General features: G+C 71.3%; 231 protein-coding genes, 1 tRNA gene and 6 pseudogenes (2 of these 238 only partly in view). 125 read left to right on the forward strand and 113 right to left on the reverse strand.

All coding sequences use genetic code 11. The annotated features are described in order from the left end of the window. Positions 1 to 1,268 carry the 5' end (the start) of a bifunctional [glutamine synthetase] adenylyltransferase/[glutamine synthetase]-adenylyl-L-tyrosine phosphorylase gene (locus tag ACIBP6_RS18900; RefSeq protein ID WP_397053703.1) on the reverse strand. The gene continues 1,654 nt to the left of window position 1, outside the view, so 1,268 of the gene's 2,922 nt are visible here — the first part of the coding sequence; it begins with the start codon at positions 1,266 to 1,268; its stop codon lies beyond the left edge, outside the window. Between the two features lie 270 nt (positions 1,269 to 1,538). Between ACIBP6_RS18900 and ACIBP6_RS18905 the strand changes: the two genes are divergently transcribed. Further along, entirely contained in the window at positions 1,539 to 2,072 is a 534-nt protein-coding gene (locus ACIBP6_RS18905) for an HXXEE domain-containing protein (protein WP_397053705.1), read from the forward strand. A gap of 76 nt (positions 2,073 to 2,148) precedes the next feature. Here ACIBP6_RS18905 and ACIBP6_RS18910 read toward each other — a convergent pair whose 3' ends face one another. Further along, positions 2,149 to 2,847, reverse strand: coding sequence for a type 1 glutamine amidotransferase (locus ACIBP6_RS18910; protein ID WP_397053707.1), 699 nt, complete (start codon positions 2,845 to 2,847; stop codon positions 2,149 to 2,151). A 79-nt stretch (positions 2,848 to 2,926) separates the two neighbouring features. On the opposite strand from ACIBP6_RS18910, the gene ACIBP6_RS18915 reads away from it, so the two are divergent. Next, entirely contained in the window at positions 2,927 to 3,790 is an 864-nt protein-coding gene (locus tag ACIBP6_RS18915) for an alpha/beta fold hydrolase (RefSeq protein WP_397053709.1), read from the forward strand. Positions 3,791 to 3,851: 61 nt separating this feature from the next. Here ACIBP6_RS18915 and ACIBP6_RS18920 read toward each other — a convergent pair whose 3' ends face one another. Beyond that, the gene (locus tag ACIBP6_RS18920; RefSeq protein ID WP_132623758.1) at positions 3,852 to 4,565 is read right to left on the reverse strand and encodes a PaaI family thioesterase; all 714 of its coding nucleotides are present in this window, start codon (positions 4,563 to 4,565) and stop codon (positions 3,852 to 3,854) included. Between the two features lie 692 nt (positions 4,566 to 5,257). Here ACIBP6_RS18920 and ACIBP6_RS18925 point away from each other — a divergent pair. Beyond that, positions 5,258 to 5,713, forward strand: a complete 456-nt coding sequence (locus tag ACIBP6_RS18925) for a potassium channel family protein (protein WP_397053711.1) — start codon at positions 5,258 to 5,260, stop codon at positions 5,711 to 5,713. Between the two features lie 140 nt (positions 5,714 to 5,853). Continuing rightward, positions 5,854 to 6,414 (forward strand): AAA family ATPase, encoded by a 561-nt coding sequence (locus tag ACIBP6_RS18930; RefSeq protein ID WP_397053713.1) that lies wholly within the window; start codon positions 5,854 to 5,856, stop codon positions 6,412 to 6,414. A 48-nt stretch (positions 6,415 to 6,462) separates the two neighbouring features. Here the strand turns inward: ACIBP6_RS18930 and ACIBP6_RS18935 are convergent, their stop codons facing one another. The 5 genes from ACIBP6_RS18935 to ACIBP6_RS18955 form a co-directional block, all read right to left on the reverse strand. Then, the gene (locus ACIBP6_RS18935) at positions 6,463 to 7,104 is read right to left on the reverse strand and encodes a response regulator (protein ID WP_397053715.1); all 642 of its coding nucleotides are present in this window, start codon (positions 7,102 to 7,104) and stop codon (positions 6,463 to 6,465) included. Beyond that, positions 7,097 to 8,425, reverse strand: coding sequence for a sensor histidine kinase (locus tag ACIBP6_RS18940; protein WP_397053717.1), 1,329 nt, complete (start codon positions 8,423 to 8,425; stop codon positions 7,097 to 7,099). The genes ACIBP6_RS18935 and ACIBP6_RS18940 overlap by 8 nt, the downstream gene beginning before the upstream one ends. Positions 8,426 to 8,445: 20 nt before the next feature. Then, positions 8,446 to 9,186, reverse strand: coding sequence for an ABC transporter permease (locus tag ACIBP6_RS18945; protein WP_397053719.1), 741 nt, complete (start codon positions 9,184 to 9,186; stop codon positions 8,446 to 8,448). 1 nt (position 9,187) lies between these two features. Further along, positions 9,188 to 10,102 carry an ABC transporter ATP-binding protein gene (locus tag ACIBP6_RS18950; protein ID WP_397053721.1) on the reverse strand — a complete coding sequence of 305 codons (915 nt, stop codon included), beginning with the start codon at positions 10,100 to 10,102 and terminating at the stop codon, positions 9,188 to 9,190. 116 nt (positions 10,103 to 10,218) lie between these two features. After that, entirely contained in the window at positions 10,219 to 11,580 is a 1,362-nt protein-coding gene (locus tag ACIBP6_RS18955; protein WP_132621989.1) for a glutamine synthetase family protein, read from the reverse strand. A 152-nt stretch (positions 11,581 to 11,732) separates the two neighbouring features. On the opposite strand from ACIBP6_RS18955, the gene ACIBP6_RS18960 reads away from it, so the two are divergent. Together ACIBP6_RS18960 and ACIBP6_RS18965 are read left to right on the forward strand one after the other, a co-directional pair. Next, on the forward strand, positions 11,733 to 12,278 hold the full coding sequence (locus ACIBP6_RS18960; protein ID WP_397053723.1) for an EF-hand domain-containing protein: 546 nt from the start codon (positions 11,733 to 11,735) through the stop codon (positions 12,276 to 12,278). Between the two features lie 147 nt (positions 12,279 to 12,425). Continuing rightward, positions 12,426 to 13,415: a terpene synthase family protein gene (locus ACIBP6_RS18965; RefSeq protein WP_397053725.1), complete on the forward strand. Its 990-nt coding sequence runs from the start codon at positions 12,426 to 12,428 to the stop codon at positions 13,413 to 13,415. A 4-nt stretch (positions 13,416 to 13,419) separates the two neighbouring features. On the opposite strand, the gene ACIBP6_RS18970 is transcribed toward ACIBP6_RS18965, so the two are convergent. Next, positions 13,420 to 14,385, reverse strand: a complete 966-nt coding sequence (locus ACIBP6_RS18970) for a DUF5937 family protein (RefSeq protein ID WP_397053727.1) — start codon at positions 14,383 to 14,385, stop codon at positions 13,420 to 13,422. 59 nt (positions 14,386 to 14,444) lie between these two features. Between ACIBP6_RS18970 and ACIBP6_RS18975 the strand changes: the two genes are divergently transcribed. After that, complete coding sequence (locus tag ACIBP6_RS18975; protein ID WP_397053729.1) at positions 14,445 to 15,638, forward strand: MDR family MFS transporter; 1,194 nt, start codon at positions 14,445 to 14,447, stop codon at positions 15,636 to 15,638. Between the two features lie 192 nt (positions 15,639 to 15,830). After that, complete coding sequence (locus tag ACIBP6_RS18980; RefSeq protein ID WP_397053731.1) at positions 15,831 to 17,606, forward strand: NAD+ synthase; 1,776 nt, start codon at positions 15,831 to 15,833, stop codon at positions 17,604 to 17,606. Here ACIBP6_RS18980 and ACIBP6_RS18985 read toward each other — a convergent pair whose 3' ends face one another. Next, on the reverse strand, positions 17,607 to 18,137 hold the full coding sequence (locus ACIBP6_RS18985; RefSeq protein ID WP_397053733.1) for a hypothetical protein: 531 nt from the start codon (positions 18,135 to 18,137) through the stop codon (positions 17,607 to 17,609). 112 nt (positions 18,138 to 18,249) lie between these two features. Between ACIBP6_RS18985 and ACIBP6_RS18990 the strand changes: the two genes are divergently transcribed. Genes ACIBP6_RS18990 through ACIBP6_RS19000 form a run of 3 tightly spaced genes read left to right on the forward strand, consistent with a single transcriptional unit; the run spans position 18,250 to position 20,211 of the window. After that, complete coding sequence (locus tag ACIBP6_RS18990; RefSeq protein ID WP_397053735.1) at positions 18,250 to 18,615, forward strand: metalloregulator ArsR/SmtB family transcription factor; 366 nt, start codon at positions 18,250 to 18,252, stop codon at positions 18,613 to 18,615. Then, positions 18,612 to 19,106 carry an SRPBCC family protein gene (locus tag ACIBP6_RS18995; RefSeq protein ID WP_397053737.1) on the forward strand — a complete coding sequence of 165 codons (495 nt, stop codon included), beginning with the start codon at positions 18,612 to 18,614 and terminating at the stop codon, positions 19,104 to 19,106. Before ACIBP6_RS18990 ends, ACIBP6_RS18995 begins: the two co-directional genes overlap by 4 nt. Positions 19,107 to 19,137: 31 nt before the next feature. Beyond that, entirely contained in the window at positions 19,138 to 20,211 is a 1,074-nt protein-coding gene (locus ACIBP6_RS19000) for a hypothetical protein (protein WP_397053739.1), read from the forward strand. Here the strand turns inward: ACIBP6_RS19000 and ACIBP6_RS19005 are convergent. After that, the gene (locus ACIBP6_RS19005; RefSeq protein ID WP_397053741.1) at positions 20,189 to 20,824 is read right to left on the reverse strand and encodes an SDR family NAD(P)-dependent oxidoreductase; all 636 of its coding nucleotides are present in this window, start codon (positions 20,822 to 20,824) and stop codon (positions 20,189 to 20,191) included. The two genes, ACIBP6_RS19000 and ACIBP6_RS19005, sit on opposite strands and share 23 nt — an antisense overlap. 67 nt (positions 20,825 to 20,891) lie before the next feature. On the opposite strand from ACIBP6_RS19005, the gene ACIBP6_RS19010 reads away from it, so the two are divergent. After that, positions 20,892 to 21,251, forward strand: coding sequence for a MerR family transcriptional regulator (locus ACIBP6_RS19010; protein ID WP_397053743.1), 360 nt, complete (start codon positions 20,892 to 20,894; stop codon positions 21,249 to 21,251). A 3-nt stretch (positions 21,252 to 21,254) separates the two neighbouring features. On the opposite strand, the gene ACIBP6_RS19015 is transcribed toward ACIBP6_RS19010, so the two are convergent. Further along, a complete protein-coding gene (locus ACIBP6_RS19015; protein ID WP_397053745.1) occupies positions 21,255 to 21,425 on the reverse strand; it encodes a nuclear transport factor 2 family protein in 171 nt (56 codons plus the stop codon). Between the two features lie 18 nt (positions 21,426 to 21,443). On the opposite strand from ACIBP6_RS19015, the gene ACIBP6_RS19020 reads away from it, so the two are divergent. Continuing rightward, positions 21,444 to 21,566: a hypothetical protein gene (locus ACIBP6_RS19020; RefSeq protein ID WP_397053747.1), complete on the forward strand. Its 123-nt coding sequence runs from the start codon at positions 21,444 to 21,446 to the stop codon at positions 21,564 to 21,566. A gap of 115 nt (positions 21,567 to 21,681) precedes the next feature. Here ACIBP6_RS19020 and ACIBP6_RS19025 read toward each other — a convergent pair whose 3' ends face one another. Next, on the reverse strand, positions 21,682 to 22,371 hold the full coding sequence (locus ACIBP6_RS19025; RefSeq protein WP_397053749.1) for a TetR/AcrR family transcriptional regulator: 690 nt from the start codon (positions 22,369 to 22,371) through the stop codon (positions 21,682 to 21,684). Between the two features lie 60 nt (positions 22,372 to 22,431). Here ACIBP6_RS19025 and ACIBP6_RS19030 point away from each other — a divergent pair, with 60 nt between their 5' ends. Next, positions 22,432 to 23,871: an MFS transporter gene (locus tag ACIBP6_RS19030; protein ID WP_397053751.1), complete on the forward strand. Its 1,440-nt coding sequence runs from the start codon at positions 22,432 to 22,434 to the stop codon at positions 23,869 to 23,871. Between the two features lie 282 nt (positions 23,872 to 24,153). Here ACIBP6_RS19030 and ACIBP6_RS19035 read toward each other — a convergent pair whose 3' ends face one another. Together ACIBP6_RS19035 and ACIBP6_RS19040 are read right to left on the reverse strand one after the other, a co-directional pair. Further along, the gene (locus ACIBP6_RS19035; protein WP_397053753.1) at positions 24,154 to 24,843 is read right to left on the reverse strand and encodes a TetR/AcrR family transcriptional regulator; all 690 of its coding nucleotides are present in this window, start codon (positions 24,841 to 24,843) and stop codon (positions 24,154 to 24,156) included. Positions 24,844 to 24,878: 35 nt separating this feature from the next. Continuing rightward, positions 24,879 to 25,628, reverse strand: coding sequence for a TetR/AcrR family transcriptional regulator (locus tag ACIBP6_RS19040; protein WP_397053755.1), 750 nt, complete (start codon positions 25,626 to 25,628; stop codon positions 24,879 to 24,881). Positions 25,629 to 25,678: 50 nt separating this feature from the next. On the opposite strand from ACIBP6_RS19040, the gene ACIBP6_RS19045 reads away from it, so the two are divergent. Next, on the forward strand, positions 25,679 to 26,683 hold the full coding sequence (locus ACIBP6_RS19045) for an ATP-binding cassette domain-containing protein (protein WP_397053757.1): 1,005 nt from the start codon (positions 25,679 to 25,681) through the stop codon (positions 26,681 to 26,683). Then, a complete protein-coding gene (locus ACIBP6_RS19050) occupies positions 26,680 to 27,453 on the forward strand; it encodes an ABC transporter permease (protein ID WP_397053759.1) in 774 nt (257 codons plus the stop codon). Before ACIBP6_RS19045 ends, ACIBP6_RS19050 begins: the two co-directional genes overlap by 4 nt. Before the next feature lie 33 nt (positions 27,454 to 27,486). On the opposite strand, the gene ACIBP6_RS19055 is transcribed toward ACIBP6_RS19050, so the two are convergent. The 3 genes from ACIBP6_RS19055 to ACIBP6_RS19065 form a co-directional block, all read right to left on the reverse strand. Then, positions 27,487 to 28,089 (reverse strand): TetR/AcrR family transcriptional regulator, encoded by a 603-nt coding sequence (locus tag ACIBP6_RS19055; RefSeq protein ID WP_397053761.1) that lies wholly within the window; start codon positions 28,087 to 28,089, stop codon positions 27,487 to 27,489. 7 nt (positions 28,090 to 28,096) lie between these two features. After that, entirely contained in the window at positions 28,097 to 29,647 is a 1,551-nt protein-coding gene (locus ACIBP6_RS19060; protein WP_397053763.1) for an MFS transporter, read from the reverse strand. A 561-nt stretch (positions 29,648 to 30,208) separates the two neighbouring features. Next, complete coding sequence (locus ACIBP6_RS19065; protein WP_397053765.1) at positions 30,209 to 31,648, reverse strand: MFS transporter; 1,440 nt, start codon at positions 31,646 to 31,648, stop codon at positions 30,209 to 30,211. 133 nt (positions 31,649 to 31,781) lie between these two features. On the opposite strand from ACIBP6_RS19065, the gene panB reads away from it, so the two are divergent. Continuing rightward, positions 31,782 to 32,612, forward strand: coding sequence for a 3-methyl-2-oxobutanoate hydroxymethyltransferase (gene panB, locus ACIBP6_RS19070; protein ID WP_397053767.1), 831 nt, complete (start codon positions 31,782 to 31,784; stop codon positions 32,610 to 32,612). A 277-nt stretch (positions 32,613 to 32,889) separates the two neighbouring features. On the opposite strand, the gene ACIBP6_RS19075 is transcribed toward panB, so the two are convergent. Then, a complete protein-coding gene (locus ACIBP6_RS19075) occupies positions 32,890 to 33,819 on the reverse strand; it encodes a threonine/serine dehydratase (protein WP_397053769.1) in 930 nt (309 codons plus the stop codon). A gap of 95 nt (positions 33,820 to 33,914) precedes the next feature. On the opposite strand from ACIBP6_RS19075, the gene ACIBP6_RS19080 reads away from it, so the two are divergent. From ACIBP6_RS19080 to ACIBP6_RS19105, 6 genes are all read left to right on the forward strand, one after another. Then, the gene (locus ACIBP6_RS19080; protein ID WP_397053771.1) at positions 33,915 to 35,336 is read left to right on the forward strand and encodes an aminotransferase class I/II-fold pyridoxal phosphate-dependent enzyme; all 1,422 of its coding nucleotides are present in this window, start codon (positions 33,915 to 33,917) and stop codon (positions 35,334 to 35,336) included. 12 nt (positions 35,337 to 35,348) lie between these two features. After that, positions 35,349 to 36,035 carry an alpha/beta hydrolase gene (locus tag ACIBP6_RS19085; RefSeq protein ID WP_397053773.1) on the forward strand — a complete coding sequence of 229 codons (687 nt, stop codon included), beginning with the start codon at positions 35,349 to 35,351 and terminating at the stop codon, positions 36,033 to 36,035. 45 nt (positions 36,036 to 36,080) lie between these two features. After that, on the forward strand, positions 36,081 to 36,971 hold the full coding sequence (locus tag ACIBP6_RS19090; protein WP_397053775.1) for an ABC transporter ATP-binding protein: 891 nt from the start codon (positions 36,081 to 36,083) through the stop codon (positions 36,969 to 36,971). Between the two features lie 169 nt (positions 36,972 to 37,140). Then, positions 37,141 to 37,857 (forward strand): ABC transporter permease, encoded by a 717-nt coding sequence (locus ACIBP6_RS19095; protein WP_397053777.1) that lies wholly within the window; start codon positions 37,141 to 37,143, stop codon positions 37,855 to 37,857. Positions 37,858 to 37,889: 32 nt separating this feature from the next. Then, positions 37,890 to 39,023, forward strand: coding sequence for a sensor histidine kinase (locus ACIBP6_RS19100; protein ID WP_397053779.1), 1,134 nt, complete (start codon positions 37,890 to 37,892; stop codon positions 39,021 to 39,023). Continuing rightward, positions 39,020 to 39,625, forward strand: coding sequence for a DNA-binding response regulator (locus tag ACIBP6_RS19105; protein ID WP_397053781.1), 606 nt, complete (start codon positions 39,020 to 39,022; stop codon positions 39,623 to 39,625). Before ACIBP6_RS19100 ends, ACIBP6_RS19105 begins: the two co-directional genes overlap by 4 nt. Before the next feature lies 1 nt (position 39,626). Here ACIBP6_RS19105 and npdG read toward each other — a convergent pair whose 3' ends face one another. Continuing rightward, complete coding sequence (gene npdG, locus ACIBP6_RS19110) at positions 39,627 to 40,280, reverse strand: NADPH-dependent F420 reductase (protein ID WP_397053783.1); 654 nt, start codon at positions 40,278 to 40,280, stop codon at positions 39,627 to 39,629. Positions 40,281 to 40,380: 100 nt separating this feature from the next. Here npdG and ACIBP6_RS19115 point away from each other — a divergent pair, with 100 nt between their 5' ends. From ACIBP6_RS19115 to ACIBP6_RS19125, 3 genes are all read left to right on the forward strand, one after another. Continuing rightward, positions 40,381 to 40,959: a hypothetical protein gene (locus tag ACIBP6_RS19115; protein WP_397053785.1), complete on the forward strand. Its 579-nt coding sequence runs from the start codon at positions 40,381 to 40,383 to the stop codon at positions 40,957 to 40,959. A gap of 79 nt (positions 40,960 to 41,038) precedes the next feature. Beyond that, entirely contained in the window at positions 41,039 to 41,299 is a 261-nt protein-coding gene (locus tag ACIBP6_RS19120; protein WP_132620642.1) for a CBU_0592 family membrane protein, read from the forward strand. Beyond that, positions 41,296 to 41,940 carry a cyclase family protein gene (locus ACIBP6_RS19125; protein WP_397053787.1) on the forward strand — a complete coding sequence of 215 codons (645 nt, stop codon included), beginning with the start codon at positions 41,296 to 41,298 and terminating at the stop codon, positions 41,938 to 41,940. Before ACIBP6_RS19120 ends, ACIBP6_RS19125 begins: the two co-directional genes overlap by 4 nt. A gap of 2 nt (positions 41,941 to 41,942) precedes the next feature. Here ACIBP6_RS19125 and ACIBP6_RS19130 read toward each other — a convergent pair whose 3' ends face one another. Beyond that, positions 41,943 to 42,146, reverse strand: a complete 204-nt coding sequence (locus tag ACIBP6_RS19130) for a hypothetical protein (RefSeq protein WP_132620638.1) — start codon at positions 42,144 to 42,146, stop codon at positions 41,943 to 41,945. Between the two features lie 5 nt (positions 42,147 to 42,151). Here ACIBP6_RS19130 and map point away from each other — a divergent pair, with 5 nt between their 5' ends. Beyond that, positions 42,152 to 43,000 carry a type I methionyl aminopeptidase gene (gene map, locus ACIBP6_RS19135; RefSeq protein WP_397053789.1) on the forward strand — a complete coding sequence of 283 codons (849 nt, stop codon included), beginning with the start codon at positions 42,152 to 42,154 and terminating at the stop codon, positions 42,998 to 43,000. Between the two features lie 23 nt (positions 43,001 to 43,023). Here map and ACIBP6_RS19140 read toward each other — a convergent pair whose 3' ends face one another. The 4 genes from ACIBP6_RS19140 to ACIBP6_RS19155 all read right to left on the reverse strand — a co-directional run bounded on the left by ACIBP6_RS19140 (position 43,024) and on the right by ACIBP6_RS19155 (position 47,546). Beyond that, positions 43,024 to 43,413, reverse strand: coding sequence for a sensor histidine kinase (locus ACIBP6_RS19140; protein WP_397053791.1), 390 nt, complete (start codon positions 43,411 to 43,413; stop codon positions 43,024 to 43,026). A gap of 211 nt (positions 43,414 to 43,624) precedes the next feature. After that, positions 43,625 to 45,601 (reverse strand): cytochrome c oxidase assembly protein, encoded by a 1,977-nt coding sequence (locus tag ACIBP6_RS19145; protein WP_397053793.1) that lies wholly within the window; start codon positions 45,599 to 45,601, stop codon positions 43,625 to 43,627. Continuing rightward, complete coding sequence (locus ACIBP6_RS19150; protein WP_397053795.1) at positions 45,598 to 46,218, reverse strand: copper resistance protein CopC; 621 nt, start codon at positions 46,216 to 46,218, stop codon at positions 45,598 to 45,600. Before ACIBP6_RS19150 ends, ACIBP6_RS19145 begins: the two co-directional genes overlap by 4 nt. Before the next feature lie 44 nt (positions 46,219 to 46,262). Further along, positions 46,263 to 47,546, reverse strand: a complete 1,284-nt coding sequence (locus ACIBP6_RS19155; protein WP_397053797.1) for a helix-turn-helix domain-containing protein — start codon at positions 47,544 to 47,546, stop codon at positions 46,263 to 46,265. 61 nt (positions 47,547 to 47,607) lie between these two features. Here ACIBP6_RS19155 and ACIBP6_RS19160 point away from each other — a divergent pair, with 61 nt between their 5' ends. Further along, the gene (locus ACIBP6_RS19160; RefSeq protein WP_281282822.1) at positions 47,608 to 47,742 is read left to right on the forward strand and encodes a hypothetical protein; all 135 of its coding nucleotides are present in this window, start codon (positions 47,608 to 47,610) and stop codon (positions 47,740 to 47,742) included. 140 nt (positions 47,743 to 47,882) lie between these two features. Here ACIBP6_RS19160 and ACIBP6_RS19165 read toward each other — a convergent pair whose 3' ends face one another. Continuing rightward, positions 47,883 to 49,376 carry a PucR family transcriptional regulator gene (locus ACIBP6_RS19165; RefSeq protein WP_397053799.1) on the reverse strand — a complete coding sequence of 498 codons (1,494 nt, stop codon included), beginning with the start codon at positions 49,374 to 49,376 and terminating at the stop codon, positions 47,883 to 47,885. Between the two features lie 94 nt (positions 49,377 to 49,470). Here ACIBP6_RS19165 and ACIBP6_RS19170 point away from each other — a divergent pair, with 94 nt between their 5' ends. Genes ACIBP6_RS19170 through ACIBP6_RS19180 form a run of 3 tightly spaced genes read left to right on the forward strand, consistent with a single transcriptional unit; the run spans position 49,471 to position 53,339 of the window. Further along, entirely contained in the window at positions 49,471 to 51,684 is a 2,214-nt protein-coding gene (locus ACIBP6_RS19170; protein ID WP_397053801.1) for a molybdopterin cofactor-binding domain-containing protein, read from the forward strand. After that, positions 51,668 to 51,901: an EF-hand domain-containing protein gene (locus tag ACIBP6_RS19175; RefSeq protein WP_132620622.1), complete on the forward strand. Its 234-nt coding sequence runs from the start codon at positions 51,668 to 51,670 to the stop codon at positions 51,899 to 51,901. The genes ACIBP6_RS19170 and ACIBP6_RS19175 overlap by 17 nt, the downstream gene beginning before the upstream one ends. A 52-nt stretch (positions 51,902 to 51,953) precedes the next feature. Further along, a complete protein-coding gene (locus ACIBP6_RS19180) occupies positions 51,954 to 53,339 on the forward strand; it encodes an NCS2 family permease (protein WP_397053803.1) in 1,386 nt (461 codons plus the stop codon). On the opposite strand, the gene ACIBP6_RS19185 is transcribed toward ACIBP6_RS19180, so the two are convergent. Then, positions 53,332 to 54,072: a hypothetical protein gene (locus ACIBP6_RS19185; RefSeq protein ID WP_397053805.1), complete on the reverse strand. Its 741-nt coding sequence runs from the start codon at positions 54,070 to 54,072 to the stop codon at positions 53,332 to 53,334. The two genes, ACIBP6_RS19180 and ACIBP6_RS19185, sit on opposite strands and share 8 nt — an antisense overlap. 14 nt (positions 54,073 to 54,086) lie before the next feature. Then, entirely contained in the window at positions 54,087 to 55,109 is a 1,023-nt protein-coding gene (locus ACIBP6_RS19190) for an excalibur calcium-binding domain-containing protein (protein WP_397053807.1), read from the reverse strand. A gap of 151 nt (positions 55,110 to 55,260) precedes the next feature. On the opposite strand from ACIBP6_RS19190, the gene ald reads away from it, so the two are divergent. After that, positions 55,261 to 56,376, forward strand: a complete 1,116-nt coding sequence (gene ald, locus ACIBP6_RS19195) for an alanine dehydrogenase (RefSeq protein ID WP_397053809.1) — start codon at positions 55,261 to 55,263, stop codon at positions 56,374 to 56,376. 21 nt (positions 56,377 to 56,397) lie between these two features. Here the strand turns inward: ald and ACIBP6_RS19200 are convergent, their stop codons facing one another. Further along, positions 56,398 to 57,108 (reverse strand): DUF3105 domain-containing protein, encoded by a 711-nt coding sequence (locus ACIBP6_RS19200; protein WP_397053811.1) that lies wholly within the window; start codon positions 57,106 to 57,108, stop codon positions 56,398 to 56,400. Positions 57,109 to 57,268: 160 nt separating this feature from the next. Here ACIBP6_RS19200 and ACIBP6_RS19205 point away from each other — a divergent pair, with 160 nt between their 5' ends. Both ACIBP6_RS19205 and ACIBP6_RS19210 read left to right on the forward strand, forming a co-directional pair. Continuing rightward, positions 57,269 to 57,901, forward strand: coding sequence for a DUF305 domain-containing protein (locus ACIBP6_RS19205; RefSeq protein WP_397053813.1), 633 nt, complete (start codon positions 57,269 to 57,271; stop codon positions 57,899 to 57,901). Positions 57,902 to 57,903: 2 nt separating this feature from the next. Continuing rightward, complete coding sequence (locus ACIBP6_RS19210; protein ID WP_397053815.1) at positions 57,904 to 59,298, forward strand: phytoene desaturase family protein; 1,395 nt, start codon at positions 57,904 to 57,906, stop codon at positions 59,296 to 59,298. A gap of 1 nt (position 59,299) precedes the next feature. Here ACIBP6_RS19210 and ACIBP6_RS19215 read toward each other — a convergent pair whose 3' ends face one another. The 12 genes from ACIBP6_RS19215 to ACIBP6_RS19270 form a co-directional block, all read right to left on the reverse strand. Further along, entirely contained in the window at positions 59,300 to 60,352 is a 1,053-nt protein-coding gene (locus ACIBP6_RS19215) for a threonine aldolase family protein (protein WP_397053817.1), read from the reverse strand. Beyond that, entirely contained in the window at positions 60,349 to 60,978 is a 630-nt protein-coding gene (locus ACIBP6_RS19220; RefSeq protein ID WP_397053819.1) for an SDR family NAD(P)-dependent oxidoreductase, read from the reverse strand. Before ACIBP6_RS19220 ends, ACIBP6_RS19215 begins: the two co-directional genes overlap by 4 nt. After that, complete coding sequence (locus tag ACIBP6_RS19225) at positions 60,975 to 63,044, reverse strand: DUF6421 family protein (RefSeq protein WP_397053821.1); 2,070 nt, start codon at positions 63,042 to 63,044, stop codon at positions 60,975 to 60,977. The genes ACIBP6_RS19220 and ACIBP6_RS19225 overlap by 4 nt, the downstream gene beginning before the upstream one ends. A gap of 89 nt (positions 63,045 to 63,133) precedes the next feature. Continuing rightward, entirely contained in the window at positions 63,134 to 63,790 is a 657-nt protein-coding gene (locus ACIBP6_RS19230) for a response regulator (RefSeq protein ID WP_397053823.1), read from the reverse strand. Positions 63,791 to 63,860: 70 nt separating this feature from the next. Further along, positions 63,861 to 65,477, reverse strand: a complete 1,617-nt coding sequence (locus tag ACIBP6_RS19235; RefSeq protein ID WP_397053825.1) for a serine/threonine protein kinase — start codon at positions 65,475 to 65,477, stop codon at positions 63,861 to 63,863. Further along, positions 65,477 to 66,940, reverse strand: coding sequence for a hypothetical protein (locus tag ACIBP6_RS19240; RefSeq protein ID WP_397053827.1), 1,464 nt, complete (start codon positions 66,938 to 66,940; stop codon positions 65,477 to 65,479). The genes ACIBP6_RS19235 and ACIBP6_RS19240 overlap by 1 nt, the downstream gene beginning before the upstream one ends. 117 nt (positions 66,941 to 67,057) lie before the next feature. Next, entirely contained in the window at positions 67,058 to 67,456 is a 399-nt protein-coding gene (locus ACIBP6_RS19245; RefSeq protein WP_397053829.1) for a Uma2 family endonuclease, read from the reverse strand. Positions 67,457 to 67,698: 242 nt separating this feature from the next. Then, complete coding sequence (locus ACIBP6_RS19250) at positions 67,699 to 68,337, reverse strand: adenosylcobinamide amidohydrolase (RefSeq protein WP_397053831.1); 639 nt, start codon at positions 68,335 to 68,337, stop codon at positions 67,699 to 67,701. Then, positions 68,334 to 69,107: an ABC transporter ATP-binding protein gene (locus tag ACIBP6_RS19255; RefSeq protein WP_397053833.1), complete on the reverse strand. Its 774-nt coding sequence runs from the start codon at positions 69,105 to 69,107 to the stop codon at positions 68,334 to 68,336. The genes ACIBP6_RS19250 and ACIBP6_RS19255 overlap by 4 nt, the downstream gene beginning before the upstream one ends. Then, complete coding sequence (locus ACIBP6_RS19260) at positions 69,104 to 70,135, reverse strand: FecCD family ABC transporter permease (RefSeq protein ID WP_397053835.1); 1,032 nt, start codon at positions 70,133 to 70,135, stop codon at positions 69,104 to 69,106. The genes ACIBP6_RS19255 and ACIBP6_RS19260 overlap by 4 nt, the downstream gene beginning before the upstream one ends. Before the next feature lie 4 nt (positions 70,136 to 70,139). Then, complete coding sequence (locus ACIBP6_RS19265) at positions 70,140 to 71,093, reverse strand: ABC transporter substrate-binding protein (RefSeq protein ID WP_397053837.1); 954 nt, start codon at positions 71,091 to 71,093, stop codon at positions 70,140 to 70,142. A 217-nt stretch (positions 71,094 to 71,310) separates the two neighbouring features. Further along, a complete protein-coding gene (locus ACIBP6_RS19270; protein WP_397053839.1) occupies positions 71,311 to 72,168 on the reverse strand; it encodes a Gfo/Idh/MocA family protein in 858 nt (285 codons plus the stop codon). Between the two features lie 104 nt (positions 72,169 to 72,272). Here ACIBP6_RS19270 and ACIBP6_RS19275 point away from each other — a divergent pair, with 104 nt between their 5' ends. Further along, the gene (locus tag ACIBP6_RS19275) at positions 72,273 to 72,860 is read left to right on the forward strand and encodes a histidine phosphatase family protein (protein WP_397053841.1); all 588 of its coding nucleotides are present in this window, start codon (positions 72,273 to 72,275) and stop codon (positions 72,858 to 72,860) included. 10 nt (positions 72,861 to 72,870) lie between these two features. Here ACIBP6_RS19275 and ACIBP6_RS19280 read toward each other — a convergent pair whose 3' ends face one another. The 5 genes from ACIBP6_RS19280 to ACIBP6_RS19300 form a co-directional block, all read right to left on the reverse strand. Then, the gene (locus ACIBP6_RS19280) at positions 72,871 to 73,134 is read right to left on the reverse strand and encodes a sigma factor (RefSeq protein WP_397053843.1); all 264 of its coding nucleotides are present in this window, start codon (positions 73,132 to 73,134) and stop codon (positions 72,871 to 72,873) included. After that, positions 73,134 to 74,015, reverse strand: a complete 882-nt coding sequence (locus ACIBP6_RS19285; protein WP_397053845.1) for a maleylpyruvate isomerase family mycothiol-dependent enzyme — start codon at positions 74,013 to 74,015, stop codon at positions 73,134 to 73,136. The genes ACIBP6_RS19280 and ACIBP6_RS19285 overlap by 1 nt, the downstream gene beginning before the upstream one ends. A gap of 154 nt (positions 74,016 to 74,169) precedes the next feature. Further along, positions 74,170 to 74,427: a 3'-5' exonuclease family protein gene (locus ACIBP6_RS19290; RefSeq protein ID WP_132615685.1), complete on the reverse strand. Its 258-nt coding sequence runs from the start codon at positions 74,425 to 74,427 to the stop codon at positions 74,170 to 74,172. Positions 74,428 to 74,515: 88 nt separating this feature from the next. Then, complete coding sequence (locus tag ACIBP6_RS19295; RefSeq protein WP_132615686.1) at positions 74,516 to 74,752, reverse strand: DUF397 domain-containing protein; 237 nt, start codon at positions 74,750 to 74,752, stop codon at positions 74,516 to 74,518. Beyond that, on the reverse strand, positions 74,753 to 75,574 hold the full coding sequence (locus tag ACIBP6_RS19300) for a helix-turn-helix domain-containing protein (RefSeq protein ID WP_132615726.1): 822 nt from the start codon (positions 75,572 to 75,574) through the stop codon (positions 74,753 to 74,755). A 230-nt stretch (positions 75,575 to 75,804) separates the two neighbouring features. Between ACIBP6_RS19300 and ACIBP6_RS19305 the strand changes: the two genes are divergently transcribed. Together ACIBP6_RS19305 and ACIBP6_RS19310 are read left to right on the forward strand one after the other, a co-directional pair. Beyond that, the gene (locus ACIBP6_RS19305) at positions 75,805 to 76,299 is read left to right on the forward strand and encodes an ATP-binding protein (RefSeq protein ID WP_397053847.1); all 495 of its coding nucleotides are present in this window, start codon (positions 75,805 to 75,807) and stop codon (positions 76,297 to 76,299) included. Positions 76,300 to 76,376: 77 nt separating this feature from the next. Then, entirely contained in the window at positions 76,377 to 78,794 is a 2,418-nt protein-coding gene (locus ACIBP6_RS19310; RefSeq protein ID WP_397053849.1) for a helicase-associated domain-containing protein, read from the forward strand. On the opposite strand, the gene ACIBP6_RS19315 is transcribed toward ACIBP6_RS19310, so the two are convergent. Next, a complete protein-coding gene (locus ACIBP6_RS19315; protein ID WP_397053850.1) occupies positions 78,788 to 79,798 on the reverse strand; it encodes an ABC transporter substrate-binding protein in 1,011 nt (336 codons plus the stop codon). The genes ACIBP6_RS19310 and ACIBP6_RS19315 overlap by 7 nt on opposite strands. An 86-nt stretch (positions 79,799 to 79,884) precedes the next feature. Here ACIBP6_RS19315 and ACIBP6_RS19320 point away from each other — a divergent pair, with 86 nt between their 5' ends. The 3 genes from ACIBP6_RS19320 to ACIBP6_RS19330 are packed head-to-tail and all read left to right on the forward strand — an operon-like array spanning position 79,885 to position 82,825. Further along, positions 79,885 to 80,979 (forward strand): FecCD family ABC transporter permease, encoded by a 1,095-nt coding sequence (locus ACIBP6_RS19320; RefSeq protein ID WP_397053852.1) that lies wholly within the window; start codon positions 79,885 to 79,887, stop codon positions 80,977 to 80,979. Continuing rightward, entirely contained in the window at positions 80,976 to 81,983 is a 1,008-nt protein-coding gene (locus ACIBP6_RS19325; protein WP_397053854.1) for a FecCD family ABC transporter permease, read from the forward strand. Before ACIBP6_RS19320 ends, ACIBP6_RS19325 begins: the two co-directional genes overlap by 4 nt. After that, on the forward strand, positions 81,983 to 82,825 hold the full coding sequence (locus ACIBP6_RS19330) for an ABC transporter ATP-binding protein (protein ID WP_397053856.1): 843 nt from the start codon (positions 81,983 to 81,985) through the stop codon (positions 82,823 to 82,825). Before ACIBP6_RS19325 ends, ACIBP6_RS19330 begins: the two co-directional genes overlap by 1 nt. A 37-nt stretch (positions 82,826 to 82,862) precedes the next feature. Here ACIBP6_RS19330 and ACIBP6_RS19335 read toward each other — a convergent pair whose 3' ends face one another. Next, entirely contained in the window at positions 82,863 to 84,119 is a 1,257-nt protein-coding gene (locus ACIBP6_RS19335) for an ArgE/DapE family deacylase (protein ID WP_397053858.1), read from the reverse strand. Positions 84,120 to 84,180: 61 nt separating this feature from the next. On the opposite strand from ACIBP6_RS19335, the gene ACIBP6_RS19340 reads away from it, so the two are divergent. Further along, complete coding sequence (locus ACIBP6_RS19340; protein ID WP_397053860.1) at positions 84,181 to 85,092, forward strand: endonuclease/exonuclease/phosphatase family protein; 912 nt, start codon at positions 84,181 to 84,183, stop codon at positions 85,090 to 85,092. Here ACIBP6_RS19340 and ACIBP6_RS19345 read toward each other — a convergent pair. Continuing rightward, positions 85,079 to 85,651: a DUF1349 domain-containing protein gene (locus tag ACIBP6_RS19345; RefSeq protein WP_397053862.1), complete on the reverse strand. Its 573-nt coding sequence runs from the start codon at positions 85,649 to 85,651 to the stop codon at positions 85,079 to 85,081. The two genes, ACIBP6_RS19340 and ACIBP6_RS19345, sit on opposite strands and share 14 nt — an antisense overlap. Before the next feature lie 92 nt (positions 85,652 to 85,743). Here ACIBP6_RS19345 and ACIBP6_RS19350 point away from each other — a divergent pair, with 92 nt between their 5' ends. Beyond that, a complete protein-coding gene (locus ACIBP6_RS19350; RefSeq protein WP_397053864.1) occupies positions 85,744 to 86,064 on the forward strand; it encodes a GroES family chaperonin in 321 nt (106 codons plus the stop codon). Positions 86,065 to 86,069: 5 nt separating this feature from the next. Here the strand turns inward: ACIBP6_RS19350 and ACIBP6_RS19355 are convergent, their stop codons facing one another. Then, on the reverse strand, positions 86,070 to 86,519 hold the full coding sequence (locus ACIBP6_RS19355; RefSeq protein WP_246075071.1) for a TIGR02611 family protein: 450 nt from the start codon (positions 86,517 to 86,519) through the stop codon (positions 86,070 to 86,072). Between the two features lie 196 nt (positions 86,520 to 86,715). Here ACIBP6_RS19355 and ACIBP6_RS19360 point away from each other — a divergent pair, with 196 nt between their 5' ends. From ACIBP6_RS19360 to ACIBP6_RS19370, 3 genes are read left to right on the forward strand one after another with little or no spacing between them, the layout of a single operon-like run. Beyond that, a complete protein-coding gene (locus ACIBP6_RS19360) occupies positions 86,716 to 87,597 on the forward strand; it encodes a phosphotriesterase (RefSeq protein ID WP_397053866.1) in 882 nt (293 codons plus the stop codon). A 54-nt stretch (positions 87,598 to 87,651) separates the two neighbouring features. Beyond that, positions 87,652 to 88,044: a PPOX class F420-dependent oxidoreductase gene (locus ACIBP6_RS19365; RefSeq protein WP_397053868.1), complete on the forward strand. Its 393-nt coding sequence runs from the start codon at positions 87,652 to 87,654 to the stop codon at positions 88,042 to 88,044. Further along, the gene (locus ACIBP6_RS19370; protein ID WP_397053870.1) at positions 88,041 to 88,613 is read left to right on the forward strand and encodes an AAA family ATPase; all 573 of its coding nucleotides are present in this window, start codon (positions 88,041 to 88,043) and stop codon (positions 88,611 to 88,613) included. The genes ACIBP6_RS19365 and ACIBP6_RS19370 overlap by 4 nt, the downstream gene beginning before the upstream one ends. Here the strand turns inward: ACIBP6_RS19370 and ACIBP6_RS19375 are convergent, their stop codons facing one another. Next, positions 88,614 to 89,393, reverse strand: coding sequence for a putative hydro-lyase (locus ACIBP6_RS19375; protein WP_397053872.1), 780 nt, complete (start codon positions 89,391 to 89,393; stop codon positions 88,614 to 88,616). Between the two features lie 80 nt (positions 89,394 to 89,473). On the opposite strand from ACIBP6_RS19375, the gene ACIBP6_RS19380 reads away from it, so the two are divergent. Both ACIBP6_RS19380 and ACIBP6_RS19385 read left to right on the forward strand, forming a co-directional pair. Continuing rightward, positions 89,474 to 91,078, forward strand: coding sequence for a sodium:solute symporter family protein (locus ACIBP6_RS19380; RefSeq protein ID WP_397053874.1), 1,605 nt, complete (start codon positions 89,474 to 89,476; stop codon positions 91,076 to 91,078). 16 nt (positions 91,079 to 91,094) lie between these two features. Further along, positions 91,095 to 91,256, forward strand: a complete 162-nt coding sequence (locus ACIBP6_RS19385) for a hypothetical protein (RefSeq protein WP_165969885.1) — start codon at positions 91,095 to 91,097, stop codon at positions 91,254 to 91,256. A gap of 53 nt (positions 91,257 to 91,309) precedes the next feature. Here ACIBP6_RS19385 and ACIBP6_RS19390 read toward each other — a convergent pair whose 3' ends face one another. Beyond that, on the reverse strand, positions 91,310 to 91,546 hold the full coding sequence (locus ACIBP6_RS19390; protein WP_397053876.1) for a hypothetical protein: 237 nt from the start codon (positions 91,544 to 91,546) through the stop codon (positions 91,310 to 91,312). Continuing rightward, complete coding sequence (locus tag ACIBP6_RS19395; RefSeq protein ID WP_397053878.1) at positions 91,546 to 91,770, reverse strand: DUF6158 family protein; 225 nt, start codon at positions 91,768 to 91,770, stop codon at positions 91,546 to 91,548. The genes ACIBP6_RS19390 and ACIBP6_RS19395 overlap by 1 nt, the downstream gene beginning before the upstream one ends. Before the next feature lie 247 nt (positions 91,771 to 92,017). On the opposite strand from ACIBP6_RS19395, the gene ACIBP6_RS19400 reads away from it, so the two are divergent. Then, positions 92,018 to 92,091: transfer RNA gene (locus tag ACIBP6_RS19400), tRNA-Ile, on the forward strand. A gap of 421 nt (positions 92,092 to 92,512) precedes the next feature. Here the strand turns inward: ACIBP6_RS19400 and ACIBP6_RS19405 are convergent. After that, positions 92,513 to 92,695: a hypothetical protein gene (locus ACIBP6_RS19405; protein ID WP_397053880.1), complete on the reverse strand. Its 183-nt coding sequence runs from the start codon at positions 92,693 to 92,695 to the stop codon at positions 92,513 to 92,515. 152 nt (positions 92,696 to 92,847) lie between these two features. On the opposite strand from ACIBP6_RS19405, the gene ACIBP6_RS19410 reads away from it, so the two are divergent. Continuing rightward, positions 92,848 to 93,072, forward strand: coding sequence for a hypothetical protein (locus tag ACIBP6_RS19410; protein ID WP_397053882.1), 225 nt, complete (start codon positions 92,848 to 92,850; stop codon positions 93,070 to 93,072). Between the two features lie 383 nt (positions 93,073 to 93,455). On the opposite strand, the gene ACIBP6_RS19415 is transcribed toward ACIBP6_RS19410, so the two are convergent. The 6 genes from ACIBP6_RS19415 to ACIBP6_RS19440 all read right to left on the reverse strand — a co-directional run bounded on the left by ACIBP6_RS19415 (position 93,456) and on the right by ACIBP6_RS19440 (position 98,935). After that, complete coding sequence (locus ACIBP6_RS19415; protein WP_397053884.1) at positions 93,456 to 94,097, reverse strand: response regulator; 642 nt, start codon at positions 94,095 to 94,097, stop codon at positions 93,456 to 93,458. After that, positions 94,094 to 95,359, reverse strand: coding sequence for a sensor histidine kinase (locus tag ACIBP6_RS19420; RefSeq protein WP_397053886.1), 1,266 nt, complete (start codon positions 95,357 to 95,359; stop codon positions 94,094 to 94,096). Before ACIBP6_RS19420 ends, ACIBP6_RS19415 begins: the two co-directional genes overlap by 4 nt. 8 nt (positions 95,360 to 95,367) lie before the next feature. After that, positions 95,368 to 96,381 (reverse strand): hypothetical protein, encoded by a 1,014-nt coding sequence (locus ACIBP6_RS19425; protein ID WP_397053888.1) that lies wholly within the window; start codon positions 96,379 to 96,381, stop codon positions 95,368 to 95,370. A 294-nt stretch (positions 96,382 to 96,675) separates the two neighbouring features. Beyond that, positions 96,676 to 97,122 carry a hypothetical protein gene (locus ACIBP6_RS19430; protein WP_397053890.1) on the reverse strand — a complete coding sequence of 149 codons (447 nt, stop codon included), beginning with the start codon at positions 97,120 to 97,122 and terminating at the stop codon, positions 96,676 to 96,678. Positions 97,123 to 97,718: 596 nt separating this feature from the next. Then, the gene (locus tag ACIBP6_RS19435; RefSeq protein ID WP_397053892.1) at positions 97,719 to 97,955 is read right to left on the reverse strand and encodes a hypothetical protein; all 237 of its coding nucleotides are present in this window, start codon (positions 97,953 to 97,955) and stop codon (positions 97,719 to 97,721) included. 254 nt (positions 97,956 to 98,209) lie between these two features. Next, on the reverse strand, positions 98,210 to 98,935 hold the full coding sequence (locus ACIBP6_RS19440; RefSeq protein WP_397053894.1) for a TetR/AcrR family transcriptional regulator: 726 nt from the start codon (positions 98,933 to 98,935) through the stop codon (positions 98,210 to 98,212). Between the two features lie 82 nt (positions 98,936 to 99,017). On the opposite strand from ACIBP6_RS19440, the gene ACIBP6_RS19445 reads away from it, so the two are divergent. The 5 genes from ACIBP6_RS19445 to ACIBP6_RS19465 all read left to right on the forward strand — a co-directional run bounded on the left by ACIBP6_RS19445 (position 99,018) and on the right by ACIBP6_RS19465 (position 100,595). After that, positions 99,018 to 99,341: an SDR family NAD(P)-dependent oxidoreductase gene (locus ACIBP6_RS19445; RefSeq protein WP_397053896.1), complete on the forward strand. Its 324-nt coding sequence runs from the start codon at positions 99,018 to 99,020 to the stop codon at positions 99,339 to 99,341. Beyond that, positions 99,338 to 99,619, forward strand: coding sequence for an SDR family NAD(P)-dependent oxidoreductase (locus tag ACIBP6_RS19450; RefSeq protein ID WP_397053898.1), 282 nt, complete (start codon positions 99,338 to 99,340; stop codon positions 99,617 to 99,619). The genes ACIBP6_RS19445 and ACIBP6_RS19450 overlap by 4 nt, the downstream gene beginning before the upstream one ends. Then, complete coding sequence (locus ACIBP6_RS19455; RefSeq protein WP_397053900.1) at positions 99,616 to 99,789, forward strand: SDR family oxidoreductase; 174 nt, start codon at positions 99,616 to 99,618, stop codon at positions 99,787 to 99,789. Before ACIBP6_RS19450 ends, ACIBP6_RS19455 begins: the two co-directional genes overlap by 4 nt. A 30-nt stretch (positions 99,790 to 99,819) precedes the next feature. Beyond that, positions 99,820 to 100,188 (forward strand): VOC family protein, encoded by a 369-nt coding sequence (locus ACIBP6_RS19460; RefSeq protein ID WP_397053902.1) that lies wholly within the window; start codon positions 99,820 to 99,822, stop codon positions 100,186 to 100,188. A 179-nt stretch (positions 100,189 to 100,367) separates the two neighbouring features. Further along, positions 100,368 to 100,595, forward strand: coding sequence for a recombinase family protein (locus tag ACIBP6_RS19465; protein WP_397053904.1), 228 nt, complete (start codon positions 100,368 to 100,370; stop codon positions 100,593 to 100,595). A gap of 87 nt (positions 100,596 to 100,682) precedes the next feature. On the opposite strand, the gene ACIBP6_RS19470 is transcribed toward ACIBP6_RS19465, so the two are convergent. Both ACIBP6_RS19470 and ACIBP6_RS19475 read right to left on the reverse strand, forming a co-directional pair. Further along, complete coding sequence (locus ACIBP6_RS19470; protein WP_397055367.1) at positions 100,683 to 100,844, reverse strand: helix-turn-helix domain-containing protein; 162 nt, start codon at positions 100,842 to 100,844, stop codon at positions 100,683 to 100,685. A gap of 72 nt (positions 100,845 to 100,916) precedes the next feature. Continuing rightward, positions 100,917 to 101,263, reverse strand: a pseudogene (locus ACIBP6_RS19475) (recombinase family protein); the annotation flags it as partial. Between the two features lie 388 nt (positions 101,264 to 101,651). On the opposite strand from ACIBP6_RS19475, the gene ACIBP6_RS19480 reads away from it, so the two are divergent. Together ACIBP6_RS19480 and ACIBP6_RS19485 are read left to right on the forward strand one after the other, a co-directional pair. Then, positions 101,652 to 102,500: an oxidoreductase gene (locus ACIBP6_RS19480; protein WP_397053906.1), complete on the forward strand. Its 849-nt coding sequence runs from the start codon at positions 101,652 to 101,654 to the stop codon at positions 102,498 to 102,500. Next, positions 102,500 to 103,114, forward strand: a complete 615-nt coding sequence (locus ACIBP6_RS19485) for a TetR/AcrR family transcriptional regulator (RefSeq protein WP_397053908.1) — start codon at positions 102,500 to 102,502, stop codon at positions 103,112 to 103,114. The genes ACIBP6_RS19480 and ACIBP6_RS19485 overlap by 1 nt, the downstream gene beginning before the upstream one ends. 30 nt (positions 103,115 to 103,144) lie before the next feature. On the opposite strand, the pseudogene ACIBP6_RS19490 reads toward ACIBP6_RS19485, so the two are convergent. Further along, positions 103,145 to 103,645: pseudogene (locus ACIBP6_RS19490) on the reverse strand (helix-turn-helix domain-containing protein); the annotation flags it as partial. Between the two features lie 312 nt (positions 103,646 to 103,957). Between ACIBP6_RS19490 and ACIBP6_RS19495 the strand changes: the two are divergent. The 6 genes from ACIBP6_RS19495 (at position 103,958) to ACIBP6_RS19520 (ending at position 109,078) form a co-directional block, all read left to right on the forward strand. Continuing rightward, positions 103,958 to 104,767, forward strand: a complete 810-nt coding sequence (locus ACIBP6_RS19495) for an alpha/beta fold hydrolase (RefSeq protein WP_397053910.1) — start codon at positions 103,958 to 103,960, stop codon at positions 104,765 to 104,767. A gap of 113 nt (positions 104,768 to 104,880) precedes the next feature. Then, positions 104,881 to 106,254, forward strand: a complete 1,374-nt coding sequence (locus ACIBP6_RS19500) for an FAD-binding oxidoreductase (protein WP_397053912.1) — start codon at positions 104,881 to 104,883, stop codon at positions 106,252 to 106,254. Positions 106,255 to 106,307: 53 nt separating this feature from the next. Continuing rightward, positions 106,308 to 106,955, forward strand: a complete 648-nt coding sequence (locus ACIBP6_RS19505) for a chorismate mutase (protein WP_397053914.1) — start codon at positions 106,308 to 106,310, stop codon at positions 106,953 to 106,955. Positions 106,956 to 107,003: 48 nt separating this feature from the next. Then, on the forward strand, positions 107,004 to 107,729 hold the full coding sequence (locus ACIBP6_RS19510) for a molybdopterin-dependent oxidoreductase (protein ID WP_397053916.1): 726 nt from the start codon (positions 107,004 to 107,006) through the stop codon (positions 107,727 to 107,729). Further along, complete coding sequence (locus ACIBP6_RS19515) at positions 107,713 to 108,354, forward strand: cytochrome b/b6 domain-containing protein (RefSeq protein WP_397053918.1); 642 nt, start codon at positions 107,713 to 107,715, stop codon at positions 108,352 to 108,354. The genes ACIBP6_RS19510 and ACIBP6_RS19515 overlap by 17 nt, the downstream gene beginning before the upstream one ends. A 43-nt stretch (positions 108,355 to 108,397) precedes the next feature. Beyond that, positions 108,398 to 109,078 (forward strand): nitroreductase family protein, encoded by a 681-nt coding sequence (locus ACIBP6_RS19520; RefSeq protein ID WP_397053920.1) that lies wholly within the window; start codon positions 108,398 to 108,400, stop codon positions 109,076 to 109,078. Between the two features lie 43 nt (positions 109,079 to 109,121). On the opposite strand, the gene ACIBP6_RS19525 is transcribed toward ACIBP6_RS19520, so the two are convergent. Beyond that, positions 109,122 to 109,607: an MmyB family transcriptional regulator gene (locus ACIBP6_RS19525; RefSeq protein ID WP_397055369.1), complete on the reverse strand. Its 486-nt coding sequence runs from the start codon at positions 109,605 to 109,607 to the stop codon at positions 109,122 to 109,124. Positions 109,608 to 109,671: 64 nt separating this feature from the next. Next, on the reverse strand, positions 109,672 to 110,646 hold the full coding sequence (locus ACIBP6_RS19530; RefSeq protein ID WP_397053922.1) for a class I SAM-dependent methyltransferase: 975 nt from the start codon (positions 110,644 to 110,646) through the stop codon (positions 109,672 to 109,674). Positions 110,647 to 110,786: 140 nt separating this feature from the next. On the opposite strand from ACIBP6_RS19530, the gene ACIBP6_RS19535 reads away from it, so the two are divergent. The 5 genes and pseudogenes from ACIBP6_RS19535 (at position 110,787) to ACIBP6_RS19555 (ending at position 114,564) form a co-directional block, all read left to right on the forward strand. Then, positions 110,787 to 111,215 carry an organic hydroperoxide resistance protein gene (locus ACIBP6_RS19535; RefSeq protein WP_397053924.1) on the forward strand — a complete coding sequence of 143 codons (429 nt, stop codon included), beginning with the start codon at positions 110,787 to 110,789 and terminating at the stop codon, positions 111,213 to 111,215. A gap of 90 nt (positions 111,216 to 111,305) precedes the next feature. Next, a pseudogene (locus ACIBP6_RS19540) lies at positions 111,306 to 111,761 on the forward strand (hydantoinase B/oxoprolinase family protein); the annotation flags it as partial. A 52-nt stretch (positions 111,762 to 111,813) separates the two neighbouring features. Continuing rightward, complete coding sequence (locus tag ACIBP6_RS19545) at positions 111,814 to 112,242, forward strand: hypothetical protein (protein WP_397055394.1); 429 nt, start codon at positions 111,814 to 111,816, stop codon at positions 112,240 to 112,242. 320 nt (positions 112,243 to 112,562) lie between these two features. Then, on the forward strand, positions 112,563 to 113,123 hold the full coding sequence (locus tag ACIBP6_RS19550; protein WP_397053926.1) for a hypothetical protein: 561 nt from the start codon (positions 112,563 to 112,565) through the stop codon (positions 113,121 to 113,123). 1 nt (position 113,124) lies between these two features. Continuing rightward, entirely contained in the window at positions 113,125 to 114,564 is a 1,440-nt protein-coding gene (locus ACIBP6_RS19555) for a dihydrolipoyl dehydrogenase family protein (protein ID WP_397053928.1), read from the forward strand. 45 nt (positions 114,565 to 114,609) lie between these two features. Here ACIBP6_RS19555 and ACIBP6_RS19560 read toward each other — a convergent pair whose 3' ends face one another. Then, positions 114,610 to 115,590, reverse strand: a complete 981-nt coding sequence (locus ACIBP6_RS19560; RefSeq protein WP_397053930.1) for a GlxA family transcriptional regulator — start codon at positions 115,588 to 115,590, stop codon at positions 114,610 to 114,612. A 167-nt stretch (positions 115,591 to 115,757) separates the two neighbouring features. Here ACIBP6_RS19560 and ACIBP6_RS19565 point away from each other — a divergent pair, with 167 nt between their 5' ends. Further along, on the forward strand, positions 115,758 to 116,003 hold the full coding sequence (locus ACIBP6_RS19565; RefSeq protein ID WP_397053932.1) for an alcohol dehydrogenase catalytic domain-containing protein: 246 nt from the start codon (positions 115,758 to 115,760) through the stop codon (positions 116,001 to 116,003). A 71-nt stretch (positions 116,004 to 116,074) separates the two neighbouring features. Here ACIBP6_RS19565 and ACIBP6_RS19570 read toward each other — a convergent pair whose 3' ends face one another. The 5 genes from ACIBP6_RS19570 to ACIBP6_RS19590 form a co-directional block, all read right to left on the reverse strand. After that, the gene (locus tag ACIBP6_RS19570; RefSeq protein ID WP_397053934.1) at positions 116,075 to 116,677 is read right to left on the reverse strand and encodes a TetR/AcrR family transcriptional regulator; all 603 of its coding nucleotides are present in this window, start codon (positions 116,675 to 116,677) and stop codon (positions 116,075 to 116,077) included. A gap of 357 nt (positions 116,678 to 117,034) precedes the next feature. Continuing rightward, positions 117,035 to 117,808, reverse strand: coding sequence for a thiamine pyrophosphate-dependent enzyme (locus ACIBP6_RS19575; protein ID WP_397053936.1), 774 nt, complete (start codon positions 117,806 to 117,808; stop codon positions 117,035 to 117,037). Positions 117,809 to 118,860: 1,052 nt separating this feature from the next. Continuing rightward, complete coding sequence (locus tag ACIBP6_RS19580; protein ID WP_397053938.1) at positions 118,861 to 119,229, reverse strand: hypothetical protein; 369 nt, start codon at positions 119,227 to 119,229, stop codon at positions 118,861 to 118,863. 29 nt (positions 119,230 to 119,258) lie between these two features. Next, the gene (locus ACIBP6_RS19585) at positions 119,259 to 120,305 is read right to left on the reverse strand and encodes an alpha/beta hydrolase fold domain-containing protein (RefSeq protein ID WP_397053940.1); all 1,047 of its coding nucleotides are present in this window, start codon (positions 120,303 to 120,305) and stop codon (positions 119,259 to 119,261) included. After that, positions 120,302 to 121,198 carry an NAD-dependent epimerase/dehydratase family protein gene (locus ACIBP6_RS19590; RefSeq protein WP_397053942.1) on the reverse strand — a complete coding sequence of 299 codons (897 nt, stop codon included), beginning with the start codon at positions 121,196 to 121,198 and terminating at the stop codon, positions 120,302 to 120,304. Before ACIBP6_RS19590 ends, ACIBP6_RS19585 begins: the two co-directional genes overlap by 4 nt. A gap of 162 nt (positions 121,199 to 121,360) precedes the next feature. On the opposite strand from ACIBP6_RS19590, the gene ACIBP6_RS19595 reads away from it, so the two are divergent. The 7 genes and pseudogenes from ACIBP6_RS19595 (at position 121,361) to ACIBP6_RS19625 (ending at position 126,365) form a co-directional block, all read left to right on the forward strand. Beyond that, positions 121,361 to 121,933, forward strand: coding sequence for a TetR/AcrR family transcriptional regulator (locus ACIBP6_RS19595; RefSeq protein ID WP_397053944.1), 573 nt, complete (start codon positions 121,361 to 121,363; stop codon positions 121,931 to 121,933). 334 nt (positions 121,934 to 122,267) lie between these two features. Further along, positions 122,268 to 122,577: pseudogene (locus ACIBP6_RS19600) on the forward strand (TetR-like C-terminal domain-containing protein); the annotation flags it as partial. 89 nt (positions 122,578 to 122,666) lie between these two features. Next, positions 122,667 to 123,020, forward strand: a pseudogene (locus ACIBP6_RS19605) (lipase); the annotation flags it as partial. A gap of 174 nt (positions 123,021 to 123,194) precedes the next feature. Continuing rightward, positions 123,195 to 124,136 (forward strand): RNA polymerase sigma factor, encoded by a 942-nt coding sequence (locus tag ACIBP6_RS19610; RefSeq protein WP_397053946.1) that lies wholly within the window; start codon positions 123,195 to 123,197, stop codon positions 124,134 to 124,136. An 86-nt stretch (positions 124,137 to 124,222) separates the two neighbouring features. Continuing rightward, positions 124,223 to 124,939 (forward strand): alpha/beta fold hydrolase, encoded by a 717-nt coding sequence (locus tag ACIBP6_RS19615; RefSeq protein WP_397053948.1) that lies wholly within the window; start codon positions 124,223 to 124,225, stop codon positions 124,937 to 124,939. Between the two features lie 332 nt (positions 124,940 to 125,271). Next, a pseudogene (locus tag ACIBP6_RS19620) lies at positions 125,272 to 126,010 on the forward strand (transposase); the annotation flags it as partial. A 121-nt stretch (positions 126,011 to 126,131) separates the two neighbouring features. Further along, a complete protein-coding gene (locus ACIBP6_RS19625) occupies positions 126,132 to 126,365 on the forward strand; it encodes an IS3 family transposase (RefSeq protein ID WP_397053950.1) in 234 nt (77 codons plus the stop codon). A 117-nt stretch (positions 126,366 to 126,482) separates the two neighbouring features. Here the strand turns inward: ACIBP6_RS19625 and ACIBP6_RS19630 are convergent, their stop codons facing one another. Further along, entirely contained in the window at positions 126,483 to 127,628 is a 1,146-nt protein-coding gene (locus ACIBP6_RS19630) for a hypothetical protein (RefSeq protein WP_397053952.1), read from the reverse strand. A 14-nt stretch (positions 127,629 to 127,642) separates the two neighbouring features. Between ACIBP6_RS19630 and ACIBP6_RS19635 the strand changes: the two genes are divergently transcribed. Further along, on the forward strand, positions 127,643 to 128,560 hold the full coding sequence (locus tag ACIBP6_RS19635) for an AraC family transcriptional regulator (protein ID WP_397053954.1): 918 nt from the start codon (positions 127,643 to 127,645) through the stop codon (positions 128,558 to 128,560). Positions 128,561 to 128,687: 127 nt separating this feature from the next. Here ACIBP6_RS19635 and ACIBP6_RS19640 read toward each other — a convergent pair whose 3' ends face one another. The 4 genes from ACIBP6_RS19640 to ACIBP6_RS19655 form a co-directional block, all read right to left on the reverse strand. Beyond that, a complete protein-coding gene (locus ACIBP6_RS19640) occupies positions 128,688 to 129,932 on the reverse strand; it encodes an FAD-dependent oxidoreductase (RefSeq protein ID WP_397053956.1) in 1,245 nt (414 codons plus the stop codon). Positions 129,933 to 130,280: 348 nt separating this feature from the next. After that, on the reverse strand, positions 130,281 to 131,126 hold the full coding sequence (locus tag ACIBP6_RS19645; protein ID WP_397053957.1) for an alpha/beta fold hydrolase: 846 nt from the start codon (positions 131,124 to 131,126) through the stop codon (positions 130,281 to 130,283). Then, positions 131,123 to 131,275, reverse strand: coding sequence for a hypothetical protein (locus ACIBP6_RS19650; protein ID WP_397053958.1), 153 nt, complete (start codon positions 131,273 to 131,275; stop codon positions 131,123 to 131,125). Before ACIBP6_RS19650 ends, ACIBP6_RS19645 begins: the two co-directional genes overlap by 4 nt. A gap of 417 nt (positions 131,276 to 131,692) precedes the next feature. Beyond that, a complete protein-coding gene (locus tag ACIBP6_RS19655) occupies positions 131,693 to 132,544 on the reverse strand; it encodes a helix-turn-helix transcriptional regulator (protein WP_397053960.1) in 852 nt (283 codons plus the stop codon). 56 nt (positions 132,545 to 132,600) lie between these two features. On the opposite strand from ACIBP6_RS19655, the gene ACIBP6_RS19660 reads away from it, so the two are divergent. Then, a complete protein-coding gene (locus ACIBP6_RS19660) occupies positions 132,601 to 132,885 on the forward strand; it encodes a hypothetical protein (protein ID WP_397053961.1) in 285 nt (94 codons plus the stop codon). Between the two features lie 29 nt (positions 132,886 to 132,914). Here the strand turns inward: ACIBP6_RS19660 and ACIBP6_RS19665 are convergent, their stop codons facing one another. Genes ACIBP6_RS19665 through ACIBP6_RS19700 form a run of 8 tightly spaced genes read right to left on the reverse strand, consistent with a single transcriptional unit; the run spans position 132,915 to position 139,899 of the window. Further along, on the reverse strand, positions 132,915 to 133,817 hold the full coding sequence (locus tag ACIBP6_RS19665; RefSeq protein WP_397053963.1) for an amidohydrolase family protein: 903 nt from the start codon (positions 133,815 to 133,817) through the stop codon (positions 132,915 to 132,917). After that, the gene (locus ACIBP6_RS19670; RefSeq protein ID WP_397053965.1) at positions 133,814 to 134,989 is read right to left on the reverse strand and encodes a VWA domain-containing protein; all 1,176 of its coding nucleotides are present in this window, start codon (positions 134,987 to 134,989) and stop codon (positions 133,814 to 133,816) included. The genes ACIBP6_RS19665 and ACIBP6_RS19670 overlap by 4 nt, the downstream gene beginning before the upstream one ends. Further along, a complete protein-coding gene (locus ACIBP6_RS19675) occupies positions 134,982 to 135,857 on the reverse strand; it encodes an AAA family ATPase (RefSeq protein ID WP_397053967.1) in 876 nt (291 codons plus the stop codon). The genes ACIBP6_RS19670 and ACIBP6_RS19675 overlap by 8 nt, the downstream gene beginning before the upstream one ends. After that, complete coding sequence (locus ACIBP6_RS19680; RefSeq protein ID WP_132616938.1) at positions 135,854 to 136,156, reverse strand: EthD family reductase; 303 nt, start codon at positions 136,154 to 136,156, stop codon at positions 135,854 to 135,856. Before ACIBP6_RS19680 ends, ACIBP6_RS19675 begins: the two co-directional genes overlap by 4 nt. Then, entirely contained in the window at positions 136,150 to 137,172 is a 1,023-nt protein-coding gene (locus tag ACIBP6_RS19685) for a xanthine dehydrogenase family protein molybdopterin-binding subunit (RefSeq protein ID WP_397053969.1), read from the reverse strand. The genes ACIBP6_RS19680 and ACIBP6_RS19685 overlap by 7 nt, the downstream gene beginning before the upstream one ends. Positions 137,173 to 137,174: 2 nt before the next feature. Next, positions 137,175 to 138,578 carry a xanthine dehydrogenase family protein molybdopterin-binding subunit gene (locus ACIBP6_RS19690; protein ID WP_397053971.1) on the reverse strand — a complete coding sequence of 468 codons (1,404 nt, stop codon included), beginning with the start codon at positions 138,576 to 138,578 and terminating at the stop codon, positions 137,175 to 137,177. Further along, positions 138,575 to 139,063: a (2Fe-2S)-binding protein gene (locus ACIBP6_RS19695; protein WP_397053973.1), complete on the reverse strand. Its 489-nt coding sequence runs from the start codon at positions 139,061 to 139,063 to the stop codon at positions 138,575 to 138,577. The genes ACIBP6_RS19690 and ACIBP6_RS19695 overlap by 4 nt, the downstream gene beginning before the upstream one ends. A gap of 32 nt (positions 139,064 to 139,095) precedes the next feature. Then, positions 139,096 to 139,899, reverse strand: a complete 804-nt coding sequence (locus ACIBP6_RS19700) for an FAD binding domain-containing protein (protein ID WP_397053975.1) — start codon at positions 139,897 to 139,899, stop codon at positions 139,096 to 139,098. Between the two features lie 100 nt (positions 139,900 to 139,999). Here ACIBP6_RS19700 and ACIBP6_RS19705 point away from each other — a divergent pair, with 100 nt between their 5' ends. Then, entirely contained in the window at positions 140,000 to 140,677 is a 678-nt protein-coding gene (locus ACIBP6_RS19705; protein ID WP_397053977.1) for a GntR family transcriptional regulator, read from the forward strand. A 76-nt stretch (positions 140,678 to 140,753) separates the two neighbouring features. Here ACIBP6_RS19705 and ACIBP6_RS19710 read toward each other — a convergent pair whose 3' ends face one another. After that, complete coding sequence (locus tag ACIBP6_RS19710) at positions 140,754 to 141,698, reverse strand: LacI family DNA-binding transcriptional regulator (RefSeq protein WP_397053979.1); 945 nt, start codon at positions 141,696 to 141,698, stop codon at positions 140,754 to 140,756. A gap of 164 nt (positions 141,699 to 141,862) precedes the next feature. Between ACIBP6_RS19710 and ACIBP6_RS19715 the strand changes: the two genes are divergently transcribed. From ACIBP6_RS19715 to ACIBP6_RS19735, 5 genes are read left to right on the forward strand one after another with little or no spacing between them, the layout of a single operon-like run. After that, positions 141,863 to 142,654 carry an ABC transporter permease gene (locus tag ACIBP6_RS19715; RefSeq protein WP_397053981.1) on the forward strand — a complete coding sequence of 264 codons (792 nt, stop codon included), beginning with the start codon at positions 141,863 to 141,865 and terminating at the stop codon, positions 142,652 to 142,654. Next, the gene (locus ACIBP6_RS19720; RefSeq protein ID WP_397053983.1) at positions 142,651 to 143,442 is read left to right on the forward strand and encodes an ABC transporter permease; all 792 of its coding nucleotides are present in this window, start codon (positions 142,651 to 142,653) and stop codon (positions 143,440 to 143,442) included. The genes ACIBP6_RS19715 and ACIBP6_RS19720 overlap by 4 nt, the downstream gene beginning before the upstream one ends. After that, the gene (locus ACIBP6_RS19725) at positions 143,439 to 144,416 is read left to right on the forward strand and encodes an ABC transporter ATP-binding protein (RefSeq protein ID WP_397053985.1); all 978 of its coding nucleotides are present in this window, start codon (positions 143,439 to 143,441) and stop codon (positions 144,414 to 144,416) included. The genes ACIBP6_RS19720 and ACIBP6_RS19725 overlap by 4 nt, the downstream gene beginning before the upstream one ends. Positions 144,417 to 144,429: 13 nt before the next feature. Further along, the gene (locus tag ACIBP6_RS19730) at positions 144,430 to 145,482 is read left to right on the forward strand and encodes a PotD/PotF family extracellular solute-binding protein (protein ID WP_397053987.1); all 1,053 of its coding nucleotides are present in this window, start codon (positions 144,430 to 144,432) and stop codon (positions 145,480 to 145,482) included. Beyond that, positions 145,479 to 146,552, forward strand: a complete 1,074-nt coding sequence (locus tag ACIBP6_RS19735) for an adenosine deaminase (RefSeq protein ID WP_397053989.1) — start codon at positions 145,479 to 145,481, stop codon at positions 146,550 to 146,552. Before ACIBP6_RS19730 ends, ACIBP6_RS19735 begins: the two co-directional genes overlap by 4 nt. Positions 146,553 to 146,646: 94 nt before the next feature. Here ACIBP6_RS19735 and ACIBP6_RS19740 read toward each other — a convergent pair whose 3' ends face one another. Continuing rightward, positions 146,647 to 147,363, reverse strand: coding sequence for a DUF6082 family protein (locus tag ACIBP6_RS19740; protein ID WP_397053990.1), 717 nt, complete (start codon positions 147,361 to 147,363; stop codon positions 146,647 to 146,649). Positions 147,364 to 147,647: 284 nt separating this feature from the next. Between ACIBP6_RS19740 and ACIBP6_RS19745 the strand changes: the two genes are divergently transcribed. The 4 genes from ACIBP6_RS19745 to ACIBP6_RS19760 all read left to right on the forward strand — a co-directional run bounded on the left by ACIBP6_RS19745 (position 147,648) and on the right by ACIBP6_RS19760 (position 150,252). Beyond that, entirely contained in the window at positions 147,648 to 147,899 is a 252-nt protein-coding gene (locus tag ACIBP6_RS19745) for a hypothetical protein (protein ID WP_397053992.1), read from the forward strand. A 24-nt stretch (positions 147,900 to 147,923) separates the two neighbouring features. Then, the gene (locus tag ACIBP6_RS19750) at positions 147,924 to 148,256 is read left to right on the forward strand and encodes a hypothetical protein (protein ID WP_397053994.1); all 333 of its coding nucleotides are present in this window, start codon (positions 147,924 to 147,926) and stop codon (positions 148,254 to 148,256) included. A 281-nt stretch (positions 148,257 to 148,537) separates the two neighbouring features. Continuing rightward, on the forward strand, positions 148,538 to 148,915 hold the full coding sequence (locus ACIBP6_RS19755) for a hypothetical protein (protein ID WP_397053996.1): 378 nt from the start codon (positions 148,538 to 148,540) through the stop codon (positions 148,913 to 148,915). A 320-nt stretch (positions 148,916 to 149,235) separates the two neighbouring features. Beyond that, positions 149,236 to 150,252: an NAD(P)H-dependent flavin oxidoreductase gene (locus ACIBP6_RS19760; protein ID WP_397053998.1), complete on the forward strand. Its 1,017-nt coding sequence runs from the start codon at positions 149,236 to 149,238 to the stop codon at positions 150,250 to 150,252. Between the two features lie 226 nt (positions 150,253 to 150,478). Here ACIBP6_RS19760 and ACIBP6_RS19765 read toward each other — a convergent pair whose 3' ends face one another. From ACIBP6_RS19765 to ACIBP6_RS19775, 3 genes are all read right to left on the reverse strand, one after another. Next, entirely contained in the window at positions 150,479 to 153,925 is a 3,447-nt protein-coding gene (locus ACIBP6_RS19765) for a phosphodiester glycosidase family protein (RefSeq protein ID WP_397054000.1), read from the reverse strand. Between the two features lie 106 nt (positions 153,926 to 154,031). After that, the gene (locus ACIBP6_RS19770) at positions 154,032 to 154,967 is read right to left on the reverse strand and encodes a ChbG/HpnK family deacetylase (RefSeq protein ID WP_397054002.1); all 936 of its coding nucleotides are present in this window, start codon (positions 154,965 to 154,967) and stop codon (positions 154,032 to 154,034) included. After that, a complete protein-coding gene (locus ACIBP6_RS19775) occupies positions 154,964 to 156,337 on the reverse strand; it encodes an MFS transporter (protein ID WP_397054004.1) in 1,374 nt (457 codons plus the stop codon). The genes ACIBP6_RS19770 and ACIBP6_RS19775 overlap by 4 nt, the downstream gene beginning before the upstream one ends. Before the next feature lie 262 nt (positions 156,338 to 156,599). Here ACIBP6_RS19775 and ACIBP6_RS19780 point away from each other — a divergent pair, with 262 nt between their 5' ends. After that, entirely contained in the window at positions 156,600 to 158,528 is a 1,929-nt protein-coding gene (locus ACIBP6_RS19780) for a hypothetical protein (protein ID WP_397054006.1), read from the forward strand. An 18-nt stretch (positions 158,529 to 158,546) separates the two neighbouring features. Here ACIBP6_RS19780 and ACIBP6_RS19785 read toward each other — a convergent pair whose 3' ends face one another. Then, a complete protein-coding gene (locus tag ACIBP6_RS19785; protein ID WP_397054008.1) occupies positions 158,547 to 159,029 on the reverse strand; it encodes a hypothetical protein in 483 nt (160 codons plus the stop codon). 53 nt (positions 159,030 to 159,082) lie between these two features. On the opposite strand from ACIBP6_RS19785, the gene ACIBP6_RS19790 reads away from it, so the two are divergent. From ACIBP6_RS19790 to ACIBP6_RS19800, 3 genes are all read left to right on the forward strand, one after another. After that, positions 159,083 to 159,409, forward strand: coding sequence for a hypothetical protein (locus tag ACIBP6_RS19790; protein ID WP_397054010.1), 327 nt, complete (start codon positions 159,083 to 159,085; stop codon positions 159,407 to 159,409). Between the two features lie 357 nt (positions 159,410 to 159,766). Then, positions 159,767 to 160,081 carry a 4a-hydroxytetrahydrobiopterin dehydratase gene (locus ACIBP6_RS19795; protein ID WP_397054012.1) on the forward strand — a complete coding sequence of 105 codons (315 nt, stop codon included), beginning with the start codon at positions 159,767 to 159,769 and terminating at the stop codon, positions 160,079 to 160,081. Between the two features lie 64 nt (positions 160,082 to 160,145). Beyond that, positions 160,146 to 160,631, forward strand: coding sequence for a GNAT family N-acetyltransferase (locus ACIBP6_RS19800; RefSeq protein ID WP_397054014.1), 486 nt, complete (start codon positions 160,146 to 160,148; stop codon positions 160,629 to 160,631). Positions 160,632 to 160,637: 6 nt separating this feature from the next. Here ACIBP6_RS19800 and ACIBP6_RS19805 read toward each other — a convergent pair whose 3' ends face one another. Next, positions 160,638 to 161,648: an LLM class flavin-dependent oxidoreductase gene (locus ACIBP6_RS19805; RefSeq protein ID WP_397054016.1), complete on the reverse strand. Its 1,011-nt coding sequence runs from the start codon at positions 161,646 to 161,648 to the stop codon at positions 160,638 to 160,640. 28 nt (positions 161,649 to 161,676) lie between these two features. Further along, positions 161,677 to 162,339 carry a class I SAM-dependent methyltransferase gene (locus ACIBP6_RS19810; RefSeq protein WP_397054018.1) on the reverse strand — a complete coding sequence of 221 codons (663 nt, stop codon included), beginning with the start codon at positions 162,337 to 162,339 and terminating at the stop codon, positions 161,677 to 161,679. A gap of 107 nt (positions 162,340 to 162,446) precedes the next feature. Here ACIBP6_RS19810 and ACIBP6_RS19815 point away from each other — a divergent pair, with 107 nt between their 5' ends. Next, complete coding sequence (locus ACIBP6_RS19815; protein WP_397054020.1) at positions 162,447 to 163,025, forward strand: TetR/AcrR family transcriptional regulator; 579 nt, start codon at positions 162,447 to 162,449, stop codon at positions 163,023 to 163,025. Further along, complete coding sequence (locus tag ACIBP6_RS19820) at positions 163,009 to 163,434, forward strand: PPOX class F420-dependent oxidoreductase (protein ID WP_397054022.1); 426 nt, start codon at positions 163,009 to 163,011, stop codon at positions 163,432 to 163,434. Before ACIBP6_RS19815 ends, ACIBP6_RS19820 begins: the two co-directional genes overlap by 17 nt. Positions 163,435 to 163,439: 5 nt before the next feature. On the opposite strand, the gene ACIBP6_RS19825 is transcribed toward ACIBP6_RS19820, so the two are convergent. The 4 genes from ACIBP6_RS19825 to ACIBP6_RS19840 all read right to left on the reverse strand — a co-directional run bounded on the left by ACIBP6_RS19825 (position 163,440) and on the right by ACIBP6_RS19840 (position 166,061). Next, positions 163,440 to 163,853, reverse strand: a complete 414-nt coding sequence (locus tag ACIBP6_RS19825; RefSeq protein WP_397054024.1) for a RidA family protein — start codon at positions 163,851 to 163,853, stop codon at positions 163,440 to 163,442. A gap of 11 nt (positions 163,854 to 163,864) precedes the next feature. Next, positions 163,865 to 164,551 (reverse strand): universal stress protein, encoded by a 687-nt coding sequence (locus ACIBP6_RS19830; protein ID WP_397054026.1) that lies wholly within the window; start codon positions 164,549 to 164,551, stop codon positions 163,865 to 163,867. After that, on the reverse strand, positions 164,548 to 165,432 hold the full coding sequence (locus ACIBP6_RS19835; protein WP_397054028.1) for a universal stress protein: 885 nt from the start codon (positions 165,430 to 165,432) through the stop codon (positions 164,548 to 164,550). Before ACIBP6_RS19835 ends, ACIBP6_RS19830 begins: the two co-directional genes overlap by 4 nt. 101 nt (positions 165,433 to 165,533) lie before the next feature. After that, positions 165,534 to 166,061 (reverse strand): hypothetical protein, encoded by a 528-nt coding sequence (locus ACIBP6_RS19840; RefSeq protein WP_397054030.1) that lies wholly within the window; start codon positions 166,059 to 166,061, stop codon positions 165,534 to 165,536. A 170-nt stretch (positions 166,062 to 166,231) separates the two neighbouring features. Here ACIBP6_RS19840 and ACIBP6_RS19845 point away from each other — a divergent pair, with 170 nt between their 5' ends. Then, positions 166,232 to 166,909 carry a helix-turn-helix domain-containing protein gene (locus tag ACIBP6_RS19845; RefSeq protein ID WP_397054032.1) on the forward strand — a complete coding sequence of 226 codons (678 nt, stop codon included), beginning with the start codon at positions 166,232 to 166,234 and terminating at the stop codon, positions 166,907 to 166,909. Between the two features lie 51 nt (positions 166,910 to 166,960). Here ACIBP6_RS19845 and ACIBP6_RS19850 read toward each other — a convergent pair whose 3' ends face one another. Both ACIBP6_RS19850 and ACIBP6_RS19855 read right to left on the reverse strand, forming a co-directional pair. Further along, a complete protein-coding gene (locus ACIBP6_RS19850; RefSeq protein ID WP_397054034.1) occupies positions 166,961 to 167,764 on the reverse strand; it encodes a hypothetical protein in 804 nt (267 codons plus the stop codon). A 54-nt stretch (positions 167,765 to 167,818) separates the two neighbouring features. Beyond that, positions 167,819 to 168,268 carry a pyridoxamine 5'-phosphate oxidase family protein gene (locus ACIBP6_RS19855; protein WP_397054036.1) on the reverse strand — a complete coding sequence of 150 codons (450 nt, stop codon included), beginning with the start codon at positions 168,266 to 168,268 and terminating at the stop codon, positions 167,819 to 167,821. Positions 168,269 to 168,591: 323 nt separating this feature from the next. Here ACIBP6_RS19855 and ACIBP6_RS19860 point away from each other — a divergent pair, with 323 nt between their 5' ends. Further along, complete coding sequence (locus ACIBP6_RS19860; protein WP_397054038.1) at positions 168,592 to 169,320, forward strand: hypothetical protein; 729 nt, start codon at positions 168,592 to 168,594, stop codon at positions 169,318 to 169,320. Positions 169,321 to 169,370: 50 nt separating this feature from the next. Here the strand turns inward: ACIBP6_RS19860 and ACIBP6_RS19865 are convergent, their stop codons facing one another. After that, complete coding sequence (locus ACIBP6_RS19865; protein WP_397054040.1) at positions 169,371 to 171,248, reverse strand: calcineurin-like phosphoesterase C-terminal domain-containing protein; 1,878 nt, start codon at positions 171,246 to 171,248, stop codon at positions 169,371 to 169,373. 262 nt (positions 171,249 to 171,510) lie between these two features. On the opposite strand from ACIBP6_RS19865, the gene ACIBP6_RS19870 reads away from it, so the two are divergent. Beyond that, positions 171,511 to 172,839: a hypothetical protein gene (locus tag ACIBP6_RS19870; protein ID WP_397054042.1), complete on the forward strand. Its 1,329-nt coding sequence runs from the start codon at positions 171,511 to 171,513 to the stop codon at positions 172,837 to 172,839. A 1-nt stretch (position 172,840) separates the two neighbouring features. Here the strand turns inward: ACIBP6_RS19870 and ACIBP6_RS19875 are convergent, their stop codons facing one another. Next, entirely contained in the window at positions 172,841 to 173,467 is a 627-nt protein-coding gene (locus tag ACIBP6_RS19875) for a FadR/GntR family transcriptional regulator (protein ID WP_397054044.1), read from the reverse strand. A gap of 100 nt (positions 173,468 to 173,567) precedes the next feature. Here ACIBP6_RS19875 and ACIBP6_RS19880 point away from each other — a divergent pair, with 100 nt between their 5' ends. From ACIBP6_RS19880 to ACIBP6_RS19915, 8 genes are all read left to right on the forward strand, one after another. Then, positions 173,568 to 174,944 carry an SLC13 family permease gene (locus ACIBP6_RS19880; protein WP_397054046.1) on the forward strand — a complete coding sequence of 459 codons (1,377 nt, stop codon included), beginning with the start codon at positions 173,568 to 173,570 and terminating at the stop codon, positions 174,942 to 174,944. After that, a complete protein-coding gene (locus ACIBP6_RS19885) occupies positions 174,941 to 176,107 on the forward strand; it encodes a CaiB/BaiF CoA transferase family protein (RefSeq protein WP_397054047.1) in 1,167 nt (388 codons plus the stop codon). The genes ACIBP6_RS19880 and ACIBP6_RS19885 overlap by 4 nt, the downstream gene beginning before the upstream one ends. Beyond that, positions 176,092 to 177,591: a carboxyl transferase domain-containing protein gene (locus ACIBP6_RS19890; RefSeq protein ID WP_397054048.1), complete on the forward strand. Its 1,500-nt coding sequence runs from the start codon at positions 176,092 to 176,094 to the stop codon at positions 177,589 to 177,591. Before ACIBP6_RS19885 ends, ACIBP6_RS19890 begins: the two co-directional genes overlap by 16 nt. A gap of 973 nt (positions 177,592 to 178,564) precedes the next feature. Then, the gene (locus ACIBP6_RS19895; protein WP_397054050.1) at positions 178,565 to 180,304 is read left to right on the forward strand and encodes an ABC transporter family substrate-binding protein; all 1,740 of its coding nucleotides are present in this window, start codon (positions 178,565 to 178,567) and stop codon (positions 180,302 to 180,304) included. A 98-nt stretch (positions 180,305 to 180,402) separates the two neighbouring features. Beyond that, positions 180,403 to 181,911 (forward strand): ABC transporter permease, encoded by a 1,509-nt coding sequence (locus ACIBP6_RS19900; RefSeq protein ID WP_397054052.1) that lies wholly within the window; start codon positions 180,403 to 180,405, stop codon positions 181,909 to 181,911. A 13-nt stretch (positions 181,912 to 181,924) separates the two neighbouring features. After that, complete coding sequence (locus ACIBP6_RS19905; protein WP_397054054.1) at positions 181,925 to 182,893, forward strand: ABC transporter permease; 969 nt, start codon at positions 181,925 to 181,927, stop codon at positions 182,891 to 182,893. Next, positions 182,893 to 183,924 (forward strand): ABC transporter ATP-binding protein, encoded by a 1,032-nt coding sequence (locus ACIBP6_RS19910; protein ID WP_397054056.1) that lies wholly within the window; start codon positions 182,893 to 182,895, stop codon positions 183,922 to 183,924. Before ACIBP6_RS19905 ends, ACIBP6_RS19910 begins: the two co-directional genes overlap by 1 nt. Next, positions 183,924 to 184,922: an ABC transporter ATP-binding protein gene (locus ACIBP6_RS19915; protein ID WP_397054058.1), complete on the forward strand. Its 999-nt coding sequence runs from the start codon at positions 183,924 to 183,926 to the stop codon at positions 184,920 to 184,922. The genes ACIBP6_RS19910 and ACIBP6_RS19915 overlap by 1 nt, the downstream gene beginning before the upstream one ends. Before the next feature lie 17 nt (positions 184,923 to 184,939). Here the strand turns inward: ACIBP6_RS19915 and ACIBP6_RS19920 are convergent, their stop codons facing one another. Next, a complete protein-coding gene (locus ACIBP6_RS19920) occupies positions 184,940 to 186,013 on the reverse strand; it encodes an alkene reductase (protein WP_397054060.1) in 1,074 nt (357 codons plus the stop codon). A gap of 174 nt (positions 186,014 to 186,187) precedes the next feature. Beyond that, positions 186,188 to 187,105 carry a LysR family transcriptional regulator gene (locus tag ACIBP6_RS19925; protein ID WP_397054062.1) on the reverse strand — a complete coding sequence of 306 codons (918 nt, stop codon included), beginning with the start codon at positions 187,103 to 187,105 and terminating at the stop codon, positions 186,188 to 186,190. Between the two features lie 107 nt (positions 187,106 to 187,212). Here ACIBP6_RS19925 and ACIBP6_RS19930 point away from each other — a divergent pair, with 107 nt between their 5' ends. The 3 genes from ACIBP6_RS19930 to ACIBP6_RS19940 are packed head-to-tail and all read left to right on the forward strand — an operon-like array spanning position 187,213 to position 190,126. Then, complete coding sequence (locus ACIBP6_RS19930) at positions 187,213 to 187,908, forward strand: type 1 glutamine amidotransferase domain-containing protein (RefSeq protein ID WP_397054064.1); 696 nt, start codon at positions 187,213 to 187,215, stop codon at positions 187,906 to 187,908. A 35-nt stretch (positions 187,909 to 187,943) separates the two neighbouring features. Next, positions 187,944 to 189,278 carry an MFS transporter gene (locus tag ACIBP6_RS19935; RefSeq protein ID WP_397055371.1) on the forward strand — a complete coding sequence of 445 codons (1,335 nt, stop codon included), beginning with the start codon at positions 187,944 to 187,946 and terminating at the stop codon, positions 189,276 to 189,278. Positions 189,279 to 189,301: 23 nt separating this feature from the next. After that, positions 189,302 to 190,126, forward strand: a complete 825-nt coding sequence (locus ACIBP6_RS19940) for an SDR family NAD(P)-dependent oxidoreductase (protein ID WP_397054066.1) — start codon at positions 189,302 to 189,304, stop codon at positions 190,124 to 190,126. On the opposite strand, the gene ACIBP6_RS19945 is transcribed toward ACIBP6_RS19940, so the two are convergent. The 3 genes from ACIBP6_RS19945 to ACIBP6_RS19955 are packed head-to-tail and all read right to left on the reverse strand — an operon-like array spanning position 190,104 to position 192,765. Further along, positions 190,104 to 190,874 (reverse strand): IclR family transcriptional regulator, encoded by a 771-nt coding sequence (locus ACIBP6_RS19945; protein WP_397054068.1) that lies wholly within the window; start codon positions 190,872 to 190,874, stop codon positions 190,104 to 190,106. The two genes, ACIBP6_RS19940 and ACIBP6_RS19945, sit on opposite strands and share 23 nt — an antisense overlap. A 14-nt stretch (positions 190,875 to 190,888) precedes the next feature. Further along, on the reverse strand, positions 190,889 to 191,731 hold the full coding sequence (locus ACIBP6_RS19950) for a sugar phosphate isomerase/epimerase family protein (RefSeq protein WP_397054070.1): 843 nt from the start codon (positions 191,729 to 191,731) through the stop codon (positions 190,889 to 190,891). Further along, positions 191,728 to 192,765, reverse strand: a complete 1,038-nt coding sequence (locus ACIBP6_RS19955; protein WP_397054072.1) for an alcohol dehydrogenase catalytic domain-containing protein — start codon at positions 192,763 to 192,765, stop codon at positions 191,728 to 191,730. Before ACIBP6_RS19955 ends, ACIBP6_RS19950 begins: the two co-directional genes overlap by 4 nt. A gap of 398 nt (positions 192,766 to 193,163) precedes the next feature. Between ACIBP6_RS19955 and ACIBP6_RS19960 the strand changes: the two genes are divergently transcribed. The 9 genes from ACIBP6_RS19960 (at position 193,164) to ACIBP6_RS20000 (ending at position 202,149) form a co-directional block, all read left to right on the forward strand. Then, entirely contained in the window at positions 193,164 to 194,540 is a 1,377-nt protein-coding gene (locus ACIBP6_RS19960; protein WP_397054074.1) for an ABC transporter substrate-binding protein, read from the forward strand. 76 nt (positions 194,541 to 194,616) lie between these two features. Then, positions 194,617 to 195,516, forward strand: a complete 900-nt coding sequence (locus ACIBP6_RS19965) for a 3-keto-5-aminohexanoate cleavage protein (RefSeq protein ID WP_397054076.1) — start codon at positions 194,617 to 194,619, stop codon at positions 195,514 to 195,516. Positions 195,517 to 195,691: 175 nt separating this feature from the next. Next, positions 195,692 to 196,534, forward strand: a complete 843-nt coding sequence (locus ACIBP6_RS19970; RefSeq protein ID WP_397054078.1) for a carbohydrate ABC transporter permease — start codon at positions 195,692 to 195,694, stop codon at positions 196,532 to 196,534. 28 nt (positions 196,535 to 196,562) lie between these two features. Then, positions 196,563 to 197,369, forward strand: a complete 807-nt coding sequence (locus ACIBP6_RS19975; protein WP_397054080.1) for a carbohydrate ABC transporter permease — start codon at positions 196,563 to 196,565, stop codon at positions 197,367 to 197,369. A gap of 37 nt (positions 197,370 to 197,406) precedes the next feature. Then, positions 197,407 to 198,450, forward strand: coding sequence for a Gfo/Idh/MocA family protein (locus ACIBP6_RS19980; protein ID WP_397054082.1), 1,044 nt, complete (start codon positions 197,407 to 197,409; stop codon positions 198,448 to 198,450). A 63-nt stretch (positions 198,451 to 198,513) separates the two neighbouring features. After that, positions 198,514 to 199,371 (forward strand): fumarylacetoacetate hydrolase family protein, encoded by an 858-nt coding sequence (locus ACIBP6_RS19985; RefSeq protein WP_397054084.1) that lies wholly within the window; start codon positions 198,514 to 198,516, stop codon positions 199,369 to 199,371. Then, positions 199,371 to 199,973: a GMC family oxidoreductase N-terminal domain-containing protein gene (locus tag ACIBP6_RS19990; protein WP_397054086.1), complete on the forward strand. Its 603-nt coding sequence runs from the start codon at positions 199,371 to 199,373 to the stop codon at positions 199,971 to 199,973. Before ACIBP6_RS19985 ends, ACIBP6_RS19990 begins: the two co-directional genes overlap by 1 nt. A gap of 94 nt (positions 199,974 to 200,067) precedes the next feature. Beyond that, entirely contained in the window at positions 200,068 to 200,301 is a 234-nt protein-coding gene (locus tag ACIBP6_RS19995) for a GMC oxidoreductase (RefSeq protein ID WP_397054088.1), read from the forward strand. A gap of 174 nt (positions 200,302 to 200,475) precedes the next feature. Continuing rightward, on the forward strand, positions 200,476 to 202,149 hold the full coding sequence (locus ACIBP6_RS20000) for a P1 family peptidase (protein WP_397054090.1): 1,674 nt from the start codon (positions 200,476 to 200,478) through the stop codon (positions 202,147 to 202,149). A gap of 124 nt (positions 202,150 to 202,273) precedes the next feature. Here ACIBP6_RS20000 and ACIBP6_RS20005 read toward each other — a convergent pair whose 3' ends face one another. After that, entirely contained in the window at positions 202,274 to 203,458 is a 1,185-nt protein-coding gene (locus ACIBP6_RS20005) for a M14 family zinc carboxypeptidase (RefSeq protein WP_397054092.1), read from the reverse strand. Positions 203,459 to 203,464: 6 nt separating this feature from the next. Next, positions 203,465 to 204,502 (reverse strand): M14 family zinc carboxypeptidase, encoded by a 1,038-nt coding sequence (locus ACIBP6_RS20010; RefSeq protein ID WP_397054094.1) that lies wholly within the window; start codon positions 204,500 to 204,502, stop codon positions 203,465 to 203,467. A gap of 507 nt (positions 204,503 to 205,009) precedes the next feature. Here ACIBP6_RS20010 and ACIBP6_RS20015 point away from each other — a divergent pair. The 3 genes from ACIBP6_RS20015 to ACIBP6_RS20025 all read left to right on the forward strand — a co-directional run bounded on the left by ACIBP6_RS20015 (position 205,010) and on the right by ACIBP6_RS20025 (position 206,976). Continuing rightward, positions 205,010 to 205,483 carry a GNAT family N-acetyltransferase gene (locus tag ACIBP6_RS20015; protein ID WP_397054096.1) on the forward strand — a complete coding sequence of 158 codons (474 nt, stop codon included), beginning with the start codon at positions 205,010 to 205,012 and terminating at the stop codon, positions 205,481 to 205,483. A 204-nt stretch (positions 205,484 to 205,687) separates the two neighbouring features. Continuing rightward, positions 205,688 to 206,461 carry a MerR family transcriptional regulator gene (locus ACIBP6_RS20020; RefSeq protein WP_397054098.1) on the forward strand — a complete coding sequence of 258 codons (774 nt, stop codon included), beginning with the start codon at positions 205,688 to 205,690 and terminating at the stop codon, positions 206,459 to 206,461. Continuing rightward, positions 206,458 to 206,976: a GyrI-like domain-containing protein gene (locus tag ACIBP6_RS20025; RefSeq protein WP_397054100.1), complete on the forward strand. Its 519-nt coding sequence runs from the start codon at positions 206,458 to 206,460 to the stop codon at positions 206,974 to 206,976. The genes ACIBP6_RS20020 and ACIBP6_RS20025 overlap by 4 nt, the downstream gene beginning before the upstream one ends. Before the next feature lie 170 nt (positions 206,977 to 207,146). Here ACIBP6_RS20025 and ACIBP6_RS20030 read toward each other — a convergent pair whose 3' ends face one another. The 3 genes from ACIBP6_RS20030 to ACIBP6_RS20040 all read right to left on the reverse strand — a co-directional run bounded on the left by ACIBP6_RS20030 (position 207,147) and on the right by ACIBP6_RS20040 (position 209,427). Continuing rightward, a complete protein-coding gene (locus ACIBP6_RS20030; RefSeq protein WP_397054102.1) occupies positions 207,147 to 207,605 on the reverse strand; it encodes a hypothetical protein in 459 nt (152 codons plus the stop codon). 173 nt (positions 207,606 to 207,778) lie between these two features. Continuing rightward, complete coding sequence (locus tag ACIBP6_RS20035; protein ID WP_397054104.1) at positions 207,779 to 208,558, reverse strand: alpha/beta fold hydrolase; 780 nt, start codon at positions 208,556 to 208,558, stop codon at positions 207,779 to 207,781. 101 nt (positions 208,559 to 208,659) lie between these two features. Continuing rightward, complete coding sequence (locus ACIBP6_RS20040; RefSeq protein WP_397054105.1) at positions 208,660 to 209,427, reverse strand: DUF4352 domain-containing protein; 768 nt, start codon at positions 209,425 to 209,427, stop codon at positions 208,660 to 208,662. A 404-nt stretch (positions 209,428 to 209,831) separates the two neighbouring features. On the opposite strand from ACIBP6_RS20040, the gene ACIBP6_RS20045 reads away from it, so the two are divergent. The 6 genes from ACIBP6_RS20045 to ACIBP6_RS20070 all read left to right on the forward strand — a co-directional run bounded on the left by ACIBP6_RS20045 (position 209,832) and on the right by ACIBP6_RS20070 (position 216,458). Beyond that, positions 209,832 to 210,797 (forward strand): DNA-processing protein DprA, encoded by a 966-nt coding sequence (locus tag ACIBP6_RS20045; RefSeq protein ID WP_397054107.1) that lies wholly within the window; start codon positions 209,832 to 209,834, stop codon positions 210,795 to 210,797. 2 nt (positions 210,798 to 210,799) lie between these two features. Continuing rightward, entirely contained in the window at positions 210,800 to 211,531 is a 732-nt protein-coding gene (locus ACIBP6_RS20050) for a hypothetical protein (RefSeq protein WP_397054109.1), read from the forward strand. Between the two features lie 177 nt (positions 211,532 to 211,708). After that, positions 211,709 to 213,028: a lipase/acyltransferase domain-containing protein gene (locus ACIBP6_RS20055; protein WP_397054111.1), complete on the forward strand. Its 1,320-nt coding sequence runs from the start codon at positions 211,709 to 211,711 to the stop codon at positions 213,026 to 213,028. Between the two features lie 77 nt (positions 213,029 to 213,105). Further along, entirely contained in the window at positions 213,106 to 213,882 is a 777-nt protein-coding gene (locus tag ACIBP6_RS20060; RefSeq protein WP_397054113.1) for a glycerophosphodiester phosphodiesterase, read from the forward strand. A gap of 72 nt (positions 213,883 to 213,954) precedes the next feature. Beyond that, on the forward strand, positions 213,955 to 214,527 hold the full coding sequence (locus ACIBP6_RS20065) for a TetR/AcrR family transcriptional regulator (RefSeq protein ID WP_397054115.1): 573 nt from the start codon (positions 213,955 to 213,957) through the stop codon (positions 214,525 to 214,527). 326 nt (positions 214,528 to 214,853) lie between these two features. Continuing rightward, positions 214,854 to 216,458, forward strand: a complete 1,605-nt coding sequence (locus tag ACIBP6_RS20070; protein ID WP_397054117.1) for an ABC-F family ATP-binding cassette domain-containing protein — start codon at positions 214,854 to 214,856, stop codon at positions 216,456 to 216,458. A 4-nt stretch (positions 216,459 to 216,462) separates the two neighbouring features. Here the strand turns inward: ACIBP6_RS20070 and ACIBP6_RS20075 are convergent, their stop codons facing one another. The 3 genes from ACIBP6_RS20075 to ACIBP6_RS20085 form a co-directional block, all read right to left on the reverse strand. Further along, positions 216,463 to 217,206: a methyltransferase domain-containing protein gene (locus ACIBP6_RS20075; RefSeq protein ID WP_397054119.1), complete on the reverse strand. Its 744-nt coding sequence runs from the start codon at positions 217,204 to 217,206 to the stop codon at positions 216,463 to 216,465. Positions 217,207 to 217,248: 42 nt separating this feature from the next. Continuing rightward, positions 217,249 to 219,039 carry an APC family permease gene (locus tag ACIBP6_RS20080; RefSeq protein WP_397054121.1) on the reverse strand — a complete coding sequence of 597 codons (1,791 nt, stop codon included), beginning with the start codon at positions 219,037 to 219,039 and terminating at the stop codon, positions 217,249 to 217,251. Between the two features lie 146 nt (positions 219,040 to 219,185). Next, positions 219,186 to 219,706 carry the 3' portion of a response regulator gene (locus ACIBP6_RS20085; protein WP_111182827.1) on the reverse strand. The gene runs 148 nt beyond the window's last position, so only the last 521 of its 669 coding nucleotides appear in the window; the start codon falls outside the window, past its right edge; it ends in the stop codon at positions 219,186 to 219,188.

The raw sequence follows: 219,706 nt of genomic DNA on the forward strand, positions 1-219,706 counted from the left end.
GTGCGCCGCAGCCGGTGCAGCTGCAGCAGGTGCTCGACCTGGCGCAGGAACGCGTACGCCTCCGCGAGGCTCTTGGAGTCGTCGCGCCCGACGTAACCGCCACGGGAGAGCGCGGCCAGCGCCGGGAGGGTGGCCCTGCGGCGCAGCAGCGGGTCGAGCCGGCCGTGCACGAGCTGCAGCAGCTGCACCGCGAACTCGATGTCGCGCAGCCCGCCGGGGCCCAGCTTGAGCTGCCGCTCCCCCTCGGCCCGCACGTGCGCCTCGACCCGGCGGCGCATGGCCTGCACGTCCTCGACGAAGTCCTCGCGGGTGGCCGCCGACCAGACCAGCTCGTTGACGGCCTCGACGTACGCGGCGCCGAGCTCCAGGTCGCCCGCCACCGGGCGGGCCTTGAGCAGCGCCTGGAACTCCCACGTCTTGGCCCAGCGGCGGTAGTAGGCGAGGTGGCTGGCGAGCGTGCGCACCAGCGGCCCCGAACGGCCCTCCGGGCGCAGCCCGGCGTCCACCTCCCACAGCGAGCCCTCGGAGGTGGTCGCGCTGCAGGCCCGCGTCATGGCCTGGGCCAGCCGGGTGGCGGCGCGCAGCGCCTTGTCCTCGTCGGCGCCCTCGCGCGGCTCCGCCACGAAGATCACGTCGACGTCGCTGATGTAGTTGAGCTCCCTGGCGCCGCACTTGCCCATCCCGATCACCGCGAACCTGACGTCGGCGGCCTCCACCTCGGTGCGGGCGATGGCCAGGGCGGCCTCCAGCGCGGCCCCGGCGAGGTCGGACAGCTCGGAGGTGACCTCCGCCAGCGCGACCTGCCCGGTGAGATCGCGGGCGGCCAGGTGGAGCACCCTGCCGCGGTAGGCCACGCGCAGCGCCACCAGCGGGTCGGGGGCGGTGGCGCGCGGCTCGTCCTCGCCGGGCTCGGCTCCGACGGCGCGCAGCAGCTCGGCCCGCGCGTCGCCGGGGCGCGGCTCGGCCAGCAGGGCCACCTGGCCGGGATGGCGGACGAGGTGCTCGCCGAGCGCGGCGCTGACGCCGAGGACGGCGAAGAGCCTGGAACGCAGCCCCGGGTCGTGGCGGATCGTGGCGAGGACGGCCGGCTCGCGCTCGGCCAGGCGGATCAGCGAGACCAGCGCCAGATCGGGGTCGGCCACGTCGACCAGGGCGTCCAGGACGTGGTCCAGGTCGGCCCCGGACTGACGGACGAGCTGAGCGGCCCTGGCTCCGTCGGCGAAGCCGAGCTTGGCGAACCTGGCCGCGGTGGATTCGATCCTGGGCACCCCTCCATCTTGACAGCCCCCTCGCGATCCGCCACGCCGTCCCTTACCATTACAACGCAACGTTGCGTTGCATTCTTTCGAGGAGGGCAGGAGATGACCCCGATCCGACTGGGGCAGCCGGCCGGCAAGGCGAGCGCGAGCAGCGGCTCGCCACCATGGTCGAAGCGCCGGGCCTCCCCGACGCCTCCCCCGCCGGCACGCCAGCTTCCGACGGCACGCCTTTCACCGGCACGGCGGGAACCCTCGCCGCCGGGGCGGGTTCCGGCGGCGGTGGCGTGGGGGTTGCTGGCCGCGTGGGCGGTGCACGACGCCGAGGAGCTGGCCACGATGGCGGGCTGGACGCGCCGGGCGCGGCCCCGGCTAGAACGCCACCTGCCGTGGGCGCCGTGGGAGCGGCTGGACCAGTCGCAACGCCATGTGAACACGGCCATCGGCCTCATGGGCGGCGTCATCGCGGGGGCCGCCGCGATGGGCGCGCGTACGGGCGGGCGCAGCGCGACGTTCCAGGCGGTGCTGGCCGGGTTCGGCTGGCACGGCGCCGGCCATCTGGCTCAGGTCGCGGTGACCCGCGGCTACACACCGGGCGCGGTGACCGCCCCTCTGGTCGTGATCCCGTACGCGCTGTGGGCGTGGCGGCGGCTACGCGAGGCTGAGGTGCCGGCGCCCGCGGGCCCGGCCACCGCGACCGCGCTCGTCGCATTCCCGCTGGTCCTCGGCGGCGTCCACGCCTTGGCCCACGCCCTCACCCACCGCCGCCCCCTCGACCACCACGCCTCCGCCGCCGTCCGCGCCCCCCGCTCCTGACCGCGACGGCGCGGCGCATGGCGAAAAGCCCGGGCGTTCGGGGCGGGCGCTCAGCCCATGCGGATCACGGTCGCGGTCAGCGGGGCCGGGGAGCGGGGGCGGCGCGGTCTCTGATGACGTTCGCGAACGCCTCGGCCACCGGGCGCCAGGTGCCGGTCAGGCGGTCCTCGGCGGCCTTGACCTCGGCGTCGAGGTCGGCGGCCCCCTCCAGATCCGAGGAGGCCGTCCAGGAGGCGAAGATGTCCGGGGTGGCCTCCGGGTGGAACTGTACGGCCCAGGCCGCCTCACCGAGCCGGTACGCCTGGTTCGGGTACTGGGAGCCCGTCATGAGCGGCACCGCGCCCTCGGGCAGGCGGGTGATGGCGTCCTCGTGGTACTGGACGGCGACGGCCGTACCGACGCCTGACAGCAGGCGGTCGGAGGCGGCGGCGGGCAGCGCGACCACCTCGCGCAACCCCACCTCCAGACCGTTGGCGCCGCGCTCCACCGTCCCGCCGCAGGCCATGGTGAGCAGCTGCGCGCCCAGGCAGACGGCCAGCGTGGGGGTCGACTCCTCGACGGCGCGGCGCAGCAGGTCGCGGGTGGCGGGCTGCCAGGGGCTGCGCTCGTCCTCCCAGGCGGCCGCCGCGCCCCCGAGCACGATGAGCCCGTCCGCCGCCCGCTCGGGCACCTCGTCCCCCAGGTACGGCCGGACGACGTCGTACTCCAGCCGCAGCCAACCGGCGAGGTAGCCGAGCCCGGCCTCGGCCTCGTGTTCGATGACAGTGATCCGCATGTCGGCAATTATCCCGTTTTATCCGGACTGCCCTACGCTCCTCTCCCACCGTCCCGGCGCACCGTCCTAAGCTCCGCTCATGAGTCTCAGATTCGACGAGGTGGACGGCCGGCGGATCGCCACGTTCGGCACCGGTCCACGCGTGATCATCGCGGTCCACGGCATCTCGGCCTCGCTGATGGCCTGGGCCGCCGTGGGCCGGCGCCTGCCGGAGGGATGGTCGCTGGTCGCGATGGACCTGCGCGGGCGCGGGCACAGCGCGTCCCTGCCCGGCCCGTACGGCCTGCCCCGGCACGCCGAGGACGTGCTGCGCGTGGCCGACCACGTCGGAGCGGGCCCGGACGCGGTGCTGACCGGCCATTCGATGGGCGCGTACGTGGCGGCCCTGGCAGGTGCGCGGCGCGCTTTCGCCCGCGTGGTGCTCGTGGACGGGGGCCTCCCGCTGCCGCTGCCCGAGGGCGCCGACCCGGACGCGGCGCTGGCGGCCACGCTGGGCCCGGCGCTGGAACGGCTGAGCAGGACGTTCCCCTCGGCGGAGGCGTACGTGGACTTCTGGAAGGCGCATCCGGCCTTCGCCGCCCGGCAGTGGAACGCCGACGTGGAGGCGTACGTCCGCTACGACCTGACGGGGCCGGAGGGCGCGCTGCGGTCGCGGGCCGTCGGGGAGGCGGTGATGGAGGACGGCCGCTGGATGTGGCTGGAGCCGGAGGCCATCGCGGCCGCGCTGACGTCGATCACCGCGCCGCTGCGCCTGCTGCGGGCGCCGCGCGGGCTGCTCGACCAGACTCCCGGCCTGCTGCCGGACGACCTGGCCCGCCCCTGGGCGGAGCGGCTGCCGGGGCTGCGGGACGAGGTGGTGCCCGGCTGCAACCACTACACGATCCTGTTCGACGAACGTTGCGTCGCCACCGTCGTCGATCGCCTCACGTCGGACGCCGCCTGAGCGCGTACCGAAAGCGCGAGGCCCCCGGGGGCATCCGGGGGCCTCGCGGAAGAAGAGGAGGTCAGCGCGGGGCGATCCAGGTGGCGCGGCCGGCGGCCACCAGCGTGCCGTCCATCTCGTAGATGGCGCTCTGCCCGAACATCTTGCGGCCGTCGCGGCCGGTCGGGCGGGCCACCACGGAGTAGCGGCCGCCGGGCAGGACCGGACGGTGGATCTGCAGCGCGAGCCGGCCGAGCAGCGCGGTCTCGCCCGGCCCGAAGTGGGCCCAGCCGGTGATGCAGTCGAGCACGGCGCCCACGATCGAGGCGGGCACGCCGTCGTCGCCGGTCACCGTGAACGGCACCCGCCACCCGGCCGCGACCAGGTCGGTGCCCGCCACCGGGCCGGGGAAGATGCGCAGGCCGTCACCGGGCTCGCGCATGCCGCAGGCGAAGCACTCGGCGAACGGGTGGGCCTTCAGGCCCACGAACCCAGCCTCGGCCTTGGCCGCGTCGGTGAACGGCACGAACCCGGGCCCCTCCAGGTCCTCGGCCACGGGGATGGCCTCGACGAGGAGCTGGTCGCCGTGGGAAAGGGACACGGAGTTGGCCAGGTGCTCCAGCCGCAGCTCGGTCTCGAGCGGCGTGGGGGCGTGGAGCGTGACCTCGACGGCTGATCGACCGCCGTTCAACGCCTCCGCCATGGCGCCCGCGATCCAGCCGCCGTTGGCGACGCCGACGGGACCACGGAAACGCTGAGGAACGGTCAACACGGTCTGCAGGGCAGCCGTCGTCATGCCTCACCCTCCTCCATCGCCACATAAGACGATAAGTCCGGAAATTTAGATAAAGAACAGGCCGATTTTACTCGACGCCGGGATTGCCTGAGTGCTGGGGGTCCCGCGTCCGCTCGACACTCCTCCATAACGCCACTGAGGGGCCCGAAACTTCCCGACCCCGGCCTGGGGCGACCGGTCACGACGGACACCGCGAAGCTACAAGCCGGCCGTCGCCCGGACGTGACGCGAGGGTCAGAAGCAACGAAAATCGGCCTCACCCCGCACCGCTGGCGGAGGTGAGGCCGATCAAGGCGTCGGCAGTACCTTATCCCGCCTTCCCCACCCCCGCGACCAATCCGCCAATTCCGCCCGCGCAGGCAGGCAGAACGCTTCGGTGAAGGGCGGCGCCATCGAGGGTGGGTGGCGCAGACTGTCGGCATGGACCGGCTGACCTCCTGGGAGCGCCGCACCAGAGTCGCGCTCATCGCCATCGGCACGGGTTTCTTACTCGGCTGGGCGGTCCCCGTGCTCGCCCCCGGCCTGCCCACCCCCGCTCACGTGGCGCTCTGGCACCTGCAGGTCGTCTGCTGGGCCCTGTTCACCGCCGACTACCTGATCCGCCTCGTCCTGGCCCCGCGCCGCCTGAGCTTCGTGCTCAGGAACGTCCCCGCGCTCCTGGTCGTGCTGCTCCCGCTGCTGCGCCCGCTCTGGTGCTGCGCGCGCTGCTCCTGGTGCAGGTCGTCGCCGAGCGCGTACGCCTGCCGCTGCGCGTACGCGCCGTCGTGTACGTCGGCGGCACCGCCGTCTTCCTCGGCCTCGTCGGCAGCGTCGCGGTCCTCGACGTCGAACGCGGCGCCCCGGACGCCAACATCGAGACGATCGGCGACGCCCTGTGGTGGTCCCTCGTCACGATGACCACCGTCGGGTACGGCGACCGCTTCCCCGTCACCGGCGAGGGCAGGCTGGTCGCCGCGGGCCTGATGATCGCCGGGATCGCCCTGCTGGGCGTGGTGACCGCGGCCATCGCCTCATGGTTCGTCGAGCGGTTCGAGCGCACGGCCGCCGCGGACCGCCGTACCGAGGCCGAGCTCGCCCAGGTCACGGCGGAGCTGGTCGAGCTGCGCCGGACGGTGGCCGAGCTGAGCGCCCGTCTGGCGCCCCGATGAGCGGGAGTGCGCGTCTTGGCGCGAAGTCGGTGAGGCTGGGGGGCATGGGGGCCTATGCTGACGCGGCGGGGCCGGACGGCGGATCATGCGGGGGTGAGCCTGTGCACGGCGCGAGGTTGAGGTTTCCTCCGGGATCCCTGGTGATCCTGACGGGGCTCCCCGGCGCGGGCAAGACCACGTTGCTGCGCCGCCTGTACGGCCCCGACGTGGAGCGCCTGCCCGTCACCGCCGGCACCACCGTGGTGATCGACTCCTCGCAGGCCCGGCGGCAGTGGGACGACAGGCTCACCTGGGCCCCCTATCGGGTGCGCCGCGTCTTCATCTTCGCCACCCACGTGAAGCACATCCGCCGGGCCCTGGCCGGCGGTCACGCGGTGATCGCCCACCAGCGCGGCTGCGGCAGGCACGTGCTCTACTGGTTCGCCGGGCTGGCGCGCCTGCACGGCGCGAGCCTCCACCTGCTCCTGCTGGACGCGCCCGCGGACGAGGCGCTGGCCGGGCAGGTGGCGCGCGGCCGGATGGTGCCCGCGCGGACGTTCGACCGCCACCGCCGCCGCTGGGAGAGCCTGCTGGCGCGGGTCAAGAACGGCGACCATGCCCCGGCGGCCGGGGCGCGCGTCATCGACCGGGCCGAGGCGTGCCTGCTGGAGGCCATCGTCTTCGACGACTCCCGCGCCCCCGCCCCGCCGAGAGCCGACTGATCCTCCCCGCCCATCGAGGCCCGCGCGTGCCACGGGTGAGCGCCGGCCTCAGCCGAGGATGCCCCGGTCGTAGGCGATGGCGACGGCTGCGGCGCGGTCCTTCGCGCCGAGCTTGCCGTAGATGTGGGTGAGGTGGCTCTTGACGGTGGCCTCGCTGACGAACAGCTCCGCGGCGATCTCCCGGTTGGACGACCCCTTGGCGACGAGACGCAGCACGTCGCGTTCGCGGCCGCTCAGCGTGTCGTTGCCGGGGGCCCGCACCCGGGAGACCAGCCGGGCGGCGATGGCCGGCGACAGCACCGTGCGGCCCTCGGCGGCGGCCCGCACGGCGCCGAACAGGTCGTCACGCGGAGCGTCCTTGAGCAGGTAGCCGGTCGCGCCCGCCTCGATCGCCGGCAGGGTGTCGGAGTCGGTGTCGTACGTGGTGAGCACGAGCACCCTGGCCCGCGCGGCGCGGCGGGACAGCTCCGCGATCGCCGCCACGCCACCGCCGCCGGGCATGCGCAGGTCCATCAGCACCACGTCGGGGTCGAGGCGGGCCACCAGCTCGACCGCCTCCACCCCGTCGGCGGCCTCGCCCAGCACGGCGAAGCCGGGCGAGGACTCGAAGAGGCTGCGCAGGCCGTGCCGGACGACGGGGTGGTCGTCGGCGATGACCAGGGTGATGGGGGACGTGGAGGGCTCAGTCATGGCGCACCAAAGGTACTCGGGCGGACAGGGCGGTGCCGAGACCCGGCTCGGACTCGACGACGAGGGCGCCACCGACCCGTTCGGCGCGGGCCCGCATGCCGCCGAGGCCGAAGCCGCCGGTGTCGCCGCGCGCGGGAGGGTTGCGCGGGTCGAAGCCGCGCCCGTCGTCGCGGACGTCCAGGCTGACCTCGTCGTCCATGTACGACAGCGTGACCCCGGTCCGCCGCGCTCCGGCGTGGCGGGCGACGTTGGCCAGCGCCTCCTGCGCGATGCGCAGCAGCGCGGCCTCCACCTCGTCGTGCAGCGGCTCGGCGGCACCGGTGACGGTGAACCGGCCCTCGACGCCCGTCTCGGCCGACCAGGCTGCGACGATCTTCTCCAGCGCCGTGGGCAGGGGGTCGTGCTCCAGCTGGCCGGGGCCGAGGTCGCGGACGGAGCGGCGGGCCTCCCCCAGACTCTGCCGGGCCAGGGCGGATGCGCGGTCGATGTGGTCGCGGACGGCGGCGGGGTCGGCGCTGTCGGCCGCCGCCTGGAGCTGGGTGACGATGCCGGTCAGTCCCTGCGCGAGAGTGTCGTGGATCTCGGCGGCCAGCCGCCGGCGCTCGTCGGCGACGCCGGCCTCCCTGGCCTGGAGGATGAGCTGGGCGTGCAGGCCGGCGTTCTCCCGCAGCGCCTGGGCGAGCCGGGCGTTGGCCTGCCGCAGCTCCTCCATGGCCGCCGCCTTCGCCGCGGTGTGCTCGGCCTCCTTGGCCGCCACCCGGTCGAAGCCGAGCGCGAGGCCGGAGTGCAGGGCCAGCAACCCGGCGAACGCCAGCCAGTGCACGCCCTCGGCCGGCGGCAGGCCGCCGACGTTGGAGGCGGCCATGGTGACCGCGGTGGCGAACAGCGCGGGGCGTACCAGGGGGCGGGGCAGCAGCAGGTCGGCGTCGAGGTAGCCGAGCAGCGCGTAGATGCCGAAGACCGGGTTGCACCAGGTGAGCGCGAAGCCGAGCGTCCACCGCAGGAGGTAGTAGAGCCGGGGCGCCGGGCCGTGCGGGCGTTGCCGCCTGCCGTGGAGGCTCCACCACACCTGGAGCGCCAGCGCCCCCGCCATCAGCGCGGCGGCGGCGCGGGTCTCCCCGGGGGTCATCAGCGCGTCCGCGCTGACGATCGCGACCGCCGCGCCCAGGCCCAGCAGCACGTACGGCCCGCCGTTCAGCCACCATCGCCGCCATGACGCGTTCGCCGTGCCGTCACCGGGCACGTTCGAGGCGGGTAAGGCAGCCGCATCGGCGGCGGCTTCCGCGCGCTCGGGGACGTCGATCGACGTGCCGTCCACCATCCGGCCCCACCCCGTCCCGCTCATTCCCAGCGGAACCAGCGAGCGGACGCGCCCGCCAGCACCGTCATCCACACCAGCATGACCGCCACGTGCGCCGGCTCCGGCCAGTCGCCGGCGGCCGCCTGCCCGAGGGCCTGCGCGGCCGCGCCGAACGGTGTGAGCTCCACGACCTCCCGCAGGGGCTCCGGCATGGCCTGAACCGGAACGTACACGCCCGCCGTGAACGCCGTGGGGAAGAAGATGATCGTGGCCGCGGTGGTGCACGCCTTGGCCGTACGCGTGAGCGCGGCGATGAGCCCCCCGGCGACCAGGGCGACGAGCACGGCGAGCACGAGCGTCACCGTGTAGGCGGGCAGGTTGGCGGGAAGGGCGACGCCGTACAGGAGGCGGCCCACCGCGATGACGAGGAGCCCGCCGGCCAGCGCCGCGGCGCCGTGCACGATCACCTGGGCGGCGAGCAGCGCCGAGGGGCGTACCGGTGTGGTGGACATGCGGCGCAGGATGCCCTTCTCGCGGTACCCGGTGAGGGTCGGCGGCAGGGACTGGAGCCCGGCCATGACCATGCCGAGCAGGACGGCCACCTGGACGTACAGGTCGACGGCGCGGGCCCCGCCGGGCGCCGAGCCCTCCGCGCGGAACGACGGCACGAGGCCGAGCCCCGCCAGCAGCAGCACGGGGAACGCGACGATCCAGAACAGGGCGGCGGGCTCGCGGCGGAACAGCAGCGTCTCGGCCTTCAGTACGGCGACGGATGCGGACATGTCATGACTCCCGGCGGGTGAGGTCGCGGGTGATGTCGAGGTAGGCGTCGTCGAGGGTGGCGCTCTCCACACGGAGCATGCGCGCCGTGATGCCGTTGCGCGCGAGCAGGGACGTCAGCGCCTCGGCGGTCTCGTCGGTCCCGGTGACGACCAGCCGGCCGCCGTCCGTCTGCACGGTGCGGGCACCGGGCAGCGCGGCCAGCTCGGCGTCGTCGAGCTCCCGCGAGGGGACGAAGGAGATGACGGTGGAGCTCGCGGTGCTCCCGATGAGCCCGGCGGGGGTGTCGAGGGCGGCCAGCGCGCCGGCGCGGAGCACCGCCACCCGGTCGCACAGGTGCTGCGCCTCCTCCATGAAGTGCGTGACCAGCAGGACGGTGACGCCGTCGTCCCGTACGCCGCGGATCAGCTCCCAGGTGTCGCGCCGGGCGTGCGGGTCGAGGCCCGTGGTCAGCTCGTCGAGCACCACGACCTTCGGGCGGCCGATGAGCGCGAGCGCGATGAACAGGCGCTGCTTCTGCCCGCCGGACAGCCTCCCGAAGGGACGGCCGAGCAGGTCGGTCAGGCCGAGCCGCTCGGCCAGGCCCCGCCAGTCGGCCGGCCGCGGGTAGAAGGCGCCGTAGAGCTCCAGCACCTCGCGGACGGTGAGTTTGTCCTGCAGGTCGCTGTGCTGGAGCTGGACGCCGAGGATCGGGGTAATCCGCCTGCGGTCGGCGGCCGGGTCGAGACCGGCCACGCGTACCCGTCCGGCGTCGGGCTCGCGCAGCCCCTCGACGCATTCGACGGTCGTGGTCTTGCCGGCCCCGTTGGGGCCGAGCACGCCGAAGATCTCGCCCTCCTCGACGGCGAAGGACACGCCGTCCACCACGGGCCGGCCGCCGTACGACTTCCGCAGCCGGTCTACTTCGATGATCGCCATACCCCGAGGATCTCCCGCCGGGCCTGCGCCCGGCATCGCCCATCACGCTGCGAACGGCATCATCCGATCGGTTGATACGGGCGTCCGACCCCCGGGGACGGGCCTGCCGGATGGGCCTACAGGATGGGCAGGTAGCGGCCGAGCTCGAACTCGGTCACCGTGCGGCGGTACTCGTTCCACTCGGCGCGCTTGTTGCGCAGGAAGAAGTCGAAGACGTGCTCGCCCAGCGTCTCGGCGACCAGCTCGCTACGCTCCATGACCGAGATCGCCTCGTCGAGCGAGCCGGGCAGCGGCTGGATGCCGAGGGCGCGCCGCTCGGCGCTGGTGAGCGTCCAGACGTTGTCCTCCGCGGCGGCGGGCAGCTCGTAGCCCTCCTCGATGCCCTTCAGCCCGGCCGCCAGGATCAGCGCGAACGCGAGGTACGGGTTGCACGCCGAGTCGAGCGAGCGGAACTCGATGCGGGTCGAGCCGCCCTTGTGCGGCTTGTACATCGGCACCCGGACGAGCGCCGAGCGGTTGTTGTGGCCCCAGCACACGTAGGAGGGGGCCTCGCCGCCCTGGCCCGCGATGGCCTCGGCGCCGCCCCAGAGCCGCTTGTAGGAGTTGACCCACTGGTTGGTGATGGCGGTGATCTCGGCGGCGTGCCGGAGCAGCCCCGCGATGAACGACCGCCCGATCTTGGACAGCCGGAAGTCGGAGCCCGCCTCGTGGAAGGCGTTGCGGTCGCCCTCGAACAGCGACATGTGGGTGTGCATGCCGGAGCCCGGGTGCTCGGTGAACGGCTTGGGCATGAACGAGGCCCAGATGCCCTGCTCCAGCGCGACCTCCTTCATGACCAGGCGGAAGGTCATGATGTTGTCGGCCGTGGTGAGCGCGTCGGCGTAGCGCAGGTCGATCTCCTGCTGCCCGGGGGCGCCCTCGTGGTGGCTGAACTCGACGGAGATGCCCATCGACTCCAGCATCATGATCGCCTGGCGGCGGAAGTCGTGGCCGGCGCTGTGGGGCGTGTGGTCGAAGTAGCCGCCGGAGTCGATCGGCTCGGGCCGCGTGCCCGGCTCGGGACGGTTCTTCAGCAGGAAGAACTCGATCTCCGGGTGGGTGTAGAAGGTGAAGCCCATGTCGGCGCACTTGGCGAGCGTGCGCTTGAGCACCCAGCGCGGGTCGGCGTGGGACGGCGTGCCGTCGGGCATGAGGATGTCGCAGAAGATGCGCGCGGAGCCGGGCGCCTCGCTGCGCCAGGGCAGGATCTGGAACGACGACGGGTCGGGCTTGGCGAGCATGTCGGACTCGTAGACGCGGGCGAAGCCCTCGATCGCCGAGCCGTCGAACCCGATGCCCTCGGCGAAGGCGCCCTCCAGCTCGGCGGGCGCGATGGCGACGGACTTGAGGAAGCCGAGCACGTCAGTGAACCAGAGCCGGATGAACCGGATGTCGCGTTCCTCGAGCGTGCGGAGCACGAACTCCTGCTGGCGGTCCAAGGCATCCCCTCGTGAAGACAGTACAGGTCTCCTATCAGGATGCCGTGTCCGTGTTTCACACAGGTTACGGGGAGTGCCGGTGCGAGCCTCGCTGACAAAGGGCCGCGCCCGACCTACTGTGATCAACGCAGTCAGTCTCGGGGGAGGCATCAGTGGCCATCGACCTGCTCAATCACAAGCTGGATCGGGCATTCGAGCACATCGACGCGGGCGGGAACGGCGTCGTGGAGCGTGAGGACCTGCTGGGGCTGGGCGCCCGCATATTGGTGGGATTCGGCGAGTCCCCCACCTCGGTCACCGGGGCGAGCCTCGTGGACGGTTTCGACGGCATCTGGTGTGTCCTGGCGGAGGCGCTGGAGCGCGACGGCGACTCCGGCATCACCCGGTCCGAGTTCCGTACGGCGATGACGCTGGCCTTCGTCGCCGGCGACCGGTACGAGCCGGTGTTCCACCCGGCGACGGTGGCGGTGGCCGAGCTGTGCGACGACGACCACGACGGCGAGATCGGGCCGAAGGAGTTCCGGACGATGCTGAGCGCCTTCGGTGTGGCCTACGACGATGTGGACGAGGCGTTCGACCGGCTCGACGTGGCCGGGCGGGGGGTGCTCACCGTGGCCGAGCTGGTGGCCGCGTTCTCGGACTACTACCGGAGCGACGACCCCAACGCGGCAGGGAACTGGCTTTTCGGCCCGCTGTGAAGGCCGCGGTCTCGCGGTGAAGCCTTTTTGACGCCCCGGTGAAAGCCCCCCGGCGACGGCCCCGAGTGACGTCCCGAACGACGTCGCGGTGACGGCCCGCCGCGCAGGTCCCGTTCATGAGCCCCTTTGAAACCCCTGTGAGCACACATGACCACCACCACCGTGTTCGCCAGCGTACGCACCACCGTGCGCACCGCGCTGCGTTCCGCTCTGACCTCTGTACTGCCCCTGCCGCGCAGGGGCGCCTCGGCGGCCATGGCGCTGCTGCCGCTGATCGAGCGGGTGCCGGCGATGGCGGCGCCGTGCCGGATGCATCCCGCCGTGTACGCGATCGAGGCCGCCGTCCTCGACTGGGCCAGGCGTACCGGCCTGCGGGCCGATCCGGGGATCGGCTACCACCGGATGGCGGGCCGGGCGTTCGCCGAGTTCGACGCCGCCGCGGCGGCGTTGTTCGCGCAGTGGCTGACCTGGCTGTTCCACCTGGACGATGAGCTGGACGAGCGCTCCGGCCCGCTGGACGTCTTCCACGGCCTGCTCAAGGGCACGGCGCGGCACCCGCTGGAGGCGGCCTTCGCCGACCTGTGGCGGGTGACCAGCGCGCGGATGAGCGACCGGTGGCGGGCCAGGTTCGCGGTGGGGCTGCAGCGGCAGTACGACGCCTGCCGCACCGAGGCCGACAACCGCGCGACGGGCCGGATGCCGGCCCTGGAGGACTACCCGGCGCTGCGCAGGGGGACGGTGGGCCCGTACCTGTACGACCTGGTCGAGCCGTGCCTGCGGGTGGAGGTGCCGGCCTGGTTCCACGCCTCGGGGCCGTGGCAGGAGCTCGTGAACGCCTGCAGCGACGTCACGGCGTGGTGCAACGACGTGGCCTCGCGCCCGAAGGAGCGGGGCGACGCGCACAACTTCGTCGTCCTCGCGATGCGCCAGCTCGACCTGGGCGAGCGGGAGGCGACCGCCTGGGTGCTCGACCGGATCGCCGAGCGCTGCCAGGACATGCGCCAGGCCGCCCTGCGGCTGCCGCTCGACGATCTCGACCTCAAGACGGCCAGGGACGTCAGCAAGGTCGCCTGCGCCTACCTGGCCGCGCCCCGCGCCCACCTCGACTGGCTCCTGGAGTCGAAGCGCTACGCCTGAGCGCTCAGGACGAGCCGGCGGTGAGCATGTCGCCGGCGAGGGTGCGGCGGTAGAGAACCTGCTTCCCGACCCGCATCCCGACCGCGAGCCCGCCGGCCCGCAGCACGCCGAGGTGCTGGCTGACGGCGCCCGGGGTGAGCGCCATGCGGGCGGCGAGCGCGGAGGTGGTGGCGGGCTCGCCGAGGGCGAGCAGGATCTGCGCCCGGCTCCTGCCGATGAGCGCGGCGAGCGCGCCGGGCGCCGGCGGTGGCCCCTGCTCCCACAACGTCCCGACCCCCTGCACGGGATAGACGAGCATCGACTGGTACGGCGCCGACATCACGGCCACCGACGGCCAGTAGAACGCGCTCGGCACGAGCACGAGCCCGTCGCCGTGCAGGCCGCCCATGAGGCACCAGGGCCGGTCGACCAGCAGCCGCTCCCCCGTCCACGTCACTGCGGGGTCGAGCCCGGCGAACAACTGCCGCGCCCCGCCCTGGGCCAGCTCCCGCGAGCGGCGCAGCACGTCGCGTTCCAGCAGCGCGTACACGCGGGGCCAGAACTCCGCGAAGCACGTCTCCCAGTACTCCTCCAGCGCGTCGGCGGCCCTGGCCACGCCCGCCGCCGGGTCGGCGAGGAAGCGTGCGATCACGGCCCGGTCGGTGCCGCGCACGATGGCGGCCTCCACGCGGGCCAGCTCCGGGTCGGTGCTCCTGACCCGGTCGAGCTCGGTGGCGAAGTCGGGGATCGGCGTGTCCGGCGGCGGGGTGAGGAAGTCGGCCAGGTAGCCGGACGGCGGGACGAGGCCGAACAGCTCCGACAGGTCGAGCCCGGCCAGCCGGGGCCGGACGGCCTTGAGCCAGGGCAGGTGCATCGACTGCCGGGCGGGCTGCTGCAGGGTGCGCAGGCTGGCGACGAGCTCCCACATCGGGGAGAACGCGAACCGGATGCGGGCGACGTCCTCCGGCTTCAGCACCCACGTGATGGACATCGTTTTAGTGTGCGCTAAATCGTTCGCCCCACAAAACCCGACATATCAGGGTTTGGTGCGTGTCGAGCGTATCTGTGGAGAAGCCGTCGTTCCTGCGGGCCCAGATCGGCGGGCTGCCCCGCCCGTTCTGGGCGCTGTGGAGCGGCACGCTGGTGAACCGCCTGGGGACCATGGTCGTCCCCTTCACCGGCGTCTACCTGACCCAGGGCCGCGGCCTGTCGGTGGCCGCGGCGGGCCTGGTCATGGCCGTGTACGGGGCCGGCTCGCTGCTGTCGCAGCTGCTCGCCGGCGTGCTCGCCGACCGGATCGGCCGGCGGGCCACGCTGTCCGGCGGCATGCTGGCCACCGGCGCCGCGATGCTGGCGCTCGGATACAGCGCCTCGCTGCCGGCGATCCTGGCCTCGATGTTCGTGCTGGGCCTGGTGATCGACGTCTACCGGCCCGCCTCCAACGCCCTGGTCGCCGACCTGGTCTCCCCCGCGGAGCGGCCGCGGGCGTACGGGCTGCTGTTCTGGGCGGTCAACCTCGGGTACGCGGTCGGCATGACGGCCGGCGGCTGGCTGGCCGGAGTCGGGTTCGTCTGGTTGTTCTGGATCGACGCGGTGTCGTGCGTGGCGTTCGCCGTGCTCGTGTGGCGGGCGGTGCCGGAGACCCGGCCGCGGGCGGAGCGGTCGGCGGGCGGGTTCGGGGCGGTGCTGCGCGACCGGGTGATGCTCGGCTTCACCCTGGTCGTGCTGGGGAACGCGCTGGTCTACTCGCAGACGATGACCACGCTGCCGGTGGCGATGACCAAGGTCGTGAAGCTGTCGCCCGGCGAGTACGGCCTGGCCATGGCGCTGAACGGCGTGCTCATCGTGGTCGCCCAGCCGCTGGTGTCGGCGTGGCTGGGCCGCAGGGACCCCGCGCGGACGCTCGCCCTGGGGATGGCGGTCATGGGAGCCGGGTTCGCCATGACCGCGTTCGTCACCGACGTGCTCGGGCTAGCGGCGACGGTCGCGGTGTGGACGGCCGGGGAGATCGTCACGGCGGGCATCGCGGGGGCCATCGTGGCCGCGCTGGCGCCCGCCGAGCTGCGGGGCAGGTACGCGGGGCTGTTCGGGTTCGCCTGGTCGCTGTCGGCGGTGCTGGCGCCGCTGATGGGCGGCGCGCTGCTGGAGATCGGCCCGCGCACGCTGTGGTTCACGATCGGCGGCATCGGCGCCCTCTCGGCGATCGGCATGCTCCTGCTCGGCCCCGCCATAAGACGCCGCTGACCGGCCCACCCGGATCGGCCCACCCGCCGACGCGCGTGGCGATGATGTGGATCGCACGTCAGCCGCTGGGGCGGGGCGAGCCGGTTCGTGCCGCGCACGAGTCCGGATTTGTCACCTCTTGGACACCAAGTGCGAAATAGTCGACTTTTCGTCGCTTTGACGATAAAAATTGGGACATACTAGGCTTGTCGCGTGGCACAACTGCGCATCGCCCTGGCACAGACCAACCCGACCGTCGGCGACCTGAGCTCCAACGCGGACAAGCTCGTCGCGTGGACCCGCGACGCCGCCGAACGCGGGGCCCACCTCGCCGTCTTCACGGAGATGTTCCTCACCGGCTATCCGGTGGAGGACCTCGTGCTGCGCACGTCCTTCGTGGACGCCAGCATCCGCATGCTGGAGGAGGTGGCGCGCAGGCTGCACCGCGAGGGGCTCGGCGACCTGCCGGTGGTGGTCGGCTACGTCGACCGCGCCGGTCTCGCGCCCCGCGTGGGCCAGCCCAAGGGCGCCCCGCTCGATGCCGCCGCGCTGCTGCACCGCGGCGAGGTGGTCACCCGGACGGCCAAGCACCACCTGCCGAACTACGGCGTGTTCGACGAGTACCGCTATTTCGTACGCGGCGACCGGCTGCCGATCTTCCGGCTGCACGGCGTGGACGTCGCCATCGCGGTGTGCGAGGACCTCTGGCAGGAGGGCGGGCCCGTGTCCGTCGTGGGCCGCGCCGGCGCCGGGCTGCTGGTGTCGCCGAACGCCTCGCCGTACGAGAAGGAGAAGGACGACGTACGGCTGGAGCTGTGCGGGCGCAGGGCCCGCGAGGCCGGGTGCGCGCTCGTCTACGTCAACCAGGTCGGCGGGCAGGACGAGCTGGTCTTCGACGGCGACTCGATCGTGGTCGACGGCTCGGGCGAGCTGGTGGCGCGGGCCGCGCAGTTCGAGGAGGAGCTGCTGGTCGTCGACCTCGACGGCCTGCCGGTGTCGGACGCGGAGCCCGGCATGTTCCCGCACGACGCGGGCGACGGCACCACCATCACGGTCGAGCGCCTGGTGCTGTCGTCCGAGCCCGTGGCGCCGTACGAGCCCGTGCCGGCCCCCGTCGCCGAGCAGCTCGACCCGCACGGCGAGGTCTACTCCGCACTGGTGCTCGCGGTGCGCGACTACGTCGCCAAGAACGGCTTCCAGTCGGTCATCCTGGGCCTGTCGGGCGGCATCGACTCGGCGCTGACCGCCACGATCGCCTCCGACGCCATCGGCCCCTCGCGCGTCAACGTCGCGCTCATGCCCTCCCGCTACTCCTCCGACCACTCGCTGGCCGACGCCGAGGAGCTGGTGCGCCGGCAGGGCATCACGTCGCAGATCGTGCCGATCGCCGACATCGTCAACGCGTACGAGAAGGAGATCGAGCTGTCGGGCCTGGCGGCCGAGAACCTCCAGGCGCGGGTGCGCGGCATGATCCTCATGGGCCTGTCGAACCAGCACGGCCACCTGGTGCTGACCACGGGCAACAAGAGCGAGCTGGCCACCGGCTACTCCACCCTCTACGGCGACTCGGCCGGCGGTTTCGCGCCGATCAAGGACGTGCCGAAGACGATGGTGTGGGAGCTGGCGCGCTGGCGCAACGCCCACACCCGGCCCGGCTTCCTGCTGCAGGCCGAGCGGCCGATCCCGGAGAACTCGATCACCAAGGAACCGAGCGCCGAGCTGCGGCCCGACCAGCGCGACACCGACTCGCTGCCGCCGTACGAGGTGCTCGACCGGCTGCTCGACGACTACGTGGAGAAGGACATGGGCTCGCAGGAGCTCATCGCGGCCGGGCACGACCCCGCGCTGGTGACGCGGGTGATCAGGCTGGTGGACCTGGCCGAGTACAAGCGGCGGCAGTATCCGCCGGGGCCGAAGATCACGCCGAAGAACTTCGGCCGCGACCGCCGCCTGCCCATCACCAACCGCTGGCGCGAGACCACCGCGTAGTCACCCGCTGGTGCGGGCCTTCCGGACGGGCAGGTCGATGACGGCGATCTCGCCCTTCGACGCGTACACGGCGAGGTCCGGCGACAGCGCGCTGTCCACGATCACGGTCATCCGCGCGTGGCCGGTGTGCCGCGGCGGGTCCACGCTGTCCACCCTGGCGTTGTCCGCGAGCACCCGGCCGCGGCGGACGGCGGCGTCACCCGGACCGGAGCGAGGGCTGGAGGCCGGGGTGTGCACGATGCGCACCCTCGCTCCGGACTGGAGCCCGTAGGGGAAGCGGCCCGGTTCGAGGTCCAGGCCGACGCGGGCGCTGCCGCTCGCCGGCGGGCTCGCCTCGGCGCGCTGCGCGGTCGTCCCGCCGGAGTCCGCCTGCATCTTCACCACGGCGGTCGTGACCAGGCCGCCCAGAAGGAGCAGGAGCAGGGACGCCGCCAGCATGGGGCGGCGTTCCTCGGTCGTGAACGGCAGGTACTGGAACGGCGGTTGTTCGTCGGCCTGCGGGCCTGCCGGGTTCTCGGGTTTTCTCCACACGGCTCGCAACAGTGCCGCAATTCGTCGGCCCCCGGGGGCGCCACGCAAGCAGGGGCTCCAGGAATTCCGGCAGCTCTGGCGTGATGCGTAACCAGTGCGTTACGCTTTCCGGGTGGACGAGACGGCTGGGGCGATCGCCGATCCGGTGCGGCGGGAGATCCTCGTGATGCTCAGGGGCGGGCCGATGTCCGCCGGCGAGATCGCCGGGCGTTTCGCGATCAGCAGGCCGGCCGTGAGCCGCCACCTGCGGGTACTCAGGGAGAGCGGCCTGGTGCGCGCGGAGCTCGCCGGGCGCACGCGCCTCTACACGCTCGACCCGGGGCCGTTCGCTGAGCTCGCGGGCTGGCTCGCGCAGTTCGCGCGGCCCTCCGGCTGGGAGCACCGCCTCGACGCGCTGGAGACCGAAGTACACCGAACGCGCCGTGAGCGCCGCCGTACCGGCAGCGCCGCCGACGGCAGACAGGAGAGCACGGCATGAGCCCCATCCCCACAGGCCGGTTGTTCCGCACGGACGACGGGTGCGACCTCGTCCTGACGCGCACGTTCCGCGCGCCCGCCGAAGACGTGTGGGCGAGCATCACCGAGCCGGAGCGCACGGCCCGCTGGTTCGGGCCGTGGGAGGGCGAGGCCGCCCCCGGCCGCACCGTCCGGGTCCAGATGCGCTACGAGGAGACGCAGCCCTGGTACGACCTGCGGATCGACGCCTGCGAACCGCCCCGGCGGCTGGCCGTCTCGTCGCTGGACGAGTTCGGGGCCTGGCACGTCGAGCTGCTGCTGAGCGAGGCCGGCGGCACGACGGAGCTGCGGTTCGTCCACCACCTGGAGACGGCCGACGGGATCGGCGACATCGGCCCCGGCTGGGAGTACTACCTCGACCTGCTCGCCGCCTCCCGCGACGGCTCCCCCGCGCCCGGCTTCGGCGACTACCACCCGGCGATGAAGGCGTACTACGAGACGCTGACCGGCTGAGATTGTCGGTGGCACCTGGCACAGTCGGCGCGTGGCTCAACCGCTGAAAGAAATGATCAATGCCGGTTCCGTGTCGGTGCTGGCCGACGGGCTGACGGCGGCCTGGGCGGCGTTCCCGAAGGCCCGGTTCACCGCGCGCGCCCTCGACGGGCTCGACGGGCTGGAGCTCAAGGCGCGGGTCACCCACGTCGCCGGGGTTCTGCACGACGCGCTGCCCCTCCCCTATCCGCAGGCCGCCGAGATCGTGCGCGCGTGCGCGGCGCGGGTGACGCTCGACATGTGGAGCGGCTGGCCGGCCACCGACCACACCGCCGCCCGCGGGCTCGATCACCTGGAGGCGGGGATGGCCACGCTGGCCGCGCTGACCCCGTACGCGACGGGCGAGTTCGCCGTGCGGCCCTTTCTGGAGCGCTACCGCGACGACGCCCTGGCGATCATGCGCGACTGGGCCGCCTCCCCCGACGAGCACCTGCGCCGGCTGGCCTCCGAGGGGTCGCGTCCGCGGCTGCCGTGGGCGGGGCGCGTCGGCTGGCTGATGGCGCCGGGGCCGACGCTGCCCCTGCTCGACCGCCTGCGCGACGACCCGAGCCCCTACGTCCGCCGCTCGGTCGCCAACCATGTCAACGACCTGGCGAAAGACCATCCCGAGGTGGCCCTGGCGCTGCTGTCCCGGTGGCGGGCCGAGGGCGGCTCCCACGTGGAGGCGGTGCTGCGGCACGCGGTGCGGGGGCTGCTGCGCGCCGGCCATCCTGAGGCGCTGGCGCTGGTGGGCGCCACGCCGGGGAGCGGCGCGGTCGACGTGCTCGCGCTGGAGTCCGACGCCGTGGCCGTCGGCGACCGCCTGGGGTTCACGGTCACGGTGACCGCGGGGGCGCCCGGCCCGGTGCTGCTGAAATACGCCATCCGGCGGCCGGGGTCGCGGCGCGTGTTCCACCTCGGGCAACGCGAGGCCGGCGGGGCCGGGACGACGTTCACCGTCCGCAAGACCCATTCGTTCCGCCCGGTGACGACGCGGGACGAGCCGCCCGGGCCGCGCGAGCTGGAGGTGATCGTCAACGGCCGGGTGGCGGCCACGACCGCGTTCACCCTCCTCCCGGCCCGGTGATCTGGATCTCGTGGTCCCAGCGGTCACGGGGCTGGGCGTGCAGGCGCCAGTAGTGCTCGGCGATGTCGTCCGGGTCGAACGGCGTGCCGGGCGCGACCGGGCCGTCGACCGTGACGGAGGCCACGTGCACCCCCGCCGGGCCGTACTCCTCGTCCAGCATCGTCACCAGCGTCCGGACGCCGGCCTTGCCGAGGGAGAGGCTGACGTACGCGGCCTTGGGCCGCGGCATGCCGCCGGTGACGAGGAACGTGCCGCCACCCCTGCGGGCCATGGCGGGGCCGACGTGCGCGGCGGTGATCAGCGCCCCCACCACGTTGACCGCCCAGGCGTCGAGCTGCGCCCGCGCGGTCGCCTCGCCGGGCGAGTCCGGGCGGACGACCGCGGCGTTGTAGACCACGACGTCGGGTGTGCCCAGCTCGCCGGCCGCCGCGTCCAGCGTGGCGCGCAGCCCGTCCTCGTCGGCGCAGTCGGCCCGGTACGCGAGCGCCCCCTCCACGCCGAGCGTCCCGCCGCCGCGCGAGATCAGCACCACCGGCAGGCCCTCCTTCGCGAACCGCCGGGCGACCGACCGCCCGATCCCCGGCCCCGCCCCCACGATCACCGCTCCCGGCATCATCGGCTCCTTCCTCGTTGTGCCGTGACCGTAAGGCGTCACATCGATGTGAAGGTCAAGGGAGCGCATGAGGATCGGTGACCTGGCCCGCGAGACCGGCGTGAGCCGGCGGCTGCTGCGCTACTACGAGGAGCAGGGGCTGCTGCGCCCGCTGCGGCTGGCCAACGGCTACCGCGAGTACGGCGAGGCCGACGTGGCCGCCGTGCGCCGCATCCGCGCGATGCTCGCCGCCGGCCTGCCCACCGCGGTCATCGCGCGGCTGCTCGACTGCGTCCACGACGACGGCGACCGCCTGGTGCCGGAGGCCTGCCCCGGCATGATCGCCGGCCTGCGGCGGGAGCGCCGCCGCATCGCCGCGACGATCGAACGGCTCCAGGCCTCGCAGCGGGCGCTCGACGGCATGCTCGCCGCCGCGGAGCACCGCTGACGGTCAGGGCCGCAGGCCGGTCCGCGCCTGTCCGGTGGCGGGGTCGTACGGCACGGAAAGGCGCTGGTGCACCATCACCCACGTTCCGCCCCGCCGCTGGAAGACCCGGGTTCCGCGCATCCAGCTCTCTTCCGACTCGCCGGCGCGGACCCGGTTGAGCCCCCACGCGACCACGAGGTCGTCTCACGGAAGGTGCGATCCGGGCCGGCCGCGGCCGTCACCGCCCTGGCCGCGTCGCCGCACGCGGCTCCAGCCTGCACCTACGTGGCGGTCGTCGCGGGACCGGACGGCGTCCCGGGTCTGCTGGGCGGGTGACGGCCGCGCGTAGCGGCTGCCGGACGACGGGGTCGCCATGCCGCTGACCGAGGACGACACCGGCGGCCACGAGTGGGTTGTCGTCCTCGCCGTACGCCGCCGGCAGGCATGTGACTTATCTGCGTCTTCCAACCCAGAAATCGACCCATTCGTCCCATTGAGGGGTGGGTGCGGCGTTCTCCCCGCGTCTCGGTCCGGCCGATGCCATCTCGCGAAGACCTGCCAGCAGCGGCTCCAGCAGCCTCTGGGTATACCTGACCACCGTGGCAGGATCACCGGGAAGCGCCCCCCGAAGATGAATGATGATCAGCAGAATGTCGGTGGTTCCGTAGTCCTCCGGGATCTGCTTGCAGCTTCGGGCCACGTCGACCACTCGCTGCAGCGAGTCGCGCATGCGGTCCGCGGCAGCGTGGACTTCCGGCGGGTCGGGTACGTGGCCGCCGAGGATGGAGACGAGCGGCCCGAAGGAGTCGACCTGGTAGCGGTTGAGAAACGTGGCGAACACGAGCTCCGCCGGGACCTGCTCGATGCAGTCCTCCGCGATCTCGCGGATCTGGTCCATCGCCGCGATCTGCAGCGCCTGCGCTAGCGCCTCTTTGCTCGGATATCGCCGGTAGAGACTGCCGATACCCACTCCCGCGCGTTCGGCGATGGCCGACATCGGGGCCGACCAGCCGCGCTCGGTGAAGATCTCTTTCGCGGCGACGAGGACGGCGAGGTCATTGGATCGGGCTTCGCGGACGCGGCCGGATGTCGGGCGGCCAGGTTGGGTCTGACGTGCGGCGGGAGGCGAATTGACATCCATACGGCGACAGTATCAGGATGTTTCGGAACGGAATCTCCGTTCCGATCGAAAGGGGAATGCATGTCCAGCCCGACCGCGGGGGTGCCAGAGGCGGCCGTCCTCACGCCCGCCGGCGATGCTTCCGTCGCCGAGAAGCACGGCCGCATGGTGGTGGCCCTCGTCCTCGTCGTGCTCGTGTACGCGCTGATGCAGACGATGCTCGTGCCGGCTCTGCCGATCCTTGGCTCGGACCTCCACGCGGGACTCAGCACAAGCGGGTGGGTACTCACGTCATATCTGCTCACGGGCTCGGTTCTCGCCCCGATAGCAGGATCATTCGGAGGCCGGTTCGGCCATAGACGAGTGCTCATGGTGGTTCTCATCGTCTTCGCGATCGCCACGTTCGCGGCGGCGTTCTCCTCCACCATCGGTTTTCTGATCGCATGTCGCGCCGCGCAGGGGATCAGTACCGCGGTCTTCCCGCTCGCGCTGGCGATCGTCCGTCGCCGTTTGACCGGCAAGGCGATGAGTACGGGGATCGGGTGGATCTCCGGCGTGCTCGGGCTTGGTGCGGGCGCCGCTCTCGTCATCGGCGGTGCCATCCTGAAGATCTCCAGCTGGCAGGGCATATTCGTCTTCGCCGGAGTACTGATCGTCGCCAGTCTCGCCCTCGTGGCCATCTGGGTGCCGCACGCTCCCCGAGCCGAGCAGGCGAGCAAGACCGACTACGCGGGCGCCGCGCTGCTGACCGCGGCGCTCGTCAGCCTGTTGCTGGGTATCACCCAGGGCCCGTCCTGGGGCTGGACCGCCGCGCCCACCCTGCTCCTGTTCGGTGGAGCGATCGTGACCTTCGTCCTTCTCGTCATCGTCGAACGCCGTGTGACGACACCGCTGGTCGACGTGAGATCACTGATGAGGCCCTCGCTGGCCATCGCCAACGCTCTCGTTCTGGTGAACGGCTTTGTCTCCTACATCATTTACGTTTGCCTGCCGAGCATCCTTGCAGCCGATCCCGGCACCGGTTACGGGTACGGCTACGACGTCCTCCGCACCGGTCTCGTTCTTCTCCCGTCCGCGATCTGTGTGTTCGTCGGCGGCCGCGCGGCTCCCGCTCTGCTCGGACGTACAGGTCATCGTCCGAGCATGGTCGTCGCCATGGCGAGCATGGGTCTCGGCGCACTCGGTCTCACGTTCTGGCCGGCTGCGATGTGGTCGATACTGGCGTCGTTCTGCGTGCTGAGCTTGGGTATCGGCGTGGGCATCTCGGTGATCTCCCAGATCATCGCCCGAGTCGTGCCCGTCGACGAAGTCGCCGCAGCCAGCGGATTGAACACGGTGCTCCGGTCGGTGGGCTCTGCCTCGGGTTCCCCGGTGGCTGCCGCCATCCTGATCTCTGGAGTCGGCGGCACCACCTCGACCATCCCCCTTGCCAACTATCAGCATGCCTTCGCCCTCGCTGCGGTCCTCTCCGTCGCCGCTGTGGGGCTCGCGCTCGTACTCAGAATGCCCGCGAACCGCTGAGATCCTTCGACCATGGTGGAGCTCGGCCAGTCGGCGCCGGCAGATGATTCCGCAGGCGAGGCCGAGGAATGCTTCGTGGACGTCGTCGCGGATTCACCTGCTTGCGGTACTTTCCGCGGTCGTAGTCGCGGTCGGCGTCGATCGTGTCGGCACGTCGCCGGGGTTGCGCATGTTGTCGAGCCTTCCTCGCGCCGTGATCGACCACAGAGGTGGTCAAGACCTTTTTTGTCAAGCATGCCCATGCCGTCGATGCGGGTGCGACGGACAACGTGACCGTGCTGCTCATCCCCGTGACTTCTGAGAACCCGGCGGAAGACGGGTGGTGATGCCGTCGAGGACGAGGTCGAGCCCGAGGAGGAACTGGCCGTCGAAGTCGGCGTTGTCCACCTGGGCGATCCGGCCCAGGTCGGAGACGTGTTCGCCGAGGTGGGCAACGACCCGCTCGCGGATCTCCGCATCGGCCGCGGGCGTGCGGACCTTCGCCCACCAGATGTTCTCGCTCGCCACGAAACCGTTGACGTACGAGCTCAACGCCCCCACGGCGGCGAGCAGGACAGGACCGCTCAGCCCCGCGTCGGCCAGGGCGGTGTAGACGAGGCGCGAGCGGGCCAGCGCGTTCGGCCCGATCAGGGGGCGGGTGGCGGTGAGGGCGGGCACCCAGGGATGGCGGCGCATGACCTGCCTGCTCTGGGTGAGCTGACGGAGGAGGGTCTCGCGCCACGATCCCGCCGGCTCCGGCGCGATCTCGCCGATCACCTCGTCGAGGGCGAGGTCGAGGACGTCCTCCTTGCTCCGGACGTACTCGTAGAGCGACATCGTGCCCGCGCCGAGCCGTGCGGCCAGCGCCCGCATGGAGAAGCCGGCCACGCCCTCGGCGTCGAGCAGGGCGACGGCGCCCTCGACGATGCGTTCGCGCGACAGCCGCGGTTTGCGCGGGCGGCTGTCGTCGCGAAACCAGATCGTCTCCGCCATGCCACGCCTTTCCGTGCGCCGTACGGAAAATCGTACTAACGAGGCTGCCGGCGGGCGATCAGTCGTTCGACACCGTCGAGCAGCAGGTCGAGACCGAAGCGGAAATCGGCGTCCTCCACCCAGCCCTCAGCCCCGCTGAACGCGCCCGACCGCACGGCCGCCGACAACGCCGGGTACGCCTCGGGGTCGAGCACCTCGGCCAGCACCTCGCCGTAGTCGGAGGCGCCTTCGATCCCGGACCCTTCGAGCTCGGGAAAGCCCGACTTGGCGGTGTGCTCCAGCGCCGCGTCGGTGAGCGCGTAGCCGGTCAGGGTGCTCGCCACATTGATCTTCTCCCCGTCGTCCAGGCCCGTGCCGGCCAGCGTGGCGATCGCCCGGTCGAGCCAGAGCAGCCGCCGCGGGCCCATGGGAGGGGCGTACACGGTGATCGAGAGCACCCAGGCGTGCTGGAGGATGAGGTCGCGGTGGGCGCGCGTCCACAGGGCGAGATAGTCGCGCCAGTGCATGCCCGCAGGGTCGGGCGGCTCGGGGGCCACGGCGTCGGCCATGGCCGTGAGCAGGTCTTCCTTGCTGTCGACGTACCGGTAGAGCGCCGTCGCCGCGACCCCCACCCGGGAGGCGACGCCGCTCATCGACACGGCGGCCATACCCTCCGTGTCGGCGATCTCGATGGCGGCGGCCGTGATGGTGTCCAGGTCGAGCCGGGGCCGCGGGCCTCTGCGCGGCATCGGCTCACGCCCCCACATCCGCTGGACCACCGGGGGCAGCGACCGTTCCTGCGCCATGCGAAATCCTCCTTGACCGCTCCCTAGGATTCTGCATTACTGTGAAAACTATGAACGCCATACACAGTAGGCCATTCACAGATGCCATCCTGGCACGGGGGCTGACGAAGTCGTTCGGCGGCACGCGGGTGCTGAACGGGATAGACCTGACCGTGCCCACCGGCTCCCTCGTCGCCCTGCTCGGGCCGAACGGCTCGGGCAAGACCACGACCGTACGCATCCTCACCACGCTGCTCCCCCCGGACGGCGGCACCGCCACCGTGGCCGGTCACGACGTCACGCGGGAGGGCTCCGCGGTACGGGCCGCCATCGGGCTGACGTCCCAGCAGGCCACCGTGGACGAGCTGCTGACCGGGCGGGAGAACCTGGAGCTGTTCGCCGGGCTGTGCCACCTGGGGCGGCGGCAGGCCCGGCGCCGGGCGGACGAGCTGCTCGAACGCTTCGACCTCACGACCGCCGCCGGCCGCCGCGCGGGCACCTACTCCGGCGGGATGCGCCGCCGGCTCGACCTGGCGGCCAGCATGGTGGCGGCGCCGCCGATCCTGTTCCTCGACGAGCCCACGACCGGGCTCGACCCGCGCAGCCGCGCCGAGCTGTGGGCGGTGATCCGCGAGCTGCTCGCCTCCGGCACCACGATCCTGCTCACCACGCAGTATTTGGAGGAGGCCGACCAGCTCGCCGACCGCGTCGTGGTGATCGACGCCGGACGCGTCGCCGCCGACGACTCCCCTGCCGCGCTCAAGCGCCAGGTCGGCGCCGAACGCCTGGTGCTGCGCCTGTCCCGGGCCGAGGACCTGGCCCACGCGACCGCCGCCCTCTCTACCGTCGACCACGCCGCCCTGGCCGCCGCCGGGGCCCGGGGGCTGCCTCCCGCCGACCCGAGCCTCCGCCACGACCCCGTCTCCCGGGAGGTCACCCTGCCCGTGCAGAGCCCCGACCACCTGCGCCGGGCGCTCGACGCGCTGCACCACGCGGGCATCGACGTCGAGCACGTCGAGCTGCGCACCCCCACCCTCGACGACGTCTTCTTCGAGCTCACGGCGGTGGCGGCATGAGCGCCCTGACCGCGGCCGGCGACCTGCGCCGCCTCGTCGTCCGTGACCTGCGCCGGGAGCTGCGCCTGCTCGACGGCCTGATCGTCAGCACGGTCGTGCCCGTGATGATCATGGTCGTCTTCGTGTACGTGTTCGGCGGCGCCATCTCGACCGGCTCCAGCGGGCTGGCGTACATCGACTTCGTGGTGCCGTCCGTGCTGCTCATGTCCGGCGGGTACGGCGCCGCGCTGACCGCCGCCACCGTCGCCGACGACCTGAACGGCGGGATGATCGATCGTTTCCGCACCCTGCCGATCGGCGGCTGGGTGGTCCCCGCCGGGCACATCGTGGCCTCGGTGATCCGCAACGTGGCCTCGGCGGCCATCGCGCTGGGCGCCGCGCTCCTGCTCGGGTTCCGGCCCGCCGCCACTCCGGCCGAGTGGGCGCTGACGCTGGCCGTGGTGACGGGGTACGTGCTGGCGGTGGCGTCGCTCTCCGTGGTGTGGGGGCTGCTGGTCAAGTCGACCCAGGCGGCGGGGGCGTTCAGTTTCGTGGTGCTCTTCCTGCCGTACCTGTCGGACGGGTTCGTTCCCGCAGAGACGATGCCGGAGGTGCTCCAGGGGTTCGCCGCCAACCAGCCGATCACGCCGATCACCGAGACGCTGCGGGCGCTGCTGCTGGGCCTGCCGATCGGATCGTCGGGAGCGGTGGCGGCCGCCTGGATGGGCGGCGCCGTCGTGCTCAGCCTTCCGATCGCCGCGCTGCTCTTCCGCCGCAGAACCGCCTCGTGACCCCGTCGCCCTCCGCTCCGCGGCGGGCGTCGGTTACGGGGCCATCCCGGCCAGGGCGGCGTCCACGATGCGCTCGGGCAGATCGGCCGGCAGGTCTCCGGCGGGGCCCCACTTGGTGTGCCAGAGCATGGTGCCGGAGATGAGGGCCATGCCCATGTCGACGTCCAGGTCCGGCCGGAGCTCGCCGGTGGCGATGCCGCGTTCGATCACCTCGCGCATCGCCTGCCTGCGGGGCTCGATCGCGCGCTTGATGAAGCGCTCGGTCAGCCGGGGGTGGCGGTCGGTCTCGCCCATCACGACATTCATCACGCAGCGACTGCGGGCCATGCCCGACTCCTCCCGCATCGCGTCGAGCAGACTGATGAGGTCGTCACGCACGGACGTGCCGGTGAGCGGCGGCACCGGGGCCTTGAGCGTGGAGAGGGCGTCGACGACGAGGTCTTCCTTGTTGGACCAGCGCCGGTAGATCGTCGTCTTGCCGACGCCGGCCCTCGACGCGATCGCCTCGATGGACAGCTCGGACACTCCCATGCCCTCACCGATCAGGTCGAGCGTCGCCTCGATGATCGCCTTCTCGGCCTTCTCACTGCGCGGACGGCCCGCCGGGCGGGCGGCCCCTGATTCCTGGATCGACATGGCGGCCTCACACTACCGCTGGTTCCTTCTTCGCCGCGTGCTTGGCGACACGCACCTTGCCGGGCATCCACTTCGCCACCACCGCGACGCCCACCAGTGCGATCAGCGCCGATACCAGCGCGGTGATGTGCATGCCGTTGAGGAAGGCGGTGAAGGCCGGCTGGACCAGCGCCTGGCCGTCCTGACCCATGGCCTGGGCGGCGCCCATGGTCGCCATGATCGACTCACCGGCCGCGTGCCGGGCGTCGGCGGGCAGCGCGGTCAGGGCGGGCGCGATCTCGCCCCGGTAGCTGGACGACAGCACCGAGCCGAGCACGGCCACGCCCAGCGCGCCGGACACCTGGCGGACCGTGTTGCTCATCGCCGAGCCGACCCCGGCCTTCTCCTGGGGCAGCGACTCCATGATGGCGGTGGTCGCGGGCGGCATGATCATGGCCATCGCGGTGCCCTGCACGAAGAAGATGATCTCGATCATCAGGATCGGGGTGTTCTGGTCCATGACCGCGTAGCTGGCCAGCACCAGCGTCAGCACGACGAGGCTCACGGTGGACGACAGCTTGGCGCCGAACCGTTCGTTCACCCGCTGGCTGAGCGGCGCGAAGATGAGCTGCGCGGCGGCGAACGGGATCATCAGCGCGCCCGCCTGCAGCGGCGAGAAGCCCAGCACCAGCTGCAGGTAGAACGTCAGGAAGAACATCCCGCCCATCATCGCGAAGAAGACGATGCCCATCATGCCGATGGCCGAGCTGAACCGGACGTTGGTGAAGTTGCGCACGTCGAAGACCGGGTGGTCGATGCGCCGCTCCCACCACACGAACACGCCGAGGACGGCCACGCCGACCAGCGTCGGCACCAGCACCTGGGCGTTCGCCACGGTGGCCAGCTCGCCGCCGCGGATGATGCCGTACACGAGGGCCACCAGGCCGATGATCGACAGCAGCACGCCCACCGGGTCGAGCCTGGACGGCTTCGGGTCGCGCGACTCCGGTACGAAGCCGGCGATGAGGATCATGGCGATCACGACGATCGGCACGTTGATCAGGAAGACCGAGCCCCACCAGAAGTGCTCGATCAGCAGGCCGCCGGTGATCGGGCCGATGGCCACCGCCAGGCCGACGCCGCCGGCCCACACGCCGATGGCCTTGCCGCGCTCGCCGGGCGGGAAAACGTTGGAGATGATGGCCAGCGTGGCCGGCATGATCGCCGCGCCGCCGATGCCCATCGCCGCCCTGGCCAGGATCAGCTGCATCGGATCCTGGGCGTAGGCGCTGGCGAGGGAGGCCAGGCCGAACAGCGCCATGCCGATGAACAACATCCGCTTGCGCCCTGTCCGGTCACCGATCACGCCGAAGGTGAACAACAGACCGGCGAACACCAGCGTGTAGGAGTTGATCGCCCACTCCAGCTCGCTCTGCGTGGCGCCCAGGCCGACGGTCTCGTCGGCGATCGTCTTCATCGCCACGTTGAGGATCGTGTTGTCCAGCACGACCGCCAGCAGGCTGAACACCAACACGCCGAGGATCCCCCATCGGCGTGGATGCCCCGAGTTCGGGTCCATGGAAACGTCCTTAATTTCGATACGTACAAGTTTCGCAACGACACCGTATCGCAATCCATTCCGATACGCAACGGTCTCGTTTCGTAAACCACAGGTGAACGTGGCGACGCGACAACAGACGTTCCGTGAATGGACACCCCGGCGAAGTGCGGCCCACCACCGCGGCGCGGAGCCCTCAGCCCTCACATACGCTCAACCGCACTCGCGAGTGAGCCGCAGCACGTGTCCCCAACAGCCCCCTTGGGCCCCACATTCCCCGAAATCCCGAACGAGAGCTCCCTCACACCACGAACGCCCCTCCACCGGCGCCGCGGTCACCGGAACCAGGCAGCACCCGTACGCACAAACACCCGTGCACCCTGCAAGACCGTCACGTGGCCCCCGCCACGCCTCCCAGGACGGCGTCTCCAGTCCGCCCGGGAACGGCATCCCGCACCCCTACCCCCGACACCGCGCACGACGCCGAGGAAACCAGCGCACCACCCACGCCCGAGAAGACCAGCGGCCGACGTCCCCGTACACCGTCACCGACGGCGGGCCTCCTCGGAACGTGCCCTCAGATCACTCGCCGGGTGCACCCGCCGCGACCGCCGACTCGGCGGCCTCCGCGGTCGGAGCCGGGGCGGCAGGCGCGGGCCCCGCCGGGTCGGGTCCCCTTGGTGCAAGTGCGGCCGCGACCGGGACGGCGGGCGTCGGTTCGGCGGGAGCCGGAACGGCGGACGTAGGCGCGGCCGGTGTGTCGACCGGCGGGGCAGGAACGATCGGCGCAGGAACGGCCGCACCGGGGACGGCTGATGAGGGGCCAGGCGACGACGGGGTGGTCGGTGAGGGGGCGGGTCGGGGACGGGAGCGCCAGAACGGGAGGGCGGCGAGAACCATCAGGACCGCCACCAGGCCCGCCACGGCGAACGCCCACGACGGCCCCATGGAGTCGATCACCGCCCCCGCGATGGGCGCCGAGATCGCGCCGCCGATCAGCAGGGCCGTGCCGTGCAGGCCCATCGCCTCACCCCGGGCGGCGCTCGGCACCCACCGGCTGAGCACGTCGACCGTGGACGACAGCGACGGCGCGCACACCAGCCCGGCCGGCAGCAGCGCCAGCACCACCCACTGCCAGCCGCCGTCGACCAGCCCCACGGGGATCGTCAGCAACCCCATGGCGCCGATCAGGAGCAGCGGCGAGAAGCCCCGCGACAGGCCGCCGTACACGAAGCCACCGACCAGCGAGTAGACGCACCAGACGGCCACGGCGAGGCCGACCCACGCGGTCTCCCCGGCGTGCTCCATCGTGGCGATCAGGGACAGCTCGCTCGCGGTGAGCACGAACGTGGCCGCCGCGGTCGTGCCGAGCAACGCCACGAACGACGGCGTGAGCCACTGCCGCCTCGGCACCCGCTGCCCCTGCTCGCCCAGCTCCTCGGCCGAGCGGGTCGGCGGGTTGAGCAGGATCAGGCCCAGGCCGGCCACCGTCAGGCCCACCCCGATGCCGAGGAAGGTCACGCCGCTGCCCAGCGTGACGATGCCCACGCTGGCCAGCGCGGGGCCCACCATGTAGGACACCTCGACCAGCATCGAGTCGAGCGCGAAACCGGTGCGCCGCTGCTCGACGGGCACCAGCGCGACCAGGCACTGGCGGGTCACGCTGAAGACCGGCAGCGCCAGCAACCCGGCCAGCACCGCCGTCACGACCAGCGCCCAGTACGGCAACGACCACGCGCACGACCAGAACACCGCCTGGGCGATCGTGGTGATGATGAGCACCGGACGCAGGCCGTATTTGTCGACCATCCGGCCCATCAGCGGGGAGCCGATCGCGTTGCCGATGGTGCTGGCGGCGGTGATCGCACCTGCCGGGATGAAGTCGAGACCCATCACCACGGCGACGTGCAGCGTCAGCGCCATGCCGGTGGCCGTGGTCGGCACCCGCGCGAGCAGCCCCACGAGGAGCAAGGTGGGGACGCCCGGGATTTTGAGCAGCCGCCGGTAAGACTCGAAAGCCATGGTGTTCGTTACCTCCCTGCAGATTGTGGCAGGTGGTACCGACAGTCTCGCCACGGGTTTTCCCGCGTGACATCATCGGAGGGAGTCCGGGGACGCACTGGGGCGCCTCGAGACGTTTCTGGAGGGTTTACACATGTCCTCTTCAACCACGCTGTACGGCGGTGCGCAGGGACGCCGCGTCACCGTCCGCGACCTCGCCGCGGCCAAGGAGCGCGGAGAGCGGTGGGCCATGCTCACCGCCTACGACGCGATGACGGCCCGGGTCTTCGACGAGGCGGGCATCCCGGTCCTGCTGGTGGGCGACTCGGCGGGAATGGTCGTCTACGGCCACGAATCGACCCTGCCGGTCACGGTCGACGACCTGTTGCCGCTCACGGCGGCCGTCGTACGCGGCTCGTCGCGGGCGCTCGTGGTGGCCGACCTGCCGTTCGGGTCGTACCAGGCCTCGCCGGCGCAGGCGCTGGAGTCGGCGGCGCGCTTCATGAAGGAGGCGGGCGCGCACGCGGTCAAGCTGGAGGGCGGCCGCCGCATCCTGCCGCAGGTCGAGACGCTGGTGTCGGCCGGGGTGCCGGTGATGGCGCACCTCGGGCTGACCCCGCAGTCGGTCAACGTGTTCGGCGGCTACCGCGTCCAGGGCCGGGGCCAGGCGGGCGACGAGCTCATGGCCGACGCGAAGGACCTGGAGCGGGCCGGGGCGTTCTCGGTGGTGCTGGAGTGCGTGCCGGGTGACCTCGCGCAGCGGGTGACGACGTCGCTCGCGATCCCGACGATCGGCATCGGCGCCGGGGCGGCGACCGACGCCCAGGTCCTGGTGTGGCAGGACCTCATGGGGCTGACGCCGCGCCCGGCCAAGTTCGTCAAGCAGTACGCCGACCTGGCCGCCACCATGGACCGCGCCGCGCGCGCGTACGCGGACGACGTCAGATCCGGCGCCTTCCCGTCCCCCGAACACACCTACACCTGACCACCCAGGCACCGGAGCCCGCCGCCACGGGCGCATCGCCCGCCCCGCCCGGCCACCCGACGACGCAGACCTCGAGGAAGCCGGCCTGATCCTCCCCGCCCAGCGGGTGGCCGGCACGACGGTACCGCGCTGAACCCGCACGACATGACGCAGTCGCACCGAACCAGCACGGCATGACAGCCCAGCGCCACGACGGCGTGTGAGGTCCCGCCGGACCCCCGTGGCATGGCTGTGCCGTGCTGGTCCCTGGGAAGCAGCCGGTGCGGGGGCGGGCCGGTCAGTCGGCGGTCAGGGTGGTGGGGTCGGTGTTGGAGCCGCACACCACCACGGCCACCCGCTCACCCGGCTCCGGCCGGTAGACGCCCGACAGCAGCGCCGCGTACGCGGCCGCGCCCGCGTGCTCGGACGCCACCCGGTGCCGCTCCCAGAGCGTACGCCGCGCCGCGACGATGGCCTCGTCGCTCACCAGCACGCTCTCCACCCTCGGCCCGCGCAGGATCTCGAACGCCAGCCCGCCGATCACGCTGGCACCAAGCGCGTCAGCCGCCACCCCGCCGACCTGCACCGGCACCGGCTTCCCCGCCTCGCGCGCCGCGTGCAGGGTCGGGATGCGCTCGGGCTCGACGGCCACGATGCGCGGCGCCGAGCCTCCGCCGGACGTGCCGACGGTGACCCCGGCCGCGAACCCGCCGCCGCCCACGGCCACGAGCACGGTGTCGATCCCGCCGGTCTGCTCCATGATCTCCAGCCCGGTGGTGCCCTGCCCGGCCACCACCTCGGGCTGGTCGTACGCGTGCACCTGCAGCGCCCCGGTCTCGGCGGCGCGTTTGGCCGCGGCCTCGGCGGCCTCCGCGTAGATGGCGCCCGTCTGCGTGATGTGCGCCCCCAGTGCCCTGAGCCCGGCCACCTTGACGGGACTCGTCACCTCGGGAACGAAGATCTCGGCGCGCACCCCCAGGGCGCGGGCGGCGGACGCCACGGCCAGCCCGTGGTTGCCGCCGCTGGCCGCGATGACTCCGCCTGCGGGCACGTCGCCGGCGGCCAGGATGCGGTTGAACGCCCCGCGCACCTTGAAGGACCCGGAGTGCTGCAGCAGCTCCAGCTTGAACCACAACCCCGGCGAGATTTCCAGCACGGGCGTGCGGAGCACGTGACCGCCTGTCCTCGCCGCGGCGGCGAGCACATCCTCGTGGACAACGGTGGTCACGGCATTCCCCCGATCATGGAGACAACGAACATACGCCGAGGCTAGTCCAGCGGCGAACCTGCACGGCAAAGGCGGAAATAGGCCACAATTGGCTCATGAAGGGGACCAATCTCGATGACCTCGTCGACCTCCTGGGCCGGTGGGCGTCGGGGCGCGGGCCCCTCTACCTCCTGCTGGCCGCCCGGCTGCGGGCGCTGGTCGACGACGGCGTCCTCGCCCCCGGCACGACGCTGCCACCCGACCGCACACTGGCCAGGCGGCTCGCGGTGGGCCGGGGCACGGTGGTGGCCGCGTACGACCTGCTGCGCCAGGAGGGCCGCCTGGTGCGGCGGCAGGGCAGCGGCACCAGGGTCGCCCCGCTCGACCTGCCGGCGACGCGGGCCGCCGACGGCGTGCCGGCGAACCCGCTGCTGCAGCACCTCCTCCACCCGCCGGACGGCGTGCGGCTGCTGACCTGCGCCGCCCCTCCTGCCCCGCCGGCCGCGTTGTTCGAGGCGTACGCCGAGGCAGGGGCGCGTCTGACGGGCGTGCACGATCTGGGTTACGCGCCGGCCGGTCATCCGGCGCTGCGGGCCGCGCTGGCGGCGTACTACACCGGACGGGGCCTGCCGACCACGCCCGAGGAGATCATCGTGACGACGGGCGCCCAGCAGGCCCTCACCCTGCTGACCGGGCTGCTGGTGGCGCCCGGCGACACGGTGCTGGCCGAGACGCCGACGTACCCGGGCGCGCTGGAGGTGTTCCGGCACGCGGCCGCGGTCGTCAAACCCGCGACAAGCATCGAGGACGTCCGCCGGCGCCCTGCTCTGGCCTACTTCGTCCCCACCGCCCGCAACCCCGACGGCGCGGTCATGGACGTCCCGTCCCGCAGACGGCTGGCCACGCTGGCCGCCGCGCACGACGTGCCGCTGGTCGACGACGAGGTCCTCGCCGAGCTGTGCTTCTCGGGCGAGACGCCGCCGCCGGTGGCCGCGTTCGGGCGCGGCGAGCAGGTGATCACCGTGGGGTCGCTGAGCAAGCTCGTCTGGGGCGGGCTGCGGGTGGGCTGGATCCGCGCGCCGGCGCCGGTGGTGTCGCGGCTGGCCCGCCTGCGCGCCGTCCACGACCTCGGGGGCGAGGTCTTCAGCCAGCTCGCCGCCGTCGCGCTGCTGCGCCGTCTCGGCGAGGTACGCGCCGCGCAGGTGCGCACGCTACGCGCCCGGCACGACCACCTGTGCGCCGAGCTGCGGGCGCGGCTGCCGTCCTGGACGTTCGAACCCGCGCTCGGCGGCCAGACCGTCTGGGTGCGGCTCCCGCGCGGCGACGCCGACTCCTTCGCCCAGGTGGCGCTCCGGCACGGCGTCGCGGTGCCGCCGGGCCGCTCGTTCGACCCGGCGGGCGGGCACGCCGACCGCCTGCGGCTGCACTTCCTGTTCCCGCGTCAGGAGCTTTCGCGAGCGGTGAACAACCTGGCCGTGGCCTGGAGGTCCTACCGCGCGGACGGCCGCACGGTCTCCCGTCACCCCTTGGTCGTCTGACAGGGTGGACGCATGCGATCCACCTTCCTCCTCGTGCACAGCCCTTCCGTCGGCCCCTCGACGTGGGCGCCCGTGGCGCGGTCGCTGGAGCTCCGGGGGCACGCCGCCGTGGTGCCCGACCTGACCGGCGTGTCGACGGGCGGGGCGCCGTACTGGCCGAGGGTGGTCGACGCGGTACGCGCCGCCGCCCCCGAGACCCCCGTCGTGCTCGCCGCCCACAGCAACGCCGGATTCTTCGTCCCCGTGATCAAGGAGGCGCTGGGCGAGCGGGTGGTGGCCTGCGTGTTCGCCGACGCCCACATCCCGCCCCGCCAGGGTCTGGTCAGGACGGCCGAGGAGGCGTTCCTGCCGTTCCTGCACGACCTGGCCGGCCCCTACGGCGTGCTGCCGCGCTGGACCGACTGGTGGGACGAGGAGGACGTGGTGGCCATGCTGCCCGACCCCGCCGAACGCGTGCGGGTGGCGGCCGAGCAGCCGCGCCTGCCGCTCGACTACTACACGCAGGCCATCCCCGTGCCCGCCGGCTGGGACGACGTCAGGTGCTCGTGCCTGTGGTACGGCCCGCCGTACGACAAGGTCGCCGAGGAGGCCGCCCGCCGCGGCTGGCCGGTGACCCGGCTGCCCGGCCGGCACCTGCACCAGCTGGTGAGCCCCGACGAGGTCGCGGCCGCGCTGCTCAAGCTCTCCCGCACCTCGTGAATTTCTCACTGTCGCCCGCGATCGCGCGCCGCGACAGTGGGAGGCATGACAGCGATCGAAGTGAGCGGGCTCCGCAAGAGTCACCGGGGTTTCCCCGCGGTGCGGGACGTGTCGTTCGAGGTGGCCGAAGGTGAGATCTTCGCGCTGCTCGGCAGGAACGGCGCGGGCAAGACGACCACGGTCGAGGTGCTGGCCGGGTTCCAGCGGGCCGACGTGGGCACGGTGCGGGTGCTCGGCCTCGACCCCTACGTCGACCGGGCGGCCATGCGGACGCGCACGGGCGTCATGCTGCAGGAGGCCGGGTTCTTCCCCGACCTGTCGGTGGCCCGGACGGTGGACGTCTGGCGCGACTTCACCGCCACGCCGCGTCCGCGCGACGAGGCCCTCGACCTGGCCGGGCTGACGTCCAAGGCGGCCACCCGCGTCCGTCAGCTGTCCGGCGGGGAGAAGCGCCGCCTCGACCTGGCGCTCGCCCTGCTGGGCCGCCCCGACGTGCTCTTCCTGGACGAGCCCACCACCGGCCTGGACCCCGAGGCGCGCGCCCACACCTGGGAGGTCGTCCGCGACCTGGCCCGGCAGGGCACCACGGTCCTGCTGACCACGCACTACCTGGAGGAGGCGCAGCGGCTGGCGTCCGCGATGGCGATCCTGGACGAGGGCCGGATCGTGGCCTCGGGCGGGATGGCCGAGACACTGGCGGCGCGCCGGGGGCGGGTGGCCTTCCGGCTGCCCGCGCACGTGACCGCCGCGGAGCTGCCGCTGCCGGTCACGGTCGAGGACGGGCACGCGGTCTGCCGCGTCGCCGACCCGGACGTGGCCGCGCAGACCCTGCTGACCTGGGCCGCCGGCCTCGGCCTGCGTCTGGAGGGCCTGGAGGTCCGCGCCGCCACCCTCGAGGACCTGTTCCTGGAGCTCCGCCCGGAACCCACCCCGTGAACGGGGACTCCCACCGGCGGACCACCCCACGGACGGGCACCCGCCGGAAACACCCCGTGAGCGGCTTCCCGGAGCCCCACCGGCAGGCCGACCGATTCCCTCAGCCCGATGCGCCCCGCCGCGCTGCCGAACATCCCCTCGACGCCGACCGACCCTCGTGGAGGACACCGTGAGTCTGACCGCCGCCTACCGTCTGGGGACCCGACTGTTCTGGCGGGACACACCCATGCTGATCGGCACGGTGATCACACCGGTCGTGCTGTCCGTCGGCCTGCCCGCGCTCATGCGGCACCTCTCGCCCGGCGGCGCAGCCCTGGCCACGGTGGTCTTCCAAGGCTCGATCGCGCTGCTCCTGGCGCTCACCGCGCTCATGAACACCACGATGACCCTGTCCGTCCGCCGCGACCAGCTCGTGCTCAAACGTCTGCGCTGCACCCGCCTGACGGACGCCCAGATCCTCCTCGGCCAGATCGCCGGCACGGCCACGCAGACCTTCGCCCTGATCGTGCTGTGCACGGTGGCCGTGCGGTTCGCCGCCGGCGTCCCGCTGCCCGCGAACCCGCTCGCGTTCGCCGCCGTCACGGCCGCCGGCTCGGCCGTGCTGACGCTGCTCGGCGCGGCGTACACGGCCGCGGTCCCGCGCGCGGAGCTGACGCCCGTCTTCACCATGCCCGTCTTCCTGCTGGCCTGGTTCGCGTCGGGGACGATCCCGATCCCGCTGCCCTCGTGGCTGGAGACCGCCTTGGGCCTGCTGCCGACCACGGCCGTGGTGGACGCCGTCAGGACCGGCGACGTGGCGCTGCCTCTCCTGGTCCTGGCCGCCTGGACCGCCGCCGGGCTGGCCGCGATCCGGCTGTGGTTCCGCTGGGAACCCCGCCGGTCCTAGGGACCGGTCGTAGGCCCGTCATAATCGGCACTGTGGTCGCCTTCTCGGCCCGACGGCTCGCCATCGGGCTCATCACGGCCGTGTCCTGCGCGTACACGGCGATCGCGCTCCTCTACCTCCTGCAGGGCCCTCTGTACGGCGCGCTGGCCGTGCTCGCGATCCTCGCCGTGGTCATCACCCACCACGTCAACCTGCGGGCCGGCCTGCGCGGCGAGCGCCCGCCCCGCTACCCGCTCACGCTGGTCCTGCAGGCGGTCGTCACCTACCTGCCCGACCCCCTGCTGCCGGGCGGCATGTCGGCGGTGAACGCCCCGCTGCTGGCCGGAACGCTGCTGGTGTCGCTGCCGCTGCGCCTGGCCACGCCGCTGGTCGCCGTGATGATGCTGTACGAGGGCGTGGCGCTGGGGCTGCTGTCGCACTTCCCGCCGGTGATCGTCTGCTTCTACCTGGTCACCGTGCCGACGACGGGCGCGATGACGTACGCGATGGTGCGGTTCGCCCGCGTGACGGCCGAGCTGGAGGAGGCCAGGGCCGAGCTGGCGGAGGCCGCGGTGCTGAAGGAGCGGCTGCGCATCTCCCGCGACCTGCACGACGGCCTGGGCCGCAGCCTCACGGCGATCGCCCTCAAGGGCGACCTCGCGGCCCGGCTCGTCGAGCGCGACCCCGGCTCGGCCCGCACCGAGGTGGAGGAGCTGGCCCAGGTCGCCAGGGAGGCGGCCCACGACGTACGCCAGGTGGCCAGGGGTTTCCGCGCCATGTCGCTGACCGGCGAGGTGCACCGGGCGGTCGCCCTGCTGGAGTCGTCCGGGGTCGGCGTCCAGGCCCACCTGGCCGACGTGGCGCTGCCGCGGCGCTCGGAGGAGGCGCTGGCCTGGGGCGTGCGCGAGGCGGTCACCAACGTGCTGCGTCACAGCAGGGCCACCGTCTGCACGATCACCACCTCGCCCCACGACGGCACGCTCCGGCTGGAGATCGCCAACGACGGCACCCCACCCGTACCGGACACAGCCGGAACGGGTGGCGGCGGCCTCACGAGCCTCGCCGAACGCGCCGCGCAGGCGGGCGGCTCCTGCACCGCCGCCCCGACCGGCGCGGGCGGCTTCGTCCTGACCATGGAGGTCGCCTTGGAGGGTGCCAGGGACGGCGCCATGGACGGCGCCGCGTGATCCGCGTGCTGCTGGCCGAGGACATGCACATGATCCGCGCCGCCCTCACCGCCCTGCTGCGCCTGGAGAACGACATCGAGGTGGTCGCGGAGGTCACCCGCGGCGACGAGATCCTCCCCGCGGCGCTGCGGGTCCGGCCCGACGTCGCCGTCCTCGACATCGACCTGCCCGCCGTGGACGGCATCACCGCGGCCACCACGCTGCGCGAGCGCCTGCCGTCGTGCCGCGTGCTGGTGCTCACCGCCCTGGGCCGGCCGGGTCACGTCCGCAGGGCGCTGTCGGCCGGCATCGAGGCGTTCCTCGTCAAGGACGCCCCCGGCGACCGGCTGGCGGACGCGGTCCGGCGCACGGCCGCGGGGCTGCGCGTGCTGGACCCCGAGCTGGTCTCGACCGCGATGGAGTACGGCGAGAGCCCCCTGACGCCCAGGGAGTCGACCGTGCTCGGGCAGGCCGCGCTCGGCGCCTCTGCCGAGGAGATCGCCTCCCGCCTCCACCTGTCCTCAGGCACGGTACGCAACTACCTGACCACGGCCATCGCGAAGACGGGGGCACGCAACAAGATCGACGCCATCCGGATCGCCCAGGACGCCGGCTGGCTGTAGCTCAGATGTCGGTGATGCGCAGCCCGGCGTGCGCCTTGTAGCGGCGGTTCACCGAGATGATGTTGGCGGTCAGCGCCTCGATCTGGTGGGCGTTGCGCAGCCGCCCGCCGAAGACACCGCGCACGCCCGGGATGACCTCGGCCAGCGCCTGCACCGTGTCGGTGGCCTCGCGGTCGTCGCCCAGCACCAGCACGTCGAGGTCGACCTTGTCGACCGCGGGGTCCATCAGCAGCACGGCGGACACGTGGTGGAAGGCCGCCACCACCCGGCTGTCCGGCAGCACGGCCGCGGCCTGCTGGGCGGCGCTGCCCTCCTCGACCGGCAGCGCGTACGCGCCCTGCTTGTCGAAGCCGAGCGGGTTCACGCAGTCGACCACGATCTTCCCGGCCAGTTCGGCGCGCAGCGACTCCAGCAACGCCTTGTGCCCCTCGTACGGCACCGCGACGATCACCAGGTCGGCCGCGGCGGCGACGGCGGCGTTCTCGTCGCCCTCGACGCCGGCCCCGATGGACTCGGCCGCCTCGTGGGCGCGCTGCGCGCTGCGCGACCCGACGAGTACCCGCCGCCCGGCCAGCGCGAACCGCCGCGCCAGCCCCTTGCCCTGGTCGCCCGTGCCGCCCAGGATGCCGATGGAAAGCCCGCTCACATCTGTCATAGCCCCGATGATGCCAGCCGCGCCGCTGCCCCGAGCGCCCCGGCCCCGCCATCATGGCGAATCACTCTCCCCTCGCCAGTCCGTCGGGCACCATGGAGGCATGGACTCAGGATCGGTGGCCTTGCTGCGCGAGCTCCTGGAGGGCAGCGGCTGGCTCGAACGCGCCCGCGAGCTCGGCCTCGCCCTGCGCGCCACCCGGTCCCCCGGCGGCCTGCTGGTGGTGGGGCCGCCCGACGACGAGCCCTGGCACGTGACCGCGCACCTCAGCGACGAGGCCAGGTACGCGGGCCTGCCGCAGCTCACGCCCACCTTGGTGCGCTGGCGGCCGCCCGCCGACGCGCCGGCCCATCTGCGCGTCGGCCTCGACCGCCTGGAGCGCGCCGCGCGCGGCGAGACGCTCTTCGTGCTGGCCGAGCAGCAGGCGCCGGTCCCCCTGCTCGAACGCGTCGACGACGCCAGGCGCACCGGCGCGACGATCCTGGCCGTCCAGGGCGGCGACCCCGAGCTGGCCGGGCTCGCGCATGACGCCATCGCGGTGCCGAGCGGCGGGCCGGTGACGTTCGACGGCGCGCAACACCTGGTCAGCGCGGCGGCCGGCGAGATCGAGCAGCGCCCTGGCCTGCGCGACCGCCTGGCCCGCCTCCTGGAGAAGGTCAGCGGCCCCCGGGTCACCGACTAGATCCATGAAGGGCCGCTTACGGCGCGCATCAGATTTCGTTATTTGCCCTTCACAGCGGCGCCTCCCGACAATGTCCCCCATGGACTTCCTGCTCACCGTGGTCGGCTGGCTCGGCGCCGCCCTCCTGCTCACCGGCTACGGCCTGGTCTCGTCGTCGCGCATGTCGGGCGACGGGCTCACGTACCAGATCATCAACCTCGTCGGATCCGTCAGCCTGATGATCAACAGCGCCTACAGCTCCGCCTGGCCGTCGGTCGGGCTCAACTTCGTCTGGGCCGCCATCGGCGTCGTGGCCCTGGCCAAGCTGGTACGCCTGCGGACGAGGACGGTCGCCGGATGATCGTCGACCTCAGCCACCGCATCACCGAGGGCATGACCACCTACCCCGGCATCCCCGGCCCCGCCCTGGGCGTCCACCTGAGCAGGGAGGACTCACGCGAGGTGTACGCGCCGGGCACGGAGTTCCACATCGGCGTCATCACGCTGACCGCCAACACCGGCACCTACGTGGACACCCCGCACCACCGCTACGCCGGCGGCGCCGACCTGGCGCAGGTGCCGATCGACCGGCTGGCCGACCTGCCCGGTCTCGTCCTACGGGCAGGCGGCGAGCGCGCGGTCACCGTGGACCGTTCGCTGGACGTACGGGGCCGCGCCGTGCTGATCCACACGGGCTGGGACCGTCACTTCGGCACGGAGGCCTACTTCTCCGGCCACCCCTACCTCGCCCCCGAGTCGGCCGCCTGGCTGGCCGAGCAGGGCGCGGCGCTGGTCGGGATCGACTCGCTGAACATCGACGACACCCCGCCGCGCGGCGAGCGGCCCGCCCACTCGATCCTGCTAGGGGCGAGGATCCCCCTGGTGGAACATCTGACCGGCCTGGCGGCCCTGCCCGACGAGGGCTTCCGCTTCCACGCCGCGCCGCCGATGGTGGCGGGCATGGGCACGTTCCCCGTCAGGGCGTACGCCGTCGTGCCGTAGCGTCACTCCTCGTCCTGGTCCGCCTCTTCCCAGGTCTTGTTGCGGTCGGCGGCGCGCTGCAGCGCCCCGGCCGCCTCCTGCTCCGTGGAGTAGGGGCCCATCCGGTCTTTGTTGGGGCAGCCCTTCTCGGGCTCGACGCGCATGTGCTTGAGACAGAACCACCACTGGCCTTCGCTCACGTGGTCAATTCTGCCCCGTAGACTCATGTTTCATGACGACACTGCTCCAGCCAGGGCGAGTTTCGCCCTTGCGAAAGGTCCCCGCCCACATCGAGCGGCCGGAGTACGTCGGCAAGAAGCGCCCCAGGACCGGCGAGTCCGACGTGAAGAGTCCCGAGATGATCGAGCGCATGCGCGTGGCCGGCAAGATCGCCGCCCAGGCGCTCGAAGAGGTCGCCAAGCACATCCGGCCGGGCGTCACGACCGACGAACTCGACAGGATCGGCCACGAGTTCCTCATCGACCAGGGCGCCTATCCCAGCACGCTGGGCTACAAGGGCTACCCCAAGTCGTTGTGCACGTCGATCAACGAGGTCATCTGCCACGGCATCCCCGACGACACGGTCCTGCGCGACGGTGACATCGTCAACATCGACATCACCGCCTACATCGGCGGCGTCCACGGCGACACCGACGCGACCTACCTCGTGGGCGAGGTCGACGAGGAGTCGCGGCTGCTGGTCGAGCGCACCCGCGAGGCGATGATGCGCGCCATCAGGGCCGTCGCCCCCGGTCGCCAGCTCAACGTCGTGGGCCGCGTCATCGAGGCGTACGCCAAGCGCTTCGGCTACGGCGTCGTCCGCGACTTCACCGGTCACGGCATCGGCACGACGTTCCACTCCGGCCTGATGGTGCCCCACTACGACGACCCGTCGCTGCGGGTCGAGCTGGTGCCGGGCATGACGTTCACCATCGAGCCGATGCTCACCCTGGGCACGATCGAGTACGACATCTGGCCCGACAAGTGGACCGCGGTCACGAAGGACCGCAAGCGCACGGCCCAGTTCGAGCACACGATCGTGGTCACCGAGAAGGGCAGCGAGATCCTCACGCTGCCCTGACCCGGCGGCTCACCTGCGACAGGTCACTCGTGGTGGGGCACCACACCGCTCACGGTCGTGCCCTGCCCGAGCACGCTGTTGACCGAGAGGTTCCCGCCGATCTCGGCGAACGCGGCCCGCATGCGCGCGATGCCCCGCCCCGGCCCGGCCGCGAGGAAACCGCGGCCGTCGTCGCTGACGGTCATGCGCAACCCCTTCTTGCCGGCCGTCACGGCGATGGAGACCGTCCGGGCCCGGCTGTGCCGCTCGACGTTGGACAGCGCCTCGTGGAGCACGGTCATCACGGCGCTGGAGACGGGCGAGGGCACGTCGGTCTTGGGCAGCGCCCAGGTCTCGACCGCGATGCCCGTCCGCTCCGACCACTCGGCGAGGCAGCTCTCCAGCTCCTCCGCCAGGCCCTGCCCCCCGCGCATGCGTGTCTCTTCCGCCAATTGGATCTCGCCTTCCTTGGCACCCGAGCCCACGCCGGTCCCCACTCCGGCGCACCCAACGTCGCGGTGCGCGTCCCCCCTCAAGGCCTACGCACGCTGACTGATGGGGTTATGCCCGTCTCCCCTGTGAGAAAGGCTACCTGTCAGGCCCAGGGACTTGTAGTCGGAAAGTGCAAGCACCATCCCCGCAACGCTACTCGCCCTTGTCCGCACGGTTGAGTTTGGCGAGGTAGTCGTTGTAGCTGTCGAGCTCGGGATCTCCGGCGCCGGTGCGGTCGGCCCGGCGGTCGGCCCGCTTCGCCTGCCGGTCGTCGTCGCGGTACCACTGCACGGCGATGGCCAGCAGCACCATGAGGGTCGGGATCTCGCCGAACCCCCACGCGATGGCGCCGCCGTCGCGCTGGGTCTGCAGCAGCGTGTCGCCCCACGTGCGGCCGAGCTGCTCATACCAGCCCTGGGCGACGGGCGAGCCCATCATCATCAGCGCGATGCCGAAGAAGGCGTGGAACGGCATCGTGACGAAGAGCATCAGCAGCCGGCCGACGTGGGGCAGGCGGTTGGGCCCCGGGTCGACGCCGATGATCACCCAGAAGAACAGGCACCCGCTGAGCAGGAAGTGCAGGGTCATCGCGATGTGGCCGAGGTGCTCGTTCATCGCCGACTCGAACAGCGGCGTGAAGTAGAGCGCGTACGTGGAGGCCACGAAGATGGCCGTGGCGACCACGGGATGCGTGATGACCTTGGTGAACCGGCTGTGCAGGATCGTGACGACCCACTCGCGCGGCCCCCTGTCGCCCCGCCTGGCCGCGGGCTTGAGCGCGCGCAGCGCCAGCGTGACGGGACCGCCGAGGACGAGGAAGATCGGCACGACCATCGAAAGCGTCATGTGCTCGACCATGTGGACGTCGAACATCACCTTGGCGTAGCGCGCGAGCCCGCTCTGGGTGCAGAACACCAGGATCGCCACGCCGACGAACCAGGAGACGGTGCGGCCGACCGGCCAGTGGTCGCCGCGCCGCCGCAGCCGGATCAGGCCGAGCAGGTAGAGCAGGGCCAGCACGCCGGCGACCGCGGCGAAGAACAGGTCGAACCACCACAACGTCAGCATGTTGCCGATGGAGAACGCGGGTGGCATCGGGAAGCCGAGCAGTTCGTAGGCCCGGTCGGCGGGGACGCTGAAGGCGGGCGGCGGTGTGCGCGACAGCGCCACGGCCACGCCGACGGTGGCGGCCATGAGCAGCAGCTCGCCGCCCGCCAGCCGGGTGAACGCGCGAGGCTTGCGGCCTTCGAGGTCGGCGAGCGTGCGCTGCCGGTGCCAGTAGCCGACGTAGCCGAGCAGCACGAACGCCACGATCTTGACCACGGCGAGCACGCCGTACTCGGAGGTCCACAGGTCGGACAACGCGCCGAGGCGGGCCACCAGGCTGAACACCCCCGACAGGCCCACCGCGGCGTAGCACCACAGCGCCATGCGCGAGAAACGGGCAGCGGCCACCTCCAGCTGCGGCCGGCGGAGCACGGCGTGGACGGCCAGCACGCCGAGCCCGCCGACCCACAGGGCGATCGAGAGCAGGTGGAGCGAGACCGAGGAGGTGGCCAGGTCGTGGTTGGGCGAGGAGGAGGTGTGACCGGTGAGCGGCGCCGGCAGCAGCGTCACCATCGCGAACACCAGCAGCCCCGCCGCGGCCCCGGCGGTGATGGCGCCGCGCGAGAACAGCGCGATCGCCACCCCGAACAGCACCACGAGCGTCAGCGCGACGCCCTGCGTCGTCTGGGTGGCGTAGCTGGTCAGGATCGTACGGTCGAGGATCTGCGGCACCGTGCGGCCGATGGAGTCGGCGGCGCCGAAGACGATGGCGAGGAACGCGCCGCCCGCCCAGGTCAGCGCCGCCCAGGAGGCGGCCTTGACGTAGGACAGCGCGCCGGCGCCGAGCACGCCCTTGTCGTTGGGCAGCAGCATGGCGGCCATGAGCAGCAGGCCGACGGTGACCAGGCCCGCGGTGTCCATGAGGAGCTTGGACAGCGGCAGGCCCCATCTGACGACCACGCCCGCGTCGGGCAGGCCGGGGATGATCCTGGGGAACGCGCTGCCGCCCGCGATCATGGCGAGGGCCAGGGCGACGACGGCCGCGGCCGCGGCCGCGAGACTGAGACGAGCGGCGCGGCTCACGGCTTCCTTCTTCTCGCGCTCACCAGGAACCCGATGCCGATGCCGATGAGCGCGCCGACGACGATGATCAGCCACACGGGGTAGGTGACCCCCTCGTCGGCTGCGGCCTCGTCGGCGGCCACGCTCGCGGCGGCGTCGGCCGGGGTCGGCGGGCCGGCGCTCGCCGGTGGGGCGGCGCCGCTGCTCGCCGAGACGGCGGGGGCCGGCTCGGCCGGGGCGCTCGCCGACTCCGCCGTGCTCGGGGTGGGCGTCGGGGCACCCTTCACCCGGAAGGGGATCTCCCCCTCGATCGGGTGCCCGTCGGACGACACGACGCGGTAGGCGATCGTGTAGCGCCCGTCGGGCAGCGGCCCGTCGACGGCCTGGGTCACGACCGCGCCGTCGACCTCGGGCTTGCCGCTCTCGTGCTGGGCGTCGCCGTCGCCCCGCACGATGACGAACGGCATGCGGACCTTGCCGCTGAACTCGAGCCTGACCTCGTCGAGCGACTCGACCGTGGCGTCCTTGGCCGGCGAACTGCTCTTGAGCGCGTCGTGCGCCAGCGCCGGGGCGGCGGTGCCGATCACCAGCAGGGCGGCGAGAATCGCGGTGAGTGCCGCGAGCGGGGAAGTCTTCATGACACCCCCAAGGCTACCGAGGCCGCCGCCCGGTCCGAACCCCCCTACAGCCCCGCGCAGGACAGCGCCCGCTGGTAGGCCTCGACGGCTCCGTCGGCGTCGCCGAGTTGTTCCAGCGTCTCGCCGGTGGCGTACCAGGTGGAGGCCGAACGGCGGGTGTCGGGCAGCGGCGTCAGCCAGTCGCGGACGGACGCCACGTGGGCGGCGGCCTCCTCGGAGCGGCCGACGGCGCCGTAGATGCGGCCGAGCAGCAGATGGGCCTCGGCGCCCAGCACGTGACCGAACTCGGGGACGAGTTCCATGCCGGCCTTGGCGTGCTCCGCCGCCTCGGTGAGGTCGCCCGTCATGTACTCGGCGCAGGCCAGCTCGACGCGGACGCGGGCGCGGTCGACCTGGCTGACCGAGGTCTGGTCGAGCTCGTCGACCGACGCGCGCAGCGCGTCGCGTACGGACTCGGCCTCGGCGGGCCGGCCCCGCAGCCGCCGCTGCTGGAGGGCGACGCGCGTACGGGCGATGCCGCGCGGGTCGCCGGTCTCCGTCTGCACCGCCATCGCGCGCTCGGCGAACGACAGCGCCTCCTCGTGGTGGCCGGTGGTGTGGGCGACGATGGAGGCGTTCCAGTTGGCGGCCACGATCGCGCGCGGCGTGCCGAGCGTGTCGGCGGCGTTGAGCAGCTCGGCCGCGAACTGGCGGGCGCGCAGCAGATCGCCGCGGAGCACGTAGGCCGCGAGCAGGGTGGCGGCCAGCTCGACCAGCGAGTCGCTCCACGGCATGCGGGCGTCGCCGGCCAGCATCTGCTCACCGACCTGGACCGCCTCGCTCAGCCGCTCGCTGTCGCGGTAGGCGCGGCAGAGCACCATGGCCACCTCGACCCGGCGGTCGACGGGCATGTCCTCCTCGCGCAGCCTGAGCAGGATGGAGATCGTCTGGTCGAGATCACCGCACGCTTCGTGGGCGAGCGCAAGCCCGAATTCCGTCTCTTGACGAAGAGCCGTCAACCCTGTCAGGTTGTTGTTCGCCAGCAATTCGGTGAAACGAGTGCGGGCCTCCCTGACCTCTCCGTTCTCGAGGGCCAGCCGCGCGTAGCCGAGGGCGAGCTCGATGTCCTCCATCTGCTCGGCGGTGACGCCGTTGATCAGATAGGACAGCGAACAGTCCAGCTTTTGTGCCAGAAGTTCAAGAACGGCCCCTGTCGGGGTACGCTTGCCACTCTCGATCAACGAGACGTAACTGTCCGACAACTCGGGGTGCGCAAGCTGTGCCTGGGAGAGGCCGCGTTGCCGTCGAACCGTTCTGATGCGGAGTCCGACCTGGTCAGAAGTGGTCACAGTCGTCGCTCCCTGAGAAGATGATGTCCGAGCAACCCCACAAGGCGAGGGAGAACCCCCAATGCGCATGCGTTTTGCCCTGTCCGCTCTGATCGCCGCCCTTGCTGTCGCGGTGACCGTCGGAGCCAATGCTACGGCCGCCAGCGCCATCGCGTCGCCCGTCTACAACACCATGGACGACATGTACTGCTGCTGACGTGATCCCGGCAAGAGGGGGCACGTCCGTCTGCCAGGCTCGACACCGCACATCGCCGGCAGGCCGGACTCGGCCGGGACAACGGCACCGCACTCGCCGTTCAGGCCCGCGCCCCCTCTTCGCCGGGGTGTCCCCCGAGGTCATCGGGGCGGCCCCGTGTCTCTCAGGGCCAGGAAGAAGTCGACCCTGTCGGCCATCGTCGACAGGTCTCTGCCGGTCAGCTCCTCGATCCGCCTGATGCGGTAGCGCACGGTGTTGACGTGTACATGAAGCTGTTCGGCGCACGCGTGCCACGATCCCGCGCAGTCGAGGAAGACGCCGAGCGTGCGCACCAGGTCGGACTGGTGGCGGCGGTCGTAGTCGAGCAGCGCTGACAGCAGCCGGGCCGCGAACGACCTGCGCACGTCGCCCGGCACCGTGGCCAGCAGCAGCGCGTGCGTGTAGATCTCGTCACTGGTCACCACTCCCCCGGCCCGCGCCTCGGCCAGCCGCCGCGCGTGGCCGGACTCCTCGACGCCGCCCTTGAGCGCGGCCGCGCCGGTCAGCGCCCCGCTCAGCCCGACGCACAGGCGGGTGTCGGGCAGCACGGACAGCACCTCGGCCCCCGCGCGCAGCCGTTCGGCCAGCTCTCCGGTGGTGCCGCCGCGCAGCGGCACGACGGCCACCGCGCCGTCGGCGCCGGCCGCGGCGACGACCTCGCGGCCGAGCAGCTCCTCCACGATCTGGCCGCCGAGCGTGGCGGGGTCGGGCCCGCGGGTGGCGCCCGGCCGCGGGGCGGTGGCGCCGACGATCGCGTACGGCTCCGCCGCCTCGATCCCGCACGTGCGCAGCCGGGCGTTGAGCTCGGCCACGTCGGCCTCCGCCAGCGCGGCCACGACGAGTTGCTCGATCAGCCGGCGCTCGACCCGGCGGCCCTCCTCCGTACGGCTGCGTTCGAGGCCCACGCAGGCGGCCAGCTCGTAGCCGAGGTCGGCGTGGCCCGTCAGGTCGCCCTCGCAGACGAGGGCCCATCCGGCGGCGCGGTGGCCGCGGCCGACCGCGAAGATCGTGTGCTCGCCGGCCAGGACCGGCAGTCGCGGGGCCGTGAGGTACGCCTTCGCCAGGCGTACGGGATCGCCGGCCGCGCCGACGATCACCTCGCCCGAGGCCGACAGCACGGCACCGGTGACGCCGAGCTCGGCGGCGGTCAGCTCGAACAGCTCGCGCAGGCCCGCACCCTCGACGACGGCGGCGACCAGGCGGCGGTGGCGGCCGAGGGCGTCGCGCACGTCGGCCGCGAGCAGCGGCATGACACGCTCGGCGAGCGTACGGAACGACACCTCCGTCGGCACCTCGACCAGCGGCAGGCCGGCCGCCCGGCACGCGGCCACCAGGTCGGCCGGCACGTGGCCGAGCCACGCCTGCCCGGCCCCGAGCGCGGCCACCCCCGCCTCGGCCAGCGCGGCCACGAAACGCTCCGAGTCTTCTGGAGCCTGCCGCCACAGCAGGCCGGTCAGCACCAGCTCGCCGCCGCCGAGGTAGCGCCCCGGCTCGGGCAGGTCGGTGATGTACACGCCGCGGAACTCGCGGCCGGGGTCTCCGGCGAGCAGGGTGAGGCGGAGATCCTCGATGGCCAGCAGGTCGGATATCCGCACTTGGAGGAATATACAAGCCCGGCAGGACAACCGCTGACCCGGATTTCACGCCGGGCGCTAGGAGGGCACCGGGCCGCGGTGCTCTACTCGGAGGATGATGGAGACGGTGCCGCCCCCGGCGGTGACGGACCAGGGCGTCGGCGCGAGCGCCCGCCGGCCCGACGCCACGCTGAAGGTGACGGGCGAGTTCGCCTACGCCTCCGACCTGTGGCTGGACGGCATGGTGTGGGGGGTGACGCTGCGCAGCCCGCACCCGTCGGCGTGGATCCGCTCGATCGACGCGGGGCCCGCGCTGGCGATGCCGGGTGTGCTGGCCGTCCTGACGCACGAGGACGTGCCGGGCGCGAAGTTCTACGGCCTCGACCTGAAGGACCAGCCGGTGCTCGCCATCGACCAGGTCCGCTACCAGGGCGAGCCGGTCGCCGTGGTGGCGGCCGACCATCCGGAGACGGCCCGGCGCGCGGCCGCGGCCGTCGTGGTCGACTACGAGCCCCGCGAGGCCGTGACCGATCCCCGCAAGTCGCGCGACGTCGTCAGGCGGCAGCCGGTGCGCCGCGGCGACACGTTCGAGGCCGAGGTCGTCGTCACCGGCGAGTACGAGGTCGGCATGCAGGACCAGGCGCCGCTCGGGCCCGAGTCGGGCCTGGCCGTGCCCGCCGAGGACGGCGGTGTCGACCTGTACGCCGCCACCCAGTGGCTGCACGTGGACCGCGACCAGATCGCCCCCTGCCTGGGCCTGCCGCCCGAGAAGGTCCGCATCACGCTGGCGGGTGTCGGGGGCGCGTTCGGGGCCCGCGAGGACCTGTCGATGCAGATCCACGCCTGCATGCTGGCCCTGCGCCTGAACCGCCCGGTCAAGATGGTCTACGGCCGCGAGGAGTCGTTCTTCGGCCATGTGCACCGCCATCCCGCCTGGATGCGCTACGAGCACGGCGCCACCCGCGACGGCCGGCTCGTCTACGTCCGGGCCGAGATCCTGCTGGACGGCGGCGCGTACTGCTCGTCCACCCCCGCCGTGGTGGGCAACGCCGCCTCACTCGGCGCGGGGCCGTACGAGGTGCCGAACGTGCACGTGGACGCGACCGGCGTGTACACCAACAACCCGCCGTGCGGGGCGATGCGCGGGTTCGGCGCGGTGCAGGCGTGTTACGCGTACGAGTCGCAGATGGACCGGCTGGCCGAGGCGTGCGGCCTGTCGCCGGTGGAGATCCGGCTGCGCAACGCCGTCTCCCAGGGCTCCCGGCTGGCGACCGGCCAGGTGATCGACTCCCCGGCTCCGCTCGCCGAGATGCTGCGGGAGCTCGCGTCCATGCCTCTTCCCGAGGCGTCCCGCGGCGAGCGCGACCTGCGGACCCTGCCGGGCGGGGTCTCGCAGACCACCCACGGTGAGTCCGTGCGCCGCGGTGTCGGGTACGGCGTGGGGATCAAGAACATCTGCTTCTCCGAGGGCTTCGACGACTACTCCACGGCCCGGGTGCGCGCCGAGCTGGTCGGCGGCGAGCCGCGCGTCACCGTGCACACCGCGGCGGCCGAGGTCGGCCAGGGCCTGGTGACGCTCCAGGCCCAGATCGCCCGCACGGAGCTCGGCATCGAGGACGTCACCGTGGCCGCCGCCGACACCTCGGTCGGCTCGGCGGGCTCGTCGTCGGCCTCGCGCCAGTCGTACGTGACGGGCGGGGCGGTGCGGGCGGCCTGCGAGGCCGTGCGCGAGCGCTTCGACGGGCTGCCGCCGCGGGAGGCGCTGGCCAGGTTCGGGCCGATCGAGGAGACCCGCGAGTACCGGCACCGGCCGACGTACCCGATGGATCCGGACACCGGGCAGGGCGACTCCCACACGCAGCTCGCCCTGTGCGTGCACCGGGCGGTCGTGGACGTGGACGTGGAGCTCGGCCTGGTCAAGGTGGTGGAGCTGGCGGCCGTGCAGGACGTCGGGCGGATGATGAACCCGCAGGCGCTGGAGGGCCAGATCCACGGCGGTTCGGCCCAGGGCCTGGGCCTCGCGCTGATGGAGGAGATCCAGGTCCGCGACGGGCAGGTGCTGAACCCGTCGTTCACCGACTATCTGATCCCCACGATCCTCGACATGCCGCCCATGCAGCTGAAAATCGTGGAATTTCCGGACCCGGCGGCTCCGTACGGATTGCGCGGTGCGGGCGAGCCGCCCACGCTGTCCTCCACCCCCGCCATCGCCGCCGCCGTGCGCGCGGCCACGGGGCTCCGGTTGACTCGCGTTCCGGTCAGGCCGGAAGATATCGCCTTGTCCGATAGCGGTATCACAGAGGGGGCATCCGATGGCAAGCGCGCGTGAGGCGGCCGAGGCTGAGTTCGAGCGCTTCGACACCGACGGCGACGGCCTGCTGACCGCCGACGAGATCAGGAAGGCCAACGACGCGCTGGGCGGGCAGGGCGCCTCCGAGAGCGAGGTCGAGGCGTTCATCGCCGCGGCCGACAGCGACGGCGACGGGACGATCAAGCTGGAGGAGTTCGTCGCGCTCGTGGGCCACGGGCGGCACGAGAAAGCGTGATCTTGACCCTCGCCGGGTAGCTAGCCGACATTCCCCCTGATCAACAAGGGGGATGTCGGTGCTCGACAGGTTTTTCGAGCTCACCGGGCGGGGGACGACCGTCGGGCGCGAGGTGCGGGGCGGGCTCACCACGTTCGTCGCGATGGCCTACATCATCCTGCTCAACCCGATCATCCTCGCCGGCGCGGAGGACGTCACCGGCGCGCGGCTGTCGATCGCCGAGCTGACCACGTCCACGGCGCTGGCGGCGGCCATCTCCACGATTCTCATGGCCGTCGTCGGCAACGCGCCGTTCGGCCTGGCGGCCGGGCTCGGGCTCAACGCCGTCGTCGCCTACCAGGCCGCTCCGTTCATGACGTGGGCCGAGGCCATGGGGCTGGTGGTGCTCGAAGGCGTCGTCATCATCCTGCTGGCCGTGTCGGGGCTGCGCACCCTGATCATGAACGCCATCCCGCTGGCCCTCAAACACGCGATCAGCGTGGGGATCGGCATGTTCGTCGCGCTGATCGGGCTCGTGGACGCGGGCTTCGTCGCGCGCGGCACCGGCACGCCCGTGCAGCTCGGCGCGACCGGCCACCTCACGGGCTGGCCGGTCGCGATGTTCTGCTTCGGCCTGCTGCTGATGATCATGCTGTTCGTCCGCAGGGTGCCGGGCGCCATCCTGATCAGCATCGTGATCACCGCGGCGCTGTCCATCCTGGTGAACGCGCTGGCCAGGGTCCAGCCCGGCTCCTGGGGCGTGGTGACACCGCGCGTGCCGGAGGCGCTGATCTCCGCGCCGCACTTCGGCCTGCTGGGCGAGTTCGATCTGTTCGGCGGGTTCGCCCGGGCGGGGGCGCTCACCGCGACGGTGGTGCTGTTCACGCTGGTGCTGTCGGGGTTCTTCGACGCGATGGGCACGATCATCGGCGTCAGCGACGAGGCCGGGCTGGTCGACGAACGCGGCCGGGTGCCGCGGCTGGGCCGGATCCTGACCGTGGACGGCGTCGGCGGCGTGGTCGGCGGCGTGGCGAGCTCCTCGGCCAACACCGTCTTCGTCGAGTCGGCCGCCGGTGTCGGCGAGGGCGCCCGCACCGGGCTGGCGAGTCTGGTGACCGGCGCGCTGCTGGGGGTGACGCTGCTGTTCACGCCGCTGGCGGGGGTGGTGCCCGCCGCCGCGGCGGCGCCCGCGCTGGTGCTCGTCGGGGCGCTCATGATGATGCAGAGCAGGAACGTGCCCTGGCACGACCTCGACCTCGCGGTGCCGGCGTTCCTGACGATCGCGCTGATGCCGTTCACCTACTCGATCACGAACGGCGTGGGCGCGGGCGTGATCACCTACACGCTGATCAAGGCGGTCAAGGGGCGGTTCTCGGAGATCCCGTGGCTGTTGTGGGCGGTCTCGCTGGTCTTCCTCGGCTACTTCGGCATCGACTTCCTGGAGCAGGTGTTCACGTAGGCGGACGCATCAGGCGGAGGTCGTCGCCCCACGCGTCCAGCACCGCGCCATGCCCGGCGCGCCGGGCCGCCGCCTCCACCCGGGCGAAGAGGGCGCGCTGCGGGGCCGCGTCCGCCGTGGTCGAGATCCGCTGCACCGTGTCCAGCAGCGTGCGGGTGTCCCAGCCCGGCAGCGGGTACCGGGCGAGCTCCCATTCCAGGTACCTGTTGTAGGGGCGGGGACGGCGGTCGAGGGCGAAGAGCAGCTCCAGCAGGAACCTGACGCTGTCGGCGGCGTCGAGGCGGGCGGCGAGAACGTGCCCGTCACGGTCGTTCTTGACCGAACGGTAGAGGGCGTTGGCATAGGCGTCGAGCCACTCGGCGCAGTCCCGGAACGCCTCACCGGCGTCGAGCCGCGCCTTGGCGGCCAGGATCTCCGCGATGCCGCCGCCGAGCCGGTCGAGCACGACCCTGGCGCGGGCGAGCGCGTAACGCTCGAAGCCCGGCATCCCGGCCGCGCGGAACTCGGTGAGAGAGACGAAGACGAGGTCGAGTTCAGGGGTGCGGTGACCGGTGAACCGGCTGAGCTCCGTCGCCGCGCCATCGGCGAGGACGACGTACAGATCGTGGTCGGAATGCCCGGTGGCCATGCCGTCGTGCGCTTGAGACCCCTTCAGGACCAGCCCGACAACGGCAGGGTCGGCGCCGGCGAGCTCGACGAACGCGTGATACGTGAGCGGCTGCTGCATGGGCATCGGGTGGTCTCGTCCTAGCGGATGTCGGCGCTGTTGCAGGCCACGCCGTTGCGGTCGACGTCGATGTACCACGAGTACTCCACGTGGGTGCCCTGGTAGTAGGGGCCGTCACCGGCGGCTATCGCTTCCTTGCAGGAGGGGTAGCGCTTGTCGGGTACGCGCCCGACGCCGGTCGCACCCGGCCGGCCTGTGCCTGTGCCCGTGCCCGTACCTGTGCCCGTGTCTGTACCTGTGCCTGTGCCTGTGCCTGTGCCGCCATTGCCGACCGTGCCGCCGGGGGTGCCGGTGCCCGTTCCTCCCGTGCCGCCGGTTCCGCCCGTACTTCCGATGCCGCCGGGCGTTCCCGTGCCGCCGGTTCCGCCGGTGGTGCCGGTTGACGGAACCACCGGGGTGCTGGGCTGGGGGGCGCCGGTGGATGTGGGCTGGGAGGGGGACGACGTGGGAGTGGTGCCGAGCAGGCGGGTGGTCAGCGCCTCGGCGTCCTGCTGGGTGAAGCCTGCGATGCTCAGGCTGTCGCCGTCCATGGGCTGGGTGACGACCGGCGCGACCAGCACCGTCTTCGGCTGCTGGGGGTCCTCGGGGGCGAGCACGACCGCCACCTGCTGCTGCTCCGGCGCCAGCTCGTCGATGAGCTGCACCAGGCGTTCCTTGAAGCCCGACGCGACGGCGACGCGCACGGAGTACGTGCCGTCCTTCTCGCGCACGGGCTCCACCCGCTGCACCGCGCTGACCGTGACGCCGTCCTCCAGGAGGTAGCAGGTGGTCTGCTCCTCGTCGAGCACGGCCGGGTCGCCGGGGCAGGGCGCGGGCTTGGTCTCGCGGACCGGCGCGAAGTGCACGGGCACGGCCAGCCGCTGCGGGGGCGTGCCGCCGAACAGGGGAGCGTCGGGGTTCCTGGTCATCAGGACGGCCACGGTGCCGGCCACGCCGGCGACGAGCACGACGAGCACGAGCGAGACGATCAGCACGATGGTGGTGAGTCTGCTGGCCTTCGGCTCCCCCGGGTCCGCGGTCGGCGGCTCTTCCGGTATGTCCATCGGTTGGCGATCCCATTCTGACGGTCGGGCTGCCGGTGAGCCTATCGAGGAGTGGTCACGCCGGGGTAATCAGCCGGGCAATCCTCTCGCAACCCTCGAAAACAGGTGAGAATGGATGAAGGATCTCATGCCTGGCGGGAAGTGGTTGGCCATGAAGGTCGGTGTTCCGCGAGAGGTCAAGAACAGCGAGTATCGCGTGGCGCTGACGCCCGCGGGCGTCCACGAGCTCGTACGCCAGGGCCACCAGGTCTTCGTCGAGAACGACGCCGGCACCGGATCCGCGATACCCGACGAGTACTTCGCCGCCGCGGGCGCCGTCATGGTCGCCGACCCCGACGAGCTCTGGGGGGCGTCCGACCTGGTCATGAAGGTCAAGGAGCCGATGCCGGAGGAGTACCACCGGCTGCGCAAGGGGCTGGTGCTCTTCACGTACCTGCACCTGGCCGCCTCGGCGGGCTGCACGCGGGCGCTGCTCGACTCGGGATGCACGGCGGTCGCGTACGAGACCGTGCAGACGGCCGACGGGGCGCTGCCGCTGCTCGCGCCCATGTCGGAGGTGGCGGGACGGCTCGCGCCGCAGGTCGGCGCGTACCACCTGATGAGCTCGGGGGGCGGCAGGGGCGTGCTCATGGGCGGGGTGTCGGGCGTGCGGGCGGCCGAGGTCGTGGTGATCGGGGCCGGGGTGTCCGGCATGAACGCCGCCGCCATCGCCCTCGGCATGCAGGCCGAGGTGCTGCTGCTGGACAGGAACATCGACAAGCTGCGCCAGGCCGACCTGATCTACCAGGGCCACTGCCAGACGGTGGCGTCCAACACGCTGGAGATCGAGCGCGCCGTGATGGACGCCGACCTGGTCATCGGCGCGGTTCTGGTGCCCGGCGCCAAGGCTCCGACGCTGGTGACCAACGACCTGGTCAGCCGGATGAAGCCGGGCTCGGTGCTGGTGGACATCTCGATCGACCAGGGCGGCTGCTTCGAGGACTCACGGCCGACGACGCACGAGCAGCCGACGTACCGGGTGCACGAGTCGGTCTTCTACTGCGTGGCCAACATGCCCGGGGCCGTGCCGCACACCTCGACGTACGCCCTGACGAACGTGACGCTGCCGTACGCGCTGGCCGTCGCCGAGCAGGGGTGGCGGCGGGCGATGCGCGCGGACCCGGCGCTGGCGCTGGGCCTCAACACCCACGACGGCCACCTGACCAGCCGGCCGGTGGCCGCCGCGCACGACCTGGAGTGGACGCCGCTGGAGGACGTGCTCGGCTGAGCACGCCCTCCGGGAAGGCTCCTACTGCTGCGACTCGCCGGGCGTCGGGGCCAGGGTCTCCATCGGGGCCTGCTGGCCGCCCGTGGGCTCGGGCGGCAGCGGCGCCTGGTCGGCCGTGGTGGTGATCGCGTCCGGGCCGCCGCAGGTGGCGCCCGGCTCGGGCGTGTCAGGGCCGTTCTGGTAGCGGTTGATGAACGCCTCCAGCTTTGGGTCCTGCGGGTCGGTCAGCCGCAGCTGGTGGCCCCACGACGACGCCACGATGGGCGACGGCAGGTTGGGGAACGGGCTCATCAGCATGTAGTCCTGCTGGCCGGTGGAGGTGGCGACCTCCCTCAGCTGGTCGACCTGGGCCTTGGGCAGGTCAGGGCGGTAGGTGATCCAGACGGCGCCGTGCTCCAGCGAGTGCACGGCGTGCTCGTTGTGGATCGGCTGGTCGTAGATGTCGCACTGCTGCCAGTAGTTGTTGTGCTCGCCGCCCATCGGCGGCGTCTCCTTGTAGGTCACGGCGTTCGGCACGTGCTGGCCGGCGTCGTACTTCACGCTGACCACGGCGTCGAGATTGGTCTCCTCCGCCCGCCTGACCAGGTAGAAACCGACCACGCCGACGAGCAGCACGACGATGAGCCCGCCGGCGCCCCACATGAGCAGCGCGGCTCGGCGTTCTTTGCGCTTCTGCTCGGCCCGCATCCTCTGCAGATGCTCGCGCCTCGCGTGCGCCTTCTCCTTCGTCATCGTCCCTCCATCGGCGTACCAACTGCGGGTCACCCTATGCCCTCTGGGCGTATGCGGAGAATAAGCGGCGCATAAGCTCCGATCACAGCTTGGTACGTGGCAGGCACGCCGGAGGAGCGCAGCCCCGAGTGGGTAGGCTGGACGGGCCATGGAGAAGCCTGTGAGGAATCCCGTCCTGGTCGTCTGCGGTGTGCTGGTGCTCGCCGCGGCCGCGTTCCTGCTGTTCGGCCGGAGCGGCACGCCCGGCGACGCCTCCGCGGAGGCGGGGTTCGCCCGTGACATGGCGGCGCACCACGCGCAGGCCGTGGAGATGTCGTTCATCGTCAGGGACAAGGGCCCCGCGCCGGAGATCAGGAACCTGGCGTTCGACATCATCACCACGCAGTCCAACCAGCGCGGCATGTTCCTCGGCTGGCTGCAGGCGTGGGGGCTGAGCCAGGCGAGTGGCCGGCGTCCCATGGCCTGGATGAGCGGTCACGCGCACGGTGGCACCCCGATGAAGCCGGTCGACTCGGTGGCGGAGATGCCGGGCATGGCTTCGAGGCAGGAGCTGACGAAGCTCAAGCAGGCGACGGGCGCGCAGGCCGAGGTGCTCTATCTGCAGCTCATGATCCGCCACCACGAGGGTGGCGTGGAGATGGCGCAGGGCCTGCTCAAGCTCTCCGACCGCCCCGAGGTGGCCGGCATGGCACAGAAGATCATCGACGGGCAGACCGCCGAGATCACGCTCATGACCGACCTGTTGCGCCGGCGCGGTGCGCAGCCGTACCCGTCGATCCTGCCGCGGCAGTAGCCATGAGCGCCGACGCGGTCGTCGTGGGCTCGGGGCCCAACGGGCTGGTCGCGGCGGTCATGCTGGCCCGCGCCGGGCGCAAGGTGCTGCTGCTGGAGGCGGCCGAGCGGTTCGGCGGCGGGCTGAGGTCGGCGGAGCTGACGCTGCCGGGGCGGGTTCACGACATCGGCGCGACCGTGATGGCGATGACGCTGGCCTCCCCCGCCTTCCGCGACCTGGAGCTCAAGGGCGTCGAGTTCGCCCATCCGCCGGTGGCCGCGGCCCATCCGCTCGACGGCCGTCCCGCCGTGCTGGTCCACCGCGACCCGCGGCGCACCGCCGAAGGGCTCGGGCGTGACGCGGGCGTGTGGCTGGCGACCGCGGGCGCGGCGGCGCGGGCCGGGCTGCCGCTGATCGACCTGCTGCTCAAGCCGCTCGGGCCGTGGCCGCCGCACCCCATGACGTTCGCGCGGGCGGCCAGGTTCGGCCTGGCCGGGGCGCTGCCCGCCACGACGCTGGCCCGGCGGGCGTTCCGCACGGTGGAGGGGCGCGCGCTGCTCGCGGGCATGGCCGCGCACTCGGTGCTCGACCTGCGCTCCCCCATGACGGCCGGCTACGGGCTGATGCTCGCCGCGCTGGCGCACGTCGTGGGCTGGCCGCTGGTCAGGGGCGGCTCCCAGCGGCTGGCCGACGCGCTGGTCGCCGAGCTGCGGTCGCTGGGCGGTGAGGCGGTGAGCGGCCATCGCGTACGGCGCCTGGCCGAGCTCGACGCGCCCACCGTGGTGCTCGACGTGACACCCCGGCAGTTCCTGGCGATGGCGGACCTGCCGGCGGGCTACCGGCGGCGGCTGGCCCGCTACCGCTACGGGCCCGGGGTGTTCAAGCTCGACTGGGCGCTCGACGGGCCGGTGCCGTGGCGTGACCCGGCGGTGGCCGGGGCGGGCACGGTGCACCTCGGCGGCACGCTGGAGGAGATCGCGCTCAGCGAGGCCGAGATGGCCGCCGGCCGGCACTCGCCCCGGCCGTACGTGCTGCTCGTGCAGCCGTACGCGGCCGACCCGTCGCGCGGCGGGCACACCCTGTGGGCCTACTGCCACGTCCCGAACGGCTCGCGCCTCGACATGACGGAGGTCGTCGAGGCGCAGATCGAACGGTTCGCGCCCGGCTTCCGCGAGCGGGTGCTGGCCCGCCACGCGATGGGCCCGGCCGAGCTGGAGGCGGCCAACGCCAACCTGGTGGGCGGCGACATCGGGGGCGGGCTGGCGAGCCTCGTCCAGTTCGTCCGCCGGCCGGTCTGGTCGCCGGCCCCGTGGCGTACGCCGCTGCCGGGGGTGTTCCTCTGCTCGTCGTCCACGCCGCCGGGGCCGGGCGCCCACGGCATGGGCGGCTGGCAGGCCGCCCGCCTCGCGCTGCGGTGACTCAGCTCGCCGCCATCTCCTGGGCCAGGGCCGCGGCGAAGGCGTCCACGTCCTGCTCGGTCGTGTCGAACGCGCACATCCACCGCACCTCGCCGGTCGCCTCGTTCCAGGTGTAGAAGCGGAAGCGCTTGCGCAGCCGGTCGGCCACGTCCTTCGGCAGGACGGCGAAGACGGCGTTGGCCTCGACCTCGCGCGGCAGCTCCACCCCGGGGATGCCGCGCACGGCCTCGGCCAGGCGGCGGCCCATGGCGTTGGCGTGGCGGGCGCTGCGCAGCCACAGGTCGCCCGAGAGCAGCGCCTCGAACTGCGCCGAGACGAACCGCATCTTGGACGACAGCTGCATGTACGTCTTGCGGATGTAGTCGACACCGGAGGCCGCCGCCGGGTTCAGCACGACGACCGCCTCGCCGTACAGCAGGCCGATCTTGGTGCCGCCGAAGGAGAGCACGTCCACGCCGGCGTCGGTGGTCAGCGTCCGCAGCGGGACGTCCAGCGCGGCGGCGGCGTTGGTGATGCGCGAGCCGTCGAGGTGGACGCGCAGTCCCAGCTCGTGGGCGTGCGCGCAGATCTCGGCGATCTCGTCGGGCGTGTAGACGGTGCCGAGCTCGGTGGTGTTGGAGATGGACACCACCTTCGGCTGGGCGCGGTGCACGTCGCCGAAGCCCCACGCCTGCCGGTCGATCAGCTCGGGCGTGAGCTTGCCGTCGGGCGTGGGCACGGGCAGCAGCTTGATACCGCCCGCCACCTCGGGGGCGCCGCCCTCGTCGGTGTTGATGTGGGCCGTCTCGGCGCAGATCACGGCCTCCCATGGGGCGGTCATCGAGCGCAGGGAGACGACGTTGGCGGCGGTGCCGTTGAACACCGGCCACGCCTGCGCCTGCTCGCCGAAGTGCTGCTTGAAGACCTCCCGCATGGCCTCGGTGTAGACGTCGTCACCGTAGGAGATCTGGTGTCCGCCGTTGGCGGTGACGATGGCCTGGAGGATCTCGGGGTGAACCCCGGCGTAGTTGTCGCTGGCGAACGCCTTGAGCCGGGGGTCGTGCCGGGAATTCACTGAGTGAGGTCCAATCGTGCGCCGTTGACCTCGGCGGCGGGGCGGTCGTAGAGGCCGCCGACGGCCGTGGCCAGGTCGTTGACATCGGTGAAACGGGAGAACTTCGCGTCGGGCCGCTCGGCGCGCATGGCGTCGTTCACGAGGGCGTTGACGACGAGGACGGTCGCCGCGCTGGAGGTGTCCTTGAGCGCGTCGGCCAGGGAGAGCGTCCACGCCTCCGCCGCCGCCTTGGCCGCCGCGTAGACGGCGCCGCCGGCGCTCGGACGCTCGGCCGCCTTGGCGGAGACGATCACGAAGCGGCCGTTGTCGCTGCGCCGCAGCAGCGGCTCGAAGGCCAGCGACACGTGCTGGAGGGTGCGGATCAGCAGGTCGTGCAGGACGTCCCAGTCGTCGAGGCTGGTCTCGGCGAAGGAAGCCGAGCCGCGCCAGCCACCGACGAGGTGGACGACGCCGTCCACGCGGCCGTGCTCGCGGTCGATCCGGGCCGCCAGCTCCTGGACGGCCGCGCGGTCGAGCAGGTCCACGTCGTCCTTGTCGACGCCGATGACGGTGTGGCCCTTTTTCCAGAAATATTCGGAAACGGCCTCACCGGTGGGCCCTCCTGCCCCGGTAACCAGAATGATCATGCTCGGAGTCCTTCAGTCGATTCGACCACCTCGGTCAGCTTACGGCGCAGCGCCTCGTAGAACATGCTGAGGGGGAACTCGTCCGGCAGCACCGCGTCCACCTTGGCCTTCTGCTCCTCCGGCAGCGCCTCGACGCCCTTGGCCCACGTGGAGGCGGGGTGCGGCGCCACGTACGCGCTCACCAGCTCGTACGCCGCCAGCCAGTGCGCCAGCTTCGGCCGGTCGATGCTGTCGCGGTAGAGCTTCTCGACCTCTCCGCGCAGGTCGGCGACCCCGGCGGCGACCCGGTCCCACTCGATGGACAGCCGGTTGTCGGTCCACCGCACGACGTCGTTGCGGTGCAGGTAGGCGAAGAGCAGCTGGCCGCCGAGCCCGTCGTAGTTGCGCACCCGCTCCCCCGTGATCGGGAACCGGAACAGCCGGTCGAACAGGATCGCCAGCTGCACGTACCGGGCGTGCGGCACGCCCCGCTCCTCCAGCTTCACGGCCTCGCCGAACGCGGTCAGGTCGCAGCGCAGCTCCTCCAGCGCGTACAGCCAGTACGGCATCCGCTGCTTGATCATGAACGGGTCGAACGGCAGGTCACCATGGCTGTGCGTGCGGTCGTGCACCAGGTCCCACAGCACGAAGGTGTCCTGGGCGAGCTGCTGGGAGGCGAGCAGCCGGTCGGCGTCCGGCGGCAGGTCCACCTTGAGCGTCTCGGTGGCGGCCCTGGACACCCGGCGGAAGCGGCCGGCCTCGCGGTCGGCGAAGATCCCGCCCCAGGTGAAGCGCTCGGGCGCGCGGCGCACCGCGACCGTCTCGGGGAAGAGCACGGCGGAGTGGGTGTCGTAGCCGGAGGTGAAGTCCACGAACGCGATCGGCACGAACATGGCGTTGTCGTAGCCGCCGGCCTCCAGCCGGGCCAGCCAGTCGGGCCAGATCGTCCGGATCCAGACGGCTTCCAGGTTGCGGTCGCGGTTGCCGTTCTGGGTGTACATCGGGAAGACGACGACGTGCTCCAGCCCGTCCACGCGCTGGGTGTCGGGGTGGAAGAGCTCCAGCGAGCGCAGGAAGTCGGGCACGCCGAGGTCCTGCGCGGCCCAGTCGGCCAGGTCGTCCCGCACGGCTGCCAGGTACGCGGCGTCATGGGGGAAATACTGCGAAATTTCGCCCAGGCTCGCGCTGATCTGCGCCAGCAGCGCCTTGCCCCGCTCCTTCTCCTCCGGGACCGAGCCGTCCTTGACCTGCAGCGGACGGAACTCCTCCACGTCCGCCTTGAGCCGCGCGAACACGGCCGCCTTGCCGTCCTCGGCCGACACCGCCGGGCCCGGGCCGGCCTCGGGAACCCTGGCGGCCCAGGTGATCATGTTGCCCCAGAGCCTGCGGTGGTCGTAGTCGTCCAGCGAGTCGTCGCCGAACAGGTCGGAGTCGGCGAAGACGACCACGCGGCCCGCGCCGTGCCGGAGCGCGACCGCCAGCGGCGCGCCCGCCGGGTCCGCGGACGGCGACGACGCGAACAGCACGACCGCCTCCGGCGCGGAGACGTCGAGCGCGCCGGCCCGGTAGAAGCACGCCGTGCGCACCCCGGCCAGCAGCCCGGACTCGGTGGCCCGTTCCCCGAGGACCCAGGTGGCCACGTCCCGGTGGGCGTTCCTGGGGTCGCGCACGGTGGCGTGCCGGACCCGGACGCCGAACCGGGCGAGCAGCTCGTTGAGGTTGTTGCCGTACTTGTCCTGCTCCTCCTCGGCGAGGACGACCAGGCCGCCGCCGGCCGCGACGAAGGACTCGACGGAGTCCAGCTCGGCGGCGGAGAAGACGGGGCTGCCCTGGCCGGTCGTCCGCTCCCACCGCTCCCCCGACGGGTGCGCGATCACCAGGACGTCCTGGCCGGCCAGCGCGGCGGCGTCGAGCGCCCCCTCCGTGCGGGCCGTGACCGTGTGACCGAGGTGGCGCAGCACCCCCGCCGCGCCGGCGTAGCTGGAGTCGTCGGGGTGGGCCGGGTTGACGGCCTCGGCCACCTCGCGCCGGATGGTCCACGACTCGCTGTGGGCCTCGTCGAACAACACTCGCGGGAACGCCTGCATGAAATATCTCCCGTTTTCTCCGCTTTCTGACGGAAAATATACACACAGGGCGAGCAAAGTCCGCCAACCCTTCCGCATGCCGAGACGGCTCAGCCGGCTCCTGGCCGTACGACGCCGCTCTCGTAGGCGAAGACGACGGCCTGGGCCCGGTCGCGCAGCGACAGCTTCATCAGCACCCGCGCCACGTGTGTCTTGACCGTGGCCTCGCCGACGTACAGCTCGCGGGCGATCTCCGCGTTGGTGAGGCCGCGGGCCAGCAGCCGCAGCACCTCCAGCTCACGCGGCGTCAGCTCGCCGAGCGCGGGCGGCGGCTTCGGCTCCTGCCGGCCGGCGAACGTGGCGATCACCCGGCTGGTCACCGCCGGGTCGAGCAGCGCGTCGCCGGCGTGCACCACCCTGATGGCCTCCAGCAGCTGCTCGGGAGGCGACACCTTGAGCAGGAACCCGCTGGTGCCGGCGCGCAGCGCGGCGTAGAGGTTCTCGTCGGTGTCGAACGTGGTCAGTGTGATGACCTTGGGCGGCGACGGGGTGTCGAGCAGCTCTCTGGCCGCCGACAGCCCGTCGAGCCGGGGCATCGAGATGTCCATGAGGACGATGTCCGGGCGCGTGCGCCGGGACACGGCGACGGCCTCGCGGCCGTCCGCCGCCTCGCCGACGACCTCCATGCCGGGATCGCTCTCGACGACCATGCGCAGCCCGGCCCTGACCATCGCCTGATCGTCGGCGATGACGATGCGTATGCCCACACACCGGAGGCTAGACGTCCGCCCCGCCGTTGGACAGCCTCGGACGGCCGTGCCAAGCCGGTTCACCGGGTCACGGGACGTGGACGCTCTGCCTGATCCTCGTCTGGGTGGCGTCGTCGCAGGTGGCCCTGGCGCAGAAGTACATGATGAGCATGGTCTTGGGCTCGCGTTCGATCACGTAGCTGACGAAGCCGAGCCGGGTGCCGGTGCCGGGGTCGTGCAGCGCGCCGTCGAAGCGGGTGGCCGGGCGGTTGCCCGCCTGGTCGGGCACGGGCCTGCCGAGATCGACCTGGCCGGGCAGCAGGGCCTCCATCTTGGCCTTCATCTGCTCCGAGGTGCCGCCGGCGTCGAGGGTGTCGGAGACCTGGACGTACACGCCCGAGACGCTGTCCGGCTCGCCGGCGACGATCTCGGAGACGGCCGTCCAGTCGGCGCCGGGCCCGGCCACGAACAACTCCTCGAACGCCGAGGCGTGCGGGGAGACCACCGCGAAGAGGTCCTGGTGGGTGCGGACGGTCCAGTTCCCCGGGTGGTCGAACGTGAGCGGCGCGGCGGCGCTCGTCTTGTAGCGCAACCAGGTCTCGGCCTGCTCGCTGACGACGATGAACGCGACCAGCGCGAGCGCCGCGGCGGCGGCCACCAGCGTGGCGGCCACGATCGGCAGCCGGCCGGGCCGCCTGCGCGCCGCCGAGTGCCGCGCGGGCCGCGTCACGGCCACCCTGCGCGCCGGCCCCTGCGGGGGTGCGGGCCGCACAGGGTGGGGCCCGGAGTGCGGGCTCTGGCTCGGGGGCGGTACGAGCGGCTGCCCGCCCCTCTCGTACCGCGCCCCTTCCGCCGGCTCGTACGGCTGCCCGCTGATCGCGTCGCGCAGCGCGGTGACGAACTCGGCGCAGCTGGCGTAACGCTGCTCGGGCGACTTGGCCAGCGCCCGGGTCATGACGGCGTCCACCTGCGGCGGCAGCTCGGGCCGCAGCTGCGACAGCGGCGGCGGCTGCTCGGCCAGGTGGGCCCACAGCAGCGCCATGTCGTTCTCGCGCGGGAACGGCAGCCGCCCGGACAGCGCCTCGTAGACGACGCAGGCCAGCGCGTACTGGTCGCTCCGGCCGTCGATGTGCTCCTTGTTGATCTGCTCGGGCGACATGTACCGGGGCGTGCCGATGAACTGGTCGGTCTGCGTCAGCCCCGAGATCGACGAGCGGTGCTTGGTGATGCCGAAGTCGGTCAGGTAGACGTGGTCGCCGGCCAGCAGGATGTTGGCGGGCTTGACGTCGCGGTGGATCAGGTCGTGGGCGTGGGCCGCGTCGAGCGCGGCGGCGGTCTGGGCGAAGATCTGGTTGGCCTGGCCGAGCGGCAGCGGGCCGCGGTCGTGGATGAGCCGGCGCAGGTCGAGGCCGTCGACGTAGCGCATGGCGATGTACAGCACGCCGTCGGCGTCGGCGTTGGCCTCGTAGATCGGGATGATGTTGGGGTGCTCGATGCTGGCGACCGTCCTGGACTCCAGGATGAACCGCTGCCTGAACCTGTCGTCGACGCTGAGCACGGGGTTGAGGATCTTCAGCGCCACGCGGCGGCTGAGCCGGGGGTCGAGCGCCAGGTAGACGACGGCCATGCCGCCCTTGCCGACGATGTTCTCGACGTAGTACCCGGCCACCTCCTGGCCGATGAGCGATCTTTCGTTCAATGGCATCACGTCTCGCTCGGGTGGCCGCAGTAGCCGCAGAAGCGGTGCGCCGGCCCGAGCCTCATCCCGCACGAGGTGCAGTACTTGATCGCCGGGTCGGACGCGGTCATCACCTGCTGCTCCTGCGGGACCACGGGGAACGACTGGGACCTTCGCACGACCACTGTCTGGTTCGCGCCGTCGTCGAACACCGGACCGGCCGCCGGCGGCTCCGGCGGCGCGGGCTCCAGGTCAGGAGTGCGGCGGCGCCACAGCAGGTACGCTCCGCCGCCCGCCACCAGGAAGAGGATCCCGGCCGCCACCAGGAACGGCCACAGCGGCGTCGAGGCGGCGGCCGTGCTCGCCGCCTTCCGCGTCCCCTGGTCCTCGGGGCCGCCCCGCTTGGCCAGCGAGGTCTTCAGCAGCTCCGCCGCGACCAGGTTGCCGGGATAGAGCTCCAGCACCCGTTGGAACCCGGGTGCGGCCTCGGTGTAGTACTTCGTGTGGTAGCGGGTCAGCGCCGCCTCGAACGCCGTGTCGATCGCGCCCCGGCGCGGCACCACCTTCGCCTCGGCGAGCACGGCGGTGACCTCCCTGACGCCGATCATCCTGCCGTCCTTGCCGCCGCCGACCAGCAGGCCGATGACGTGGCCGTCCTTGTCGCCGATCACCGGCGCCCCCGCCATGCCCTTGTCGGCGAGCCCGCCCATCTTGACCGGCTCGTCCGCCTTCTCCTCGGGGTCGGCGAACGGCCTGCCCCCGTCTCCCGACGCGCCGCCCTTGCCGAGGTGGGCGATCTCGACGGTGTGCGCGACCTCCGGCCCCGGCCGGCCGAGGAAGCCGGCCACGCTGGTGGGCGAGCCCTCCTGGCCGGGCACCTTGTCGGCGAGCGGCGCGGTCGGCATGCCGACGCTGCCCACGACGGGCGCGACCGGCGCCAGCACGGCCGGGCTGTCGGGGTCGGGGCCGGCCTCCAGCAGCTTGACCTTGAAGCCGTCCTCGCTCGGCGGCGAGACGTTGGGGAAGACGGTGATCTCCGTGGTGACGTCGATGATGCAGGTGGCGGTGTCGCTCTTGGGCGGGTAGCAGTCCCGCAGGTGCCGGTCGAGCAGGTCGTCGGAGAGCCGGTGTTTCTCGTCGTCCTGCGGGATCTTCACGTCGTGGTGCTCGGCGAAGATCTTGTTGGCCGCGAGGACGGCGACGTCGTCGGGGTTGTCCACCACCCGCCGCAGCGTCACGATCGTGCCGTCCGGGCTGACGACGGTGCCGGTGCCCGCGCCGAAGGGGAAGTCGTAGGAGCGCTCCACGTGCCTGAGCACGCTGACGTGGTCGAGCAGGGTGATCTCCACGTGGGAGACGGCTTCCACGCGCACCACGGCCGGGGTGACCAGGTCGGTGATCCCGCTCGGGTGCTCGTGGGCCATGACGGGCACGGCGGTCAGCGCGAGGGCCACCGCGATGCCGCCGGCCAGGGCTGTGAGACGCGCCATCTCCGCTCCAAACGCAGGACTACGACCAGCGTCGCAAGCAGGTGCCGTAAGTCAAGGGATCGCCCTACAGTCGCCTACGCCGACCCATCGCGGAACACGCCCCTGGCGTTACGCTCCTCAGCCGTCGATGAGGTCGGCGGGATCGAAGCTCACCGGGTAGGCCGAGGTGAACCTGGCCGTGTTGCCCGGCTTGTGAGCCACCGGCCCGCGGTAGGAGTCGCCGTCGAGCTCGTAGGCATAAAGCGTCGGCCCCTCGTCGAGTTCGAGCCGCCAGTAGGCGGGGATGCCGGCCGCCGCAGCGGCCTGGGTCTTCGTCGCCCTGTCGCGGACCTGCGTGCCGGGACTGACCACCTCGACGGCCAATAGCACGTCGTCGGGCTCGAACATCAGCCGCACCGCCCTGGCTCTCTCCTTCGGCACCACGACGAGGTCGGGAATGTAGAAGTCGTGGTCCGACGCGCGCACGTTGACGGTCGACAGGACCTTCAGATGCGGCGGCGCCGCTTGATGGAGCACCGTCTGCGGCAGGAAGATCGCGTCTTGGTGCGGGGGGTGGGGGCAGGGCTCACGACAAGGCTCCCGTTGAAGAGCTCGTAACGGTTCCCGTCGTCGGGGAACTTCAGCAGGTCGTCGACCGTGAACGGCGGCGCACCGGGAAGAACCGTGCGCCTCGTGGTCGGTTCGCTCGTCGCCATAACGGTCACCCGCCGAGTATCGGGATCGTTGCCCTCGCCCACATGCTACTTGCCCGATTTTCCTTACGCAGAGTCACCTGGGCGCCACGATTCGGCGCCACTCCTCACCGCCGCGTGCACGGCGCGGGCCACCCGGGCGCCCCACTCCGACCGTGGCCCGCCGAACACCTCCCGTGGCCCCTCGGCCGGCACGGCCACGCAGACGGCGTCGGAGGCCGTCCCGGTGCCGGAGTAGCCGGTCTCGACCAGCGCCTGCGTCTTCGCCTCCGTGACGGTCATGACGGTGTTGACCAGCGCCGCGTCGGTCATGGCCACGGGGGCGACGACGAGGATGTTGATCGTGCCCACCCGGATGGGCGCGAGCTCGGGATCCGCGTGCCCGTCGGGGGCGGCGGCCCAGGTGGGCACCCGCAGCCCGACAGTCGCGTACGCCTCCACTCCCCCGTCGTCGGCCCGGACGCAGCGGTCGACGGACGCGGCGGTCATCATGCCGACCCCGTCGCCGCCCGGTCCTAAGGAGGCCAGGTGCTCGGCCGGGTCCATCCGCGCGTATCCGGCGACCACCTGGGCGTTCAGCACCCACGCGCGGGGCCCGATGCCGCCGCCGAGCATCGCCGAGGAAATCATCCGCCAGCCCGGGCCGAACTCCCAGAGCAGCGTCCCGAGCCGCGCGCCGTCCTCCGTCCGGTACGTGAGCTTCACGGCCCTCCCCTCACCAGGTGCACGACGGGCCTGCCGTCGGGGCCGGGCTCGACCTTGACGTGGGCGTCGAAGTGCCGCCCGACGGCCTCCTCGGTCAGCACCTGGGACGGCTGGCCGGCGGCCACGGCCCGGCCGCCGGCCAGCAGCAGCAGGGCGTCGGCGTACAGGCCGGCGACGGTCAGGTCGTGCAGGGTGGTGACGACGGTGAGCCCGTCGGCGCGCCGCAGCCGGTCCACCAGCTCCAGCACCTGCTGCTGGTGGCCGAGGTCGAGGGCGGTCGTCGGCTCGTCCAGCAGCAGCACGGGCGCCTCCTGCGCGAGCGCCCTGGCCAGCACCACGCGCTGCCGCTCCCCGCCCGACAGCTCGCCGACGCGCCGCATGGCGAGCTCGCCCAGGTCCAGCCGGTCGAGGACGGACTCCGTCACCTCCCGGTCGTGCGCGCTCTCCCGCCCCAGGTAGGGGATGTACGGCGTCCGGCCCAGCAGCGCGTAGTCGAAGACCGTCATGTCCGGCGGCAGCGCGGGCGCCTGCGGCGCGTACGCGACGAGCCGGGCCCGGGCGCGCGGCTTCAGCGTCGCGGCAGGGCGGGCGTCCAGCAGGATCTCGCCCTGGTGCTTGACCAGCCCCATGAGCGCCTTGAGCAGGGTGGACTTGCCGGCGCCGTTGGGCCCGATGACGGCCGTCCACTCGCCGCGCCGCACGTGCAGGTCCACGCCGGACAGCACCTCGCGGTCGCCGAGGCGTACCGACACGTCCTGGGTGCGGATCACGTGACGGCCCGCCTGGTCATGCGCAGGACGCCGACGAAGAACGGCGCCCCGACGAACATCGTCACCACGCCGATCGGCAGCTCGGCGGGGGCGAGCACGGTGCGGGCCACGAGGTCGGCCAGCACCAGGAACGCCGCCCCGCCGATGAGCGACAGCGGCAGCACGATCCGGTACGACCCGCCCGCCAGCCGCCTGACGACGTGCGGGACGACAATGCCGACGAACCCGATCAGCCCGCTCACCGCCACGGCCGCGGCGGTGGCCAGTGAGGCGGCCAGCAGCACGGTGAAACGCACCCGTGCCGCCCGCACGCCGAGCCCGGACGCCTCGTCGTCGCCCACCGACAGCACGTCCAGCATCCGGCCGTGCAGCAGCAGCACGACGGCGGAGACGGCGGCGTACGGCAGGACCAGCCAGAGCTGGTCCCACCCGCCGCCGACGTCGCCGAGGATCCACGAGTAGACCCGCTGCAACTCCTCGACGTTGAACTGCTGGACGAACGTCTGGATCGCGGTCAGGAACGACGTGACCGCCACCCCGGCCAGCACCAGCGTGGCGGTGCCGCCGGCCCGCCCGGCCGTGTTGCCCAGCGTGTACGCCAGGAACACGCCCCCGAGCGCCCCGACGAACGCGGCGACCGGGATGCTCGCGGCCGACGACGGCAGCAGCACGATCGCCGCGGTCGTCGCCAGCCCCGCCCCGGCGGCGGCGCCCAGCAGGTACGGGTCGGCCAGCGGGTTGCGGAACACCCCCTGGTAGGCCGCCCCCGCTATGGCCAGCAGCCCGCCCACCACGGCGGCGACCAGCACCCGCGGCAGCCGCAGCTCGAACAGCAGCCCCTGCTCGACGGGCGCCAGGCCGGAGTCGACGTGCCCGAACGGCAGCCAGTCGGCCACCTGGAGCACCACCTGCCACGGCGAGATGTCGGCGGCGCCGTCGAGCAGCCCGGCGAGCATGGAGGCCGCCAGCACGCCCAGGGCGCAGGCCACCCAGAGCGGTCTGGCCCGGGAGGGTCGGGCCCGCGTCACCACGTCAGCTCGCGCCGGCTTCGGCCTTGGCCACGGCGGCGCCGATGGTTTCCGCCAGCTGGACGATGCGCGGGCCCCAGCGGGAGGCGATGTCGTCGTCCAGCTCGACCACGTGGTCGTTCTTGATGGCCGACAGGTTCTTCCACCCGGGCCGCTGGGCCAGGGCGTCCTTGTTCTGGCCGCAGCACTTGACGTCGGCCAGGAAGATCAGGTCGGGGTCGGCCTGGGCGACGAACTCGGCCGACAGCTTCGGGTAGCCGCCCGCCGCGTCGGGCGCCTTGTCGGCGATGTTCGTCAGGCCGAACAGGCCGTAGATCTGGCCGATGAACGTCTGCGACGTCGCGGCGTACGGCGTCTGGTCGAGCTCGTGGTAGAAGGTGAGCCCGGCGTCCTTGGGGGCCTCGGCGGCCAGGCGCTCCAGGTCCGCCTTCATGCCGGCGACCACCTCGTCGGCCTTGGCCTTGTTGCCGGTGGCAGCGCCCAGCTCCTCGATCTCCTCGTACGCCTCCTCCAGCTTGGTCGCGGAGGGCTGGTGCAGGACGGGCACGTTGAGCTTGTCCAACTGGGCCACGACGTCGCCGAGATCGTCGGAGACGACCACCAGGTCGGGCTTCTGGGCGACGATGGCCTCGACGTTCGGCTTGAAGCCGGACAGGCTCGTCCTCGGGGCCTGCGGCGGGTGGTTGGACTGGACGTCGACCGCGACGACCTGGGGGCCCGCGCCGATGGCGAAGAGCGTCTCGGTGTGGGTCGCCGAGAGCGAGACGATGCGCCGCGGCTTCTCGGCGATGGTCACCGCGCCGTTGGCGGCCTCGACGGTGACGGGGAAGCCGCCGGAGGAGGGCGAGGACGCGGCGGGGGCAGGGGAGGGGGAGGCTGCGGTGCCGCCCTGGCCGCAGCCGGCCAGGAGAAGCGTTCCCAGCAGCGCGCCCGCGAAGGCCGTGCGTACGGGCCTCACGAGAAGTCCTTTCACACTGTCGGAACCGAGAGACCCGCATGAAGCGACGGATCACCCTTTTCCACGAGGGATGATGACGTCAGCGCAGAGGCAGGCGACCTGGCTTTGGACAGTTGCGGGACAGCGCCGGACTCGCACCGGACTTCGCTGCGCCCTGCGCATCGGACAAACGTTATCAATGCCCGTGAACCCTCCGGCGTCAAGGGGCCCGGCGGGGTCAGGACGTGAGCTGGGCCTCCGCCTCCGCGATGACCTGCTGCAGCCGGAGACCGTGGGCCGCGTCGAGCGGGTGGCCGCCGCCGTCGCGTACGGTCCTGGCGAACTCCTCGGCCACCGTCGCCAGGGCGTCGCCCCGGACGGCCGGGAGCACGGCGCTGCCGGTGCGGCCGTACACCGCGACGGTGGAGGGCGGCGGGTCGCCGGCGGTGGCCATGCACAGGGACGCCTCGCTGACGGCGCCGCCCTCGTGTTCGAGCAGCAGGCCGGTCCAGCCGAGCGGGTTGCCGTGCGCGCGTACGCCGGTCACCGGGCCCAGGGCGGCGCCGAGCAGGTCGATCACGTGCGGGCCGACGTCGAGCAGCGCGCCGTGCCGCAGGCGCCAGGGGGTGGCGAAGGGGTGGTCGCCGAGCAGGACGTCGGAGACGTTCGCGGCGTGGCCGCCGAACGGGGCGATCTCGGCGCAGCGGGCCAGGAAGTCGCGGGTCTCCTGGGCGTAGCGCAGGGTGAGCACCATCTGGGACGCGACTCCGGACTCGGCGACCGCGTCGGCCACCCGCCGGGCGCCCTCCAGGGTGTCGGCGAGGGGCTTCTCCAGCAGCAGCGCCTTGCCCGCGCGGGCGGCCCGCACGGCGTACTCGGCCTGCACGGCGGGCGGGACGCAGAACGCCACGGCCTCGCAGTGGTCGAACAGCTCCTCGATCCGCGTGAACACCGGGGCGCCCAGCTCCGCGGCGCTCTCGGGCCTGCGCCCCCACACCCCGGCCAGCCGCGTGTGCGGCCCCTTGGCCAGCATCGGCGCGTGCGCCATCCGTGCCCACGGCCCCGCTCCCACCAGTCCGACCGCCACCGGCTCCATCCATCCTCCTCAAACGCCTCGAAACCACACCATAAGGGAGAGATCGCCACACGTGGTGGCACCTGGGGGCGGTGTGGGGTCGGCGGTGCCGGATGATGGGACGCATGAACGAGATGCTGCTGCTCCGGCACGGAGAGACCGAGTGGAGCAAGGCGGGCAGGCACACGGGCCGCACCGACCTGCCTTTGACGGAGCACGGCGAGGAGCAGGCCAGGGCGCTGGCGCCGCTGGTGAAGGAGCCGTTCGACCTGGTGCTGGTCTCCCCCGCCCAGCGGGCGCGGCGTACGGCGGAGCTGGCGGGCCTGACGGACTACCAGGTGGACGCCGACCTGTGGGAATGGGACTACGGCGGTTATGAGGGGATCACCACGCCGGACATCCGCAGGACGCGGCCCGGCTGGTACCTGTGGCGTGACGGCGTGATCCCCGGCGACGCCGAGCACCCGGGCGAGAGCGCCGCCGAGGTGGCCGTACGCGCCGACCGGGTGATCGAGCGGGCCCGGGCGACCGAGGGCAGGGTGGCGCTGGTGGCGCACGGTCACTTCCTGCGCGTGCTGGCCGCCCGGTGGCTGCGCCTGGCCCCCGAGGAGGGCCGGCTGCTCAAGCTCGACACGGGCACCTACTCGCGGCTCGGCTTCGAGCACGCCGAGCCGGTGCTCACCGCCTGGAACGCCCCCGTGACCTGCGCCTAGCGATGACCGGTCACCCGACCTTCGCGCGGCGGGCCGATTCGTGCAGGGCGCGGCTGACCAGCCAGCCGCGTAACGAGCCCAGGCCGGGATCGTAGGAGGAGGGCAGCTCCCAGAGGGCGACGAACACGTTCTGGGTGACCTCCTCGGCGTACGCCCGGCTGCCCGTGATCGCGACGGCGACGCCGTACACGTACGGGCCGTGGCGGTCGTAGACGTCGGCGAGCGCGTCGAGGTCGCCGGCGGTCAGGCGGGCGCGCAGTTCCCTGTCGCTCATCAGTCGCATCCCAGCGTCGCGGCGGCGTGGATCAGGTCACGGGCGAGGGCGGGGTCGCCCTCGGCGGCGTACGGGAAGGACCCGGGCGGCCACCGGTTGCCCAGCAGCCGGCAGAACTCGACGGCGTCGGCCGAGATCACCACGGCGACGTGGTCGGAGGCGGGCGAGAGCGGGACCGTCCAGCTGCCGCCGCCGGGGCCGGTGAGCACCATCGTGGCAGAGACGTCCCGCCGGGGGGCCTTCATGGCACGCGGCAGCAGCGCCAGGCCGAACTCGATGATCAGGTGCACGTGCTCGGGGCGGGGCGGCGACGCGGTGCGGTCGGTGGCGGCCCTGATGTCGTCGGCGTGCGTCCACGTCTCGAACGTGCGCTGGATCAGGGCCTGCCGCAGCGGCGCGCGGGCCGGACGCGGCCCGGCCAGCGCCACCTCGACGCCCAGCAGCACCTCGCTGCTGCCCGAGACGCGCTCCAGCAGGGAGCCGGCCTGCTCGCGCCAGCGGCGGTGCACCGTGGCCGCCGCCGTGCCGGGCACGCCCATGAACGCGGCCACGGCGGCGTCGTTGGCGACCAGATGCTCGACGAGCGCCCTGACGGTGCCGTGCCCGGGGATCGGGGCGTCCCACTGAGGCTCGCTGAGGTCCTTCAGCAGGTCGTCCATGAGCGCCACCTGCTCGGCGTACGGCGCCGCGACGGACGACACGGCGAGGACGGCGGGGCTGCGGCGGCGGCGCGCCAGGGACAGCACCGCGTCACGCATCGTGGGGGGTGGCTCGGCCGATGTCTCCGGCCGGTCGAGGAGCGCGGCGGCCGCGCGGCAGTCGGGGCACGAGGCGACGTGCTCGTCGGGGCTCTGCCCGTTGTAGAGGTACAGGTCCGTCATGGCGACCTCCGCACCCTCGGCTGACCCCGGCGGGTCCGCCCGCGGGCGGCGACGGCCGGGGAGGGGTGTCAGAAGCGTCTCACGACGGCGGCCTTCCGGGTAGTCGCGTATTTCCACCGCCGGCCAGGTGGCCGGCCGGTGGCGGGCCGGGTGGTCAGGCCAGGGCCTGGGCGGGCTGCGGGCCCCGCCCCGTGAGCCACTCCAGGACCTTGCGGTGCCCGCTGGTGGCGTCCTCGAAGTGGCCCCAGTGCCAGTAGCGCGGCTGGTCCCGGATGCCGGTTACCCAGGTCCGGTAGGAGACGGAGGCCCCCGAGGTCGCGGGAGCCACGCCGTAGGTGCGGATCACGACCTTGCCGCCCGGTGCGAACAGCACGTCGTCGGCGATCGGATACAGGGTCATCTGGTCGAGCATGACTCCGATCCTCGCCTGGGGACGAGGCCGGGCGGTTACGCCTCCGGCGCGCCGCCGTTAAGCGGCCGCGCCGGAGGTTAACACCCTGTTAAACGAGGAGGCCGTCGAACTCTCCGTCCTTCACGCCGAGCACCAGGGCCCGGATCTCGTCACGGGTATAGATGAGGACAGGGCCGTCGGGGAAGCGTGAGTTGCGCACCGCGATGCCACCGTCGGGAAGCTCCGCGAGTTCCACGCAGTTGCCCTGCGAGTTGCTGTAACGGCTCTTGCGCCAGGAGACCTGCGTCAGGTCCGCGGCCGGCATTCCGTTGTAGGTCTGGTTCATCTACATCTTTCTGAGAAGACCGCCGATGAGCTCGACGGTGCCCCCTGGCGTGGTGCTCTCCACGCACAGTTGCTCCATGGCGGTGAGGTACGGGTCGACGTCCTCACGCTTGTCCAGGTACAGGGCACCCCAGAGCTGCTCGACGTAGACAACGTCCGACAAGTCGGACTCGGGAAACCGCAAGATGCTGAACGCGCCCCCTTCAGCAGCGTGTTTGCCGAACTTGAAGGGCATCACCTGAATGGTGATGTTGGGAAGAGCGGCGACTTCCAGCAGGTGCTGGAGCTGTTCGGCCATGACCTCCCGCCCGCCGATGATCCGCTTGAGCGCCGCCTCGTCGATGACGGCCCACAGACGGGGTCCGTCTTTCCGGGTGAAGCGCTCCTGACGCTGCATGCGCAGATGCACACGGCGTTCGATTTTGTCCGGACTCTCATCGGGGTTGCCCAGCTCGATGACCGAGCGCGCGTACGCGGCCGTCTGCAGCAGGCCGGGCACGAACTGCACCTCGTAGGTGCGGATCACGCTCGCCGCCTCCTCGAGGCCGATGTACGTGGTGAACCATGACGGCAGCTCGGCGGAGTACTTGTGCCACCACCCGGGGGTGTTGGCCTCGCGCACCATCTCCAGCAGGGCACGGCGTTCGGCGTCGTCGACGACGCCGTACAGGGTGAGGAGGTCTTCCACGTCACGTGTCTTGAAGCCCACGCGGCCGAGCTCCATGCGGCTGATCTTGGACTCGGACGCCCGGATGTGGAATCCGGCCTGTGCCCGGTCGAGACCGCTGGCTTCGCGCAGGCGCCTGAGGCTCGCCCCCAGCATGATGCGCCTCACGGTCGAACCGGAACCGGGCGGATCAATGGACACGTGCAGCTCCTTGGTCGTTTCCTTGCCAAACAGTCTGTCACTTCACGGCCGGAAGATCATGGGCCGCGGACAAGATCCCCTTTCCCCCATATTGACCATTTGAGGCAAACCGTAGCGTGTACAGGGGTTGGCTGCACGTGCATTCGCTCTTGCACCTGCACGAGAGTTTGACGCAGAATGATCACGTGCAATCCACCACGGCCCACGGCCAGTGGACAACGTTCGATTGGTGGCCTCCAGTCGGCTGGTGGCCGGAAGCGGCCCTCGACCTCGTCGTCCCGGGCCCGTCCGCCAGCGCCACGTTCGTGCTCCCGCCTACGGCTTCCTCGGTTCACACCGCCCGCAGCTTCAGCGCGGGCACGCTGACGGGCTGGGGCCTCGGCGAGCTGATCGAGAACATGGAGCTGGTGGTCTCCGAGCTCGCCACCAACGCGCTGCGCCACGGCCTGTGCCTGGACGACCCGCGCCGCGAGCGCACCGTCCACATGTCCCTCGTACGCCGGGGGCCGCTCGTCACGAGCGCCTTCACCGATCCCGCGTCCTCGGTGCCCGTGCTGCGATACCCTGGCCCCCTTGACGCTGGCGGCCTCGGCCTCCACATCGTCGAATCGCTCAGCCTCCGCTGGGGCTGGTCCGCCCTCGCACCCCACGGAAAGATCGTCTGGGCAGTCCTCTCCTGACGGGGGTGATCTGCATTACCGTGGATGCTCATGGCTCACGGTGAGTCCCGCGCGCGACCCCATGAGAGTGCTGACAGATGGAAGATCACCTGCTCGGCTGGCTACGCACCCTAGACGAAGACAGGCTCGGTCGCATCCTCGCGAACCGGCCCGACGCCATCGCCGCTCCCTGGCCCAGGCGGCTCGACACCCTGGCCCAGCGGCTCTCCAACGGTTTCGCGGTGATGGAAGCCCTGCGCGGTCTGCCCCTGCCGTGCCTGCAACTCGCCGAGACCGCCCTGGCCATGACCCGCCCGACGCCCGAGAGCCTGGCCGCGTTCCTCGACGCGCCGGTCGACGACGTCACCCCCTGGCTCGAACACCTCTACGACCATGCCCTCGCCTGGCCCGGCGACGGGAGGGTGATCCACCTCGCGGAGGGCGTGACCCGCTGGTGGGCCTCGCCGCTCGGCCTGGGCGAGCCGCTTGAGCACTACCTCAACTCCTGGTCGATCAGCAACGACGCGCTGCAGGCCCTCGCGCGCAACCTGGGGCTGCCGGCGCAGGGCAACAAGCGCCGCGCGATCGCCAGGGCCGTCGAGGCGCTCGGCGACGGCGAGCGCGTCAGGTCGCTGGTGAGCCAGGCCCCCGACGGCACCGTCGCGCTGCTGGAACGCTTCGCCTGGCAGGGCCCCACGCTCGACGTCGACGGCGGCCGGTTCGTCACCCCCGGCACCCCCGAGCGCTGGTGCGCCGACCACGGCCTGCTGTTCCGGCCGAGCTGGCACGTCGGCGAGATCCCCCGCGAGATCGCGCTGGCCCTGCGCGGCCCCGGCTACCACCCGCCGTTCCGGCCGGTGGCGCCCGAGGTGGCCACGATCCCCGTCGACCCCGAGGAGGTCGACCACCTGATGACGCTGGCCGCCCCTCACGTGGTCGAGCGGTGCGCGGCCCTGCTCGACAACACCTCCAAGACGCCGCTGCCGCTGCTCAAGACCGGCGGCGTCGGCGTGCGCGAGGTCCGCAGGGTCGCCAAGGAGACCGGCTGCGACGAGGACGAGACGCGCCTGCTGCTGGAGGTCTGCGCGGTGGCCCGGCTGCTGGCCTGGGACGAGCAGTCCGGCGGCATGATCCCGACCGAGCGCTTCGACCGCTGGCGGCTCGACGAGGGCTCCGCCCGGCTGCGGGTGCTGCTGGCGGCCTGGTGGCGGATGGAGCGCTCGTCGCTGCGCAGGATCGACGGCAAGTACGGCACCGTGCTCGGCGACGACCCGGCGGGCGGCACCGTCGCGCGGGTGCGCCGGGCGGTGCTGTCGGCGCTCGCCCAGCTGCCCTCCGGCACGGCCTTCGCCGACCGCGACAGCCTCGTCGCCAACGTCCACTGGCACGCGCCGCTCATCGACCTGCCGCTGCTGCGCGCGTGCGCGCCGGCGGTGCTCGACGAGGCCAGGCTGCTCGGCCTGCTGGCCAACAACGCGCTCACCGACCTCGGCCGGGCACTGGCCGGGCTGACGGCCAAGCCAGGCGACGAGAACGACGACGCGGTTCCCATGGTCGAGCACGACCCCACGCTGGTCGAGGCGGCCACCCGCGCGCTGGCCAGCGTCCGCCGCAGCGCGCTGTTCGGGCCCGACCTGACCGCGGTCGTCACCGGGCCGCCGTCGGCCGAGCTGGCAGCGCTGCTCGACCGGGTCGCCGAGCGCGAGTCGCGCGGCGCGGCCTCGGTGTGGCGTTTCACGACCGAGAGCGTGCGCCGGGCGCTCGACCGCGGACACGACGCCGACGAGCTGCTCGACGAGCTGGCCACCGTCGGCACGATCCCCCAGCCGCTGGAATACCTGGTCCGCGACACCGCCCGGCGGCACGGCGAGGTGACCGTCACCACGGTCGGCTGCGTCGTCCAGGCCGCCGACACCGGGCTGCTGGCCGAGATCGCCGCCCACCGCCGCCTGGGCCGGCTGGGCCTGCGGCTGCTCGCCCCGACGGTGCTGGTGAGCGCGACGCCGGCCGACCGCACGCTCGCCGCGCTGCGCGAGGTCGGCTACTCGCCGGTCCCCGTCGCCGACACCGGTGAGATCACCATCCACCGGGCCAGGGCCGAGGAGCCCGGCCACGGCAAGCTCATCCTGCTGCCCGGCGGGCAGGTGGCCGAGCTGTCCGACTTTCCCGGCCTGGAGGTGGAGCCGCCGCCTCACGTGCTGGCCGAGCCGCCGCCCGACCCGTACGAGCACGCCCGCCGCCTCCTGTCCGCGAGCAGGCAGGACGACGGCAAGAACGGGCGCACGTGGGCGGTCATCGGCCGGATGGCGACCCGGCTGCCGACGGCCCAGCAGTCGCTGCTGGGCTTCGTCGTCGACCGGGGCGTGCGTGCCGGCATCACGCTGAGCGACGGGCTGACGGCCACGATCAGCCACGGCGAGCTGCGGGGCGGCGCGCTCGACGCCTGGTGCGAGGAGGCCGGCGACTACCTGGAGTTCCCGCTCGCCGAGATCGTCGAAGTCCGCGGCGCTTACTGAAGGGGCTCGGCCTTCTTCAGGTTCGCCACGAGGTTCTCCAGGAAGTCCGCGTAGCCGTGGTAGCTGAACGGCGCCTCGGCGGACCACGGGTAGAGCTGGCCGGCCTCGACCGCGGGGAGCTTGGCGAAGGTCGGCTTCTGCATCATCTCCTCGGGCTTGAGCGCCTGCGTCCGGGTGTCGTAGAGGATCACGTCGGCGTCGTAGGCGTCGGCGTTCTCCCAGCTGAGCGTCTGGAAGAAGCCGCCCTCGTCCACCTTGTCGGGCTTGACGACGTTGAGGCCGGCGTCGATCAGGTGCACGATGTCGGGGTACTCCGGCGGGTTGACGACCCAGAACGCGTCCGCGCCGCCCGAGACCATGAGGATCCGCAGGTCCTTGAACTGGGCGAGCTCCTGGGTGGCCGCCTCCATGCGGGCCTTGGCCTCGGGCACGCCCTCCATGCCGGCGCCGAGGGACCGGGCGAGCCGCTCGTACGTGCCGATGACGTCCAGGGCGCTGCGGCCGGTCAGCATGACGCCGGCGGTCGGGGCGACCTGCTCGATGGTGTCCTTCGACTTCTCGGGGACGTACCAGAGGGTGCCCTTCTCGTACATGCTGCTGACGAGGAGGTCGGGCTGGAGTGAGATGTACTTCTCGACGTTGAACTCGTCCCACACGTTGCCGAGGCCCTCGACCTTGGTGATGTCGACGTTGCCCACCTGCGGGTCCCTGCTGCCGTCGGCGAGCTTGTGCGGGCCGAAGACGGCGATGGGGCGCACGCCGAAGTCCCACAGCGCGGCGGCCGAGCCCACCTGGGCGACGATCCTGGCGGGCGGCTCCGGCCGCTCCACCTTCTTGCCGCGGTCGTCGGTGAACGACCAGGCGCCGGCCGAGGCGCCGGCGGATCCGGACGCGGCGGGGGCCGCGGTGCCGCCGCCGTCGCCGCAGGCCGCCAGAGTCAGGGCCGCCGCGAGTCCCGCCGCGCCCGCCAGGAAGCCCCTGCGAGGCATTACCGGTCCCGACATCTCCAACTCCTAAGGTTAGGCTTGCCTGATTACTGGGGCATTAGATTAGCCTTGCCTAAGTTTGACCGCTAGAGAGAGGGGTCCGGGTGCGCCCGCCACAGGACACGGCCGGCGCCGGACGGCCCGCCGCGGTGGACACCGCGGGCGACACGGCATCCGACGGGGACGGCGGTGGGCGCAAGGGGCGCCCCGCGGTCCTGGTCACGGGGCTCGTCGTGACGGCCGTCGTGCTGGCCCTGGTCGCGCTCGCCAGCGTGGCCCTCGGCGCGCGCTCGGTGTCGTTCGGGACGGTGATCGACGCCTTCCTGGCCCCCGACGGCTCCAACGACCACACGGTGATCCGCGAGCTGCGCGTCCCGCGTACGCTGCTCGGCCTCGGGGTGGGCGCCACGCTCGGTCTGGCCGGGGCGCTCATGCAGAGCCTGACCCGCAACCCGCTGGCCGACCCGGGGCTGCTCGGCATCAACGAGGGCGCCGCGCTCGGCGTCACGCTCGCACTCGGCCTGTTCGGGCTGACCGACCCCACGGTGTACGTGTGGTTCGCCTTCGGCGGGGCCGCGCTGGCCTCCGTCGTCGTCTACGCCCTGGCCTCCTCCGGCCGCGCGGGCTCCAGCCCCGTACGGCTGACGCTGGCCGGGGTGGCGTTCGGCATGGTGTGCACGGCGGTGGCCCAGGCCATCCTGCGCATGGACACACAGACCTACGACCGGATGCGGTTCTGGCTGACCGGGTCCCTGGCCGGGCAGACGGCCGACACGCTGGTGCGGCTGGCGCCGTTCATGGCCGCCGGGCTGGTGCTCGGGCTGATGCTGGCCAGGCCGCTCAACATGCTGGCGCTCGGCGACGACGCGGGCCGGGCGCTCGGCGTGGCGGTCAACCGGACGCGGATCCTCACCGGGGTGGCGGTCACACTGCTGTGCGGGGCGGCCACCGCCGCCGCCGGGCCGCTGTGGTTCGTCGGCCTCATCGTGCCGCACGCCGTGCGCGCCGTGGTGGGTCCCGACCAGCGGTGGGTGCTGCCGTACTCGGCGCTGGCCGCGCCGGTGCTGCTGCTCGCCGCCGACGTGGCAGGCCGGCTGATCGCCCGGCCAGGAGAGGTACAGGTGGGCATCGTGTGGGCGGTGATCGGCGCGCCGATCTTCATCATGATGGCCAGGCGGAGGCGGGTGGCGGCGCTGTGACCCTGCGCTTCGGACCCTGGTCCGTACGGCTCGCGCCGCGCGCCCTGCTCGTCGGCGTCGTGCTCCTCCTCGTGGGCTTCCTGGTCACGGTGGCGGCGCTGGCGACGGGCGAGTTCACCGTGCCGGTGCCCGACATCGTCGGCGCGCTCTTCGGCCAGGGCACACCGGTCGCCGAGCTGATCGTCAGCCGGCTGCGGGCGCCGCGCGTGGTGACGGGGCTGCTGGTCGGGGCCGCGTTCGGGCTGAGCGGCGCCATCTTCCAGAGCCTCACCAGGAACCCGCTCGGCAGCCCCGACTTCATCGGCTTCACCGCCGGCGCCTCCACGGGCGGCATCATCGCGGTGATCGCGGGCGGCTCGGCCATGGTGATCGCCGGCGGCGCGCTGGCCGGGTGCGTGGTGACGGCGGCCCTCGTGTACGCCCTCGCCTACCGCGGCGGGGTGGCGGGCTACCGGCTCGTACTGGTCGGCATCGGGGCGAACGCGCTGCTGCTCGCGGTCAACTCGTACCTGCTGACCCGGGCCAACATCAACGACGCGGCGACCGCGGCGGCCTGGCTGACCGGCAGTCTCACCGGGCGCGGCTGGGACCACGCCGGGCCCGTGGCGCTGGCGCTGCTCGTGCTGGTGCCGCTCTGCGCGGCCATCGCCCGGCCGCTGCGGATGATCGAGATGGGCGACGACGCGGCCAAGGCCATGGGCATCCCGGTCGAGACCGTACGCGCGCTGGCCATCACGGCCGGCGTGCTGCTGTCCGGGGTGGCCACGGCCGCCGCCGGGCCCGTCGCCTTCGTGGCGCTCGCCGCGCCGCAGCTCGCCCGGCGGCTCACCCGTTCCGCCGGGGTGACCATGGGCGCCTCCGCGCTCATGGGCGCCGTGCTGCTGACCGCCGCCGACCTGGCGGCACAGCGGGTGCTCGCGCCCACCCAGTTGCCCGTCGGGGTGCTGACCGCCGCGATCGGCGGCACGTACCTCGTCCTGCTCCTGCGAAAGGACCGCCACTGATGGCCGCACCGATGACCGCGCCGAGCGCCGCACCGATCAATGGCGCCCGCCTGTCCGGCACCAGCCTCACGCTCGCCTACGACCAGCGCGTCGTGGCCACCGACCTCACCGTGGCGATTCCCGACGAGTCCTTCACCGTGATCATCGGCCCGAACGCCTGTGGCAAGTCCACCCTGCTGCGGGCGCTGGCCAGGATGCTCAAGCCCAAGACGGGAGCCGTGCACCTCGACGGCAGCGTGATCACGTCGCTGCCGTCGAAGGAGGTGGCGCGACGGCTCGGGCTGCTGCCGCAGAGCTCGATCGTGCCCGACGGCATCACCGTGGCCGACCTGGTGGCCCGTGGCCGCTACCCGCACCAGCGGCTCATGCGGCAGTGGTCGCGCGCCGACGAGACGGCCGTCGCCGATTCCATGCGAGCCACCGACGTGGCCGAGCTCGCCGACCGGATCGTGGACGAGCTGTCGGGCGGGCAGCGGCAGCGGGTGTGGCTGGCCATGGCGCTGGCGCAGGAGACGCCGATCCTGCTGCTGGACGAGCCGACCACGTTCCTGGACATCTCCCACCAGATCGAGGTGCTCGACCTCTGCGCCGACCTGCACGAGGCGGGCCGGACCATGGTGGCCGTGCTGCACGACCTCAACCAGGCCTGCCGGTACGCCACGCACCTCATCGTGATGCGCGACGGCGCGGTCGTGGCCCAGGGCGACCCGGGTGAGATCGTCACGCCGGAGCTGGTCCACGAGGTGTTCGACCTGCGCTGCGAGATCATCCAGGACCCGCAGTCGGGCACGCCGCTCATCGTCCCCGAGTCCCGCCGCCGCGTGCCCTCCCGGTCCGCCTGACCGGCGTTCAGTACGCGCCGCTGCGCCTGGTCCGCGCTCAGTAGGCCGCGCAGCGGCGTACGGCGAGCAGGGCCAGGGCGCGGGTGACGTCGTGCAGCTCCGTCAGGCTGACCTGCTCCCTGGGCGCGTGCGCGAAGCGCACGTCGCCGGGGCCGTAGTGCAGCGTCGGGATCCCGGCCGCGGTGTAGAGCCGAAGGTCGCTCCCGTACGGCGCCGCCGCCTGCGCGGGCCGCGCGCCCGTCACGTCGGCGACCGCGCGGCCGACCTCCTCCAGCAGCGCGTGCCCGGCGGGCAGCCGGCCGCTGGCGAACTGCCCTCCCGGCCACGTCACCACCGGCGGGTTGTCACGCAGCCACGGGTGCGCCACCCCCGCGACAGCCTCCTCGAACGCGGCCCGCGCGGCCGCCGGGTCCTCGTCCAGCCGCACCCCGAGCCGCCCCTCGGCGACCAGCAGGTCGGGCACGGTGCTGGCCCAGTCGCCCGCCCGCACGGTGCCGACCTCGATCGGGTAGGGCATCGCGTTGCCGGCGAAGAGCTCCGGCACGTCGCGGTTGCGCGCGGCCTCCAGGCGCCTGATCGCCTCGAACACCGGCCAGAACACCTCGATCGCGTTGACACCTTCGTACCGGGTCGCGCCGTGGGCGGCCTGCCCGGCGATCTCCAGCCGGAACGTCAGCGCGCCCGCGTTGGCCGTGATGACCGCACCGCTGGTCGGCTCGGTAATCACCGCCGCCTCGGCGGTGTGCCCCCTGTCCAGGGTGGCGAACGCGCCCAGCCCGCCGTCCTCCTCGCTGATCACGCAGTGCACGGCCAGCGGCCTGGCCAGCTTGACACCCGCCTGGGCGACGGCCCGCGCCACGGCCAGGTTGGCGACCAGGCCGGCCTTCATGTCGCACGCGCCCCTGCCGTGCAGCACGCCGCCGCTGATCCGGGCGGCGAACGGGTCGCTGCCCGCCCACTTGGCCAGGTCGCCGGTCGGCACGACGTCCACGTGGCCCTGCAGCGCCAGCGCGGGCATGCCCTCGCCTCCGGGGGTGACGGCGACCACGCCGTAGCCCTCGCTCCGCGGGGCCTCGGTGCCGGGGAAGCCGGGACGCGCGGTCAGGTCGGCCAGATCGAGCTTCCAGACGTCGACGTCCATGCCGGCCTCGGTGAGCAGCCGGGCGAAACGGTGCTGGAGGTCGGACTCGGCGTCGGTGCCGGTGACGCTGGGGACGCGTACGGTCTCGGCCAGCAGGTTGACGGTCTCGGCCGCGTCGAGCGCGTCGAGGACCCGGGCTTCCACGTCGTGCATGGCGATACCTTCTCATGAACGCCAACCCGGCTTTGTGGCGATACAGGGTGTGCGTACCTGGATGAGCTGGATCGTGGTGGTGCCGTTCGCGGTGTGGGCGGGGGTGCGGCTGAGCGGGTTCGAGCCCGGCTGGCCGTGGGTGCCGGCGGTGGCAGGCACGCCGTACGCCGCGGGCGCGGCGGCGGTCGCGCTGGTGCTGGCGTGTCTGCTCCGGCGGTGGGCGGCGGGGGTGGTGGCGCTGGCGTCGGTGCTGGCGATGGGCGTCGCGGTGCTTCCCCGGGCGCTGCCCGACCGTGCCCCGGCCGCGCGGGGCCCGGTGCTGCGGGTGCTGGCCGCCAACCTCCTGGTGGGCAGGGCCGACACGGACGAGCTGATGGCCCTGGTGGCGCGGACCCGGCCCGACGTGCTGGCGCTGCAGGAGCTCACCCCTGCGGCCATGCGGCGGCTGGAGGCGGCGGGGCTGCGCCGTACGCTCCGGCACGCGGTCACCCGCCCGCTCAACGGCGTCGGCGGGTCCGCCGTCTACGCCCGCCACCCGCTCAAGGCCGGCAGGACCATCAACCTGGGCGGGTTCGGGCAGGCCAGGGCCTGGCTGACGCATCCCGGCGGAAGGCGCGTCGAGATCGTCTCGGTGCACCCGTGCGCGCCCGGCCGCGCCGAGCGCCTGCCGTGCTGGCGAGCGGGCCTGGAGGCCCTGCCGCGCGGCGGCGGCGAGCTGCGCGTGCTGGCGGGCGACTTCAACGCCACGCTCGACCACCTGCCGATGCGTGACCTGCTGGCCTCCGGCTACCAGGACGCGGCCGAGGTGACGGGGCGCGGGCTCCGGGCGACCTGGCCGCAGTGGTCGCGGCGGCCCGGCGTGACGATCGACCACGTGCTGGCGGACGCGCGGATGGCGGTGCGGGACTTCGCGGTCCTGCCGCTCCGGGGCACCGACCACCGCCCGATCCTCGCCGAGCTCAGCCTTCCGTGAGCGGGCTCACCCGCAGGTCGGTGAAACGGACCGGGAAACCCTTGCCGACGGGTGCCGCGGCCATGGCGCCGGCCAGCGCCGGGCGTCCCGGCGGGAAGTAGGCCAGGCGGAGCATGTTCTGCGCCGGTTCGCCGTCGAGGCCGTAGCGGACGGTCACCGCGTCGCCGGCGCGCTCCAGGACGAACGTCACCCGCCGCACCGGCCGGTCCAGCGGCAGGACCGACCAGTCGGAGAACCGGCGGGTCACGACGGTGCTGAGGTGGAAGCCGCCGTCGACGTACTCGATCCCGGCCTTGATCCAGTCGTCCTCCCCGATCCTGAGCACGGCGCCGGCCTGGTCGTACTGCTCGGCGTACTCGCCGGAGAAGGTGAGCGACAGCCGCAGGTCGCCGCTGACCGTGCGGCCGAACATGTGGGCGGTGTCGTACGTGTAGCCGTAGTGGGTCCTGCGCCACAGGTCGGTGCCGGGTTCGCAGAACAGGCTCAGGCCGTCGTCGGCCGTCCATTCGCGGGGGGCGTTCAGCCATTGCCAGCCGGTCTCACCGAAGGCCATGATCATGACGGCCATCCTGCCACGGGGCGGCGGCCCGGTCAGCCGCCGATCATCGGTCGCGGCATCCCGGGCGTCCGGCTGCTCGTAAACTTGACCCCGTGGTAGAGCCCAAGTTCGAGATTCAGATGCTGCACGACCGGGTCATGATCCGCTTGGAGCGGGAGGCCGAGGAGCGCCGCAGCGGCTCCGGCATCGTCATCCCCGCGACGGTCAAGATGGCCAACCGCCTGTCGTGGGGCGAGGTCTGCGGCGTGGGCACGAACGTGCGCTCGGTCAAGGTCGGCGACAAGGTGCTGTTCAACCCGGAAGACCAGTTCGAGGTGGAGGTGCACGCGCAGACCTATCTCGTGATGCGCGAGCGCGATCTGCACGCCGTGGCCACCCAGGAGACCGACCACGGCACCGGCCTCTACCTCTGACCCCCTCAGATGTAGGCTCTGGCGATCGCGATGACGTCGAACCCCACGGTGCGCAGCCCGAAGTACACGATCACGGTGGCGACGACGGCCGTCACCGCGAGCACCACCACGCGCACCGTCCAGCCCTGACGCTTGTACCACTGCGTCCAGGCGTGCAGTGTGCGCTTGCCGAACTCCAGCACCTTGTGCGCCCAGTGGAACTCGGTCGCGAGCACGGCGAGGCCGGCGAACACGATCAGCCATCCCGGCCCCGGGAACGGCACCATGACCAGCCCGCCCGCCACCATGAGGGTGCCGATGAGGCCGATCACGATCTTGAGCGTGAGCGCTCCCGCACGGGTGGATCGGATGCCGTCGAGCCAGCCCTGGATGCCGGTGCGGCGGCGGGGCATGTCGGAACGCCCGGCGGCGTCGTCTTTGATCACGTCGGCGTCGCCGATGTCGGAGTTCTTCACGTGCACAATTCCCCCCGGCCGTCGGTGTGCCACCCAGGATACGGCCCGCTCCACCCAGCCACTTGCAGACGGCCAGCAAAGCGCCAAACCTCCTGAGAAGCAAAATTTCCTGCCCGAATGGGCTCTTTCCAGCAAACATCGGTTAATGTCTGTTATGCCCGAGGTTTTGCTCCGGACCGTTACCGGACCCGTACGCATGGCGGCCGTCGAAGCGGCGGTCCTCCCCCACGAGCACCTCCGCACCGACCTGCGCTGGGGTGTCGGGATCGACTCCGACCCGTACCGCTGGCTCGACGAGGAGGAGACCGTCACGGGAGAGCTGCGCGAGCTGCGGCTGTCCGGCCGGCTCGGGCTCGTGGTGGAGCTGACCTGCATGGGCATGGGCCGCGACGCCTCCGCGCTGGCCCGCATCGCCGCCTCCAGCCGGGTGCCGGTGATCGCCTCGACCGGGCTGTTCACCGAGCCGTTCACCGACGCCGGCGACCAGGACGTGGACACCCTCACCGCCCGCCTGATGGACGAGATCCTCAGCGGCGTGGACGGCACGGGCGTCTTCCCCGGCGTGATCGGCGAGGTCGGCTGCTGGGGCGCCGAGCCCACGGCGCGCGAGGAGCGCTGCCTGGTGGCCGCCGCCCGCGCGTCCCTGCGCTCGCGCCTGCCCGTCGCCACGCACGGCGCGAACGGCCTCGCGCTGCTGGAGATCCTGCTCGGCGAGAACCTGCCGGCCTCCCGGGTGGCCGTCGGCCACCCGGGAGGCAACCTGGGCGGCGACGTCGGCGCGGCCAGGAAGATCGCCGAGGCGGGCGCGTACGTGAGCCTGGGCCTGCTCGGCCTCGGCCCGGACCAGGCGGCCAGGATCGCGCTCGCCGTCATCGAGGACGGCCACGCCGACCGCCTGCTGATCAGCACGGGCCTCAGCCGGGTGGCGCAGGTGCGCCGGTACGGCGGCCCCGGCTACGCCCACCTGTTCGACACGCTGCTGCCGCGCCTGCGCGAGGCGGGCGTGGACGACGACGTGATCCGCCGCGTCACGCACGACAACCCGTTGCGCTGGCTGACCGAGGGCCTTGCCTCTTGACGCCGCTCGACCCCGCTTGACCGCCACCGGCGTCAAGGTTGCAGAATCGGCGCCATGACGTTCACCCCAGCGGAACTCGACTACCTCGCCACCCAGCACCTCGGCCGCCTGGCCACCGTCGCGCCCGACGGCCAGGTGCAGAACAATCCGACCGGCTTCTTCGTGGACCCGGCGAGCGGCACGATCACGATCGGCGGGCACGCGCTGGGCGCGTCCAAGAAGTTCAGGAACGTCCGGGCCGGGAGCACGGTGTCGTTCGTGGTGGACGACCTGGCCTCGGTCGACCCGTGGTCGCCTCGGGGCATCGAGATCCGCGGCACGGCGGTGGCGCTGACCGACCAGGAGCCGCCCGCGCCGTTCTTCTCCCGCGAGATCATCCGGATCACGCCCTCCAGGATCGTCTCCTGGGGGCTGGACGGGCCGCGCGCGAGCAGAGCGGTGTCGTGACGGCCGTCTGGGTGGTGAGCGGGCCGCCGGGGGCGGGCAAGTCGACGGTGGCGGCCGAGCTGCTCGCCCGCCTGTCCCCCGTGCCCGCCGTCCTCGACAAGGACACCGTGTACGGCGGCTTCGTCGCCGAGGTCCTGCGCGCCCACGGCCGCCCGGACGGCGAACGCGAGGGCCCCTGGTACGACGAGCACATCAAGAGGCACGAGTACGGCGGCCTGACCAGGATCGCCCGGCAGATCCGCGGGCACGGCTGCCCGGTGCTGCTGGACGGGCCGTTCACCACGCAGGTGCACGACGCCGGCCGGTGGACGGACTGGGTGGCGGAGCTGGGCGGCCCGCCGGTGCGGCTGGTGTGGGTGCGCTCCGACGGCCCGACGCTGCGCGAACGCCTCTCGGCCCGGGGGCTCGGGCGGGACACGGGCAAGCTCGCCGCCTTCGACGACTACCTGAGGAACATCCGGGTGGACGAGCCGCCGGCCGTACCGTGTCTGGAGATCGACAACCGGCGCGGAGCACCGCCGATCGGGCGGCAGCTCACCGCGGCGGGCATCCCCCCGCGCCGGCGGTAGTCATTCGACGCGGTAGTCGTCGTCCCGGGCGTCCAGGATGGCCATGTGGCCCGGCAGGTGACCGATCGCGTAGTCGACGCCGCTGGCCAGCACCGCCGCCTGCGGTGTCACCCCGCACGCCCAGAACAGCGGCACCTCCCCCGGCCGCACCTCCACCGCGTCGCCGTAGTCGGGGCGGGCCAGGTCGCGGACTCCGATCGCGCCGGGGTCGCCGACATGCACGGGCGCGCCGTGCACCATCGGGTAGCGGCCGGTCACCTCGACGGCGGTCTTCACCAGGTGCTCCGGCACCGGCCGCATCGACACGACCAGCGGCCCCGACAGGCTGCCGGTGGCCTCGCAGGGGACGTTCGTGACGTACATCGGCACGTTCACCCCCGCCTCCAGATGCCGCACCGGCACCCCCGCGGCCAGCAGCGCCCGCTCGAACGTGAAGCTGCACCCGATGAGGAACGGCACCAGGTCCGCACGCCACTCCCCGGCCACCTCGCCGAGATCCGCGACCGCCGCGCCGTCGCGGTAGAGCCGATAGGCGGGCAGGTCGGTACGCAGGTCACCCGGGAACAACCGGGTGGACCAGGATCCCGGCTCCCCCACGTCGAGCACGGGGCACGCCCGCGGATTGCGATGGGCGAACAGCAGCAACTCGTACCGCAGCCGCTTCGGCACGGCGATGAGGTTGGCCTGCGTCCAGCCCCGGCACCAGCCAGCGGTCGGCACCCGCTCGCCGCTGCGGAAGCGCTCCCGCGCCTGCGCGGGGCTCAGGTCGGCGACGTCCACACCTCGACCCTATGACCGCACCCGCTCCCCGGCCAGGCGTGACAGCGCGGTTTTCCTGGGTAGCGAAGTGTGCCGTGCGCTTGGACGCGAACCTCCTCGACTACGCCCTCATCGCGATCTACTTCGCCACCGTGCTGGGCATCGGCTTCGCGGCGCGCCGGCGGATCACCTCCAGCCTCGACTTCTTCCTGGCCGGCCGCGGGTTGCCGGCGTGGATCACCGGCCTGGCGTTCCTGTCCGCCAACCTGGGCGCGATCGAGATCCTCGGCATGGCGGCCAACGGCGTGCAGTACGGCGCGATGACCGTGCACTACTACTGGATCGGCGCGGTGCCGGCGATGGTGTTCCTCGGCATCGTGATGATGCCGTTCTACTACCGCTCGAAAGTGCGCAGCGTGCCGGAGTTCCTGCGGCGGCGCTTCAACGGGGCCACGCAGTTATTGAACGCCGTCACGTTCGCGGTCGCGCAGATCCTCATCGCCGGAGTGAACCTCTACGCCCTCGCCCTGGTCATGGAGGCGCTGCTCGGCTGGCCGCTGCCGGTGTCGGTGGTCGTCTCGGCGGTGATCGTGCTGGCCTACATCACGCTCGGCGGGCTCTCCTCGGCGATCTACAACGAGGTGCTGCAGTTCTTCGTCATCCTCGCGGGGCTGATCCCGCTCACCGTGCTGGGGCTGATGCGCGTGGGCGGCTTCTCCGGCCTGGCCGAACGCGTACGCCAGAGCTCGCTCGGCGAGGGCGGCCTGCACACCTGGACGCACACGGCGGGCCAGAACCCCATGCAGGCACACTGGATCGGGATCGTGTTCGGCCTCGGGTTCGTGCTGTCGTTCGGCTACTGGACGACGAACTTCGCCGAGGTGCAGCGCGCCCTGTCGGCCAGGAACACGAACGCGGCCCGGCTGACCCCCATCGTCGCCGCCTACCCGAAGATCCTCATCCCGCTGGTGACGGTGCTGCCCGGGATGATCGCGCTCGTGCTGTTCGGCGGGTGGGGCCAGAGCCGCGACTACAACGACGCGATCCCGCTGCTGATGCGCGACCTGCTGCCGAACGGCGTGCTGGGGGTGGCGGTGACCGGGCTGCTGGCGTCGTTCATGGCGGGGATGGCGGCGAACATCAGCGGGTTCAACACGGTGTTCACCAACGACATCTGGCAGGCTCACCTGCGTCCGGACCGCGACGACCGCCACTACCTGCGGGTCGGCCGGGTCGCGACCGTGGCGGGCGTGGCACTGGGTGTCGGCACCGCCTTCATCGCGGCCGGTTACTCGAACATCATGAACTACCTGCAGGCGCTGTTCTCGTTCTTCAACGCGCCGCTGTTCGCCACCTTCATCCTGGGGCTGTTCTGGCGGCGGATGACGGCCTGGGCCGGGTTCTGGGGGCTGCTCGCCGGGACGGTGGCGGCATTCGCGTCGTACGTCTCGTACAAGGCGGGGCTGGTGAACTTCGGCACCGAGCTGAACGCCAGCTTCTGGGGCGCCGCCTGGCGTTCGCCGTGGACGTGCTGGTGTCCGTGGCCGTCACGCTCGTCACCACGCGCAAACCCGACTCGGAGCTGCGCGGGCTGGTGTACGGGCTCAGCGCGGTGGACGTGGAGGACGACGCGCTGGCCGGGGACGCCCGCTGGTACCGCTCTCCCGTGCTGCTCGGCGCGGGCGCCGTCGCCCTGGCGGCCTTGATGTACGGAGTGATGCTGTGAGCGACATCCGCATGGTGATCGGCGGCCTGTTCCTGGTGTACGGCGTGATCCTGGTCGTCGCCGGCGCCTTCGGCGACGCCGTCAACCTGTGGACGGGCCTGGCCATGGCGGTGTTCGGCGGCGCCTTCGTGGCCTGGTCCCGCATCCGCCGAATCTGACACCGGGACTCAGCTCAGCCGAACCCTCCACCGACGGCCCCCAGGCCCAGCCCTCAGTACTCCACCTCGAACGTGTGGGGCCCGAGGCCGTAACCGTCACCCCGCGGCACCACGTACCCGTGCTCCACCAGCTTGGTGAGGCTGTGGCGGACCTCCTCCTCGGTCAACCCGCAGGCGCGCACCAGCCCGTCCATGCCGGCGCCACCCGACTCGACGGTCTGCGAGGCCACGGCCTCGTACACATGGATGTCCACGTCCGACAGGGCCTGGACATCATGGCCCTCACTCATCAGCGCTGCCTCGCCCCCTCGCGCAACCGGCCCGGATCCACCTCGCGCGCCGGATACCGCCGCAGATACTCGGCTTCCAGCTCATTCGTCCGTTGGGTGTGCGTCGCCAGCGCGTCGTCCGAACCGTGGAAGAAAGTGTCACTCCTGGTCGCGTGCAGGTGCCGCAGCTCGCGGATGACGTCCTCATCGCTGAGCTGCGCCGGATCGATTCCCATGGTCGTCATGCGTTCCCCCTACCCCGCCGAACATACGTGTCACATCACCAGCCAACCCGCGCACGCACCTACCAGTGCCGCGAATGTGATCAAGCCGCACTCCCCGTACGGGGTCCGGCATGGAATGATGTCGGCGGAGACCTGTCTCCCGTTCGGCCGGACGCGGCAACCGGATCCGATGCTCTAGCCTTAGCCATGCGCGGGGCCTCATCACGATCCTCACGACGCCCTGCCGCACGCCACACAACTGAATCAAGGGGCGGTAGCTCAGCCGGTTAGAGCATCGGACTCATAATCCGTGGGTCGTGGGTTCAAGTCCCACCCGCCCTACTCTTCAATACCGCGTTCGACCTGGGGTTCCTCGGTCTTGGCCGACCTCTGAGTTCGTTGTTGATCATTGTTGGTTGCTCGGTGGTTACTCTTGTGTACGGACCGTGTAACGCGGTAGATCATTTAGACCGCCATCGTCAGCTCAGACCCCAGAGATCACCATCCGAAGATCAAGCCGGAAGGTCCGCCCAGCACCGCTGATCAACGGCGTTGCATGCCCGGCCAAGCCTTGTCCAAGTCGGCTCGTCTTGCCCGCCAGGCCGCAGGTGACCAGCAGACAAAAGATCCGCTGCTTCTCGAAGCGCTTACGCTAGGCCAGTTCACGCGAGGCTGAGGATCACGACTACATCACCTACGCGACAGCCGCTGAAGACAAGGCAGGGCCGCCGGAGGATCAGCGGGCCTGCCTGGGTTGGGTGGTTCAGGTGGTGGCATCGCCGATGTGGGTCGGCAGCGTGATTAGCCGTGCTGTCTGGACACCTGCGGCTGCTGTGTTGACCAGGGCCGCGGTGGATTCCGCAGCAGCGCGGGCCACCTCGGGATAGACGCTGGTGTAGGTGTCGCGGGTGAAGGTGGAGGAGACATGACCGAGGGCCTCCTGCACAACCGCTACCGGTATCCGGTCATGTCGGGTTGGCCTCAGTCATGGCCGGCAGGAGTTGCATGGTCCAACCATGATGTCCAGGGGATTCCCGGGATGCTTCAAGCCCATCGTCCATTCAAGCCAGCGGGGACAACCCCCTACAGTTAGGACTCTTGGATCGAACTCAGGTCATGCGGGTCGGGGGGCGGCGCCGACCACTGCCGTTCGGGGCCAGGCCCCTCACCAGCGGGTTCATGGAGGCACCGCTGGAGGCGGTGGCGACGATGATCGAGGCGCCGCCCAGGTCGCGCCGTGCGGCTCCGGGGTCTGTGCTGGTGCTGTCGATGTACTCGTGGACGCCCAGCTCGCGGGCGAGCGCCTCCAGGCGACGGTGGTGAAGCTCTGGTCGGTGCGGATCACCGGCCCGGCGGTCTGCGCCAGGGGCTCCTCGCCTGGCTGGGTGATGTCGACGGTCACCTGCTGCCAGTCCGACCGCTCGTCGCCGCACCAGAACGCGAGTGAACAGCCGGCCCGCATGGGCTCACGACGCCTCGCACTACCTGCTCATCCCGCAGGCCGTGCTGGACGCCCGAGAACACAAAACAGCTCGTCGCTTGCGGGGCACCTCAAACCGCGCTCCTGCGGCGGCGGGTCGTTGATCCGTTCGTCCGTTGTGCCTCGGACTGACCGCGGATGCTTCCAGCCGCAGCCGTCCGGTTGCGTCCACGAGTGCGGTGTACGAGTCAGGAAACCGGCTTCGGGCGGCGGCGATGATGATCAACTAACGCTCGCCCGGAGTGACAACGCCGGATTCGTATGCCAGGACCACCGCCTGGACCCGGTCGCGCAGCCCGAGCTTCGTCAGGATGCGCCCCACGTGGGTCTTGACCGTGGTCTCCGACAAGAACAGCTTGACCCCGATCTCGGCGTTGGACGCGCCTCGGGCCAGGCCGAGGAAGACTTCACGCTCACGCTCCGTGAGCACCTTGAGCACGGCGTCCGGGTCGGTGTCGGCCTTCGCCACGAGCCGCCCGATGAGCCGCCGGGTCGTGGCGGGCGCGATGATCGAGTCACCCCGGTGCACGTGCCGGATCGCAGCGATGATCTCCTCTCCTGGCGCGTCCTTCAGCATGAACCCGCTCGCACCGGCGCGCAGCGCGGCCAGGGCGTGCTCGTCGAGGTCGAACGTGGTCAACACCAGCACCTTCGGAGGGTCGTCCAGGCGCTGGATCTCCCGGGTGGCGGTGACACCGTCCATTCGGGGCATACGGATGTCCATCACCACCACGTCGACGCGCCGCGACTCCAACGCCTTCAGGGCCGCCAGGCCGTCAGCGGCCTCGGCGACCACCTCCACGTCGGGCTGGGACCTGACGACCATGGTCAGGCCGTTGCGCAGCAGTTCCTGATCGTCGACGATCATGATCCTGATGATGGGAGACTCCTCGGCTCATAGGGCACGGTGGCCGACAGTTCGAAGCCGGCGCCGGGCCGTCTGCCGGCCGCCAGGGTGCCTCCCACCATGCTGAGACGTTCGCGCATCCCCGTCAGCCCGACGCCGGCCGCTTCGGCGGGCGGCCCGTCGCCGTCGTTCGTGATGGTGATGTGCAGTCCGTCCGGGCGCCACGCCAGCGTCATGTCGGCCGCGGCCGTTGCCCCGGCGTGCTTGATGACGTTGGTGAGCCCCTCTTGGATGACGCGGTAGGCGGTCAGGTCGACGGCGGGGCGCAGCGGTCGGGCGTCCCCGACCTCCTGTACGGCGACGCGTACGCCCGTATCGCGCACATGGTCGAGCAGGTCGGAGAGGTCGCCGAGGCCCGGTTGCGGAGCGGTGCCGCCGTCGGCGCGTAGCACTCCCAGGAGCCCGCGCATGTCCCGCAGGGCCTCGCGCCCGACCCCGGCGATGGTGGCGAACACATCCGCGCCGGGCGAGTCCGGATCCGACAGCCTGCCACCCTCCGCCTGGCTGACCATGACGGCGAGCGAGTGGGACACCACGTCGTGCATCTCGCGGCTGATGCGGTCGCGCTCCGCCCGCGCCGCCTCCTTCCGCTCCCGCGCACGGTCGGCCTCGGCGCGCTCGGCCTTCGCTCTTAGCTCGGACAGGAACAACACCCGCATCCGGCTGAGGCGGCCCAGCGACCAGAGGCACGCCGCCGCGGCGAGCAGGCCGACCGACAGCCCGATCCGCCACGCGACCAAATCGTAGGAGCCCGACGAGCCGCCCCACGAGGCCGGATTCCACAGACGCGCCAGTACCAGGACCACCCCGGTCAGGGCGACGGCCAGGCAGGCCAGGCTGGGCAGCAGGTCGAGCCGGCTGGACACCGTGTAGAGCAGCAGCCCGAAGACCAGCGTGCTCGGCAGCAGCACCGCCGGATAGTAGGCGTTGCCCGGGTCGTGCAGGGGCGGCAGCGCCACCACCAGCAGCATCGCTGCGGCGGCCAGTCCGTACGCCGCCAGCGGGCGCAGCCGACGCGGAACGACGCAACCATGCAGCACCAGCAGGCCAAGGCCCGCGAGCAGGCGGAGCGACAGGGGACTGTCCGAGGCCCGGAGCAGGCTCAACGAGACCAGGCCGAGCGGCAGGACGAGCAGGACGGCGAGCATGGCATCCGCGCTCATCTGATGCCGGTTGAGAAACGAGTCCACCGCGGCGCCGGCAGGGGACGGGGGCTCTCGCACGTCCACCATTATGGTCGGCGTGCGTGAGCGAGGTGCCGACGGCGGGAGAGGTACGCCAGCGCCGCCACCGCCAGGGCCACACCCCACAGCGGCCACAACATCTCCGGCAGCCAGGCGCCCAGTTCGTCGGCCGCCCCCGCCGGGCCGACCTGCTCGCCGGTGAGCTTCTTACGGACGTACATCAGTCCGGCGGAGGTGATGGGGAGGGAGACGGCCAGAGCGGAGTAGGCCGGCAATCGCGCTGGAATCGGCCGCCCGCGCAGGCCCGGCACCCAGCGCGGCCAGATCTCCCCCCACGGCCGGACCAAGCCGACGGTCAGGACCGCGCCGACGAGACCGAGCGTGCTGAGACCGGCGCCGATCGGGGTGATCTCGGCGATGTAGGCCAGGAACCGGTCGCTGATGCCGACGGGCACGCCCAGGAGCCAGCCGAAGCGGGTGACGGCGTAGACGACGGGGACGGCGACCGCTACAGCGGTCGCATACCGCCCGATTCGTAGCGCGCCGACGACGTTGCCGGGCCGCCCGTGCCCTCCGATCAGCGCTCGCGTCCCCAAGACCATCAGACTGACGCCGGCCGCCATCAGGATGAGCAGGTTGACGCTCGGCCACGTCAGCATGGTCACGATCATCGAGAACTCGACCTGGCCCGCGAGCGCGGCGGCCAGCATCACCGGCAGGTAGCCCGCGGTCATCATGATGCGCACGTCGGGCAGGAGCACCGCCAGGCCGACGCCGGCCACGACGGCCACGACGGCGGGGGCCCGGTTGAGCGGGCCTCTGGCGGCGAGCACGGCGACGACGCCGGCCACCAGCGCCGACATCGCCAGCACGCCCCCGCCGGCCGCCGCCGGAAGAGGGTCGAGCAGGGTGTTGCCGACGCCCGCACGGCCGGCGTCGAACGGATATCCGGGCCCTCCGAAAGACCAGAGCAGGCCGAGGGCCAGATAACTCACCGACCAGACGCGGATGATCAGGACCGGTACGTTCGTACGGCGGTTTCCTGGAGGAGAGGTGTTCACCCGGCCTAATCTGCCGCCGCGGCGGTGCCCCGCGCATCGTCACCGGGTATCGGCCGGCTCCTCCGGAGGTCGCGACGGCGTCGTCCCAGAGGAGGAGTTCTCAGCAGCTGTGAGCTCGGGATGACGCCCGACCGGCCGGGGCTCCCGCCGCTGGTTGAACGGCGTGCCGCGCGCCGGTGCCGCTTCAAAACTCATCGCGTCGAGCTTGAGCGTCAGCTGACCCGCACGGACGACATCATCGGCAGGGACAAAGTCCGTGAACGACCAGAAGCCCAGTTCTCGGCGCCGGCCGGGTCAGTCGCGTCTGCTGCGCCAGCGGGAGGTGCGGAACCCGTCGGAGCGCTGCAGGAGAAAGGCCAGCCTGGCCGCCGTCTCGCGTACGCCGTCGTCGTGCCGGTGCCGCTTGCCAGGGGCGAGGCGGGAGCGCAGGTCGAGCATGTGGGCCAACTGCCCGGCGACCTCCGAGAGCAACTGGTAGCGGATCGCGAAGGAGTGCAGGTCGCCGTGCACGTCGTCGACCAGGTCGTCCTCGTCCACGTGCTTCAGCAGCGGCCTGAGCTTGATGAGCAGTTGGGCGTCCATGCCGGCCACGGGCGTCCTGCGGCGGGCGTCGTCGGCCGGCACGGCGACCAGGGCGCGAATCCGCGCGAACGCCAGCGCCCGCTCGGCATCCGGAGTGGAAGGATGTTCGGCGAGATCCAGCAGGCGCCGCAGGGTCTCCTGCGTTTTGTCGTCGAACATGACGACAAGTCTATTCACCCCAGCCCAGGCGTCCTTCCGAGACCGGAGCGAATGACGCGTACTGCCGATGGTCAAGACGTACGGCTGCTCCGTGGTTGCTCACCCGTATGCGACACAGCACGACACGTCTAGGAACGGCCCGACACGACAGCGTGGGAGGATCCCGTTCTCAGCAGCACAAACTAACACTCGGCAGCACTGAGCAACGTTAATCGAACCGACTCATAATCCGTGGGTCGTGGGTTCAAGTCCCACCCGCCCTACTAGGTGACCTGGGGTTTTCCCGATCGCCACGCGCCCGGAGCCGTCGATCCGCCCTATGGGAGACCGAGGGGTGACCGCCAGTCCCGGACACCTGCTCCACGACGACCGCACACGGCACCAACGACACGCTCGCTTCCCCCGCCGCGTGAGCCACGTCCGGGAGCACCGTCGCGTAAAGGTCCGATGTTATGGCGAGGCTGGAGTGACGCAGCATCGCCGACGTCACCTTCATGTCGTTGCCGGCGGCGAGCGAAAGCGTCGCCGCCCCGTGCCGCAGGTCGTGCAGCCGGATCGGCGGCAGACCGGCCGCGAAGGTGAGCCGCTGAAAGTGCTCACTCACCCAGTCCGGTTTCAGGGGGCCCGCCATCCTCCTGAGTGAAGATGCGTCCGCTGTCGGCCCAACCCTCGCCCCAGGCAAGCTTCTCCTGCTTCTGCCGCACAGCGTGGGCCCGCAGCGCGGCGACCGTGCTCCTGTCGAGCGCGATCGACGCGTCACTGGCCTCTGTCTTCGGATCGCCTTCCTCGACTTGCTTACCGACGTGCACCAGTTGCTTGGCGACATGCAGCACGCCCTCGTCCAGATCGGCGTCGATCCATCTGATCCCGCATGCCTCGCCCCGGCGCAGACCGCGGTACGGCCATGACATCTACGCCCGCGCGGCTGCCGACCCGGCCTTCAGCGACCACGTGGCCTGGTTCGGCCAGCAGATACGCCAGGAGCTGGACAAGGTGCGACCGGTCAACCCAGGGATGGCTGTGACCCTGGACCACTCGAAGGGGAAGGCCGGTGCGCGTGAGACAGCACCGGCGAGACACGAAAGGTTCAACCCTCGTCCTCATCATCGGCAGAGCGTCGCCCCCCGGCCGCTGGCGCCCTGCGCCCGCTGCGTGTTCCGGACGCTCCGGAGCTGGACGAGGACGACGACGGGGAGCAGGCAGGAGTGACGCACCGAGCGCGCACGTCCTGCGGCTCAGCTCGCGCGGGTGCCCCGTGGCGCAGGCCGTCGAGGAGGAGGGTGGTGATCTGTCGGGCCTCCTCCAGCCATCCCTCGGTCACGCGCAGGGCGCAGATGCCGCCGAGGGCCCGCAGCAGGGTGGGGCCGGTGACGTCGCCGCGGACGGCGCCGGCCGCGCTGCCGGCGTCGAGCAGTCGGGAGAGAGCGTCGCCCATGCGGGTGCGGGCGTCGTCGAAGACCGGTGAGTCCGTCGCCATGATGCTCTGCAGCGCGACGGACATTCCCTTGCCCACGGCGGCGTGGTCCACGAGCAGCAGCAGGAAGCGCCGCAGAGCCTCCTCCGGGGCGTGCTCGTCCAGCAGGTCGCCGTGCGCGGCGCACAAATCGTCGACCTCCTTGCGGTAGACCTCCTCGATCAGCGCCTCGCGGGTCTCGAAGTGGCGGTAGAGCGTGCCGACGGCGACGCCTGCGCGGCGGGCGATGTCCTCCACGTGCGCGTCGGTGTCGCCGTCGAGGAGCGCCTGGCGAGCGGCGGCCAGGAGCGCGTCGCGGTTGCGTCGCGCGTCGGCGCGCAGCGGGCGTGGTGCAGGCAAGGGAACCTCCATAAGGTGAGTCCGGTTCCGCTTACGTGTATCGTTTCCGGAGTCCGGTTCATCTTACGGAGGAGTTTTCCCCATGCCGAACACCGACGAGGGCCTGGAGGGTGTGAGGGTGCTGGTCACCGGCGGCAGCCGGGGGTTGGGCGCGGCGACCGTGCGTCGCTTCGTCGCCGCGGGCGCGACTGTGCTGACGGCTTCTCGCAGCCAACCGCAGCGGGACGACAATGCCGCCTTCGTCGCGGCGGACCTCTCCTCGGAGGAGGGCGTGGCGGAACTCGGCCGCCAGGTCGTCGACCGGGTGGACGGAGTGGACGTGCTCGTGAACAACGCTGGCGCCGCGAGCGCGCCGGCACCGACTCTGGGCCGGTCGGACGCGTCTTGGCGGGCGGACCTGAGATGAACCTCCTCAGCGCCGTGCGTCCGGACCGGGCCCTGGTGCCGGGGATGGTCGAGCAAGGCTCCGGCGTCGTCGTGCACGTCTCCTCGATCGCCAGCCAACTGCCCCAGCGCACCGAGGCGTCCTACGCCGCCGCCAAGGCCCCGCTGAACACCTACAGCCGCGAACTGGCAACCGAGGTCGGCGAGCACGGGGTGCGCGTGGTCTGGGTCCTTCCCGGCTTCGTCGTCACCGACGGCACCACCGCCCACCTCCCCACATGGCCGATAAGCAGGGCGTGACCACCCAGGAGGTCACGCGGCAGATCGTGGACCACCTGAACGTTCCCAAGAGCCGGCCCGGCGATCCCGAGGACGTCGCCGAGATGATCGCCTTCCTCGCCTCCGGCCGTGCGAAATGGCTCACCGGAGCACAGTTCCGTGTCGACGGCGGCATCATCCCCACCGTCTGAGCGCCAACCACGAAGATCAGGATTGTCGCCATGTCCATCACCTTGAGTTCCGTAATCATCGACGCCGCCGACATCGAGGCCGAAAGCGCCTTCTGGCACCGACTCCTCGGCGGTTCGATCACCCGCACGCCGACTCATCACTTCATCGAGGCCCCCGGCCTCCCGGTGGTCGTAGTCCAGGCCGCACCCGAACACGTCGCCCCGAGCTGGCCGGACGGTGCCTCCCAGCAGATGCACCTGGACTTCGGCGTCGGGGACCTCGCGGCCGCCGATCGCACGGCCACCGACGCCGGCGCCACTCGACTGCGCCCCACCGACGAGGTCACCCCGGAAACCCGCACCGGCAGCCGCGTCTACGCCAGCCCGGCCGGACACCCCTTCTGTCTGCGCGCCACCTGAAATCACCACCCCTCGCCGCCTGTCGGCAAAGGATCGAATGATGACAGGCAGTCGGCGCGCTGAAGGAACCCGCGCAATCCGGGGGTCCGCGACGGGCCGAATCCAACAGATTCGATGGTGATTGCTGACAGGGTTTGACGACAGACAGGGTCCGATCCTCCGTACGGAAGGGGCCCTCGGTGGCGGACCTGGTCTACGAGCGGGTCTCGACCGACCAGCAGTCGACCGCCCGGCAGAACCTCGTCCTCGACGAGGCCGGGATCGAGGACCCGGTCGTCTTCGAGGAGGACGGCGGCACCTCCAGCCGCCTCCACCCCCTCCAGCGCCCGAAGTTCCGCGCACTCCTCGACTACGCCCGGCCGGGCGACACCGTCCACATCTCCGAGATCTTCCGCCTCCGGGGTTGAGAAACCGGCGGACAGCCGTTATCGATGAGAACGATCTTGCTAGGGCTCCGAAGGACAGCAGCGGGACGCGGGTGGGATAGCTGCTGGTCAGCGTCCTGCGAGAGCTACGTAGGCGGTGGAGGGGCCAATTTTGAGGGTGCGGGCAGCCTCGGTGATTGAGACACCCTCGTCGACCAGGCGGCGCAGTGTGGCCAGTTCGGCAGGGCCGATGACGCGCGGCCGGCCGGTCTTCTTCTTGCCGGGCAGCATGGCACCGGTGGCCTCGCGGCGCTTGGCGGCGGCGATTCCCTCGGCCTGGCGCTCGGCGCGCAGCTCCAACTCATACTCCGCGGCCGCAGCCAGAACCGCGAACATGAACCGGCCCTCCTTGGTGCCCAGATCAAAGTTCTCCGTCAGCGACATCACCGTGACGCCGCGGTCGTGCAGTTCGTCGACCGTGGTCAGCGCGTATCCCGCTGAGCGGCCCCACCGGTCGGACTTCCAGCACTTCAGCGTGTCGCCCGCCTTGGGCAGCGCCAGGAGCGCCTCCATGCCGGCCGCGCGACACCGCGCTTGCCCGACTCCTTTTCCGTGACCAGTTCGTCGTAGCCGCTGGCCACCAGGGCGTCAAGCTGGAGCTGTGGGTTCTGGTCACGCGTCGAAACTCGTGCGTACCTCCAGACGGTCATCTGCCACCCTCGCGGTGGGTCCAGAAAGGTCTACCTTTCTGGATTGCGACCAGGCGCGATACCGCCCAGAAACCTCTGTTAAGAAAGTGTGCGTCGCGGAGTCCTCCCGTATCTACGTCATGAGCCGTTCGCGCATGCCCCCTCCGCCGGCACCCCGGCCACGCCAGCGGCTTGAGCGTTACCGCCATGGCTAGGCTCCTCCTCCCCACCATCGAGTGGTTACGTAGCTGCGTACCTCTGGCCTCTGCTCTTGCTCAGGAAGATTGTCGGCGGTCGACGAAGCCGTAAGGCGTCGTCAGAATCTACACGATGAAGACAAAAATCGACGTTGTGTAGAATTTGAGCCATGGGAGCAGTTCAGCCCCGTCCAGTTCTCTCTGGAGGAGCGATGCAGAAGCAGAAGTGGCTCATCACCGGCGTCAGTACGGGCCTTGGGCGTGCCTTCGCCCAAGCCGCCTTGGCCGCCGGGCACACGGTCGTCGGAACGGTCCGCGCCGAGGAGGACCTGCGGGCCTTCGAAGGACACGAACCCGGGTACGCTCACGGCCGCATCCTGGACGTGACGGACGGCGACGCCGTCCAGAGTGTGATAGCGGAGGTCGAGCGGAGCGTCGGCCCTTTGGACGTCGTCGTCGCCAACGCCGGTTACGGTCTGGAGGGCACTTTCGAGGAAACCCCGCTGGCCGAGGTGCGGCGGCAGTTCGAGGTCAACGTCTTCGGGGCGGTGGCCACCTTGCAGGCCGCACTGCCCCACATGCGCCGGCGCCGCCGCGGACACCTGATGGCCGTCACCTCCATGGGCGGGCTCATGGCCGTGCCTGGCATGTCCGCCTACTGCGGCAGCAAGTTCGCCCTGGAAGGCATCCTCGAGGCACTGGGCAAGGAGGTCGCGCAGTTCGGGATCCACGTGACGGCGATCGAGCCCGGCTCCTTCCGTACCGACTGGGCCGGACGGTCCATGACGCGCGCCGCGCGGACCATCGACGACTACGACGAGCTGTTCGATCCCATCCGTGAAGCACGGCAGAAGGCGAGCGGGAACCAGTTGGGCAATCCGGCCAAGGCCGGGGAGGCCGTCGTGCACATCGCGTCGGTCGACCGGCCGCCGGCCCATCTCGTGCTGGGTTCCGACGCGCTGCGACTGATCACCGCCGCGCGCACGGCCGTGGACGAGGACATCCGCGCATGGGAGACGCTCTCCCGTACGACCGACTTCCCCGAGGGGGCTCAGCTCTGATGCGCGACCGCCATCCCGCGAGAGGCCGGCGTACCACCGAACGCAAGGGCGATCTCCGGGAGCGGGCCATTCTGGACACCTGCGAAGCCCTGCTGGCGCAGAAGGGCTACGACGCCATGACCGTCGGCGACATCGCCGAGGGCGCCGGCATCACACGCGGCGCCCTGTACTTCTACTTCGGCTCCAAGCAAGAAGTGGCCACGGCACTCGTAGCCCGGACCGTCGCGCACCTGTGGGAGCGGTCACGGGCGACCGCGGAGGCCGACGATCCGCGCCAGGCCATCGCGGCGGCCATGCGGCGCACGGTCGAGCTGTGGAACGAGCACGGCCTGGTCATGCGCACGGCGATCGACCTGTCGTTGACCGTGCCGGAGATCGGCGAGCTGTGGAGCCATACAGCTGACTTGTTCATCAAGGCCATCACCGCCGTCCTGGAACGAGCCGGTGTTCCGGCCGGCACCGAACCAGACCAGGCATCAGCGATGGCACGCGCCCTGTGCTGGATGATCGAGCGGTCCTTCTACCATGCCTCGCAGGAGTCCCGCGAGACGTTGCAACAGGCGGCTTCGGCCTGCGAACACATCTGGCTGATCAGCGCCGGCCTGACCACCTGACGCTCATCACAAGATCAGCGACAGAGCCGGTCAACGTGTAGGTGCGTTGATGGCGTCTTCAGGCCCCGCCGGTCCGATGCCGTCAGTGGCGGTTCCGCGCAGGAAGGTCTCGCAGATCAGCGCCGGGTCGAACAGGCAGCCGCGGCCATGGCGCCGTCGCACATCATCACGAAGTGGTGGGCTGCGGGCTCGGCGCCTGTCTCGCGGATCTTGGCCAGCAGTTCCGTGACGGTTTCGAGGAACCATCGGCGGTGGGCGAGCCGCGGAAACCAGGGGCCGGCATGCCTTGGGTGATGGATTCGGCGACGGCCTGAACTTTGCCGATAGCTGACGGGCCGCTCGCCTGGGCGGCGCCGACCTGCCCGCGGACCTCTTCGTCGGCTTGGTTTCGTCGGCTTGGTCGAGGTAGGCGAGGAGAAGGTCTTCCTTGCCCGTGAAGTGGCGGTAGAGCGTGGCCCGGGTCACCTTCGCCTCAGCGGTGATCCGGTCGCTGCCGACGGAGTGGATGCCTTCTGCGTAGAAAATCCTGGTCGCCGTGCTGAGCGGCCGTGCTCGCGCTTCGGAGGCGCTGCCGCCTTCTGGGTCGGGCTCATGCCGTTAGGCCGGCAACAAACGAGGTAGAACGTTCTGTCTTGACAGCTCGTTGGGCATGCCCAATGATAAGACCGAACGTTCTCCTTGGGCAGGCCGAGACATGCCGCAGGAACGTTGCAGCCGCTTTGTCGAGCCGGGCCGATCACCAGGGGGCGGGACTCACGAGCGAGACGACGGCGTCCAGGCCCACGCTGGACAGCGTTCAGACCTCTACACCTTGAAGCCACCATTGAACCGAAAGGCCACAGCATGCGAATGCGCATCCCCGGTCGTGTTGCGCTCGCCGCCGGCACCCTTGCTCTGTTCGGTGCCACCACCGCTCCGGGTGTGGCGATGGCGACCAGTGAAGGATCTTCTTCCGCTGCTGTTTCCCGGAAGCCGACCGTCGTCATCGTCCATGGAGCGTGGGCGGATTCCTCCAGCTGGTCGTCGGTGATGGAGCGACTGCGCAAGGACGGCTATCCGGTGCGCGCCATCGCCAATCCCCTGCAGGGGCTCACCAGCGACACGGCCTACGTTCGCAGCTACCTGTCCACGATCGACGGCCCCATGGTGCTGGTCGGCCACTCCTACGGGGGTGCCGTGATCACCAACTCCGCCGCTTCGGATCCCGATGTCAAAGCCCTGGTTTACATCGCCGGTTTCATCCCGGCGAAGGGTGAGACGGTGGGCGATCTGGCTGCCAGGTCCGCACTGGCCATCCCGCTGATCTCGACCGCCGTCCCGGACGGTGCGGAGGTGTCCATCGATCCGGACCACTTCCGGGAAGTCTTCGCCGGCGACGTCGACAAGACCACAGCCGCCAATCTGGCAGCGGCCCAGCGCCCCGCCAACACCAAAGCGGTCTCGGACGCCGGCGTGGAGGAAGCGTTCCGCACCATTCCTTCCTGGAGCCTGATCACCCGCCAGGACCACGCTATCGCTCCCGACGTCCAGCGCTTCATGTCCAAGCGGGCCGGTGCGCGCACCGAGGAAGTCAATGCCTCCCACGCTGTGATGATCAGCCGTCCCGACACGGTCACGCGCGTGATCGAGGACGCTGCCCGCAGCACCCGGTGAAACGCATCCGTGCCTGACCACCTCGCCTGCCGATGCCGCAGCGGGCTGCCGGCAGTGGCCGACGAGGGGCAGTCGCTCACACGTTCTGTCAAGATCCTCAAGATAGAGGTGCCATGTCCACGACGACACACCGACAACTCGGTCGTCTGACCGACACCCTGCGGCAGACCATCCGCGCGGGACGAGTGGCCACCAGCGGGCCGGACTACGACGCCGGCCGAACCATCTGGAACGGCGCCGTGTCCGCCCGCCCCGGCGTCGTCGTTCGCTGCGCCGACCCGGCCGAGGCCCGGGCTGCCGTGCTGGCCGCGCGGGAATCCGGGGTACCCCTTGCAGTGCGCGGCGGCGGCCACGACTGGGCCGGAAGGTCACTGAGCGACGGCGGCCTGACCATTGATCTTTCCGGCCTGCGCCGGGTGACGGTGGACCCGGTGGCAGCGGTCGCCGAGGTATCCGGTGGGGCCACTGCCGCCGATCTCGTCCGCGCCACCCAGCCCTTTGGCCTGACCGCCGCGACCGGCTCCGCCGGCTCCGTGGGTATGGCGGGCCTGACACTCGGCGGCGGCTACGGACCGCTCAGCGGTCGCTTCGGACTCGCCCTGGACAATCTGTTGTCCGCTGACGTGGTGCTCGCCGACGGCTCCGTCGTCACTGCCGAGGCCGAACGGGAGCCGGACCTGTTCTGGGCACTGCGCGGCGGCGGCGGGAACTTCGGTCTCGTCACCTCGATGCGCGTGCGTCTGCACGCCGTGCCGACGCTGCTGGCCGGCATGGTGCTGTTCCCGTGGGACCAGGCCGGGACCGTACTGGCCGGGTTGTCGGACGTCCTGGCTGAAAACGCGGACGAGTTGACCGTGCAGTTCGGCGTCCTGTCCGGCCCCGACGGCAAGCCCGTGGTGTTTCTCTCGCCGACCTGGAGCGGCGACGACGCCGCGGCGGGAGAACGCGCGCTGGCCCGGCTCGACACCCTCGGCACGCCGCTCATCTCCCGGATCGCCCCCACCACCATGCCCGAGATGCTCGCGGCCATCGACGCGCAGTTCCCCTTCGGCCGGCACGTCGAGATCCGCCCTCGTTCGGTACGGTCACTGACGTCGGGAGTGCGTGACATGCTGAGCCTCGCGGGCTCCACCCTGACCTCACCTCATTCAGCCGTATCCGTGCACAGCCTGCACGGAGCCGCAGCACGAGTACCCGTGACGGACACGGCATTCGGCAACCGCGACCCGCACCTCATGATCGAGATCATCGCCCTCTGGGAACCTGGCGACACCCGTGCAGCGGACCACCGCGCCTGGGCCGCCGACCTGATCAGCGCCCTCGAGCCCGACGCGCTGCCGGGCGGCTACCCCAACCTGATCGGGAATGACGAGGTCGCACAGATCGCACACGCCTACGGTCCGAACACCGAGCGGCTGCTCACCCTGAAACGCCGCTTCGATCCGGACGACGTCTTTCGTGCGACCCCCCTGCCGGCCAAGTCCTGATCCCGGGGAACGGCCCGTTCCACTCCCTGCGTACACGAAACCAAGGTGAACAAGTGAACCCGCGAAACAGGATGACGCGCTGCGCCGTGATCACCGGATTGCTGGGAGCCGCAACAGTACTGACCGCCCCTCAGGCCATGGCCACAGGTGCCCATACGAACGCCGTCAGCAGCACGGTCAAGACGACCAAGCCACTTGGCAGGCTCGGCCCTCTGACGGACATCATGATCGAGCGTGTTCGTGTGAGTGATGACGTGGCGGCGTCCAAGTTCGGCACCGACTCACCCATCGAAGACCCTGTGCGCGAGGAACAGGTACTGCAGCAGGTCCGGACGCAGGCCGACGCCGTCGGGGTGGATCCGGACGTGGCAGTGGCGTTCTTCCGGGACCAGATCACCGCCAGCAAGGTCGTACAGAAGGGATTGTTCGCTCGCTGGACCGCTCACCCGGAGGAAGCGCCCACGACGCGCCCCGACCTCGGCCAGATCCGCGTGCGGTTCGACCGACTGACCACGGACCTGCTTCACGAGCTCAAGAAGACCGAGCGACTGCGGGACAAGCCCGTCGGCTGTGCGGCGCAGCTGGCCCTGGCCATCCGATCGGGGGCGGCGCTGGAACGGCTGGACCCGCTCCATCGCCAGGCGCTCAATGTGGCCACCCGCTCTGTGTGCCGCTCCAGCGAGCCGGCCGGACAACGCTGAGCACTTGGCAACCGTCGAAACCCGACCCGGACCGCGGGAGATGAACACGTGAACTCTGAACTGCCCGAGGAGCGGGGCGCTCCCGTGGGGCGGCGGATATTCCTCGGCACGCTCGGGCTGGGCGCGCTCGGCGTCTTCGCCGCTCCCGGGCTGCAGCGCGGCATGGAGGCGTTTCTCAGTGGTGCCGCCGAGCAGGACCCGACCGGTTTGACAGGTCTGCTGCCGAACGGCGGCGGCTTTCGCTACTACTCGGTCACCTCGTCCGTCCCGCGCAAGGGCGCCGGGACGTACCGGCTCACCGTTGACGGCCTGGTGGACCGGCCGGCGACGTACACCCTGGCCGATCTCAGGGCGCTGCCCCAGACCCGCATGGTGCGCGACGTTCAGTGCGTCACCGGGTGGCGGGTCCCGGGGACCCCGTTCGAAGGGGTGCCCCTGTCCCGGCTACTGGACGCCGCGGGGACGCACCCCTCGGCCGGTGCGGTGCGCTTCACCTGCTTCGACGGCGCCTACACGGAGAGCCTCACCCTCGAACAGGCGTGCCGCGCGGACATCCTGATCGCCCTGCGGATGCGGGACGAGGACCTCGGTCACTCCCACGGCGGCCCCGTCCGTCTCTATGTGGCGCCCATGTACTTCTACAAATCCGCCAAGTGGCTCTCCGGCATCACCGTCACGGAGGACGTGGAACCGGGCTACTGGGAGGCGCGTGGCTACGACATCGACGCCTGGGTGGGCCGATCAAACGGACGCGACGATGAGCCGACGACCTGATCCTCCGCCGACCGCCACGCGCCTGCGGCGATTCAGCGGGGGCGAGCGCTGGGCCCACCGCGCGACGGCCGTGCTGATGGGCGTGTGCGTGCTCACGGCGGCCTTGCTGTACCTGCCTGCGTTCGCCCAGCTCGTCGGCCGCCGTGCCCTCGTGGTCGCCCTGCACCAGTGGTCCGGCCTCGCTCTCCCGATCCCCGTCCTGGCCGCTCTCGGCTCCCGGGCGCTGCGCGCCGACCTGACCCTGCTGAACCGCTTCGGCCCGCACGACCGCCGCTGGCTGCGCGCGGTCCTGCGCCGGGACAAGCGCCCGGAGTCCCGTCCCGCGCACAAGTACAACGCCGGGCAGAAGCTGTTCGCCGCCTGGGCCGCCGGTGCCACGCTCGTCATGCTCGGTACCGGGCTGATGATGTGGTTCGCCCAGCTCATCCCGCTGGGGTGGCGCACGGGGGCGACGTTCGTACACGACTGGCTGGCCCTCGCCCTCGGCATCGTTCTCGCCGGCCACATCGGCAGGGCCATGGGCGATCCCGAGGCCCGCCGGGGCATGCGCACCGGATCGGTCGCACGGGAGTGGGCGATGAGGGAGCACTCACTCTGGCGGCCGGAACCCGATCCACCACGCTGACCGGCGTGCGGCCTTCGTTCCTCTACCGATCAGGAGCAACACAGTGAACAACAGTAGCCCGGCCTACCCGGCCCTCGGGCTCACTGCCGATGAGGTCCTCACCACCACGCGCGCGGTTCGCAAGCGCCTCGACCTGACGCGTCCCGTTCCGCGGGAGCTGATCCAGGAAGCCGTGAAGGTCGCCACCCAGGCGCCGACCGGCCGCAACCAACAGCAATGGGACTTCTTCTTCATCGACGACCCGGCGATGAAGGCAAGGGCGGCCGACATCTGGCGCGCCGGGCTCATGGCGGGCGCTCCCGACGAGCACGACTCCGCGCCCCTTCCGACCCGGATGAGCTTCGCTTCGTCGGAGTGGCGACGGATTCGGGGCAGCCTCGGCCACCTGGTCGAGCATCTACATGAGGTACCGGTGCTGATGATCCCGGTGGTGCGGGTCGCTCGCCGCGCGGAACTCGACTCGATCCGCGGGCAGGCGCACAACTGGGGCTCGGTCATTCCGGCAGCCTGGAGTTTCATGCTCGCCGCGCGCGAACGCGGACTGGGAACGGCGTGGACCGTCGCTCACCTCACCTATGAGCGCGAGATGGCCGACCTGCTCGGCATCCCGTTCGACAACACCGTCCAGGTCGCGCTGACCCCCATCGCCTACACGATCGGCACCGACTTCAAGCCCGCCCCGCGGGCCGATGACAGGAAGTTCAGTCACTGGAACCGCTGGTAGCGGTGTTCTTGGAGAGGCGGTCGTCGTCGGCGGCCGCCTCGTTTTATTGGGCCGGCAGGTGCAGCGCGGTCTCGGACGGGCTGCCGGGTTCGGCGTCGTAGACGAACAGCGTCTGGTCGGAGTCGTCGGCGGGGGTGAGGGCCTGGTAGGTGATGGCGACGTCGCCGAGGAGGGGATGGTGGTAGTCCTTGCTGCCGGTGGCGCGCTGGTGGACCTTGTTGTCGGCCCAGTAGCGGCGGAATTCATCGCCGTGGATGGACAGGTCGCCGACAAGCGGGATCATCGGGGTGGCGGCCGGCGTCGCGGCGGAGCATGGGGGCCGTGTCGGCGGCGACCGCGGCCAGTTTGCGTACAGCTCGCGCGCGTGCGGGTCGAGGAAGACGAAGCGCGCTTGGTTGCGCTCGGCCGCGGGCAGGGCACGGAAGTCGGTGATCAGGCGTCCGGCGAGCCGGTTGTGGGCCAGGACGTCCAGGCGGCGGCCTAGGACGAAGGCGGGCCGGCACGCCGTTCCCAGGAAATCCAGATGGATGCGCTCGGCCTGTCACGCATCCGTGCGCCGGCCCTCCACGACGGCATAACGGCCTGGTTCCCGCCTATGAGTCGCCACCGATGCGTTGTGCCGCGACCAGCACGGGCCCGCCCGGCACCGTGGGGAACTGCCGTACGTTCCGCAGGCCGTACGCGGTGAGAGTCTTCGTCATCCGGTCCGCGTCGTAGGTGTTGCCGCCGTTGCGTACGGCGTGCCAGTCGGCGACGGCCCGGCGCAAGGGGGCGATGGTTGCCGGGTTGGTGCCCACGACGATCCAGGCGCCCGGCTTCAGAGCCTCGGCCAGCCGCGGCAGGGCCTGGGTCAAGGCGGCCTCCGCCAGGAAGGGGGCGGGGAGCCAGACCAGGTCGTAGGCGGCTTGTTCCGCCACGTCCACGACGTCGGCGTGGCGCAGGGTGACGCGGCCGGAGGCCTCGGTGCCGGCCTCGGCCAGGTCCTCGCGCGCCAGTCCCAGCACGCGCTCCATGACGTCAATGCCGACGACCTCGGCGCGGGGGAACGCCTCCGCCAGGGCCAGCGCCAGAGCCGCGATGCCGGTGCCGACGTCCAGGATGCGGCTGCCCTGCGCGTCCAGCCGGTCCGTCAGACCGGGCAGGGCGGGGACGACCTTGCCGGCGATGGCGCGGCCGGTGCCTGCGGACGCGCGGCCCTGGTTACGTAGCACCTCGTCGTCCTGGTCCGCCCAGCCGCCGGTCTGGCCTGGGTCCCCCGCGGCCGCCGCCACCGCCTGGCGCAGCGAACTCAGGCGTGCCTGCGCCGCGCTGCGGTTCGTCGGGCCGTCGGGGTACTGGTACGACGGGTGCAGAACCAGCTTGTCCCCGTCCCGCTGTACCAGCCCGGCCGCTTCCAGTACGGCGGTGCGCTGCGGGTCGGCCGCCAGGACGTCGGCCGGCGGCTTCGTGGCGGTGTCGTCCAGGGTGGCGATCAGTGCCGCCAGCGCCCAGGCCGCGGCTTCCAGGGTGGCGGCCGGATCGTCGTTCAGATCCAGGGAAAGGACGGAGGGCAGAGGAGTCACGGACATGCTGGGACCTTTCCTGTCTGAGGGGTTTGCCAGAATCACTGGTACGACATTAGCGGATAGAACGTTCGGTCTTGACGAGCACGTTGCCTGGCGTCATGATGTGGGTAGAACGTTCGGTCTTGCAAAGGAGCCGTAATACCATGAGCGAACCTCTTTACGTCGGCATTGCCACCTCCACCGGTGACGGCAGGGCGGGAGGGCAGGCGAGGACCAACGACGGCCTGCTCGACGTCTCCCTGGCGATCCCGAAGGAAATGGGTGGCCCCGGTGGCGCGACCAACCCCGAGCAGTTGTTCGCGGCGGGCTGGGCCTCGTGCTTCCACTCGGCGCTCAAGGCCGTCGCGGCACAGCAGAAGACCCAGATCGCCGATTCCGCGGTCATCGCCGAGGTGCAGGTGCACTCGACGCCGGAAGGCGGGTTCACTCTCAGCGCCGCACTGCACGTCGAACTGTCCGGCGTGGAGCAGGCGGCGGCCGACAAGCTCGTCGAGGCCGCCCACGCGATCTGCCCATACTCCAACGCGACCCGCGGCAACATCCCGGTGACCGTGGACGCGACCGTCGCGTGACACCGGTGGCCGGGCTGAGGTGAACCCCTCAGCCCGGCCTGGGGCAGTGGCGCCGGAGGCAAGAGCTTCGTGTCGCCCCTCTTCGACGTCATGGCCAGCGGCTACGGAGCCCAGGTGTACCACGACGGCGTGGACACCGGCGGCCGGCTCATCATCCCCTCCGAGCGGGCGCCTGACGTCCAGATGACCGAGCACCTCTACCCTCTCGTCGCTCTGCGGCGCCGGGAGCAGACCGACTCCGGCGGGCCGGGCCGGCAGCGCGGCAGGATGAGCGGCTCGGCCTGCTACGTCCAGCACCCGGATCGGAAGGGGACGATGTCGCTGGTCGTGTCCGGGACCGGCAAGGTCGCGAACCAGAACGTCGGCCTGGCCGGCGGCTACCCGGGCAACTCCCAGCTCGACCTGATGGTACGCGGCATCGACCTGCCCCAGCTCGCCCTGGCGGTCACCATCCCCGCCGGCCTGGGCCAGCTCGGCGACGAGATCGAGGTGCTGCCCTGTGAGCGGGAGTCGGATCTGGGCCCCGGCGACGCGCTCTACCCTGCATTGGCAGGCGGGCGGCGGGTACGGCGACCCGCCGCTCCGCCCAGCCGGGAACGTGCGCGAAGACGTGCGGCAGGCCCGGGTCTCGGTGGAGGCCGCGCGGGACGTCTACGGTGTCGTGCCCAGGGACGACGGCGACGTGGACGTCGTCGCGCCCGGCAAGACCCGGGAGAAGCTCCGGCTCCGGCGCGCATCCGGTGCCGGCCTGTCAGGCACCCGGCTGCCGCCGATCGGATCGCCGGACCCGACCGGTGCCCGACGGCGCGACGACAACCTCGCCGTCCTGGAATCGCCGGAAGGCGGGACGGTCGTTGCCTCCGCTGCGGCACGTGGGATCGGACCGCTGGCCGGTGGCGCGTTCGTCGCGGGGCCGGCTCGCCACGATTCGGCCCCGGCCGAAGCGGGGCCGCACATCTGGCACGACCGTCGGAGTACGTCGACGCGGAGGTTGTCTTCCGGCAGCTGTTCTGCCCGGGCTGCCTGACCCGGTCAACTCCCGCGTCGTCCCCCGTCGACCATCCCCTTCCGGCCGACGACTACCGGAGCTGGGCGTAACTTCGCCCTCCAAAGAAGCGCCGGGTCGAACAGGTAGCCGGCCGTCGCGCAGCATCACGAAGTGCCGGGCGACCGGCTCCCGGATCGCCGCGCTCGATGGTTCCCGCATAATAGATAGAACGTTCTGTCTTGACAGCTTGACGCTTCGTTGCGATGCTGATCCTGCATAGAACGTTCGGTCTCACTGGGAAGTGTCAGTGGCCCGCCGCGACCATGGCCGCCTTGCGCCACACCATCGAAAGGATCATCGTGACCACCCTTGACTCACCCGCCGCAGGCAGGATCGCATCGGCGCTGCGCCGGCTCTACTTCGTGCGCTTCGCCTTCGCCATCGTCTGGGCGGGCTTGATGTTCGTCACCAAGGGGCAACTCGGGCCGCTCGGTATCGCCCTGGTCGTCATCTACCCCTTGTTCGACGTCGCCGCGGCGATCGTGGACGCTCGCGCGTCCCGCGCCACAGGACCGGCTCTCGGACTCTACGTGAACATCGCCATCAGCCTTCTCGCCGCCATCGGCCTGGCCATCGGCGGCACCGCCTCCGGTGTTTCCGGGGCCCTGCTCGTGTGGGGTGTCTGGGCGATCGTCTCGGGGATCGTCCAGCTGATCGTGGGCGTCGCCCGTCGCAAGATGGGCGGCCAGTGGCCGATGATCCTCAGCGGGGGCATCTCCGTGCTGGCCGGCGGGTCGTTCGTCTTGGGAGCCTCCGCGCCGAACGCGTCGATGGCCAACGTGGCCGGTTACGCGGTCCTCGGCGGCATCTTCTTCCTCGTCTCGGCGCTGCGCCTCGGCCGCGCCGCCAAGGAGAACTGACATGGACGTCACGACGTACGACGTCATCGTCATCGGCGCGGGCCCGGTCGGGGAGAACGTCGCCGACCGGGTGGTGCAGGGCGGCCTGAGCGCGGCCATCGTCGAGCGGGAGCTGGTCGGAGGCGAGTGCTCCTACTGGGCCTGCATGCCGACCAAGGCGCTGCTGCGCAGCGCGGCGGCGCTCCGGGCGGCCGGCCAGGTGCCCGGCGCGCGTGAGGCCGTGACGGGTGACCTGGAGGTGGCCGCCGTCCTCCGCCGTCGCGACGCCTTCGCCTCGCACTGGAAGGACGACGGGCAGGTCGCCTGGCTCGAGCAGGCGGGGATTCCGCTGTACCGCGGGCAAGGGCGGATCAGGTCCGCCCGGACCGTCGAGGTCACCGGTGAGAACGCCGTCAAGACCTCGCTGACCGCGCGGCACGCCGTCGTCATCGCGACAGGAAGCGGCGCGCTGGTCCCGGACATCGCCGGTCTGCGCGAGGCGGCGCCGTGGACGAGCCGTGAGGCGGTCGCCGCGACCGCGATCCCCCGCAGGCTCTCCATCATCGGCGGTGGCGTGGTGGCGTCGGAGATGGCCACCGCGTTCGCCGCTCTCGGAGCCTCGGTGACGATGCTGGCCCGCGACGGTGTGCTGCCGCTCGCGGAACCGTTCGCCGGCGAGCGGGTCGTCGAGTCCCTGCGGGACGCGGGTGTCTCCGTCCGGCTCGGCGCGGAGGCCGGATCCGTGAAGCGTGACGACGGCGGAACGGTACATCTCACGCTCACCGACGGCGAGCGGGTCGAAGCCGACGAACTGCTCGTCGCGATCGGGCGCACACCGAACACCCAGGACATCGGGCTGGACACCGTCGGCCTGACCCCGGGCGCCTGGCTCACGGTCGACGACACTCTGCGGGTCCTCGGGGACGACGGGGCGCCGATCGGCGACGGGTGGCTGTATGCCGCCGGCGACGTCAACCGGCGCGTTCTGCTGACCCACCAGGGCAAGTACCAGGCACGCGCCATGGGTGACGTCATCGTTGCGCGCGCAAAGGGGGAAACGGTCGAGGACGGCCGGTGGGGGCGGCACGCGGCGACGGCCGACGAGCGTGCGGTTCCCCAGGTGGTGTTCACCGAACCGGAGATCGCCTCGGTGGGGCTGACCGCGGCGGCCGCCGAGGCCGCCGGGCTGCGGATCCGGGCCGTCGACTACGACCTGGGCGCCGTTGCCGGGGCCGGTCTGCAGGCCGAGGGATACCGGGGCCACGCCCGCATGGTCGTCGACGAGGACCGGAAGGTGATCGTCGGTTTCACGCTCGCCGGCCCGGACGTCGCGGAGCTGTTGCACGCGGCGACGATTGCCGTGGCGGGAGAGGTTCCGCTGGACCGGCTGTGGCACGCGGTCCCCGCCTTTCCCACCGTCAGCGAGGTCTGGCTGCGGCTGCTGGAAGCCTACGGCCGCTGACAGCCGGCTCAGTGCTGGTCCCGCCGCAAACCGCGGCGCGCTTGGTCACTGCGCTGTCGCCGGCTCTGGTGCGTTGTGCGCCCGGCGGTAGGCCATCGGGGACAGGCCCACGTGGGCGTAGAACTGTTTGCGCAGTGCGACCGGGTCGCCGAAGCCGCAGACGGTGGCGATGCGCGCGATGGTCAGGTCGGTGGACTCCAGGAGCAGGCGTGCGTGTGCCAGCCGGCGCTGGGCCGGCCACTTGAGCGGGCTGATGCCCGCCTCACTGCGGAACCGGCGGGTGAAGGTGCGCACGCTCATGTGCGCGTGCCCGGCCATGTCCTGCAGCGTTATCGGCTCGGCCAGCCGTTCCAGTGCCCACTGCCGGGTCGCCGAGGTGGAACGGTCGGTGTCCTGAGGGACCAGGTGCTCGGTGAACTGGGCCTGTCCGCCCTCGCGTCCCGGTGCCGCCACGCACCGGCGGGCGGCGGCGGCCGCGACCGTCGCTCCATGATCCAGGCGGACCAGGTAAAGGCACAGGTCGATGCCGGCCGCTCCGCCGGCGGAGGTCAGGATGCGCCCGTTGTCGACGAAGAGCACATTCGGGTCAACCTCAACATCGGGGAACAGTCGCGCGAACGTGTCGCACAGCGCCCAGTGGGTGGTGGCCCGCCGGCCGTTGAGCAGGCCGGCCGCCGCGAGCAGGAAGGCCGAGGTGCACAGGCTCACGATGCGGGTCTGCGGCCGGATCCGATCCAGTACCGCGGCGAGGTCGCCCGGCAGCGTCCCCGTCGCGAGCAGGTCTTCGCTGGGCTCCAGGATGGCGATCACGACGGTGTCCGCGGTCCACAGCAGCTCCTCGTCGTGGTCGACGAGGAGCTGGAAGTCCTCGTGCGTGCGGACCGGCCGGCCTCCGAGCGAGAAGGTGCTCACCGAGTAGAGACGCGTCCCGTCCGGGGTGCACGCCTCGTTGAACACCCGGGCCGGGATGCCCCGATCCAGGGGCAGAACTCCGTCGAGGGCGAGAACGGCAACATGATGGGGCATGGCTGGATCTCACTCGTCGCCGTAACCACGCGACAAAGTGATCTCGCCGGGCTCGGCCCGGCGAGATCACCTGAAACAGACCTGAGCGAGGAATCATGAGTGTGCACACCATGCGTGCCGTCACCATCTAGGAATTCGGCGGACCCGAGGTTCTGAGAGCCGAGCAGGTGGCCCGGCCCGAGCCGCTGCCGACCGAGGTGCTGGTGCGGGTGCGCGCCGCCGGGATCAACCCGGTGGACTGGAAGACCCGCGCGGGCCAGGGCATGGCCGGGCTGCAGAAGCTGCCGCTGATCCTGGGCTGGGACGTCTCCGGCGTCGTGGAGGTCGGCTTCGGTGTCACCACGCTCGCGCCCGGCGACGAGGTCTACGCCATGCCCTGGTTCCCGCGGCCGGCTGGTGCCTACGCCGAGTAGGTCACGGCGCCCTCCACACTGTCATCGGGGTCGGAATGCGATCGCCCGGCAGATCGAATTCCGCCGATTTGCTACGGCAACCCGTCGTAGTCGGTGGCGGCATAAACCTGTACGAGCCTCCCGACTCCGTGCAGGAAGGTTTCGCAGATCAGCGCCGGGTCGAACAGGCAGCCGGCGGCCATGGCGCCGTCGCGCATCATCACGAAGTGGCGGGCGGCGGGCTCGGCGCCTGTCTCCTGGATCTTGGCCAGCAGTTCGGTGACGGTCTCCAAGAACCATTGGCGGTGGCCGAGCACGGTCTTGTGCACCGGTGACTCTGGATCGGGATACTCGGCGGCGGCGTTGAGGAAGGCGCATCCCCGGAAGCCGGGGGACTGGATGCCTTGGGCGATGGACTCGCCGAGGGCCCGGACGGTGTCGGCGGGCGGCAGTCCGGCGGCGACGACCTCGTCCGCCTGACCCCTCATGGCTCGGTCGACCTCGTTCAAGTAGGCGAGGACGAGGTCTTCCTTGCCGGGGAAGTGCCGGTAGAGGGTGGCCCGCGTCACCTGCGCTTCCGCGACGATGCGATCGATGCCGACGGCGTGGATGCCCTCCGCGTAGAAGAGCCGGGTGGCCGTGTTGAGCAGCCGGGACCGCGCTTCGGACGGCCGGCCTTCGGATGGGCTGGGCATACCACGATTCTAGGGGTAGAACGTTCGGTCCTGACAACTTGCGCCGCAGGTTGTCATTCCTTCCAAGAAAGAACGTTCGGTCTTGATATGAGGTCCAGCAGCCAGCTTGTCATATTCATGTCCCCACCAGTGGCTGCGCGACCAGGAACGTCGCGCGGCGCCGTGCTGAACCGCTTTCCACATCCCTATTGCTCACCCCGTACCGAGCTCCGGAGCTCACGGTCTTCGTCCGGCTGTGCCTTGAGCGCCTTGGCGAGCTCGTCATGGAGCACACCGTGTGGGCCAGGACTGGTCACCATGCCGGCGGATCTGGTCTCGGTCATGCGGGGTGGTGGAAGGTTCCGTAGAGCACCGATGTCAGCCGCGGATGTATCTGCCGATGTCCTCAGCGTGCTGGTCGACGCCTGGGGAGAGCGGAGGGCGGCCTGGTGCGAGCAGGTTGGCAGCCATGGGGCTCGCGGCCCTCTCCCCTCGTTCGTAGGCCTGGACCATCTTGGCGACCTGGGCCGGTGTGACGGTCTCGCCGAAGGGCGGCTCGTGCGGGTCCACGCATTCGACCAGCGCCGGCCCGTCGTGCGCGAGCGCCCGCGCGAGCACGTCGCGCACCTGGCCGGCCTCCTGCACGTGGAACCCTTTCAGACCGCAGCCCTCGGCGACCTTGACGAAGTCGATCGGCGACAGGTCGCACGCGTACTGCGGGTTGCCCAGGTAGGCGTTCTGCTCCCACACCTCCAGGCCGAGCGTGTCGTTGCGCAGGACGACGACCTTGACCGGCAGGCGGTGCTGCGCGAGCGTGGCCAGCTCCCCCAGGCACATCGCCAGGCCGCCGTCGCCGACGAACGCGACGACCGGCCGGTCGGGGTAGGCGATCTGGGCACCCATCGCGTACGGCAGCGCCGACCCCATCGAGCACAACGTGCCGGAGAAGGAGAACTGCATGCCGCGGCGCAGCATCACCCGCGACCCCCACGAGCTGACCGTCCCGGCGTCGCCGGTGAGGATCGCCCCATCGGGGATGACCTCGCTCAGCGCGCACGTCACCGCCTGCGGCTTCATCGGCACCGCGGGGTCGGCGGCACGCCGGCGTTGCAGCTCCCACCACTGGTCGTAGAGCTCGCGCGACCCGATCACCTTGAAGGAACGCCTCAGGGAGGACCTCCACCGGACTCTGATCCCACCGCGCTGAACTGTCCCCGTAGCGGGACGTCTCTCCAGTGGAGCCATCCCAGCCATGCCATTGGGCACCTGGGCAGCGAACTCCTCAGCAGGTTGTGCCGCTCCGACGGTCCGCAGCCGAACTTGTTGCCCTCCCGGCGCAAGGTGTCGGCCCGCCTTCGGGGATGGTTCCGCTGGCCGGTGATGGTTCGCCGCTACCGTGAGCCGGCCCCGCGCCTGCGGGGATGGTGCAATGCATCCCTGGGCCGACATCTCGCACGCGGTCGGCCCCGCTTGCGCGGGGATGGTCCCGTCTCGGTAGACCTCGCGATACCGCTACGACGTCTGCCCCGTGCCTTCAGGAATAGTTCGGGCTGCGGTTCGAGCCGCACCGTCACGCACCCCCATGCACTGCGACGGTGACGTGCCAAGGACAGCGCAGCCGATTCATGAACATCACGGTGCACAGCCAACGGCCCTACCAACAGGACTGAAGATCGGAAGGGCTCAAGGCCTTCAAGGCACTTGAGCCCATCCGGGACCCTCTTCTCTATGATCTCCGATCCAGTGCCGGATGGTGCGCACTTCGGAAGACGCTGAACTTCAAGGGCATTCCTCTCTGCCTCCAAGGGAGGACAGATCGGCACCGTTGATCTGCAACCCGAGTCGGCCTGACTGGCCGATCTTCTTGATCCACCGGCCCCAGCGGGGGCTTCGCTCGAATTGCTGAGCAATTGCCCTCCGAGAGGAGCGCACCATCTGGCTGCCGGCTCGCCAGCGCCCACTGCCACGCCGCCCTGTGGAGATCCGCCGGCTCATCGCCATGTGGTTGGCGCCGTTCTGGGGTGGGTTGGTTGCGACAAGCTCGACCTCGAAGCCGTCGGTGTTCTCCAGGTAGGCCGCTTAGTGCTGCGTGCCGCCGGCGTGCGGGTGGAGCTCGGGGAACATCAGGCTCCAGCCGTGCTGGGCTGCGTCGATGGTCAGCTTGTCGACGGTGGTGGCGGCCTCGATTCGGAAGGCCAGGTGGTTCAGAACAGTCCCGGGCCCTCACCGCTGACCGGCACGACCGCAGCGATGTTGCCGCTGTCCGGAGCCAGGACGGTGCCCACCCGTCTGCGGGCGATCGCCCACTCCTGCCATTCCTGCTCGGCCGCGGCCAGTTCGGCCTGGATGCGATCGGCTTCCTCACGCAACCCGTCGACTCGACGGCGAGCAGCGAGCTCGTGCTGTTCCAGCAGCCCGACGACCGACGGCATCTGCAACCTCCCGAGGAGCGACGACACGACACGCCACCACTCCCACCGAATCACCGCCTCTGCTCCTGACCAGCGAAAACGCCGCCTCAGATGCGGAACGACAACAGCCACCAAAGCAGCAGTCGTCGGCTCGATGAGCACAGAACCCCGCGGCAACGCGTGCGGGCACCTCAAAGGCGGCCGTCACCGCCCGGGTAGCCGGGTCTGCGGCGGTCTGTGCGGCTCGGGCGCGGCTGAGGGAAGAGCACGCTGTTCGACTGCTGCCCCCTCCGGTCCACGAAGTCGCTTGTCTCCGATGCGAGCTGCTCATGTGTCCTGGTGGGATCCGAATTGGGCCGGCCGGGCCGCTCGGTACGCGCGCCTCGCAGAAGGGCGATGACGTCTCCGGCCGTCCGACGGCCCTCCGGGGTCGGCATGATCGGCCAGTCATGGATCATTCCCTCGCCGATGTGCAGGTGAAGATCGGTTCCGGCCATGTTTTCGCTCCGGTCCCGGAGCAGAACGGCGTCGGGAAAGAGAACGTCGCGAGTCCCGGCGTACACGTGGACGAGTCCGAGGTGGTCCAGGTGGCCGTTCAGAGGACTGGTCTGAGGGTTTGAAGGGTCGGCTGGGGCTGCCCAGCGGACCGCGAGAACTCGGATGTGCTCGACATTCAGCAACGGGTCATGTGGTGTGATGTCGGCGATCTTCGGATTGGTGAAGGTCAGGTCGAGGGCAGGTGAGATGAGAACGGTGATATCCGGGCGCTCGCCTTGCGGGGTCAGGGCCTGGAGCACGGACAGAGCGATGTTCGCGCCCGCTGAATCGCCGATCAGAGCGGTCGGTCCCTGTTTCTGGACGTGCTGAAACAGGCCCAGCATGACCGGAAGGACGTCGGCGTGGGTAGCGGCGGGCAGGCGCGGGTAGAGGGGCAGAGCGACTTCGCGGCCGGATCCAACGGCGATCCGGGCGGCCAGGCGCCAGTGGTGCGTGGTGATGGGGGCGGCCCAGGCGCCGCCGTGGATGTAGAGGGCGTAGTGCTTCACCGGATTGACCGGCGTCAGCCGATAGACCGGCCAGCCTTCGAACTCCTCCCGCCGGACCGTGACACCCGGCAGCCGCGGCGGGGACGGGTTGGCCACTTCGGTAAGGAATCGGCTGGGCTTGAACTGGCGCTTCTTCACTCCTGTTACACGCAGCAGACCGACAATGGCGTGGCTGACCAGGCTGGGGCTCACGGGTTCACAACCTGGTAGGAGCCGGAGCGCACGTCGTCCAGCAGGGCGGGACCGCTCGTGCTCCACCCGAACGTCTCGTGCGCCTTCCGGGAGGGTGTGCGCGCCGACGATTGAAGCAGCGCGGCCATCGGCCCCATGGCGCTCTCGGCCTGTTCGGCGGTGATCGAGGTCGCGGTGGTTCCGGTCAGATCCGCGATCGCCTCGGCAAGTTCGCGGAAGGTGAACGGCTGCGGTCCGGACGCGTTGTAGATGCCCGCCACCGGATGCTCCAGGGCCCTCAGGTACAGGCGGGCGAGATCGTCCGCGTGCACCGGGGTCCACTCGTTGTCGCCGGAGCCGATGTAGGTGGCAGCGCCCGAGCGGGTCGCGGCGCCGATCAGACTGGTCAGCAGCATGGTGCCGCCTCGACCGTAGACCAGACTCGCGCGGATGATGATGCCGTTCAGGCCCGCCGCCTCGCGCACCAAGCGCTCGCCGACGAGCTTGGACGGCAGCAGACCCGGCTCCGGCAGTTCTGCGTCTTCGTCGCGGGAATGGGCAGGGTCGAGCCCGTAGACCAGGTTCGTGCTGGTGTAGATGAACGGTTTGCCGGTACCCGCCTTTCCCGCCCCACGGGTCAGCGCCTCCACAGCAGCGGCTTCTGCCGTGACCGCATCATCGCCGCCTGCATAGTCGACTGCGGTGTGCACCACGGCATCGGCTTGTGTTGCAGCCCTTTCCAGGAGCGCGGTGTCGGTCAGGCTGCCGAGCAGAGGACGCGCGCCCGCCTGGGTCGCTTTCGCTGCTGATTCCGGGGACCGGGTCAGCGCCACTACTTCGTGGCCTGCTGCGAGGACGTGTTCGACGAGCACCGAGCCCAAGTAGCCGGTACCCCCGGTGATGAGGATCTTCATGTTCTCTCCAGAACCGAACGGGCAGTGAAACGGATGATTCATCCGGTTGCCTCACCTTAACACCAACCGGATGAGTCATCCGCTTCATTGTCCGGGCCGACCGCCCGGAGGCTTCGGACCCAGGCGGGGCAAGTGGAGCTGCTATCCGTTTATGCTGGAGAAGTGACCGCTCCCCCGCTCCGTAAGGACGCAGCACGCAACCGTCAGCGAATCATCGAGATCGGCCGGAAGCTGGTCGCGGACGGCACCCCGATTCAGCTGAACGAGGTGGCCCGCGCGGCCGGCGTTGGCGTCGCCACGGTGTACCGGCACTTCCCAACGCCTCAGGCGTTGATCGAGGCGGTGGCGGTGGACGGACTGGAGGCGCTGATCCAGGCCGCCGAACGGGCCGGGGAGCAGGACGACCCTTGGACGGCCTTTCGCGATTTCCTGGTCAAGATCGTAGACGCGCAACTAAGTGACGCCGCCCTGTCCCCCGTACTGGCCGCACCCACGGCCGCCCTACCTGGCACAGCGCATCTGCTCGATCAGTTGTCCTCGTTGTTCACTGAACTATTCGAACGGGCCAGGGCCGCAGGGCGGCTGGCGCCCGGCATCACGCTCGCCGACATGACGCCATTGATCTGTGGAATCGCCTTCTCAGCCAGGATGCATCCAGCCATCGATCCGCAGGAGCAAGCCGCAGTCGGCCGCCACTACCTCGATGTTGTACTGAACGGGCTGCGGGCCCGCTGAGCGCCTCGGGCATCGAGACCCAGACCAACTAGGCCACGATGCCGGCAGTGGCGCCTCGAACGCATCGGTGGCCTTGCGGCGCTCAGTACGAGACCGCTCAGGACGGGACGCCGTCCCGGGGCGCAGCCCCGTCGGATGCAGGCGACCTGAGCCCGGACGGCGGCGCGATGACGCCGCAAAGGGATCACCCTCTTTCCCTTCGGGGTCGCACCGGAGGGAGCAATTGTCAATTCTTGTGGATCACCGCAGGGAGCCTCAAGTGGCCCGCAGCCATTGATCGAGGACTGCGAAGTCTTCGTTGGTGAGGCCGCGGGACGACGCGATGCGGTCCTTCGCGGACGCCTACCGCGACTACGCCCGGGAGCACCCCGGTCGCTACGCCGCCGCCCGGCTCAGGCTCGACCCCGAGACGGCCGCCGCCAGTGCCGGCGTTCGGCACGCACAGATGACGCGGGCGATCCTGCGCAGCTACAACCTGACCGGACCAGACCCACGCGGTCCGGATGCCGGGCAGCGTCTTCCACGGCTACGTCAGCCTGGAGATGGCTGGAGGCTTCAGCCACACCGCCGTCAATTCGCAGGAATCCTGGGCCTGGATCGTGGATTCCCTCGATGCTCTGCTACGGAACCGGACCACCCCTTGACCAGCAGGAGCCGCACCACCGGAGGCGGTCCGCCGCGCGCACCGGCGCAACCGAACAATCCTGAAGATCCTGATCAACAGGCTGAGGCAATGAGCACTGTGCACGACTGGATCACCACACCTGTCACCGCGGACATCCTACGCGGTTTCCTCGACCTGGAGCCGACCGCGCACGGCCTGCTGCCGCATCGCCTGCCCACTCGGGCTCGCCGCCAGATCCCTGACGACCAACTGGCCGTGGCCGAGGCCCAGCCCTCCGGCGTGCGGCTGGTGTTCCGCACCTGGGCCACCACCATCGAACTGGACACCCTGCCCACCAAGCGGGTCTACCAGGGCTTCCCGCCCCCGGCGGACGGCGTGTACGACCTGCTGGTCGATGGCCGTCTCGCTGCCCAAGCCACGGTGGCCGGCGGGAACGTCCGCTCGATCACCGACATGGTCACCCGGTCCTCCGCGCGGGAGGTGACGGTCGAGGACTGGAGCATATGGATATGAACGGCCCAAGGGGCGTGGCCATCGCGAGTCACCTCGATGGCAGAGCCCCTGGAGTGATACCCCCACTCATGGCCGGTTTTACCCGCCTCTCGGCTGGACCCGGGGGTGTGGCAGGGTGGCGACGTGCGTACTTCCCGGGCGGTGTTGACGTTCGACGAACTGGTCGATGGTGAGCTGGTGGTGCTCGCCCAGTCTGGTGATGCGGCTGCCCTGGGCTCGCTGCTGGCGCGGCATCGTGGCGGCATGCTGGCGGTGGCGTTGAGCGTGCTGCGGGATCCGGGCGAGAGCGAGGACGCCGTACAGGACGCGTCGCTGACCGCGCTCGCCCGGATCGGCGACGTGCGCGATCCGGTCGCCGTCGGGCCTTGGCTGAAAATGATCGTCCGCAACTTGTGCCTGAAGCGGTTGGCCACCACGAAGGCGATCCCGGTCGGCGATCTACCGCCGGTCGCCGATCCGGCCGCCGATCCGCAGGAGGTGCTGGAGCAGCACGCGCAGCGCGACTGGGTATGGCACGCCGTCGGGCTGCTGTCACCGCCCTTGCGCACGGTGACCCTCCTGCGGTACTTCTCCTCGGTCACCCGTTACGACGAGATCGCGGCCGCCTGTGGTATTCCGGTCGGCACTGTCCGCCGCCGACTGCACGAGGCGCGGGGCATCCTTTCCCGTACGCTGCTGACGATGCGGCACAGCGCTCACGATGACATGGGCGCGCTGACGGCGGCACGCCGCCGGGATGCGGAGGAGGCCGTCGCGGCCGGGCATCATGGCACGTTCGGGGCGTTGCTGCGAGAACGCTGGTGGCCCGACGTGGACATCGCCTGGGCGAACGGCCGCCGGACGCGCGGAATCGAGCACCTGGTGCGGGTGGTGGACGACCGCACGTCAGCCGGGACTCGGCAGCGGGTCACCGGCGTGGCCGCGAGCGCCGACGTCGTGGTGTGGGAGACCGACGTGTTCAGCCCGCCCGAGGCCGGGCCGGGGTGTGCGCCGTACATGTGCTGGCTGCTGTCCTACGACGCCGGCCGGGTGCGCCGGGTGCGGCTGATCCATCGGGCAGCCTGAAAAAATCTTGGCGTGGCAGCGAACTTTTCAACGTGCCACCGGATCGTGTTGCTGATAGCGACACAACCGAAAGGCAAGATTTTCTCATGTCCGACACCTCGACGACGTTCGTTCTCGTTCCCGGCGCCTGGCAGGGGGGCTGGTCCTGGCAAGCGGTAGCGCGGCGCCTGCGTATCGCGGGCCACGACGCGGTGACGCTCACCCTGCCCGGCCTGGCGGACGGCGATCCCCATACCGACCTTCGCCTTTCGGACGCGGTGAACTACGTCGCAGGCGAGATCGAGCGGCGCGACCTGCGTGACGTGGTGCTGGTCGGCCACAGCTGGGGCGGCTACCCGATCACCGGAGCCGCCCATCGGATCGCTCACCGGCTCGCCGCGATCGTGTACTTCAACGCCCTCGTCCCGGCTCGCGGTGTGCCGTTGATCGACGAGAACCCGGACTACGCTGCCATCCTCCGGGCGGCGATCGACTCCTCGCCCGACGGCAGCGTCTCCGTCACGTTCGAGCAGGTCCCGATGCTGGTGCCGGAGCTGCCCGAGGCGGCACAGCGGCTGTTCCACGAGCTTCTCGTGCCGCAGCCGGGCGCGTACTTCCTGCAGGCGCTCGACGTGGACGACGTGACGACCCTGGGTCTGCCTGTGGCGTACGTCCTCAGCGAGAATGACCGCGCCCTGGCCCGCCCAGGCGACGAACTGGCCGCCAGGATCGGCCTGACGCCCCTGATGGTGCCCGGCGGCCACCAGTCCATGCTGACGCACCCTGACGAGGTGACCGAGGCGCTGCTCAAGTGCTCGATTTAGCTGCGTTGGGGCCGCGGGACGTGCCGGCGGTGAGCACGATGCCGGCACGTCCATGTAGCCCGCGCACGTACGTAAGCGCCGGGCGTCTGCCGATGATTACATCCGCCCAGGTCATAACCCTGCGAATGGTTGGTTAGCATATGACGGCTATGCGGTCGTATGTATATGGGAGACTTCGCTCTATAAGCATAAATTCGAGCGGCTGTCGTCGCCGTTGCGAGCACCCTTTTGATTATTATATGACACTCTAATTCCGTCTCGCCCAAAAATGTGACAGAAACCCTACCGGTCGGGGTCACTACCGATCACATGTTTGGAGCAACAGTTCCGCTATGAGCGAGCGGAAACCGTACCCCAGCGATATATCCGACGCCCGCTGGGCCCTGATCGAGCCCACCCTAACCGCCGGGCGGCAGGCCCGACTCGACCGCCGGCCCACCGGCCAACCAGCCTCGGTCGAACTACGGGAAATCTTCAACGCGATCCTCTACGTCAACCGCACAGGAATCGCCTGGAATACCTGCCCCACGACTTCCCCTCGCACAACACCGCCTACGCCTGCTACGCGGCCTGGCGCGATGAGGGAATCTTCGCTCAACACAACTACGACCTCACCGGCCTGGCCAGCGTCAAGGAAGGCCGCAAGGCCGAGCCGCAAGCGAGGCATCGTCACCGACACCCTCGGCCTCATCCTCGCCGTCACCGTCAGCGCCGCCAGCCTCTCCGACAACATCATCGGAACACCACTACTCAACCACACAAAAAACGCCTACCCGCGATATCCAAAACCTGGGTCGACACCGGCTTCAAAAACGCCGTAATCGAACACGGGGCCCGATTAGGCATCGACGTCAAAGCCGTCTCCAGAAACCCGACACCCGCGGATTCCACATCGTCAAACGCCGCTGAGTCGTCGAACGCAGCCTGGGCCGGCTCATGGTATACCGCCGATTAACTCGCGATTATGAGACCTTAGCCTCCAGCTCTCAAGCCATGATCCACATCGCATCGATCAACAACCTCAGCAAGCGCATAACGGACGAGGCAACTAAAACCTGGCGAAGCACCTGTGCGGACATAAGCCCGCAATCCACTCAAATAAACGCCCACTCAGAGGGCATAACAGAAAGAGATTGCCCGCATCCATACGGTGATGATTGCCGTTGAGTGAGTGTGAGGATGAGCAGCTGCCGTGGATGGTCTGCACCGCCGGGCGCTGCCGGCCGTGCTGGTCGCCGAGGTCTTTGCCAGCTCGCACGGGACCTACGGCTACCGGCGGGTGCACGCCGCCCTGGCCCGTCGGGGTGAGCACTGCTCGGCCGAACTGGTCCGCGCCCTGATGCGCGACCAGGATCTGGCCCCCGGCGCAGGTACGGGCGTTCCGGCCGGCCACCACCGCCGCAGGCGACTTCCGTGGCATCCCTGACCTGGTCGGCCGTGACTTCACGGCCGCCCGTCCAGGCCTCAAGCTGGTCGGCGATATCACCTACGTCCGCACCTGGGAGGACTTCCTCTACATGGCCCTTTCACGGGACCACCACGGTCACCCCTCGGCGACGTCGGCCAGCGCGGTCCCGTACCGCTCGACCCCGAGGTACGGGTTGAGATGCGGGTGGCGGCTGCCGACGGCGACGTCCCGCCAGAACCGCTGCAGCGCGTTGCTCGTGCGGAAGCCGCTCGCGCCGTTCAGGTCCAGCAGCAGCTCGACGGCCGCGCGGCAGTCCCGCGCGGCGTCCGCGAGCGCCATGCGCAACCGGGGCAGGTCCACATCGGACAGTTCACGGACATCGGTTTCCTTCGCGATGACAAGCATGGTCTGCTCGGCCCGCTCCACCAGGTGCGCCGCCTCAGCGAGCCAGTGCCGCGCGCCCGGCGACTCCCCCATCCGCGTGTAGGCGGTCATGAACGGCTTGCGGCCGGAGGCGAACATCGCGTTCGTCACGTCGAGGGCGCCCTGCGCGCCGCCGAGCACCGGGCCGAGCACCGTCATCGCGTACAACATCTGGTCGTTGGGGCTGAACATCGCCGGGGCCGCGCCCACGACTCGTTCGGCGGGCACCAGCAGGTTCTCGGCGACGAGCGTGTGGCTGCCCGTCCCGCGCATCCCGGCCATCTGCCACGTCCGGTCAATGGTCAGTTCCGCCACCGGCACCACGATGAACGAGAGCGCGCCATCGATCAGCACCGCGAGGGAGGCCAAAGCCGCGTCCTCGCACCCGGAGACGTTCGGCCATCGGCCGTTCACCCGCACTCCGTCGGCGGCGCGGGTTCCCTGGGCGCCGGGCAGGCCGGAACCGCAGAAGAGGAGGTTGGCGTCGGTGAACACCCCTTCGGTACGGGAGAAGCACGCGGACGCGAGGTTCTTCGCTGTCACACATGTGCCGACGACCCATGCCGATGACGGGCAGGCCCGTCCCAGCGCGGTGAGGCGCCGGGCGACAGCCTCCGTGCTCGCCCAGGCGCCACCCTGCTCCCGCGGCGTGCGCAACGCGAAGTCGCCGGCCTCCCGCAAGACGTCGAGGCATTCCGGCGCGAGCCGATCGTTCTGTTCGGTCTTCTCGGCATGAGCGCGCAGGATGTCGCTCGTCATTGCAGCATCGTCCATCATGGCGTCGACCCAACCACTCCTCGCGCGCCTTCGGCCATACGCGGGCGGCGCGGGTCCATACGCGGCTGTGCGCGCCTCCAACTAGCATGGCTGGCATGGATCTGATCAGCGAGGTGATTCGCACCGTGCGCGTGGGCAGCGCGGGCGCCCGGCTGATCAGACAGACCGACCGGCGGGGCATCCGGTTTTCCGCGTTCACCGGCAGCGGTTTCCACATCGTCCGCCGCGGCACGTGCTGGCTGATCACCGAGCACGACGAGCCGGTCAGGCTGGGGCCGGGCGACGTCGTGCTCAGCTCCTCCGGCGCTGCGCACGGCCTGGTCGTGACGCCGCGGGCCCTGGCGGACCTGCCGGAGATGGAGTTGGGGCCGTTCCCGCCGGAGCAGGGCCCGGCCGACTTCGAGTTCCTGTGCGGCGCCTACCGGCTCGAGCACGGTATGGCGCCGCAGTACCTCCGCGCGCTGCCGGACCTCATCGCGGTGTCGCCGGACTACGAGCGCAGCCCGCGACTGCGCGCGCTGGTCGACCTCCTGGCCGCGGACGTGACCGGAAGGGAGCCGGGCACGGGCGCGACGGTGCCCGCGCTGCTCGACCTCGTTCTGGTGGAGGTGCTGCGTCAGTGGCACGACGAGCACGACGGGCCCGACTGGCCGTGGGACGACGACCCCGAGATCGCCGCCGCGCTTGGCGCGATCCATGAGGACCCGCGGCGGCCATGGACGGTGGACCAGCTGAGCATGAGCGTGGGCCTTCCGCGCACGGCGTTCTCCCGCCGCTTCGCGACGGTGGTCGGAGTGCCGCCGATGAAGTACCTGACCATGTGGCGCCTGGGCCGCGCCGCGATCCTCCTGCGCGAGTCCGACGCGCCCCTCGCATCGATCGCGCGGCAGGTCGGATACTCCACGGAGTTCGCCTTCTCGGCCGCGTTCCGTCGCGAGTACGGGACGTCGCCGGGCGGTTTCCGCCGGACGCCGGTCATGCTCGCCGGGCGGGCCTCATCCGGCGGCCACTGACCCACCCGGTTCATAGCGCTGCGCCTGCGCGACGCCTGAACCAAGGTGCGCTCGATCTCAGGTCAATGGTCGGTACCGTTGTGGCATCCGGGCTCGTAGAGTTCAGACGCGTCAGATGTGAGTCGTGTCATGGACACCGATCATGCCCTGCATGGTGTAAATATTCGCGCGCGTGGCTTGAGCTGGGCTTCTTCGACCGAGCGCCGACGAGACCGGGCCGGCGGCGTCCTCCACGTATGCGCACATGCCGCTTGACCTGCATGCATGGAATTATCGGCAGGCGCAATGTCGCCGCACTACGCACCGCCCTGGACGGAAGCGGTCCCGGGTCAACGGTCCCGCCCGTTCCGCCAGGCCGATGTCCGCAGGGCTCATTCCGGCGATCGATCGCTCGTTGGACGAGTACTTTACCCTTCGCCCGCGCCACGATGACGTCGCCGACCGCGCGGGCCTGGTATTTGCCCTGGTGGGTCAGCAGAACGCGCCGGTTGACGTCGCCCACGGCGTACAGCCACCCGTCACCGATCGGCGCGCCGTCCTCCCCGACCACTCGCAGCGTGTCGTCCACCGTGAGCCAGGCACCCAGCGTCAGACCGACGGCGCCGAGACCGATGTCCTGGGTGTTCGGTATCCGGCCGATCGCCACCAGAACCTCGTCGGCCTCGACCTGCTCGCCGTCGGTCATCGTGACGTGCACCGTTCCGGCCTCGTCGCGGTATACCGATGCGGCCTCCGCATCGAGGCGTACCGACACACCGGCCTCTCGCAACGACTCGGTGACTCGCTCGCCGACGAACGGCTCGGCGGACGGCAGCACCCCGTCACGGGCCAGCATCGTCACCGAGGCCCCCAGGGCGGCGAAGGCGGTGGCCATCTCCGGCGCCACCACGCCACCACCGGTGATCGCGAGCCGGTCGGGGACCGCGTTCGCGGCAGCCGCCTCCCGGCTGGTCCACGGCGCGGCCTCGCGCAAACCGGGAACCTCCGGCAGCAGCGCGCCGCTTCCGGTCGCGATGACCACCGCATACCGGGCCTTTAACGTGACGGGGACGCCGTCGTCGCCGGTCACCTCGACCACGCCCGCGGATACGATCCGGCCCTGACCACGGGGCAGAGCGATCCCGGCCGAATCGAGCCAGCCGACCTGACCGTCATCCTTCCCATGCGAGGCGAAGGAATCCCGGCGGCCCAGCACCGCGGCCATGTCGAGACCACCGGTCACCGCCTCGCGCGCTCCCGGCACCTGACGCGCCGCCCGCAAGGCTGCCGCGCTGCGCAGCAACGTCTTGGTCGGTGTGCAGGCCCAGTAGGAGCATTCCCCACCGACGAGTTCGCGCTCGACGATGGCGACGCTGAGCCCGCCCTGCACCACCCGGTCGGCGACGTTCTCCCCGACCGGGCCTGGCTGCCTCGATGGCCGCTTGCGGGTTGGTGATGAACCCCATGTCGCCGTGCGCGATGAAGAAGTCCGGATCTGCGCTGTCGAACACGATCACCCGGACATCGTTGTCGTGGCGCACCCGGGCGACAAAGGCACGCAGTGACGGCACAAGGGTGCCGTCTGCCAGGTTCAGCGGCGGGTTGTCGATGGTGACGATGGCGACGCCGTCGGAGATGGCGACCCGGATTCCAGCCAGCTCTTCTATGTCATGATCAGGTTTTTTCTGTGTGCAGGCCCGAGCGGCTGAGCCGGGCCCGATAGACGGAGTGGATCATCCGCTCACGCGACGATGGCAGCGGCGAGTTCGCGCGGCCGGGAGGCGAACGGACTGTGGTCGCCGGGGAGAGTGCGCACGGTGAACGCGTTGTCGGGGAAGGACTTGTCGGCTTCCGCGATCATTAGATCCTGCGCCGCCGGTGTCAGAGCCCGGTCCTGCGCGCATCGCAGGAAGGTCCGCGGTATCCGCCCCCAGCGTGGCGCAGTCAGGGTGATTGGAGTCAGGGGGATGGCCAGCGGCAGATCGGGGCTCAGCGCGGAGCGCCAGCGGTCGAAGCGGTCTGCAGGCGTGGCGTGGTAGTAGGTTTCCCTCAGTCCCTCTACGTAGGTGGGGTCTGGTGACAGCGGATTGATGCGGAGGGCGCCGATTGCTTCAAGATCACCGAGGTACGCGTCTTGACCGGACGCGGTGGCGTTCTCCGGCGAGCCGAAGTAGTCGATGAACCTCGGCCGTCCGGCGGGGACGAACGCGGACAGGTAGACGAGTCTGTCGACGAGTTCGGGCGCTCGCTCCGCGGCCAGGGAGGCGGGGCCGCCGCCGGCGCTGTGCGCGACAAGTACAACCGTGTGGTAATGGCGTACCTGACGCAAGATGGTCACGACCGCGTCGGCGCAGGCGTCCATCGTCACGCCGGCGATCGGTGACTTCTCGGTCAGCAGACCAGGCTGGCCGGGCAGCAGGTACCCGGACGGCAGTTGCGCGTCGAACCCGTGCCCGGGCAGGTCTACAGCCACGCTGGCCGCACCCAGTTCGGCGATCGCCCGCTGTGCCGGCGCCCACTGCGCTGAGCTGTGCCAGGCTCCGTGTACGAAGACGTAAACGGTGCTGTGCAAAGAAGATTCCGTCATGGCTGCACGGACCTGAGCCGGTCGAGCTTCGAAGCCATGGTGAACATCACAAGGGCCCAGACGATGGCGAACGCGAACCGGACGAAGTACAGCCGCCGCAGGTTAGAGGCCGTCCCGGTGGCATCGGACGGAGCAGCGATGGTGCTCACTTTGATCCTTTAGTAGATGTTCGAAGCTTGCGCGAGACTGAACGTTCTGCTCCGCAGCCTGGCAAGAACATCGCCGCCTGTCAAGACAGAACGTTCTATTCACAAATAGTGCCATGGGACGTACGATACCGAACGTTCTGTCTTAGGATGTAGCCTGTGCAGACCCCACGGCTCGCCAACGGATCAGGACACTGATCGGGGGTGGCCGAGCTCCTCGGTGACAAATCCCGGGCCTCACGTGTCAGAGGCAACTGACCCCGGGTGCCCCTCTGTTCAGGAGACTTCGCCGACTGGCCCGGCTACCTCGCCCTGCTCGCCCAGGCCGTCGCCGTCGGCGGCAGCCGGCGCTGCCGCTTGCGAACTTCACAGCCCTGCCGTCGGGTCCGTGCTGCCCGACGGCGCCCGGACGATCGTCTGTCAGGAAAGACGCCACAGGTCGTTACGCGAAGTGATGCCCTTCTTGGCGAAGATCTTGCGCAGGTGATATTCGACGGTGCGCGGGCTGAGAAACAGGCGTGCGGCGATCTCCCGGTTCGTCAGGCCCTCACGGGCCAGCATCGCGATCTGCGTCTCCTGCGGCGTGAGCTCTTCGCTGGTCTCGACGTTGCGCTTGCGGGCGGTCGCACCGGTGGCCAGCAGCTCGCGCTCCGCCCGGTCGGCGAAGCCTTCCATGCCTGCCGCGGTGAACAGCTCGAACGCGGTGCGCAGGTGCTCGCGCGCCTCGATGCGGCGCCGTTCGCGGCGTAGCCATTCGCCGTACAGGAGGTGGGTGCGGGCGAGGTCGGCGCGCATGCGGGTACGGGAGAGTCGCTCGATCGCCTCCCGGTAGCGGCGGTCGGCCTCTTTGTCCTGGGCCAGCAGGGCCCGCGAGCGGGCCTCGATCCCCAGGGCCCAGTCGGTGCCGCCGGCCTGCGTGGTCTCGACGAGCCGGCCTAGCGCCTGCGCGGCGAGTTCGCGATCGCCGCAGCGGGTGGCCAGCTCGACCAGCTCGGCCGGGCCCCACGGTCCCAGAACGCCGGGCAGGGGCTGGTAGGCGCACGCGCGCTGGGCGGCGTCCAGGGCTTCGGCGTACCGGCCGAGGCCGTTGAAGTGCACGGCCAGGAGCCACTGGGCGAGCGCGAGCTGGCCCGCCTCGCCGCGCGATGACGCCTCGGCCAGCACGGCGTCGGCGAGCGGTTCGACCTCCTGGTGCTTGCCCCGCCACACCGTGAGGGCCAGGGCGGTGCCTGCCTGCACCAGGAAGCCGTGGCGTCGAGCGGGCGATCGCATGAGACCTTAGGAGTACCGCCCATGACCACCGCGCCGGCGAACATCCCACTGCGGGCATGCACGACGACGCCGCCCTGCCGGCCGGGGAACTGGCCGCGACCGAAGGGCCGATCGTGCTGCTCGGCCACTCCGACGGGGGCATCCCGATGACCGGGGCCGCCACCGGCGCGCGCAACGTCGAGCGGCTGATCTACCTGGCCGCGTCTGCGTGCGATCGCGCGAGAGGCCATCGGAGACAGCACCGGTGGCCCGGTTGCGCGAGTATCTACCGCCGGCCCTGCGGATCGCAGGCACCCGGCTGGCATCTCGGCGGGATGGAGGTTCCCTGTCGCGGAATGTGAGGCGTCACCAGCGGTGCGGCGCAGTCGATTCACAGGCGGTAGGTCCGGGTGGCCGTTGTGGTGAAGACGTCCCGGATCTCCTCCGCGGATCGGCTGGAGAGCACGTCCTGCCACGTGGAGACGAGGGTGGGCAGGTCGGTCCAGAGTTTCTCGATCGGGAAGTTGCTGCCCCACATGCAGCGGCGGGAGCCGAACAGGTCCAGGCAGGTGGCCGTCACCTTCTCGATCAGCGGCCGGTCCACGCGACGCACGAAGGTCCCCTGACCGGTGAGTTTCACCACGACGTTGGGCCGCTCGGCCAGGAGCCTCATGCCGCGGGTCCACTCGGCGAGGGCCGCCGGCCCTGAGCCCACCGGCATCCCGGCGTGGACGAGCACGAAGGTCACGCCGGGGAAGTCCTCCACGAGGACGGCGGCGTCGGCCATCTGCGCGGGGAACACCTGGAGCTCGAACAGCCAGCCGAGGTCGGCGAGCGCGGCGATGTTACGCCGGAAGACGGGGTCCTTCATCCGGTCGGGGGCGGAGGCGAAGCGGAACTCCGGCCGGTCGTGCCAGTGCAGTTGCAGGCGGGTGCCGCGGACGAGCGGGGTGATGGCGGCCTGCTGGCGCATGACCTCGACCGCATCCTCGTCGAACAGGTCGGCGGAGCCCACCACGGCGGTGGGCCAGCCGGTCTCGGCGTGTACGTCGCGGAGCCACCGCACCTCGTCCACGCAGCGGTCGAGCGGCCAGTTGGCCTGGACGTAGACCGCCGAGGTGATGCCGCAGGCGGTGGCCTCCGCGGCGTACTCGGGCGCGAGATAGTCACGGCGGATCGGCTCGTACGGGCCGAAGATGCGCGGCACCATCTCCCCCTGCAGCCAGGGAAGGTCGGCGGCGCGCCAGATGTGGTGGTGGGAGTCGACGATCCCGTGGGAGAAGGAGGAGGTCATCGGGTTGTTCCCCTGGGTCGTGGGTCGGACCGGCGCCTCGCCGTGAGGTGGCGGGGGCCGGACAGGACGGCGGGGAGGCGGCGGACCTCCTCCAGCGCGGTGCGCAGATCCCGGACGCCGCCGAGGTGGTCCAGGCTCGGGAGCTGGGCGGCCATGGCGCGGGTGACGGGGCGGTAGGTCGGCGAACAGGCCAGCGGGGACCACCAGACGAGCCGGTGGCCGAGCCGCGACAGGCGGGCCGTGGCGCGCACCATGGGGGCGTGGTCGCCGCGTTCGAGCCCGTCGGACAGCACGATCACGAGCGCTCCGCGGGCGAGCGCCACGAAACGCGGGTTGCCCAGGAAGCGTTCCAGTGCCGCGCCGATCGCCGTACCGCCGTCGGCGTCCGTGACGAGCCTCGACACGGCTTTCAGCGCCTGGCCGGCGTGCGGGTGCGCGAGCGCGGCGGTGATCCGGGTGAGCCGGGTGCCGAAGGTGAACACCTCGGTACGGGCCGGCGCCGCGCGCAGCGCGGTGTGCGCGGCGCGGAGCAGGTCCGGGGTGTGCTGCCGCAGCGAGCGGGAGACGTCGATGAGGATCAGCAGCCGGCGCGGACGCGGTGGGCGGGCGAGGCGGCGCAGCTGGATGATCTCTCCGTCGTGGCGGAGGGCTCGACGCCACGCGTGCCGGACGTCCAGCCGGTCACCCGACCGGGCCGGGCGGCGCCGCCGTGACGGTACGGCGGGCAGCACGGCGGGCCAGGCGGCTTCGAGCGCGCGCATGAACGCGGCCTCGCCGGTCCGGCCGAAGTCGCGCGTGCCGTAGGTGCTCAGAGCGCTGGCCTCGGCACCGTGGCCCGGCCGGGCCTCGCGGGGCGGCGGGTCGTCCTCGCCGGGTCCGCCGGGGGACGGCACGCCGCCGTCGTCCGCTTCGAGCGGCGGGTCGGCGGGCCCGGGGCCGCCCTGCCGGAACCAGACGTCGAAAACGCGGTCGAAGGCGGGCAGGTCGTCCACGTCCTGGAGCAGGGTGATCCGGGCGTACCAGTACAGCGTGGACAGGTCGCGCGGCGGGGTCTCGGCGATCGTCCGTAGCAGGTCCGCCCGCTTGGTCGGCGCGGCGGGCACGCCCGCGCCGCGCAGCGCGGTCAGGAACCCCCACAGGTGGTCCGCGGCGAGCACGACCGGGTCAGGCATCGCCGAACACCTCCTCAGCGTGTGCGAGGAGCAGCCTGGTGTCCTCCTCGTCCTTGATCAGCAGGCCGAGCGCCCGGCGCAGTGCCACGGGCCACGGGCTGCCGCCCTCGGCGAGCGCCATCGCACCGCGGCCCCATTCCACCGACTCGGCGATGCCGGGCCGCTTGAGCAGCGGGAGCCGGCGTACCCGCTCCACCGCCGCCACCAGCCCCTCCGCCGCCTGTTCCGCCAGCCCGGGAACCGCCGTGCGCAGGATCGCCCGCTCGCGGTCCGGCTCGGGGAAGGAGATCCAGTGGTAGAGGCAGCGCCGCTTGAGCGCGTCGTGCAGTTCGCGAGTGCGGTTGGAGGTCAGCACCACGATCGGCGGCGTGCGCGCCCGTACGGTGCCCAGTTCCGGGATCGTGATCTGGAAGTCGCCCAGGAACTCCAGCAGGAACGCCTCGAACTCGCTGTCGGCCCGGTCGATCTCGTCGATCAGCAGCACCGCGCCGCGCTCGGCCTGCACGGCGCGCAGCAGGGGCCGGCGCAGCAGGAACTCCTCGCGGTACAGGTCGCCGACGTCCTGGCCGCGGCTCTCCGCCACCCTGACCTGGAGGAGCTGCTTGGGGTAGTCCCACTCGTACAGGGCCTGGCCGGAGTCCAGCCCCTCGAAGCACTGCAGGCGGATCAGGTCCAGGCCGGTGACGCGCGAGAGCACCGAGGCGACCTCGGTCTTGCCGACGCCCGGCTCGCCCTCCAGCAGCAGTGGCCGGCCCAGCCGCAGCGCCAGGTGGATGGCGGTGCACAACCCCTCGTCGGCGAAGTAGCCCTGTGCCTCCAGCGCGGTGGCCAGCTCACGCTCGCGCAGGAGGCCGGGCGCGGTGGTCACAACTGTTCGTGTTCGGTGGTCAGCAGGTGGACGCGCTGGGAGGTGTGCGCGGCCGCGTCGGCCGCCGCGGCCTTGCCGTGCTCGGAGCCGAACGCGGCCGCCCGGGCGTCCTCGTCGTCGAAGTACAGCTCGTTCACCGAGTCGTACGCGCCGCCGTCGCCATTGGTCACGCTCACCGTGTACTTCCGCAGGCCGGGCAACTTCTGGGCGAACTCGACGTGGTCCTCCAGCACCCACTTCGCGAACTCCTCGTGGGACAGGCCCTCGGCCCGCTTGAGCAGCGAGATGACTTTCAGCATGGTTCCTCCTCAGATTTCCGGCGCAGGGCGTCCAGCCCGCGCAGGACACGCTCGGGGGTGAACGGCATCGAGTCCAGGCGTACGCCGCACGCGTCGAAGATCGCGTTGGCGATGGCCGGGATCGGGGCGTTCGCCGTCATCTCGCCGATCCCCTTCGCGCCGTACGGCCCGTTCGCGGCCGGGCGCTCCAGGAACAGGCTGTGCTGGACCGGGATGTCGGCGGGCCCGGGCATCAGGTATTCGGCGAAGTCGCGCGGCCCGTGGTCGCGCGACGGGTAGTAGGGCTCGGTGGTCTCGAACAGGGCGTGCGACACGCCCATCCAGGCCCCGCCCTCCACCTGCTGCGTCGCCATGGCGGGGTTGAGCGCCCGGCCGACCTCGTAGGCGTTGTACAGCTCCAGCACCTCGACCACGCCGGTCTCGTCGTCCACCTCGACGACGGCGGCCGTGCACGCGTGCGCCTGGCAGGAGTCGGGGTCCATCTCCCCCGTCTCGGGCACCGGCGCGCTCGGCTCCTTGAGGTAGATGCCGCGGCCGGAGATCGTCCGACCGTGCTTGAAGTGCGCGGCCAGCGCCAGGTCGGTGATGTGGATGCCCTTCTCCTCGGCGCCCTTGAGCCTGATGAAGCCGGTGCCGTCGGTCTCCAGGTCCGCGGCGTCGACCTCCAGTTCCTCGGCGGCGACCTCCAGCATCACGGCGCGCGCCTCGGCCGCGGCCATGATGACGGCGTTGCCGACGCGGTGGGTGCCGCGGCTGGCGAAGGTGCCCATGCAGTGCGGGCCGGTGTCGGTGTCGGCGGTGTCGACGAGCACGTTCTCGATCGGCAGGCCGAGCGTCTCCGCGGCGCACTGGGCGGCGATCGTCTTGATGCCCTGGCCCAGGTCCACCGAGGACAGCGAGATCACGAACGTGCCCGTGGTCGTGGCGTGGATCAGCGCCTGCGAGGGGTCGCCGCCCAGGTTCATGCCGGTCGGGTAGTTCACCGAGGCGTACCCGCGCCCGCGGAGCTTCGCCATCGCTACAGCCCTTCCCGGGTCGTGGAGGACATGCGGCGGTACGCCTCGGGCAGCTCGTGCCCGGCCAGCTCCGCCGCCTTCTGGATCACTTCGACCAGGGCCGTGCCCTCGGCGACCTTGCGGTGGGCCTTGAGGTCCCCGTCGCGGTAGGCGTTGAGCAGCCGCAGCCGCAGCGGGTCCAGGTCCAGCGCGCGGGCGATCCGGTCCATCTGCGACTCCAGCGCGAAGTCGGCGATGGTCACACCGAAGCCCCGCATGGCGCTGGACGGCGTGCGGTTGGTGAACACGCAGTGGCAGTCGGCCCACACGTTCGGGATCGAGTAGGGGCCGGGCAGGTGCGCGGCGGCCTTCGTGGTCCCGTACGGGCTGTGACGGGAGTACGCGCCGGCGTCGACGTACAGCGTGACCTTGCGGCCGATGATCCGGCCGTCGTTCATGACCGCGTCCTTGATGATGATGCGCTCAGCGGCGCGCGGCGAGGAGACCTGCATCTCCTCGGCCCGGTCGTAGACGAACTTGACCGGGCGGTCGGCCAGCGTCGCGGCCACGCACGCGACCGGCTCGACCACCACGTCCACCTTGCCGCCGAAGCCGCCGCCGACCGTCCCGCCGACGATGCGTAACGTGTTGAACGGCGTCTGCAGGATCAGGGCGGTGTTGTCCAGGGTGAAGAAGCACGCCTGGGTGTTGGAGTGGATGCGCAGCCGCCCGTCGGCCTGCGGGACGACGACGCAGCCGGTGGTCTCGACGGGAGCCTGCTCGATCGGCGCGGACTGGTAGCGCCACTCGAAGACGTGGTCGGCCCGCGCGAACGCCTCCGCCACGTCGCCGAACCGGATCCGCCGGCAGTGGTGGCCCTCGTAGCTGAAGTGGTTCTGCCCGTGGTACTCGTTGACCAGCGGCGCGCCCTCCTTCAGGGCCTCCTCGACGTCGAAGACCGGCGGCAGGTCCTCGTACGTGACCTTGATCCGGGCCGCTCCCTCCAGCGCGGCCGCCTCCGTCTCGGCGACCACGGCGCAGATCGGCTCGCCGAGGTAGCGCACCTTGTCCACGGCCAGGACGGGCTCGTCGTCCGGCTCGACGCCGATCAGCTTGAGCGGGGTGTAGAGGTTGTTGGGGATGTCGGCGTGGGTGAGGATCCGCAGGACGCCGGGCACGGCCACGGCCTCGGTCAGGTCCACGTCCAGGATCCTGGCGTGGTGCCGGGCCGAGCGGTGCATCTTCAGGTGGGCGAGCCGTGGCGGGGCCACGTCCTCGAAGAACTCGGTACGCCCCGTGACGTGCCCGCGCGCGTCGGAACGCTGGACCACCGAGCCGATGACGGTGAGGTCACCGGCGTCCGTACCCGAGGCGGCCCGTTCGGCGGTGAAGGTGCTCGTGTCGATCGGGGCGAGCCGGTACGTCATCGCGACACCACCTGCTCGCGGCGGCGCCTGGCAGCCTCGAGGATGGCGATCACGATGGGGCGGTAGCCGGTGCACCGGCAGACGTTGCCCGAGATCGCCTCGATGACGTCCTCCTCGCTCGGCTCGGGGTTCGCGTCGAGCAGCGCCTCGGCGACCATGATCATGCCGGCGGTGCAGAAGCCGCACTGGGTGGCGAAGCAGTCGACGAAGGCGCTCTGCACCTCGTCCAGCTCACCGCCGGCGGCGACCCCCTCCAGTGTGCGGATCGAACGGCCCGCGACGGTCTCCACCGCGACCAGGCAGGAGGCCTCGGGCCGCCCGTCGACCAGGACGGTGCAGGTGCCGCAGGCGCCCTGCGCGCAGCCCCGCTTGGCCGCGGTGAGTCCGAGCGACTCGCGCAGGCTCGCGAGCAGCGTGGCGCCCGGCGCGGCGATGAACTCCCGTTGCTCGCCGTTGACGACGAGCGAGACGATCTGTGACGGCACGGTCCACCTCTTACTGATGCTGGTGACTGCTGCTAGGAGAGGAAGGCTCGGCGCAGATGCACGGGCAGGACCCGCGCCCGGTACCACGCGCTGGCGTAGGCGTCGTCGAAGGGGTCGATGTCGCCGCGGGCCGCTTCGCCCGCCTCGGTGAGGACCTCGTGGGTCAAGGGCCGGCCGCGCAGCAGGCGCTCCGCCGACACCGCGCGCACCGGGCGTGACGCGACGCCGCCCAGCGCGATCCTGGTGGAGGCGACCATGCCGCCGTCGGCGCTGGTGACGGAGGCGACGGTCACGATCGCCGCCGAGTTCAGGCGACGGCGCATGGCCTTGTGGTAGTACCAGGTGCCCGGCTGGGGCAGCACGACCCGCACCGCCACCACGACCTCGCCCGCGGCGACCCCGGATGCCAGCACGTCGGCCACCGGTGCGGCGCGCCGGCCGGCCGGCCCGGCGATCTCGCACGTCGCGTCGAGGGCGAGCAGGCAGACGGCCAGGTCGCCGTACGGCTGGGCGACGAACAGATTGCCGCCCACGGTGGCCTGGTTACGGAGGGTCGGAGAGGCGATCGTCCGCAGCGCCGGGCGCAGGAACGCGAGCTCCGGCTGCTCGCCGACGGCGGTGAACGTGGCCGCCGCCCCGATCGTGGCCACCCCGTCGCGCACCTGCACGCCGTCCAGCCCCGCCCGGCGCAGGCTGACCAGCTCCGTCACGGGCGCGGCCCCGCTGTTCACCAGCGGCATCACGACGGTGCCGCCCCCCATGACCCAGCCGCCCCCCGCCAAGCAGTCGACCGCGGCATCGGCTGATTCCGGAACGTGCACCGCGCAGATCACCATGTGCGATCCTCCTCGGTGAGGCGTATTATCGATAATTGATTATCGACCGAAGAGCGTCAAGCGATCTGATAGGACAATCGATAATCGCTAGGATCACCTCATGACCGAAGAGCCCGCCAAGTTGCCACGTCTCACGCTGGCGCGGCAGATCCGCGACTCGCTGGTCGCCAGCATCGTGTCCGGCCACTTCGGCCCCGGCGAGCGGCTGGTGGAGACGCGGCTCGCGGCGACCTACGGCACCAGCCAGGCACCCGTACGCGAGGCGCTACGCGAGCTGGAGGCCATGCGCCTGGTGGAGACCCAGCCGCGCCGCGGCACGTTCGTGCGGCCGTTCGTCCAGGAGACCCTGCGCGAGAGCTACGTCGTACGGGCGGCGCTGGAGGAGACCGCCACCCGGCTCGCCCTGCTGGCCGGGACCGTACCGGTGGAGGCCATGCGGGCGGACGTGGCGGCGATGCGGGCCGCCGCAGAAAGCGGCGACGGAGAGGCGTCGGCGCGCGCCAGCGTGTCCTTCCATCGGCGCATCGTCGAGGCCGCGCACAACGAGCTGCTCAAGCTCACCTGGGAGAGCCTGCAGATCGAGGCGCGGACGGCGGTCACGATGGTCGCCACCGAGGTCGACCTGCACGACGTCGTCCAGGACCACGCCGAACTGCTGGCGGCGATCGAGGACGGCGACCTGGAGGTCGCGTGCCGGCATGCCCGCGACCACCAATGGCACTACGCCGACCTCCCGCACGACGCCCACGGCCGCACCCGCGACTCCGCCGCGGGCTGACCGCGAGCCCGCGACACTTCGTCGGCCGCCGGCCGTGGGCTGATTCCGTCCGGTGGTCGCCCCGCGCGCGGAGCGCCTAGCTGATCGGGACAGCGAGCCGGCGCCTGGTAGGCGGTGGGAGCTCCCTGCGCTCTCCGAGGAGGGTCATGAGCTGGTCCATGGCCACCTCGCCGAGCTTCTCGCCGTCCACGTCGATCGAGGGCACGTCGCCCAGGGCGAGGCTCTCGACGACCATCCGTTCCGAACTGACCACGACATCGCGGATGCCGCGGCTGAGCAGGGCGAACATGAGGCCGAGGCCGATCGAGGTCGCGTAGGGGACCACGGCTGTGGCGCGGGCGGCCACCACGGCGTCCGCCCGCTCCACGCCGGCGGCGAACGTCGAGGGGTAGGGGCCGAGCATGGTCAGCGTCGCGCCGCTCGACTCGGCCGCGGCGCGGATGGCCGCCTGGCGCTGGCGGTCCTGCCAGGACCCCTCCGGGCCGCCGATGTAGACGATGCGCTCGTGGCCCTTCTCGACGAACCAGCCGACCAGCGCGCCGAAGGCGGTGGCCGTGTCGGCGACCGCCGAGGTCATGCCCTCGATCTCGCGGTCGATGAGCACGGTGGGCTTGAACGACGCGGCCGAGCGGACGATCTCGTCCGAGCCTCGGGGCGCGGCCAGCAGGAAGCCGTCGACCTGGTGCGCGAGTTGCTCGACCGCGGCCAGTTGGGCCGCGTGCTCCAGAGAGTGCACCGCGATGGTCAGCTGCATGCCCGAGTCGGCCGCGCGCGCCTGGGCACCGCCGATGATCGGGGTGAAGAAGGTGTTGTCGAGCGTGGGCACCACGACAGCGACCACTCCGGTCCGCCCGCCGGCCAGCTGGGTGGCCGCCCGGTTGGGGACGAATCCGAGCCGCTCAGCGGCTGCGCGGACGCGGGCCACCGTTTCCGGCGCGGCCAGGTCGGGCCGGCCCAGGGCGCGGGAGGCCGTCGCCTTGGAAACCCCGGCCAGCGCGGCGACGTCCGCGAGTGTCGGCACCGATCCTCCTTCAGTCGTTACACGGAATTCACACGGGCGTTTGTGCGCCAGGCCGCTCATAATCTATGGTCAGGCTCTCGGAACCGGTTCCACAACCGGTTCCAGCCAAGCGTACGCCACTGAGAAAGGACGCCGACATCTCCCGCAAATCGGCCCTTCTGCTGGTGCCTGGTCTCGTCCTTCTCCTGGCAGGTTTCCTCATCCCCTCCGCCGCGATGCTCTTCGCGCCGCCGGACGTGCCGACCACCGAGATCTTCGCGCGCCTGGGCGAGATGCTCAAGGATCCCTATGACCTGGAGGTGATCGGGCGCACGGTCGGGCTGGCCCTGGCTGTCACGATCATCTGCGTCGTCCTCGGTTTTCCCATCGCCTACTGGCTGGCCCGCTCGCCGTCGCGCTGGAGCGGGGTCTTCCTGGCGGTGGCGATCTTCCCCTTGATGCTGAGCAACGTGGTGCGGACGTTCGGCTGGCTGGTGATCCTCGGCTCCAAGGGGGCGCTCGGCCAGCTGCTCGTCCAGCTCGGCATCGTCGACGTGGCGCCGCAGTTGCTCTACACCAAGCTCGCGATCGTCCTCGGCCTCACCCAGTTGTTCCTGCCGCTGGCGATCATCTCCTGCTACTCGGCCGTCGCCCAGGTCGATCCCGGCCTGGACGACGCCTCGCGCGGGCTCGGCGCGAGCAGGATCCGCACGATGTGGAACGTCGTCATCCCCCTGACCATGCCGGGCATCGTGGTGGCCGCCACCCTGGTCTTCGCGGGGTCCGTCACCGCCTACACCACGCCCTACCTGCTCGGCGGATCCAGCCAGCGGATGCTGTCCACGCAGCTCTTCAATTACGCGAGCACCACGCTCGACTGGGCCTCCGCCTCGGCGACGGCGCTCATCATGACGGTCCTGGTCTTCCTGATCTCCGGGCTGTCCTCGCTGATCGGGCGGAAGGGGGCCACCTCATGAAGCGGCCCATCACAGCGGCGCTCGCGGTCATCGGCTACGTCATCATGATCGTGCCGATCATCTTCGTGGTCGCCACCGCCTTCACGGCGGGAAACGTCCTGAGGTTTCCGCCCGACGGGATCTCGCTGCGCTGGTTCGACGAGGCGCTCGGCTACGAGCCGTTCGTCGAGGCCACGATCTCCAGCCTGGAGCTCGCCGTGCTCGCCACCGCGCTCGCGCTGCTGATCGGCGTGCCTGTCACGCTCGCCATCCACCGTGGCAAGCTCCCCGGCAAGGGCCTGGTGGAGGGGCTGTTCCTGTCACCGCTCATCGTCCCTGAGCTGGTCGTCGGCCTCGCGCTGTTCCAGCAGCTGATGATCGGCATGGACCTCGACAACTTCAGCACCCTGCTGGTCGGGCACACGGCGCTGATGCTGCCTTACGCGGTACGCGTGACCGGCGCCTCGCTGGCGCTGGCCGATCCCGCGCTGGAGGAGGCCGCCCGGGGTCTCGGCGCCTCGCCGGTGCGCGCGTTCTTCAACGTGACGTTGCCCGTCCTGCGTCCGGGGATCTTCTCCGCCGCGTTGCTCAGCGTGGTCACGTCCTTCAACAACGTGCCGCTGTCGCTCCTGCTGCAGGGGCGCGACTTCCGGACGCTGCCGGTGACGATGCTCGACTACGTGCAGCAGTCCTATGACCCGATGGTCGCCGCCGCTTCCACCCTCATCCTGGCCGCCACCGTGGTCATCGCGGTGGTCGCCGAGCGCACGGTCGGATTCGCCAAGATCTTCGGAGGGATCAACCAATGACCGCCGCCGCCGAGTTGATCGGAGTCACCCAGAGGTTCGGCGCCTTCACCGCCGTCGACGAGATCGACCTCGCCGTGCCGTCGGGGAAACTGACGACGCTGCTGGGCCCGAGCGGCTGCGGCAAGACCACCACGCTCAGGATGATCGCCGGCTATTCGGCACCGACGTCGGGGACGATCCGCATCGACGGCGTCGACAGTACGCGCACGCCCCCGGAGAAGCGGAATCTGGGGATGGTCTTCCAGTCGTACGCGCTGTTCCCCCACATGACCGTGGCGGACAACGTCGGTTACGGGCTCAAGCTGCGCAAGGTGCCGGCTGCGGAACGGCGGTCAAGAGTCATGGAGACGCTCGAGCTCGTCGGGCTCGCGCACCTGGCCGACCGCAAGCCGAAAAAGCTCTCCGGCGGGCAGCAGCAGCGGGTGGCACTGGCCAGGGCGATCGCGATCAGACCCAAGCTCCTGCTGCTCGACGAGCCGCTGTCCAACCTCGACGCCCGCCTGCGCATCCAGATGCGGGCCGAGATCAGGCGCATCCAGGCCGAGACCAAGCTGACCGTCATCCTCGTCACCCATGACCAGGACGAGGCCCTGGAGATGTCCGACGAGATGGTCATCATGAACGAGGGCAGGATCGTGCAGCAGGGCTCTCCTCAGCAGGTCTTCCCTCGCCCGGCTGACCGCTTCGTCGCCGAGTTCCTCGGCTACGAGAACTTCCTCACCGCGGCCGACGGCACCCCGCTGACCATCCGGCCCGAGCATCTGCGCATCGCCGACAAAGGTCACGGCCTTGACGCGACGGTGGTCGACGTGGCCTTTCGCGGCGTCGACCTGCTGGTCTCGCTCGACGTGGTGGACCCGTCCGGCGCGACCGTCAGGCTGCTGGCCGACGTACGCGGCGACGCCACGCCGGCACCCGGATCGAGCGTCACGGTGATCGCGCCGGACGACCATCTGGTCTCTCTCCCCCGCTGAAAGAAGGAACCCCATGCCCACGCGCCGTGCCGTACTGGCCGCTGCTCTGACCGTTCTCGCCGCAGCCGGATGTTCCGGCACGGGCTCCGGTGAGAACCAGGCCGATCAGCAGACCATCGTCGTCAGCACTTTTCCCTTCGGGGTGAAGGAGTTCGAGCAGGCGGTCGTCACTCCGTTCACCGAGAAGACGGGGATCAAGGTCGAGCTGGACACCGGGTCCAACGCCGACCGGCTGTCGAAGCTGAAGCTCGCCAAGGGTGAGCCGGAGGCGGACGTGGTGCTGATCTCCGACTACTTCGCCGCGCTCGGTCAGAAGGACGGCCTCTTCCAGAAGGTCGACGTGCCCAACATGAAGGAGCTCGCGCCGTTCGCGACCGAGGGCGCCTACGACGGGCCGGCCTACACGCACCAGCTGAACGGGATCATCTACAACACCACCAAGCTCAGCCAGGAGCAGGCCGCCGACTGGGGGCTGTTCGCCGACGCGGCGAACAAGGGAAAGGTCGCGCTGCCCGATATTTCGGTGACCGCCGGACAACTCATGATCTCCGGGGTGGGTGAGACGTACGGCAAGGGCCCCTACGACATCGACACCTCGCTGACGACCCTGGCCGGCTGGGCGCCGAACGTCCTGCAGTTCTACACCTCCACGACCGAGGTCACGAACCTGCTGGCCCAGGGCGAGATCGTCGCCGCCGACGCGCTGAGCGGCTTCGCCACCAAGCTCGTCACCTCGGGCGAGCCGATCGCCTGGACGGCTCCCGCCAAGGGCCGCTACATGGCCACCAACCGGGCGATGATCCCCAAGGGCGCGCGCAACCAGCAGGGAGCGGCGACGTTCATCGACTACATGCTGTCGGCCGAGGCGCAGAGCGCCACGGCGAAGGTCGTCGGTGACCTTCCCACGAACCCGAAGGCCGAGATCCCGGCCGACATCGCCGAGGTGACGGGCGAGGCGGCGAAGGACCCCGTGGCCGCCGGGTTCAAGACCCTCGACCCCGCCCAGCTCGTCGACACCCGCACCACCTGGGTCGAACGCTTCACCCGCGAGGTGGCCGGCAAGTGAACCTCGCCCTGATGCCCAAGGTCGATCTGCACTGCCATCTCATCGGCACCGTGCGCGCCTCGACCTTCGCCGAGCTGGCCAGGCGTGAGGGGCTCGACCTGCCCGACACGCCCGAGCGAATCTACGCGGACGTGAACTCGCTTCCGCCGGACCCGGCGCTCTACCTGAACACCCGGATCCCGGTTCCCCAGGGCAGGAGCGCGGACGAGCCCGAGGTCTCCTACTCGCTGTTCCAGGTGTCCTCGTGGGTTCTCCAGGTCCTGCGCGACGCTGACGATCTCACCAGGATCACCTATGAGGCGTTCGAGGCCGCCCACCGGACCAGCGCGACCAGGCATCTCGAGCTCTCCTTCGACGCGCTGACCGAACATCAGGAGAAGCTCGGCTACGCCACGGTGATCGAGGCGTACGCCGAGGGCATCAGGATGGCCGAACGCGACTTCGGCATGTCGGGCAGGCTCATCGCGGCCGTCGACCGGAGCAAGTCGGGCGAGGAGGCGCTCTCCTGGATCCGTACGGTGGTGGACAACCCGCACGACTACGTGGCCGGGATCGGGCTGGACAACCTGGAGACCGCCGGCCCGCCCGAGCGGTTCGAGGCCGCCTTCCGGCTGGCTGGTGAGGCCGGGCTCCGCCGTACCGCTCACTCCTCCGAGCACGCGCCTGTCGCCGCCAACACTCTCACGTGCCTCGACGTGCTCGGGTGCGACCGGATCGACCACGGCTACTTCGTCCTCGAGGACGACGAGGTCGTCGCCAGGGTCAGGGATGAGCAGATCCCGTTCACCGTCATCTCGACCACCTCGCGGCGCTCGTGGCGGCCGTGGCGGCGGGCGTCGATCGCGGCGATGCTCGACGCCGGGCTCAACGTCATTCCCGCTTCCGACGACCCTGGGATGTTCCCGACGTCGTTGGCGAACGAGTATCGGATCCTCTCCGACGAGCTCGACGTGCCGGATGAGCGGCTGCGTGCGATGGCGCTGGCCGGGGTGGAGGCGTGCTGGCTGCCGGAGCCCGAGAAGGACGCCCTGCGCAAGCGCTTCGAGAGAGAGCTCGCGAGCTTGGGGTGAACGGGATACTGCGTTCGGCCGGCGATCACGAGGCGGTTCGCCCCCACGGACACCATTGACTGAACGCCGAGCGATCGGCCGGCCCCATGCGGGTTCATCGTCGCTTGCGCTGCCAGATCAGTATGGCGAGTTCGATGACGGCAACTACGCCCAGCACTGTGGTGCTGATCGACGCGGACTTGGCCTGTCCGGTCGGCCTGACGACAGGACGGGGGGCGACGGCTTCTGCTTTTCTCAGCTCTTCGTCAAACATGCGAACGAACTTTCGCTGACGTCGAGTCGCAGTGTCTCGGTGGCCGATTCCAATCTTCCGCCAGTATTCTCTTCCTGCTTCGCCTCGGAAGAGCCCACGGGCAACTCGTCTCACGTCGACTTCGTTAAGCTGCCGAAGGTCGTACATCGTCCCCCAGTGAGATATCCACTGGTTGGTAAGGAACCTCAGTTGCACGTCGAAATCATCATCAGGCCCTCGCCACAGCCCTCCCGACGCTTGTGTGAAAGGTGGATTCTCGATAGAGAGACGAGCGATTTCGAAGTGCCGGGTTCGTAGGGCCTGAAGGCCCGCGATACGAGTGGCTCTCGCTTGCATGGCGACGGAGACGACGACTCCGGCGAGGGCTGCTGCGCTGATCAGAGCAGCGACCGGCCCGTAAGCCTGTCCAACCTCGCTTAACAGCGTCCACCGCTGGGCAGGAGCGAGTTCGGCAACGCTGCTCAAGGCGATCGGAGACAGAAGGAGGGCGCTCCCGGCAGCAACAGCGAAGACCATGACAAACGCTGAGACAGCTGCTCGTGATACCCATTTCGGCATGTCACGCTCCTCTTGAATGTTGAGATGACGGTATTGACGCCGCCTTACTGCCAACAGGCCATGACTTGGCGCACAGAACGAACCCTTCGAGGGTCTCCTTCGCATGTCAGCAGCTGGCAAGCATCTCCGTGAGAGCATCCTTCTCAGCCTGCAGGGCGGCCAGGCTCGGAACAAGCCTGGAAGCCGCATCGCGCCCGGATCGGGTCAATGGTCGTCCGGTCCCTCCCTGCACAACTCCCGCACTCGGTTCTGCCCCCTGGCGGCCTGTCCTCTGCCGTTGCCACTTGCGCGTCCAGCGCTACCTGCACTGGCCGGGCAACGCGCGAATCCGCGCGGTAGCGATGTTCGGCGGGCAGAGCACGCGCCTCGCCCCGGACGTCGTCGTGCACCTGGGCGCCATGAGCGAGATGCTCACCGTAGGCACGGTGGTCGCGGCGCTGTACTTCGTCATCTCGATCCTGGCCAACCGCAACCTCACCAGCAGTGACCGGCCAGCTCGTCGCCACTCCGCGACCTCGGGTTCCTGGCGGACCTGAGCGGCGGCGATGTCGGTCACCGGCGTGACCTCCCGGAAGTGGGACTGCAGCGAGAGCTTCGGCAGCTGCTGGCCGCGTGATGACGTGGTGGTCGAGGCGACCACCGAGGACGAGGCCATCGCGGTGATGGACGCGGCCCTACGGGCCTTCGCCGCCTCGCCCGACATCGAGGACGGTCGGTCGACCCCGCAGGAGTACGCGACCCAGGACGAGCCGATCATCATCGGGGCGAACGACCCGGGATCAACGGCGTGCCGAATGTCGGCGAGGTGCGCGGCCACTACGGCATCACGCCCGGCTGACACCGCCAGTACCTGCGGCCGGGAGGCCCCGGTCGCCTCGGCGGGGAAGCAGTGAGCTGGTCGGCCGGTCGAGGACGCGGGGCCGCTACGGCAACGGGAGCCGTCAGTCCCGCGCCGAGGCCCACATGCGGCGACCGTCCGGGGGACAGTGGCCGGGGACCACGCTGGCGCTCACCTGGAGGGCGCGACCGTTCCCTGTTTCCGTCAGTCGAAGCATTTGTGGGTAGTAGTACGCATTCGCCCCCAGTGCGCCTTTCTACACAGAAAGGGACATTTCGCCCATCTAGGTTGAAAGTGCGCCAAGGACATGGCGCACACACCACAGGGGGAAATGACATGCACAAGATCATGCGAGGGCTCGCCACCGCAGCCGCCACCATCGCCGTCGCGGGCGGCATCCTCGCCGCCACCGGAGGCGCCGCATCGGCCGCCACCACGACCACCACCGTGGCGGCCGCCACGACCGCCACCGTCACCGTCGCCCAGTACGGCGAGCGCTTCCGCTTCGACGGACACCGCTACTACCGCTGGGACGGCAGCCGTTGGAGGATCGTCTCCTTCGACTACGCCCGCCGCCACGGCTTCGACCACAACCGCCACGACCACGACCACCACTACGACCGGCGCGACCACAACCGCCACGACCGCGACCGCCGCGACCACAACGACCGCGACCGCCACTACGACCGTGACGACCACCGCGACCGGCACTAGACCACCCGTCGCCGACGCGGCATGAGCAGAGAACACGGCGACCGGCCCGGCGATCACCACATCGCCGGGCCGGTCCGCTTTTCGCCACCGGAGACCACCGGCGGGAACCTCGATGACGGCCTGCGTGACACCCGGGACCCGGCCACCGACACGCCGGCCGTGGCCTGCGCCGCCCCGACCGGAGCAGATCGTCACCTCTGGTCTCAGGAACGAGCCACCTTTCCAGCAGGACGGCCTCTACCGGAAAGCTCGCCGGAGCGTATGGGCAATCCGCCGAGCAGGCACCACGATGGGCGGAGAACTCGAGGAAGGACGCCTCCATGTCCGTGCTGTCCACCAGACTTACGGCGAGGTACGCCACCCCGTACCCGTTCGCCTGCGCTGGAATGGCCTTCGTGGGTGAGACGCCCGATCTGCCCACGGCGGTCACCAAGGCGGGCGGCATCGGCGCGATCGGAGCCGCGCTCATGCCCCCCGACCAGCTCCGGGAACTCATCCGCGAGGTCAGGAACCGGACGGGAGGGGCGCCGTTCAACGTCAACCTCATCACCTTCTTCGGCACCGCCGAGCAGATCGCGGTGTGCGCGGAGGAGCGCGTGCCGATCGTCTCGTTCCACTGGGGTCATCCGCCCGCGGACTGGTTGAAGCCGCTGCACGAGGCCGGGGTGTCGGTGTGGGAGCAGATCGGCTCCGCCGACGCCGCCCGGCTGGCCGTGGACGACGGGGCCGAGGCCGTCATCGCCCAGGGCTGGGAGGCCGGCGGGCACAACTACGGCGGCCTGCCGACCATGGTCAACGTGCCCGCCATCGTGGACGCCGTGGGCGAGCGCGCGATGGTCCTGGCCGCGGGCGGGATCACGGACGGGCGGCAGGTCGCCGCCGCCCTGTGCCTGGGGGCGGACGGGGTGTGGGTCGGGACCCGGATGGTCGCCTCTCGTGAGGCCCGCGTGCATCCCGAGCACCACCGGCGGCTGCTCGCCGCCACGGGCGACAGCTCGGTGCTCACGTCGATCTTCGGGCCGGAGTTCCCACAGTTCAACCCGATGCGCCTCCAGCGCAACCGCGTGGTGTCCGAGTGGGACGACCGGCCGGCGGAGATCCCGGCAGATCTCGATTCCCTGGAACGGGTCGGCAGTACGGTCGTGCAGGGCGAGGAGACGGCGATGCGCAAGTTCGGCCTGCTGCTGCCGGTTCCGGAGACGGAGGCCGACTGGGAGGAGATGCCCTGGCTGATGGGACAGGGCGTCGGCCTGGTCCACGAGATCAAGCCCGCCGCGGAGATCGTCAGAGACATGATGGAGCAGGCCGAACGGGTGCTGACCGGCTTCCGAGCCTGACGAGGGCCGCGGAGGCCCGCGGAGGGCCGACCGCTCGGAACCCGATCCGAAGGTGGGGCGGAGCCCGGCCGCGGAGCCGTGGAGATCAGCCGGTCGCGGACGGCGGGGCCGTCATCGCGTCGTGGCCGAGCGGCTTTTCCGCCCTCAACGAGGCAGGCCCGCGACGGATGCCGCGGGCCTGTCTGGGTGGGCGAGTGATGTCACGCGCGGGTGGGCGAGGTGATGGTCATCTTCTGCCGCGTACGACCTGGATGGTCTTCGACGTCGTGATCGGCGCGAGCGAGCTGTCGTCGGTGTAGGGGCGCATCGACTCGTTCGTCACCGTCACGGTCACCGTGCCGCGGTTCAGGGCGGTGAGCGTACGGGTCTGCGGGTCGAGGATGGCGACCTTGCCCTTGCGGCGGGCCGACTCGACGGCGTCCTTCCCGCTGCCGATCGCCAGGTTGGACGAGCCGCTCCAGTCGACCGACATCGGGTACCGCAGCGGCACCACGCGCGTGCCCGCCGAGACGCCCTCCGGCTGGACGATGCTGCCCGAGAGCTGCGCCGTCTCGTTCACCTCCAGCGAGTCCGGGGTGTCGAGGGTGACGGACTGCGCGAAGGCGCGCACCTCGGCCTCGAGCCACTGCTCGTCCGCGTCCTGCCGCGGGTCGACGGACCAGTCGACCCAACCGGTGAAACCGCCCCGGTCCGGGGTGCCGTACGGGTCCTTGCCCGACGAGGGCAGCACCATGTACGGGACGCCTTCGACGCGGTGGACGTGGGCGATCTGGGCGTGCGATCCGAACATCGCGGCGCCCTTGCCCGTGGAGTCACGGAAGTCCGTGAGCATGTTCTCGATGAGCGCGACCTCGTCGCGGTCGCCGAGCTGGCTGGACTTCGCCTCGGCGGGGTCGTCCACCGGGTGGTGGGCGAACACCAGGACGTTGTGCACCGACCGGTCCTTCTCGGCGTCGGCGAGCGCCTCCTGCACCATCGGGAGCTGGTCCCACGCCGTCCCGCGCAGCGACCCGAGGGAGCTGGCGAGCAGGACGAACCGGGTGCCCTTGTGGTCGAACGTCCGGTACGGCCGGCCGAACTCGTTGACGAAGTTCGTCAGGTCGGACTGGGTGTTGTTGAGGCCGTAGGACTCGTGGTTGCCCGGCACGTAGTAGCAGGGGATCGAGCCGGCCTTCGGGTCCGGTGTGCTGTTCTCCGGCGGCTCCTGGCCGACCGGGACGAGGTCGCACCCCGCGTCGGTGAGCACCTGGCGGGCGAGCGCGAGGTCCTGCGGCAGGCCACGGTCGGTGACGTCGCCGTTGAGGACGATCAGGTCCGGCCTCGTCTGGCGGATCCGCTTGATGGCGGCCGTCGCGACCTGGGCCAGCGCCGGGTTGTCGGCGGTGAACTGCACGTCCGACAGCGTGGCGAACTGCCACGTGTCGTGGCCCTCGATCAGTGAGCCGTCGCCGGAGATCAGCGGGTCGGGCCGCAGGTCGGGCTGGGCGGGCAGCTCGATCGACGTCGGGATGTCGGCCTCGATGCGGTCCAGGACGAACGTGCCCGCCTTCTGCTGGGCGACGCTCGTGTTGATGCCCTGGAAGCCCGAGATCGAGATCGGGAACGCCGCGTTCGCCGGCAGCGTGAACGTCGCGTCCTGGTAGTCGTCGCTCGCGGTCAGGGCGGTGCCGTAGACGCCGCCGCCCTTGCCGTTCGCGTCGTTGTAGGCCAGGTAGGTCAGGCCGTTCGGCACGCTGATGCTCGACTTGATCCGCACCCGCACGCGCAGCGGCTGGCCGGGCACCGGGATCCGCAGCGCCGCCGACGCGGCCGTGACGCCCACGTTGCGCATCGCGTTGAAGTCGATCCGCAGGCCGTCGGGGTCCACCGAGAACGTCGTGGCCGCGGTGCTGTTGTTGCGCCAGCGGGCGAGCACGTCGTCGCCGAAGTCGTAGACCGTCGTGGTCTGGACGCCGACCGTGATCGGGAGCTGGACCGACGTGCCGCCGACCGAGACCGTGAGGATCGTGCCCCCGGCGGTGAGCGGGGTGATCTTCAGCTTGCCGTCCGCGGGCTGGATGTCGACGACGCCGTGGTCATAGTCGAGCGCGAGGTCTTGCGGGTCGATCGGGGCCGTGTAGCCCTGGTCGTCGCGGCCGGTCACGGAGACGGTGACCGCGTGCTCCGGCGTCGCGTCGGGGATCGACAGGCGCTGGGACGACAGCTCGACGCTGTTGACCGGGCCGAGGACGGTGACCTCCTGGCGCGCCTTCTCGTGGCCCACCTGCGCGTCGACCCTGATCCGGCCGTGCGCCTTGGCCGAGGCCGCGAGCGTGCCGCCCTTGACGGAGGCTCCGTGGGCGGACCACCGTACGGACTTCGGGTCGACCTCCACCGGCGTCTCGTGGTCGTCGACGCCCTGCGCGACGAGCGCGCGGTGCAGCCCTGGGAAGACCTTCACGCCGCCGTCGGCCGACGCCGCACCCGGCGCGGGCTTGACGAGGAGCCGGTGCAGCCTGCCGTCGCCCTTCGCGACGAACACTCCCACGCCGTTCGGGTCGTTGCGCTCCTGGCCGTCGGACGGGACGTTGCGGACGGTCGCGTCGTTCTCGCCGAGCGCGCGGGCGACCATGGTGGTCGAACCGCCGCCGTCGAGGTTGACCGCGGTCTCCACGCCCATCGCGACGAGGTCGCGCGCCTCCTTGTCGATGCCGACGCCGCCCTTGCCGGTGCCGCCCGGGCCGTCCCAGGTGGCGAGGACGAGCGTGCGACCGCCGTCCTTGAAGCCGAGCGCGGTGCGCGGGGCGATGGCCGGGTCGAGGCCGCCGACGACCTGGCCGCCGGAGACGATGGTGCCTCCGTGGCCGAGCGCGAACTTCATCGTCCTGGCGATGTCGTCGGCGAGCTCGTAGCTGAGCGTCACCGGGTCGCCGGGCTGCAGCGCGCGGATCGCGAGCGCCGCGGCGCCGCGGCCGACGAGCACGAGGCCGTCGTCCGGGATCGTTCCAGAGCCCGCGGGGCCGGTCGGCGTGACCGACACGACCGCGCCGTTCTGGACCAGGACTTCGGCGATCTGGTCGTTGCTCACACCGGCCAGGCCGCGGTTGCGGCTGTAGTCGCCCCACGCGGACGTGAACGCGATCAGGCCGTCCGCGGGGACCCCGCCGCCGTTCGCGGCGTTGATCGACAGGACGGTGTGGTCCGCGCCCGCGAAGTTCGCGGTCGCGTTGACCGTGAGGTCCACGAGCTGGGCGATGCCGTCGTTGCTGACGCCGACGTGCTGCCGGCCGCCGATGTCGGCGGTCTTGATCAGCTGCCCGTTCTGGACCTCGCCACCGAGCGCCGCGTTGGAGTTGCCGATGTCGAAGAACTCGCCGTTGACGCCCGCGACGGCGCCGGCCTTGTTGGCGGCCACGCTGAGCGGCCCGCCGAACGCGACCGGTCCGGCGGTCAGCAGGTCCGTGCCGACCGCGCCGTTGGACAGGTCCACTGTTAAGAACTGCGCGTCGTACCAGCCCTTCTGGTCGAGCGCCTTGATGTGCCGCAGGTCGATCCCAGGACCGATCTTCTCGGCCGTGTCGATCAACGGAATCCCGCCGGTGACCGGCGCGGGCTGACTGGTGTCCGCGTACGCGGCGGCGGGTGAGACCGCCAGCGTGGTCGCCGCGGCGAGCGCCACCATCAGTGGCTTCATATGCCGATGGTTCGAGACCATCATTTTCATGGGAACCTCTGGTCAAAAGAAGACGCGGAGGCGATGCCCCCGCCTACGCCCCGTTCGATCAAGGGCAGCACACGATTCAAGAGATCGTCCGCGAAGCGCTGATGACGCCACCGGGAGCACGTGATGAACCCTGGCGGAAGAGGCGTCGCCGGAGCCGGCCGCTCGCGGCCGGGCCGGAGGCGTCAGGTCCACCAGCCTGCGACGATCTCGACGTCTTCGCTTTCGAGGGCGTTGTGCCAAGCCGGGTCGCGTAGCAGGCGCGTCTCCCAGGTTCGTACGATGCCGTCCGGTCCTGTGACCGCGTCTTCGCGGGACGGGTGCAGGAACAGCTCGCTGGTGCCTTCGGGGAGAGAAGCGAGGCGGCGGAGGTAGTCGTCTCGGAGTTGCGCGTACCTGCGAGCTCCTGTGCCGTGCGGCGGTTGGTCGCGATGGTCCGCGGGATGGGGACGCCCAGGGCGTCGGCGAGGGCGACGGCGCGTTCGTGTGCTGCCGCGAGGGGCGGCGGGAGGGGCCCGCCGACGTACGGCACCGGGTCACGGGGCAGGCGGAAGGCGAGGTCGTGGCGGGCGCACCACTCGAGTGTCCCGGCGAGCCATGATCTGCCGTGCAGGCCGTAGAGGGTGCCGGCGTGGGAGTCGGCTGCCTCGGGGACGAGGCCGCGGTCGCGCATCCAGCGCAGCTGCGCGTCGGCCTCCTGCAGGACGTCGTGGAGCTCGCCGCGGGCTCCGAGAGTGAACGGATCGTCGGTGAGTGTGCCGTCCGGGTCGACGAGGCTCGTCGCGGCGTTGAGCGGGCGCCAGCGTGGGATTCCGCGTTCGCTGGTGAGTGTCACGTGCAGGCGTGGCACGACGCCGAGCTTCCCGACCTGGTTCGCGGCTTGCTCCGCGATCGGCGAGACGCAGATGAGCGTCGTCGCGGTGACGTGTCCCTCGGCGAGCAGGGCGGCGATGACCTCCGTCGTGCCGGGTTCGCGGCCCAGATCGTCGGCTGTGATCACGAGTCGGCGGGTCATCGGGGAGGCTCCACCGGCTCGGCCGCCGCGGGCGGCGGCTCGACCGCCTCGGGCGGGGTCTCGGACGGGACGGAGATGAGGCGCGCGGCGAGGGCGCCGATCGTCGTCAGGACGAACGGGTACACGCATAAGTACACGCGGAACGCGAGCCCGGGGTCGGTGCCGGGGTCGTCGCCCGAGTTGTAGCCGAAGAACACGCCCAGGGATGTGAGCGCGAGCCCGGTCACGATCCCGTTGAGCCGGCCGAAGAAGCCGAACGCGGACAGGAAGAGCCCCTCGCGGTGCTGCCCGTCGCGCGCCGCGTCGGCGTCCAGCACACGGGCGACGATGAGGTCGTTCGTCGCGAGCATTCCCGACCACCCGGCCCCGACGAGCACCCCCGCGGCGATCGCGGTGACGAGGTCGGTGGCGAAGAACAGGGCCGCGAAGCTGGCCGCGAGCACCGCGAAGGCGAGCCGCCAGGTCCACAGGGCGCCGCGGCGGGTGATGACGCGCGTCCACACCACCAGGCCGCCCGCCGAGACGAGGATGACGATGCCCTGCAGGTAGAGCGCGTTGACGACCGGGAGGCCGAGCGAGTAGCGCACGTACAGCTGGATGCCCGAGAGTACGAGCGCCATGGCCGTCCCGTAGCAGGCGCCGGTGAGCCCGACCCTCCAGAACATCGGGTTGCGCACGATCGACCACACGCTGGGCAGCAGCCGCGGCCGCTCGCGCGTGGAGTAGCGGGGGCTCTCGCGCGCGCCGAGCGCCATGAACACGATCACGACGAGGGCGACCGTGCCATAGATGATCGCTGTGATCTGGAAGCCCTGGGTGGACTCCTCGGTGCCGAACACCTCCGTCGTGAGCAACGGGGTGACCGCGAGCGAGATCACCAGCGCCACGAGCTGGAAGCCCTGGCGCAGACCGTTGGCGACGGCGCGGTCGCGCTCCAGCGGATACAGCTCGGGGAGGAGCGCGCCGTAGTTCGCGTTGAGCATCGAGTCGAAAGCCTCGCACAGGATCGCGAACACCGCGAACCACAGCAGGAGGCCGATGCCCTGCAGCGAGGCCGGCGCGGAGAAGAACGCGATCATGCAGGCCGCGAGCATCGGCGCGCCGGCGAGCAGCCATGGCCGGCGCCGGCCGAACCTGCTGCGGGTGCGGTCGGAGAGGTGCCCGAGCAGCGGATTGTCGACCGCGTCGATGATCGCGTAGACCACCATGACCGCGCCGTAGGCGCGAACGTCGAGCCCGAGGATGTCGACGTAGAACAGGATCATCGATCCTTTGATCATGTTGATCGGGAGGGAAGTGCCGAACATCCCGATGGCGTAGCGCCACGCGGGAGTCCGTCCCGAGGCGGAGGGCGGAGCGGGCAGGGACACGCGACCACTTCCTAGGTGATGCCGAAGCTGTGCTCTGCGTCACCTTCGCACCCGAAGGTCAACACCGGGTGAAGGCGGGGCGCCGGTCCAGGTGCCTGAAAAGTTATAGGGCGGAGTGCTTCCGGCTCACCTGTGGGAAGCTTGGGGCCACGTAGTCGTATGGCCCGGCCCAGGCGTCGTCCGGGGGTCGAGGGAGGAGCGACGCGTGGCTCATCCGACGGTTCCGTGGAATCCCGAGCTGTCCGGGATCGACCCTGATCGTATGGACACGTTCGTCGCCGCCATGGACAGAGCCTGCGTGGACGTCGCCGAGCAGACCCAGGCGATAAGGGCAGAGCTGACGCGCGTGGGGATGGGCACGCTGACGTTGACCCCCTTCGTGGAGATCGAACGCTGGGTCCGCGGGCAGGTGCCGGCGCTACGGGCCCGCAACGCCGTCATCCGCAGGCGCCTGCCCGGCTGGACGCCGGGCGTCGTGACCTACGACGAGGCCACGATGCCGACGCCGGAGCAGTCCCGTCGCGAAGGCGCGGCCATGGGGGCGCTCTATCGGCAGTACGTCCAGGACGCCGAGCGTGGCATGAGCAGCCCGTGGCCGAACGACGCCGCCGAGCGCTTCCAGAAGCTGATCGAACGCGTGCTGACGCGCAAGGACGATCCCGACTTCGCCGCGGCCTTCTTCGGCGAGCTCGGGACGGCCGGGACCGTGGCCCTGCCCAAGGACATCCTCGACCTGTTCGGGCCGGCCGCTACAGGCGTCCCCGTCGGGCCCGCGGAGAAGAAGGTCCTTGGCGACTTCAGCCGCATGTTCGCGGCCGCCGGCGCCGCCGTTCCTCCCGATCCCCGCTTCCCCAAGGTGATGAGCGACATCGAGCGGGGCGGGGAAGGGATCGACGCGGAGTCGCTGTCCTGGCTCGTCAGCGAAGGCGCCTTCGCCACGCAGTGGCTCACCACCGTGGCCCGCCGCCACCTGCGGCCCGCTCCCACGGGCCGGGTGGACGTCGCCGGGCGATTCCTCAGCGCCCTGTCCCGCAACCCCACGGCGGCACGGGCCACGGTGACGGATCTCGCGGGGCTGAGCACGCACGTGTCGCGCGACCCCGCCGCGAGCGACGCGTTCGGCCGCGTGCTGGCGGCGGCGTCCGGGGTGTACGACGAGAAGGACGGCGCGCACAGCGCGAAGGCCGCCGCATTCGCGTTCCAGGTGATCACACAGGGGCCTGGCCTGCTGAAGAACGACGAGATGCGCAAGTATTTCGCCGAGATCGCGGGTGCGTACGCCACGGAATTCGCCGCGACCCCGTCTCCGTTGGACTCCGACTCGCAACTGCCGAGCCGGTTCGGCGGCTTCGATGACAATCTCGTCGGAACGAACCCGATGTTCCGTCTGTCGCTGGCGGACAGCTATCGGTTCATGAAGACGTTCGCGGACAACGATGCCCACATGGAGCCGTTCGACAAGGGCATGGCGGCGCTCACTCAGCGACTCTTCGAGGCGGGCGTGCGGACGGACCGTCACCTGCTGGCCTTCCCTCCCGCTGATCGGCGGCAGCAGGAGACGGCGGTCGAGCAGGTCTTCACCCGGCTGGGCGCGGTCGCGGGCACGCAGTTCTCCGCGTTGAAGGCCGTCCGCGGCACCGCTGACCTCAGGGACAAGGAGGACGCCGAACGCTTCGGACAGGTGCTGGACAAAGGGATGGACGCCGGAATGCTGTTCCTCCCCACCGCGGGAGGAACACCCGCGGCGGCGGCCTGGATGTTCCTGAGCTGGGGGCTCAAGGACGGCCTCGGCGCGGCGATGGAGCCGGACCTCCGGCTGCCGGACGTCAAGAAGAAGGAACTGGCGCACACACGCGCGGTCCTGTATGAACTCGCCACCGGGCTCGTCGCACAGGGCTACACCTCGAAGGATCCTCCGGTCGGGTTCAAACCTCCGACCGACCCGCTCATCGTGGAGGAGCACGGGCGGCTGCGGCCCTACTCGGAGATCAGCGCGGACCCACGGGCGAACAAGGCCTTCCTGGACTGGTTGAAGGAGAACGGGAGTGTCGATGACGCGGCCGACCGCCGAATGCTGGGAAAGATGGCCGGCGCGGCGTCCAGGAAGTTCGCCGGAGAGCGGGCCAACGCGGAGAATCACCTGTCCACGATTGACCCCGAGCTGAAGAGGGTCCTCGACGGAGGAGGCTGAAGGATGATCGTGCCCGGGCTATTCGCGCGGGATGCAGTCCGTTTCACCCACCGCCACGGCCTCGTGCTGGCTGAGAGTCTCCATGGTGATGCTGGTGCGGGACGAAGCGAGCTTGAGCGTCGTCCTGGGCGAACCGAACTTGTAGGCCTCGTGCACCTTATAGCCCCAGGTCGTACCGAGCGTGCCCGCCATCTCGGCGAGAAGGTTGCTGTCGAGTCTGGAGAATGTGGATTTCACGGCGTAGGTGCGCTTGACCCCGTCCGTTCCGCAGGGCACGTCCTTGCCGCCGGGATCGGTGACCACGGTCTCGTCCGCGTCCACCGTCTCCATCAGCTCCGTGATGTGCCGCTCCAAGGTCTGACCGGCCTGTTCCACGGTCGGGCCGGGATCGGGACTCGAGCAGCCGGCCAGGGCAGTGAGGAGCGTCACGGCAGTCGCACAACGCCACACCGGTGCCATCGAGATCGTCTCCGTTTCGAACGTCGGCCCCGCCGCTCCCATACTCCATCACCTGGCCTTCGCCGTACCCGTAATGCCGAGATGGGTTGGCGACGATGACCGAGATGCCGGTGGACAATCCTCGTTACGAGGCCCTGCAGCAAGCGCTGGCCAACGTCGAGCGGCACGTCGCCCGGCTCCGGGCGGCGCTGGACGAGCCGTTCGACCTCTTCTCCGGCGACGCCGTGTGGATCGGGCCCGTCGCCAGGAAGTTCGGCGAGGATCTGGGGCATTACCGGCAGCGGCTCAAGCAGCAGGCCGAGACGGTGATGGCGGAGCTGGAGGCGGAGATCAGGCGGACGCCGCCGAAGGTCTCTCCGGCCGTCGCCCGGCAGGAGGCCGCCCGTCTGACCGGAGAACCTCGGACGTTCCCCACCTTCTAGCGAGTGACTCACGACCGGGCCGAGGCACGTCTACAGGTCCGCCGGGGAGGGCTGGCGATGAGGCTCAGCGTGGCGATCTCGCGTCTCCGCCGGCCGCAACACCGGGGTCGGCACGTCGGGCATGGTGCCTCTTGTCGGGGCCGGTGTCCATGGCCCCCGACCCGCTCCTGTGATCTGACCGGCCTCGGCGGCGCGCCGCTTGGGCTTGTACAGGAGATCCTCGTACACCTCCTGAGGAGTGTCGCCGCCTCCGAACGCGTCCGGGAAGGAGAGAGCGGCCCCGCGAACGGGTCTCAGGTGTGAACGCGGCGACCGGTGGTAGCCCCATCGTCGGGAACGACGACATGGGAGGAAGGCATGGCCGAGGAGCTCCTGACCGACGACGAGATCGACACCGCGCTGGCGGCACTCCAGGGCTGGCGCCGTGACGGCGACGCCTTGAGCAAGGATGTCCCGGTGACGCCGGACAGCCATGAGTGGCTGAGCGAGGCGGTGATGAACGAGGCCGACGTGCTCGACCATCATCCCGACATCGAGAGCACGGACAGCGGCATCCGGTTCCGGCTGTCCACGCACAGCGCGGGTGGGGTGACCGCGCGGGACGTCGAGCTGGCCGCCCGGATCGACCAGGTGTTGGAGGGCGGAGCACGGGACCGGGCCACGCCCTCGTGACCGACACCGGTCCACAAATGTCGAATCACGAGAAATGCGCAGCGAAGAACCGCATGCTGGACGGGTGCCCGCGATCACGCTGAAGTTGTCCGTACGCGACCTGACCCGTGACGACCTGGCGTTGTGCGGCTGGGCAGGTCCGCCCACGCACCTGACCCAGGTGGCGAGCGCGTTGGGTCGCCGCCGCACCGGCGGGGTCGACTACCTGGCCGTGTGCCCGCCGTCCGGCCATCCCGTCGCCCTCGGCGGGGTCGACTACGCGGTCGTGGCCGACGCGGGCACGCTGTGGCAGTTGACCGTGCACCCGGCGCTGCGGTCCTGCGGGATCGGCTCCCTGCTGATCCACGCCCTTGAGCGACGCATCCTCGCGCGGGGGTTGCGACGTGCCGAGCTGTCCGTGGAGGAGGACAACCCGCGGGCACGGAAGCTGTACGAACGGCTGGAGTACGTGCCCTGCGGCCAGCGGGTCGAGGCCTGGGACACCGAGGGGCCCGGCGGTTCGCCGGTCTGGTACGAGACGGTCTGCACCGTGATGCGCAAGGACCTGTAGGGGCCCTCAGAGGTCGAAGGCGGCGGCGAGGAGTTCGTGGGAGCGCCGGCGGGTGGCCGGGTCGGGCAGCATGTTCTGGATCATGATCTCGTCGGCGCCGCTCTCCGCGGCCATCTGCTCCAGGGTGGCGCGGACCTGGGCGGGGTCGCCGGCGACGAATCTCGGCCACCGGTCCCCGACGATGGCGGTCGGCTCGTCGCGTTCGGAGTCCGTCAACTCGCGGGCCGCCTCGTCGGCCGTCGGGACGAGCGTCTGGACGTCCCCCCGGTACAGGCGGGCGTAGTACGCCTTCGGCGAGCCGGCCAGGCGCGCGGCCTCGGCGGCGGTCTCACCGACCGTGACGTTGACGGCGAGGATCGCCCGCGGCTCGCTCAGGCCGAGCCCCTGCGTACGGAACTGCTTGCGGTAGTGGCGCAGGGCGGGCGCCGCACCCTGGGGGTTGATGAACCCGGCGAAGCAGTAGCCGATGCCGAGCCCGGCCGCGAGGTTGGAGCCGTTGGGGCTGGAGCCCAGCAGCCACGTCTGCGGGATCTCCGGCACCGAGGCCATCAGCTTCACCGTCGCGAACGGGTGGTCGCCGGGGAACGCGTCGTACAGCCAGGCCACGGTCTCGGCGACCTGCTGGGCGTGGTCGGCCTGGGCGGGGTGTTCGCGGTCGCGCTGCAGGGCGAGGTCGATGACGGGGCCGGCCGTGGCGCGTCCCATGCCGAGGTCGACGCGGCCCGGGAACATGGCTTCGAGCTGCTTGAACATCTCGGCGACCTTGAACGGGCTGTAGTGGTTCATCAGCACCGCGCCCGACCCCACCCGGATGCGCGAGGTCTGCGCGCCCACGGCGGCGATCAGCAGCTCGGGGTGGTGGGAGGCGCCCATGGCGTTCGCGTGGTGCTCGGCGAACCAGATCCGGTGGTATCCGAGGTGTTCGGCGTGCTGGGCGAACCGTACCGACTCGGCCAGCGCCTGCTTCTCGTCGCTCCCCGGCTTGACCGTGCCGAGATCCACCACGGACAACCTCATGCGATCACCTCTCCGACGCGCCGACGGCTCACACCGTACCGGTGCCCGCCGGCCGGGTGGCGCGGACGTAGTAGAGCAGCGGCAGCTCCCCTTCGGACTCCACGGTGAAGCCGGCGCCGGGGATCAGGGCGCTGATCAGGTCGCGGGGGTCGTGGCGCATGGCGGGGCCGGCGAGCGCGCCGACGACGCGCCGGGCCGCCCGGACGGTCGGCGGGCGGAACTCGGCGATCAGCAGCCGCCCGCCCGGCCGCAGCACGCGGAACATCTGCCGCAGCGCCTCCGGCCGGGCCTCGGCCGGCATGTGGTGGACCGCGAGACTGGAGATCACCAGGTCGAACGAGGCGTCGGGGAACGGCGGACTCTGGCCCTCGCCCTGCACGTAGGCGCAGTTGGCCGGGGCGCGGCGGGCGGCGTACTCGATCATGGCGGGGCTGGGGTCGAGGCCGGTGACGTGGCCGCGGGGGCCGACCACCGGGGACAGGATCCGGCTCAGGTAGCCGGTGCCGCAGCCGACGTCCAGCACCCGGTCGCCGGGCCGCGGGCGGGCCGCGGCGGCCAGGCGGGTGAAGACGGCGCGACGGCCGCCGAGGAACCCGATCGAGGCGGAGATCTCGTACGCGCGCGGCCGGTCGATGGTGCCGCCGGCGTCGGGGTGCTCGTCGTGGTGGTGCAGCAGCTTGCCGAGGCTCATGATGTCCTCCAGGACATTCTGTTCGTTATCGAATGATGCGTTCATGATGAGGGCGGGTCAACGAGCGGATCGGCCGTGCTGTGCGATACCGAACAGGGAGCGGGAAAGTGTCCGGAGACCGGCGGGTGCGGCGTACGCGGCGGCTGATCCAGGAGGCGCTGGTGGCGCTGATCCTGGAGAAGGGCTACGAGGCGGTGACCGTCACCGACGTCATCGAGCGCGCCGACGTGGGCCGCTCCACGTTCTACTCCCACTTCACCGACAAGCACGACGTGCTGCTCAGCAACCTGGACGACCACGACTTCCTGCGGCCCGCGCCGGACAGCGGGGGCGGGCTGTTCGCGTTCAGCCTGCCGATGTTCGAGCACGCGCGCGAGCGGGGGCGGCTCGTGCGGGCCCTGCTGGGGCGGCGCGGCGGCGGGCCGCTGCTCGCGCACGGGGAGCGGCTGCTGGCCGAGATCGTCAGGAGGGAGCTGCTCGCGGCGGGCGCGCGGCCGTCGGGCGGGCTCGACCTGCTGGTGGTGTGCGTGGTGGGCGCGTACATGGGGCTGTTGCGGGCGTGGGTGGACGGCGAGACCGCCGCCTCCCCCGCCGAGCTGGACGCCGCCTTCCGCACGGCCGTCGAACCCGGCGTATGGGCGCTCATCCATGGTGACGTAGCGTATCCACATGGACGTGATGAGTGACGCCGAATGGCGTGAGTTCGTGACGACGGGGACGCGCACCGGCAAGCTCGCGGTGACCCGGTCCGGGGGCCAGCCGCACGTCACGCCGGTCTGGTTCCTGCTCGACGAGGACGACGTGGTGTTCACCACCTCGGAGACCAGCCTCAAGGGCAAGGCCCTGCTCCGTGACCCGCGGACCGCGTTGTGCGTGGACGACCAGCAGCCGCCCTACTCGTACGTGCTCATCAGGGGCAACGCGACGCTCTCCCTCGACCTGGAGGAGCTGATGGTGTGGGCGACCGAGATCGGCAGGCGTTACATGGGCGACGAGCGCGCCGAGGAGTTCGGCGCGCGCAACGCCCGCCCCGGGGAGTGCCTGGTGCGGCTGCGCATCGAGGACGTGGTGGCCCACCGGGCCGTGGCCGGGTGAGACCGTCAGACGGGGACGACGGCGAGGGCCTCGATCTCGACGAGCAGGTCGTCGCGGACCAGGCGGGACACCTCGACCAGGGTGCTGGCGGGGGCGATGCCGGCGGGCAGCGTCTGGTCGCGGACCTCGCGGACGACGGCGACCTGGGAGGCGTCGCGCAGGTAGTAGCCGAGTTTGACCACGTGTTCCCAGCCGGCGCCCGCGGCTGACAGGGCGGCGTGCAGGTTGGCGAACACCTGCCGGGTCTGGGCCCGCAGGTCGCCGGCGCCGACCAGCTCGCCGGCGGCGTCGAGGGCGATCTGCCCGCTGACGACGACCAGGCGGCCGGGGACGTCGACGGAGATGACGTGGCTGTAGCCGGGGCCGGGCGCGAGGCCGGGCGGGGTGATCTGGCGCGGTGATCTGCGGGGGTCACTCATGATGATCCAGGCTAGCCCCGTCGCGCGTCGGCGCGGTCGGCGACCACCGCGACGGGGCAGGTGGCGCGCCGCAGCAGGGACGCCGCGCCGGTGCGGCCGACGACCATGAGGGTCGCGCCTTCGCGCGGGTCGGCCGTACGGACGGGCACGCCCTGGTGGCGGACGGCCGGGCCCGCGGCGGTGACCGGCAGCCGGCGAAGGGCGGCCTCGGCGAAGGCGAACTCCAGGACGGGCGCGTCGGGCTCGCTGTCTGCCACGACGATCGGCCGGGTGCTCCCGGCGGCGGGCAGCGGCCCGCGTACGACGATCACGGGGCACTCGGCGTGGACGGCGACGTGCCCGGCCACCGAGCCGACGACCGCGCCGGGCAGCGCGCCCAGGCCGCGGGAGCCGACGACGACGAGCGCGGCGTCGGCGGACAGCTCGACCAGGCGGTGGGCGGCGGAGCCCTCGTACAGGTCGGTGCCGACGGTGACGTCGAGGCTGGTGGAACGGGCGCAGTCGGCGCCGTGCCACAGGACGTGCTCGGCCGCCTTGCGCAGCTGGGCCCTGGCCTCCGGCTCGGCCGCGCCGTACGGCCACTGCCAGGCGTGCGCGACGACGAGGGGCAGTTTCCTGAGCTCGGCCTCGTCGAGCGCCCACTCCAGGGCCTGCACGGCGAAGTCGGAGCCGTCGTGGCCGAGCACGATGCGGGTCATCTGTGCGGGTCGTCCGCGCGGTTCGGGTCGTCGGGTCGCGCGGCGCTCACCACGGCGACCGCGCAGCGGGCCCGGCGCACGACGCTGTGGCTGACCGAGCCGAGCACCGCCGAGGCGAATCCGCCCCGGCCGCGCGAGCCCACCACCACGAGGTCGGCCGTCCTGGACGCCTCCACCAGGGCCGAGACCGCGCTTCCCGGCACGATCGTCTCCACCATCTCGACATGGGGGCTCTTCTCCCGCCAGAGCGCCAGGCGTCCGGCGAGCTCGTTCGTCTCGCCCATCGGCACGGGGCCGTAGCCGACGGGATGCGGAGCCAGAGCGGGGTATCGGCTGCCGTGCAGCACGCGGATCCGGGCCGCGCGGAACCTCGCCTGCTCCAGCGCGAACGCCATCGCGGCGTCGGCGTCCGGGGAGCCGTCGTAGCCGATCACGATCTCGCCGCGCTGCTCCATGGTGAACGTCCGGACGACGACCAGCGGGCTGGCGGTGTGGCCGGCGAGCTCGGCGGTGACCGAACCGATGGCGAACGTGGGCAGTCTGCCGTGCCCTTTGCCGCCCACCACCAGGGTGGCGGCGGTCTCGGCCTCGGTCTTGAGCCGCTGGACCACCGCGCCGGTGGCCAGGGCGGTGGAGACCTGCGCCGCGGGGGCGAACGCGCGCGCCTGCTCCGCCGACTCACCGAGCAGCAGCATGTGCCACTCGGCCATCGTCTCCCTGACGTTGGAAGCGGTGGGCTCGGTCTCGCGCCTCCAGGGCTCGCGCACGTGCACGATGCGCAGCGGCAGTCCGGTGCGTACGGCGTCGTCGGCGGCCCAGGCGAGCGCGGCCTTCGCCGCCTGTGAGCCGTCGACCCCCACGACGATTGCTTTGTCCATCATCGACCTTCCTCGCCCCGGATGACCTGCCCGTTCAGCCGGAGCCCGAACCTGTGACGATGCGCCCGCTCTCCGCCCGGGGGGGCGCGGAGCGGGCGCGTGGGTCACTTCAGGAACGGGTTGCGCCGCACGATCGCCAGCCTGCCCAGCCCGAGCGTGGCGCCCGCGTCGGCCAGGGCCAGGCCGACGATCACGACCGCGTGGACGAGGTGGTCGTCCATGAACGGGTTGCTGTCCAACGGCAGCTGAGCCGCCCACATCAACACCATCATCACCGGACCCGCCACAGCGGCGATCCGCAGGCCGACACCCAGCGTCAGCGCCAGACCGACCCCCAGCAGACCCACCATGAACAACCAGTCCACCCACACCTGACCGGCCAACGCCCCGAACAGCCCACCCAGCGCGTTCTCCTGCGCGCCCTTCAGAAAACCGGACGTCGGGCTGCCACCCGCGACCCAGGCCCGCTCGGCCGGAGTCGCGAACCCCCACCCGAACGTCTTGTCGAGGAACGCCCACAGGAAGACCCACCCGAGCGAGATCCTGGCGACCGCCCACACGCGATCGACCGGGCGGCGCAGGTGGGCGGGGGTGCCGGTCTGGATGACGGGCCTGGTCACGGTGGCGGCCATGACCGCCTCCTTTCGGTGCGTGATTCGCGGTCCTTGTCGCACTCCCAGCACACCGTCCCGGGCCTCGCCGGAGCAGTGCCGTACGGCCCCGGAACGCCGGGACCTTCGTCACCGCGCACGCTCTCGAAGGACTCTGTCTCCCGCCCGTGCCCATGGGTAGCTTCACCCTGATGACCAGGGAGGACACGCTCATGTCAGACACCGGCGACTTCGGACGACGCATCCGCCACCACCGCGACCGGCTCGGCCTCACCCGCGAGCAGGTGGCCGACCGCGCGGACATGTCGGCCGGCTACATCCAGTACCTGGAGGACCATCCGGCCGTTCCCGACTCCGGCACGGTGCGCCGGTTGGCCGCCGCGCTGGAGACCACCGGGCGCGACCTGCTGGGCAGTGGCCGTGACCGCCCGCCCGGGCCGGGACCGGCCATGGCGGACCCGGTCCTGGAGACCCTCGACGCCGAGGAATGCCTGCGGCTGATCGCTCCGGGCGGCGTCGGCAGGGTGGCGTTCAACGGCTCGCACGGGCCCACGGTGCTGCCGGTGAACTACCGGCTGCACGAGGGCGCGATCGTCTTCCGCACCGCGTACGGCGGGACGATCGACCAGGATCTGCGCACCGGGATGAAGGGCGTGGAGCTGCTGATCGGCTTCGAGGTGGACCGGCTGGACGAGGCCATGCGGCAGGGCTGGAGCGTTCTCGTCCAGGGGCCGGCGCAGCACGTGCCGCAGGAGGACGTCGAACGGCTCGCCGACGCGCACGTGAGCCCGTGGGCGGGCGGCGAACGCGCCCTGTACATCCGCATCGTCCCGCAGCGGATCACCGGCCGCCGCATCCACAGCGCTTGACGTCGCACTTCGCCCGTCCCGGCTGGACGGTCCGGCGACCGGAGGGTGACGTCAGGTCGCGACCGGCTCCGCGACGGGCGAGGAAGGCTCGGTGCGCGGGGCGGCGAGGTCGTGGGCCGAGCGGGCCAGCCAGATCATCACCAGGGCGCCGGCGGCCACGGAGGCGTCGGCGTACAGGTCACCCATCACCAGCCTGCCCACCGGTACGAGCACGAACGGCGCCACCAGGCCGGCGATGCCGTAGCGGACGGTGGCGGTGTGCCAGCGGTCGTCGCGCCGCTGCGCCCGCAGCACCAGCACCGTCCAGAGCAGGCCCGCCACGCCGCAGACCAGCGGCACCCAGTCGGGCAACCGTTGATCGAGGGCGACGAGCACGTCGGCGACGCCCAGGCCGCCGAACCCGAGGACGCCCAGGGCCAGCACGTGGTCGTGGTGCCCGAAGCGCCAGACGGGCTGGATCAGCAGCACGACCGCCCACATCGGCAGGGCGCTGAGCAGCGTCATCCACCAGGGCCAGACCGGCATCAGCGGGAAGAGCAGCATGGACGCCGCCGCGACGTACAGGGCGACGCGCAGGCGCCGCGTGTCGCGGTCCTGCTCCGGCGCCGGCCCCGCCAGCGGCCCGCGCAGGCTCTGCCACAACGCCCAGGCCCACGGCAGGCCGGCGGCGACCAGCCGCAGCACGTTCGGCCACGTCACGGGGGCGCTCTCGTCCGCCTCCGTGAACAGGGTCAGCCGCCACAGCGGGCCGAGGTCGCCGGCCATCACCGCGACCAGCGCGGCGACCGCCAGCGCGGCGAGGTAGAAACCCGTGACGACCAGGGCGAGGACACCCAGACGATGACGACGGAGCACGTGGCACTCCTGGGGGCGGAGGATCGGAAGTGCCTCACCCTAGCGCGAAGTCGATCAAGCACGAACCCGGCGCCGGGCGGCCATCAGCATGGAACGTTCCGCGGGGATGCGGCGGCCGGACACCTGCTCGGCGGCGACCACGATGAAGTGGTCGCGACTGCCCGGCGCCCAGGTCGTCAGCGGCAGGGCGGCCAGCCGGTCGATCTCCGCCGGATCGGTCACCTCGCACGCCTGCCCCACCGCCGTGACGGACCAGCCGGTACGCAGCTCGGTGTCGAACTCGTCGGCCTCGAACGCCACCACGGCGTGCCGGGTCGCGGCGGCCAGCTTCGACCCGGTCGCGGTGCGGATCACGATGGTCCGGCCGTCGAGGTGGAAGTTCACCGGCTGCACGGCGGGCAGGGCGCGATCGGTGAACACGATGCGCCCGATCGGCGCTGCGGCCAGCAGGGCGAAGCACTCTTCACGGGAGAGCACCTGGAGCCCGGACGAATCGAGCTTCATGGCTCTCAGCGTCCCCGGCCGGACACCCGGGGCGGCAGAGGCGAACGTCCCCTCTCCCCCGCCGTTCGTCCCGCAGCCTCGAACCGGCCCCACAGCACACCAATCATGCTCCGACGCTATCCACGCCGTGGCCGGGCCGGTAGGGACCAAAGTCCCGACCGGCCGGCCCTGATCCGGGGCGGCGGCCGGTGGTGTGCTGGAGCCGTGGAGGGGATGTCGTGAACACCGCAGAGGCCGTCCGCGCGGCGCCGGAGATCCTCGAGTGAGCGCAGTAGGGACTTTCGGCCCTGCCGCGTCCCGGGGCGCCGGGACATCCTGGGGTCATGTCCGATCTTCGTCCTTGGGACGCCGCGATGACCGGCACCGGCGGACCCTTCGCCGGCGGCCCGGACGTGCGCGTCGCGGCGCTCTCGACGGACGGCGCCCAGCCGTACCGTTTCCACCGGGTGGACGAGGCGACCCTGGAGCTGCACGCCGGCGCCGGCCCGCAGGGGCGCGGGCTCGGCATCAGCTGCGGGGCGGCGCTGTTCAACGTGCGGCTGGCGATCCGGATGACGGGGCGCGAGCCGCGGGTCGTGCCCTTCCCGGATCCCGCCGAACGACCCGGCCTGGTGGCCACCGTCGAGGCGACGCCCGGCCTGCCGCCGGGTCCGCAGGAGCGGCTGCTGCACCACATGATCCCGCCGCGTCGCCGGTTGCCCGTGCACGGGCCGCTGCCCGCGGACGTCCTGGCCGATCTGGTCGCCGCGGCCGACGAGGAGGGCGCCGCCTTCGTCCCGGTGACGGAACGGATGGCGTGCCGTGTGCCGGCGTTGGCGGTGCTCGACCTGCCTGCGGAGAACGACGGCGAGGGCTCGCACCTCGCCGCCCTGTTCACGCGAGGTGACGGCCCGCGGGACTGGCTGCTGGCCGGGCAGGCGCTGCAGCGGGTGCTGCTCACCGCCACCGCGCACGGTCTGGCCGCCGCGCCGTTCAGGTGCGCGGACCTGCGCCTCGGCCGGGAGGGGCCGTTCGGATACGTGCAGACGCTGCTCAGCCTCGGCGGCCCGTGAAACGCGGCGGGCCGCCACCGGTGCGGTGGCGGCCCCTGGGTCGTGCGCTGTCAGCGCTGCTCGGCGACCTGGAACTCCAGAACGTCGGTGAACGTGCGTCCGTACGAGTCGGTCGCGGTGACCACGGCGCGGTGCTCACCCGCGGCGAGGTCGGCGGGCAGCTCGTAGCGCCACAGGTGCATCGAGCGGTCGGCGACGCTGCCGCCGTTGACCAGCTGCTGCGCGGCGGCGTGCGGGTCGGACCACTCGGCGCCGATCAGCTGGTCCTCACCGCGCATCTCCTGGGTGCGGGTGGCCCGCTGCGCCCGGCCGCGGTCGAGCTTGACCGTGACCGTGGAGCCGGTCGAGCCCATCCAGAAGTTGGTGGTGAGCCACGTGCGGCCGGTCAGGTCCTCGCGGTCCAGCACCAGTTGGTCGCCCAGCTGCGGCTCCGGGCCCTCCTGGTCGTCGTTCCAGGCCTGCCGCGCGGCGTACCACTCGCGGTACGTCGGGCTGTTGAGGCCCAGCTGCGTCTGCACGTCGTCGTCCTGGCCGGTCACGGTGAACCGCTCCCTGAACGAGTTGCCCCTCACGTCGAGGGTCAGCACGCCGGGCATGCCTCCGTCGCGCCCGACCGCGACGGGGTAGCCCTCGTCGATGATCGCGCCGGAGTACCAGTCGCCGGAGATCGCGCCGGCGGTGATGTGCGGGAACGGCAGCCCTTCGACGCCGAAGAGGTCCTTCCAGCCCTTGGCGAGGTCGCCGGTCTTCATGTTCTCGATGGAGTGGCTGTGCCCGGAGACCGCGACGGCCTTGCGGCCCTGCAGCAGCTCGTGCACCTTGCGGACCTGGTCCACCTGGTGGATGGGGCTGCCCTCGTCGGCCCAGTTGAGCAGCGAGATGTGGCTGGCGAGCACGACGAGCTTGTCCCGGCCAACCTTGGCGAGGTCGCGCTCCAGCCAGGCGAGCTGGTCGTCGCCGATCCTGCCGTTGTACGCCGGCCGGGTCGACGGGTTGTCGCACTGCGGCCGCAGGCCGTCGGCGTTGTCGACCTCGGGGGTGCACGGGTAGCGGACCGTGTTCAGCGCGATGACGTGCACGTCGCCCACGTCGTAGGAGTAGTACGCGGGGGCGAGCTGCGCGCGGAAGGTGTCGAAGGAGTGCTCGGCGGTCTCGGAGTCGAAGTCGAGGTCGTGGTTGCCGGGCAGGAACCGGGCCGGCCCGTTGGTGAGCTTCGTCAGCTCCCTGACGTCGGGGTAGAGCGACAGGTCGTCGCCGACGACGTCACCGATGAACAGGGTGCCGCAGCCCTGGTAGTCGTCGCGCCGCGACAGGTCGGCGATCGCGCCCTCGCGGGCGTAGCCGACCTCTTCCTTGTCGTACGGCTGCAGGTCACCGGCGATCACGCAGTGCTGCTCGCGCGACTGGGTGTCCCTGCTTTCCGCGAGGGGGAAGTTCACCGCGTCCGGGAGGGGCCCGGTGGGGGCGATGCCGCCGTAGCGCAGCTCCGGCGAGCCTTCCGGCAGGTGGTTGTAGTGGAACTGCGCGACGTTGGACTCGTCCACCGGCACCTGGTAGCCGGACGGCTGAGTGATGAACACCGTCATGTTGTCGTAGGCGGGGAGCCGGTAGCGTCCGCGGGTGTCGGTGGTCACGACGTCGCGGCCGTTCGACACCACGACGCCGTGTAAGCCGCGCTCGTGACGGTCGTGGACGCTGTCGCGGTCACGGTCGACGAAGACGGTGCCGGTCAGGACGGAGGGGTCGGCCGGGCCGTCCGAGGTGCGGACGACCTCGACGTGGCCGCGGTAGGCGGAGTCGTTCCAGGCGCCCGGCCGCGTGGCGGCGGCGGCGCCGGACGCTGGGACGACCGCCGCGAGGGAACCGGCGACCAGAGTGGTGAGGGCCAGGGCGACGTGGAGCTTGGTGCGTTCTCGGGACGAGGACATCAAATGCTCTCCGTGAGTCGTTCGGATGTCTGCCGTCTTGGCACAGCGAAAACGATCTTTACCGAGAGATCTGAACAACGGGCTTTACTGAAGGCGAACAGTCGCAGTATGACCGGAGGCCCTCAGGTGACCTCGGACGCGACGCGCGTCATACCGAGCCGGTCTGAGGATCGCGCCGGCGCACGGCCTTTCACCGCGCGTTGATCCGGAGTATGAACGAAGCAGCAGCCGCCTGATCGTGTCTCCCGGGAGGTGACGGCAGATGCGCCGTCGGAGCCTGGTCCTGTCCGTGCTGGCGTTGAGCGCCGTGCTGTTCGGCTCCACCACCGCGGGCGCGGTGGACGCCGGCCCGGTGCGGGGTGACCGGCCGCTGCCCGGCTACACGGTCGACAACCCGCCGCTGGAGCCCGCGCTCGTGAACGGGCGGCCGAGCCGGGTGCTGCAGGGGGTGCACGAGCACGCCGCGTACGTCATCGAGGTGCCGCCGCGCTGGAACGGCGACCTGCTGATGTGGGCGCACGGGTTCCGCGGCGCGACCCGGGTGCTCACCGTGGACCCGCCCGGGTACGGGCTGCGCCGGCGGCTGCTGGACCAGGGCTACGCGTGGGCCGCGTCGTCCTACTACGCCAACGACTACGACGTGCGGGCCGGCGTGCTGAGCACCCGTGACCTCGCCGACCACTTCAGGCGGGTGGTGGGCAAGCCGCAGCGGACGTACCTGGCGGGGGTGTCGATGGGCGGGCACGTCGCGGTCCGCTCGATCGAGCAGTATCCCGGCCGGTACGACGCCGCCCTGCCGATGTGCGGGGTGCTCGGCGACCATGAGCTGTTCGACTTCTTCCTCGACTTCCACCTCGCCGCCCAGGACCTGGCCGACGTGCCCGCCTACCCGTTCCCCGCCGACTACGCGACCGGCGCGGTGCCGCGGATCCAGCAGCGGCTCGGGCTGAGCGGCACGGGCACGGGCAACGAGCTCGGCGCGCAGTTCCGCGACATCGTCGTCAACCTGAGCGGCGGCGAGCGGCCCGGGGCGCAGGCGGCGTTCGCGTACTGGAAGGACTACCTGTTCGGGCTCGCCGGGCCGGACGGCGGGGGCACGCTGGCGCAGCAGCCGGGCAGGGTGGCCACGAACGCGGGCACGGACTACGAGCCCGACTCCCCCGTCGACGTCGACGCCAGCGTGCGCCGGGTGCCGCCCGTGGATCCGGTGGCGCGCAGGACGCAGCGGCTGACCGAGGTGCCCGCCGTCACGGGCCGGATCAACGTGCCGGTGCTGTCGCTGCACAACCTGGGCGACGCCTTCGTGCCGTTCTCCATGGAGCAGCACTACCGCGCGGACGTGGCCCGGCACGGGCGTGGCGAGCTGCTGGTGCAGCGGGCGATCCGGACGGTCGGCCACTGCGAGTTCAGCGACGCCGAGGTGGCCGCCGCCTGGGACGACCTGGTGCGGTGGGAGCGCGGCGGCCGCCGGCCGGCCGGTGACGACGTGCGCGATCCGGCCACGGTGGCGGACCCGCGCTACGGGTGCCGGTTCACCGACCGGAACGCCTATCCCGAGGGCACCCGCCGGATGTTCGCCGCCTGCCCGTAGGTCACCGGCGGAACAGGCCGGCGCAGGCGGAGGCGGCGGCGTCGGGGTCGCCCACGACGACGGCCCGCGCGAGCAGCGCCAGCCGGTCGGCCGCGACCTGCGTCTCGTCGAAGGGCGCGGCCTCGGCCAGCACGTCGTCGAGCTCGGCCAGCAGGCCCGGCCCGGACAGCCGGCGTACGCAGGGCCAGGTCTCGCGGAAGCGGACCGGGGAGCCGTCCGCGTCGAGCAGGGCCAGCCGCAGGCTGCGGTCGGGGTGGGCGGCCGCGCTGCGGGCGAGCCCGGCCATGACGGCCTCGCGGGCGCGGGCGAGCTCGGCGGGGTCACGCTCGGCCCATAACGCGGCGAGGTCCGGCTTCTCCTCCTCCAGCGTCGGGGCGAGCACCACGGCGCCGTTGCCGTGCTGCACCTCGACCTTGCCCTGGACCTCCAGCGCCACGAGGGCGCGGCTGAGTGAGGCGCGGCTGACGCCGAGCTCGGCGGCCAGGAGACGTTCGGGCGGCAGGCGGTCGCCGGGGGACAGCCCCTGAGCCTCGATGAAGCGGGCGATGTGGTCGGCCAGCTGCACGTACAGGCGCGGCCGTTCCAGGCGCTCAGGAACCGCGGCGGCCTGCGGGCGCTTCTTGGTCACGGCGCACAGTCTATTGACATTCCCTACAAGTGGAGCAGAGGCTAGGCCAATCCGGAAATATGCGTGTAACCGGGCATCCCTTCACCCCCTAGGAGCTGCCATGTCAGCGGAAGTCATCGCGCTGATCGTGCTCGTGCTGGTGTTCCTGATAGCGACCATCCGGTCCATCAACATGGGCGCGCTCGCGCTAGTCGCCGCCTTCGTCGTGGGCACCACCGTGTTCGGAGTGGCGGTCGACGACGTGCTCGACGGCTTCCCGGCCAACCTGTTCGTCATCCTGGTCGGCGTCACGTACCTGTTCGCGCTGGCCAAGACCAACGGCACCGTGGACTGGATCGTGCACCGCGCCGTGGTCGCGGTACGCGGCCGGGTCGCCCTGATGCCGTGGGTGATGTTCGCGGTCTGTGCGGCGATCACCGCGATCGGCGCGGCCAGCCCGGCCGCGGTGGCCATCGTGGCGCCGGTGGCGATGGGCTTCGCGGCCCGCTACCGGATCAACCCCGTGATGATGGGCATGATGGTGGTGCAGGGGGCGACGGGGGGCAGCTTCTCCCCGATCGGCATCTTCGGGGCGATCACCAACGGCGTCGTCGACCAGAGCAACCTGGCCGGCAGCCCGGCCGCGCTGTTCGGCGGCGCGCTCGGCGCGTGCGCCCTCATCAGCCTGATCAGCTTCGTCTCCCTGGGCGGCCGGGAGCTGCTGCGACGCGACCGCGAGTCGGCCAGGGGCGCGGTCGTGAGCCTGGCGACCGCGCCTTCCGCGACCGCCGCACCGGCCGGCTCCGGCAGCGGGTCCGGCAGCGGGTCCGGCAGCGGGTCCGGCAGCGGGTCCGGCGGTGCGGGCACCGGCGGCCTGCTGGACGACACCGCGCTCCACCTCGACGCGCAGCGGTCGCTCACGCTGGTCGGCCTGCTCGTGCTGGCGGTCGGCGCGCTCGTCTTCGACCTCGACATCGGCTTCCTCGCCCTGGCGGTGGCGGTCGTCCTGACGCTGATCTTCCCGTCCGCCGCCCGCGGCGCCGTCGACAAGATCAGCTGGGGTACGGTGCTCCTGGTCGGCGGCATCGTCACCTACGTGACCCTGCTGCAGAACCAGGGCACGGTGAAGTGGCTCGGCGACGGCGTGGCCCAGGTCGGCGCCCCGCTGCTGGCCGCGCTCCTGATCTGCCTGATCGGCGCGGTGGTGTCCGCCTTCGCCTCGACGACCGGCATCCTGGGCGCGCTCATCCCGCTCGCGGTGCCGTTCCTGCAGACCGGGCAGGTCGGCGCGGTCGGCCTGATCACGGCGCTGGCCATCGCCTCGTCGGTGGTCGACTGCAGCCCGTTCTCGACCAACGGCGCGCTGATCGTGGCCAACTCCGAGGTGACGATCCGCGACGACGTGTTCAGGCGGCTGATGACCTGGGGCATGACGATCATGATCGCCGCGCCCGTCGTGTGCTGGCTCGTGCTGGTCGTGCCCGGCGGCGTGTCATGAGCGGCCCGCTGACCGGTTACGTCGTCGTCGACCTGACCAGGGCGCTCGCCGGGCCGCACGCCGGGATGATGCTCGGCGACCTGGGCGCTCGGGTCGTCAAGGTGGAGCAGCCCGGCCAGGGCGACGACACCCGCGGGTGGGGGCCGCCGTTCGCCGGGTCGGAGTCGACGTACTTCCTGTCGTGCAACCGCAACAAGCAGTCCATCGCCCTGGACCTGAAGGACGACGACGGCCGCACGGCGTTCGAGGCCCTGATCGCCAAGGCGGACGTGCTGCTGGAGAACTTCCGCGCCGGGGTGCTGGACCGGCTCGGGTACTCCACGGTCCGGCTGACCGAGCTCAACCCTCGGCTGGTGGTGCTGTCCATCACGGGGTTCGGGCACGACGGGCCGGAGGGCGGCCGGGCCGGATACGACCAGATCGCCCAGGGTGAGGCCGGGCTGATGTCGCTGACCGGGTCGGGGCCGGAGGACCCGCAGCGGGTCGGGGTGCCGATCGGCGACCTGCTGGCCGGCATGTACGGCGCGTTCGGCGTGGTGTCTGCGCTGCTGGAGCGCGAGCGGACCGGCCGCGGGCAGGTCGTCCGCACCTCGTTGCTGGCCTCCATCGTCGGGGTGCACGCCTTCCAGGGCACGCGCTGGACGGTGGCCGGCGAGGTCGGCCTGGCGCAGGGCAACCACCACCCGTCCATCGCGCCGTACGGGCTGTTCCGCTGCGAGGACGGGCACGTGCAGATCGCGGTCGGCAGCGAGAGCCTGTGGCAGCGGTTCTGCGCCGGGTTCGGGCTGGACCCGCGGGAGCCCGGTTTCGCGGCGAACGCCGACCGGGTCGCTGCCGGTCCCCGGCTGGTGGAGCGGATCGAGGCCGTCTTCGCCGGTTTCAGCGCCGACGAGCTGCTGGAGCGGCTGGCGGATCTGGGTGTGCCCGCCGGGCGGGTACGAAACCTGCGGGAGGTGTACGCCTGGCCGCAGGCCCGTGCCCAGGGACTGCTCATCGACGTCGAGCACGAAAGCCTCGGCCGGATCACGCTGCCCGGGCCGCCGCTGCGGTTCTTCGACGCGACCGGGCCGGACGGGGAGGTGGAGACCACCCGCGGCGACCACGCCGCACCTCCCGTGCTGAACGCCGACGAAGAGGAGATCCGCACGTGGCTGGCAGGCTGAGCGCACGCGACCTGATCGAACTCGTGCTGGACGACGGCTCGTACCGCAGCTGGGACGAGCCGCTCGGCCCGGCGAGCGACCCCGACGTGGCCGCCGCCCGGCAGCGCACCGGCCTGGACGAGGCGGTGATCACCGGGGAGGGGCTGCTGCGCGGCCGCCGGGTCGCCGTCGTCGCGTGCGAGTTCGGTTTCCTGGCCGGCTCGATCGGGGTGGACGCCGCCGAACGCCTGGTGAGCGCCGTGGAACGCGCGACCTCGGAACGCCTGCCGCTGCTCGCCGCGCCCGCCTCGGGCGGGACCAGGATGCAGGAGGGCACCGTGGCGTTCCTGCAGATGGTGAAGATCACGGCCGCGGTCGCCCGGCACAAGGCCGCCGGGCTGCCGTACCTGGTCTACCTGCGCCATCCGACCTTCGGCGGCGTGCTGGCCTCGTGGGCCTCGCTAGGCCAGATGACGGCCACGGAGCCGCGCGCGATGATCGGCTTCCTCGGCCCGCGCGTCTACGAGGCCCTGTACGGCCGGCCGTTCCCCGAGGGCGTGCAGGTCGCCGAGACGCTGCGGCGACAGGGGCTGATCGACGGAGTGCTGCCGCCCGAGGATCTGGCCGAGGTCGCCGACCGGGCGCTGCGCGTCATGCTGGCGCCGCCGCCGGCCGTTCCCGCGGCCGCGCCGCCGCAGGAGCGGGCGCCGGACGTCCCCGCCTGGGAGTCGATCACCCTCTCACGGCGGCCCGACCGGCCCGGCGTGCGGCAGTTGCTGCGCCACGCCGCGTCCGACGTCGTACGGCTGAACGGCACCGGCGCCGGGGAGGCCGACCCGGCGCTGCTGCTGGCGCTGGCCCGCTTCGGCGGCGCGTCATGCGTGCTGCTCGGCCAGGACCGCCGCAACCAGACGGACACCGGGCCGCTGGGGCCCGCGGCGCTGCGCGCGGCCCGGCGCGGCATGCGGCTGGCTCGCGAGCTGGGGCTGCCGCTCGTCACCGTCGTCGACACCCCCGGCGCGGCCCTGTCGCCGGAGGCGGAGAAGGGCGGGCTGGCCGGCGAGATCGCCCGCTGCCTGGCCGAGCTGGTCACCCTGGAGACGCCGACGCTCTCCCTGCTGCTCGGCCAGGGCAGCGGGGGCGGCGCGCTCGCGCTCGTCCCGTGCGACCGGGTGCTCGTCGCCCAGCACGGGTGGTTGTCGCCGCTGCCTCCGGAGGGGGCCAGCGCGATCGTGCACCGAGACGTCGAGCACGCCGCGCAGGTGGCGGCGGCGCAGGGGGTGCGCTCCGCCGACCTGCTCGCCGCCGGCATCGCCGACCGGATCGTCCCCGAGCACCCGGACGCCGCCGCGGAGCCGAAGGCGTTCTGCGTGCGTGCCGGGCGCGAGGTGGAACGCGAGCTCGCCGCCCTGCTGCACGCCCCCCGCGCCGGGCTGCTCGACCGGCGGCTGCACCGCTACCGGATCCTCGGCCGTCACCTCCCGGCCGACGACGCCGTGGCCTGACCCGGCCCGAGTGGTGCCCGACCGTCCGCTCCCCCTCGAAGACGGCGGTGTCGGCGGCGGCGAGCATGCGGGCGTTCAGGTTCGCGGGATGACGCTCTGCTCGCACGGGTGGGTGATGGTCAGCCCGTCGTGGCCGAAGCGGCGGGCGGCGCCGTTGTCCTCCGCGGATATCGCGCACCGATTCTGCGGAATTCGCACGAAACCCATCACTTACCTGCGAAATCCGGGATGGACGGCGGATGAGACGGACGGCCGCTCGACGGCTCCGGTCCCGGTGGCACGCCTTTCGCACGGTACGCGCGACCTGCGTTCACCTCCCTCTCCTCGCAAGGCGGGCGGTGAATTCCGCCCTTGATGGGATACCTGGGGAGCCATAGCCTTTCGCTGACCGTTCCCGACTTCACGGTAAGGAGCGCCATGAGTTACACCCCGGCCCCACAACCACGGCAGGAGCGGAATCCGGACGAACAGCTCTCCGCCCGGACGGTCGCGCGGCGGGGGTGACGTCGCCCGCCGGCCGCCACGGCGGCGCGAACAGGTGCCCTGCGAGCCCGAACCGGCTGCGGCACGGTCGTTGCGAGCACGTGACGCGGCGGTTTCGAGCCGCGCGAAAAGCCCGCGAATAGCGCAGCAACCGTAAATATTCGATCTTATGAGCACATGGCGCGTTCCACGGGGAAAGAAGCCCTACCGGAACTGCGAAAAGTCCCATCGAGCCAGCCGCGCAGCAGCTCGCCCTGGGGATTTCGGTCATCCCATGACTGCCGCAAACCATGGCACAGAACCTCCAGCCCTGTCCATAGGGACCCCGGATCAGGTGGATCTTTCCGGAATTCGGTATTACGGATCGGACAGCCGTCGATACCAACTCCGTAACATCGCAGATCAGGCTATTTAATCGAAACATTGATCAATGATCATATTTCGCACTAACTAGCAGCGCCGACGCTAGTTCGGACAAAGGAGACCTGTCGTGTCCCATAGGCGGAGACTTGGGAGATTACTCGCGGCGGTAACAGGAGGCGCGCTTCTGCTGTCTGCCTGCGCACAGGACGGCGGCGGGGCGAGCGACCCCTCGGGCTCCGCCTCTCCTGGCGCGACCACGGCGCAGACGATCACCTACGCCGGCGAGCAGGAGTTCAACTCCTACAACAGCATCACGGTGAACAACCTCGTCAACAGCACGGCCATGCAGCGGGTGCTGCTCGGCTTCTGGTACTACGGCGAGAAGGGCGCCATCACGCCGGACAAGGACTTCGGCACCTATGCCAAGACGTCCGACTCCCCGCTGACCGTCGACTACGAGTTCAACGCCAAGGCGGTCTGGTCCGACGGCACCCCCATCGACTGCGACGACGCCCTGCTGTTCTGGGCCGCCAAGTCGGGCAAGATCAAGGGCTTCCAGGTCGACGGCACCACCGGTGTCGAGCTGGTCAAGGCCCCCGACTGCAACGCGGGTGACAAGAAGTTCAGCTTCGAGTACTCCGAGCCGTTCGCCGACTGGGACAGCAACGGGCCCGGCGCCGCGGACGTGCTGCCCGCCCACGTGGCCTACAAGGCCGCCGGCATGAGTGAGGCCGACTTCATCGCCGCGGTCAAGGCGGAGGACGCCGACAAGCTGGCGGAGGTCGCCAAGTTCTTCAACGAGGGCTGGGTCATCGACGGCGGCATCTCCGACATGTCGCTCTTCCCGGCCTCGGGACCGTACAAGATCTCGGCGATGGCGCCCGGCCAGTCGCTGACGCTCGCCGCCAACGACAAGTGGTGGGGCACCCCGGCCGCGACGCCGACCATCGTCATGCGGGTCATCTCGCAGGAGGAGCAGGCCCAGGCGCTGCAGAACCGCGAGGTCAACCTCATCGAGCCGCAGCCCAACCCCGACCTGCTCGCCCAGCTCGAAGGCATGCAGGGCGTCACCGTGAAGACCGGCGACGCCTACACCTACGAGCACCTGGACTTCAACTTCGACTCCAGCGACTTCAAGGACAAGAAGCTGCGCGAGGCGTTCGCCAAGTGCGTCCCCCGGCAGCTCATCGTGGACAACCTGATCAAGCCGCTGGCGCCCGAGGCGCAGGTGCTGCAGGTCCGCAACGCCCTGCCGTTCGAGCCCGACTACACCACCATCGCCCAGGGCAGCGGCAGCGAGAAGTACGCCCAGCCGGACATCGCCGGCGCCAAGGCGCTGCTGGAGGAGGCCGGCAAGGTGGGCATGGAGGTCCGGCTCGGCCACAACGAGCCCAACCCGCGCCGCACCCAGCAGACGCAGCTGATCGCCGACTCCTGCGGCCAGGCCGGCTTCAAGATCGTCGACGCCGGTGACGAGAAGTTCTTCGAGTCCGGCGGCCCGCTCTACACCAACGCCTACGACGTGGCGCTGTTCGCCTGGACCGGCTCCGCCGAGGTCTCCGGGTGGGCCTCGACCTTCACCACGGCCAAGGAGTGCACCGAGGCCGGCAAGGAGAACAACAACGGCTGCTACTCCAACAAGGAGGTCGACGACCTCATCAAGCAGCTCAACGCCGAGGTCGACAAGACCAAGCACGCGCCGCTCATCGCCCAGATCGAGAAGACCCTCTGGGACGACCTGGCCACGATCCCGCTGTTCGCCCACCCGAACCTGCTGGCCTGGGACGAGGAGCTGCAGAACATCGTGCCCAACCCGGCCCAGTCGTCGGTGACCTGGAACATGGACAAGTGGACCCTGGCGCCATAGCCGTCCGATAACTCGAACCATCAGCAATGGGCCGAGGAGCCACCGCTCCTCGGCCCATGCGCAAAGGACTCCTTCGCTATGAACCTAGGGAGTACTGAGTGATCGCCTTCATCGCCCGAAGACTGGTCACCTCCTTCTTCGTCCTGCTGGCCGCCACCATGGTCATCTTCGGGCTGACGTCGATCGCCGGCGACCCGCTGGCCGACCTCAGAGAGCTTCCCGGCCCGGACCGGGAACGCCGCATGGCCGACCGCATCGAACGGATGAACCTCGACAGCCCCGTCTGGGTCAGGTACCTGAGCTGGCTCGGCAACCTGTTCCGCGGCAGCCTCGGCGTCAACCGCGACGGCCAGGACGTGGGCGTCCTGCTCCGCGAGGCGCTGTCGGCGACGCTCCAGCTCGTCGTGGCCGCCACCGTGCTCGCGGTCGTCATCGGCGTGATCGTGGGCATCATCTCGGCGCTGCGGCAGTACAGCACCTTCGACTACGGCGTCACCCTGGCCGCCTTCGTCTGCTTCTCGCTGCCGCTGTTCTGGGTGGCGGTCATGCTCAAGCAGTACATCGCCATCGAGTTCAACGACTGGCTGCGCGATCCCGTCATCCCGCCTCTGATCATCGGCGTGCTGGCCGTGGCCGCCGGGCTGATCTGGGCCGCGATCGCGATCGGCGACCGGCGCACCAAGCTCACCGCGTTCGGCGCGGGGACCGCCGTCACCGTCGTGACGCTCACGCTGCTGTCGGCGACCCGCTGGTTCGCCGACCCCGGCATCGGCGTCGTCGGCCTGGCGGTGCTCGCGGGCGGCACGGCGATCGGGCTGACCGTGCTGATCTCCGGCCTGCAGTATCGAGGCCCCCTGTACGCGGCTCTGGCCGCCGCGGGGATCGGCGTGCTGTTGTCGGAGATCCTCGATCCGGTGCTGGCCGACCCCAGCTGGACGGAGATGTTCGCTCTCGCCCTCGTGACGGCGGCCGTCTGCGCCGGCCTCGGGTACGGGCTCGGCGGCCTGCTCCGCCGCCAGGCCATCACCGGCGCCGTGGCGACCGGCCTGGTCACCGGCGGCCTGATCTTCCTCGACCGCATGCTGCAGTCCTTCGCCGCCTACAGCGACCGGGTCCGCGGCCGCCCGATCTCCACGATCGGCTCGCGCACGCCGAACTTCACCGGTGACTTCTGGGAGACCAACCTGGACGCGGCCGGCCACCTGCTGCTGCCGACCATGGCGCTGATCCTGATCTCGCTGGCCACCTACACCCGCTACAGCCGCTCCAGCATGCTCGAGGTGATGAACCTCGACTACGTGCGCACCGCGCGGGCCAAGGGCCTGCCGGAACGCACGGTGATCACCAAGCACGCCTTCCGCAACGGGATGATCCCGATCACCACGCTGATGGCCGTCGACTTCGCCTCCGTGATCGGCGGCGCCATCGTGACCGAGAACGTCTTCGGCTGGCAGGGCATGGGCAACCTCTTCATCGAGGGGCTCCAGCAGGTGGACCCCGCCCCCGTCATGGCGTTCTTCATCGTCTCGGGGACGGCGATCGTCGTCTTCAACATGCTGGCCGACATCGTCTACGCCTATCTCGACCCGCGGATCAGGCTGTCGTGAAGGAGAACCACCCATGACGATCAGCGCCCCGGCCTCAGGGGCCGCGCAGGGCATGACCGTCGTCGCACGCACCCAGGGCCAGATGGTCCGCCGGCGGTTCTTCCGGCACCGCGCGGCGCTCGTCGGCATGCTGGTCTTCGGCGGCGTCGTCCTGCTGGCGTTCACCTCCATCGGGATCGGGCCCATCCCCGGCTGGTGGGACAAGTCGTACCTCACGACCGGATCGCTGGTGAACCAGGGACGGCCGACGCTCAGCGTGGTGCCGCAGTTCCTCGGCGGGGAGGGCATCCGCTTCGGCGAGCATCCGTTCGGGCAGGACAACATCGGCATCGACTACTTCGCGCTGACCATGCGCGGCGCCCAGCAGTCGATCATCGTGGCGTTCATCGTCGCCATCGTGGCCACGACCGTCGGGACGCTCGCCGGCGCCTTCGCCGGATATTTCAGGAAACTGACGGAGTCGGTCATCATGCGGCTGACCGACGTGATGATCACCATCCCGATCCTCATCATCGCCGCCATCGTCGGGCGCACGTTCGGTGACTCCGGCATCGTGATCCTGGCCGTCTGCATCGGTCTGGTGACCTGGCCGACGCTGGGCCGGCTGGTGCGCGGCGAGTTCCTGTCGCTGCGCGAGAAGGAGTTCGTGGAGGCGGCGCGCGCGGTGGGCACCTCCGCGGGCCGGATCATCTTCCGGCACGTCCTGCCGAACACGATCGGCGTCATCATCGTCAGCGCCACCCTGGCCGTGGCCAACGCGGTGCTGCTGGAGTCGGCGCTGTCGTTCCTCGGCGTCGGCGTGCAGCCGCCGGACGTCTCCCTCGGCCAGCTGATCGACACCTACCGCAGCGCCATGACCACGCGGCCGTGGCTGTTCTGGTGGCCGGGCGTCTTCATCATCGCGATCGCGCTGTCCATCAACTTCATCGGCGACGGCCTGCGCGACGCCTTCGACCCACGACAGACCCGGGTGCGTGCCTGATGCGGAATTCCCCCAACGAGATCCTCCGCGTGGAGGACCTGACCGTCGAGTTCCCCACCGACGACGGCGTCGTCCACGCGGTGCGCGGGGTGTCGTACACGCTGCACGAGGGCGAGGTGCTCGGCATCGTCGGCGAGTCGGGCTCCGGCAAGTCGGTCACCTCGCTCGCCGTCATGGGGCTGCTCCCCCGCGGCGCCCGCGTCCGGGGGAGGATCGTCTACCGCGGCGAGGACGTGCTGAAGCTGTCGGCCCGCAGGCGGCGGGCGCTGCGCGGCGGAAAGATCGGCATGATCTTCCAGGACCCGATGACGGCGCTGAACCCCGTGCACACGATCGGCGACCAGCTCGCCGAGGCGGTGCTGGCGCACGGCCTGGTGCCGTACAAGCAGGCGCTGGCCCGCGCCAAGGAGATGCTCGACCTGGTCGGCATCCCGCAGGCCGAGGCGCGGCTGCGCAGCTACCCGCACGAGTTCTCCGGCGGCATGCGGCAGCGCGCGATGATCGCCATGGCGGTCATCAACAGCCCCGACGTCATCATCGCCGACGAGCCGACCACCGCTCTCGACGTGACCGTGCAGGCGCAGATCCTGGAGAAACTGCTGGAGGTCAAGGACGCCGTCAACGCCGCGATCGTGCTGATCACGCACGACCTCGGCGTGGTCGCGGGCACCGCGCACCGGGTGCTGGTCATGTACGCCGGCAAGCCGGTCGAGATCGGCGACACCGACACGGTCTTCTACCGGCCGCGGATGCCGTACACGGCCGGGCTGCTCGGCTCGATGCCGTCGCTGGAGACCTCGGGCGGTCGGCTGCGCCCGATCGGCGGCGCCCCGCCGTCCCTGATCAACCTGCCGTCCGGCTGCCCGTTCTCGCCGCGCTGCCCGCTGGCCGACGACACCTGCACGGCCGAGGAGCCCGGCCTGGCGGAGGCCGGTGAGGGTGGCCACCTGGCCGCCTGTCACCACTGGCGCGAGGTCGCCGCGGCGCCCGATCCCACCGCACTGTTCCGTACCGAGAGCGAGGCCGTCTGATGACCGCGCGGGAGCACCTGCTGGAGGTCAAGGACCTGGTGATGAACTTCCCCGTCCGCGGCGCCGGGCTGCTGCGCAAGGTCGTCGGCAGCATCCAGGCGGTCAGCGGGGTGTCCATGCACGTCGACCCGGGCGAGACGCTCGGCGTGGTGGGCGAGTCGGGTTGCGGCAAGTCCACCACCGGCCGGGCCATCCTCCAGCTGCACCGGCCCACGTCAGGCTCGGTCGTGTTCGAGGGTGACGAGCTGACCACGATGGCGCCCCGGCGGCTGCGCGCCGTACGGCGGGACATGCAGATCGTCTTCCAGGACCCGTACGCCTCGCTCAACCCGAAGCTGCCGGTCAACGACATCATCGCCGAGCCGCTGAAGGTGCACGGCAAGTGGAAGGGCGGTGGCACGGACCGGGTGGCCGAGCTGCTGGAGCTGGTCGGGCTCAACCCCGAGCACGGCAACCGGTACCCGCACGAGTTCTCCGGCGGCCAGCGGCAGCGCGTCGGCATCGCCCGCGCGCTGGCTCTGGAGCCCAAGCTGCTCGTCCTCGACGAGCCGGTCTCGGCGCTGGACGTGTCGGTGCAGGCCGGGGTGGTCAACCTGCTGGAGGACCTGCAGGACACGTTCGGGCTGTCGTACATCTTCATCTCGCACGACCTGTCAGTGGTCCGGCACATCTCCGACCGGGTCGCGGTGATGTACCTGGGCAAGATCGTGGAAACCGGTTCGCGCGACGACGTGTACGACCGGCCCGTCCACCCCTACACCCAGGCGCTGCTGTCGGCGGCGCCGACAGCGAATCCGCGCGAGGAACGCCGCCGCCAGCGCATCATCCTCACCGGCGAGGTGCCTACCCCGCTGGACCCGCCGAGCGGCTGCCGGTTCCGCACCCGCTGCTGGAAGGCCCAGGAGATCTGCGCCACGGAGGAGCCGGCGCTAATCGACCGCGGCGACGGCCACCCGTCCGCCTGCCACTTCCCGGAGGTCAACACCGCGGTCGTCTGAGCCCTGCGGCGCGCCGATCACTCCGGCCCGGCGGAGTGATCGGTATACCCGCGGGCGCCGCCGCCGTAGAAGGTGGCGGGATCGGGCTCGGCGATCGGCGCGTGCTCCCGCCAGCGGCGCACCAGGTCGGGGTTGGCGATGAACGCGCGGCCGGCGGAGACGAGGTCGGCCTGGCCGCTCGCCACGCGGCGGCGGGCGGTCGGCTCGTCGGTCATGGCGTGCCAGCCGTCGTTGACGATGACGGGGCCGCCGAAGCACGCACGCAGTCCTGCGAGCAGCGGGCCGGCGGGGTCGCCGATGGTGTGCAGGTAGGCCAGGCCCAGCGGCGCGATGCCGTCGAGGAGCGCCCGGTACGTGGCGGCGGTCTCCGCCGGGTCGTCCTCGACCGCCCCGTGCAGGTTCGCCGCCGGTGAGACGCGGATGCCGACCCTTTCGCCGCCGATGGCGGCGGCCATGGCCTCGGCCGCCTCGACGACGAACCGGGCGCGGGCGGCGGCCGATCCTCCGTAGGCGTCGGTGCGCCGGTTGGAGGAGGGGGCGAGGAACTGATGGGGCAGGTAGCCGCTGGCGGCGTGCAGCTCCACGCCGTCCAGCCCGGCCTCGACGGCCGCGCGCGCCGCCCGGGCGAACTCCTCGACCACGGACGGCACCTCCGCCGTCTCCAGGGCACGCGGCACCGGGTGCGGCTGGAGCCCCCGCTCGGTGAAGAGCGTTCCGGGTGCGGCGAGGGCGCTGGGAGCGACGGTCTCGTGGCCGTTCTTGTTGCCGGGGTGGGCGACCCGCCCCGCGTGCATCAGCTGGGCGATGATGAGGCCGCCTTCGGCGTGCACGGCGTCGGCGACGTTCCGCCACCCTTCGATCTGCTCGGGCGTGTGCAGGCCGGGGGTGTTCAGGTAGCCCTGCCCGGCGGCGCTCGGCTGGACGCCCTCGGTGACGATCAGGCCGGCGGTGGCCCGCTGCCGGTAGTAGATCGCAGTGATGTCCGGGGGCACGCCCGCCGCGCTCGCGCGGTTGCGCGTCATCGGCGCCATGACGATCCGGTTGGCGAGCGTCCACTTGCCCACCGCGATCGGGTCGAAAAGGTCTGGCATGAAGGTCTCTCCTGTCAGGGTCTGCGAACGGCCGCCGCGACCACTTGTATGGCGGAAGACCGGCGTCACCTGGGGAGATACCGCTCGGCCGGACCCGAGACTGGCCCAAGGACCGGCCAGGCCACAATTTCAGTTGCGGTTTCGGCAAACGAGCTGGGGGGAGAGACGCGAGCGTCACCAGGAGCGGGCGGCCCGCAGGAGCACGTCGCGGACGAGGGTGACGGGGCGGCGGGCCGGGGCGCCGGCGCGGTGGGCGAGGAAGCCGGTGTTGATCGGCGGGTCCTCCGGGTCGAGGAGCGTCACGAGGGCGCCGGTGTCCAGCTCGCCGGCGCAGAGGTAGCGGGGCAGCACGGTGATGCCCGCCCCGGCGGCGACGGCGGCCAGCACGCCGCGCAGGTCGGGCACGACCACGGCGGGCGCCCGCGTCAGCCGGGTGCGGAAGACGTGGCGCCAGTACCGGCGGACGATGGGCAGGTCCTCGGCGTAGGCGACCAGCGGGGCGCCCTGCAACGGGCCGGGGCCGTCGCAGGTCAGCGGACCGATCCTGGCGGCCCACGCGGGCGCTGCCACCAGCACGAACTCCTCGTCCATCATCGGCACGGCCACCACGGAGCGCCCGCGCGGCCGGATCGCGGACAACACCAGGTCGAACCGCCCGGCCCGCAGGCCGTCGAGCAGGTCGTCGGCCAGCCCGGTGGTCACCCGCAGCCGCAGCCCGTGCTCGACCAGCGGCGCCAGGGCGGGCAGGGCCTTGGCGCCCAGCACCTCGGCCGGGCCCGCGAGGTGGACCGGCTCCGGCAGCTCGTCGTCCGACTGGCCCCGTTCGGCCACGGCGGCCAGCTCGTCGAGGGGCCCGGCGACGCGGGTGGCCAGCTCGTCGGCCACCGACGTGGCGGCCACTCCGCGCGGCAGCCGTTCGAACAGCTGGCGGCCGAGCTGAGCCTCCAGCGCCCGGATCTGGCTCGTGACGGTCGGCTGCGCCAGCCCCAGCAGCGCGCCCGCCGCGGTGAAGGAGCCGGCGCGGTAGACGGCGAGGAACGTCCGCAGGTGCATCAGGTCGAGTGGCGAGGCATCGGATCCGCTATGGCGCATAGTGCTGAGGCTATTGGTTCGCCTATGTGTCGTCGACCTACGATCGGACGCGTTCCCCCTGATGAACGGCCTCGCCGTCGCGGCGAGGACTGAGGAGAGTACAGCTGATGGCGAAGATTCTTTTTGTGATGACCGCGTCCCGTCACTGGACGCTGGCCGACGGGACGAAGCACCCGACGGGCTTCTGGGCGGAGGAGTTCGCGGCTCCGTACCAGGCGTTCGTGGCGGCCGGGCACGAGGTGGTCGTCGCCACGCCCGGTGGTGTGGCGCCTGCGGTGGACCAGGTGAGCCTGTCCCCCGATGTCAACGGCGGCGAGGACGGCGCCCGGGCGATGGCCGCCGCGGTGGAGTCGGCGGCCGCGTTGCACAGCCCGATCCCGCTGGGCGGCGTCGATTCGGCCGCCTACGACGCGGTGTTCTACCCGGGCGGGCACGGGCCGATGGAGGACCTGTCGGGCGACGCCGACTCCGCGCGCGTCCTCGTCGAGGCGCTGAAGGCGGGCAAGACGGTGGGCCTGGTCTGCCACGGCCTGGCCGCGCTCCTCCCCACGCAGGGCCCGGACGGCTCTTCGCCGTTCGCCGGCTACCGCGTGACCGGGTTCAGCAAGGCGGAGGAGGAGCAGACGGGGCTCGCCCCGAGAGCGCCGTGGATCCTGCAGGAGCGGCTCACCGCCCTGGGCGTGCGCTACTCCGCGGGCGAGCCGTGGGCGCCGCACGTGGTGACCGACCGCACCCTGCACACCGGCCAGAACCCCGCCTCCTCGGCCGCGCTGGCCGCCGAGCTGCTCAAGGCGCTGGGCTGAACCGGCTGCTCGTCCCCGTGCTCGGGCTCGGGGCCATGGTCGTGTCGATGATGCAGACGCTCGTCGTGCCGATCCTCGGCCTCGTGCAGCGGGATCTGCACGCCACCGCGTCCGGCGTGAGCTGGCTCACCACGGCCACGCTGCTGTCCGCCGCCGTCTGCACGCCGCTGCTCGGCCGCCTCGGCGACCAGCACGGCGCCAAGGCGACGCTCGTCGGCGTCCTCGGGATCACCCTGGCGGGATCCGTGCTGGCCGCCAGGACGGACTCGCTGCCCTGGCTGATCGCCGCGCGCGCCCTGCAGGGAGCGTCCACCGCCGTCTTCCCGCTCGCGCAGTCGGTCCTGCGGGCCGAGCTGCCGCGCGAACGGCTCCCCGGCGCGATGGGGACGCTCAGCGGGACGCTGGCCTTCGGCAACGGGCTCGCACTGGCCGGGGCGGCGCTGCTCACCCGCGGCGACGCCCCCGACCACCACCAGGTGTTCTGGTTGTCGGCCGGAGTGTCCGCGCTCACGCTGATCGCGGTGGCCGCCGTCGTCCCCCGGTCGCGGCCGGGGGCCGGCGGGCGTACCGACTGGCCGGGGGCGATGACCCTCGCGGCGATGCTCGTCCTGCTCCTGCTGCCCCTCTCGCAGGGAGCCCGGTGGGGGTGGGCGTCCGTGCCGACGCTGGGGTGCCTGACCGCGTCGGCGGCGATGGGCGCCGTCTGGGTGCTCGTCGAGCGGCGGGCCCGCGAACCGCTGGTGGACCTGCGGATGTTCGTGCTGCGGCCGGTGCTGTACGCCAACCTGGCGGGGGTGCTGCTGGGCTTCGCGATGTTCTCGCAGTTCCTCGGCGTCTCGGCGCTCGCCAGGGTGCCCGCGGAGCCGCACGGGTACGGGTTCGGCGCCTCGGTGCTGGAGACGTCGCTGGTCTTCCTCATGCCGTCGGCGGTGGCGTCACTGGCGGCGGCCCAGGTGGCCGGGGTCCTGGTGCGGAGCGTGGGGCCTCGCAGGACGCTCGCCGCGGGCGCGGCCTGCGGGGCGGTCGGGTTCGCCGCGTTGGCCTTCGCGCACGACTCGGTGGCGGGGGTCGTGGCGGCCGGGTCGCTCGTCGGCGTCGCGGTCAGCTTCGGCTTCGCCACGCTTCCCGCCGTCCTGCTCGGGGCCGTCCCGCGGAACCGGACCGGCGTCGCCAACGGTGTCAACTCCGTCGCCCGCTCGGTGGGCAGCGCGTTCGCCAGCGCCCTGTCCGGGGTGCTGCTCGCCGCCCCGATCTCCGGCCTGCCCCCCGAGGGCCGGTTCACCGCGTCTTTCGCGCTCGGTGGCGGGGCTCTCGTCGCCGTCGCGATCGTCGCTCTGGCCGGAATGGCAGACGTCCGTACTTCTCCCTGAATTCCACGAGAAAGTTGCACATCATGGCATTGATCCTCATCACCGGCGCCTCCGACGGGCTCGGCCGGGCCTTGGCGGAGGACCTCGCCGCCGACGGGCGACACCGGCTGCTGCTCCATGGCCGCGACGAGCGGCGGCTCGCCGAGGTGGCCGAGGCCACCGGCGGCGAGCCGATCCGGGCGGACCTGTCCTCCTTCGCCGAGGTCCGCCGCCTGGCCGCGCACGTCGCCGCGACGTACGACCGCCTGGACGTCCTCGTCAACAACGCCGGCATCGGCTTCCACGTCAAGGGCGCCACGCGGCAGGTCTCCGCCGACGGCCACGAGCTGCGCCTGGCGGTCAACTACCTCGCGCCCGTGCTGCTGACCCGGGAACTGCTGCCGCTGCTGCGCCGCGCCGCCCCCTCCAGGGTCGTCAACGTCGTCTCGATCGGCCAGCAGCCGATCGACTTCGCCGACCCGCAGCTCGAACGGGACTACACCGACGTCGCCGCGTACTGCCGGTCCAAGCTCGCGCTCGTCGGCCACACCCTGGACCTGGCCGAGGAGCTGCGGGACAGCGGGGTCACGGTGAACGCCGTGCACCCGGCGACGTACATGCCGACAGCCATGTCGGCGAGGTCGGGCATGGAGGTCGTGGACACCCTGGAGCAGGGGGTCGCGGCCACCCGCCGCCTGGTGGACGCCCCTGGGCCGGCCGGTGTCACGGGCCGCTACTTCGAGGGCGACAAGGAGGCGCGGGCGGCCGAGGAGGCGTACGACCCGGACTACCGCCGGCGGCTCGCCGACCTGACCCGGCGGCTGGTGCCGGGACCGCAGCCCGGGGTCACAGGCCCGACATGCAGCTGATCAGGTAGCGGCCCAGCTCGTCGACGCGCGAGTCGGGCAGCCGGCTCGACGGCCCGGAGATGCCGGCGGCGCCGATCAGCGTGCCCCGGATCCGGGCCGGCACGGCGACGCACCGGACGCCCTCGAAGGTCTCGTCCCTGTCGACGGCGTAGCCGACCTCGCGCGCCTCCTCCACCCGGCGCCGCAGCTCGATGGGCCCCTTGGCGGCGTGCTCGGTGCCGCCGACGTAGGACAACCGGGCCAGCTGCGCGTCGAGGGCGTCGTCGTCGAGGGCCGACAGGTAGGCCTTCCCGAGCGCCGAGCAGTGCATCGGCCGGATCGTGCCCAGCTGCTCGGAGACCGCCACCATGTGCCGGGTCGGGAAGAACCCCAGATAGACCATCGTGTCCTTGGCGGGCACGGCGAGGATGGTGGCGTCGCCGCACTCGTCGCGGATCGAGGCGAGGACGGGGTCGACGATCTGGCTCCAGTCGGCCTCCGGCGCCTGGATGAGGCCGTAGAACTTGGCCGCGACGGTCGCGTAACGCTTGGTCGCCGGGCTGCGCGCCACGTAGCCGGTGGCCACCAGCTCGCCCAGGAGCCGCAGCGCGGTGCTGCGGTTGACGTCGAGCTCGCGGGCGAGCTCGGCGGCGGTGAGCGGCTCGACCGCGAGCAGCTCGATGGCGCGTAGCGCGCGCTGGATAGGGGAGGCGGCACGCCCCTCGCCGTCAGGCAGAGTGTGCGGCTCAAGGTTCTGCTTCGTCACCATGGCAAGGGGCCTGGTCAGCCGGTCAGGCCGAAGAGCCGCTCCACGGCGGAGAGATTCGACTTGAACGACTGCTCGGCCTGGTCATCCCATCCGAAGATCTGGACGGTCAGAATACCGTCGAAACCGACGCTCTCCAAGGCCTGCCGGACCTCCGCCCAGTCGATCTCGCCGCGGCCCAGGTCGAAGTGCTGGTGGACGCGGCAGGTGATGCCGGGCGGGTTGATGATCGTGCGCTCGGGGCGGAACGCGTCGGCGAGGTGGATGTGGTCGAACCAGCCGCGGGCGTACTCCACCTGCTCGGTGATGCCGCCGCCCAGGTAGTACGTGTGGGGCACGCAGTGCAGGTAGCGCAGCCGGGGGCTGCCGACCTCCTTGACCAGGTCGACGGCGGCGGCGGTGGTCTCGATGAAGTCCCACGGGTGCGGCTCGACGACCAGCTCGACGTCCTCGCGTTCGAGGACGGGCAGCAGCTCCTCGAACGAGCGCAGGAAGGCGGCCCGGCACGCGTCGGGCTGCTCGGGGTGGCCGGACAGCTCGGTGTTGATCCGCCGGCAACCGAGCTCGACCGCGGCGGCGATGCCGTCCTTCCACCACGCGACCGCCTGCTTCCTGGCGTCCTCGTCGGGGCTGGACCACGCCTGGATGACGGCGACCGAGGCGATCTCGACACCGGCCGTCGCGGCCGCGTCGCGGAAGCCGCGCAGCTCGGCCGGCGAGGCGTGCATCGGCTTGAACGCCGGGATGAAATCGTCGCGGTTGCCCATCTCCAGATGCCGGTAACCGGCGTCGGCGGTGGCGCGGACGGCGTCCACGACCGGCCGTCCCTGCATCATCGCCGGGTCCAATGCGATCTTCATGATTCATCCTTCCAAACGCTGTCGGGGACGATGACCGCCTTGCCGGGCACCTGCCGGGCGCGCAGCGCGGTGAGCGCGTCGTTCACGCCGGACAGCCGCCACGTGGCGATCTCGGGGAGCCGGATCTTCTGATCCGCGGCGAGCGCGATGATCGACTCCAGGTCTTCGCGGCGGCCGGACCGGATCCCCCGGATGTCGGCCTCCTTGCGGGAGACGACGGCGAAGTCGACGTCGGGCACGCGGGCGTAGCCGGCGAGCACGTACGTGCCGTGCGGGCCGAGCGCCTGCAGGCCGGGGGCGAGGACCGAGGGCACGCCGGTGCAGTCGATGACGGCGTCGACGGGCGTGACGGCGTCGCCGGCGGAGGTCACGACGTCGTGGCCGATGTCCTGCAGCGCCTTGCGGCGCAGCGGGTTGGGCTCGACCGTCTGGACGGCGACGCCGTGCACCCGCAGCAGCTCGGCGCACAGGTAGCCGATGGGCCCGCCGCCGAGCACGAGCACCCGGCGCGGCTCGCGGGTCAGGGCGACGCGGACGCTGTTGGCGGCGGTCGCCCCGCCGTCGACCAGCGACGCGGCGTCGGCCCACGACAGGGTGGCCGGCACCTCGACGAGATGGTGCGCCTTGACGCGCAGGTACTCGGCGTAGCCGCCCCACTCACCGAGCACGCCCGTGATCGAGACGAGGCCGGGGCACAGCCGCTCGTCGCCGGCCCGGCACGCCTCGCACGAGCCCTCGCCGGTGAACAGCGTGATGGTGGCCCGGCGGTCCAGCCAGGCGCGCGCCTCCGCTCCCGCGTCGACGACGACGCCGACGGGCTCGTGGCCGAGCACGAACGGCGTCTCGGGACGGTACGACTCCCCCGCGAGCACGTGCAGATCGGTGCCGCAGATGCCGCAGGCGTGCACGCGCAGCACGACGTCGTCAGCGGACTCGGGCGTCGGACGGGCGACGTCGGCCAGGTCGAGCCGTTCGCTCGGGATCGAGGCGGCCACGGCCGCCCGCATGGTCGCCGTGGCCGGGGTTGCTCCCACAGGGCACCTTCCTCCGGTCGGGTTCGGGTCGTGCCCAGCATTCAGGAAGTGTTGCGGTTTCCGCAACGTCGTTACTCAGATGCAACAGATCGCGTAGTCGCGCCTCTCCCGGACGAGTCGTAGATCGCGGGGAAACGTGCACGTAAGTGGGGTTGACATGCCGTTAACGCCCTCATAACGTCTGGCAGCAACCAACGTCCCTTGAGTGCAACACAGTTCGTTTGACGCAACACTCGCTGCCGCAAGGCAGTGAGGGAGGCCGAGTCAAGCCCGGCCTCGTCGTCGCCGACCTTGTGGATGAGACCTCGACCAGAGGGCGCGAGGAGTCACCAGCCCATAGGGATCTCTCCGCATCCCCAGCCGCGGAAGCTCTATGGCTCACCTTCCAGGAGGAACGCATGCTCCGACACCATCGCTCCACGAGAGCCCTCACCGCCCTGGCCGCGGCCGTGGCCGTGGGCGCCACGGGCTGTGCGGGCACGTCGTCGAGCGGGCAGCCGGCCGCTGCGCCGACCAACGTGGGCACGTCCTGCGGCAAGTACGGCGACATCAAGCTCACCGTCGGCATGTCCGAGGCCGGCGAGACCATCGCCACCGAGTTCAAGAAGCAGGTCGAGTCCTTCCAGCAGGCCAACCCCAACGTCACCATCGACCTGCAGATCAAGGACTGGGCGTCGTCCGCCAACACCATCAAGCTGGTGATGTCGGGCAACAACCCGCCCGACGTCATGCAGGGCAACAGCGGCTGGGCGATCAACGGCGCCCTGTGGAAGGCCGGGCTGCTGCTGAACCTGGACGCGTACGCCAAGGCGTTCGGCTGGAACGACAAGTTCCACGAGTCGGCGCTGACGGTCAACAAGTTCACCACCGACGGCAAGGTCCTCGGCGAGGGCAGCCTCGTCGCCGTACCCCCTGCCATCCAGTACGTCGGCGTCTTCTACAACGAGGCCGTCCTGAAGAAGATCGGCATCGACGACGTCTCCTCCCTCGACTCCAAGGAGGCGTTCCTCGGCGCGCTCGACAAGGCCAAGGAAGCCGGCGTCACGCCCGTCATGCTCGGCGACTCCGAGAAGTGGCCGGCGCTGCACAACCTGTCGCTGCTCAACGGCTGGTACGTCGCCCCCGAGCAGATCAACGACTGGGCGCTCAACCGCGAGGGCAGCACCTACGACGACGAGGGCCACCTGAAGGCCTCCACCGACTTCCGCGCCTGGATGCAGAAGGGCTACTTCAACTCCGACGCGCTGGCGACGAGCTTCACCGACGCCACCAACCGCTTCGGCCGAGGCGAGGCCGCCTTCTTCGTCACCGGCACGTGGGCCCTCGGCGACGTGCGCAAGTCGCTCGGCGAGGACGCCGGCTTCATGCTCTTCCCGGCCGGGGAGAGCGGCAAGCACGCGGCCGTGGGCGGCTACAGCCTGCCGTTCAGCGCCTCCGCCAAGACCAAGTACCCCGACTGCGCCGCGGCCTTCATCGACTACGTGACCGCGAGCGACGACGCCATCAAGGCCCAGATCGCGGCCGGCCGCCCCTCCGCGACCAAGGAGGGCGTCAACGCGCAGATCGACGACCCGCTGCTCAAGCAGATGGTCACCGAGTACCAGCGGCTGACCTCGGAGAACGGGCTGTTCACCTGGGAGGACTGGCCGACGCCGACGATGCTCACGTTCCAGGGCTCGGAGGCGCAGCGCCTGCTCTCCGGCGAGATCACCCCGAAGCAGTACAACCAGGCGATCCAGCAGAACTGGGCCGACTACATGAAGACCCGCTCCTGAGCCACGCCGGGCGCCTCTCCCCGGCAGGAGAGGCGCCCGCCCCCATCCACCACCACCCATGCGAGAAGGGCCATTGATGGACAAGGTCATCATCACGGTAACCGTCGACTGTTCGATGTCGTATCCCGGCTTCAAGGGCATGCCGAAGATCGACGACGTGCCGGCGGTCGCCGACGAGTACGTGCGCGCCATCGACGCCGGCGCGTCCCTCGTCCACCACCACGGCGTGCACTACCTGGAGGACTCGATCCAGGAGGACGGCCGCCAGCTGTCGCGTACGGACTTCGACGGGTGGAAGGACCTCACCGAGCGCATCCGCGCCGAGCGGGACGCCATCATCCAGTTCGGCATCGCGAGCGCCCGGCTCGAGGAGAAGGTCGCGCTCATGAAGCTGCGCCCGGAGATGATGTCGTACGCCTTCAACGTGCACGACGAGTACTTCCGCCCCGACCCGGCCTACCCGGCGAACGAGCAGTACGCCATCCACACGCGCCCCGAGCTGGAGGCGTTCTGCAAGGCGGCGCAGGAGCACGGCGTCAAGCCCGAGGTGGAGTCGTTCTACACCGGCGCGTTCTGGAACCTCGAGTTCATCCGCGACCAGGGCCTGCTCGACGACCCGGTGTGGACCACGCTCTTCCTGGGCTGGCCCGGCGGCGCCTGGACGCCCCCCACCGAGGACTCGCTGCTCTACCTGGTCCGGCACCTGCCGCCGCGGGTCAACTGGAACGTCAGCGTGATGAACCCGAAGATGCAGTGGCGTCTGCTCGCCCTGGCCATGAGCCTCGGCGGCCATGTGCGGGTCGGCTGGGAGGACAACCCCTACATGCCGGACGGGTCGCCGTCGCGCTCCAACGCCGAACTGGTCGAGGAGGTCGTCAAGATCGCCCGGCTCATGGGCCGCGAGGTGGCGACGCCGGACGAGGCGCGCGAGATCGTCGGCCTGCCCGCCAGGGCGGCCGCCGGCCAGAACGCATGAGTGTCCTCATCACCGGCCACGTCGGCCGCGCGGTGCGAAAGGACGCACCGCGCCGGCCGCGCCACCTAGGGAAGTAGATCGCACCATGGCCGTCACGGTCACCACAGACGCCCCCGCGGCGAAGCCGAGTCAGCGGCGGCCCGGCCGCCGGCTCCGGCGGGGTGAAGTCCGCGGGATGCCGTACCTGCTCATTCTGCCGGGATTCATCTTCTACGGACTGTTCGTCCTCGTGCCGATCGCCGACACGGTACGGCTGTCGTTCCTCGAATGGGACGGGCTGTCGCCGCAGGTCTTCGTCGGGCTGGACAACTACGTCCAGGTGCTGACCAATCCGAACACCTGGACGTCACTGCGGGTCTCGCTGGTGTTCGTCCTGTTCAGCTGCCTGCTGCCGGTCGCGGCGGCGCTGCTGCTCGTGGGCGTCATCGCGCGGACGAAGATCCGGGGGCTGAGTTTCTTCCGGTTCGTGTTCTTCCTGCCGTACACGATCGCCCTGGCGGTCGTCGCCATCGCGTGGCGCTGGCTCTACGCGCAGGACGGCTCGCTGAACGCGATCATCCGGGCCGTCTTCGGCGAGGAGTTCGTGCGGCCGTTCCTCGGCGACGCCGACCTGGCGCTGCCGGCGCTGGGGATCGTGGGGCTGTGGGCGACGTTCGGATTCGTCGTGGTCATGCTGCTCTCGGGCACCCAGCACATCCAGAAGGAGCTGTACGAGGCGGCGCGCATGGACGGCGCCGGGCCGGTGCGGGAGTTCTTCACCGTGACGCTGCCCGGCATCCGCCACGAGCTGCGGGTGTCGCTGGTGATGACCCTCACCCTGGCCCTGCGGGTCTTCGACCTGCCGCTGATGGCGACGCAGGGCGGGCCGGGCTACGCCACCACCACGCCGTCGCTGCAGATGTATCGAGACGTGTTCATCAACGGCCAGATCGGGCCGGGCGCCGCCATCGCGGTGCTGCTCACGATCGTCATCTTCGTCGGCGTGGCCCTGGTCAACCGGCTCGTGAGATCGGAGTAACACGATGGTTTCCCGCCGCAGTCAGACCATGTCGTACGTGGTCCTCGTGCTCTTCGCGGCTTTCGCGATCTACCCGTTCATCTCCACGACCCTGGTCGCGTTCAACGCGCCGGACGCGGCGGTGAGCGGGCTGGCCATCCCGCGCGAATGGTCGCTGGACAGCTTCCTCAGCGCCTGGAACAACCCCGACGCGGGCATCGGGCGGTCGCTGCTCAACAGCATCCTGGTGTCCGTGTCGGTCGTGGTCGTGTCGGTCTTCTTCTCGATCCTGACCGGGTACGCGTTCGGGACGATGAAGTTCTTCGGCGCGAAGCTGCTCTTCCCGCTGTTCATCCTCGGCCTGATCGTGCCTTACGAGGCCACGGTCATCCCGCTGTACTACCAGTTCCGGACGTTGAACCTCACCGACACCTACTGGTCGATGATCCTGCCGTGCATCGGCGGGTCGATGGCCTTCGGCACGTTCTGGATGACGTCGTTCTTCAAGTCGTTCCCCAAGGAACTGCTGGAGGCGGCGCGGACGGACGGGTCGAACCGGTGGCACACGCTGTGGCGGGTGATCGTGCCCACCGCCGCCTCGCCGATCTTCGCGCTGGCCACCATCCTGTTCATCTGGACCTGGAACAACCTGCTGCTCGCGGTCGTCATGATCACGCAGCCGGAGCTGCGGATGGTTCCCGCGGCGCTCAACTACTTCGTGGGTCTGCAGTACGGCAGCAACTACCAGATCACGTGCGCGGCCGCGATCATGGTGGCGCTGCCGGTCATGATCATCTACTACGTGCTCCAGCGCCGGTACGGGGCGGACGTCCTGGCCGGCTCTCTCAAGGGCTAGAGCCACCCCTTCATCACCTCGCAAACAGGAGAAAGACATGGCAGCGTCCAAACTGGGCGTCGGCATCGCGGGCCTCGGGCTGATCTCGAAGACCCACGCCGCGGCCTACCAGCGGATGTCCGACGTCGTGGACCTTGTGGCCGGCTGTGACGTCGACCCCAAGGCCGCAGCGGCGTTCGCCGACGAGCACGGCGCGAAGACGTACTCCGATCTCAACGACCTGATCAACGACCCCGCGGTCGACGTGGTGGACCTGATCCTGCCGCACCACCTGCACTACGACGCCGCCATGGCGGTGCTGGACGCCGGCAAGCACCTGATCCTGGAGAAGCCCGTCGCGCCGACGTACGAGCAGTCGGTCGCCATCCACCGCAGGGCCGTCGAGGCGGGCGTGCACTTCATGGTCGCGGAGAACACCCGCTACATCGCGGCCTACCAGGCGGTGGAGCGCCTGCTGAAGGAGGGCGCGATCGGCGAGGTCATCCACGCCAGGACCTACCTGCGCTCGAACGAGAAGGCCCACCTGTCGCTGCCGGGCTACTGGCGCACGCGCTACGAGCTCGGCGGCGGCCTGGTCATGGACACCGGCGCGCACTCGTTCTACCTCCTCAAGTGGCTGCTCGGCGAGGTGGACGAGCTGACCGGCATCTCCAAGAAGGTCTTCCCGCTCGACAACGAGATCGAGGACACCGCCGAGGTGTACGGCCGGCTGAAGAGCGGCGCCCACTTCTCGTGCGGGTTCACCTCCGTCTCCGAGGTCCCGCACAGCGAGCGCCTGGAGCTGTTCGGCACCGAGGGCGGCATCCTGGTCGACCAGATGGCCGACCCGGTCGTCAAGCTCTTCCGCGGCCAGCACGACTTCCAGGGCGAGGCGGTCGAGGGCGTGCCGTTCGGCCCCGACGCCTGGCACCCGGGCGGCTGGCACTACGAGTCCGTGCTCACGGAGGTCACCGACTACGTCCGGTCGCTGGTCGAGGGCCGGCCGCCGCTGATCGACTCCGGTGACACCGTCTACGCCATGCGGGTCGTGGAGGCGGCGTACGAGTCCATCAAGTCCGGCCGGCCGGTCACCGGTCTCTGACCTTTCTCCGGGAGGAGTCCCCCCGGCGGGGCTCCTCCCTTCGACACCACCCCTGGAGCTTTCATGCGACTGATGCGCATCGGCGACCCCGGCGCGGAGCGCCCGGTCGTCGCGATCGACACCGACGGCTACGTCGACGTTTCGGACGTCGTCCCCGACTTCGACGGCGCGTTCTTCGCCTCCGGCCTGGACGCTCTCGCGGCCACCGTGAGCGAGCGCGTGGCCGCGGGCGCGGTCCGCCGCTTCGCGGGCGAGCGCGTGGGCGCGCCGATCGCCCGCCCGCACCAGATCCTGTGCGTCGGGCTCAACTACGCCGACCACGCCGCCGAGTCCGGCCAGCAGCCGCCGGAGGAGCCGATCATCTTCACCAAGGCCCCGAACACGCTGGTCGGGCCGGACGACGACGTGCACATCCCGCGCGGCTCGACGGCCACCGACTGGGAGGTGGAGCTGGGTGTCGTGATCGGCAAGAGAGCCCGCTACCTCGGCAGCGACGAGGAGGCGCGCGCCGCCATCGCGGGCTACGTGCTGGTCAACGACGTCAGCGAGCGCACGTTCCAGCTGCATCGCGGCGGTCAGTGGGTCAAGGGCAAGTCGGCCGAGACGTTCAACCCGTGCGGGCCGTGGCTGGTGACGCCGGACGAGATCGGCGACGTCGGCGACCTCGACATGTGGCTCGACGTCAACGGGGTGCGGCGCCAGAGCGGCTCGACCAAGCACATGCTCTTCGACCCCGTCCACGTCGTGCGCTATCTGAGCCAGTTCATGGTGCTCGAGCCCGGTGACCTGATCAACACCGGCACCCCGGCGGGCGTCGGCATGGGCCTCACGCCGCTGGTCTACCTGCAGCCCGGCGACCGCATGGAGCTCGGCATCGACGGTCTGGGCCGGCAGAGTCAGTCGGTCGTCGCCGCGCCGTAATGCTCCACGGCGCGGCCGGTAAGGGTGAGCGGGGTCGCGACGTCGTCGTGGTCGGCGCCGGGACGGCGGGCCGCGTCCTGGCGAACCGGCTGTCGCAGCGGGGCGCGCGCGTCCCGCTGCTGGGCTGGACATCCCGCCGGGCACAGGTCCCCGACGACGTCAGCGACCTGTGCCCGCGGCCGTCCTACCACGAGGCGTACGGCCGGGCCTGGCGGCCCGCCACCTGCGCCACGACCGGCGACCCGGCCGCTTCCCGCAGGCCCGCGCCACGAGCGGCGACCCGACGGCTACCCACAGGCCCGCGCCACGACCGGCGACCCGACGGCTACCCACAGGCCCGCGTCATGGGCGGCGACCCGGCGACCACCCACAGGCCCCCGCCACGACCGGCGGCTCGGCGGCCACCCACAGGCCCGCGCCACGACCGGCGGCTCGGCGGCTTCCCGCAGGCCCGTGTCATGGGCGGCAGCTCGGCCCTGATGGGCGTGGTCTCCCTGCGCGAACTCCCGCAGGACCACGACGACTGGGCCGCCGCCGGCGCGACCGGGTGGGCGTGGGACGACGTGCCGACCTCGGCGACGGGCACTCGGGGTTGCCGCTGAGCGCCACGCTGCCCAGCCGGGTGCCGGCGTACCTGACGGCCGAGGTGCGCCGGCGAAGAACCTCACCGTCGCCTGTCACACCGTCGTCCCCCAGGTGGCGGGCCAGGACGGTCCGGCGGCGCTCCCTCGGCATCTGCCATCCGGCCGGCACGCGCGCGACGGGCGACCCCGCCGACCGGACGCCGTCGCCGGGCCCGGCCGCGCGGTGCTCGGCGTGTCGGACCTCAGCGTGGTGGACGCCTCCGTGATGCGGCGCATCCCGCGCGGCAACACGAACCTGCCCGTCCTCATGGTCGCCGAACGCGCCTGCGACGTGCTCGCCAGGTGACGGCGTCGCTTCGACGGGACCGGGTGACCCGGGGGGACATTCGGCATATTGGGGATCTTTACCTCGCACTGGTCTGACCAGTAGCCTCAGTGCACTCAGCCGACTGACCCTCCTACCTCCACCCGAGCTCGGGGCGCGGCCGTGCCCCGGCACCCCCACCGGAATGAGGGATCCATGAAGTCACGCCTCGTCCCCTTACTCGCCGCCGCTCTGGCGCTGGCCGGCGTGTCCGCGCCCGCGCACGCCGCCGACACCCCCGGTCTGCCCGGCAGGAACAACGCGATCACCGACGTGCCGGGCGTCCAGGTCGGGCAGGTGCAGTCCACTCGCGCTCCGTACCTGACCGGCACCACCGTCGTCTACACCCCGCGGATGTCCGTGACCGGCGTCGACCAGCGCGGCGGCGCGCCCGCCACGAAGGAGACGGACCTGCTCGACCCGCTCAACTCCAACCCCGGCGTGAACGCGGTGATGCTCGGCGGCAGCAGCATGTACGGCCTGTCCGCCGCCGACGGCGTGATCCGCTGGCTGGAGGAGCGCGGGGAGGGCGTCCCGGTCGGGTCCGGGGTCGCGCCGATCGTGCCCGCCGCCGACATCTACGACCTCGGCCGGGGCGGCGACTTCAAGGCCCGTACGTCGCCCGCCTGGGGTTACCTGGCCGCCGAGGCCGCCGAGGAGGGGCCGGTACGGCAGGGCGTCGTCGGCGGGGGCGCGGGCGCCCGCGCCGGCGGCCTGAAGGGCGGTGTCGGCACCGCCAGCGTCGTGCTCGACGACGGCGTGGTGGTCGGGGCGATCGTGGTGGTGAACGCGGCCGGTTCGCCGGTGGACCCTCGGGACTGCTCGCTGTTCGCCGCCCGGTACGAGCTGGCCGGTGAGTTCCGGGGGCTTCAGACGCCGAAGGCGAAGGAGTGCCGGGCCGACGCCGAGACGGACGCCCTGCCGATGAACACCACGATCGCCGTGGTGGCCACGAACGCCCCGCTGGAGAAGGCGGCGGCGGCGCGGATGGCGGGCAACTCCCACGACGGGCTGGCCCGCGCGATCAGCCCGATCCACACGCTGGGCGACGGTGACACGATCTTCGCCATGTCGACCGGCACCGGCACCCCGTTGCGGGTGAACAACCCCGCCGACTCCCGCCGGCTCAACCAGGTCTTCAACGCCGCCACCGACACGCTCGCCCGCGCCGTCGGTCACGCGATGCTGAACGACCGTACCGTCGGCACCGCCACGAGCTACTGCGACCGCTACCCGTCGGCCTGCGCCAAGCTGGCTCCGCTGCCGGAGGACAAGCTGGGCGAGGCGCCGGAGGTGACCCAGGCGTCGGTGGACGCCGCCGAGCAGAAGCTCGACTCGGCCCCGCCCATCCCGAACGCCTCGGGCCAGGACGCGTCTCCGTCCCCGACCAGCCCGTCCTCGACCAGCCCGTCCTCGACCAGCCCGTCCTCGACCAGCCCGTCCTCGACCAGCACGGTCCCGACCAGCACGGCCCCGGGCGGCACCGGTGGGGACGACGCGACGACCCCGACCCCGACCGGCCTGGCACCGGGCAGCACGGGCCAGGACGGTGCGGGGCCGGGGAGCTTGGGAGCCGGCGCGGGGAGCACCGGAGCCGGCGGCACGGAGGCGGCGGGTCTCACGGATGCCGCCGGAGTGAGCGCGGCCGGGGCGGCCGGAGTGAGCGCGGCGAGAGCCGTCGACGGCGGGGCCGCCTCGGACGGCTTCGCGCCGGTCGCGTCCGAGACGACGTACCCGAGCTACGGCGGTCCGCTGACCGCCGTGGCGCTGCTGGCCGCCGCCGCGGTCGCCGCGTCGCTGGTCCTTCGCCGCCGGCGGGTCACCGCGTAGCGCACGGGGAGCCGCGGGGAGCACACGAACCCGTACCGGGTGCGACGGTCCCGGTCGGCGCGGCCGTCGAGTCGCGCCGACCGGGGCGTCACCACCACGGCCCTGAGCCCGTAGGAACGCAGTCCTACTGGGTCTCAGGGATGTCGTCGTAGCGGGCGGGGTCGATCTGGGCGACCGTGCCGGCCGCGAGGGCGTCGATGATGCCGTCGAGGCCGTTCACCACCGTCCGCACGAGCTGGCCGCGCTGCTTGGCGCCCCAGGTCTGGGTCTGGCCCCGCACCTCGAACAGGACGGTGCCGGAGCCGTTCAGCGCGAACGAGCCGAGCCCCGTGCCGGGCAGGTCGATGTCCTGCGGGTAGAGGGTCAGCGACCCGAACGGGGACTCGCCGCGCGTCTGCAGCGCGTCGTACGCGGCGAGCGTGAGCTGCTTGGAGTAGTCGAGCCGGTAGCCGCGGTCGTACTCCTGGTGGTTGTCGATGTCGATGAACTTGCCCGACAGCGACATGGTCACCTGGTTCTCGCCGCTCTCGTCGAGGTCGCAGGGGCCCTGGTGGTGCAGGTCGATGTAGGTGTCGACGGTGCCGAACTCCCCCTTCAGCGACTTGTACAGGTCCCTGACCGCCTGCGACTCGGGATGGATGTACCAGCCGGTCTGGGCGGAGGACCCGGGGAAGTCCTCGGGCCGCGGCACGTAGTCGAGGTCGGGGTGGTAGTCCCGGTTGACGTCGAAGCCAGGGCGCGAGGCGTAGTCGTCGCCCGACCGCGGCTGGGTGTAGTAGTTCCACGCCGGCCGCGCGGAGGCCAGCTGCGGGAAGTCCGCGACGACCTCGGCCCACGTGCGGTCGTTGCCGCGCCGGTCGAGCTCGGCGGCGTCGGGGTTCATCTTGGGCACCGCGACGAGCGTCACCTGCGAACGCAGCCGCCGCGCCTCCGGCGTGGGCGCGGTGAAGTCGCGCAGCAGGGCGAGCAGGGCGTCGGTGCCGGTCTTCTCGTTGCCGTGGATCTCACTGGTGATCAGCACGACCTTGGGACCGGTGCCGGTGCGCGCCGCCCAGATCGCGCGCCCCTGGTTCGAGGTGCCGATCTGGCTGACGTCGAGGACGTCCGAGCGCTGCGCCTCCAGGGTTTCCAGCGCGCTGCGCAGCTCGGCGTGGTCGGTCCACGCGTTGGCGCCGGTGTCGCCGGTCGAGGTGCCGCAGTGCGCGTTCGCGGGCGGGGCGGCCTGCGCGGCGGCGGGCGAGGCCGCCGTCAGGGTGGCGGCCACCAGGGCGGCCGCCGCCAGAGCCGCGTACGTCTTCCTGTTCGTCATCGTCCCTCACTCGTCCTCGTGCTGGTCGACCGACGGGCCGCGGTCGGGGATGGTGTCGGCGATCGCCGGGTCGACGGCGGCGAGGCTGCCGTCCGCGGCGGCCTGGAGCAGGGAGGTCATGGAGGCGTACGCCGTGCGGATCAGGTAGCCGCCGGACTTCTGGCCGAGGTCGCCGCGCAGCTCGACCAGCAGGCTCGCGCTGCCCTGCAGGCCGAAGGAGTTGCGCGCGATGCCCGGGAGCGCGTCGCCGGGGTAGCGGCTGACGTCGGCGAAGCCGTACTGCTCCAGCGAGGTGTACACCAGCGCGGCGACCCGCTTGCTGTCGGTGAGGACGTCCGGCGCCACCCCGGTGTTGGTCGGCCAGAGGATGGAGGCGGTCGCCAGGGAGCCGTCAGGCTGGCGGTAGCTGCCCTGGTGGTGGTAGTCGACGGTGATGTCGGGACGCCACGAGCGCACCATCCGCTGGATCGCGGCCGACTCCGGCACCGGGTTGGCCTCCGGCGACATCGCCGGGTCGTGGTAGCGGTTGATGTCGAACCCGACGCCGGCCCGGCAGAAGGCGCCCGAGCAGTCCGGGTCGACGTTCTGCCGCTGGAACCGTTCGGTGCCGTCGGGGTTCGCCCGCACGATGATGCGCAGGGTCACGTCGTCGAGCACGTCGCGGGTCCACCCGGCCTGGTTGCCGCCGATGCGCTGCAGCAGCTGCAGGGCGGCCTCCGTGCCCAGGGGCTCGTTGCCGTGCTGCTGGGTGATGTAGAGCAGCTTGGTCGGGCCGGTGCCGACCGTCGCGGCCCAGATGTCACGGCCTTCGTGCGTCCTGCCGATCGACTCGACGTCGATCGCGCCCTTGGAGCGCTGCTCCAGGCGTTGCAACGCGGTGGTGAGCTCGTCGTAGGTGTGCAGGCGCTCCAGTGACACATGCTGCGAGTCCTGGACCCACGGGCCTCCCGGCGTCGTGGGGTCGGCGTGAGCCGTCGCCGTGCCGGTGATCGTGAGCCCGAGTAAAGCGGCCAGGACGACCGCTGCCCGTCGCTTTCCCAACAAAACAGCCTCCTCAATTCCACGCGTGTCCGCGACGGTGAAACAGGCTTTGTGAGCGCGTTTCACCGCCGTGGGAATTCACAGGATTTCTGCAGGAATCAGAACCGCGCGGGTGGGGGCGACGTACGAACGGACGCCACCCGCTCCGCGGGGATATGCAGCGAACAGGACAGGACCATGGCCGCTGGGACATGCGACGGAAATAGGAGAGTCCTTCCCTCACGCTGCTGAACGGCGGCCGATACGACCGCCACAACTCTTTTAACAAACACAAAACAGCCTGACAAGAGTCACGTTCGGTGTGGATATGACCCCGTACTGTCATTTCGGCCAGGAGGCGCAGGAAGATCCACGCAGGTGGAACGCCCTGCGCAGGTCGGGGTCGTCGATTTTTCGGCGTGCCGATAATGGCTTTTTTCGGCTCGCCCTTATCCGGGTCGGATTCGCCTGGCCGTCGGCTCGGGCGAGCGAGGCGGCCGCCGTGAGCGGCACGCCGCCTGGAGTGGGGCCGTGATCGACATCCGGGCCGCCGTGCCCGGCGACGTGGCGGCGATCGCCGCTCTCATGGCGCGTCGCCGGCAGGCGTACGAGCTGCACCAGCCGGTCTTCTGGCGGCGCGCGCCCGACGCCGAGGCACGGCACGCCGCCTTCCTCGCCACGCTGGTGCGCGATCCCGACGCCGTCTGCCGGGTGGCCGAGCGAGACTCGCGCTTCGCCGGGTTCGCGATCGCCTCCCTCGTCCGCTCTCCCCCGGTGTACGACCCCGGCGGGCCGACGTGCACGCTGGACGACTACGCCGTCGTGGACGACCGCGACTGGCCCACGACCGGCACCGCCCTGCTCCACGCCGTCGTGGACGAGGCCCGCCGGCGCGGCGCGGCGCAGGTCGTCGTGGTCTGCGGCAACGCCGACACCCCGAAACGCGAAGCCCTACGCCAGGCCGGCCTCTCCATCGCCTCGGAATGGTGGACCGCTCCCCTGTGACGGCCGCGATCATGGCATCGGGACGCCGGCCTGCTGCGCTCGCGGAGCTCAGGGCCAACGGCGAGGTGGCGATCCTCTTGCCGAGGAGGCGGGAGGCTGTGAAGGGCTGATCGGGCTGGTCGAGGCCGGCACGGGGCCTTCGGTTCCCGCCGACCGAGACGCTCGGCTGGACTCTCCCACAGAGGGAGACCCCATGCTGGGGGCATGGACGAGGAGCTGCTGCCGATCGGGCGGTTCGCCAGGCTCAGTCGGCTGAGCGTCAAACAGTTACGCCACTACGCCGAGCTCGGGCTGCTGGTGCCCGCGTACGTGGACGAGCACACCGGGTACCGCTACTACCGGCACGAGCAGGCACGCGATGCGCTGTCGATCGGGTTGCTGCGCTCGCTCGACGTCCCGCTCGCCGTCATCGCGCAGGTGCTCTCCGACACGCTCGGCGCCCTGGTGGGGGTGCACGAGCGGTTGGAAGCCGAGCTGGCCAAGCGCCGATCGACGCTGGCCGCCCTGGAGCGCGTCATGGCGGAGGGTCTGCCGTCCGCTCCCGTCACGCTGGTCACAGAACCGGCGAGGCGCGTTGCGACAGCCGCGGCGACGGCGGCGGACCCGTCAGACATCGGCAAGGCCACCTCGGCTGCCATCACCAGGCTGCTGGCCGCGTCGTCGGCCACCGCCCCGGAGCTCATCGGCCTGTTCCCGCTCGACCTCGGCGAGCCCGTCACCGTCACCGTCGCTCTGGTCAGCGATGAGCCGGTGGACGGGGCCGAGCTCGACATGCTGTCAGGCGGCCGGTTCGCCCGCGCCACCCACGTCGGCCCCTACGACCAGATCGGGCTGACCGCGCACGCGCTGCTGTCCTGGTGCGCCGAGCGTCGCCATCCCGTCCGCGGCCCGATCCGCGAGGTGTACGTGTCCGACCCGGGGACCACCCCGCCCGACCGGCTGATCACCCACCTGATGATTCCTTTGGAGGAGCCATGACACCGCGTTTGGTCCACTGCGCCCCCGTCACCTGCCTCAACGTCACCGGCATGGGCGAGCCCGGCGGCGCCGAGCACGTCTCGGCCATCGGCGCCCTGTATGCCGTGGCCTCCGCCATGGGAGGCCCCGCAGGGCCGCTGGAGGGCCGTTGGTGGGTGGAGGACACCTCTCGGCCGCCGCTGGAGGTGCCGCGCGATCAGTGGCGGTGGCATCTGCTGCTGCCGTTGCCCGACGTGCCCGAGCTGGGAGTGGCCGAGGCGGCGCGCGAGCAGGCGCGCGCGTCCGGCGCGGCCGTCGACCGCGTCCAGGTGGTCTCCTTCACCGAGGGCGAGTGCGTGGAGTTGCTCCACGAGGGCCCCTACAGCGAGGAGCAGGCGTCGCTCGACGTGATGGAGGCGTTCATGGCCGAGCACGGCCTCGTGCGCAACGGGCTGCACCACGAGATCTACCTGACCGACTTCACCGATCCTGAGCCCAGGACGATACTGAGGCAGCCGGTGGCGCGCCGCGTCTGAGGCGCGGTTCGGTCACGCCTCGAACGGGCGCCTGCCGCGCCTCCGTTCGCCCGGCCACGGGCCGGCGAAGCCCGCGGGCACTCCGGCGCCGGCCACAGGCTCGGCCTCACCGGTCACGATCATCGTTCGCATCCGGCCATGGGAGCTGCGCCCACCGATCGACGGGAGGCTCACCGTGTGGCGAGGCGGGTGAAGGTGGCGCCCCGCAGGACGGCGTGGGCGCCCAGGACGTGGCCGTCGCACATCATCGTCACCGTCCCGGCCTCGTCGGTCACCTTCCACGTCACCGGCTCCGCGCAGGGCTTGGTGAGCCGGTCGTGGTCCCACGTGCGCCGGCACACCCGGCAGGTGGAGGCGCCGGCGCTGGACGACAGGGTCCTGCCGTGCTCGGGGCAGACGCCCCATGGCATGCCGCACTCGCGTACGGCCCAGAGCCGGTCGAGGTCTCCGGCGGCGCGCCGGAGGTCCTCGCTCCCCCGGTCGAGCCACCCGGCGGCCTCGACGGCCGCGGCGAGCGGGTCACGTTCGGGCGCGTCCACGGCGACGCCCTCGCACAGCGCCCGGACTTCGTCCGCGAGGGCTCCGGCGCGGTCGGCGAGGAAGCGTAACCGGGCGGGGGTGACGTTCATACCGGCTCTCGTCTCATGAGGGCCGCCGGAGCGGCGAAACGGATTCGGATGCCACGATCGGCCGAGCCGACGCCCGTGATCCTAACCCTCCCCCCACCCCGACGCGCTGCGCCTCCGCCCCGTACCGAAGCCCGCCGCTCGGGTCGGCGGAGCGGCGCGCACGTGGTCGGGCGTCAGCGCGGATGGTGGAGGACGTCCTGCACTGCCTTGACGACGATGTCGGGCTGGTCGTGCGGGATCTGGTGGGTGGCGTGGCCGGCGATGAGCGAGCGTCCGTGGGGAGATCGGGCGGCGAGCGCGCGGTGGCCGGTCTCCAGGTACGCGAGCTGGGCGCGGGGCATGCGGGGGCGTACGCCGGCGGTGATCACCCGGAGCGGGACGGGCGGGAACGTACCGGCCTCCAAGGCGGTCTGGACCTCGCGCATGTGGCGCGGCAGACCCGCCAGGAGGCCGGCGAGCTCGCGGAACTGCCGGGCGTTCGCGGTGGGCAGCAGCGCGCGGAGGCGGAGCAGCCGCACGGCCACCGCGAACGACACCGTACGCACCACCGCCGACCCCGGCGGCTCCCCGCTCACCGTGGGATCGACGAAGACCAGCCCCGCCACGTCATGGGGGTGCCGCAGAGCGAGCACCTGGACGACCAGCGCCCCGAAGGACCACCCCGCGAACACCGCGGGCAGCGGCACGCCGAGCCCGTGCAGCAGGTGGTGGAGGTCGTCGGCCATCTCGGCGACACTCTCCGCGGCCGGCCCGCCGGACCGCCCGACACCCGCCCGGTCGTACGTCACCAGGGTGGTCAGCCCGGCCAGCCGGCCCTCCAGCCCGCTCCCCCAGGCGTCGTCCGTTCCCTGCCCGGCGCCGCCGCAGTCGAGGACGAGGGTCGGGCCGTCGCCGCGCATCCGTACGCACAGCTTGCGTTCACCCACGGGAATCAGCCGCGTGTCATCGTGCATGACGTCAACTTACGTTGACGAACCCAGAAGCGTCAACCCATATTGACGCTCCTCGTGCACGACGGCACGGACGTCAGGAGCCGAGCGGAGACCCTCCGGCGTCAGCCAAGCGTCCACTCGCCCGTCTGATCGGCGAACCCGCTGTTCAACGCGAACTGGAACTTCGCCGCCTGCGCCGACTCCGGCACCTCGAACACGATCACACCCTTGCGGACGTCTCCCATGTTGATCGTCGCGGAGCCCCCGAACGACTGCCCCTCCTGCACGTCCCGCACCGTGGAGCGGTACTGCTGACCTTCCCCGTCGATCAGCACCGCCCCGTTCGTGGGAGAGTCGTCGTACACCGTCTGACCGGAGTTCTCCAGTGTGAGCTCGACGGCGACGAGCTTCTTCCCCGCCTCCGGCCGGGAGAACTGGCCGGCCGTCGCCGGGTCCACCAGCCTGATGACGGTCACCGTCATCTCCAGCCCAGGGTCGTTCCCCGTCAGCGTGAGGGCGCCGCCCACCGCTGCCGTGGCCGGCTGGTCCCTCGCCACGTCGTCGGCCGGCTGGTCCGTCGCCACGTCGTCAGCCGGGGGCGCGGCGGTCTCCGGCCGGCCGGACGGCATGACCAGGTTCGGCGGGTCCGCCTCCACCACCGTCTCCCTGCCGGAGTCCGCCAGCGCCAGCACGACGGCTCCGCATCCGCCCAGGAGCAGCAGCGGAAGGCCGATCGCGAGCAGCAGGATCAGGCCGGTGTTGCGCTGGGGCGGAGGCGGGGAGGTGGGAGGCTGCGGGCCGTATCCGTACTGCGGGTGGCCGCCATACCCGTAGGGCTGCTGCGGTTGGTGCTGACCGTACGGGTCTTGCGGTTGCGGCGGATAGCCCATGGCGTGGCTCCAGATAGGAGGGAGGTGTTGTGGGACGTTCCAATGGCGCCTCAGGTTTACACCATCCGGGTCCCAATTACCCGTTTCGATGAGGCGGGAGGGACCAGCCGAAGCGCGCGGCCGGCGCCTTCGTCTCCTCCCCGGTCACCGGCAGGGGATCGCCCTGAGCCGGGTGTCGCACGGGGCGATCTCGGCTTCTTCGGCGTCCTCGGCGGGAAGCGGTCCTTCGGCGACGAACGCCCGCACTTGTGGTCTCATGCCGTCCTTGATCGCCGGGCTGTCAAAGTCCGAAGCGGCATGACGACCACGGCGTGCCGTCCGCCCGATCCCGGCACGATGGGCGGATCGTCGCCGAGTTCGTCAGTGGCGGCGCGTACGTTCGGAGCGAACCGGAGGTGGTGAGCGTGACCACGACCGACGAGCGAGCCGCCGTCCTCGCCCTCACCAGGGCCACCCGCGACCGGCCCTGGTTCCACACCGCGCGGGTCGTCCTCGACGCCGGCGGCGCTCTGGCGCTGCTGCGGGGCGGCGGCACGAGCCGCGACGCCGCCGACCGGGCGCACGCCGCCGCACTCGCCGCCCGCATCCGGCCGGCCGATCTCGCCTGGGGGCGTGAGCTCATCGCCGCCATGCTCGCCGCCGGCGTGCGGCTCGTCACCGTGCTCGACGACGCCTACCCCGGCAACCTGGCCTGGGCTTACGACCGCCGGCCGTTCCTGTGGTTCCGTGGCGAGCTGCGGCGCGCGGACCAACGGGCGGTCGCCGTGGTCGGCGAGCGCGACGTGGCGGGGGCGGCCGAGGCTGCGCGGGCGCTGGCCGAGGCGGGGCTGACGGTCGTGGCGCCGCTGCGCACCCGCCTCGACGCCGCCGTCCACGAGGCCGCGCTCGCCGCGGGCGGCCGTACGCTCGCGGTGCTCGACGGCGGCATCGCCGAGCCGTCCACGACAGGAGCGCACGGCGCCCTGGCCGCGCTGATCGCCGACATGGGCGCGGTGATATCGCCGTTCTGGCCCGACGCCGTCCCTGCCTCCCGCGCAGTGACCCGCGGGCCGGCCGACATCCCGGGCGGGCCGGCCGACCCGCTCCGCGTTCTCGGCGACGCCTCGGACGGGCCCGCCGCCGTACCCGCGGTGACCTGCGGGTTGGCCGACTCGCTCTACGTTGCCGACGGTGACCCTGACGGGGTCGCCGCGGCTCACGTGGCGCGGGCGCTGGCGACCGGCAAGCAGGTGTTCACGCCCGCGCGGGTGCCGGAGTGGGCCGCGGCGATGGGGGCGCGGGGAGGCATGACTGCCGTCGAGGACACTGACGACCTGGCCAAGCGGGCGGTCACTCTCGTAGATGTGCCTCCTCCTGCTCACAACCGCTGATCATGGGTGACGCCGAGGCGCTCACCCGAGAGTTCCTGCCGCTGTACGTCCGGGTGCCGGCGGCGCGGCCGGGCATGTGCACGATCTGCCGCACCGGCGCGGCCGACCCGCCGCACGAGACCTGCGCCGGCTGCCGGCGCGCCGCGCACGGCCTGTACGCCTCCACCGAGCACGTCGTGCCGATCTCGCTGACGGCACGCGACACCCAGCTGTACGACGTCCTCGTCCGCGAGCGCGATCCGTCCGGCGCCGGGGGCCGGCGCAGCCGGGCGGGGTTCCTGGCCGCCACCGTCGCGCGCTTCCTCCGCGCGCACGCCGCCTGCCTCGAAGAGCCCGCCGGCGGCCCGTTCACCGTGGTCGCCACGATCCCCGACACCCGCGCCGAACGGCCGATCGAGGCGTTCGACCTGATGCAGCGGGTGGTCGGCCAGGTGGGCGCGCTCGTCCCCCGGTACCGGCCGCTGCTGCTGGAGCCCGTCGCCCGTGCCGCCTTCCGGGTGCGCGGCCGGGTGGACGACGAGCGGGTGCTGCTGGTGGACGACCTGTACGGATCGGGGGTGCGGGTGCGGGGCGCCGCCTCGGCGTTGTACGGCAGAGGCGCGGCGGCGGTGGTGGCGCTGGTGGTCGCCCGTTTCGTCGACATCAACGACCCGCACGGCGCGCGGATCTGGCGGGAGGCGCACGATCGGCCGTTCGGCTTCGACCGCTGCTGCCTGTGTGATCCCGGAGATTGACGCGCCCCGGCCGCCGGGGGCGTGCGGCCAGGGCGCGACGTTTTGGTGCTCCAGGTGGCCCCCACTGGAGCGATGCCCAGATTAGAGGCTTTCGTCCGGTTTGTATAGATTTTTGGTGACATTTCGCCGGGGGCGGCGACACGCCGGGTAGTTGACCGGGCCTGAGGGGGTTTTCTCATGCCTGCACAGAGCCGGATCCGGCGCACGCTCACGGCGCTGCTGCCGTTCCCACTGGCCGTGACGCTGTCCCCGACACCACCGTCCCAGGCCCAGGCACAGGTGCAGGCGCAGGTGCAGTCGCCGGCGCCGCCCCCGAGCCCGTCGGGGCGACCCCGCACCCCGGTCGTGCTCTTTCCGGCCTTCCACCTGACCAAGCTGCGGGTGACCGTACGCGACCAGACGGCGTTCCCGAGGTGCCCGCGGTCGGGCACGTTCGAGGACTGGTACCGCAACGACCGGCCGAGCGCCGTCTTCAGCCAGGTCTGTCAGGACCGGCTCATGACGCTGCGCTACGACGCCGGATCGTCGCTGCCCATGCGGGGCCGCTTCTCCGAGCAGGAAGGCGTCGACGTCCGGATCATGGCGTACGGCCGCACCGCGAGCGCGCCGTTCTACGAGCCGATGTACCGCCGGCTGGAGGCCGCTGGATACGTCCGCGACAAGGACATCCGGGTCGCCGGCTACGACTCCAGGCTCACCCCCGACATGGGCGGGTTCCTGCGGCGCACCCGCAAGCTCATCGAGGACGCCTACCGCGAGAACGGCGACCGTCCGGTGCATCTGGTCGGCCACTCCAACGGCCCGCTGTACGCGCAGTACCTGCTCACGCATTCCAAGCCGGCGTGGCGCGAGAAGTACATCCACGGCTTCACCCCGATCGCCGGCAACTTCCCCGGCCAGGGCCTGCTCTACCCGGTGCTGTTCACCGGCCTGAACATCCAGGACTTCGGCTACCCCACGACGAGGCGGAACGCCGTCAGCAGTGCGCGGATGTACCAGAGCGCGCCCTCGACGTACATGAGCGCCGCCGACCCGGCGATCTTCGGCGACCGCGAGGTGGTCGTCCGCGACGCCTCGGCGGGCCGTGCCTACACCCCGCGCGACCACCGCCGCCTGCTCGCCGACGCGAACCTGCCGGCCGCCCGGCAGATCGCCGCCCACTACGTCGGCTTCGTGAAGTTCGCCGGCAAGGAGGCGTTCCCGGGCGTGGACGTGTACGCCGAGAAGGGCTCCGGCCTGCCGACGCCCGTCGGGGCGCGGCTGCGCGACCTGACCACCGGCCAGGTCGTCGGCAAGGGCACGTTCGTCACCCGCGACGGCGACGGCAACCAGGAGGACGTCACCAACGACGCCGTCCAGGTCTGGCGCGCGATGCCCTGCCACCGCTTCTCGCTCACCGACAACCCGGGCGTCGACCACTTCTCGCTTCCCTCCGACCGTGCGGTCCTCGACCGCCTGGTCACCCATCTGTCCCGGCCGCGCAGCCAGTGCCCGTGACGCGAACCAATTGATCACCATCGGGAGTCCGCCTACGCTGATCACGCATCGTCGCCTGATCAGGACGGGGTCCCGTGATGACCGTCAAGCTGCTTCTCGTGTCGGTGACCACGGCGGTCGCCATCGCGCCGGCCGGTACGACCGCCCGGCTGCCCGCCTGTCCCCTGGTCTTCGGGCACGGCGGCTATCCCACCGGCGCGAACCCCTGGACCCGGGACCAGATCCGCCAGCCCAACCATCCGCGCGGCGTGAACGACCAGCAGGCGTGGGGCGCCGACGGGGTGGAGGGCGACGTCCAGCTGACCAGGGAGGGCACCAAGGCGGTGATGTGGCACAACACCACCACCAACGGCCTGACGGGGGTGAACCGCGCGATCACCGACCTGTGGTGGGCCGCCGGGTCCGACAACCTGCGGGACCGGAGCGTCGCGCGAGGCCCGTACCAGGGTGAAGGGGTCTACACGCTGCGGCAGTGGCTCGACCACGTGCGCTCGCGCGGGCTGGTCGCCCTGCTGGAGATCAAGCCGGAGGCCAGGAACGTCCTGTCGGACTCGGCGCACGCGGCGAGCGGCTGGCGGGAGATCTCCGACCCGGTCAAGGAACGCCAGGGCGCGCAGCGGATCCTGCTCTACTCCAAGGACACGTGGATCCAGGGCGAGCTCGCCAAGCGGCACCCGGGGCTGCTGAAGGGGTCGGCCGCCCGCTGGACCGACAGCGTGGCCTGGGAGGAGCCGCCTCCGTCGTGGACCGGCAACACGGCCCAGTGGCAGTCCGTGCTCGGCCAGAACCCGGCGAGCGTCATGACGAACTACACGAAGGACTACCGCGCCTGGCTGTCCGGCAGGTGCGCGTAGGGGTCGCCTCCCCGTACGCGCCAGGTAGTCTCATCAAGTAAGACGTCCGGTCATATTGAACGGGGAGGCGACGTGCCCAAGGCGTCCAAGCGTGCGGACCTGCTCGCGTCCGCGGTGGAGGTGTTCCACACCCGCGGGTTCCACGGGACCGGCATCCAGGAGATCGCCGACGCGGCCGGGGCCCCGAAAGGCTCCTTCTACAACCATTTCGCCAGCAAGGAGGAGGCCGCCGTCGAGGCGCTGCGGCGCTACGGCGCCGGGCGGCGCTTCGACATCCTCGGCGACACCTCCCTGCCGCCGCTCGACCGGATCCGCCGGCACTTCGAGTTCCTGCGTGACGAGACCGTCGAGCGCGGATTCACGCGCGGCTGCCTGGTGGGCAACTTCGCCACCGGCGTGGCCGACCACAGCGAGGCGATCCGCGCCGCGGTGCTCGAAGGACTCCGCACCTGGTCGGAGGCGATCGCCGCGGCGCTGGCCGAGGCCCGCCGCGACGGCTCCGTACGCCCCGGCCTGGACCCGGACGAGACCGCCCGGTTCCTGCTGAACGCGTGGGAGGGCACCCTGATCGAGGCGCGCGCCGGCAGGTCGCAGGCAGCCTTCGACACGTTCTTCACCATGGCCTTCGACGTGGTGCTGCGCTGACGCCCGCCACGTGCCCGGCCTTCAGCCTCCGGCCCGGCATCGTGCCGATGATGGAGCGCATGCTGTCTCCAGGCCCGCTTCCGGCGGCCCTGGAGACAGCCTGACTCCAGGGGTGCTAAAGTATTGGGGCAATTTGTGACCTGAGTTCCAGGGAGACCAGACATGGCAGGTGACGACGACATCTCCGGGTGATACCGGAGCCTGACCGGCCGTCGGCGAGCGCATCGGAGCGCCGCCGCCCGTGGCCGTGTCGTCGTCGTTCTCATGCCTGTCCACCCGCCGGGCGCCCGTGGCGCGTCCGCGCTTTTCCGTACGAGGTCTCTCCCATGTCCGACGCGTCCGTCGTCTGCTCCGCCCTGTCCTTCTCCTGGCCCGACGACACCCCCGTCTTCGGCGACCTGTCCTTCACCGCCGGCCCCGGCCGTACCGGGCTCGTCGCCCCCAACGGCACGGGCAAGAGCACGCTGCTCCGGCTGATCGCCGGCGAGCTCACCCCCACCGGCGGGAGCGTCACCGTCGGCGGCGTGCTCGGCTACCTGCCGCAGACCCTGCCGCTCACCGGTGATCTGACCGTGGCCGAGGTGCTCGGGATCGCCCCCGTGATCGCCGCGCTGGACGCCATCGAGTCCGGCGACGCGAGCGAGGAGCACTTCGCCGTGATCGGCAACGACTGGGACATCGAGGAGCGCACCAAGGCCCAGCTCGACCGGCTCGGCCTCGGCGACGTGGCGTTCGAGCGCCGCCTCGGCACGCTGAGCGGCGGCCAGGTCGTCTCACTCGGGCTGGCCGCGCAGCTGCTCAAGCGGCCCGACGTGCTGCTGCTCGACGAGCCCACCAACAACCTCGACCTCGACGCGCGCCGCAGACTCTACGCCGTGCTCGGCGACTGGAACGGCTGCCTGCTGCTGGTCAGCCACGACCGGGAGCTGCTCGACCGCATGGACCGCATCGCCGAGCTGCACCAGGGCGAGCTGCGCTGGTACGGCGGCAACTTCACCGCGTACGAGGAGGCCGTGCGCGCCGAGCAGGAGGCCGCCGAGCGCAACGTGCGCAGCGCCGAGCAGGAGCTCAAGCGCGAGAAGCGGGAGATGCAGCAGGCCCGCGAGCGCGCCGAGCGCCGGGCCGGCAACGCGGCCCGCAACCTCAAGAACGCCGGGCTGGCCCGGATCGTCGCCGGGGGCCTGAAGCGCAGCGCCCAGGAGTCGGCGGGCCGGGCCGGGCAGATGCACGCCTCCCGGGTGGGCGACGCACAGGCGCGCCTCGACGAGGCCGGGCGCGCGCTGCGCGACGACCAGAAGCTCGTGCTGGAGCTGCCCGGCACCGACGTCCCGGCCGGGCGCACGCTCTTCGCCGGCGAGGGCCTGCGGGCGCGCGGCCTGTTCGCCGAGCCGGGCCTCGACCTGACGATCCGCGGCCCCGAGCGGATCGCGCTGACCGGGCCCAACGGCGCCGGCAAGTCCACCCTGCTGCGCCTGGTCAGCGGCGACCTGGAGCCGGAGGGCGGCCTGGTCAGGCGGGCCGAGGGCCGCGTGGCGTACCTGTCGCAACGGCTCGACCTGCTCGACCCCGACCGCACGGTGGCGGAGAACTTCGCCGCCTTCGCCCCCGGGATGCTCCAGGCCGACCGGATGAACCTGCTCGCCCGTTTCCTGTTCCGCGGCTCGCGCGCCCACCTGCCGGTGGGGGTGCTGTCCGGCGGCGAGCTGCTACGGGCCACACTCGCCTGCGTCCTGTGCGCCGAGCCCGCCCCGCAGCTCCTGCTGCTGGACGAGCCCACCAACAATCTCGACCTGGTCAGCGTCGGCCAGCTGGAGAGCGCGCTCGGCGCGTACCGGGGGGCGTTCGTGGTGGTCAGCCACGACGAGCGGTTCCTGACCGAGATCGGGGTGGAGCGCCGGCTGCGGCTGGCGGAAGGCCGCCTGGTGTCCTGACCGCTCAGGGGCGGCGGGCCGCGGCCACGAACATCGGCAGGGCCAGGAACGCGCGGCCGGTGCGGGCGCGTTCGCGCTGCTCGGCGGTCCACGCGGCCTCCTGCTCGGGGGAGATCGCGCCGGCCGCGCGGGCGCCGGCCGCGAGGCGGGTGAGCATGGGCTGCACCACCCCGCCGGTGAGCACGCCGGTGTGCGCCTCCACCGTGACGTCCGTGAACCCCGTGTCGAGCAGCAGGTTGCGGAAGCGGCGGGCGGCCCACGGGTTGGTGACGGCGTCCGCGCGGGCGTGCACGATCGCCCGGGTGAGCGCCGGGTCGGCGGAGTCGACGATGAAACCGTCCCAGTCCTGGCCGAGCAGGACGATCCGGCCGCCGGGGGCGAGCACTCGCCGGGCCTCCTCCAGAGGCTCGGCGGGGTCGGGCAGTTCGTGGAACACCTTGTCGGCGCGGTAGCCGGCGACCTCCCCGTCGGCGAGCGGCAGGGCGCGGGCGTCGCCGATCCGCAGGTCGCTCTCCGGGCTGCGGCTCCGGGCGAGGGCGATCATCTCGGCGCTGACGTCCACGCCGATCGCGCGGGCGCCGCGTGCGGCCAGCTCGCCGACCGCGCGGCCCGCGCCGCAGCCGACGTCCACGACGGCCGCGCCGTCCGGGAGGGCGAGCAGGTCGTACGAACGGGCGCGCAGCGCGGTGGCCTCGGGCGTGGCGTCGACGTCGTCGAGCAGCCGGGCAAGTGATTCTTTCGCGGACATACGAGCCAGCATGCGACCTCATGTCGACATGAGGTCAAGCCGTCAGACCCGGAACCGCATCCGGCACACCACCGCGTCGGCGCCCCGGCGCAGCGCCCTGGCCAGCACGGCGCCGCGCTGGTTCTGCAACATCCGCTGCCAGGCGTGCTCCGGCTCGACCTCCGCGATGAGCACGAACACGTGCGGTTCCGGCACCCCGCGCAGGTAGGTGAGCAGCGGCCGGTCCAGCCGCCGGTGGGCGTCGAAGAGCCGTACGAGCTCCACGCCGGGATCCCAGCGGTCCCAGTCCTCGGCGAACGCGCGCGCCTGCCGTTCCTCGCCGGGGTGGGTCACGTTGACGGCCACCACCCGGTCCCCCAGTGACAGCGCGGCGGACAGGGCCTCGCGGGTCAGCCGGGTGACCGTCTGCACGGGCACCACCACCAGGGAGCGGCGCGGCTTGGGCGGCATGGGCGTCCTGCCGATCTCGAGCCGCCGGCCGATGCGCGCGTACTGGCGGTTGACCCACTCCATGGCCGCCACCAGCAGCGGCAGGGCCACCGCGATCAGCCAGCCGCCCTCGCCGAACTTCGTCACCGTCACCACGATCGCGGCCATGAACGTGAGCAGCGCGCCGAAGCCGTTCAGCACCGCCCGCCACCGCCAGCCCGCGGGCCGGTCCGTCAGCCAGTGCCGGACCATGCCCGCCTGCGACAGGGTGAAGCCGACGAAGACCCCGATCGCGAAGAGCGGCACCAGCAGGTTCATCTCGCCCCTCGACGCGACGAGCAGCAGGCCGCTGGTGACGGCGAGGAACGCGATGCCGTAGCGATGCACCTGCCGGTCGGCGCGCAGCGCGAACAGGTGCGGCAGGTTGTTGTCGCGGGCCAGCAGCCGGGCCAGCACCGGCAGGCCGCCGAAGGAGGTGTTGGCGGCCAGCCCCAGCAGCACCACGGTGGCGAACTGGACCAGGTAGAACAGCGGCCCGTCGCCCAGCGAGGCCAGCGTGACCTGGGCGAGCACGGTCACCCCGTCGGCCGGGGCGATGGCGAACTTCTCGATCAGCGCGGCGATGCCCAGCAGCATGACGGCCAGCAGCGCGCCCAGCGCCACCTCGGCCCGCTGCGCCCGCCGGACGCGGGGCCGTTTGAACGACGGCACCGCGTTGGCGATCGCCTCCACGCCGGTCAGCGCGGCGCAGCCGTTCGCGAAGGCCTTGAGCAGCAGCAGGACGCCGACCGTCTGCAGACCGGCCACCTGGTGGCCGACGCTGACGGCGGGTTCGGAGCGGAACAGCCCGGCCACGACGACGAGCAGGATCGCGGCCACGTAGACGACGGTGGGCCCGATGAACGCGCGGGCGCTGTACGCGACGCCCTTGAGGTTGACGCCCGTCACGAGCGCGAGCACGCCCAGGCAGAGCCACACGGTGTACGGCAGCAGCTCCGGAAAGGCGGAGGTGAGCGCCGCGACCCCGGCGGCCACGGAGACGGCGACGTTGAGGACGTAGTCGATGACGAGCGAGGCGCCCGCGACCAGCCCCGCCCGCCTGCCCAGGTGCTTCGTGGCCACGCCGTACGCGCCGCCGCCTTCGGGGAAGGCGGCGATGACCTGCCGGTACGACACGGTCAGCACCACGAGCAGGCCGGCGATGGCCAGGGTGACCGGGATGGTGAAGCCGAGCCCGGCGCCGCCGGCGAGGGCGAGCACGAGCACGATCGCCTCGGGTCCGTACGCCACGGAGGCCATGGCGTCCAGCGAGAGCACGGCGAGCCCGCCCGCGACCGAGAGCCGGTGGCGTTCGCCGGTATCGGGGGGTTCCTCGGCCGCGGCGGGGGTTTTCACGATGGTCATGTCCGCATACTCCTGAAGAGAATTTCCGCCCTCATCGTGACGTGCCACAACCACCGAGATTTGGCTTTATATGAATCCCTGACGGATAAAGCGGAAATTACTACGCGAAATATACGGCCGCGCGTTTCCATCAACATTTTTCCTGGTCAAGGCCGGAAACGGTAACCCATGCCCGGCTCGGTGATCAAGTGGACGGGGTGGGCGGGGTCGCGTTCGAGTTTGCGGCGCAGCTGCGCCATGTACTGGCGCAGGTAATGGGTCTCCTTGACGAACTTGGCGCCCCACACCTCGGTGAGGATCTGACGCTGGCTGATCAGCTTGCCGGGGTGGCGCAGCAGCAGCTCCAGGATGTGCCACTCGGTCGGCGTCAGCCGTACGTCGCCGCTGATCGTCTTGTCGGTCAGGTCGACGACATGGTCGCCGATCTTGATGTTCGCCAGCTCGGCCTCGTGGATGGACACGCGCCGCGTCACGGCCCGCACCCTGGCCAGCAGCTCGTCGATGCCGAACGGCTTGGTGACGTAGTCGTCGGCGCCGGCGTCCAGGGCCTCGATCTTGTCCTGGTTCCCGGCCCGGCCGGACAGCACGATGATCGGGACGCTGGTCCAGCCGCGCAGGCCGTGGATGACGTCCACCCCGTCCAGGTCGGGCAGCCCCAGGTCGAGGA

Origin of the sequence: Nonomuraea terrae (assembly GCF_044465245.1) — a bacterium.
GTDB lineage: Bacteria > Actinomycetota > Actinomycetes > Streptosporangiales > Streptosporangiaceae > Nonomuraea > Nonomuraea terrae.

Excerpts from the sequence above, each read along its gene's own strand:
- ACIBP6_RS20020 (WP_397054098.1), top strand. The coding sequence starts at position 205,688 with ATGGACGAGGAGCTGCTGCCGATCGGGCGGTTCGCCAGGCTCAGTCGG.
- ACIBP6_RS19730 (WP_397053987.1), top strand. The coding sequence starts at position 144,430 with ATGCCCACGCGCCGTGCCGTACTGGCCGCTGCTCTGACCGTTCTCGCC.
- ACIBP6_RS19770 (WP_397054002.1), bottom strand. The coding sequence starts at position 154,967 with ATGACCCGCCGACTCGTGATCACAGCCGACGATCTGGGCCGCGAACCC.
- ACIBP6_RS19795 (WP_397054012.1), top strand. The coding sequence starts at position 159,767 with ATGGCCGAGGAGCTCCTGACCGACGACGAGATCGACACCGCGCTGGCG.
- ACIBP6_RS19810 (WP_397054018.1), bottom strand. The coding sequence starts at position 162,339 with ATGAGCCTCGGCAAGCTGCTGCACCACCACGACGAGCACCCCGACGCC.
- ACIBP6_RS18910 (WP_397053707.1), bottom strand. The coding sequence starts at position 2,847 with ATGCGGATCACTGTCATCGAACACGAGGCCGAGGCCGGGCTCGGCTAC.
- ACIBP6_RS20075 (WP_397054119.1), bottom strand. The coding sequence starts at position 217,206 with ATGTCCGCGAAAGAATCACTTGCCCGGCTGCTCGACGACGTCGACGCC.
- ACIBP6_RS19460 (WP_397053902.1), top strand. The coding sequence starts at position 99,820 with ATGTCCATCACCTTGAGTTCCGTAATCATCGACGCCGCCGACATCGAG.
- ACIBP6_RS19125 (WP_397053787.1), top strand. The coding sequence starts at position 41,296 with ATGATCGTCGACCTCAGCCACCGCATCACCGAGGGCATGACCACCTAC.
- ACIBP6_RS19225 (WP_397053821.1), bottom strand. The coding sequence starts at position 63,044 with ATGCAGGCGTTCCCGCGAGTGTTGTTCGACGAGGCCCACAGCGAGTCG.
- ACIBP6_RS19590 (WP_397053942.1), bottom strand. The coding sequence starts at position 121,198 with ATGAAGATCCTCATCACCGGGGGTACCGGCTACTTGGGCTCGGTGCTC.
- ACIBP6_RS19150 (WP_397053795.1), bottom strand. The coding sequence starts at position 46,218 with ATGAAGACTTCCCCGCTCGCGGCACTCACCGCGATTCTCGCCGCCCTG.
- ACIBP6_RS19365 (WP_397053868.1), top strand. The coding sequence starts at position 87,652 with ATGACGTTCACCCCAGCGGAACTCGACTACCTCGCCACCCAGCACCTC.
- ACIBP6_RS19685 (WP_397053969.1), bottom strand. The coding sequence starts at position 137,172 with ATGGCGAAGCTCCGCGGGCGCGGGTACGCCTCGGTGAACTACCCGACC.
- ACIBP6_RS19185 (WP_397053805.1), bottom strand. The coding sequence starts at position 54,072 with ATGCCCATGCAGCAGCCGCTCACGTATCACGCGTTCGTCGAGCTCGCC.
- ACIBP6_RS19855 (WP_397054036.1), bottom strand. The coding sequence starts at position 168,268 with ATGAAGCTCGATTCGTCCGGGCTCCAGGTGCTCTCCCGTGAAGAGTGC.
- ACIBP6_RS19170 (WP_397053801.1), top strand. The coding sequence starts at position 49,471 with ATGATGGAGACGGTGCCGCCCCCGGCGGTGACGGACCAGGGCGTCGGC.
- ACIBP6_RS19860 (WP_397054038.1), top strand. The coding sequence starts at position 168,592 with ATGTCCGATCTTCGTCCTTGGGACGCCGCGATGACCGGCACCGGCGGA.
- ACIBP6_RS19825 (WP_397054024.1), bottom strand. The coding sequence starts at position 163,853 with ATGAGTGACCCCCGCAGATCACCGCGCCAGATCACCCCGCCCGGCCTC.
- ACIBP6_RS19870 (WP_397054042.1), top strand. The coding sequence starts at position 171,511 with ATGCGCCGTCGGAGCCTGGTCCTGTCCGTGCTGGCGTTGAGCGCCGTG.
- ACIBP6_RS20030 (WP_397054102.1), bottom strand. The coding sequence starts at position 207,605 with ATGAACGTCACCCCCGCCCGGTTACGCTTCCTCGCCGACCGCGCCGGA.
- ACIBP6_RS19285 (WP_397053845.1), bottom strand. The coding sequence starts at position 74,015 with ATGACGGACCTGTACCTCTACAACGGGCAGAGCCCCGACGAGCACGTC.
- ACIBP6_RS19560 (WP_397053930.1), bottom strand. The coding sequence starts at position 115,590 with ATGCCCCATCATGTTGCCGTTCTCGCCCTCGACGGAGTTCTGCCCCTG.
- ACIBP6_RS19080 (WP_397053771.1), top strand. The coding sequence starts at position 33,915 with ATGAAGGGGACCAATCTCGATGACCTCGTCGACCTCCTGGGCCGGTGG.
- ald (WP_397053809.1), top strand. The coding sequence starts at position 55,261 with ATGAAGGTCGGTGTTCCGCGAGAGGTCAAGAACAGCGAGTATCGCGTG.
- ACIBP6_RS19975 (WP_397054080.1), top strand. The coding sequence starts at position 196,563 with ATGTCGTACGTGGTCCTCGTGCTCTTCGCGGCTTTCGCGATCTACCCG.
- ACIBP6_RS19130 (WP_132620638.1), bottom strand. The coding sequence starts at position 42,146 with ATGAGTCTACGGGGCAGAATTGACCACGTGAGCGAAGGCCAGTGGTGG.
- ACIBP6_RS19310 (WP_397053849.1), top strand. The coding sequence starts at position 76,377 with ATGGAAGATCACCTGCTCGGCTGGCTACGCACCCTAGACGAAGACAGG.
- ACIBP6_RS19840 (WP_397054030.1), bottom strand. The coding sequence starts at position 166,061 with ATGGCCGCCACCGTGACCAGGCCCGTCATCCAGACCGGCACCCCCGCC.
- ACIBP6_RS19845 (WP_397054032.1), top strand. The coding sequence starts at position 166,232 with ATGACCAGGGAGGACACGCTCATGTCAGACACCGGCGACTTCGGACGA.
- ACIBP6_RS19025 (WP_397053749.1), bottom strand. The coding sequence starts at position 22,371 with ATGGATGTCAATTCGCCTCCCGCCGCACGTCAGACCCAACCTGGCCGC.
- map (WP_397053789.1), top strand. The coding sequence starts at position 42,152 with ATGACGACACTGCTCCAGCCAGGGCGAGTTTCGCCCTTGCGAAAGGTC.
- ACIBP6_RS19470 (WP_397055367.1), bottom strand. The coding sequence starts at position 100,844 with ATGCTGCCCGGCAAGAAGAAGACCGGCCGGCCGCGCGTCATCGGCCCT.
- ACIBP6_RS20070 (WP_397054117.1), top strand. The coding sequence starts at position 214,854 with ATGTCCGACGCGTCCGTCGTCTGCTCCGCCCTGTCCTTCTCCTGGCCC.
- ACIBP6_RS19450 (WP_397053898.1), top strand. The coding sequence starts at position 99,338 with ATGAACCTCCTCAGCGCCGTGCGTCCGGACCGGGCCCTGGTGCCGGGG.
- ACIBP6_RS19175 (WP_132620622.1), top strand. The coding sequence starts at position 51,668 with ATGGCAAGCGCGCGTGAGGCGGCCGAGGCTGAGTTCGAGCGCTTCGAC.
- ACIBP6_RS20055 (WP_397054111.1), top strand. The coding sequence starts at position 211,709 with ATGCCTGCACAGAGCCGGATCCGGCGCACGCTCACGGCGCTGCTGCCG.
- ACIBP6_RS19010 (WP_397053743.1), top strand. The coding sequence starts at position 20,892 with ATGAGGATCGGTGACCTGGCCCGCGAGACCGGCGTGAGCCGGCGGCTG.
- panB (WP_397053767.1), top strand. The coding sequence starts at position 31,782 with ATGTCCTCTTCAACCACGCTGTACGGCGGTGCGCAGGGACGCCGCGTC.
- npdG (WP_397053783.1), bottom strand. The coding sequence starts at position 40,280 with ATGACAGATGTGAGCGGGCTTTCCATCGGCATCCTGGGCGGCACGGGC.
- ACIBP6_RS19665 (WP_397053963.1), bottom strand. The coding sequence starts at position 133,817 with ATGACCTCCTCCTTCTCCCACGGGATCGTCGACTCCCACCACCACATC.
- ACIBP6_RS19395 (WP_397053878.1), bottom strand. The coding sequence starts at position 91,770 with ATGACGACCATGGGAATCGATCCGGCGCAGCTCAGCGATGAGGACGTC.
- ACIBP6_RS19655 (WP_397053960.1), bottom strand. The coding sequence starts at position 132,544 with ATGCGATCGCCCGCTCGACGCCACGGCTTCCTGGTGCAGGCAGGCACC.
- ACIBP6_RS19050 (WP_397053759.1), top strand. The coding sequence starts at position 26,680 with ATGAGCGCCCTGACCGCGGCCGGCGACCTGCGCCGCCTCGTCGTCCGT.
- ACIBP6_RS19005 (WP_397053741.1), bottom strand. The coding sequence starts at position 20,824 with ATGCCGGGAGCGGTGATCGTGGGGGCGGGGCCGGGGATCGGGCGGTCG.
- ACIBP6_RS19035 (WP_397053753.1), bottom strand. The coding sequence starts at position 24,843 with ATGGCGGAGACGATCTGGTTTCGCGACGACAGCCGCCCGCGCAAACCG.
- ACIBP6_RS19555 (WP_397053928.1), top strand. The coding sequence starts at position 113,125 with ATGGACGTCACGACGTACGACGTCATCGTCATCGGCGCGGGCCCGGTC.
- ACIBP6_RS19040 (WP_397053755.1), bottom strand. The coding sequence starts at position 25,628 with ATGGCGCAGGAACGGTCGCTGCCCCCGGTGGTCCAGCGGATGTGGGGG.
- ACIBP6_RS19915 (WP_397054058.1), top strand. The coding sequence starts at position 183,924 with ATGACCGCGCGGGAGCACCTGCTGGAGGTCAAGGACCTGGTGATGAAC.
- ACIBP6_RS19120 (WP_132620642.1), top strand. The coding sequence starts at position 41,039 with ATGGACTTCCTGCTCACCGTGGTCGGCTGGCTCGGCGCCGCCCTCCTG.
- ACIBP6_RS19280 (WP_397053843.1), bottom strand. The coding sequence starts at position 73,134 with ATGAGCGACAGGGAACTGCGCGCCCGCCTGACCGCCGGCGACCTCGAC.
- ACIBP6_RS19085 (WP_397053773.1), top strand. The coding sequence starts at position 35,349 with ATGCGATCCACCTTCCTCCTCGTGCACAGCCCTTCCGTCGGCCCCTCG.
- ACIBP6_RS19680 (WP_132616938.1), bottom strand. The coding sequence starts at position 136,156 with ATGCTGAAAGTCATCTCGCTGCTCAAGCGGGCCGAGGGCCTGTCCCAC.
- ACIBP6_RS19805 (WP_397054016.1), bottom strand. The coding sequence starts at position 161,648 with ATGAGGTTGTCCGTGGTGGATCTCGGCACGGTCAAGCCGGGGAGCGAC.
- ACIBP6_RS19330 (WP_397053856.1), top strand. The coding sequence starts at position 81,983 with ATGGCCGCACCGATGACCGCGCCGAGCGCCGCACCGATCAATGGCGCC.
- ACIBP6_RS19180 (WP_397053803.1), top strand. The coding sequence starts at position 51,954 with ATGTCGGTGCTCGACAGGTTTTTCGAGCTCACCGGGCGGGGGACGACC.
- ACIBP6_RS19275 (WP_397053841.1), top strand. The coding sequence starts at position 72,273 with ATGAACGAGATGCTGCTGCTCCGGCACGGAGAGACCGAGTGGAGCAAG.
- ACIBP6_RS19160 (WP_281282822.1), top strand. The coding sequence starts at position 47,608 with ATGCGCATGCGTTTTGCCCTGTCCGCTCTGATCGCCGCCCTTGCTGTC.
- ACIBP6_RS19290 (WP_132615685.1), bottom strand. The coding sequence starts at position 74,427 with ATGCTCGACCAGATGACCCTGTATCCGATCGCCGACGACGTGCTGTTC.
- ACIBP6_RS18940 (WP_397053717.1), bottom strand. The coding sequence starts at position 8,425 with ATGGTGGACGGCACGTCGATCGACGTCCCCGAGCGCGCGGAAGCCGCC.
- ACIBP6_RS19570 (WP_397053934.1), bottom strand. The coding sequence starts at position 116,677 with ATGCCCAGCCCATCCGAAGGCCGGCCGTCCGAAGCGCGGTCCCGGCTG.
- ACIBP6_RS19190 (WP_397053807.1), bottom strand. The coding sequence starts at position 55,109 with ATGGACATACCGGAAGAGCCGCCGACCGCGGACCCGGGGGAGCCGAAG.
- ACIBP6_RS18995 (WP_397053737.1), top strand. The coding sequence starts at position 18,612 with ATGAGCCCCATCCCCACAGGCCGGTTGTTCCGCACGGACGACGGGTGC.
- ACIBP6_RS19335 (WP_397053858.1), bottom strand. The coding sequence starts at position 84,119 with ATGCACGACGTGGAAGCCCGGGTCCTCGACGCGCTCGACGCGGCCGAG.
- ACIBP6_RS19960 (WP_397054074.1), top strand. The coding sequence starts at position 193,164 with ATGCTCCGACACCATCGCTCCACGAGAGCCCTCACCGCCCTGGCCGCG.
- ACIBP6_RS19935 (WP_397055371.1), top strand. The coding sequence starts at position 187,944 with ATGGTCGTGTCGATGATGCAGACGCTCGTCGTGCCGATCCTCGGCCTC.
- ACIBP6_RS19755 (WP_397053996.1), top strand. The coding sequence starts at position 148,538 with ATGCACAAGATCATGCGAGGGCTCGCCACCGCAGCCGCCACCATCGCC.
- ACIBP6_RS18970 (WP_397053727.1), bottom strand. The coding sequence starts at position 14,385 with ATGTCCATCACGTGGGTGCTGAAGCCGGAGGACGTCGCCCGCATCCGG.
- ACIBP6_RS19820 (WP_397054022.1), top strand. The coding sequence starts at position 163,009 with ATGGACGTGATGAGTGACGCCGAATGGCGTGAGTTCGTGACGACGGGG.
- ACIBP6_RS18920 (WP_132623758.1), bottom strand. The coding sequence starts at position 4,565 with ATGACGACGGCTGCCCTGCAGACCGTGTTGACCGTTCCTCAGCGTTTC.
- ACIBP6_RS19835 (WP_397054028.1), bottom strand. The coding sequence starts at position 165,432 with ATGATGGACAAAGCAATCGTCGTGGGGGTCGACGGCTCACAGGCGGCG.
- ACIBP6_RS19765 (WP_397054000.1), bottom strand. The coding sequence starts at position 153,925 with ATGAAGCCACTGATGGTGGCGCTCGCCGCGGCGACCACGCTGGCGGTC.
- ACIBP6_RS19430 (WP_397053890.1), bottom strand. The coding sequence starts at position 97,122 with ATGTTCGACGACAAAACGCAGGAGACCCTGCGGCGCCTGCTGGATCTC.
- ACIBP6_RS19910 (WP_397054056.1), top strand. The coding sequence starts at position 182,893 with ATGCGGAATTCCCCCAACGAGATCCTCCGCGTGGAGGACCTGACCGTC.
- ACIBP6_RS19780 (WP_397054006.1), top strand. The coding sequence starts at position 156,600 with ATGGACACGTTCGTCGCCGCCATGGACAGAGCCTGCGTGGACGTCGCC.
- ACIBP6_RS20000 (WP_397054090.1), top strand. The coding sequence starts at position 200,476 with ATGAAGTCACGCCTCGTCCCCTTACTCGCCGCCGCTCTGGCGCTGGCC.
- ACIBP6_RS19885 (WP_397054047.1), top strand. The coding sequence starts at position 174,941 with ATGAGCGGCCCGCTGACCGGTTACGTCGTCGTCGACCTGACCAGGGCG.
- ACIBP6_RS19830 (WP_397054026.1), bottom strand. The coding sequence starts at position 164,551 with ATGACCCGCATCGTGCTCGGCCACGACGGCTCCGACTTCGCCGTGCAG.
- ACIBP6_RS19940 (WP_397054066.1), top strand. The coding sequence starts at position 189,302 with ATGGCATTGATCCTCATCACCGGCGCCTCCGACGGGCTCGGCCGGGCC.
- ACIBP6_RS19055 (WP_397053761.1), bottom strand. The coding sequence starts at position 28,089 with ATGTCGATCCAGGAATCAGGGGCCGCCCGCCCGGCGGGCCGTCCGCGC.
- ACIBP6_RS19980 (WP_397054082.1), top strand. The coding sequence starts at position 197,407 with ATGGCAGCGTCCAAACTGGGCGTCGGCATCGCGGGCCTCGGGCTGATC.
- ACIBP6_RS19300 (WP_132615726.1), bottom strand. The coding sequence starts at position 75,574 with ATGCTGGGGGCGAGCCTCAGGCGCCTGCGCGAAGCCAGCGGTCTCGAC.
- ACIBP6_RS19985 (WP_397054084.1), top strand. The coding sequence starts at position 198,514 with ATGCGACTGATGCGCATCGGCGACCCCGGCGCGGAGCGCCCGGTCGTC.
- ACIBP6_RS19340 (WP_397053860.1), top strand. The coding sequence starts at position 84,181 with ATGAGCTGGATCGTGGTGGTGCCGTTCGCGGTGTGGGCGGGGGTGCGG.
- ACIBP6_RS19635 (WP_397053954.1), top strand. The coding sequence starts at position 127,643 with ATGGATCTGATCAGCGAGGTGATTCGCACCGTGCGCGTGGGCAGCGCG.
- ACIBP6_RS19880 (WP_397054046.1), top strand. The coding sequence starts at position 173,568 with ATGTCAGCGGAAGTCATCGCGCTGATCGTGCTCGTGCTGGTGTTCCTG.
- ACIBP6_RS19965 (WP_397054076.1), top strand. The coding sequence starts at position 194,617 with ATGGACAAGGTCATCATCACGGTAACCGTCGACTGTTCGATGTCGTAT.
- ACIBP6_RS19535 (WP_397053924.1), top strand. The coding sequence starts at position 110,787 with ATGAGCGAACCTCTTTACGTCGGCATTGCCACCTCCACCGGTGACGGC.
- ACIBP6_RS19865 (WP_397054040.1), bottom strand. The coding sequence starts at position 171,248 with ATGTCCTCGTCCCGAGAACGCACCAAGCTCCACGTCGCCCTGGCCCTC.
- ACIBP6_RS19690 (WP_397053971.1), bottom strand. The coding sequence starts at position 138,578 with ATGACGTACCGGCTCGCCCCGATCGACACGAGCACCTTCACCGCCGAA.
- ACIBP6_RS20060 (WP_397054113.1), top strand. The coding sequence starts at position 213,106 with ATGACCGTCAAGCTGCTTCTCGTGTCGGTGACCACGGCGGTCGCCATC.
- ACIBP6_RS19115 (WP_397053785.1), top strand. The coding sequence starts at position 40,381 with ATGGACTCAGGATCGGTGGCCTTGCTGCGCGAGCTCCTGGAGGGCAGC.
- ACIBP6_RS19725 (WP_397053985.1), top strand. The coding sequence starts at position 143,439 with ATGACCGCCGCCGCCGAGTTGATCGGAGTCACCCAGAGGTTCGGCGCC.
- ACIBP6_RS20040 (WP_397054105.1), bottom strand. The coding sequence starts at position 209,427 with ATGGGCTATCCGCCGCAACCGCAAGACCCGTACGGTCAGCACCAACCG.
- ACIBP6_RS19200 (WP_397053811.1), bottom strand. The coding sequence starts at position 57,108 with ATGACGAAGGAGAAGGCGCACGCGAGGCGCGAGCATCTGCAGAGGATG.
- ACIBP6_RS19705 (WP_397053977.1), top strand. The coding sequence starts at position 140,000 with ATGACCGAAGAGCCCGCCAAGTTGCCACGTCTCACGCTGGCGCGGCAG.
- ACIBP6_RS19660 (WP_397053961.1), top strand. The coding sequence starts at position 132,601 with ATGCACGACGACGCCGCCCTGCCGGCCGGGGAACTGGCCGCGACCGAA.
- ACIBP6_RS19670 (WP_397053965.1), bottom strand. The coding sequence starts at position 134,989 with ATGCCTGACCCGGTCGTGCTCGCCGCGGACCACCTGTGGGGGTTCCTG.
- ACIBP6_RS19500 (WP_397053912.1), top strand. The coding sequence starts at position 104,881 with ATGTCCACGACGACACACCGACAACTCGGTCGTCTGACCGACACCCTG.
- ACIBP6_RS20080 (WP_397054121.1), bottom strand. The coding sequence starts at position 219,039 with ATGACCATCGTGAAAACCCCCGCCGCGGCCGAGGAACCCCCCGATACC.
- ACIBP6_RS19970 (WP_397054078.1), top strand. The coding sequence starts at position 195,692 with ATGCCGTACCTGCTCATTCTGCCGGGATTCATCTTCTACGGACTGTTC.
- ACIBP6_RS19515 (WP_397053918.1), top strand. The coding sequence starts at position 107,713 with ATGAGCCGACGACCTGATCCTCCGCCGACCGCCACGCGCCTGCGGCGA.
- ACIBP6_RS19785 (WP_397054008.1), bottom strand. The coding sequence starts at position 159,029 with ATGGGAGCGGCGGGGCCGACGTTCGAAACGGAGACGATCTCGATGGCA.
- ACIBP6_RS19270 (WP_397053839.1), bottom strand. The coding sequence starts at position 72,168 with ATGGAGCCGGTGGCGGTCGGACTGGTGGGAGCGGGGCCGTGGGCACGG.
- ACIBP6_RS18935 (WP_397053715.1), bottom strand. The coding sequence starts at position 7,104 with ATGACTGAGCCCTCCACGTCCCCCATCACCCTGGTCATCGCCGACGAC.
- ACIBP6_RS19700 (WP_397053975.1), bottom strand. The coding sequence starts at position 139,899 with ATGGTGATCTGCGCGGTGCACGTTCCGGAATCAGCCGATGCCGCGGTC.
- ACIBP6_RS19360 (WP_397053866.1), top strand. The coding sequence starts at position 86,716 with ATGGCGGCCGTCGAAGCGGCGGTCCTCCCCCACGAGCACCTCCGCACC.
- ACIBP6_RS19945 (WP_397054068.1), bottom strand. The coding sequence starts at position 190,874 with ATGGTGACGAAGCAGAACCTTGAGCCGCACACTCTGCCTGACGGCGAG.
- ACIBP6_RS19045 (WP_397053757.1), top strand. The coding sequence starts at position 25,679 with ATGAACGCCATACACAGTAGGCCATTCACAGATGCCATCCTGGCACGG.
- ACIBP6_RS18945 (WP_397053719.1), bottom strand. The coding sequence starts at position 9,186 with ATGTCCGCATCCGTCGCCGTACTGAAGGCCGAGACGCTGCTGTTCCGC.
- ACIBP6_RS19905 (WP_397054054.1), top strand. The coding sequence starts at position 181,925 with ATGACGATCAGCGCCCCGGCCTCAGGGGCCGCGCAGGGCATGACCGTC.
- ACIBP6_RS19740 (WP_397053990.1), bottom strand. The coding sequence starts at position 147,363 with ATGCCGAAATGGGTATCACGAGCAGCTGTCTCAGCGTTTGTCATGGTC.
- ACIBP6_RS19720 (WP_397053983.1), top strand. The coding sequence starts at position 142,651 with ATGAAGCGGCCCATCACAGCGGCGCTCGCGGTCATCGGCTACGTCATC.
- ACIBP6_RS20050 (WP_397054109.1), top strand. The coding sequence starts at position 210,800 with ATGGGTGACGCCGAGGCGCTCACCCGAGAGTTCCTGCCGCTGTACGTC.
- ACIBP6_RS19065 (WP_397053765.1), bottom strand. The coding sequence starts at position 31,648 with ATGGCTTTCGAGTCTTACCGGCGGCTGCTCAAAATCCCGGGCGTCCCC.
- ACIBP6_RS19950 (WP_397054070.1), bottom strand. The coding sequence starts at position 191,731 with ATGAAGATCGCATTGGACCCGGCGATGATGCAGGGACGGCCGGTCGTG.
- ACIBP6_RS19315 (WP_397053850.1), bottom strand. The coding sequence starts at position 79,798 with ATGTCGGGACCGGTAATGCCTCGCAGGGGCTTCCTGGCGGGCGCGGCG.
- ACIBP6_RS19925 (WP_397054062.1), bottom strand. The coding sequence starts at position 187,105 with ATGCGCCATAGCGGATCCGATGCCTCGCCACTCGACCTGATGCACCTG.
- ACIBP6_RS19240 (WP_397053827.1), bottom strand. The coding sequence starts at position 66,940 with ATGGCGCGTCTCACAGCCCTGGCCGGCGGCATCGCGGTGGCCCTCGCG.
- ACIBP6_RS18950 (WP_397053721.1), bottom strand. The coding sequence starts at position 10,102 with ATGGCGATCATCGAAGTAGACCGGCTGCGGAAGTCGTACGGCGGCCGG.
- ACIBP6_RS20025 (WP_397054100.1), top strand. The coding sequence starts at position 206,458 with ATGACACCGCGTTTGGTCCACTGCGCCCCCGTCACCTGCCTCAACGTC.
- ACIBP6_RS19645 (WP_397053957.1), bottom strand. The coding sequence starts at position 131,126 with ATGACGGAATCTTCTTTGCACAGCACCGTTTACGTCTTCGTACACGGA.
- ACIBP6_RS19140 (WP_397053791.1), bottom strand. The coding sequence starts at position 43,413 with ATGCGCGGGGGGCAGGGCCTGGCGGAGGAGCTGGAGAGCTGCCTCGCC.
- ACIBP6_RS19445 (WP_397053896.1), top strand. The coding sequence starts at position 99,018 with ATGCCGAACACCGACGAGGGCCTGGAGGGTGTGAGGGTGCTGGTCACC.
- ACIBP6_RS19390 (WP_397053876.1), bottom strand. The coding sequence starts at position 91,546 with ATGAGTGAGGGCCATGATGTCCAGGCCCTGTCGGACGTGGACATCCAT.
- ACIBP6_RS19485 (WP_397053908.1), top strand. The coding sequence starts at position 102,500 with ATGCGCGACCGCCATCCCGCGAGAGGCCGGCGTACCACCGAACGCAAG.
- ACIBP6_RS19990 (WP_397054086.1), top strand. The coding sequence starts at position 199,371 with ATGCTCCACGGCGCGGCCGGTAAGGGTGAGCGGGGTCGCGACGTCGTC.
- ACIBP6_RS19530 (WP_397053922.1), bottom strand. The coding sequence starts at position 110,646 with ATGTCCGTGACTCCTCTGCCCTCCGTCCTTTCCCTGGATCTGAACGAC.
- ACIBP6_RS19760 (WP_397053998.1), top strand. The coding sequence starts at position 149,236 with ATGTCCGTGCTGTCCACCAGACTTACGGCGAGGTACGCCACCCCGTAC.
- ACIBP6_RS18965 (WP_397053725.1), top strand. The coding sequence starts at position 12,426 with ATGACCACCACCACCGTGTTCGCCAGCGTACGCACCACCGTGCGCACC.
- ACIBP6_RS20035 (WP_397054104.1), bottom strand. The coding sequence starts at position 208,558 with ATGCACGATGACACGCGGCTGATTCCCGTGGGTGAACGCAAGCTGTGC.
- ACIBP6_RS19235 (WP_397053825.1), bottom strand. The coding sequence starts at position 65,477 with ATGCCATTGAACGAAAGATCGCTCATCGGCCAGGAGGTGGCCGGGTAC.
- ACIBP6_RS19480 (WP_397053906.1), top strand. The coding sequence starts at position 101,652 with ATGCAGAAGCAGAAGTGGCTCATCACCGGCGTCAGTACGGGCCTTGGG.
- ACIBP6_RS19210 (WP_397053815.1), top strand. The coding sequence starts at position 57,904 with ATGAGCGCCGACGCGGTCGTCGTGGGCTCGGGGCCCAACGGGCTGGTC.
- ACIBP6_RS19030 (WP_397053751.1), top strand. The coding sequence starts at position 22,432 with ATGTCCAGCCCGACCGCGGGGGTGCCAGAGGCGGCCGTCCTCACGCCC.
- ACIBP6_RS19790 (WP_397054010.1), top strand. The coding sequence starts at position 159,083 with ATGACCGAGATGCCGGTGGACAATCCTCGTTACGAGGCCCTGCAGCAA.
- ACIBP6_RS19930 (WP_397054064.1), top strand. The coding sequence starts at position 187,213 with ATGGCGAAGATTCTTTTTGTGATGACCGCGTCCCGTCACTGGACGCTG.
- ACIBP6_RS19495 (WP_397053910.1), top strand. The coding sequence starts at position 103,958 with ATGCGAATGCGCATCCCCGGTCGTGTTGCGCTCGCCGCCGGCACCCTT.
- ACIBP6_RS19060 (WP_397053763.1), bottom strand. The coding sequence starts at position 29,647 with ATGGACCCGAACTCGGGGCATCCACGCCGATGGGGGATCCTCGGCGTG.
- ACIBP6_RS19090 (WP_397053775.1), top strand. The coding sequence starts at position 36,081 with ATGACAGCGATCGAAGTGAGCGGGCTCCGCAAGAGTCACCGGGGTTTC.
- ACIBP6_RS19345 (WP_397053862.1), bottom strand. The coding sequence starts at position 85,651 with ATGATCATGGCCTTCGGTGAGACCGGCTGGCAATGGCTGAACGCCCCC.
- ACIBP6_RS19220 (WP_397053819.1), bottom strand. The coding sequence starts at position 60,978 with ATGATCATTCTGGTTACCGGGGCAGGAGGGCCCACCGGTGAGGCCGTT.
- ACIBP6_RS18915 (WP_397053709.1), top strand. The coding sequence starts at position 2,927 with ATGAGTCTCAGATTCGACGAGGTGGACGGCCGGCGGATCGCCACGTTC.
- ACIBP6_RS19295 (WP_132615686.1), bottom strand. The coding sequence starts at position 74,752 with ATGAACCAGACCTACAACGGAATGCCGGCCGCGGACCTGACGCAGGTC.
- ACIBP6_RS20005 (WP_397054092.1), bottom strand. The coding sequence starts at position 203,458 with ATGACGAACAGGAAGACGTACGCGGCTCTGGCGGCGGCCGCCCTGGTG.
- ACIBP6_RS19615 (WP_397053948.1), top strand. The coding sequence starts at position 124,223 with ATGTCCGACACCTCGACGACGTTCGTTCTCGTTCCCGGCGCCTGGCAG.
- ACIBP6_RS19415 (WP_397053884.1), bottom strand. The coding sequence starts at position 94,097 with ATGATCGTCGACGATCAGGAACTGCTGCGCAACGGCCTGACCATGGTC.
- ACIBP6_RS19920 (WP_397054060.1), bottom strand. The coding sequence starts at position 186,013 with ATGCCAGACCTTTTCGACCCGATCGCGGTGGGCAAGTGGACGCTCGCC.